The following is a 227,875-nucleotide window of genomic DNA, read 5'->3' on the forward strand; positions in this document are numbered from 1 at the left end:
CCGGTGACGGCGCGCAGGTGCGCGAACGCCTGGGCCTCGACGCCGCGCACCTGGGCGTAGCCGTAGTGCGTGACGGTATGGCAGTCGCTGCACAGGCAGATCAGCCGCCGCAGCGTCTGGGTGCGCGTGTCCTCCTGGTACGTCCACCGCTCGTGGGCCTCCAGCCAGCGGCGCGCCGCCCGGTCCTCGGCGGCGCCGCAGACCTCGCAGCGCCGCCCCGCCCGGCGGGTGATCATCCGGCGCAGGCGTTCCCAGTCCCGGGCGGTGACGCACGAGCGGACGTTGGTGAACCAGCAGCTGCTGGGCACGAGGTCCACGAACAGGCCGTCGCCGCAGGAGCGGTCCTCGCCCGGCAGCAGGTCCGGCACGTCCGGGGCGGCGGCCCACCGCTCCAGCGCCGTCATCCCGGGCCGGGGCGCGTACCACCGCTTCTCCGCCCGGTCCCACCGGGCGCCCGCCGCCTTCGCCTGGTCCTTCTCCGCGAACGGCACGTCAAGCCAGATCCGTCCGGCCGCCACTGACCCTCCTTCGCCGCTCCGCGCTGCCGCGGCCGATCCTAGGACCGGCCGCGGCGCCGTGCGGGCCGCGGTCAGGGTTCCGCGATGGTGCCCAGCCACACGGGAGCGGGGAGCGACCAGTCGTCGCCGCGGCCGACCTCGATCGCGATCTCCCGGCCGTGCTCCTCGGCGAGGGTCCAGCCGAAGACGTGCGCAAGGGTCTCTCCGGGCGCGAGACGCCCTTCCAGGTAGCCGGTCTCCCCGTACGCCTCGAACCGGGTGGTATCGGCCCGGCCGCCGTTGGTGACCCCCTCGGCGCCGGGGAAGAGGTGCGACAGGTCGAAGGGCGCGGAGCCGTTGTTGGTGATCGTCAGATCGGCGACGAACGGCAGTTGGCCGTCCTCCACGAAGTCGTACTCGCCGATGTCCTGCGCCGGGACCTCGCGGAGGCCGCCGACCGTGAGGGAGAGGTCGTCGTCCCAGGTGTAGGTCTCGCCGAGGGCGCGCTCGGGGGCCGGCGCCAGTGCGGAGGCGTCCTCCTGGCCGTCGTCAGCGCCGTCGTCAGCGCCCTCGTCGCAGTCGTCGTTGCGCCACGCGCCGTCCTCAAGGATCCAGCGGGCGCCGCCGGATCGTTCGGACTCCTCGTCGAGGGCGTCGATGCCGCTGACCGCCGAGACCCGGGCGGTGCCGTCCTCGATGTCACGGACGTTGATCTCCCGCAGCTCGATGTCGCCGTAGATCTGGGAGAACAGCTCCAGGCGCGTCCTGACCTCGTTCTCGTTCGTGGCCTGGCGGCAGCGCTCGGACAAGCTGGCCAGAACGGCGTCGGCGTCGCCCTCGTTCATGGCGGTGACGTAGTCGCGGAGCGCGCGTTCGACGTCGGCCTCGGCGGTAGCGCTGGTCGCGCTGTCACCGTCGCCGCCGCAGCCGGCGAGGGTGACGGTCAGAGTGACGGCCGTGGCGAGTAACAGGGTCCGGGCGCGTGTCATACCGCCACCCTGGCCGGGCGACGCCGCGCGTGCGGCCAGAGTGACGCTCCCGTGATGTCACGATCCCGTTACCGTGCGCTGCATGGGGATGCCCCGCGCGTGCCCACGTGCCGTCAGCTCTCCGCCGTGCGGGGCGGAGAGCTGACGGCCGCGGCTTTCCGGGTGGGTGCAGACGGGTTCGAACCGCCGACATCCGCCTTGTAAGGGCGGCGCTCTGCCACTGAGCTATGCACCCGGCAGATGAAGCCACAGCCTACATGCCGTCGCCGCCCGGCCGTAGGGAGCCGGGGGCTGGAATGGGAGAATGGCCCAGCAGGCGCGGCGTACTCGTGGCGGGGAGAGGAGCGCGTGTGACAGTGACCGCGACGGCGAAGCATGCCGTGAGAGAACTCGCCGGAGCCGTGCTGCTGCTGCCGCTGCCGCTGGCCGCCCTCGCCGGGGCGTTCGCCGGGGGCGGCACGTGGCGGTGGGGGCGTGGCCGGGTGGAGGATCTGCGGGCGGAGGCGCAGGAGGCGAAGGACGCCGCCGCGGCGGCCTTCTACGAGCTGGACACGGCCCAGCGCGAGCTGCTGATCACCGTGGAGACGATCACCGCCGCCGACGACTCGGCCGACGCGGCCGGTGCGGCCGTGGCGTTCCGGGCGCTGGGCGAGCGCATCGACCAGGTCAGCCAGGAGTACATCGCGGCGGTCGACGCCCACGATCTGGACAGCGGCACGCTGGACGCGGCCGCCGCCTCGCGGGCGACGCGGCAGCTGCGCGCCGCGCGGGACTCGCTGCTGCGCGTCAAGGGCGAGCTGGAGCGGTTCGGGCAGGGGCTCGGGCCGCTGCTGGCGCGGGCGGAGTCGCAGCTGGCCAAAGTGGCCCCGGCCGTGGAGCGGGCGCGGCAGGCGCTGCGGGAGGCCACGCAGGCGCTGGACGAGGCGCGCGCCGCCGGGATCGCCGCCGAGGAGCTGGCGGCGTCGCTGGCGGCGCTCGGGCCCGAGCTGCGGCTGCTGAACGAGGGTGCCGGGCAGCACGGCATCCAGCCGACGATCCGCCGCGCCGAGGACGTGCGGCGCCGGGCGGGCGCGATCGCCGCCGAGGCGAGGCGGCTGCCGGAGCAGGCCCGGGAGATCGACCGGCGGCTGTCGAGCCTGCGGACCCGGGCCGAGGCGATCACGACGCGCTCGGAGAAGGTCGAGCCGGTCCTCAGCGAGCTGCGGCGGCGGTTCAGCCTGGCCTGCTGGCAGGACCTCCAGGGGGCGCCGGAGCAGGCCGCCGCGTGGGTGCGCGAGGCGCAGGAGGCGCTGGCGGGCGCGCGGCGGGCGCGGCAGGCGCAGCGTTTCAAGGAGGCGACGGCCCTGCTGTCGCAGGCGCACGGGCTGCTGGGCCGGGCCGACGAGGCGGTGTCGGCGGCGGGCGAGCGGCTCCAGCGGCTGAACGAGGTGTCGTTCGACCCGAGCAAGGAGATCGAGCGGACCCGGTTCGTGATCAAGGATGCGCAGCGGCTGGCGATGGCGGGGCGCACGATTCCCGACCCGCGGCACGCCGGGCCGCTGGACCGCGCGGTGGAGCGGCTGGAGCGCGCCGTGAGCGACCTGGAGAACGGCGGGCGCCACCCCGACTACTGGCTGTTCCTGACGGAGACGGAGGCGGTGCGGGCCATGGTCGCCTCGGTCGTGGAGGACATCAGGTCGGGCAACTGAGCCGGGTACCGGCGGCTCGCGGGCGGCTACTCTGCTGGTATGCCGCGTTACGAGTACCGCTGCCGGAGCTGCGGCAGCCAGTTCGAGCTGAACCGTCCGATGGCCGAGTCCGGTGCGCCCGCGACCTGCCCGTCCGGGCACGATGACACGGTCAAGCTGCTGTCCATGGTCGCCGTGGGCGGACGTGCCGCCGCAAGCGGCGCGGCGCAGGCCGCCGCGCCCGCGGGCGGCGGGGGCGGCTGCTGCGGGGGCGGCTGCTGCGGCTGAGGCGCCGGAGGGGGATTCATCGGCGGCCGCCGGGGAACCTGGTAGACGCACCCGGCAATCCGGGTCATCCGGTTTCGTCCCCTTCGTTCCGCGCCGGAGGTCGCCGATGGCCACGACGTTCCACCACGAGCCGTACTCGCGCGGCGAGCCGCGCCTGCCGCAGGTCGGCCCGCGCGGACTGCTGGCCCGCGCCCGCCTGGACGAGCACCTGCCGGTGCACCACCGGCTCAGCCGCGTCTACCGCGCGGGCGCGGGGCTGGTGGGGCTGTTCCTGGTGGTCTTCGGTGTGCTGGGGGTCACGGGCAACATCGGCTTCTTCTCCACCGGCGACAACACCGTCCTCGGCCTGAACACGAACGGCGCGCTGAGCTGGCTGTCGATCCTCGTCGGCCTGCTGCTGCTCGTCGGCATGGTCAAGGGCGGCAACTTCGCGTCCTCGCTGAACATGCTGCTGGGCGTGCTGTTCGTGCTCAGCGGCTTCGTGAACCTGGCGCTGCTGGAGCGCGGCGACTGGAACGTGCTGGCGTTCCGCCTGCCGAACGTGTTGTTCAGCTTCGCCGTCGGCCTGCTGCTGCTGGTCTTCGGCATGTACGGGCGGGTCAGCGGCCGGCTGCCGCACGACAACCCGTACTGGCAGGCCCGCCACCCCCTCGAGGCCGAGGAGGAACGGCGGCGGCGCGAGCTCAGCCAGCGGGCTGAGCGGGACAGCCGGCCGCCCGGGTCCCCTCCCGCACGCGGGCGAGAAGAGTCCTGACGATCTCCTCGCCGCACTGGACGCCGCGCGCGGCCAGCGCGGTGACGTGCGGGGCCTGCCACCCGGTCTCGGCCAGTTCGCCGTGGCCGGGCCGCCAGCCGTGGTCGGCGGCGAGCAGCAGGTCGGTGTCGAGAAGGGAGTCCCCTGCCGCCAGCGTCAGGGTGGCCCCGGTGCGGCGGGCGACCTCGGCGACGGCGGCGCTCTTGGTGAGCGGCCGGGGCACGGCGTAGATCTTGCGGCCCTGGAGGGAGACGGTCCAGCCGCGCGGTTCGGCCCAGTCCGCCAGCTCCTTGGTCCAGGCGTCCGGCAGCTGGTCGCGGTCGACGACCAGGTAGGCGAAGAGGTCCTCAGCCTCACGGTGCGCGCGCAGCCACGCCGGGTCGGACGTGGCGCGCATCCGCTCGGAGACCTCGCGCAGCGGGGCGCAGCCGGCGGCCAGGGCGCGGCGCACCCGGGCGTGCCAGCCGGCGTCCGTCTCGCCGTCGACCAGCAGGTGGCCGCCGTTGGCGCAGACCGCGTAGCGCGGCGGCGGGCCGGGCAGCCGCACCCGCTGGTACTGGACGCGGGTGCGGGTCGTGGTAGGCACGAAGTGGGCGCCGGGCGCGGCGGCGAGGTCGGCCAGCAGCGCGGCGGCGGTCTCGGTGACGTACGACAGCGGGCGGGAGTTGTAGGTCTCGACGCTGACGAGCCGGGGCGCTTCGGCGTCGGGGACGTCCAGGGCGAGCGCCGCCGCCGAGTAAATGAGCGTCCGGTCCAGATCAGAGGCGACCAGGATCACTGTGCGGCCTTTCCGTCGGCGCCGGTGGCGCCCCTGGTGTAGCGGGGGTGGATCAGCCCCACGCAACTGTAGGGCAGGTCGTCGGTCTCCTCGACGGGCACGCCCCGCTGCTCGGCGAGCAGCCGGATGTGGTCGAGGTCGGCGCCCGCGCCGCGCCGGGTCAGCACGCGCCAGGGGACGCGCCGCAGCAGCACGCGGGTGGTCTCGCCGACGCCGGGCTTGACGAGGTTGACGTCGCCGATGCCGTACTCCTGGCTGATGCGCTCCACGGCGCGCCAGCCCGCCCAGGTGGGGGTGCGGTCGGCGGCGAGCAGCGCGGCGGCGTCGGCGGCGGCCTCCCCGGTGACGTCGTCGAAGTGGGCAGTGATGGTGTCGAGGAAGTGCGCGGAGACGTCGGCGCCGGCCAGCTCGCGGTAGAACTTGGCGCCGTGGAAGTCGTCGGGCCCGACCAGGTCGGCGCGCAGGACGGTGCGGGAGACCAGCCCGGAGACCGTTGAGTTCAGGCAGGCGGAGGGGATGAGGAAGTCTTCGCGGGTGCCGTAGGTGGTGACGCAGCCGCCGGGGTCGGCGAGCACGGCGAGCGAGGGGTCGAAGTCCGGGAACGGCGCAAGGGCCGCGGCCAGTTCGCGGGTGATGGCGCCCTTGCCGGTCCAGCCGTCCACGAAGACGCAGGATGCCGGGTCATGGTGGTGGGCGAGCCAGCGCAGGGCGGTGGTGTCGATGCCCCGGCCGCGCACGATGGAGATGGCGTAGTGCGGCAGGTCGAGCCCGTGGACGTGGCGGGCCCAGCGGCGCATCAGCACGCCGATGGGGGTGCCGGCGCGCGCCAGCGACACCAGCACGGGCGGGGCGCCGGGCCGGGAGCGCTCGGCGAGCACCGTGTCGGTGACGGCGCCGACGGCACGGGCGATGCGGCGGGAGGACGCGGCCAGCGCCGCGTGGAAGAGGCGCTGGTACTCGGGGGTTGGCTGGTACTCGATGGGCAGCGACTCGGCGTAGTGGGCGCCGCCGGCCTGGATGGCTTCCTCCCGTTCCTCGGTGGGTGCCTCGAGTTCGGCGTCCGACAGGTCCTGGAGCAGCCAGCCGACGTCCTCGGGCGGGTAGGAGGAGAACGCGGGGCCGCGCAGCGGCTCGGGCAGCCGGCCGGGCGCGGCGGCGGCCGGGCTGCCGGTGCTGGGTGCGGTGCTGGGGGCGGTGCCGGTGTCCGTGCTGGGGGCGGGAGTGTGGCTGGGTATCACGGCGTAGATCACCCGGGGGGTGTGGGCGGCGAGGCGGTCCAGCAGACCGCCGGGGGCGTGCAGGGCGGGGGTGTCGCCCGCGGAGTCGGTGACGGCAACGATGGCGTCCCAGTGCCCTCCCGCGACGTTGTAGGCGAAGCGGGGCCCCGGCCCGTCGGCGGGGGCGTCGTGGGCGGGGAAGCGGAGGGCGGTGCGGATGGCGTAGCCGGGGTCGTCCACGGCCAGGACCGGCGAGCGGGTGGTGGAGGAGAACAGCACCTCGGTGCCGCGCAGCGCGGCCCGCTCCGCCAGCGCCCCGGCCAGGCGCAGCGGCGCGTACATCAGCTCCTCGGTGCCCAGCACGAGCACGCGCCGGGCGGGCGCGGGCAGCGCGGCGGCCAGGCGGGCCGCCATGCCGGGCAGGGCCGCCTCCAGGTGGGCGCGGTGGGCGGGCGTGAAGCCGTGGCGGGCGCCGTCGGGCAGGCCCTCGGGCCAGCCGAGGTCGACGCGGTGCGGCGGCGCGGCCGGGACACCGGTGCCAGTGCCGGTATCAGTGCCGTCCGGGCCGCCGTGGGCGGCGACGAGCGCGGCGCCGCGGTCGAGGACGTCGCCGGGGAGGGAGACGCGGCCGGTGCCGAGCGCCACCACGTCGATGCGGGTGCCGTGGTCGGCGGCGAACTTGGCGAGCGCGGCGCGGTCCGCGTCCGTGCGCATGTCCACGAGGGCGGCGACCACGTACCGCTCGCGCGGCCAGCGGCGGTGCAGGCTGGCGAGGGTGTTGCGGACGGTCCGGCCGGTGGACAGCTCGTCGTCGACGAGGACCAGCGGGCCGGTGCCCGCCAGGAACCCGGGGTCCTCGGGCAGCAGCAGGTGGGAGGTGTGGTGGCTGTGCTCCTCCTCGAAGCCGCCGACCGGGGCAAGCCCGGGCACGGGCCGGCGGGTGGAGTGCAGGTACGCGGCAGCGCCGAGCCCGTCGGCGACCGCGTGGCCGAGGCCGGTGGCGGTCTCGGCGTAGCCGAGGACGGTGGCGCGGCGGGCGGCGGCCTCGCCCAGCTGGACGCGCACGCGGTGGCCGAGTTCCGTGCCGGCGCCGTAGACCCTCGCGGGGCGCTGCGGCACGTGCTTGCCGAGCACCGTGGACACCAGCAGGTGCGCGCGGCGCGGGTTGCGCCGTATCGCCAGGCCGAGCAGCTCGCGGAGAATCCCGCTCCCGCCGCCGGACGCCGTTCCCGTCAGCGTCACGCCAAGCCGCCGGGTGACCCACTCCCCCGGCCACACCCCGGCGCTCACGCGGCCCGCCCGAGCCCGGCGGCGAGCAGGTCGACGAAGTCGACGCCGTCACGGGAGACGCCGAACAGCTCCGCCCGCAGCATCGTGCGTTCCGCCCACGAGCGGTGGGGTTTGACCTCGTTCATCTTGTTGGTGTAGGCGGAGCGGAGCACCCCGCCGCCGGACGCCGTGCGCAGAATGTCGGCGGCGTCGCTGTACTCCTCCATGGTCACGACGGACAGCGCGTGGACGGGCGCCACGTGGGACGGGTGGATGCAGGTCTTGCCCAGCAGGCCGTTGGCGCGGTCGAGCGCGATCTCGCGGAGCAGGCCGTCCATGTCGTGCTCGATGAGGCGGGCGCGGAGCGCCTCGGCGCCCCTGCCGCGGAAGGGGCTCAGCCGCAGCTGCGGCTTGAACATCCGCTCCTGGGTGCGGAAGTACTCCCAGACCGGGCCGGTGATGGTGTAGCCGGTGCCGTCGGAGCGGCCGAAGACGTTGACGACGTCGCCGATGGCCGAGGCGACGAGCTGCACGTCGTAGGCGGTCATGTCGGGGGTGCGGCGCAGGCCGTAGGCGGCGCAGAAGTCCGTCACCCCCAGGCGTATCGCCGGTATGCGGTCCCGGTACTTGTCGATGACGCGGGCGACGGCGGCCAGCGCGGCGGCGCGGGTCTCCAGGTGCAGCAGCTCCGGCGACTCCAGCACCGGCATGGCCAGCAGGCGGCGGCCGGAGAGCACCTCGGCACCGGTGAGCGCCTCCAGGAACGCCGGCCCGGAGACCGCCGTGAACTTCGGCAGCACGAAACCGGTGAGGACGGACAGCCCCCGGCCGAGGCGGCTGGTGAGGCGCGTGATCTGGTCAGCGCTGCGCACCCGGATGAACAGCAGCGGCAGCTGGCCGGCTCCGGCTTCCCCGGAGTCCTCCCCGGCGTCCGCGCCGCTGCGGCCGGCCTCGCTCTCCGCCAGCGCGGTCAGCTGGCGCAGCAGGTTCTCCTCGGCGTCGGCGACGTCGGCGTCGCCGATGGCGTCCTCCAGGCACAGCACCATCGACACCACGCCGCTGGCGGCCTGCTTGCGGATGTCGTCGGCGAGCCCGGGCCGCGTGGCCGGGCTGTAGAGCGTCGCTCCCAGCGCGGCACCGAGCGTCCGCACCGGCGACTCGGGGCCGAACTCGGCGGGCTCCTTGTAGAACAGCTCGCGCCGCCGCGCAGGGGGCAGATGCCCGTAGTGCCGCATGGTGTCTCCCCGCCTGTTGCCGTGCCGCTGCCGCGCCCGGTTGGCGCGGTCGGCTTCCGGTCATCGTACGGGCGCCGTTGTTTCACCAGTGCGGCGGCAGGCAGGATTCCGGCATGACGGACGCCCTGGAGAGGGGAGCGGTCAGGCCGCTCCCGCCGACGGTGCGCGCGGTGCGGGCCGTGCTGCGGTGGACGCCGGTGGCGGCGGGCCCCGGGGCCACCCGGACGCGGGTGGACGCCGATCTCTCCGCACTGCTGCTCGCCCCCACCGGGCGGGTACGCGGCGAGGCGGACCTGGTCTTCTACAACCAGCCCAGGCACCCGTCCGGCCTGGTGCGGCGGCTGCCGAAGTTACGGGACGCCGGCGGGCTGCTGGACGCGGTGGAGGCGGAACTGGCCCTGCTGGAGCCGGGGGTGACGCGGCTGCTGTTCGCGGCTTCGGCGGAGCACGGGTTCCATGCGGCGGCCAGCCGGCCCCGGCTGGAGCTGCACGAGGCGCCGCGTGGCGGCACGGCGGGGGGCGTGCTGGCCGTCTTCCCGCTGGCGCCGGCGCCGGGCGAGACGGCCGTGGTGTGCGGAGAGCTGGCGCGGACGGCGGACGGCGGCTGGGAATTCCGCGCCTCGCAGCGCGGCTTCGCCGCCGGACTGGCGGCGCTGGCCGCGGAGTTCGGCGTGCCGGCCTCACCTGACCCGCCGCCGCGTCCGGTCCCGCCAGGCGCCTACGTTCCGCCGCGGCGCCCGGCGCCGTCGCGGCCGGACCCGCGCCGGCATCCGGCCTACGGGTATCCGCAGCCGGACCCCGCCTTCACGCTGCCGCCGCAGGGCCCGCAGTTCCTGCCGGGGCGGTGACCTTCCGCCCCGGCGGCCGGCTCAGACGCGGGACTTGTAGCCGCGGCCCCAGGACATGCCCCAGCCGTAGAGGCGGTCGATCTCCGACTGGAAGCCGTAGACGTACTTCACCTCGCGCCGCGCCACCAGCTGGCCCTTGTGGTGCTCGATCAGGGCGACGGCGCACGACCGCGACTGCGGCGCCGGGTCGGTCAGGCCGATCTCGATGTTCTTCCCGTCGCTGGTGACGAGGGTGACGACGACGTTGGCCCGGGCGAACACCGGTACCCCGTCGTAGATGTAGGCGAACACCAGCAGCCGCTTGAACTGGTCCTTCTGGTCGAGGTTGACGTAGATCGTCTCGCCCGAGGCCGTGCCGAAGCGGTCGTCGCCGGACAGCTTGATGTACGGCGGCGCGTTGAAGTCGCCCAGCAGGTCGCCGAGCGGCTGCACGACGCCCTTGGTGCCGTCCGCCAGCTCGTACATGCAGGCCAGGTCGATGTCCACGTTGGCCAGGCCCTGCGTGTGGTTCTGGATCTCCGGCGGCTTGAACAGCTTCCACGGGTGGCGCCAGACGCTCTCGCGGCGGCTGCCGATGTCCGTGCCGTGCATGCGCCAGGACAGCTCGATGCGCAGCGTCCCCGTGTCGGCCCCCTGCCCGGTGAGCGAGACCACGGGGCGGCGCTTGGTCAGCTCCATGGCGTAGGTCAGACCGCCGCCGACCGTGTCGAACTTCTGCACCGGCTCGCCCCCGCGCCGCCAGTACGACCACAGCGACGCCATGGTCCGTTCCTCCCTCGCTGGCACGTAACGGGGCGGCCGGTGTGACCGCCCCGTTACGAAGGCTTCCGCGTTCCGGCCGGGCTCACACCCCGCTGGTCACCGAGGGTTTCTCCGCTGTTCCGCCCGCCTCACCGCCGTTCCGTGCGGCGTCGGCGCGGTTGGCAAGGACGGACGACCAGAACGCCGCCGCGATCAGGCCGACGCCGACCAGGCCGGTGACCACCTCGGGCAGGTGCCAGCGGATGCTGATCAGCAGCATCACGGCCAGGGCGCCGATGGCGTAGTGCGCGCCGTGCTCCAGGTACCGGTACTCGTCCAGCGTGCCCTGCCGGACCAGGTAGATCGTGAGCGACCGGACGTAGAAGGCGCCGATGCCCAGGCCCAGGGCCATGGTGAAGATCTCGTTGGTGATGGCGAAGGCGCCGATGACCCCGTCGAAGGAGAACGAGGCGTCCAGGACCTCCAGGTAGAGGAAGAGGAAGAACGCCGCCTTGCCGCCGACGCCGATCACCGAGGGCTGCCGGCCCGCGCGCCGCTCGGCCTCCTCGGCTTCTTCCTCGCGCTCCTCCTCTTCTTCCAGGCGGTTCTCGAAGTAGCCGGACAGGCCGCCGACGATGAGGTACGTCAGCAGCCCCGCGACGCCCGCCAGCAGCACGGTCTGCGACTTGTCGGCGTGCAGCCCGCCGTGCTGGTACGCGTTGGTGGCGACCGTCGTGGCGGTCACCAGCAGCGCCAGCAGCGCCAGGCCGACGGCGGCGCCGTCCACCTTGCCGACCCTGGACAGCGGCCGCTCCACGAACGGCAGCCAGTTGTGGTCCCGCGCCTCGAACAGGAAGTTCAGGCAGATCATCAGCAGGAACATCCCACCGAACGCCGCGATGGCCGGGTGGGCGTCGGTGACCATCTCCTCGTACTGGTCGGGATCGTCGATGGCGAGTTCAACGGCTTCCCAGGGGCCGACGCCCGCCGTGACCGAGACGATCGCGACCGGGAAGACCAGGCGCATGCCGAAGACGGCGATCAGGATGCCGATGGTGAGGAAGATCCGCTGCCAGAAGGCATTCATCTTCTTCAGGACACCCGCGTTGACCACCGCGTTGTCGAAGGAGAGGGAGATCTCCAGGATGGAGAGGATCGCCACCAGCGCGAAGCCCTCCCAGCCCCAGAGCAGGAAGGCGGCGACGAAGCCGACGGCGGTGATGGCGAATGACCATCCGAACGTTCGCAAGAGCACGAGACAGTCCTAGCGTTCCAGGTCGGGCGGGTGCACGGATATGGGAGCGGGCGTGGCGCCGCGGGGCTCGGGGACCATGTCAGACGTTGACCCCGTAGTCGAGCGCGATGCCGCGCAGGCCCGAGGCGTACCCCTGGCCGATGGCGCGGAACTTCCACTCGGTGCCCCGCCGGTACAGCTCACCGAAGACCATCGCGGTCTCGGACGAGGCGTCCTCAGTCAGGTCGTACCGGGCCAGCTCCCGGCCGTCAGCCTGGTTGACGATCCGGATGAACGCGTTGCGGACCTGCCCGAAGTTCTGTCCCCGGGTGTCGGCCTCGTAGATGGACACCACGAAGACGATGTTCGTGATCTCGGCGGGGACGGCCGTCAGGTCGACGTTGATCGTCTCGTCGTCGCCCTCGCCCTCGCCGGTGAGGTTGTCGCCCGTGTGCTGGACCGAGCCGTCCGGGCTGGCCAGGTTGTTGAAGAAGACGAAGTGCTGGTCGGAGGCGACCTTGCCGGTCGACGTGCACATCAGTGCGCTGGCGTCGAGGTCGAAGTCGGCGCCGGTAGTCGTCCTCACGTCCCAGCCGAGCCCCACGGAGACCGCGGTCAGATTGGGTGCTTCCTTCGTCAGTGAGACGTTGCCGCCCTTCGTCAGGCTGACTCCCACGGCTCCGACTCCTTTCTGTAGATGCTCTCCAGCTGTCGCGCCGGGCCGGACGTGCCGCCCCCGTGGTCCCGGCGTGTCCACGTAGCTTCCCCCGGGCAGCGGAGGGATTACAGCGATTCCAGTGCCGTGACGTAATCGTTCAGGTCGCGCGCGTCGGGCAGGGCGTTGACCACGTTCCAGCGGACCACGCCCTCCTTGTCGATGATGAAGGTGCCGCGGACGGCACAGCCCTTGTCCTCGTCGAAGACGCCGTAGGCGCGGGAGACCTCGCCGTGCGGCCAGAAGTCGGACAGCAGCGGGTAGCTGAGCCCCTCCTGGTCGGCGAAGACCCGCAGCGAGAACTGGCTGTCGTTGGAGACGGCGAGCAGCTGCACGTCGTCGTTGACGAACGCGGGCAGCCGGTCCCGCAGGGCACACAGCTCCCCGGTGCACACGCCCGTGAAGGCGAACGGGAAGAAGAGCAGGACGACGTTCTTCTCACCGCGCAGGCCGGACAGCGTGACGGTCTGGCCGTGCTGGTCCTTGAGCGTGAAGTCGGGGGCCTTCGTGCCGGGCTCGATCGCCATGGGCAGGTATCCGTCCGTTTCTTTACCAAGCGTTGAGGTTCTGCCCCAGCCTACGACGCGGTCCCTGGGGGCTCGCGAGCCCCCAGGGACCGTCACCGGCGGCACCGGCCGCCGCGCGTCACTTCTTCCCGGCCGTCTTCGGGGTCACCAGGCGGCTGCCGGACCAGTCCTTGCCGGCGCTGACGCTCTTGGTCTGCGCCAGGCCCGCGGTCTTGGCGGCCTCCCCGATGTCGCTGGGCTCCACGTAGCCGTCACGGCCCGTCTTGGGCGTCAGCAGCCACACCGGAGCCCCCGGATCGATCATGGTTGTGGCATCCACGAGCGCATCGGTAAGGTCACCGTCCTCCTCGCGGAACCACAGCACCACGGCGTCGGCCACGTCGTCGTAGTTCTCGTCGACGAGTTCCTCGCCCGTGATGGCCTCGATTCCCTCGCGGAGTGCCTGATCGGCGTCATCGCCGTAGCCGATCTCCTGGACCACCTGCCCGGGCTGGAAACCCAGCCTCGCGGCGGGGTTGGCCCGCTCCTCCGCGTGGTCCGCGGTCGCGCTCACGGATTGCTCCTGTCCTCTTCGTCGGTCGTGTCGTGCGCCCGCGCGTTCGCGCGGCTTGGGCCGTAGTCCACACGGGCAGGACGGATCGCGCAAGTACCTGCCAGCGCGCCCGCCCGAACGTTGACGCCCGTATCCACGCTAGTGGTCCATGCCACGGCCGCCGGGGCCGGGGCGCCGGGACCCCGGGACCAGGGATTACCGTTCAGTAGAGATGACGTTTCGCCGTTGGCGGTACACGATGGAGACGGCGCGACACCAGCAGAGCAGAACACACTCACAGTGAAGGAACAGCGTGGCTTCCGGATCAGATCGCAACCCGATCATCATTGGCGGCCTTCCCAGCCAGGTCCCGGATTTCGATCCTGAGGAGACCCAGGAGTGGCTCGACTCGCTCGACGCGGCTGTCGACGAGCGGGGCCGGGAACGCGCCCGCTATCTCATGCTCCGCCTGCTTGAGCGCGCGCGCGAGAAGAACGTGGCCGTGCCCGAGGTGCGGAACACGGACTACGTCAACACCATCGCCACCAAGGACGAGCCGCCGTTCCCCGGCGACGAGGAGATCGAGCGCAAGATTCTCAACGCGACCCGCTGGAACGCGGCCGTCACGGTCTCGCGGGCCCAGCGGCCGGGGATCGGGGTGGGCGGTCACATCGCCACCTTCGGTTCCTCGGCGTCGCTGTACGACGTCGGCTTCAACCACTTCTTCCGCGGCAAGGACGGGGAGGGAAGCGGTGACCAGGTGTACTTCCAGGGTCACGCGTCGCCGGGCATCTACGCCCGGGCGTTCCTCCTCGACCGGCTGACCGAGCGGCATCTCGACGGCTTCCGGCAGGAGAAGTCGGCGGCTCCCTACGGTCTGTCCAGCTACCCGCACCCGCGGATGATGCCGGACTTCTGGGAGTTCCCGACCGTCTCCATGGGCCTGGGCCCGATCAGCGCCATTTACCAGGCGCGCATGAACCGCTACATGCACGCCCGCGGCATCGCGGACACCTCGAAGTCGCGGGTGTGGGCCTTCCTCGGCGACGGCGAGATGGACGAGCCCGAGTCGCTGGGCCAGCTGTCGCTGGCGGCCCGGGAGGGCCTGGACAACCTCACCTTCGTCGTCAACTGCAACCTCCAGCGGCTCGACGGCCCGGTCCGGGGCAACGGCAAGATCATCCAGGAGCTGGAGTCGATCTTCCGCGGTGCCGGCTGGAACGTGATCAAGCTGGTGTGGGACCGCAGCTGGGACCCGCTGCTGGCCAAGGACCACGACGGCGTCCTCGTCGACCGGCTCAACAAGACGCCCGACGGGCAGTTCCAGACATACGCCACGGAGAGCGGGGCGTACATCCGGGAGCACTTCTTCGGCGCGGACGAGCGGCTGCGCGCGATGGTCGCGGACATGACCGACGACCAGCTGCTCCACCTGGGGCGCGGCGGCCACGACCACCGGAAGATCTACGCTGCGTACAAGGCGGCCACCGAGCACAAGGGCCGCCCGACGGTGATCCTGGCCCAGACGATCAAGGGCTGGATGCTCGGCCCGAACTTCGAGGGCCGCAACGCCACCCACCAGATGAAGAAGCTCACGGTCGAGGACCTCAAGCGGTTCCGCGACCGGCTTCACCTGCCGATTCCCGACCGGGAGCTGGAGGACGGCCTGCCGCCGTACTACCACCCGGGGCGGAACTCGGAGGAGATCGAGTACATGCACGAGCGCCGCAGGGCGCTCGGCGGGTACCTCCCGAAGCGCGTGAACCGGGCCAAGCCGCTGAAGCTGCCCGGCGACAAGGCGTACGCGGCGATCAAGAAGGGCTCCGGGCAGCAGCAGGTCGCCACGACCATGGCGTTCGTGCGGCTGCTGAAGGACCTGATGCGGGACAAGGAGATCGGCAAGCGGTTCGTGCCGATCGCGCCGGACGAGTACCGGACGTTCGGCATGGACTCGCTGTTCCCGTCCGCCAAGATCTACAGCCCGGTCGGACAGCAGTACGAGTCGGTCGACCGTGACCTGCTGCTCTCCTACAAGGAGGCAGAGACCGGTCAGATGCTGCACGACGGGATCACCGAGGCGGGCTGCACGGCCTCGGCGATCGCGGCGGGTTCGGCGTACGCCACGCACGGTGAGCACCTGATCCCGGTGTACGTCTTCTACTCGATGTTCGGCTTCCAGCGCACGGGCGACCAGTTCTGGCAGATGGCCGACCAGCTGGCGCGCGGCTTCGTGCTGGGCGCGACCGCCGGGCGGACGACGCTGACCGGTGAGGGCACGCAGCACGCCGACGGCCACTCCCAGCTGCTGGCGTCGACCAACCCGGCCTGCGTGGCCTACGACCCGGCCTACGGCTATGAGATCGCCCACATCGTGCAGGACGGCCTGCGCCGGATGTACGGCGAGAACCCCGAGGACGTCTTCTACTACCTCACGGTCTACAACGAGCCGATCCAGCAGCCGGCCGAGCCGGAGAACGTGGACGTCGAGGGCATCCTCAAGGGCCTGTACCGCCTGAAGGAGGGCGAGGCGGGGTCCGTGCCGGCGCAGATCCTGGCGTCGGGCGTGGCCGTGCCGTGGGCCCTGGAGGCCCAGCGCCTGCTGGCCGAGGAGTGGGACGTGCGCGCCGACGTCTGGTCCGCCACGTCCTGGAACGAGCTGCGGCGCGACGCCGTGGCCGCCGAGGAGCACAACCTCCTCCACCCGGAGGAGGAGCAGCGCGTGCCGTACGTCACGCAGAAGCTCTCCGGCGCCGAGGGCCCGTTCGTGGCCGTATCCGACTGGATGCGCTCGGTACCCGACCAGATCGCCCGGTGGGTGCCCGGCACCTACCAGTCGCTGGGCGGCGACGGGTTCGGCTTCGCCGACACCCGCGGCGCGGCGCGGCGGTTCTTCCACATCGACGCCCAGTCGATCGTGGTCGCCGTGCTGACCGAGCTGGCCCGCGAGGGCAAGGTCGACCGCTCCGTGCTGAAGCAGGCGATCGACCGCTACCAGCTGCTCGACGTGACGGCCGCCGATCCGGGCACCGCGGGCGGCGACGCGTAAGCGCGCGCGGCACCGGCGCACACCACAGCACACAGCGGGTGCCTCCCGGCCGGGCAACAGCCGGGAGGCACCCGCGTGTTGCGCGCCGCCGCGCCAGGCCCCCGGGCGCGGAAAGGGGGTGGCCAGGCGGCGCTGGCTCCTGCCTATGATGCCGGGATAGTGCTACCAGTTCGTACGAAAGTCACGGGGGAATCCACCGTCCGGCGGGTGCTGCTGCCGCTGGCGGTGGTGTTCGCGGTACTGGCCACGGCCGGCTGGATCGCCCGGGGCGACGCCCCGCCGCCCGGCGCCGTCGAGCGCCAGCTCGCGGCGTGGCAGCGCGGCAGCGTCGCGGGGCGGCCGCTGCCGGAGCCGGACGCGCCGCCGGAGCGGGTCGCCGGGTTCTTCGACGGCCTCACGCGCGGGCAGCGGCTCCGCCTGGCCCGGGAGTACCCGCTGGTCGTCGGCAACCTCGACGGCGCGCCGCTGCCCCTGCGGTACCACGCCAACCGGATCGCGCTGGCGGCCGCCGAGCGCGCCGAACGGGAACGCTCGCGGGACCCGCACCTGTCAGCCGAGGGCCAGCGGGAAGCGGGCCGGAAGGCCAACCGCTACGCCTCCCTGATGAAGGACGGCCGGCAGATCATCGCCTTCGATCCCACGGGCCGGGGCCGGGCCGCCGAGGTGTACGGCGACCTGGCGGCGGCAGACCGCATCACCGTCGTCGTGCCCGGCGTGAACACGGAGATCCTCAACTTCGAGCGCACCAACGGCAAGTACACCGCGCCCGCGGGCATGGCCGAGGCGCTGTACCAGGAGCAGCGGGCCGTCGCGCCCGGCGCGGAGACGGCCGTGATCGCCTGGGCCGACTACGAGGCGCCGACCGGCGTCGCGCTGTCCGCGGCGACCGCCGGGCTGGCCGAGACCGGTGCCGAGCGGCTGCTGCGCTTCCTGCGGGCCCTGCCGCAGGACGCCGGGGTGACGCTGGCCTGCCACTCCTACGGCTCGGTCGTGTGCGGCATCGCCGCGGACTCGCTCCCTCCGGCCGTCACCGACATCGCCGTGGCCGGCAGCCCCGGCATGCGGGCCGGCAGCGTAACGGACCTCGGCACCCGGGCGCGGGTGTGGGCGATGCGGGCACAGGGCGACTGGATCGAGGACGTGCCGCACCTGGAGATAGGGCCGCTGGGGCACGGGGCCGACCCGGTGTCCGCCTCCTTCGGCGCCCGGCGGCTGGGCACCGGCGCGGCGCGCGGCCACGACGGCTACTTCGTGCCGGGAGCGGAGAGCCTGACGAACCTCGCGCGGGTCGGCGCCGGGGACGTGAACGACGTGCGCTGCGCCCCCGGAACGGAGCGGTGCGCTCCGTTCGATCCGTGCGCCACGCCCGGCTGAACCGGTGCGCCGGGCGCGGCGCCCGGCACCAAAGCCCGTGCGGCTGGCCCGGTTTCCGCGGCTCCCTGACCAGGACACGCCCCGCCCGAGGCGGCGGAAACGGCGGCGGGGACGCTTACGATGAGCCGCATGGGTGATGTGCTGGCAGGTATCCACGCCAGGTGGGAGTTCGACACCGACTCCGTGCTCATCCGCTTCGAACGGGGGATACGCACACCGAAGCTCCTCCAGGTGCTGGCGGAACGCCGCATCCCGTACGAGGCGTTGAGCTCGGTGACGCTTGAGCCGGGATCCAGGAAGGGCACCGTCGTGCTGCGCGCGACGCCGCGGCCCGGAGCGGATCCGCTGGTGGAGACGGCTGCGGGGCAGCTGCGGCCGACCGCCGACCCGTACCGGCTCGTGCTGCCGGCCGAGCGGGAGACGCTGGCGGACTACTACGCGACGGAGCTGCGGTCCGCGCTCGGCCCGGCGGCCGACCAGGAGGCCGAGGAGTTCCTGGTGGCCGCGCCGCCCGCGCCGCTCCAGTTCAAGGCGTACGACGGCAAGGCGTCCTTCGACGGCAAGGTGGTCTCCTTCCGCTGGTTCTGGACGGGGGCCTCCTCGGCGAAGTGGAAAGCCGGCGACCAGTCCTTCCCGGTCAGCGAGCTGGCCGGGGTGGAGTGGCGTTCGCCGGAGATCGCCGGAGGCCATCTGCGGCTGCGGCGGCGCGGCCCGGACGGGGCGCCGGAGGAGGCCGTCGGGCCGCCGGACCAGGACCCGGCGGCCGTCGTCTTCGGCCTCGGCTACGGCCTGGTGCACGAGTCGCTGCCGCTCGCGGCGGCCGTGCTGGAGGCCGTCCGGGCGGCCACGCCGCCCGGCAGCGCCCCGGCGAGCGGCGCCCCGCGCCCCGCCAACCACCGGGCGGACCCGGCCGACATCGCCAACCGGATACGCCACCTCGGGGAGCTGCGGGCGGCCGGGCTGCTCACCGAGGAAGAGTTCACCACCAAGAAGACGCAGCTGCTGGCCGAGCTGTAGGCCCGGGCGGACCCCGCCTGCCCCCGGCGGCCGGCCGCCGGGGGCAGGCGGGGCAGCGGGCCCGGGTGCCGGTTACTCCCGGGAGGCCGACGTCTGCGTCATGTCGGAGTACCGGTCGCCGGCGACGCGGGAGGCCAGGGGCTCCAGCTCGGCCAGCTCAGCCTCGGTCAGCTCGATGCGCGCGGCCCCGGCGTTCTCCTCGACCCGGGACCGCTTGCGCGTGCCCGGGATCGGGACCACGGTTATCTGCCGCACGCTGGCCTGCTGGTGCACCCAGGCCAGGGCGATCTGCGCGGGCGTGGCGCCGTGCGCCTCGGCGATCGCCCGGACCGGCTTGAGCAGCTCGCGGTTGGCCCGCGCGTTCTCGCCGGTGAACCGGGGCTGGGTACGGCGGAAGTCGCCTTCGGGCAGCTGCGAGGCGGCGTCGGCGAACGCGCCGGTGAGGAAGCCGCGGCCGAGCGGCGAGTACGGCACGAAGGCAACTCCCAGCTCGCGCGCGGCGGGCACGGCCGTGCGTTCCACGTCGCGCGAGAAGAGCGACCACTCGGACTGGACGGCGGCGATGGGGTGCACGGCGTGGGCCTCGCGCAGCTCCGCGCCCGTGACCTCGCTCAGGCCCAGGTAGCGGACCTTGCCCTCCTTGACCAGCTCGGCCATGGCGCCGACCGACTCCGCCAGCGGCACCTCCGGGTTGCGGCGGTGCATGTAGTACAGGTCGATCACGTCCGTGCCCAGCCGCTGGAGGCTCTTGTCGACGGCCTCGCGGATGTAGGCGCGGTCGTTGCGGATGCTGCGCCGCTTGTAGTCGAGCGGGGCTTCGGGGTCCGCGACAATACCGAACTTCGTGGCGAGCGTGATCTCGTCCCGGTGCGCCTTGACGAAGGGCGCGAGGAACTTCTCGTTCTCCCCGAATCCGTACAGGTCCGCGGTGTCGAACAGGGTGATGCCGAGCTCCAGGGCGCGTTCGAGCGTGGCGCGGGCCTCGTTCGCGTCCGTGGGCCCGTACGCGAAGCTGATGCCCATGCATCCCAGGCCCTGGATGCCTACCTGGGGACCGCCGCTGCCGAGCGCGACGGTGGGAAGCGGGGCGTTACTGTACGAGGTATTCATGCGGTGGTCTCGGACCTTTCCGTCGCCCAGAGGGCGTCAGGGTGGGAGTACTCGGTGTAGATGCTGATCTTGTAGTCGAGTACGGCCAGGGCGTCCTGGAGTTCCGCGATGCGCTGCCGGACGTTGTCACGCGTCGCACACAGCAGCGCGCGGCGTTCGGGGAAGGTGTGCTCCCCCGCCCGCACCATCTCCGCGTAACGGACCATGTCCGCCACCGGCATGCCGGTCAGGCGCAGCGCGCGGACGAGCCACAGCCACTCCAGATCACGGTTGGTGTAGCAGCGCTGACCGGTGTGCGACCGGGGCACGGGCTCCACCAGCCCGATCCGCTCGTACCACCGGAGGGTGTGCACGCTCAGCCCAGTGTGCGCGGACACCTCGCTGATCGTGTATCTGTCCTGGCCGTCCGGGCGCGGGTGCGGACGGTCGATGGAGGCGCAGCGGTTGACGGCGGGCGCGTGATCCTCCTGAGTCAGCGTCATGGGGGAAACGCTAAAGAGTTGGAGCGCACTTCAGGCAAGCCTTTAATGAGGCTACTCGCGGGGAACTTCTGCGGCCCGCCGTCCCGCCGCCGGAATCCCTTCCCGCCGCCGGGCGTGTCATCGCTGCGGGTTACGCTCGGGCACATGCCACCACGCATGGAGAGCCTGAGGATCATCGACGGCTGGCCCGTCGGCGCGGCCGCGGCGGCTGTGGTCACCGGCCCGGGCACCGTCGCCGGCAGCCACGGCCCGGCCGACCGGCCGTTCGCGCTGGCGTCCGTCACCAAGCCGCTCGCGGCGTACGCGGTGCTGATCGCCGTCGAGGAGGGCGCCATCGAGCTGGACGAGCCCGCGGGACCGCCCGGCTCGACGGTACGGCACCTGCTGGCGCACACCTCGGGCCTGGCCTTCGACAGCGACCGCGTGATGGCCGAGCCGGGCACGCGGCGGCTGTACTCCAACACCGGCTTCGAGGTGCTGGGCGACCACCTGGCGAAGGCGGCGGGCATGCCGTTCCCGGTCTACCTGCGCGAGGCGGTGCTGGAGCCGCTGGGCATGACCGCCACCACGCTGAACGGCTCGCCCGCCAAGGACGGTGTCTCGACGCTGGCCGACCTGACCCGCTTCGCCGCCGAGCTGCTCGCGCCCCGGCTGCTGGCCCGCCAGACGCTCGACGAGGCGACCACGGTGGCGTTCCCCGGGCTCAGCGGCGTGCTGCCGGGGTTCGGCCACCAGCGGCCGAACGACTGGGGCCTGGGCTTCTCGCTGCGCGGCCACAAGTCGCCGCACTGGACCGGATCGGCGTCCTCACCCGGCACGTTCGGGCACTTCGGGCAGTCAGGGACGTTCCTGTGGGTGGACCGGGCGGCGGCGCGCGGCGAGGGCGCGGCCTGCGTGGCGCTGGCCGACCGCCCCTTCGGCAGCTGGGCCGCCGAGGCGTGGCCGCCGTTCACCGACGCCGTCCTCGCCGAGCTGGCCGGCGCGCCCGGGGAGGCGGGCTCCCGCTAGCCGGGCAGCACGAAGAGCAGCAGTTCGGCGCCTCCACCGGTCCCGCCACCGGCCTCGGCGTTGGTCTGGGTGATGGCCTCGGCTGCCAGCGGGCCCGCGGCGGTGAGGCGGGCGGCGTCGCCCTCAGCGAGCGTGTAACTGCCGAGCCGCACGCCGCCGCGCGCGACGTGCGCGTACACCAGGGGCGCGTCGGGCAGGCGGATGCGCTCCCCCGCACCGAGCCGCCGCACGTGCAGCTCGGCACCGGACCCCGGCAGCAGGTACGGCCTGGACAGCTGCCGCACCACCTCGTACTCCGGCTCCCCGCCGGGCCGGGCGGGCACCAGCCAGGTCTGGAGGAAACGCAGCGGCGCGCGGCCGGCGTTGCGCTCGGCGTGCAGCACGCCCGAGCCCGCGGTCAGCCGCTGCACGTCCCCGGGGCGGATGACGGTGGCGCGGCCGTCCGCGTCCTCGTGGGTCAGCTCGCCCTCCAGCACCCAGCTGACGATCTCCAGGTCACGGTGGCGGTGGAGCGCGAACCCCGCGCCGGGCGCGAGGCGTTCCTCGTTGCAGGCGGTCACCGCACCGAAGCGGAGATGGTCCGGGTCGTAGAACTGGCCGAAGGAGAACGCGTGCCGGGTATCGATCCCCGCCGCGGGATCGCCGCCCTGGAAGCGCTCGGCGGCGCGGCGCACCTCGATCATGCGCCCACCGTATACGCACCCGACTGGCATGGTCCGGGGCCACATGAGGCAGGCTGGTCTCCGTGTCCGACGCCGACGACAACACCCACGAGAACCACGGCACCACCCCGGGCGGCACCCGGGGCGGCGCCTCCCGTGACACCCGGGGCGGCAAGGCCGCGGGACTTCCCGGTGCGGACGCCGCGGAGCGCGAGGCGCACGCCGCGACCGTCCGCCGCCTGGAGCAGTCCTCCGGGAAGCTGGCGGCCGCCGCCATCGCACGGATGGACCAGCAGCTGCCCTGGTACCGCGCCATGCCGCCGGAGAACCGCTCCTGGATCGGCCTGGTCGCGCAAGCCGGCATCGCGGCCTTCACCGAGTGGTTCCGGCACCCGGACGCGCCGCAGGCCATCAGCACGGACGTCTTCGGCACGGCCCCGCGGGAGCTGACCCGGGCCATCACGCTGCGGCAGACCGTCGAGATGGTGCGCACCACGATCGACGTGGTGGAGTCCGCTGTCGACGAGCTGGCGGCGCCCGGCGGCGAGCGGGCGCTGCGCAACGCCATCCTGGTCTACGCCCGGGAGATCGCCTTCGCCACCGCCCAGGTCTACGCGCAGGCGGCCGAGGCACGCGGTGCCTGGGACGCCCGCCTGGAGTCGCTGGTGGTCAACGCCATCGTCTCCGGCGAGGCCGACGAGAGCGACGTCTCGCGCGCCGCCGCCCTGGGCTGGCGCTCCCCCGAGCACGTCACGGTCCTGCTCGGCAGCGCGCCCAGCGGCGACAGCGAGCTGACCGTGGAGGCGATCCGCCGGGCGGCCCGGTACGCCAAGCTCCAGGTGCTGACCGGCGTGCTGGGCAAGCGGCTGGTGGTGGTGGCCGGCGGCAGCGCGGACCCGGTGCGTGCGGCGAAGGCCCTGATCGGGCCGTTCGCGGCCGGCCCGGTGGTGGCGGGCCCGGTGGTCAGCGACCTGCTGGCGGCGACGAAGTCCGCTCAGGCCGCCGCGGCCGGGCTGCGGGCGTGCGCCGCCTGGCCGGACGCGCCGCGCCCGGTGCACGCCGACGACCTGCTGCCGGAGCGCGCGATGGCCGGGGACCCGGTGGCGCGGTCGCTGCTCGTCGAGGAGGTCTACCGGCCGCTTCAGGAGGCGGGCTCCGCGCTGCTGGAGACCCTGAGTGTCTATCTGGAGCAGGCGAGCAGTCTGGAGGGTGCCGCCAGGATGCTGTTTGTGCACCCCAACACCGTCCGGTACCGTCTGCGCCGTGTGACAGACGTCACCGGCTGGCCGCCGTCCGACGTCCGATCAGCCTTCACGCTGCGCATCGCCCTGATGCTGGGCCGACTCGCGGACGCCGAGGGCCGCACCTAGCCGTCGATCACACTTTGTGCGGGGCCGACAAAACCCGCCGGGGTTCTTCGTCCTCGTCGCCACGGGCGGTGGCCCGGGGTGTCAGGAGAGAGTGTGAGGGTGCTGGTACTCGTCTCCCCCGGCCAGGGCTCGCAGGCTCCTGGCTTCCTGACTCCGTGGCTCGACCTGCCCGGCGCCGCCGACCGGCTGGGCGCCTGGTCCGAGGCCGCCGGGATCGATCTCATTCACTACGGCACGCAGGCCGGTGAGGAGGAGATCCGCGACACCGCCGTGGCGCAGCCGCTGCTGGTGGCCGGCGCCCTGCTGTCGGCCGCCGCGCTCGCCGGCGACGACCTGACGGGGCGGGACGCCGCGGCGTCCGCGCGCGCCGCCGGTGCCGTCGCCGGACACAGCGTGGGCGAGCTGGCCGCGGCCGCGCTGGCCGGCGTGTTCTCCGAGACCGACGCGGTCACGCTGGTGCGCCGGCGCGGCCTGGCCATGGCCGAGGCCGCCTCCGCCGCCGAGACGGGCATGTCGGCGGTGCTCGGCGGCGACCCTGGGGAGGTCGCCAGCGTGCTGGAGAAGCACGGCCTGACCGCGGCCAACAACAACGGCGGCGGACAGGTCGTCGCCGCCGGCACCGCCGAGCAGCTGGCCGCGCTGGCGGCCGAGCCGCCCGAGAAGGCGCGCGTGGTCCCGCTGAAGGTGGCCGGTGCCTTCCACACCGCGCACATGGCCCCCGCCGTCGCGGCCATGTCCGAGGCCGCCGCGCGCGTCACCCCCGCCGACGCGGCCGTGCCGTTCGTCTCCAACGCCGACGGCCAGGCGGTCACCTCCGGTGAGGAGATCATGCGCCGCCTGGTGGACCAGGTAGCGGGCCCCGTGCGCTGGGACCTGTGCATGGAGACGTTCGGGTCGATGGGCGCCACCGCCCTGATCGAGCTGTGCCCGGGCGGCACGCTGACGGCGCTGGCCCGGCGGGCACTGCCCGGTGTGAAGCGGGTGGCGCTGAAGACTCCCGATAACCTGGCCGCTGCCCGCGAGCTCATCGCCGAGCACGCTGCCGGCCCGACGACGGCCCCGTAGGCAAACGCCCGCTGGGCGTTCACCGGCCGGCGAACGCCCACAGGCAACAGAGGAGCGAAGAGATGTCCGCGAGACTCACAACGAGCCGGGGCGCGCCCTACGCGCGGATCCTGGGGGTCGGCGGCTACCGGCCGACGCGGGTGGTGCCGAACGAGGAAATCCTCAAGCACATCGACTCATCGGATGAGTGGATCCGCTCGCGATCGGGCATCGTCACCCGGCACTGGGCCGACGACAACGAGACCGTCACGGAGATGACGCTGGAGGCCGCGGGCAAGGCCCTGGCCGGCGCGGGCATCGCCGCCGAGCAGCTCGACGCCGTGATCATCTCGACGGTCTCCCACTTCAAGCAGACCCCGGCGGTCGCGACCGAGATCGCGCACCGGCTGGGCGCGGGCAAGCCCGCGGCGTTCGACATCTCCGCCGCCTGCGCGGGGTTCGGCTACGCCCTGACGATCGCCAAGGGCCTCATCGTCGAGGGCAGCGCGCGGCACGTGCTGATCGCCGGCGTGGAACGGCTGTCGGACCTCACCGACAAGGAGGACAGGTCCACGGCGTTCCTCTTCGGCGACGGCGCGGGCGCGGTCGTGGTCGGCCCGTCCGAGGAGCCGGCGATCGGGCCGACGATCTGGGGGTCGGAGGGCGACAAGGCCGACACGATCACGCAGACGGTGGCCTGGAAGGACTACAAGCCGGGCGACAAGTTCCCCGCGATCCGGCAGGAGGGCCAGACGGTCTTCCGCTGGGCGGTCTACGAGATGGCCAAGGTCGCCCAGGAGGCGCTCGACGCGGCGGGGATCACGGCTGAGGACCTGGACGTCTTCATTCCGCACCAGGCGAACATGCGGATCATCGACTCGATGGTGAAGACCCTCAAGCTGCCGGAGCACGTCGCGGTCGCCCGCGACGTGGAGACCACCGGCAACACCTCGGCCGCCTCAATACCGCTCGCGATGGAGCGGATGCTGGCGACCGGGCAGGCGAAGAGCGGAGACACCGCCCTCGTCATCGGCTTCGGGGCGGGCCTGGTGTACGCCGCGACGGTCGTTACTCTCCCTTGAAGCACCTGACACGACACAGTAAGGAGCGCCGCAATGGCTGCCACTCAGGAAGAGATCGTCGCTGGTCTCGCCGAGATTGTGAACGAGATCGCCGGCATCCCCGTGGATGACGTGACGCTGGAGAAGTCGTTCACCGATGACCTGGACGTCGACTCGCTCTCCATGGTGGAGGTCGTGGTCGCCGCCGAGGAGAAGTTCGGCGTGAAGATCCCGGACGATGACGTCAAGGGTCTGAAGACCGTGGGCGACGCGGTCGACTACATCGTCAAGCACCAGGACTGAACGGGCGCGACGGGGCCCGCGTCCCGCGCGTGGGTTTCCCCTCGCCCCGGTCTGTTGCGAAGTTCTGCAAGCGCGACGTCGCCACCTGGCGGTGGCGGAGGAGCACAACCCCCGACTAGCGGATAGAGAGTCCCTGTGAACGCGACCAATCGAACGGTGGTCGTCACCGGTATCGGCGCAACCACACCGCTGGGTGGCGACAGCGCGGCGACCTGGGAGGGCCTGATGGCCGGGCGTTCCGGCGTACGGGTCCTCACGCAGGAGTGGGCCGCCAGCCTCCCGGTCAGGATCGCCGCCACCGCGGCGGCCGAGCCGAGCGAGGCGCTGCCGAGGCCGGTGGCCCGCAAGCTGGACCGCTCGGCCCAGTTCGCGCTGCTCGCCACGCGGGAAGCGTGGGCGGACGCGGGCTTTACGGGGAAAGCGGGCGAGGATCCCTCGCTCGATCCGGACCGGGTCGGCGCCGTGATCGCCTCCGGGATCGGTGGCGTGACGACGCTGCTCGAGCAGTACGACGTGCTTAACGAGAAGGGCCCGCGGCGGGTCTCCCCGCACACGGTGCCCATGCTGATGCCCAACAGCCCGGCGGCCAACGTCAGCCTCGACGTGGGCGCGCGGGCCGGCGCTCACACGCCGGTGAGCGCCTGCGGCTCGGGCGCGGAGGCCGTCGGCTACGCGGCCGAGATGATCCGGTCGGGCCGCGCGGACGTGGTCGTGGCGGGCGGCACCGAGGCGTGCATCCACCCGCTGCCGATCGCGGCCTTCGCCAACATGATGGCGATGTCGAAGAACAACGACGAGCCGGAGCGCGCCTCGCGGCCGTACGACACCAAGCGTGACGGCTTCGTCCTGGGTGAGGGCTCGGGCGTGGTGGTCCTGGAGTCGGCCGAGCACGCGGCGGCCCGGGGTGCCCGGGTGTACTGCGAGATGCTGGGCCAGGGCCTGTCGGCCGACAGCCACCACATCGCGCAGCCGGAGCCCGAGGGCCGGGGCATCGCGGCGGCGCTGCGGCACCTGCTGGAGGACACGGACCTCAAGCCGGAGCAGCTCGTCCACGTCAATGCGCACGCGACGTCCACCCCGCAGGGTGACGTGGCGGAGATCAAGGCGCTGCGCCAGGTGCTCGGGGAGGACCTGGACCACGTGGCGATCGCCTCGACCAAGTCGATGACCGGTCACCTGCTGGGCGGCGCGGGCGGCGTGGAGACCGTCGCCACCGTGCTGGCGCTGCACCACCGGACGGCCCCGCCGACGATCAACGTCGACGAGCTGGACCCGGAGGTGGACGCCGACATCGTCCGTGACACGCCGCGGCAGCTGCCGTCGGGCACGATCGCCGCGCTCAACAACTCCTTCGGCTTCGGCGGCCACAACATCGTGCTCGCCTTCCGCACTGTCTGACCGCCGTCTGACCGCCGTCTGACCGCTGTCGTCTGGCCCGCGTCCCCGGCGTTCAGCGGCCGGGGAAGCTGGCGTAGTACGAGGCCGCCATGTCCTCGCCGCCGTGCCCCTGAGCGGAGGCACGGCGGAACCGTTCCGCACCCGCCTCGGCGGCGTCGAGCCGGACGCCCGCGGCCCGGGCGGCCGCCAGGATCAGGCGGGTGTCCTTGGCCGCGGTGTCCACGGCGAAGCTCGGGGTGAGGTCGCCCCCGCGGAGCACGGCGGCCTTGGCGCGCAGGTAGCCGAGGTCGAGCGGGCCGCCCGCGACCGCGTCGAGGAAGTCCTCGGTGCGCACGCCCAGCCCGTCGGCCAGCGCGAGCGCCTCGGCGGTGCCGTGGGTGACGGCGAGCACCCAGCTGTTGCAGACCAGTTTCAGCCGCGTGGCCGCGCCCGGTTCCTGACCGGTCCACAGGGTGCGCGCGGCGATGGCGCCGAGCACGGGCGCGAGCGCGGGCCTGGCCTCCTCGGGTCCGGCGGCCAGCACGGTCAGCGTGCCGGCTTCCGCGGGCTGGCGGGTGCCCAGGACGGGCGCGTCGACGAACACCAGGCCGTGATCGCGGGCGAAGCCGGCCAGCGCCGGCAGGTCGTCGAGCCCGGCGGTGGTGCTCTGCAGCCACACGGCGCCCGGCCGCAGCCCCGGGGCGGCGTCGCGCATGACGGCCAGGGTGGCCGGGCCGTCGTAGAGCATGGTGAGGATGGTGCCGGCGCCGCGCACGGCCGCCGCGGGCGTGGCGGCGACGCGGACGCCGTCGGCGGCGAGCGGCTCGGCTTTGGCCCGGGTGCGGTTCCACGCGCGCACCTCCAGGCCGGCGCGGGCGAGGTTGCGGGCCATGGCGCCGCCCATGATGCCGGTGCCGAGCACCGCCACGGCGGGGGCCGGCTGATGGGTGGTCTGGCCGGACTGCTCCGGGGTCTGGTCGGTCTGCTCCGGGGTCTGGTCGGTCTGTTCGGTCATGCGCCCACGCTACGGCCGCGGCAGCGGGCCGTCAGACCACCTGGTGCAGCCAGCGCACCGGCGCGCCCTCGCCGGCGTACCGGAACGGCTCCAGCTCGTCGTCCCACGGCTTGCCGAGCAGACCGGTGATCTCGGTGAGGAGGTCGCTCTCGCCGCGCGCGGCCCGCTCGGCGGCGGCGCGCAGCCGGTTCTCGGGGATCATGATGTCGCCGTGGGGGCCGGTGACGGCGTGGTAGATGCCGAGGTCGGGCGTGCAGCTGTAGCGTTCGCCCTCGGCCTGGGAGCAGGGCTCGGCGGTGACCTCGAAACGCAGCATCTGCCAGCCGCGCAGGGCCGAGGCGAGCCGGGAGGCGATGGACGCCTCGCCCTGCCAGGAGAGTTCGGCGCGCCAGGTGCCCGGGGAGGCGGGCTGTCTGGTCCAGTCGAGGCTGACGCGGGTGTTCAGCACGGAGGCCACGGCCCACTCGATGTGCGGACACAGCGCGCGGGGCGCGGAGTGCACGTAGAGAACGCCTCGTGTCGTCATCGGGACCTCCCGCTTTGCTCTTTGCCAGCCCCGCCGCGCCCGGGTGTTGACCCATGGCCACCTGCCGTCTTCTAGGCTGGTGGAGGGTTTCCGTCGCGCCGCCCAGTGCCAGAACCCAAAGCTACCGCGCGGCGGCGGCGCGGCCCTGCCGCCGTACCGGTCCGCGCGGGGGAATACGCCCCGGAATATCCGAAGGACGCTCGATGCCGCCACGCCGCCCGGCCCAGCCAAGGGCTCTGCGATTCCGCCTGGCAGCGGTGACCGCCGCACTGACGGTGCTGGCGGCCGCGGGGTGCACGTCCTCGTCCTCGTCCGGTCCGCGGGACGGCGGGGCGGAGCGGGAGGCGTCCTCGCGCGAGCCGGAGGCGGGGGAGCCGTCGTGGGACACCAGCCCGTCGTCGCTGGCGGCGCTCGGCGACTCCATCACGACGGGCTTCGACACCTGCCGGGTGCTGGCGGACTGCCCGGAGGCGTCGTGGGCGACCGGCACGGACGCGGGCGTGGACAGCCTGGCGATGCGGCTGCTGGGCGACGAGACGGCGGTCACCGAGCGGGCGTGGAACTACGCCGAAGCGGGCGCGACCGTCTCCGGCCTGGCGGCGCAGGCGCGCGAGGCGATGGCGCACGATCCGGACCTGGTGACGGTGCTCATCGGGGCGAATGACGCGTGCGCCCCGGACGTCACGGAGATGACGAGCGTGGCGGAGTTCGAGCGCGGCTTCACCCGGGCGCTGGACGAGATCCGCGCCGCCGACGAGTCGACGCAGGTGTACGTCTCCAGCGTGCCGGACCTGATGCGGCTGTGGGAGGAGGGCAGCGGCTCGGCGATGGCCGCGCTGATCTGGGAGGCCGCGGACATCTGCCCGTCGGTGCTGGCCGACCCGGGGAACCGCGGGGAGCGCGCGGTGCAGCGGCGCGAGGCGGTGCGCGAGCGGATCGAGGAGTACAACGCGGTGCTGGCACAGGTGTGCGGCGCCGATCCGCTGTGCCGGTACGACGACGGCGCGGTCTTCTCCTATCCGTTCACCACGGACCACCTCAGCGGCTGGGACTGGTTTCATCCCTCGGAGGAGGGACAGCGAGAGCTGGCGCGGCTGGCCTACGAGCGGGTGACGCGGGACGGCGGCGGCTGAGGTCTTCCGCTCAAGGCGGGGTGAGAGGGACCATTGACAGGCGATGGTGCGCCTCATTAGCTTCATGCACAGCATTTCGAACGAGATACGAAATCTCGAACGCTTTCGGCTCGCATGACCACCGCAAAGGATTGGGCCCCGTGCGCATCACCGGAATCAGTACCCATGTCGTCGGCACGCCCTGGCGCAACCTGACCTACGTGCAGGTGCACACGGACGAGGGCCTCACCGGGGTCGGCGAGACCCGGATGCTGGGCCACACCGACGCGCTCGTCGGTTACCTCCGCGAGGCGGAGCGGAACCACATCGCCGGCTCCGACCCGTTCGCGCTGGAAGACCTGGTGCGCCGGATGAAGTACGGCGACTACGGCCGGGCCGGCGAGATCGTCATGTCGGGCATCGCGTGCGTGGAGCAGGCGTGCTGGGACATCAAGGGCAAGGCGCTGGGCGTGCCGGTCTGGCAGCTGCTCGGCGGGCGGGCCAACGCCAAGGACAACCGCGTCAAGGCCTACGCCAACGGCTGGTACACGGTGGAGCGCACGCCCGAGGCGTTCCACGCGGCGGCGCGGAAGGTCGTCGAGCGCGGCTACCAGGCGCTGAAGTTCGACCCGTTCGGCACCGGCAGCTTCGAGCTGGACTACGCCGAGACGCGCCGCGCGGTGTCCCTGGTCGAGGCGGTGCGGGACGCGATAGGCCCGGAGCGTGAGCTGCTGCTGGAGATGCACGGCCGGTTCAGCCCGGCGACGGCGGTGCGGATCGCGCGGGAGGTCGAGCCGTTCGCTCCCTCCTGGATCGAGGAGCCGGTGCCGCCGGAGAACCTCAAGGCGCTCGCCAAGGTCGCCGAGCGCACGCACCTGCCCATCGCGACCGGCGAGCGGATCCACGACCGCATCGAGTTCCGCGAGCTGTTCGAGTTGCAGGCGGCCGACATCATCCAGCCCGACCTGGGCCACATCGGCGGCATCAGCGAGATGCGGAAGCTGGCCGCCACCGCGGAGACCCACTACATGCTCGTCGCTCCGCACAACGTCGGCGGCTCGGTCCTGACGGCCGCGAGCCTCCAGCTCGCCGGCTGCACCCCCAACTTCAAGATCCTCGAGCACTTCAACGACTTCGCCGACTCCGAGATCAAGCGCGTCGTCAAGGGCGCGCCGGAGGTCGTCGACGGCTACTTCACGCTCTCCGATGCCCCCGGGCTCGGCGTCGAGCTGGACACCGACGCGGCCGCGGAGTTCCCGCAGCAGCAGGCCCGGTTCGACCTGTGGGCCGAGGGCTGGGAGAAGCGCGAAGGCGCACAGGGACGCCAGGAGTAACGCGTGACCTCACGTTCCGTTGTCATCGACGAGCCGGGCTCCTTCCGCCTGGCGACCGGGCCCGTGCCCGAGCCGGGGCCCGGCGAGGTGCGGGTGGCCGTGCACGCCGCCGGGGTGTGCGCCTCCGACCGGGAGGTGTTCGACGGCACCCGCGCCGAGGGCTACGTGCGCTACCCCGTCACGCCGGGCCACGAGTGGTCCGGGGTGATCGAGGCGGTCGGCGAGGGCGTGGACCCGGCGCTGACCGGGCGCAAGACGGTCGGCGAGGGCTTCCGCGCCTGCCAGTCCTGCGAGCGCTGCCGCTCCGGGGAGACCAGCCTGTGCACGGCCGGCTACGAGGAGACCGGCTTCACCCAGCCCGGCGCGTTCGCCGACCGGCTGGTGCTGCCCGCCCGGCTGCTGCACCTGCTGGACGACGACGCCGACCTGCGGGCCGCCGCGCTGCTGGAGCCCGCGGCCGTGACCGCCGCCGCGGTGCTGGCGGCGGCGCCGCGCCCCGGCGAGCGGGTCGCGGTGGTCGGGGCCGGGACGCTCGGCCTGCTGGCCGTGCAGTTCCTCGCCGCCTCCTCCCCTGCCGAGCTGCTGGCCGTCGACCCGCGCTCACGCCCGCTGCGCACGTCGTCGGCCATGGGCGCCACCAGGGCCGTCACGCCCGAGCAGGCCACCGGGCTGCGCGGCCGGTACGACCTGGTGATCGAGACGGCCGGGGCTCCGACGACGGCCCACGACGCCTGCCTGCTGGCACGGCGCGGCGGCCGGGTGGTGCTCACCGGCATGCCGGAGGCGGGGGCGACGGGCATCGACCCGGTGCACCTGTCCGTCAGCCAGCTGACCGTGGCAAGCGTCTTCGGCGCTCCGCCGAGCGCCTGGGCCTACGCGGTGCGCGCCTTCACGCTGGGGCTGCTGCGCCCCGGCGCGCTGATCACGCACGAGATTCCCCTGTCCAGGTTCGGGGAAGCGATCGATCTGGTCGGCAGCGGTGATCCCGATGTGGGCAAGGTTTTGCTCAAACCCTAGACCGCGCGGCCTCACTGCTGGACTGTACTCACTGCCACCCGGTGGGCCGAGGGCGACCCACACCTCCGTCAACCCGCGTCACGCAAACCGAACCACGTACGACATACCGAACAACCAGATGGAGCATCGTGTCTGAGTCCGCCTCCGCCAACACCCGCCGTCGCCGCCCCGCCGACGCCGCACTGGCGTCGCTCGGCATCGCCTCCCCACCGGACGACCCCGCTGACGCCTCGCCGCACACCTTCCCCGACGGGGGCAAGTGGCGCACGGAGATCCCCTCGGTCGAGGGCCCCGAGGCCCTCGCCACGGTTCTCAAGGAGGCTGCCCAGCTCGGCGTCCCCATCCACCGCATCAGCCAGGGCAGCGGCGTGTGGATGCTGACCGATTCCGAGATCACCGAGATGGTCGACGCCTGCGCCCAGGCCAACGTCGAGCTGTGCCTGTTCACCGGCCCCCGCGGCACCTGGGACATCGGCGCCAGCACCCGCACCGCCTCCGGCGGCGCCGGGCTGCGGGCCCGCGGCCACAGCGCCGTCGCCGGCTGCGTCGAGGACGCGCTGCGCGCCACCGAGCTGGGCGTGCGCTGCCTGCTGGTCGCTGACGAGGGCGTGCTGTGGCTGCTGCACCGGCTGCGCGCGGCCGGCACGCTGCCCGCCGACACCACGTTCAAGGTCTCCGCGCTCATCGGCCCGGTCAACCCGGCCTCCATCGCCGTCCACGAGGGCCTCGGCGCGGACTCCGTGAACATCCCCTCCGACCTGACGCTCGAGCACCTCACGGAGATCCGGCGGGTCACCCGCGTCCCGCTCGACTTCTACCTGGAGGCGCCCGACGACCTCGGCGGCTACGTGCGGATGTACGACATAGCCGAGCTGATCCGCCGGGGCGGGCCGATCTACCTGAAGTTCGGCCTGAGCAAGGCCCCGGGCATCTACCCGTTCGGCGCCCACCTGCGCGACGTCACCCTGGACACCGCCCGGGAGCGGGTGCGCCGCGGCCGCCTGGCCCTCGACCTGCTGGCCCGGCTCGGCGCCGACGAGGGCATGTCCCCGCTGGGCTCGCGCCTGCCCGGACCGCTGAACCGTTTCCCCGCGCCGGAACCCGGCACGGCTTCCGGCGTCACCGCCACCGCGGAGGAATAGGTCCTCCCGACGAAAAGGACGGAACCACGATGTCTCGTACACGTCTTGCCCGAGCCACAGGGGCGGCGGCAGCCGCTCTCGCACTGGCACTGACCGCCGCCGCGTGCGGCCAGAACGCGCCAGGCGGTTCGAAGTACGACGGCGGCGGGAACGGCGGAACGGTAGGCATCTCCATGCCCACCCGTTCCTCCGAGCGCTGGATCGCCGACGGCGAGAACATGGTGCGGCAGTTCGAGGAAGCCGGGTACGAGGCAAACCTCCAGTACGGCGAAGACGACATCCCCCAGCAGATCACCCAGATCGAGAACATGATCGCGCAGGGCGTGGACCTGCTGGTGATCGCGGCTATCGACGGCTCCGCGCTGGGGAACGTGCTCCAGCAGGCGGCGGACGCGAACATCCCGGTGATCTCGTACGACCGCCTGCTGATGGGCTCGCCGCACGTGGACTGCTACGCCACCTTCGACAACTACCAGGTCGGCCAGCTCCAGGGGCAGTACCTCGTGGACGCCCTCGGCCTGGAGGAAGGCGGCAACGACAGCTACAACATCGAGCTCTTCGCCGGGGACCCGGACGACAACAACACCCGGTACTTCTTCAACGGCGCGATGGACGTGCTCCAGCCGTTCATCGACGAGGGCCAGCTGACGGTGCTCAGCGGCCAGACCCGCCTGGCGCAGCTCACCACGGAGCGCTGGGACGGCGCCCTGGCGCAGGACCGCATGGAGGACCTGCTCACCGCCCACTACCGGGGCCGCGAGCGCGTCGACGCGGTGCTGTCCCCCTACGACGGCATCTCGCTGGGCATCATCTCCGCCCTGGAGAGCGCCGGCTACGGCACCGAGTCCCGGCCGCTGCCGGTCATCACCGGGCAGGACGCCGAGATCTCCTCCGTGCGGTCCATCATCGCCGGCAAGCAGACGCAGACGGTCTACAAGGACACCCGCGAACTGGCCGCCCAGGCCGTGCAGATGGGTGACGCCCTGCTCAACGGCCAGGAGTGCGAGGCCAACGACACCGAGTCGTACGACAACGGCGAGAAGGTCGTGCCGGCCTACCTGCTGGAACCGGTCAGCATCGACGCCAGCAACTGGGAGCTGCTGGTCGAAGAGGGTTACTACACCGAAGCGGAGCTGCGGAACTAGCCGCGTCCGGCGACGTAAGGAGTGTGCGCTATGGAGCGGCACGTACTGGAGATGCGCGGCATCACCAAGACCTTTCCGGGTGTCCGCGCGCTCGACGGGGTGAACATCTCGGTGCGCCCCGGCGAGATCCACGCGATCTGCGGAGAGAACGGGGCGGGCAAGTCCACCCTGATGAAGGTGCTCTCCGGGGTCTACCCGCACGGCTCCTACGAAGGCGAGATCTACTTCGAGGGCGAGCTGTGCCAGTTCAAGGACATCCGCGCCAGCGAGCGGCGCGGCATCGTCATCATCCACCAGGAACTCGCGCTGATCCCGCAGCTGTCGATCGCGGAGAACATCTTCCTGGGCAACGAGCGGGCCGGGCGCGGCGGCCTGATCTCGTGGAGCACCACGCTGCGCGAGACCGAACGGCTGATGCGCCGCGTCGGCCTGACCGGTGAGCACCCGCAGACGCTGATCTCCGAGCTGGGCGTCGGCAAGCAGCAGCTGGTCGAGATCGCCAAGGCGCTGGCCAAGCGCGTCAAGCTGCTGATCCTGGACGAGCCCACGGCCGCGCTGAACGACACCGACAGCGCCAAGCTGCTCGACCTGGTCATGGAGCTGCGCGAGCAGGGCATCGCCAGCATCCTGATCTCGCACAAGCTGAACGAGGTGCTCCAGGTCGCCGACGCGGTGACGATCCTGCGGGACGGCCGCACCATCGAGACGCTGACGGTGCGCGAGGAGCGCGGCGCCGAGCCGGCCGTGTCCGAGGACCGGCTGATCCGCGGCATGGTCGGCCGCGAGCTGACGCAGTACTTCCCCGAGCGGACGCCGTACACCGGCGAGCGCGCCGGGGAGGTGGCGCTGTCGGTCGAGGGCTGGACGGTGCGGCACCCGCTCGACACGTCGCGGCGGGTCGTCGACGACGTGTCGTTCGAGGTGCGGCACGGCGAGATCCTGGGGATCGCCGGGCTGATGGGCGCCGGGCGCACCGAACTGGCGATGAGCCTGTTCGGCCGCTCCTGGGGCCGCTATGAGTCCGGCACGGTCCGTTTGCACGGCAAGGAGGTCACCCTCAAGACGGTCTCGCAGGCCATCCGCCACGGCATCGCCTACGTGACGGAGGACCGCAAGACCTACGGGCTGAACCTGATCGACTCGATCAGCCGCAACATCTCGCTGGCCGCGCTGCCGGGCATGGCCAGGCACGGAGTGATCGACGAGCACGTGGAGACGCGCACCGCGGAGCGTTTCCGCACCAGAATGAACATCAAGGCGCCCACCGTTTTCGAGCACACCGGCAAGCTCAGCGGCGGCAACCAGCAGAAGGTCGTGCTGAGCAAGTGGATCCAGGCCGAGCCCGACGTGCTGATCCTGGACGAGCCGACCCGCGGCATCGACGTGGGCGCCAAATCCGAGATCTACCAGGTGATCAACGGCCTGGCCGCCGAGGGCAAGGCCGTCATCGTCATCTCCTCGGAGCTGCCGGAGCTGCTGGGGCTGTGCGACCGCATCGCCGCCATGGCCGCGGGCCGCATGACCGGCGTGCTGGAGCGGTCCGAGGCCGACCAGGAGGCGCTCCTGCGCCTGATGACCGAACCACGCGACGGCAGGGCCGCGAGTGGAACCGTGACGGGGAGTGGAGAGCGCTGAGATGAACGCGAAGACGGACGTGGAGACCAAGCCGGCCACCACCGGCAAGGACGGCGGCTCCGGCGGCCAGGGCGGCGCCCTGGAGCAGGTGCTGCGCGGGCTGCGGACGAACGTCCGGCAGTACGGCATGCTCATCGCGCTCGCCCTGCTGCTGGTCATCTTCCAGATCTGGACGGGCGGCGACATCCTGCTGCCCAACAACGTCAGCAACATCATCCAGCAGAACGGTTACATCCTGATCCTCGCGATCGGGATGATGATCGTCATCATCAACGGGCATATCGACCTCTCCGTCGGCTCGGTCGCCGGGTTCACCGGCGCCGTCGCCAGCGTGCTGATGGTCCAACACGGCATGCCATGGCAGCTGGCGTTCATCCTCACGCTGCTGCTCGGCGCGGCCGTGGGCGCCTGGCATGGTTTCTGGATCTCTTATGTAGGCATTCCTTCCTTTATCGTGACGCTCGCGGGCATGCTCCTGTTCCGGGGCCTGACCCGCCTGACGCTGGACGGCCAGTCGGAGTCCTCGTTCCCCGAGGGCTTCCGTGACCTCGGCACCGGCTTCCTGCCGGAGGTCGGGCCGACGACCAACTACCACAACCTGACCGTGCTGCTGGGCCTGGCGGTCTGCGCCTTCACCGTCATCAGCGAGCTGCGCAAGCGCCGCCAGCAGCAGGCCTACGACCTGGACGTCATGCCGTTCAGCCTGTTCGTGCTGAAGTGCGCCGCGATCATCGCCGCGGTCATGGCGTTCACCCTGACGCTGGCGAGCTGGCACGGCGCCCCGATCGTGCTGCTCATCCTCGGCGGTCTGCTGGTGCTGATGGGCTTCCTGATGCGCAACTCGGTGATCGGCCGCCACGTGTACGCCCTCGGCGGCAACCGCGCCGCCGCGCAGCTCTCCGGCGTGAACAGCCAGCGGGTGACGTTCCTGGTCTTCGTCAACATGGGCCTGCTCTCCGCGCTCGCGGGCTGTGTGTTCACCGCGCGGCTCGGCGTGGCCGCGCCGGGCGCCGGTGAACTGTTCGAACTGGAAGCGATCGCCGCGGCGTTCATCGGCGGCGCGTCGATGTCCGGCGGTGTGGGCACGGTGCTGGGCGCCGTCATCGGCGGCCTGGTGCTGGGCGTGCTGGACAACGGCATGTCGCTGGTCGGCGTGGACGAGAACTGGCAGCAGGTCATCAAGGGCCTGGTGCTGCTCGCCGCGGTCGCGTTCGACATCTGGAACAAGCGCCGCGCGACCACCTGAACCACCCGGTCAGTCAACGCACCTACACAAGCCTAAGGAGCCGCTAATCATGTCTACTTCACGACGGGCGGTCATCGCCTCAGCCGCGGCGGCGGGTCTGACCGCGGCCACGGTGGGCGGCGCGCACGCGCACGGCCACGGCGGCAGCGGCGGCGGCCGCGGGCCCCGGCGCGAGACCTTCGGCCGCCTCGACGACGGCACCGAGGTCCACCGCTGGTCCCTGGAACGGGGCGGGACCCGCCTGAAGGTCCTCTCTTACGGCGGCGTCGTGCAGTCGCTGGAGATACCCGACCGCCACGGCCGGTACGCCAACGTCTCGCTCGGCTTCGCGGATCTCGGCTCGTACGTCAGCGACTCGCCGTACTTCGGCGCCCTGATAGGCCGCTACGGCAACCGCATCGCGCGCGGCCGGTTCACCCTGGACGGCACCGAGTACCAGCTGCCGGTCAACGACGGCCCCAACAGCCTCCACGGTGGCGACCAGGGATTCGACAAGCGCGTCTGGGACGTCACCCCCTCCGGCCCGGCCGCGCTGACGCTCACCTACACCAGCCCCGACGGCGAGATGGGCTACCCGGGCACGCTGTCCGTCACCGTCACCTACACCCTGACCGACGACGGCGACTTCCGGATCGACTACGAGGCCACGACCGACGCCCCGACGGTCGTCAACCTCACCAACCACACCTATTTCAACCTCTCGGGCGAGGGCTCCGGCTCCATCGAGAACCACGAGCTGACCGTCGCCGCCTCGCGGTACACCCCGGTCGACGACACGCTCATCCCGACCGGCGAGCTGGCCTCCGTCGCGGGCACGCCGTTCGACTTCCGCCGCCCGAAGGCCGTCGGCGCCGACCTGCGGGCCGGCGCGGAGCAGATCCTGATCGCCCAGGGCTTCGACCACAACCTGGTGCTCGACAAGGGCATCACGCGCCGCCCCGAGCACGCCATCACGCTCTACGACCCGGCCTCCGGCCGCCAGATGGACATCGCCACGACCGAGCCGGGCGTGCAGTTCTACAGCGGCAACTTCCAGGACGGCACCCTCACCGGCACCTCGGGCCGCACCTACCGGCAGTCCGATGCCCTGTGCCTGGAGACGCAGCACTTCCCCGACTCGCCCAACCAGCCGGAGTTCCCCAGCACCGTGCTGCGGCCGGGCGAGACCTACCGCTCCACCACCGTCCACTCCTTCTCCGCCCGCTGATCCCCGGCCCGGCCCGGGCCGCGCTCCCCCGCGGGGCGCGGCTCAGGCCGGGTCGCAGCGCAGGGCGTCGTTGTCCGCCCGGGGGCAGTCGGTGGTGTCGATCCGCCGCAGCACCGCGCCCGTGGCGTCGAAGACCGTGGCGGTGTACCCGCGTGAGAAGTCGGCGCCCCGCTCCTCGGCCAGGAACCGCAGGATGCTCTCCGCGACCGTGCCGGCCTGCTCCTCGGTCACGCCCTCGTCCACGACGACCAGGACGTCCGGCGTGCCGTCGTCGTTGACCGACGGGTGGACCGACCTCACGGTCCGCGACAGCTCGTCGTCGTGCGCCTCGCGGTACTGCTCGGCGGCAGACTCCCCGCGGCGCGCCAGCTCTTCAGCCACGGCGTCCTCCAGGGCCGGCGGATCGTCCGACTCCCCCCAGGGGTTGAAGAACAGCCCGAAGACCACCACCCCCGCCAGTACGGCGATTCCCACAACTACCCGAAGCCACCGCTTCATTGACCGCCTCCCCGTCGTCGCGGGCGCCCGGGCGGGCGCCTGGCAGGCCAGGCTAGCCACGCCCGCCCGCTTGCTGGCGCCCGGCCCGGACGTGCCTCAGCCGAGCGCCATGGAGGTGAACATCGCCGCGGTGATCAGCCCGAGCGAGGCGAGGACCAGGCCCAGGCGGCTGAGCACGTAGCGCACGCCGGACGACCGGTCCGCGGCGGGCCCGCCGCGGGCCCGGTCCCGGGCGAGGTACCAGAGCCTGCGCTGGTCGCAGCAGGCAAGCACCGTGCAGACCAGCGCCAGGCCCAGCAGCGCGTAGACAGGCGCGAACATGCGGCCGTCTCCTCTCAGTCCGGGTAGGGAAGGTTCGCCAGCAGCAGCGCGGGCAGCAGCAGAAGGACGAGCTGTATCCCCGCCACCCAGTGCCGCGCCGCCCGGGTGCCGTCGTCCCGGTCAGCGAGCAGCGCGCACAGCACGATGGTCACGGCGAGCGATCCCAGCCCCGCCGATAACACCCAGGGGGTGATGCGGCGCAAGGCGCCGGTCAGCGCCTCGTCGCCGGTGCCGGTCAGCATGGCCGCCCCGAGTAAATACGCCCAGTTGACGTACAACATCAGCGGCGTCAGCACGAGCGCGAAGATGACCACGGCCCGGCCCCATAAGCCGCGGGCCGGACGCGGCACTCCAGATACCGGTGAAGGGTTCATGGTCCGCATTGCAGCGGGCCGGGACGGCCGGCGGATGAGTACAACCGCCTGTCCCGCTACTCAAAGACGGTCAGCCGCCTGCGCGGAGGGGCACGCCCGTTAGCTCCCCGGAGACCGCCACCGGCGGCCCGGCGACGTCGTCCCGCACGGCCAGTGTTGCGGCCATGTGACCTGGCATGACGGTTATTTGGCAATGCATGACCAGATCTTCCCCGGGGCCCGGGCGGATGCCTAGCCTGTGCGGCGTGACGGAGCGCGCACGCGCCGCCTACGCGGCGTGCGCGGATGCCATCGCTCCCCTCTTCTTCTTGGTTCTCCCCCCACGACAAGGACGTGACGCATGACCGAAGCCGCCGACAGCGCTGCCGCCTGGTCGTTCGAGACCCGGCAGGTGCACGCGGGCACCGGGCCCGACCCGGCGACCGGAGCGCGCGCCGTGCCCGTGTACCAGACGACGTCGTTCGTCTTCCGGGACACCGAGCACGCCGCCGGCCTGTTCTCCCTGGCCGAACAGGGCCACATCTACACCCGCATCCACAATCCGACGACCGACGCGTTCGAGGCGCGGGTCGCCGCGCTGGAGGGCGGCGTCGCGGCGGTGGCGACGGCCTCGGGGCAGTCCGCCGAGTCCCTGGCGCTGCTGAACGTGGCGGGCGCCGGTGACCACGTCGTGTCGAGCACCTCCCTGTACGGCGGCACGTACAACCTCTTCCGGCACACCCTGCCCCGGCTGGGCGTCTCGGTGTCGTTCGTCGACGACCCCGACGACACGAACGCCTGGCGCGCGGCGATCAGGGAGAACACCAAGGCGCTGTTCGCCGAGACGCTCGGCAACCCCCGCGGCAACGTCCTCGACGTGCGGGCGGTGGCGGACGTGGCGCACGAGGCCGGGCTGCCGCTGATCGTGGACAACACGATCCCCACGCCCTACCTGCTGCGCCCCATCGAGCACGGCGCCGACGTCGTCGTCCACTCGGCGACCAAGTTCCTCGGCGGGCACGGCACCAGCATCGCGGGCGTGGTCGTGGACGCCGGCTCGTTCGACTTCGGCGCCCACCCCGACCGGTTCCCCGGCTTCAGCGAGCCCGACCCGAGCTACCACGGCCTGCGGTACTGGCCGGACCTGGGCCCGGGGGCGTACGCGGCGAAGCTGCGCGTGCAGCTGCTGCGCGACCTCGGCCCGGCGCTGGCGCCGCACTCGGCGTTCCTGCTGCTCCAGGGCATCGAGACGCTGAGCCTGCGGCTGGAGCGGCACTCGCAGAACGCGCTCGCCATCGCCGAGTGGCTGGAGGGCCGGGACGAGGTGCGGGCCGTGCACTACCCGGGGCTGCCCTCCAGCCCGTGGTACGAGGCGGCGCAGCGGTACCTGCCGCGCGGCGCCGGGGCGGTGGTGTCGTTCGAGCTGCGCGACGGCGTGGAGGCCGGGAAGCGGTTCGTGGACGCGGTGGAGCTGTTCAGCCACCTCGCCAACATCGGCGACGTGCGCAGCCTCATCATCCACCCGGCGTCCACGACACACAGCCAGCTCGGGCCGGAGGAGCTCGCGGCCACCGGCACGGCACCGGGGCTGGTGAGGCTGTCGGTCGGGATCGAGGGGCTGGCTGACCTGAAGGCCGACCTGGAGGCCGGGTTCCGGGCGGCGAAAGGGGCGTCCTGACGACGGTGCGGCGACCGCCGGCCCTCCCGGCGTCCGGCGCCTGGCAGGAAGGGCGGTCGCCCAACGGACGCCGGCAGTGGGCGGTCTTCGACCGGCCGCTGCCGCTGGAGTCCGGCGCGTCGCTGCCGGGCGTGCGGCTGGCCTACGAGACGTGGGGGCGGCTGGCGCCGGACCGGTCCAACGCCGTGCTGGTGCTGCACGCGCTCACGGGTGACAGCCACGTCGGCGGCCCGGCCGAGCCGGGCCACCCGACGCCGGGGTGGTGGGACGGCCTGGTCGGTCCGGGCCGTCCCCTGGATACGCGGCGGTGGTTCGTCGTGGCGCCCAACGTGCTCGGCGGCTGCCAGGGCAGCACCGGGCCGGCCTCGCGGCGGCCCGACGGGCGGCGGTGGGGCGCGGCGTTTCCGCGGCTGACGCAGCGGGACCAGGTGGTCGCCGAGGCGCGGCTCGCCGACCTGCTGGGGATCCGCCGCTGGGCGCTGGTCGTGGGCGGCTCGATGGGCGGGATGCGCGCCCTGGAGTGGGCGGTGATGTACCCGGACCGGGTCGCCGCGCTGCTGCCGCTGGCCTGCCCCGCCGCGAGCGGGGCGCTCCCGATCGGCCTGGCCGCCGTGCAGCTGGCGGCGATACGGTCCGATCCGGGGTGGCGGGGCGGCGACTACTACGACGCCGGGCCCGGGGGCGGGCCGCACGCCGGCCTGGGGCTGGCACGGCGGCTGGCGCATCTGACGTACCGGGGCGAGGCGGAGCTTCAGGCGCGCTTCGGGCGGCTGCCGCAGGACGGCGAGGACCCGGCGCACGGCGGCCGGTACCGCGTCGAGTCCTATCTCGACCACCACGCCGCCAAGCTGGTGCGGCGGTTCGACGCGGGCAGCTACGTCGTGCTCACCGAGGCGATGAACGGCCACGACATCGGGCGCGGCCGGGGCGGCACGGCGGCGGCGCTGCGGCGGATCACGGCGCGCACGCTGGTGGCGGGGGTGGACTCCGACCGGCTGTACCCGCTGGCGGACCAGGCCGAGCTGGCCAAGCACATCCCCGGCGCGGGGCCGGTGCGCGTCATCTCCTCGCCATACGGGCACGACGGCTTCCTGATCGAGACGGAACAGGTCGGCGCGCTTGTGCGGGAGCTGCTGGCGGGCTGACGGGGCGTTTTCACCACTGGGAACGGGCGCCGCGGCACCGCGGCGCGGGCGCGGCCGAGCCTCCCGGAACCGGGCGGACTTTGCGTCACGGCAAACGGAATGCTGACGCAACGTTTACGAAACGAGGGGGTGGACGCTAGCGTGGTTGCGGGAGCGCTCCCACGCTAGCGTCACGTGGGTGCCGCCACTGGCGTTAGGTCCGTAGCTGAATGGCATCACCCTCTAGAGGAGACCCCCCATGGCCATTCGAACAGAGGGCCGGAAGAAGAGTCCGGCTCGTCTCACCAAGTCCCTGAGCGTGGCGGGCACCGCGCTGCTGGCGTTCGTCGGCGTGTCCATGCCTGCTCCCGCATCCGCGCACGGTGTCGCCATGTACCCCGGGTCGCGCACCTACCTGTGCTACCTGGACATGCTCGAGAGCGGCAACCAGACGCCGTCGAACCCCGCCTGCGCGGACGCCGTCGCCGAGACCGGCACGACGCCGCTGTACAACTGGTTCGCCGTGCTGGACTCCAACGGCGGCGGCCGGACCGAGGGGTACATCCCGGACGGTGAGATCTGCAGCGGTGGCCACAACGGCCCGTACGACTTCTCCTCGTACAACGCGGCGCGCACCGACTGGCCCACCACGCACCTGACCTCGGGCGCCAACATCGAGATCCAGTACAGCAACTGGGCCGCTCACCCGGGTGACTTCGATGTCTACCTGACGAAGGAGGGCTGGAACCCGAACCAGCCGCTGTCCTGGAGCGACCTTGAGCTGGTCGACTCGGTGACCGACCCGCCGCAGTCCGGCAGCGCCGGCTCCAACGGCGGCTACTACTACTGGGACGTCCAGCTGCCGGAGCGCAGCGGCCAGCACATCATGTTCATCCACTGGATCCGCTCGGACAGCCAGGAGAACTTCTACTCCTGCTCCGACGTCGTCTTCGACGGCGGCAACGGCGAGATCTCGTGGTGAGCTGAGCGCTGCTCCGCTGCCCGGCCGGACGGCCGGCGCGCATCACGCTAAGGGGCTCCCCGGGCGCCCGCCCGCGGGGCCCCTTCCGCGTGCCGGGCCGTCAGAGCGCGTCGAAGTCGGGCAGCGTGAGCGAGCCGTCCTCGGCCAGGGTGAAGCCGGGGTTGTGCGCGATCTCCCACGCGTGGCCGTCCGGGTCGGTGAAGACGCCCGCGTACCCGCCGTAGAAGGTGCGGCGGGCGGGCTTGGTGACCGTCCCCCCGGCGCGCTCCGCCGCCGCCAGCAGCGCGTCGACCTCCCCGGGGGAGCGGACGTTGTGCGCCAGGGCGATGCCGCTGAAACCCCCGGGCTCGCCGGCGGGCAGCCCGCAGTCCTCGGCCAGCTTCTCCCGCCCCCACAGCACCAGGGCCATGCCGCCCGCCTGGAAGAACACGGTCTGCTCGACCTCGTGCCCCCGCCACCCCAGCGCCTGGTAGAACGCCTTCGCCCGCGGCAAATCCGTCACTCCCAGTGTGATCAGGCTTACTCGTTGTTCCATGGCCCCTACGGTAGGCCCGGCCACTGACAATTCCGCCACCGCGCCACAGGCCCGCGTCAGCCGGCGCGCGGACGCGGTGGAAGACGTCGATCACCTTGCGGGGCACGCCGTTTCCCGCCAGTCGGCCAGCAGTGGGGCGCGTGCGGCTCACCGGCCGCCGGCCCTGCGGCGCAGGAGGACCTTGAGAGCTTCGCGGGCGTCGCGCCGGCGCCGGGTGTCCCGGGCCAGAGCGGCGGTCAGAGCGACGGCGGCGACCGTGACGGTGTACACAGCGCCGGCGACGCCGGCGGACAGCAGGATGCCGTCGGAGACGGGGAACAGGGCAGTCATGGATGGACACCTCCGTGTTGTGGCGGTCGGTGATGTCCATGAGAGCCCTGAGCAGCAGTCATCCGGAAAGGCCGCACGGGCTGCTGCGGGCCGTTTATCCTGGCCAGCCCCGGTGCCAGGAGTTTTCCGGAGGGCGTCCGGTCCGGACGGGGTCCGGACGGTGCGCGGGGTGGCGGGCCGCGGAGGGAGGAGCGGTAGCGGGTGGGACCGCAATGCGATCCGGAACGGGAGTTCCACGCGAAGCTGGTCGCGCTGTACCGGGCAGCCGGAGAGCCGACCTACCAGCGGCTGGCCCGGCGTGATCCGGGTCCGCCTCATCCGGGTAGCACTGTTCGCCGCTCCTCACTCCGGCTCCCTCGCACGCCTCACCGGGACGATCCGCTGCGCAGGCACCCGTGACGTGGAACCACGAGACGTGCAGACGGGGGTGCGAACCTCGGTCAGCGGCCGAGACAGGGAGAAGGGCGGCCCGGTCGGTGGCGGGCGTCAGGGCAGGGCGTGGACGGCTTCGCGGATGGCGAGGCAGGCGGCTCCTCTGGCCCACACCTCGTCGTCGGCCGGGTGGGTCACCAGGGTGCAGGAGCTGGCCGCCGTGGAGAAGGCGTGGGCCTGGAACGCCTCGCGGCAGGCGGGCCCGAAGAACTCGTAGGTATGGACCGACTCGCCGCTGAGGATGACGAGTTCGGGGTTGACTAAGTTGCAGACCGTCGCCAGCGCCCGCCCCAGGGCGGCACCCATGTCCGCGAACGCCTCAAGCGCCGCCGCTTCGCCGCCGCGTGCCCGTGCCCGCGCCTCGTCCATGGTCGCGCACGGCACGCCGGAGGCGCGCGAGATCGCCGCCAGCACGGCCTCGTCGGATGCCACCGCCTCCAGGCAGCCCCGGCTGCCGCAGGAGCAGCGGGGCCCGCCCGGCTCGATGGGCACGTGGCCGAGTTCGCCCGCCAGGCCGCACGCTCCCGTGAACAGCCCGCCGCCGAGCATCAGTCCGCAGCCGATGCCCGCGCCGATGGTGACGAGCGCGATGACGTCGCACGCCCGCCCGGCGCCGAACCACCGCTCGCCGACGAGGAGTCCGTTGGCGTCGTTGTCCACCACCACCGGCAGGCCGAGCGTGCGGGTCAGCGGGCCCGCCACGTCCACCTCCGACCAGCCCATGGTTCCCGAGCGCACGCACCGCCCCGAGGCCGCGTCCACGTGCCCGCTCAGCCCGACGCCGACGCCCAGCAGCCGCTCGCCGGACCGGCAGTCGGCCGCACGCAGGAAGTGCACGGCCTGCGCGGCCAGGGCCAGCACGTCCTCTGGTGCGGCGCCCGCCGGGACCGGCAGCGCGCTGCGGGCGACGACCGTCGCCTCCAGGTCGGTCAGCACGGCGGTGACGGTGTGCGGCGCGAGCCTGACACCGACGACGAAGTAGCGGTCCCTGGCCACGGTGAGGATGCGCTGCGGCCGTCCCCCGCCCGAGCTGCGTGCCCCCGCCTCTGCGAGGTAGCCGGTCTGGAGGAGCGGCGTGACGGCGCGCGTGATGGTGGACTGTGACAGGCCGAGCCGGCGGGCCAGTTCGGTGCGCGAGGTGGGGCCGGCGGTGAGGATCTCGGTGAAGACGGCCGCCCGTGTGTCACCGGCGGCGCCGGTCGGCTCGAGCTCGCCCGCCAGCCGCCGGGATCGCCCATGACCGCCCATGCCGGACGAGCGTGTACGAGGCGTACGTGCGTGCGAACGTTCTGTCATGAGGCAGAGTGTACGGGGCGCGGAACGTGTTATTCCGTGCCCGTGACCGCTCGAAACGCGCGAGAATCAGGCGCGTGTGTGTTTCCGACAGTTCCCGCTACTCCCGCAACGGCAAGGCGGCTTGGGAGACCGACGCCTTTCTGCTGACGGAACGGCTGGCGCTGCGCGCGTTCACCGGGGACGAGGCCGAGGTGGACGCGCTGGTGGCGCTCGACGCCGACCCGGAGGTGATGCGCTTCCTGACGGGAGGGAAGCCGACGCCGCGCGAGGAGGTCGTCTCCCGGCAGCTGCCGCGGCTGCTGCACCGTTACCCATGCACGGGGCTGCCCGGCTTCTGGGCGGCGCTGGGGCGGGAACGCGGCGACTTTCTGGGCTGGTTCGAGCTGCGGCCGCTGGCGGAGGAGAGCGCCGCCGTGCTGGAGCTGGGCTACCGGCTGCGGCGGAGCGTGTGGGGTGGGGGCCTGGCGACGGAGGGATCGCGGGCGCTGGTGCGCGCGGCGTTCACGCGCCTGGGGGCGGAGCGGGTCACGGCCAACACCATGGCCGTCAACGCCGCTTCGCGGCGGGTGATGGAGAAGGCGGGGCTGTCCTTCGTGCGGCAGTACACCGAAGACTGGCCGGAACCGATCCCCGGCTCGGAGCACGGCGAGGTGGAGTACGCCGTGACCCGGGAGGAATGGCTGCGCCGGGCCGGCGCCGGAGCACGCCCGTAGGCGTTGCGGCGCGGCGGCCCGGCGGCGCGCCGAGCGGGCGGTGTCAGCCGAGGGGGCGGAAGCCCTCGCGGGTGACGCTGACCACGGCGGGGCGGGGCAGCGTGCCGGGCCCGTCGGGCCAGTGGGAGGCGGGGTTCTCCGCGCTGGCGCCGTCGAGTTCGCCCGGGTGCTGCACGGACACCAGGACGCGGCGTTCCGCCACGACCGGGCCGCAGGTCTCGGCGCCGCGCGGCACCGTCAGGAACTGCTTGACCTGGCCCCGGTGGTGCCCGTCGAGCGCCACGGCGAACAGGCCGTCGTTGCTGCCGAGCGCGTTGCCGTCCGTGGAGATCCACAGGTTGCCGTGCGGGTCGAACGCCAGGTTGTCCGGGCAGGAGATCGGGCTGACCTGGTCCTTGGGGAAGCCGCCGAAGTAGGTGCCGGGGTCCTCGGGGTCACCGCAGACCAGCAGCAGCCGCCAGGCGAAGCGGCGTGCGGCGCCGTCGTTGCGGTGCTCGACCAGCTCCAGGACGTGGCCGTGCTTGTTGCCGGCGCGGGGGTTGGCCTCGTCCGCGCCGGGCAGCCCGGCCGCGCCCCGGTCGGTGTTGTTGGTGAGCGCGGCGTAGACGCGGCCGGTGCGGGGGCTGGGTTCGACGTCCTCGGGGCGGTCCATCTTGGTGGCGCCGACCCTGTCGGCGGCCAGGCGGGTGAAGACGTAGACCTCCTCGGCGGTCATGCCGGGCACGAAGGAGCGGTTGCCGCTGGCCAGCGGGATCCACTCGCCGTGGCCGTCGAACTCGCCGTCGGCCGGCAGGGTTCCGGTGCCGTCGATCTCGCGGGCCGGGCTGTCGCCGGTGAACCGGGCGACGTACAGCGTGCCTTCCTCCAGCAGCCGGCGGTTGTGACGCCGCGCCTGGGCGCTGTTGCCGCGCCGAAGCCGGCCGTCGGAGACGTACTTGTACATGTAGTCGAAGCGCTCGTCGTCGCCCATGTAGACGACGACGCGGCCGTCGCGGGTGACCTGCGTGGTGGCGCCCTCGTGCTTGAAGCGGCCCAGCGCGGTCAGCTTGCGGGGCCTGGCGTCCGGGTCGTAGGGGTCGACCTCGATGACCCAGCCGAAGCGGTTGACCTCGTGGGGCTCCTCGGTGAGGTCGAAGCGCGCGTCGTACCGCTCCCACTGCCGGGTGGAGGCGCCGCCGGAGATCCCGTAGCGGGCGAGCCGCTCGGCGGTGACCGGGTCGGTGACGTCCTCGGCCCGCGCGAAGTACTGGTTGAAGTTCTCCTCGCCGGAGAGGATCGTGCCCCACGGGGTGGTGCCGCCGGCGCAGTTGTTGAGCGTGCCGAGCACCCGGGTGCCGGTCGGGTCGGCGGAGGTCTTCAGCAGGTCGCTGCCCGCGGCCGGGCCGGTGATCTCGAACGGGGTGGTCGCGGTGATGCGGCGGTTGAGCGGGTGGCCGACGACCGGCTCCAGCTCGCCGCTGCGGTGCTCGCGCAGCACGACGACGGACAGGCCGTGGGCGGCCCAGCCGATCTCGGCCTGCTCGCGCGTGGGGTGGTCCGGGTCGTACCCGGCGAGCATCAGCACCTCGTCGCTGTACTCGTGGTTGGCGACGAGCAGCCGCAGGCCCGGCTGGCCGGGGATGTCACGCAGGGCCAGGAAGTCGCAGTTGTAGCCGAACTGCCGCGCCTGCGCCTCGGCGGTCTGGCGGCCCGGCAGGAATTCCGGGGCGCCCCGCAGCACCGGATCGCCCCAGCGGATGACGACCTGCTGCTGGTAGCCGGGCGGCACGGTGACGGCGTCGGCGGTGTTCGGCGCGACCGGCTCGAAGCCGAGACCGCGCGGGCCGCGGCCCCCGCCCCGGCGCGCCGCGGCGCCCGCGGAGGCGGCTGCGGCCTGGGAGAACGAGCCGGCGGCGCCGGCCGCGCCCGCGGCGACGCCGATCACGGCGCCCGCGCGCAGCAGCGCCCGGCGCGTCAGCGCGCCCGCGACCACGTCGCCGAAGTACGCGTTGTCTGAGGTGTTCGGGGCCGGGTGGGCGCAGGCGTTGCCGCAGCGGTACTGGCAGGTCATTGCCGACCGCCCGCCCTGGTGCGAGGTGAGCAGGGGCAGGTGAATGACGCGTTTGCCATCGGTGGACGGACGGCGCACGGCACCTCCAGGAACGATCGGATCACAGCGGGAGCTACGGTCCCAGGACGGTAGATCGCCTCGAGGTGAGCGGCGCCAACGAGCGGATGAACAGCGAACGAACTGCTGCTTTCGGGCGACGCCATCACACTGCATCAGGCGTACCGGGGGTGCGCCCCCGCCCGGACACCCGGGCGCGATGGCCCGTGGGCCGGCCCTGGGTGCGCCGGGGCGCCCTTGCGGCGCCGCCGGCCTGCCTCACGTGCCCCGCTCGTCCGTCAGCGGCCGCGCTTGGTGCGGCTGATGACGAAGGCCGCCCACGCGCTCTGGCCGAAGATCAGCTGGGCTCCCGACGTGTTCTTGGAGTCACGGACGCGGACGGTCGGGGGTGCCGCGGCGACCTCGACGCAGTCGGCGCCGCCGTTCCCGCTGTAGCTGCTTCGTATCCAGGCGGGGGACTTCGATGGCATAGGACTCCTCGGGCTTATCAGCTGAGTCTGCCGGGCTCCTCCGTACTGTGTACGCGGCGTTCCATACTGTAGCGATATCGCGCTGACCTCGTACATCAATCGATCATGGCTAGCCATCAAGCGATCATTAATGCGCTATTCCCGGCTGAATATGCCCCCTTGCGGGCACGCGGCAGAACGGACAGCGCCCCTGCCCGGGCGGGCAGGGGCGCTGTCCGTATCCGAGTCTTCGGCCGGCCGGCGGTGCCGGGCCGTCGAGGGCGGTCAGCCGGGAAGGCCAATCGATTCTGCGCGGCGGTCGGCGATCCGCTCCACGGTGCGGCAGTACGGCAGGCCGGCGAAGGGCTGGCCGGAGAGGAACCGCGTGGCCAGCTCGGCCAGTTCCACCGTGCGCTCGAGGAAGACCATGTGGTCGGCGCCGGAGACCTCGGCGAACCAGCTGTCCAGACAGGTGGCGGCCATCTCCCGGCACAGGTCGGGGGTGGTGAACGCGTCGTGCTCGCCGGTGGTGACCAGCACGGGCGCGGCGGGCGGCACCTCGGTGTCCACCATGCGCTGGGTCAGCAGGCGGTAGGTGTTGGTGTAGGTCTGCTCGGCCTCCGCCTCCGGCAGCCCGGTCAGGCGGCGCAGCAGGAAACGGCGGACGCGGGTGCCGTTGACCACGGCGTGCAGCCGCTCCTCATTCATCAGCAGGGCGACGGCGGCGCGGGCGTACTCCTCCATGCGCCGGGCCGCCAGGTAGTCCATGGTGCGGCGCATCGCGGCGCGGGCGTGCTCGGGGATCTGGGTCATGGTGCCGATCAGCACGACGCGGCCGACGCGCTCGGGATAGCGCTGGGCGACGCGGTAGGCGATGGCCGTGCCGTATGAGCCGCCGAGCACGTTGACGTGGTCCAGGCCGTTCTCGTCGAGCATGTGGCGGACCGCGTCGGCGAGGAAGTCGACGCCGTGGTCGTCGGGGAGGACATCGCTGGCGCCCCAGCCGGGCGGGTCGATGGTGAGAACGTCCATGTGCGCCAGGAACTCGCGCTCGAACCGGCCCCAGCTCTCCTTGCGCTGGAACGCGCCGCCGACCATGAGCAGCGGCGCGAGGCGCGGCGCCGACGTGCGTACGAGGCGTGACTCGCAGCGGTGACCCTGCCACCGGTGAACACGCACGGATTCGGACAGAACGGTCGACGGATAGCTGAAGGGGGGCATGGGCTCTTCTCGGCATGGGGAGACTGTGGGGTCCATGATGTGCACAGCCGGAGAGCCCGAACCGCAGCCTGCCGCACCACTCATCCGAATGAGGGACGAGAACAGCCACTCGTCCGAGGGAAATGGGCGCACGCCGTTCTCCCGCGAGTCTCCCGCGAGCGGAGGAACCGCCCCGTCAGAGCCGCCCTGCGGCCGGGCGACGAGGTGCCGGACGGTGCCAGCGGAGCCGGGGAGAACGTCTAGGATTGCCCACGAGATCCCCTTTGCTTCTTCATATCGACATACAGACTGACGGCCATATCGCTGGGGCTGCACGGGCGCTGTCGCCGCGTCCCGTCGCGCGGTAGCGGGACGTCCAGGCGTGGGGGCGCTGGGAGGTGCAGGCACAGGGACGTTCAGGCGTGGGACAGCGTGAAGGAGAGCAGGTAACCGGCCACGGTGACCAGCCCGATCGCCAGGTGGGCCTCCTCGAACGCCTCCGGGATCATCGTGTCCGCGATCATCGCCAGGATCGCGCCCGCCGCCACGGCGGTCACGGCGGCGACCACCGGGTCCGTGAGCCCGCCCACCACGGTGTTGCCCAGCACCGCCGCCACCACGCTGGCCGCGGCGATCGCGCCCCACACCCCGAACACGTAGCGGGGCCGCCGCCCCGCCCGCCGCATGCCCGCCGAGCTGGACAGCCCTTCGGGCACGTTGCTCAGGCAGACGGCCGTGACCGTCACCGTGCTCACGGTGCCGCCGTCCAGCAGGCTCACCCCGATCGCCGCCGACTCCGGCACGCCGTCCAGCAGCGCCCCCAGCGCGAGCGCCAGGCCCGACCCGGCGACGGCCGCCTCGGACGGCTGCCGGCCGGAGCGCTTGCGGTGCCGGGCGCCGCGCCGCCCCAGCCAGACGTTGCCGGCGGTGTACCCCACGGCGCCGGCGATGGTGCCGGCCGCGGCGGACACCAGGCCGCCCTGGTGGTAGGACTCCGCGAGCAGCTCGAACGAGACCGCCGACAGCAGCACCCCGGCGCCGAAGGCCATCACCGACGCGAGCAGCCAGGCGGGCACCCGCACCGCGTACCCGACGGCCGCGCCGAGCAGCAGCGCGGAGCCCGCGACCAGTCCCCACAGTCCCGCCTGAGCCCACTGCGCCATGGCTCCACCTAGTCCCTAAATCGGCCCAGGTCGCACGGTGTGTGACGCGAAAGAGGGACCCCGGGGGATTACCTGGACGGCCGAGGGCATTAAGATCCCGTCAACCACGACTAGGGGAGGCGTCACATGGCGTTGAAGCGCACACCGCTGCCCGGCGTGGGTACCCAGTACGACTTCTCGACCAAAGAGGGCCGCCACATCTCCGTGGTAGCCCACGAGGACGGCCGCCGGTTTCTCGGCTTCTACTCGGCTGACGATCCCGACTCCTGTCAGGCCACCATCAAGCTCGGCAGGGAGGAGGCGACCAAGCTCGCCGCCATCCTCCGCCCGGAGCCCGAGACCGTCGTCGAGCAGCTGCGCAACGGGGAGCTCGGCCTCGACCTCGTAACCGAACGCATCCCCATCGGCCCCGACTCGCCCTACCGCGGGCGCCCGCTCGGTGACACCCGTGCGCGCACCCGCACGGGAGCGTCGATCGTGGCCGTTCTCCGCCGGACCGGTGCACGGCCCGCTCCCGGGCCGGACTTCCGGCTCGAGGCGGGGGACACGCTGCTGGTGGTCGGCACCCGCGAGGGCGTCTCCGACCTCGGCGACATCATCGCGGGCTCCTAGCCCGGCGGGGCGGCGGCCCCGTGGTGATGTGCCTGGCCGCGGCGTCGGCCCGGGCTCGCTCCGGCGAGCTTGCACAGACGAGCACGACACCGAGCGACACTCAGCGACAGCAACGACCACTGACCGAATTCGGACAACCACACAACGTTATAAGCACGGCAGAAGAGCACGACTTAAAACGAAAATTCGACAGAAAGGTGCCCGCGCGTGCACGACACGACCCGCATGCTGATCGAACTCGGGCTGCTCGTGCTCGGCCTGGGCATGGTGGGCCGGCTGGCCGAACGGCTGGGCCTCTCCCCCATCCCGCTGTACCTGCTCGGCGGGCTGGCCTTCGGTGAGGGCGGCCTCGTGCCCCTGCACACCGTCGAGGGCTTCATCGAGGTCGGCGCCGAGATCGGCGTCGTCCTGCTGCTGCTGATGCTCGGTCTGGAGTACACCGCGAGCGAGCTGGTGGAGAGCCTGCGCACGCAGTACCCGGCCGGCATCGTCGACTTCGTCCTCAACACCGTGCCCGGTGCGATCGCCGCGCTGCTGCTGGGCTGGGGCCCGGTAGGCGCGGTAGCGCTCGCGGGCGTCACGTACATCTCCTCTTCCGGCGTGATCGCCAAGGTCCTCACGGACCTGAACCGCCTGGGCAACCGGGAGACGCCCGTCATCCTCGGCGTGCTGGTGATGGAAGACCTCACCATGGCCGTGTACCTCCCGGTCCTCACCACGGTGCTGGCCGGCGTGGGCCTGGCCAGCGGCAGCTGGACGCTGGCCCTGGCGCTGGGCACGGCGGGCATCGCGCTGTACGTGGCGCTGCGGCACGGCCGGATGATCTCCAAGGCCGTCTCCTCCGACAACCCCGAGATGCTGCTGCTGGTCGTCCTCGGCCTGACCCTGGTGGTCGCCGGTGTGGCCCAGCGGCTCCAGGTCTCGGCGGCGGTAGGTGCCTTCCTCGTCGGCATCGCGCTCTCCGGCGAGGTGGCGACGACCACGCGGCGCCTGCTGACGCCCCTGCGCGACCTGTTCGCGGCCGTTTTCTTCGTCTTCTTCGGCCTGTCCACGGTGCCCTCCGACATACCGCCGGTGCTCGTGCCGGCGCTGCTGCTGGCCATCGTGACGGCGGCTACGAAGGTGTACACCGGCTGGTACGCGGCCAAGCGGGCCGGCATCGGCGAGCGCGGCCGGCTGCGCGCGGGGGGTGCGCTGGTGGCACGCGGCGAGTTCTCGATCGTCATCGCGGGCCTGGCGGCGGGAACCGAACCGCGCATCGCGGCGCTGGCCACGGCCTACGTGCTGATCCTGGTGATCCTGGGCCCCTTCACGGCGCGCTACACCGAGCCAGCGGTGCGCTGGGCCCGCGAGCGCCGGGCGGCCCATGCCAAGGCGGCCGCACCGGCGGAGACGGAGCAGCGGGCAGACCCGGCCGAAACGAGCACCACCGGCCCCGCCGAGGACGAGGGCGACCGGGAGGGCGCGGCGTCGCCCAACCCGACCGGCCCCTGACGGGTACGAGCCAGATACCGACACATTTGCGACCGCTCCCGATCGGACAACGACTAGCTTCGAAGCGTCACGTCACTGTTCCGATCGGGAGTTGTCACAAATGTGACCGCACGGGTCGTTCGTCCGACCGGGTACGGCATCATGCGCAGCATGGGAATCGTCGCCGGACTGGACAACTCGACCGCTGACACACGCCTGATCGTCTGTGACACGGACACCGGCCAGGTCCTCCGGCACGGCCACGCCGCACACCCGGCGGGTGAGGCCGCCCCGCAGTCGTGGCTGCTGTCGCTCGGCGAGGCGGCGGACGGCGGGCTGCTGGAAGACGTGACCGCCATCGGCGTCTCCGCCGGGCTCCACGATTTCGTGCCGCTGGACGCCGACCGCCAGCCGGTCCCGCTGCCGGGGCGCGGCGAGGAGCGGGTGCAGGCCGCGGCGCGCGGCTTCATCGACGCGCTCGGCGGGCGCGCGGCCTGGGCGGAGGCGACCGGCTCGGTCCCGCAGGCCGCGCAGCCCGTGGCGCGGCTGCGCTGGCTGTCGCGTGAGGACCCGGAAGCCGCGCGGCGCACCGCGGCCGTGGTGCAGGCGCACGACTGGCTGGTGTGGCAGCTGCTCGGCCGCCCCGAGCGGCTGACGACGGACCGGGGCGGTGCCTCGGCGACCGGCTACTGGTCGGCCGTCTCGGAGGCGTGGCGTGAGGAGCTGGCGGAGCTGGCGCTGGGTCACGAGGTCCAGCTGCCCGAGGTCCTGGGCCCGGCCGAGCCCGCCGGCCGCACCCCCGAGGGGCTGCTGATCTCGGCGGGCACGGGCGACACCATGGCCGCCGCGCTGGGCCTGGGCCTGGGCGTGGGCGACGCCGTGATCTCCCTGGGCGCCTCCGGCTCGGTGTGCGTCGTGCACGACGAGGCGCTGCCCGACCCCACGGGCGCCATCACCTGCTACGCCGACGCCACAGGCGCCCACATGCCGGTGGTGCGCACCCTCAACGCCACCCGCGTGCTGCGCGGCACAGCCGAGCTGCTGGGCTGCGACCTGCCGCGGCTGTCGGAGCTGGCGCTGGCCTCCACGCCCGGCGCCCACGGCCTGGTCTTCCTGCCGTACCTGGCGGGCGAACGCACCCCGGAGCTGCCGCACGCGGCGGGCACGCTGGCCGGGCTGCGGCGCGAGAGCATGAAGCCGGAGCACCTGGCCCGGGCCGCGTTCGAGGGCATGCTGTGCGGGCTCGCGGACGCCGCCGACGTGCTGCGGGACCGCGGCGCGCGCATCGAGCGGGTCTTCCTGCTGGGCGCCGCCGCCGAGCTGCCCGCCGTGCGGGCGCTGGCTCCCGCGGTCTTCGGGGCGCGCGTGGTGATACCAGCCCCGGGCGACTACACGGCGCTGGGCGCGGCGCGGCAGGCCGCCTGGGCGCAGGGCGTGGCCGACGGCTCCCTGCCGGCCGACGAGCCGCCGGCGTGGCCGGCGGCCGAGGGCGCGGTGTTCGAGCCGGGCGACGACGCCGACGCCGTGGGCACGGCGGTGCGGCAGCAGTTCGCGGCCGTCCGCGAGCAGACCCACCCCTCGGACTGACGGGCGTGCCCGGCCCCGGCACCGCGGGCGCGTCCCGCCGGGCGCCGGCGCGAGTGGCCGCCGGCCTGGACGCCTCGGCGCCGCTGGGCACCGGCGACGCGGCGGTCAGCTTCCCGTGATGCCGGTGATCCGCTCGTCCAGCCAGTCCGTCATGGTCCGCACGTAGGACGCCGTCAGGTGCGTGCCGTTGCGGTAGATCAGCGTGTTGCCCATGACGGCCGGGCAGGTGCCGTCCGGCAGGCACAGCTGCGGGACCGGGTCGATGAGGTGGGCGGCGGGCACGGCCCTGGCGGCGGCGTTGTTGACCTGCTCGTGGGCCAGCCCGTCCTCGACGTCGAAGGCGCACTCGGTCAGGTGGCCGAGGTTCTCCGAGACGCAGGAGGGCACGTCCGTCGTCGGGAAGGGCGTGTTGGCGATCACCGCAACCTCCGCGCCGGTGGCCTCCAGGCGTTCCAGCGTCCGCACGTAGCCCTCGGTCATGGCCTCGGCGCTGGCCTCCGCATCCAGCCGTTTGCCGTCGGCCATGACGGTGGTGCCGCCGCGGTTGGCGGTGACGACCAGCACGGGCTCGATCGCCTCGATGCGGGCCAGCGCCTCCTCCCGCCAGGTGTCGCACTCCTTGTAGGCGCGCTGGAACTGGTTGTGGTAGAGCGTGACGTCGGCCGGGGAGCAGCTGGACTTGGTGAGCACGACGAGCTGCCAGCCGTGTTCCTTGGCGATCGGGTCGAGCGCCGCGAAGTACTGCTGGGCGTGTGAGTCGCCGAAGAGAACGACCGCCTGGTCAGCCGACCGGTCGCCGTAGACGCAGCCGTCGGAGACCGAGGAGACGTCCGGGTCGGCCAGGCAGCCGTCGTCGGCGGCCTGGCCGTGGTCGTCGGAGGCGTTCTCGGGCAGCGGCCGCAGCACGCTGGCGGACCGCTGCGGCCCGGTGGCGCCGGCCATCGCCGCGGCGCCCGTCGCCTCGTCCGGGCTGGCCAGCCTGATCGTCGGCACGGACGTCTGGGCGACGGTGGCGACCGCCACGGCGGCGGCGGTGCAGGCGGCGCCGAGCGCCAGCGAGGCGCCGGTGGCCCTGAGCATCCGGGCGTGGCGCACGGGATCCTCCACGAAGTGGTGCGTGAGCGCGGCCGGGATCCAGGACAGGGCGATGGCCAGCAGCAGCAGCGTGCTCGGCAGGTCGCCGAGCCACACGGTGGCGAGGACCACGACCGGCCAGTGCCACAGGTACCACGAGTACGACAGCCGCCCCAGGTACCGCATCGGCCGGGTGGACAGGGCCCGGGCGACCGGGGTGTCGGTCGAGATCTGCCCCGCCGCGATCACCGCGACCGCCCCGGCCACGGGCAGCGCCGCCCAGGGACCGGGGAAGGCGGTGTCGTCGTTGAGCCGGTACACCGCCAGGGCGATCAGCGCGACGCCCGCACCGGCCAGCGCGAACGCGGTGCGCCGTCCGCCCTTCACGCGCTGCCACCACGTCACCGGCACCAGGGCGAGCAGCGCGCCCGCCCCCAGCTCCCAGGCGCGGGTCGTCGTGGTGAAGTAGGCGGCCTGGCCCTGCTCGGCGGTGAGGTACACGGCGTAGGCGAACGATACGGCGGCCAGCGCGCCCAGCACGATGCCGAGCCACAGCCGCAGCCGGTGGCCGCCGATCCGGCGGCACGCCAGCGCCACGCCGATGATCAGCAGCGGCCAGACCAGGTAGAACTGCTCCTCGACGGCCAGCGACCAGAAGTGCTGGATGGCGCTGGCGTCGGTGCCCGCCTCGGAGTAGGCCACCGCGTCGCTGGCGAGCTTCCAGTTGATCAGGTAGACGGCGGCGGAGATCACCTCGCGGTGCAGCGCCGTCCGCTCCACCGGCGACATCACGGCCCACGCCAGCAGCACGGTGGCCGCGAGGACGACGAGGGCGGCCGGCAGCAGGCGCCGCATGCGGCGGGCGTAGAACTGGCCGAGGCGGACGCGTCCGGTGTGCTCGACCTCACGGAGCAGCAGGCCGGTGATGAGGAAGCCCGAGATCACGAAGAAGATGTCGACGCCGACGTAGCCGCCGGGCAGCCACGCCACTTCGGCGTGGTAGAGCAGGACGACCAGCAGCGCGATGGCCCGCAGGCCCTCGACGTCGGCTCTGAAACGGGTCCGGCCCGCGGGCGGGGTGACCTTGTGATCTCGCGGCGCAGCGTGCCGCGTGTCGGCGACCGCGCAGGCCGTGCCCGCGAGTCGGCTCTCCCCGCCGTTCCGCTCCTCGATCTCCTCCGTTTCCCGCATTGTTCCTCCCTATCAAACGAGCGGCGTCCACCCAACCGTGCGTGCGAGGAACCGGAGCGCTCGGGAGAAAGCAGACATCACGTCACGTAAAACCCGCATCAACGGAGCGAAGCGGGCACGGAGCGAGAGGCGCCGGAAGTCCTCGCGTCGCCGGGACCGCCGGACACGGGCGCGCCGCTGCCGCGCCGGGACGAGTGACTCCGGGCGGACCCGGCCATCGGAGTGAAGGACGGCGTTCCGTCATGGCCCGGGCGACGGCACCTGGCCGCCCGCCCTCTGGCGCGACGCCGCGCTTCCGGCGGACTCGGCGGCGAGGGCCTCGCGGGTCTCCTCGGTGGCGCGCAGCAGCCGCTGATTGAGGCAGTCCAGGGCGCGGGCGGTGCCCGCGAGCCGGTCGCCCGCCACGGTGCCGGGCCCGAAGACGGCGACGCCCTGCCGCGCGATGTCGACCAGGGCCTGGTTGGCGCGGATGCTGGCCAGCATCGACTCGTACCAGAGGCCGTCGTCGAGGTAGTAGCGCTCGCGGCGCCCCTCGCCGCGTGTCCGGCGGACGAACCCGTGCCGCGCCAGGAACGCGATCGCCTTGGACACCGATGCCGGGCTGACCTGGAGCCGCTGGACCAGGTCGGACGCGGTCATGCCGTCCTGGTCGGTGGTGCACAGCGCGGACATCACCCGGGCCATCATCGGGGTCAGCCCGGAGGCCGTCAGCCTGGCGGTGAACGCCTCCTCGAACTCACGCACCGCCTCCGGGTCGCGGCCGTGGGCGTCCAGGGGCGGCGCCGCGCGCCGGGCCCCGGGGGCGGACCGGACGCGGCGCCGGGCCCGGAGCTCGGTGGCGCGGTGGGCGAGCGCGGCCCGGTAGGCGGTGGGACCGCCGTTGCGCATGACCTCGCGTGTGACGGTCGAGGTGGGGCGGCCCAGGCGCCGTGCGATCTCCGCGTAGGCGTCGCCGTCGGCCAGGCCGAGTTCGATCTGCTGCCGCTCCTGCCGGGTGAGCCGCCCGCCGGGCATCGCGTCCTCCTCCGTGATGGGCTCCGCGCCGCACCATAGCGTTCACCAGAACGCCATTGCAACGATCGCAGCCTGTCGCGTTGCGTTATCACGCAGCACCATCGCAACGATTGCCGCACTTTGACCTGCACTGATGACGTTTCACCGCAACGACATCGTTGCCAGATCCAGAAAACGCAACGTAGCGTTTCCCGCAACGTAAACGCGGTCCGACGCGCTCACGCCGACGGCGGCGGCACCGCCCCGCCGCCTGTGCCCAAGGAGCCTCCTCCCATGACCGACCTGGCCATCTCCGCCCACGCGCTCCGGAAGTCCTACGGCGGCACGACAGTCCTCGACGGCCTCGACCTGGCCGTCCCCGAAGGCACGGTGTACGCCCTGCTCGGCCCCAACGGCGCGGGCAAGACCACCACCGTCAAGATCCTCTCCACCCTCGTCTCCCCCGGCCCCGGCAGCGGCCCGGTCCGCGTCGCCGGGCACGACCTCGCCGCCGAGCCGCAGGCGGTGCGCGCCGCGATCGGCGTGACCGGCCAGTTCTCGGCCGTGGACAACCTCATCACGGGCGAGGAGAACCTGCTGCTGATGGCGGACCTGCACCACCTGCCCCGGCGGGAGAGGCGGCGGACGGCGGCCCAACTGCTGGAGCGGTTCGGCCTCACGGACGCGGCCAAGAAGCCCGCCGCCACCTACTCCGGCGGCATGCGCCGCCGCCTGGATCTCGCCATGACGCTGGTCGGGAACCCGCGCCTGCTGTTCCTCGACGAGCCGACCACGGGTCTCGACCCGCGCTCGCGGCACGACACGTGGCAGGTCGTCAGGGAGCTGGTCGCCGACGGCGTCACCGTCTTCCTCACCACCCAGTACCTGGCGGAGGCCGACGAACTCGCCGACCGCGTCGCCGTGCTCCGCGACGGCACCCTCGCCGCCGAGGGCACGCCCGCCGAGCTGAAGCGCCTGGTCCCCGGCGGCCACGTCCGCCTCCGCTTCACCGACCCGGCCGCCTACCAGGCGGCGGCCGCCGCGCTGCGCGAGACCACCCGCGACGACGACGCCCTGACCCTGCGCGTCCCCAGCGACGGCACCCAGCGCGAGCTGCGTTCCCTCCTCGACTGGCTGGACGCCGCGGGCGTGGAGGCCGACGAGCTGACCGTGCACACCCCCGACCTCGACGACGTCTTCTTCGCCCTCACCGACCAGCCCCGCCACACCGCGAAGGCCGCCTGATGAGCACCTTCTCCCTCGCCGTGCGCGACTCGGCCACGATGCTGCGCCGCAACCTCCTCCACGCCCGCCGCTACCCGGCCCTGACGCTGAACCTGCTGCTCACCCCGGTGCTGTTGCTGCTGCTGTTCGTCTTCGTCTTCGGCGACACCATGAGCGCGGGCATGGGCGGCGGCTCCCCCGACCGCTCCCAGTACCTCGCCTACCTCGTGCCCGGGCTGCTGCTGATGACCGTGGGCTCGACGACGATCGGCACCGCCGTGTCGATCGCGATGGACCGCAACGAGGGCATCACCGCCCGCTTCCGCACCATGCCGATCCACGGGGGATCGGTGCTGATCGGGCACGCCGCCGGGAGCGTCATCCAGTGCGCCGCCAGCGTGGCCATCGTCGGCGCCGTCGCCGTCGCCATCGGCTTCCGCGCCAGCGGCGCCACCCCGGCGGAGTGGCTGGCGGCCTTCGGCCTGGTCGTGCTGTTCGCCACCGGCCTGACCTGGATGGCGGTGGGCATCGGCCTGGCCAGCCCGAACGCCGAGGGCGCCAGCAACAACGCGGCCCCGATGATCCTGCTGCCCCTGCTGTCCAGCGCCTTCGTGCCGCTCGACGCCATGCCCGGCTGGCTGCGGCCCGTCGCCGAGTACCAGCCGTTCACGCCCGCCATTGAGACCCTGCGCGGCCTGCTGCTCGGCGAGGGCATCGGCCACCACGGCTGGCTCACCCTCGCCTGGTGCCTCGGCCTGACCGTCCTCGGCTACCTCTGGTCCACGGCGAGGTTCAACGCGGACCCGGCATAGCAGCCGCCACGGCTCACCGGCTCAGCGCTTCACCAGGTCAAGGAACGCCGCCCAGGCCCTCGTCGGCACCACCAGGGCGGGGCCGGGGTTCTTCGAGTCGCGCACGGGCACCACACCAGGGAAGCCGTCGGCGACCTCGACACACGTCCCATTGTTGCCGCCGCTATAGCTGGACTTGCGCCACTGCGCCGTGTGCAGGTCGGGCTGGATGGTCATTTCCTGTAGTCCTCTGCCACTGATTCGATCAGGGATAGGGACTCCTCATGTGACAGCGCGGAGGCCCTCACCAGATCGTAGGACATCTGCATCCGCGCTGTTATGGCCGGATCATCAATCAGCTGGCCGATATGAGGGCTTTCTACGTACGCGACCGGAGGGGCATCAGCGAACGACATGAGCGTAACCAGCCCTTCCATCAGCGCGTGCGGGCCAGCAGCGAACGGAAGGACCTGCACCAGTCCTCTGCGCTCCCTCACCACCGCAGCGATGTGCTCAAGCTGCTGGCACATCGCCTCAGCCCCGCCCACCGGACGACGGAGTACCCCTTCGTCAAGGACCGCCCAGTACATGGGCGGTGTAGTTCCTTCCGCTCTCTTCAGGATCCGCTGACGGGCGAGACGGTGGGCGACGCGCTCGTTGACCTCCTCGTCCGGCAGCAACGGCTGCGCCGCATGGAAGACAGCTCGGGCGTACGCCTCTGTCTGGAGCAGCCCCGGCACCAGCAGCGGGGCGAAGTCACAGATCGTCTCGGCGACCGGCTCCAACTCGGCTGCGTCGGTGAAGTAGTTGGCGTACGGGCTGCGGTTGATCAGTTCGCGCCACATGCGCTCGAAAAAGCCATCGGTTTGCAGGACCTTGTCGATCCGCTGAGAGTGGTCGAGCTGCGGTTTGCGGATTGCTTGTTCGAACTGGCCGATGTATCCGCCGGAGCAGATCACCATTTCACCCAGTTCCTCCTGCGTGAGTCCCGCCGCCTCGCGGCGGCGCTTCAGTTCGGCGCCGAAGAATGGCCACCCCAGTCGCCAGGGGCCGAAGTGGGAATGCGCTTTGGCCATGGGGGTGACTCCCTGAAGTCAGCGGGCGAGCAACGCCGTTGCATTGCTCTCACCCCTGGTCAGCCTAGCTCCGGGCAAGCACGCTGAGAGGGAAAATCCGAACAACGGGAAAGGCCCGTACCATGTACAGTTTCGACGCCACGGATATGGCCGCCGTGACAAGGGACCAGCTGCGAGAAGCGTTCGCGCTGCTGGATATCACGGCCTGTGTCCAGCTAGGGACCGTGGCGATGCGCCGGAGCATCGTGGTCAGCCCGCTGCCGGTGGACGACGCACGCAGGCTCGTCCACGCGCTGCGCGGTTCCCAACTCGACGGCCTGCTCAGCGAAAAGGTCCGGCAGAAGAATGCTGAATCCGCCACCAGCGCACAGCTGCGGCAGGGAAGATGAGAGGGCTTCCGGCAGCGGAGACCGCCGGGACGAAAGCCGCGCGGGACATCGATGCGGTCACTCACCGTGGAATAGGGCGCGGCCTCTCCAGACCGTTGCGCGCCCAGGGCGCGTGAATCTGTCCCGTGCATCCGAAGGCGCTGCGCGCGGGGCACTGCCCCCTGAGCCCGCTCGCGGGGCTGCCGCGTCCGCGCGGCCCGGCGCCGGAGCGCGGGGCCGGGGTGACATCACGCACGGCCCGTAGGGTCATTTGTCATAGCGAGGTGATGACACCAGCGCACTGCCCGGCGGGCCGGGCGGCTGGTGTGATCGAGGCATGACTTCCTCACCCGTCATCGACGTCGACAACCTCAACGTCTGGTACGGCGCGTTCCACGCCGTGAAGAACGTTTCCTTCCAGGTGCGGCGGGGCGAGCTGTACGCCCTGCTGGGCACCAACGGGGCGGGGAAGACCTCGACGCTGGAAACAGTCGAGGGCCACCGCGCGGCCTCGTCCGGCACGGTGCGGGTGTTCGGGCACAGCCCGCTCGACCGCGGTGCCGTGCGGCCCCGGATGGGCGTGATGCTCCAGGAAAGCGGCTTCTCCCCCGACCTCACGGTGCGGGAAACGGTCAGGCTGATCGGAAAGCTCAGCGGCCGGACCGGCAGCGTCGGCCACGTGCTCGCCATCGCGGGTCTGACCGAGAAGGCCAGCACGCGGGTGTCGCAGCTCTCCGGCGGCGAGAAGCGGCGGCTGGACTTCGCGACCGCCGTGTACGGCACGCCGGAGCTGGTGTTCCTGGACGAGCCGACGACCGGGCTGGACATCCGCTCCCGCGACAGCCTGTGGCAGGCGGTGGACCGGCTGCGCGAGGCGGGCTCGACGATCGTGCTGACTACGCACTACCTGGAGGAGGCCCAGCAGCGGGCCGACCGCATCGGGCTGATGCACCGGGGCACGCTCCACCGCGAGGGGACCGTGCACGAGCTGACGCGGGCCCTCCCGGCCACCATCCGGTTCTCTCTCCCCCGGCCCGCTCCCGTGCTGCCGCTGCCCGCCACCAGCACGGGGGACGGCGCCTTCCTCTTGGAGACGTTCGCGCTCCAGAAGGACCTGCACACGCTGCTGCACTGGGCGCACGAAAACGCCGTGGAGCTGAGCGGGCTCGAGGCCGGGCCGACCAGGCTCGACGATGTCTTCCGTTCCCTTACCACCGAGGGCGAGTGATGTCCCCTCTCCCCCGTCTTCTGCTCTCCCGTTATCCCGTTGTCCACTCCGACACGAGGCGTTGTCCCCATGGTTGCCATCGCGTTCAGCGAACTGATCCAGATCTTCCGGAACCGGCTGGTCCTGGTCACCAGCCTCCTCATGCCCGCCGCCGTATCGGCGTTCTTCGTCTCCTACCACGAGGACATCGCCGAGCAGGCCAGCCTCGGGTACATCGCGGCCGTGGTGCTCTTCGTCGTGGCGGCGATCGGGCTGTACACCTCGGCGGTGACGACGCTCGCGTCCCGCAGGCAGAACCTGTTCCTCAAGCGGCTGCGCTCCACGGCAGCGGGTGACACCGGCATCCTGACGGGGCTGCTGCTCCCGGTCGTCGCCATGGCGCTCCTCCAGGTGACCGTGATGCTGGCCGTGCTGGCGGGCGTCGCGGGCGGTCCGGCGAACGCGCCGCTGCTGGCGGTGGCCGTGCTGGCGACGACCGCGATGATGACGGCGCTCGGGCTGGCGACGGCAGGGCTGACGAACTCGCCGGAGCACGCCCAGGTGACCACGCTGCCCGTCACCCTCGCCACCCTCTCCGCGGCCAGCTGGGTGGGCATGACCGGCACGGCGGAGCTGACGCAGGTCAAGCGGCTGCTGCCCGGCGGCGCGGCGACCGAACTCGTCCTCAACGCCTGGGACGGCGGGGCAACCGTCGCCGAGTCGCTGCGTCTGCTGGTGCCGACGCTGGGCTGGGTCGTCCTGTCCGTCTGGCTGGCCACGCGGTTCTTCCGCTGGGAGCCGCGCCGGTAGCCGACGCCGCGTCCGCCCGGCTGCGCGTGCCCGTCGAGGCGGGCTTCCCGCATCGGGGAGGTCCACGAGGCGGTGCGGCGCCGCCGAGGCCACCGACACGCGTCTGGGGACGCTGCCGCTGGTGCGCGGGGGAAGGGGGGGAGCGGCGCCGGGTCAGTCGAGGTAGCCGCGGAGCTGTTCGGCGTAGGTGTGGTCGCGGAGCTTGGTGAGCGTCTTGTGCTCGATCTGGCGGATGCGTTCCCGGGTCACCCCGAAGAGGCGGCCGATCTCCTCCAGGGTGCGGGGCCGGCCGTCCAGCAGGCCGTACCGCAGCTCCACGACGCGGCGTTCGCGGTCGGCCAGGGTCGAGAGGACGGCCTCCAGCTGCTCGCGCAGCAGCAGAAAGGCGGCGGACTCGGCCGGAGAAGGGATATCGGCGTCCTCGATGAGATCGCCGAGGTTGACATCGTCCTCGTCGCCGATGGGCGCCTGGAGCGAGACGGGGTCCTGGGCCAGCCGCAGGATCTCGGTGACCCGGGCGGGCGTCAGGCCCAGCAGCACCGCGATCTCCTCCGCCGACGGCTCGTAGCCGCGCTCCTGGAGCACCCGGCGCTGCACCCGGACGACGCGGTTGATCAGCTCCACGACGTGCACCGGGACGCGGATGGTGCGGGCCTGGTCGGCGATGGCCCGGGACATCGCCTGTCTTATCCACCACGTGGCGTACGTCGAGAACTTGAAGCCGCGCGTGTAGTCGAACTTCTCGACCGCCCTGATGAGGCCGAGGTTGCCCTCCTGCACCAGATCGAGCATGGTCAGGCCCCGGCCGACGTACCGCTTGGCGACCGAGACCACCAGCCGGAGGTTAGCCTCGATCAGCTTCCGCTTGGCCAGGCGGCCCCGGACCACGAGCCGGTCCAGGTCGAGGGCGAGCCGGTCGTCCAGGTCCGTGGCGGAGCCCAGCTTCTCCTCGGCGAACAGCCCGGCCTCGATGCGGCGGGCCAGCTCCACCTCCTCGGAGGCGGACAGCAGCGGGATCCGGCCGATCTCGCGCAGGTACTGACGGAACAGATCACCCCCCGCGCCCGGTGACTCGGGCCGCGGGACGCTTCCCTGCCTGGCGGGCAGGAGAGCGGCGGCCGGGGGCTCGCTGGTGAGCGTCTGCGTCTGCACGGGGCGGCCTCCAGGTGGTCGCTGCCGGAGCGGCACGCACCCAGTGTGGGGTACGACACACCTTTGCCACGAGAGTCGTGCGCCCACTTTCGCGAAGACAATCTGACGGAGCCGTGACCACCGGCGCCCGGCCGCTTCAGCCGTACAGCGCCGCCGCCCCGCGCTCGCGCAGGTCGGTGCGGTAGCGCTGGAGCGTCCACAGCTCCTGGCGCACGGCCGCCGCGCCGTCCGTGTCGCCCTGCGCCTCCAGGCGGCGGGCGGTGGACTCGTAGTCCGTCATGCGCTGGTCCACGGCGGCCAGGCGGACCCGCACCAGCTGCTCGCCCGCGTAGTACTCGTCCGGCTCGCGGCTGGTGCGCAGCGGCTCGACGGCCAGCTCGGTGACGAGACTGCGGACCGAGTCGTCGGGGGCGGCCTCCCGGACGCGCGTGAGGTAGCCGCCGTCTCCGGCGGCGGAGGCGACGCCGCCCGCCTCGGCGATCACGCGGCGGACCACGGCGTACTGCGGGGCGGTGAACTCGTCTTCGCCGTAGGCGTCGAACACCGGGGAGACCAGGTGCGGGAACTGGAGCGCCAGCTTCAGCAGCTCCCGCTCCGCGAGCAGGGCGGGGCTGCGGAGGTTCAGCGGGGGCCCGGCCGGGCGGGGGGCCGGGGCCGCGGGCGCCGCGGCGGCGGACGGGGAGCCGGGGCCGGGCCGCGCGTCGCGCGGGGCGCGGCGCTCGCCGGGCCGGGCCCGCTCGCGGTCCCAGCGGGCGAGCTGCGCCACCCGCCGCACCACGAACCGCTCGTCGGGAATGCCGACAAGGCCCGCCAGCCGCACGGCGTACTCGTGCTGGAGCGAGCTGTCCTTGATCCGGGCGACGACGGGCGCCGCGTGCTCCAGGGCGGCGGAACGGCCCTCGGCCGTCTCCAGGTTGTGCTGGCTGACGATGGACCGCACCGCGAAGTCGAACAGCGGCGAGCGGGACTCGACCAGCCGGGCCACGGCCTCGTCGCCCTCGGCCAGGCGCAGCTCGCAGGGGTCCATGCCGCCGGGGGTGATGGCGATGGACGTGCGCGCCGCGAACTTCTGGTCGTCCTCGAACGCGCGGAGCGCCGCCTTCTGCCCGGCGGCGTCGCCGTCGAAGGTGAACACGACCTCGCCGGCCGCGTGCGTGCTGGAGCTGTCCATCAGGACGCGGCGCAGGATCTTCACGTGCTCCCCGCCGAAGGCGGTGCCGCAGGTGGCGATCGCCGTCGTCACCCCGGCGAGGTGGCACGCCATGACATCGGTGTACCCCTCGACGACGACCGCCTGGTTGCGCTTGGCGATGTCCCGCTTGGCCAGGTCGATGCCGTACAGCACCTGCGACTTGCGGTAGATGGGGGTCTCCGGCGTGTTCAGGTACTTCGGGCCGTTGTCGTCGTCCCGCAGGCGGCGGGCGCCGAAGCCGACGACCTCCCCGGTGATGTCCCGGATGGGCCAGACCAGCCGGCCCCGGAACCGGTCGATGGGCCCGCGGCGGCCCTCCTGGGCGATGCCGGATACCAGCAGCTCCCGGTCGGTGAAGCCGCGCCCGCGCAGGAACCGCACCACGTGGTCCCAGCCGGCCGGGGCGTATCCGACGCCGAAGTGCTCCGCGGCGGCCTGGTCGAACCCCCGCTCCGCCAGGAAGCGGCGGCCGGCCTCGGCCTCGGGCGAGGACGCCAGCTGCTCCGCGTAGTAGGCGGCGGCCTCCCGGTGCGCCTCGACCAGGCGGGTCCGCTCGCTGGCCTGCCGGCCCGGGGCGTACCCGCCGCGCTCGTACCGCAGCGTGATCCCGGCCTGGGCGGCCAGCCGCTCGACGGCCTCGGTGAACGACAGGTGCTCGATCTTCATGACGAAGCTGAGCGTGTCGCCGCCTTCCTGGCAGCCGAAGCAGTGGTACAGGCCCTTGCTGGGGCTGACCTGGAACGAGGGCGTCTTCTCGTCGTGGAACGGGCACAGGCCCTTCAGGTTCCCGCCGCCGGCGCTCTTCAGCTGGAGGTATTCGGAGACGACGGCGTCGATGGGGATCGCGTCCCGCACCGCCCTCACGTCGTCGTCGTTGATCCTCCCGGCCACGGAGGGAAGTCTACGGCGGACCGCTGACATCCCGGCCGGGCGGCCGGGGCGGCGCCGGCGGTGTCAGGGCTTGCGGGCGACCCCGCCGTACTGGTGGACCTCGGCGGGCAGGCCCAGGGCGAGGGAGTCGGGGCGCCAGCGCGAGCACGACACGAAGCCCGGCTCGACCAGCTCCAGGCCGTCGAAGAAGCGGGCCAGCTCCTGCGGCGAGCGGAGGATGTACGGCACGGACCCGCCCTGGTTGTAGCGGGCGATGGCCGCCACGTACTCCTCGCTGGTGCTGGTGGAGTCGTAGTGGGCGAGGTAGCTGCCGGAGGGCAGGGCGGTCAGCAGGCGGCGGACGATGGACCTGGCCTCCTCGTAGTCCTCGATGTGGCCGAGGACGCCCATCAGCAGCAGGGCGACCGGGCGGCTGAGGTCGAGGCGCTCCGCTGCCCGGGCGAGGATCGTCTCCGGCTCGTGCAGGTCGGCGTCCACGTAGTGGGTGCCGCCGCTGGTGGCGCTGGTCAGCAGGGCACGGGCGTGGGCGAGCACGAGGGGGTCGTTGTCGACGTAGACCACGCGGGCGTCCGGAGCGAGACGCTGCGCGATCTCGTGGGTGTTGTCCACGTTGGGCAGGCCGGTGCCGATGTCGAGGAACTGGCGGATGCCCTCCTCCCCCGCCAGGTGGCGCACGACGCGGGCGAGGTAGTAGCGGGCGGCACGGGCACCGTCCACGATGCCGGGGAAGACCGCGCGGAACTCGTCCCCCGCGGCGCGGTCCACGGGGTAGTGGTCCTTGCCGCCCAGCCAGTAGTTCCAGATGCGCGCGGAGTGGGGGACGGTGGTGTCGATCCTGCTGTCCTCGGTGCCCATGGCTGATCAACTTACGGCGGCCGGACCGCACGTCAAGTGGGCCGGTTCCGGCCCCAGCGCCGGGGTGACGCGGCGGCCGCGCTCAGCCGGAGCCGGCCGGGCTCTCCTCCGCCGCGGCGGGCCCGAGCACACCGAGCAGCGCCAGCGCCTCGGCGTCCCGCGACCCGGGCGGCGCGCTGTAGAGCACCAGGTGCTGGTCGCGGTCGGTGAGCGCCAGGGTGTCGCAGTCGACGGTGACGCTCCCGACGACCGGGTGGTGGAAGGTCTTGGTGAGCATCGGGGCGACGCGCACCTCGTGCTGGTCCCAGAGCCGGCTGAACTCGGAGCTGGTCTCGCGCAGTTCGGCGACCAGCCGGGCCACGTCGGGGTCGGCGGGGTAGCGGGCGAGGGCGCAGCGCAGGCTGGCGACGGCGAGGCGGCGGAACTCGGAGCCGTCCGAGAGGCCGTACAGCCGGGCGTCCCCGGGCCCGGTCCTTTCGGCGGCGGGCCCGGCGAACGCCCGCCAGGCCAGGTTGCGTTCGCGCGGGGTGAGCCGGCTGAAGTCCTCCATGAGCGCGGCGGCGAGGTCGTTCCACGCCAGCACCTCGTGCACGGCGGAGACGACGATCGCGGCGGTGCCCGGCAGCCGTTCCAGCAGCCTGAGGACGCTCGGACGCACGTCGCGCCGGTGCCGTCCGGTGCGGCTGGGCGCGGTGCCCGCGAGGAGGTGCAGGTGCTCCGACTCGGCGTCCGTCAGCCGCAGCGCGCCCGCGATCCCGGCGAGCACCTCGGCCGAGGGCCTGGGCGCCCTGCCCTGTTCGAGCCGGACGTAGTACTCGGTGGAGATGTGCGCGAGGACGGCCACCTCCTCGCGGCGGAGCCCGGGGGTGCGGCGGCGCGGGCCCGCGGGCAGGCCCACGTCCTGCGGCCGGATCCGCTCGCGGCGGCTGCGCAGGAAGGCTCCCAGCTCTCGTCTGTCCATACCGTGAGTGTGCCCGGAGTGCGGCGGCGGACCCTGGTACAGCCTGTGCCTGCCTACGGTCCGGCCGCCGCTCAACGCTGGCGTCATGACGAACGACACGACACTGGGCGCGGCGCACGGCGCCGGGCAGGACGCCACGCCTTCCGGGCTGCTCTCCGGGAAGGCCGTGCTCATCATCGGCGCCAGCCGCGGCATCGGCGAGGCGGCGGCCCGGCTGTTCGCCGAGGAGGGTGCCGCCGTGGTGCTCGCCGCCCGGTCCGCCGGCGCGCTGGAGCGGATCGCCGGCGAGATCCGCGCCGCTGGCGGAACGGCGGACGCGGTGCCGATGGACCTCGCCGACCTCGGCAGCGTCCGGGCGGGGGTCGCGCGCGCGGCACAGCTGCACGGGCGGCTGGACGGCGCGTTCAACAACGGCGCGGCGGTCCCGCAGTCCGGGCCGCTGGACGTGGTGAGTGACGAGGACATCGAGCGGCAGTACGTGGTCAGCTTCCGTGCGCAGTGGGCGGCGATGACGGCCGAGGCGGCGGTCATGCGCGAAGGTGGCGGCGGGGCGATCGTGAACACCTCCAGCATCGGCAGCCGCCGCGCCACCCCGGAGCTGCCGGCGTACGCGGCGATGAAGCGGGCGCTCAACAGCCTCACCGAGACCGCCGCCGTGACGTGGGCCCGGGAGGGTGTCCGCGTCAACGGCCTCACCCCCGGCGGCACCGCGACGGCCATGCTGGAGGCGTGGGACGCCGCCTCTCCGGGCGTCATCAGGCAGGCGGCCGCGGCCACGCCGCTGGGGCGGCTCGCCCAGCCCCGGGAGGTGGCGGAGGCGGCCGCGTGGCTGCTGAGCGACCGGGCGTCGATGGTGACCGGCGCGATGCTGCCGGTGGACGGCGGCGCGGGCTGCCTCTGACGCAGCGGCCGTCAGCCGGGCGGGGGGCGTTCCGGGGCTGGCTTGCTAGGGGCGGGGGATGTTGCGCAGGTTGGAGCGGGCCATCTGGACCATGCGGCCGACCCCGCCGTCGAGGACCATCTTGCCGGCGGAGAGCGCGAAGCCGGTGACCATCTCGGCGCGGATTTTCGGCGGGATGGACAGGGCGTTGGGGTCGGTGACGACGTCGACGAGGGCCGGGCCCTTGTGGCGGAAGGCGTCCCGCAGCGCGCCGCGCAGCTCCTTCGGTTTCTCGACCCGCACGCCGTGGATCCCGGCGGCGCGGGCGATGGCGGCGAAGTCGGTGCCGTTCAGGGTCGTGCCGTGCGCCGGAAGCCCGGCGACCATCATCTCCAGTTCGACCATGCCGAGGCTGGAGTTGTTGAACAGCACGACCTTCACCGGCAGGTCGTACTGGACGAGGGTGAGGAAGTCGCCCATCAGCATGGCGAAGCCGCCGTCGCCCGACATGGAGACCACCTGGCGGCGCCGGTCGGCGAACTGGGCGCCGATGGCCTGCGGCAGCGCGTTGGCCATGGAGCCGTGGCTGAACGAGCCGATGACGCGGCGGCGGCCGTTGGGGGTGAGATAGCGGGCGGCCCACACGTTGCACATGCCGGTGTCCACGGTGAACACGGCGTCGTCGTCGGCGACTTCGTCCAGTACGGAGGCCACGTACTCGGGGTGGATCGGCCGGTGCTTCTCCACCTTGCGGGTGTAGGCGCTGACGACGCCCTCCAGCGCGTCGGCGTGCTTCTTCAGCATCCGGTCCAGGAAGCGGCGGTCGGTCTTCTCCTTCACGCGCGGGGTCAGGCACCTCAGCGTCTCCTTGACGTCGCCCCACACCGCGAGGTCGAGCGTGGAGCGGCGGCCGAGGTGCTCGGGGCGGACGTCGACCTGCGCGATGGCGACCTTGTCGCCGGCGCCGGGCAGGAACGGGTTGTAGGGGAAGTCGGTGCCGAGCAGGAGCAGCAGGTCGCACTCGTGGGTCGCCTCGTACGCCGCGCCGTAGCCGAGGAGACCGCTCATGCCGACGTCGAAGGGGTTGTCGTACTGGATCCACTCCTTGCCGCGCAGGGCGTGGCCCACCGGAGCCTTGACGCGCTCGGCGAAGCGCATCACCTCGTCATGGGCGCCGGCCGTGCCGGAGCCGCAGAAGAGGGTGACGCGGTCGGCCTCGTCGACCATGCGGACCAGGGCGTCCACCTCGGCGTCGGCGGGCCGCACGGAGGGCCGGGTGGTCACCAGCGCATGCTCCTCGACGCGCTCGGGCACCTGCTCGCCCGCGATGTCGCCGGGGAGCGCGACGACGCTGACGCCGCCCCGGCCGACGGCGTGCTGGATCGCGGTCTGGAGCACGCGCGGCATCTGGCGGTTGTTGGAGACCAGCTCGCAGTAGTGGCTGCACTCCTGGAAGAGCTGGTCGGGGTGGGTCTCCTGGAAGTAGCTGGTGCCGATCTCGCTGGAGGGGATGTGGGAGGCGAGGGCCAGCACGGGTGCCATGGAGCGGTGGGCGTCGTACAGGCCGTTGATCAGGTGGAGGTTGCCGGGGCCGCACGAGCCGGCGCAGGCGGCGAGGCGGCCGGTGATCTGCGCCTCGGCGCCGGCGGCGAAGGCGGCGGTCTCCTCGTGGCGGACGTGGACCCAGTCGATGCCCTTGCGGCGGCGCACCGCGTCCACGATGGGGTTGAGGCTGTCGCCGACCACGCCGTACAGGCGGCGCACGCCCGACCTGACCAGGATGTCGATGAACTGTTCCGCCACGGTCTGCTTGGCCATCGTCCGCCCGCCTTCCGACGCGTACGCCATGGTCCCCCTCCGCCGAGCATGGCCGCTGGGGCGGCGGGGCGCATGCCCAGGCGGGCGTTCAGGGGGACACGGGCCGGGCGAGCCGCCCGCGGGAGGGCGCGGCGGGCGACGGCGCCGCCATTCGAACGCGTGGACGAACGGCGGCGCCGCGGCCGCGGGTCAGCTCTTGACCGAGCCGGACATCAGGCCGCCGATGAAGTAGCGGCCGAGGATGATGTACACCAGCAGCGTCGGCAGCGAGGCGAAGAGCGCGCCCGCCATGGAGACGCCGTAGTTCTGGAGCAGCGCGCCGTTGGCGAGGTTGTTCAGCGCCAGGGTGACCGGGCCGTTCTGGCTGGAGGAGAAGAAGACGGCGAACAGGAAGTCGTTCCACGCCGAGGTGAACTGCCAGATCAGCACGACCACGAAGCTGGGCACCGAGAGGGGCAGGATCACCGACCAGTACGTCCGCAGCATCCCGGCGCCGTCCACGCGGGCGGCCTCGACCAGCTCGTGCGGGACGGTCTGGTAGTAGTTGCGGAAGATCAGCGTGGTGATCGGGATGCCGAAGACGACGTGCAGCAGGATCAGCGTCGGGACGCCGCTGCTCAGCTCCAGGTCCAGCACCAGCTCGTTGAGCGGGATGATCACCGCCTGGTAGGGGATGAACATCCCGAACAGGATGAGCGTGAACACCAGGTTCGCGCCGCGGAAGGACCAGCGCGCCAGCACGAAGCCGTTGACGGACCCGAGCACCGCGGAGATCACGGCTGAGGGCACGACCATCTGCACCGTGCGCCAGATGGCCGGGGACAGCGCCTCCCAGGCGGTCTCCCAGTTGTCCAGCGTCCAGTTCGCCGGCAGGCTCCAGGCGCGTTCGGGCGAGGCGTCGCCGGGGCCCTTGAAGCTGGTCACCAGCAGCACGTAGACGGGGATCAGCACGACCAGCAGGAAGAACAGCAGCGCGGCGTAGCGCAGGGTGCGGGCCAGGCTGAACCCCCGGGCGGGGCGGGCGGGGCCGGGGGCGGCCAGCGGGGCCCCGTCCTGCCGCGCGGGGACGGTCGGGGTGGAGAGCGTGGCCATCACCGCTCCTTGCGGTTGGTGCGGACGAGGTACGGCACGACGACCAGGGCCACGAGGACCAGCAGGATCGTGCCGACGGCGGCGGCGTTGGCGTAGTCGAAGCTCGACTTGAACAGGTACATGTCGACGGCGGGGACCTTGGTCTGGTAGTTCGCCGGCTTGGAGATCGACATGATCAGGTCGAACGACTTCAGCGACATGTGGCCGATGATGATCAGCGCCGACAGCGCCACCGGCGACAGCTGCGGGAACAGCACCAGGCGGTAGAGCTGCCAGGTGGTCGCGCCGTCGACCCGGGCGGCCTCGCGCAGCTCCGGCGGGATGCCGCGGAAGCCCGCGAGGAACAGGGCCATCACGTAGCCGGAGAGCTGCCAGATGGCGGGGATGGCGATCGCGGTGATGCCGTAGTCGACGTTGTTCCACCAGTTGTTCTGGAGGAAGTCCAGGCCCACCATCTGGAACAGCCGGTTCAGGCCTGTGGCGCTCTCGTCCTGCCCGGAGTTGAGCAGCCACCGCCACACCACGCCGGAGGCGACGAACGACACGGCCATCGGGAACAGGTAGACCGAGCGGAAGACCGACTCGCCTTTGATGGGGCGTTCCAGCAGCCACGCCCACAGAAAGCCCATGACCATGGTGCCGCCGAGGAAGACGGCGGTGTACAGCAGCAGGTTCTTCAGCGAGTGCTGGAACGCCTCGCTGCCGAGCAGGTCCAGGTAGTTGTCGAACCAGACGGTGGTGAACGGCTCTTCGCCGGTGGTCTGGGCCGCGGTGTGGATATCGGTCGTGGACGTCTGGACGTTGACGGCGATGAGCCCGTAGACGAAGACGCCGACGAGGATCAGCGAGGGAGCGAGCAGCAGCAGCGGCGGGCCCGCCCGTTTGATGGTTTTCCTCATGTTGTCCCGTGGGTTTCCCTGTGGTCGGGCGCCTTCCGGGGGCGCCGCGGCGCCGCCCCGGCGGGAGTAACCCGGGGCGCGCCGCGGCGCGGTCCGGAACGGCGACGGCGGGTCAGTCGCCGGCCGTCGCGGCGGCGAGCTCCGACTGGAACGTCTCCAGGTCGGACGCCCCGGAGGTGAACTTGCTGGTGGCGTCCGTGACGGCGTTCAGCACGGCCACGGGCGCGGCGGCGCCGTGCGCCAGCGAGGGGACGATGGTGTCCTGCCCGTAGGACTCGATGGCGCTCTGCTGGTACTCGGAGAACTCAGCCGGGTCGGCGTCCGTGCGGGCCGGGATGGAGCCCTTGGCCGCGTTGAACGCGGTCTGGCCCTCCAGCGAGGCGACCGTTTCCAGCCAGGCCCGGGCGCCCCCGGGGTGCGGGGCGCCGACCGGAAGGGTGAACGAGTCGGCGAGGAAGTCGAAGACGCCCTCGGTGCCGGGCACGGGCACGGCGGTGAAGTCCTCGTTGTAGACCTTGCCCTGCTCCTCGAAGGCGGCGACGGCCCAGTCGCCCATCACGTTGAACGCGGCGTTGCCGTCGATGACCTGCTGGGTGGCCTCGGGCCAGTCCAGGCCGTCGCGGTCGTCGTTGGTGAAGCTCATGGCGCGCTCGAAGTCCTCCAGCGCGGCGGTCACCTCGGCGCTCTCCCAGTCGGTCGAGCCGTCCCACAGCCCGTTGTAGCCCTCGGCTCCGAGGTCGGCCAGCAGGATCGTCTCCAGCAGGTGCACCTGGGTCCAGGCGGTGCCGACCGACAGCGGCGTGACGCCCGCGTCCTGGAGCCTCTGAAGGTCCTCGAACCACTCATCGAGCGAGGAGTACGAGGTCTCCGGGTCGATACCGGCCTCCTGGAGCACCGCCGGGTTGGCCCACAGCACGTTGGCCCGGTGGATGTTGGACGGTATGGAGTAGATCTCGCCCTCGTGGGTGAGCAGGTCGACGAGGTCGTCGGGGAACGCGTCCCGCAGCTGAAGCTCGTCGTACAGCGAGGAGAGGCCCTCGAGCTGGCCGGCGTTGATGTAGTCGAGCAGCTCCATGCCGGCGTGCGCCTGGAAGGTGTCCGGCGGGTCGCTGGCCTGGAGGCGTGACTGGAGCAGGTCCTTGGCGGCCGAACCCGCGCCGCCCGCGACGGCGCCGTTGACGAACTCGGTGTCCGGGTGCTGCTCGTTGAAGACGCCGACCAGGGCGTCGAGGCCCGCCTTCTCCGAGCCGGCGGCCCACCAGGTGAAGACTTCCACCTCGCCCGCCGCGTCCGAGCCGCCGCCGCTGGAGCCGCCGGAGGAGTTGGAGCTGCCGCTGCATCCCGCCAGGGCCAGTGACACGAGGGCGGCTCCCGCCACCACCGCGCGGGTTCTGCGATTGCCACGCATGGACATCCCTACGCCTTCATTGCCGTACCGGAGAGGGGCCGCGCGCCGGACAACGGGCGCGCGGGCGGCCGGACGCGGGTGCCGCGCACCGCCGGCCGTCTGGCGCCCCATCAAAGGCCGACCCCGCCTTGGAGTCAAGAAGTAAATCCAAGAAACCTTCTTGAGCTTTCTTGCGGTTGGAACGTGTATCCAAGGCGCAGCGGCCCGCTGCGGGGCGAACCCGCGCTGCCCGTGCGCGACATGACCGGCCGCGAGCCGGGAAGGTATCCTGCGCTCGTGCGCGGTGACCGGGTGACACCGGGCTCCCAGACTTCACTACGTGAGGCCAACCGAGCCCGGATCGTGAGCGCCGTTCAGCGGCGTGGCTCGATCACGCAGATCGAGCTGGCCGGCGTCACCGGCCTGTCCCCGGCCACGGTCTCCAACATCGTCAAGGAGCTGACCGCCGTCGGCGTGCTCCACACCTCACCCTCCACCCGCAGCGGGCGGCGCGCGCTGAAGGTCACCCTCGCCCGCGACCTGGGCCTGGTAGCCGGCATTCACTTCGGCACCCGGTCGCTGCGGGTCGCACTCGCCGACGCCTCGATGCAGGTGCTCACCGAGCAGCGCATGCCGCTCGCCCCCGACCACCGCGCCGACGCCGGGCTGCGCCGCGCCGCCATGCTGGTCGCCGAGATGATCGAGTCGCTCGACGCGCGCCGCGAGGAACTCCTCGCCGTGGGCGTGTGCCTGCCCGCCCCGGTAGACCGCCGCACCGGCCGCATCACGACCGTCGGCATGCTGCGCGGCTGGGACGGGATCACCGTCCCCGAGGTGCTCGGCGAGGAGTTCGACGTGCCCATCGCCGTCGACAACGACGCCAACCTCGGGGCGCTCGCCGAGACCCGCTACGGCGCCGCCGCCGGCCACGAGGACGTGGCCTACCTGCGGGTCTCCCACGGCGTGGGCGGCGGCCTGGTGCTCGGCGGCCAGCTGGTCCACGGCCGCGCGGGCGGCGCGGGCGAGGCCGGGCACGTGACGATCGACGAGAACGGCCCCATCTGCCGCTGCGGCAACCGCGGCTGCCTGGAGACCTTCGTCGGCGCCCCCGCCCTGCTGGGTATGCTCGCCGCCAGCCATGGGCACCTCACACTGCGGGAGGTCATCACGCGCGCCAAGGACGGCGACCCCGGCTGCCGCCGCGTGCTGTCGGACTCGGGGCAGCACCTGGGCGTCGCGGCCGCGAACCTGTGCAACCTGGTGGACCCGTCCATCGTCGTGGTCGGGGGCCAGCTCGCCGAGGCCGGCGAGATCCTGCTCGGCCCGATGCGCACCGTCGTCGAACAGCGCACCATGCCGACCACGGCCGGCCCCGTCGCGGTCGTCGCCGGGGCGCTCGGCGCCGCCGCCGAGGTGCGCGGCGCTCTGTGCGTCGCCCTCGACGCCGCCCGCGTCCACGGTGTGCTGGGGGTGAGCGTGTGACCGGCACCAGCTCCGGCCCGATATCCGGCACCGGGCGCTTCCGGCACGGCCGCACCGCCAGGAGGGCCGCGCTGTGCGCCGCCGCCCTCGCGCTGCTGGCGGCGGTGTGCCTGCGCGCGGTCACCAGCGAGGAACCCGCCGAGGGCGCCATCGCGCTGCTGCTTCCCGAGGTGAAGACCGCCCGCTACGAGACGATGGACCGGCCCGCGTTCACCCGCGTCGTCGAACAGCGCTGCCCCGGCTGCGCCGTGTACTACGCCAACGCCGACCAGAATGCCGCCACGCAGCAGCAGCAGGCCGAGTCGATGCTCGCGCGCGGCGCCGACGTGCTGGTGCTGGACGCCGTCGACACCGTCGCGGCCGTCAGCATCGTGAGGGAGGCCGAACGCCACGGCGTGCCCGTGATCGCCTACGACCGCTTCATCGCCGGCGACGGCGTGGACTACTACGTGTCCTTCGACAGCGAACTCATCGGCTACCTCCAGGGCACGGCCCTGGTATCCGCCATCGAGGCGGCCGGCCCGCGCCCCGACGGCCGCCCGCCCGGCATCCTGCTGGTCCACGGCTCCCCCACCGACCCCAACTCCGCCGCGCTCAAGGCCGGCGTCGCACGCGCGCTGCGCGGCACGGACATCGAGGTGCTCGCCGAGTACGACACGCCGGACTGGAGCCCGGACAAGGCCACCGACTGGGTCGAGAGCCAGCTGACCGAGTTCGGCGACCGCGTGGACGGGGTGTACGCCGCCAACGACGGCATCGCCGGCGGCGCGATCGCCGCCATGAAGGCCGCCGGTTACGACCCGGTGCCGCCTGTCACCGGGCAGGACGGCGAACTCGCGGCGGTGCAGCGCATCATCAGCCAGGACCAGTACATGACGGTGTTCAAGGCGGCCACGGCGCAGGCGGGTTCGGCCGCCGAGCTGGCCGTGCGCGTCCTGCGCGGCGAGACTCCCCGCACCACCGCCGTGATCGACGGGGTGCCGAGCCTGCTGCTCGCGCCCCGGGCGGTCGGCGTGAACGACGTGGAACGCGTCCTCGTGGACGGCGGCGTGCACACGGTGGACGCGATCTGTACCCGCGCCTACGCGGCGGCGTGCGCCCGGACCGGACTGACCGAGGAGAGGCCGTGAGCAGTCCCGCAACTCCCCCCGCCGCCACCGCTCCCGTGCTGTCACTGCGCGGAGTGTCGAAGTACTTCGGCGGCGTGCGCGCCCTGGCCGGCGTCGACCTGGACGTCCATCCGCACGAGGTGCTCGGCGTCGTCGGCGACAACGGCGCCGGCAAGTCGACCCTGGCCGGGGTGATCGCCGGGGTGTTCCGCCCCGACGAGGGCCAGATCCTGCTCGACGGCAGGCCCGTGGTGCTCGACTCCCCCGCCACGGCGCGCGGCTGGGGCATCGCGGCGGTCTTCCAGGACCTCGCGCTGTGCGACAACCTCGACGTTGTCGAGAACCTCTTCCTGGGGCACGAGCCCACGCGCGGCGGCTTCCTGGACGAGATCGCGATGGAGCGCGAGGCGTGGCGGCTGCTGGGGCAGCTGGCCACCAGCGTGCCGTCGGTGCGGCTGCCGGTGCGCGCGCTCTCCGGCGGGCAGCGGCAGGTCGTCGCCGTGGCGCGGGCGCTGCTGGGCTCCCCGCGCGTGGTGGTGCTGGACGAGCCGACCGCCGCGCTCGGCATCCGGCAGACCGCCGAGGTGCTCAACCTGGTCGAACGGCTGCGGGAACGCGGGCACGCGGTGGTGCTCATCAGCCACCAGGCCGCCGACCTGCAAGCGGTCGCGGACCGGTTCGTCGTGCTGCGGCTCGGCCGGGTGGGCGGCGAACTCGACGCCGCCGACGCCGGATACGAGGACCTGCTGGCGGCGATGACCGGAGCGAGCCGGCCCGGCGGAAGGGAGCCGCGATGATCCCGGCGTTCCCGGCGGCCCCGCCGCGGCGGCCCGTGCCGCCGGCCGAGAGCGACCCGTCGTGGACGCGGCTGCTGCGCCGCGTCCCCGACCGCGAGCTGGGCATGGCGCCCGTCATCTGTGTCCTGCTGCTGATCTGGGCGGTCTTCGGCCTGCTCAACCCGGCGTTCCTGTCGGCCGAGAACCTCGTCAACCTCACGTTGCAGAGCGCCCCCACCGGGGTGATCGCGCTCGGCGTGGTGCTGGTGCTGCTGGTCGGCCAGATCGACCTGTCGGTCGGCTCCGTCAGCGGGCTCGCCGCCTCCATCGTCGCCGTGACGACCGTGCTGCACGGCTGGCCGGTCGGGCTGGCCATCGCCCTGGCGCTGGGCGTCGGCGTCTGCGTCGGCCTGGGGTACGGCTTCCTCGCCACGCGGCTGGGCCTGCCAAGCTTCGTGCTGACGCTCGCCGGGCTGCTGGTGCTGGCCGGCGTGCAGCTGCGGGTGCTGGGGCCGAGCGGGTCGGTGAACCTGCCGTTCGAGTCGTGGCTGGTGCGCTTCGCGCAGCAGGGCTTCCTGCCGCCGGCGGCGGCCTGGGGCCTGGTGGCCTGCGCGACCGCCGCGTCCGCCGCCGCGCAGCTGCGGGAGCGGTCCCGGCGGGCGCGGGCCGAGCTGCCGCGGGCCAGCCTGGCGCGGGTGCTGCTGCGCACCGGCGCGCTCGCGGCGCTGCTCAGCGTGATCGTGGCCTACCTGGGCCAGGGGCGCGGCATCGGCTACCCGGTGGTGCTGTTCGTGACGCTGGTGGTGGTCACCGACGTGCTGCTGCGCCGCACCCGGTGGGGCCGGTCGGTGCGGGCCGTGGGCGGTGACCGGCGCTCGGCGCTGCTGGTGGGCGTCCCGGTGCGGCGCACCACCGTGTCGTGCTTCGTCGCCTGCTCCACGCTGGCCACCCTCGGCGGCGTCCTCGCGGCCGGGCGGCTGGCCGCCGCCAACCAGGGCACGGGCGGCGCCGAGACATACCTGACCGCCATCGCCGCCGCCGTGATCGGCGGCACCAGCCTGTTCGGCGGGCGCGGCAGCGCGTGGTCGGCGCTGGTCGGGGTGCTGGTGACCACGTCGATCTCCAGCGGCCTGACGCTGCTGGATATGGACACCGCCTCGCGGCACATCGTCACCGGGCTGGTGCTCGTGCTGGCGCTCACCGCCGACACCGTGCTGCGCGGCCAGCGCTCGCCGTAGCGGCGCACCGCCGGGCCCCGGCCCGCCCCGGCCCGGCGCAGCCCGGCGCGGCGGGCCGGGGCGGCCGTGCCGGTCACCCGGCGGGGACCAGCGACGCCAGCGGCACCTCAGGGTCCGCCAGCGCCTCGGGATCGACGGCGGCGCCGGAGCGGATGAGCGCCTGGAGGACGGGCGTGGTGTCCCAGACGTTGACGTGCATCGCGGCGCGCACGGTGCCGCCGGCGAGCCAGAACGCCAGGAAGGACCGCTCGCCGCCCTTCCCGCCCGGGTCGCCCCGGAAGACGACGCGGTCGTAAGAGCCGGGCGGCGCCCAGCCCGAGTACTCCAGGCCCACGTCGTACTGGTCGGAGAAGAAGTACGGCACCCGGTCGTAGGTGACGTCCTGGCCGAGCATGGCCCGGGCCGCGGCCGGGCCGGAGTGGAGGGCGTTGGCCCAGTGCTCGACGCGCAGCCGGGACGGCGTGCCCGGCGCGGGCTCAGGGCGGGCGATCGCGGCGGCGTCCCCGGCGGCGAAGATCCTCGGGTCGGTGGTGCGCAGCGAGGCGTCCACGGCGATGCCGCCGCCCTCGCGCTCCGGCACCAGCGCCAGCCCTGCCGAGGCCGCCAGCGCGGTGCGCGGCGCGGCGCCGATCGCGGCGAGCACGGCGCGGGCGGGCAGCCGCCGGCCGTCGTCGGTGCGGACGGCGGCGACCATGCCGTTCTGCCCGGTGATCTCGGCGACGCGGGTGCCGAAGCGGAACTCCACGCCGTGCTCCCGGTGCAGCGCGGCGAACACCTCGCCCAGCTCCGGGCCCAGCACGCCGTGCAGCGGCGTCGGCTCCGGCTCCACCACCACGACCTCGCTGCCCAGCGCGCGGGCGGCGGCCGCCACCTCCAGGCCGATCCAGCCCGCGCCGGCGATCACCAGCGGCTCGTCCGGCCGGGACCGGTCGGTCAGCACGCCCCGCAGGTGGTCGGCGTGGGCCAGCCGCCGCAGGTGGTGCACCCCGGCGAGGTCCGTGCCGGGCACGCCCAGGCGGCGCGGCTCCGCGCCCGTGGCCAGCAGCAGCGCGTCGTAGGGCACGCGGGTGCCGTCGCCGAGCCTGACCTCGCGCGCCTCGCGGTCGATGGCGACGGCGGGCTGGCCCAGGTGCAGCTCGATGCGGTGGTGCGCGTACCAGGACGGCTCGTGCACGAACGCTTTCTCGCGCGGGGCCCGGCCCGTCAGGTAGTCCTTGGACAGCGGCGGGCGCTCATACGGCTGCTCGTGCTCGTCGCCGATGAGGATGACCCGCCCGGTGAACCCCTCCTCCCGCAGCGTCTCGGCCGCCTTGGCGCCGGCGAGCCCGCCGCCGATGATGACGAACGTCCGGTGTGCTTCGTTCACGCGGTGCCTCCTGGTCGGCTGTCCATTCCTGGAGCGTGCCCGACCGGGGCGCTAGCGGGAAGAGGGCGTCACCCGTGCGTGGAGCCAGCGTGCCGAGGCGTCGGTGAGGGCGGCGATCTGGTCGGTGAGGACCCGCAGCCGGGCGCGGTCGTCGGGCGCGGCGGCGAACAGGGCGCGGTGCTGCGGGTCCAGGCCCTCGGGCGCCCGGCGCACCAGCGCCTCGCCGAGTTCGGTGAGCAGCTCGCGCTGGCGGGCGCGGAGCTCGGCGAAGTCACCCCGCTGGATGACATGGACGTCGGCAACGGCCTTGAGCACGGCGCACTCCAGGCGGGTCGCGCGGGGCACGGTCAGGTTCGCGCGGTAGCGGCGCAGCGGCCCGGGGCCCTCGGCGGCGCGGGTGGCCTGCTCGGCGGCGAGGCAGAAGCGGCCGATGAGCTGGCTGGTGGCGTTCTTCAGCCGCGCCTGCGCCTGGGCGGAGCCGTCGTAGCGGTGCGGCCACCACTCCTGTGCCAGCAGGCGGTCCAGCGCGGCGGCCAGCTCCTCCTCGCCGGTGCCGGGCGGGGCGTAGCGGCGGGCGGCGACGGCGAAGATCTGGCGGCGTTCGGCGGGCGAGACCAGCTGGCGGGGGTCCACGTGCCCGGCGTGCAGGGCGTCCTCCAGGTCGTGCACCGAGTAGGCCACGTCGTCCGCCCAGTCCATGACCTGGGCCTCGAAGCAGCGGCGGGTGCCGGGGGCGCCCCGGCGCATCCACGTGAAGACCGGCAGGTCGTCCTCGTACACGCCGAACTTGCCGGACGCCGGATCGCCGGGGTGGGCGCCGGCCGGCCACGGGTACTTGGTGGCGGCGTCGAGGGTGGCGCGGGTGAGGTTCAGGCCCACGGACCGGCCGTCGGCGGTCCAGTGCTTGGGCTCCAGGCGGGTCAGCAGCCGCAGCGACTGGGCGTTGGCCTCGAAGCCGCCGCAGGGGCGGGCGATCTCCGCCAGCGCGCGCTCGCCGTTGTGGCCGAACGGCGGGTGACCGAGGTCGTGGGCGAGGCAGGCGGCTTCGACGATGTCGGGGTCGCAGCCGAAGGCAGCGCCGAGGTCGCGGCCGATCTGGGCGCACTCCAGGGAGTGCGTCAGCCGGGTGCGGGGCGTGGCGTAGCCGGTGGCGTGGTCGCTGCCGGGGGTGACGACCTGGGTCTTGCCGGCGAGGCGGCGCAGCGCCGCCGAGTGCTGGACGCGGGCGCGGTCGCGCTGGAAGGCCGTGCGGCCGGGGCGCTTGTCCGGCTCGGGATCGAAGCGTTCGGCGTCCGCCGCCTCGTACTCACCCATGCCCCGACCGTAACCCAGCCCGCCGTCTCACCCGCCGGAGCGGCCGGTGGCGGGGCGCAGGTCCTCGGCGAAGCGCGCCGGCCGGTACACCGTGACCCCGCCGTTCCGCTTGTCCAGCCACAGCGCGCGCGGCGCGGCCGACGCCTCCCCGTCGTAGGACAGGGTGGCGTCCTCGCCGAGCCCCGACAGGTGGAGCCGGGGCACGCGGGCCGCCGAGTACACGCGGGAGCGCGGGAGCGTGCCGGTCAGCGCGGACAGCACCAGCCGGGTCCGCGCCAGCGGCTTGTCGGCCGTCACGGTGCGGACGTCCAGCAGCCCGTCGTCGAGGTGCGTGCGGTGTGCCGGCGCGAACCCCTCCGGCGAGTACAGCCCGTTCCCCACGAACAGCAGCCACAGCCGGTGCGGCCGCCCGTTCAGCTCCAGCTGGAGCGGGCGCGCGGACCGCAGCAGCCGGGCCAGGGCCACCGCCGTCGAGGGCCACTTGCCGATGCGGGAGCGCAGCGTGTCCCGCATCCGGACCAGCTCGGGGTACAGGCCCACGCTGAAGGTGTTGAGGAAGTGGTACGAGGGCCCGCCGGAGCCGTCGGCCGGGCGGATCCGGCCCAGGTCCACGGCGATGGCGTCGCCCTCCTGGACGGCCGCGGCCGTGTCCTCGAAGGACTCGATGCCGGTGTCCAGCGCGAAGTGGTTCAGCGTGCCGCCGGGGAAGACGGCCAGCGGCAGGCCCCGCCCGGCGGCCCGCTGGGCCGCCGCGTTGACCGTGCCGTCGCCGCCGGAGACGCCGAGCGCCCCGCCGCGCTCCGCCGCGAGGGACGCCGCCGCGTCGAGCACCGCCGCCAGGTCGTCGCCGGGCCCGCAGCGCACCACCTCGGCGCGCGGCAGCACCTCCCGCAGCCGCTCCTCGTCCTCCTCGGCCGCGCCGGGGCCGGCGCTGTCGTTCACCACCACCACGAGGCCCTCGCCCTCCGGCAGCGCCGGGGCTGGGGCGCGGTGGTGGACCAGCCACTCCGGGGGCGGGCGGCGCGGCCACCACTGGCCTGTCGCCAGCGCGGCGCCGGCGCCGAGCACGCACCCGGCCACCACGTCGGACGGGTAGTGCACCCCCACGTACACGCGCGAGGCGGCGACGGCGGCGGCCACCGGCGCGACGGCGGCGCCGTGCTTGCCGGACTCCATCGCCACGCCGGTCGCGAACGCCGCCGCGGCGGCCGCGTGCCCGGAGGGGAACGAGCTGGTCAGCGGCGCGCGGGACAGGCGCCGGGCCGCCGGCACCGCGTCGATCAGCGGCCGCTGGCGGCGGGCGACGTACTTGATCACGGTGTTCGCCGTGACGGAGGCGAGCACGAGCGCGGCGGTGCCGCGCAGCGCGGCGCGGCGCCCGGTCCTGCCGCCCAGCGCGGCCATGCCCCCGGCCGTGGCGTACCACAGCACGCTGTGGTTGGCAGCGCTGCTGAGCGCCGGCAGCAGCCGCTGCCCGACGGTGGGACGGGCCACGGCGACCCGCCGGAAGACCCGCCGGTCAAGGCGGGAGAGCATCCGCACGTCCCCGCCCCCTCTTCTGTTACGGCGCGGCTGGTCCGCGCTCACGCCTACGACACTACCCAGCCGCGCTGACAACCCACCCGCCGCTGCCGGCTCACGCGGGCTGGTCTCCGGCGGGCGCGGCGCGGCGGGTGTCGTGGACCTCGACCGGCTCGGGGCTGGCCGTCACGGACGTCAGCAGCACCACCGAGTCCTCCAGCGCCCGCACGCTGTGCCGGCCCTGCGGCACCTTCAGCACCCGGCCCGCCGCCACCTCCGCGTCGCCCGCTGTCCCGCCGGGCGAGGCCAGCACCACCCGCCCCCGCAGCACCAGCAGGCTCGCCGCCGGCGGCGCCGTGTGCTCCTCCAGCTCCGAGCCGCCGGTCAGCGCGATGACGCTCTGCCGCAGCGGGCCGTCGCGCAGGAAGAGATGAGCGCTGCGCCCGTGCTCGGCCCGGCGCGCCAGTTTCAGGTGCTGCTCCGCGAGCAGGGTCAGGTCGTCCATGGGTCCATGCTGCCGCCCTGGCGCGGCCCCGCAACTTCGGGCGGCGCCGCTGCGGCGGCGCCAAGGGCCGTCCGGGCACCGCCCGGCCGTCACCGGGTGCCGCCGGTGTCACCGTTCCCGCGCGTCCGCGCGCGGTGCTCCGCCCGGGGCGGCGTCGGCGAGTTCGACGCGGACCGCGCAGACCTTGAACTCCGGCATGCGGGAGGCGGGGTCGAGCGCCGGGTTGGTCAGCGTGTTGGCCCGGCCCTCGCCGGGCCAGTGGAAGGGCATGAACACCGTGTCGGGCCGGATGCCGCCGCTGATACGCGCCGGGGCGACCGCCCGGCCGCGCCGCGAGACGACCGCCAGCCGGTCGCCCTCGGCCGCGCCGATCCGCTCCGCCAGCCGGGGGTGCAGCTCGACGAACGGGCCGGGCGCGGCGTCGTTCAGCGGCGGCACCCGCCGGGTCTGGGCCCCCGACTGGTACTGCGCCAGCACCCGGCCCGTCGTCAGCAGCACCGGGTACTCCTCGGTGGGTTCCTCGGCCGCGGGCCGGTGCGTCACCGGCGCGAACCGGGCCCGGCCGTCCGGCGTCGCGAAGCGGTCCAGGAACAGCCGGGGCGTGCCCGGGTGCGGCGCCTGCCCGGCCTCCGGCCCGCCGCCGGGCGGCTCCGGACAGGGCCAGAACACCCCGTCCTCCTCGGCGATGCGCCGGTAGGTGATGCCGGAGTAGTCGGCCTTGCCGCCCGCCGAGGCCCGCCGCAGCTCCTCGAACACCTCCTCCGGGTCAGTGGGGAAGCCCTTCTCCCAGCCCAGCCTGGCCGCCAGGTCGTGCAGCACCGCCAGGTCGCTGCGGCAGCCGGGCGGCGGCGCCACGGCCTGGCGCCGCAGCAGGACCCTGCCCTCCAGGCTGGTCAGCGTGCCGGTCTCCTCGGCCCACTGCGTCACGGGCAGCACGACGTCCGCCAGCCGCGCGCTCTCGGAGAGCACCACGTCGCAGACGGCGAGGAAGTCCAGGGACCGCAGCCGCTCCTCGACGTGCGCGGCGCGCGGCGCCGAGACCACCGGGTTGGACGCCATCAGCAGCAGGGCCCGCACCCCGCCGGGGGTGTCGCGGCCCAGCGCGTCGAGCAGCTCGTAGGCGCTGCGCCCCGGGCCGGGCAGCGTCTCCGGCGGCACCCCCCACACCCGCGCCACGTGCTCGCGCGCCGCCGCGTCCGCCAGCATCCGGTAGCCAGGCAGCTGGTCGGCCTTCTGCCCGTGCTCGCGGCCGCCCTGCCCATTGCCCTGCCCGGTCAGGCAGCCGTACCCGGACAACGGCCGCCCGGCCCGCCCGGTCGCCAGGCACAGGTTGATCCACGCCCCCACGGTGTCGGTGCCCTTGGCCTGCTGCTCGGGGCCGCGTGCGGTGAGCACCATCGAGGCGGGCGCCTCGCAGAACATCCGCACGGTCTCGCGCAGCAGCGGCACCGGCACGCCCGTGATGCGCTCCACCAGCTCCGGCCAGTGCGCCATCGCGGCCGCGCGCGCCTCCTCCCAGCCGGTGGTGCGGGCGGCGATGAACTCCTCGTCGGTGCGGCCCTCGGCCACGACCAGGTGCAGCAGGCCCAGCGCCAGTGCCAGGTCCGTGCCGGGGCGGGGCGCCAGGTGCAGGTCAGCGTGTTCCGCCGTACGGGTGCGGCGCGGGTCGACGACGATGAGCCTGCCGCCGTTCTCCCGCAGCTTGGTGAAGTACCGCAGCACCGGCGGCATCGTCTCGGCCAGGTTGGAGCCGACGAGAATGACGCAGCCGGTCTTCGGGATGTCCGCCAGCGGGAACGGCAGCCCGCGGTCCAGGCCGAACGCCCGGTTCGTGGCGGCCGCGGCCGAGGACATGCAGAACCGGCCGTTGTAGTCGATCTGGGAGCTGCCGAGCACCAGGCGCGTGAACTTGCCCAGCGCGTACGCCTTCTCGTTGGTCAGCCCGCCGCCGCCGAAGACGCCCACCGCGTCCGGCCCGTGCCGCTCGCGCACCGCCGCCAGGCCCGCCGCGACCCGGTCCAGCGCCTCGTCCCAGTCCGCCGGGACCAGCGCGCCCGAGGCGTCGCGCACCAGCGGTTCCGTCAGCCGCACGGCCGGGTCGAGCAAGGCGGGCGCGGTCTGGCCCTTGCCGCACAGGGCCCCCTGGTTGACGGGGAACGCCGGGCGCGGCAGCACCTGCACGCCGCCCGGCTCGCCGGGGCTGGGCGCCAGGCGCATGCCGCACTGGAGCGCGCAGTACGGGCAGTGGGTGTCCGTGCCGGTCACCTGGTCGTTCATCTCCGCCATGCCGCCAGGATGCTTCGCGCGTGTTACGGCGGGTGGGCCCGGCCGGTTACGCGGCCGGTGCGGCGCCCTCAGCCTGTGACGTCGCCCACGGTGAGGCGCGGGGCGGCCACTGGTGACATGGCGGCAACACAGCGGCAACGGACAGGGCGCAGTCTTGCCGCCATGACCCGCACCACCCCGCCCACGCTCGTCGCCGTGGCCCACGGCTCCCCCGATCCCCGGGCCCAGCACTCCGTCCGTGCGCTGGTGCGCCTGGTACGGGCACTCCGCCCGGGGCTGCGCGTCGAACTCGGCCACCTGGAGAGCGACGAGCCGCTGCTCGGCGACACGCTGGCAAAGCTGCGGGGACGGGCCGTGCTGGTGCCGCTGCTGTTCAGCCGCGGCTACCACCTCAAGCGGGACCTCCCCGCCGTCGCCGCCCGGGCCGAGGCGCGGGGCGGGCCGCGCACGGTGACGGCGGCCTGCCTCGGGCCGCACCCGCTGCTGGCCGAGGCGCTGCACAGCCGCCTGCTGGAAGCCGGGTGGGCGGCGGCGCCGGGCACCGCCGTGGTGCTGGCCGCGGCGGGCTCGCTGGACCCGGAGTCGGCCGCGGGCACGCAGCACACGGCCGACCTGCTCGCGGCCCGGCTGGGCGGGGTGCCGGTGGTGCCGGCGTACGCCTCGGCGGCCCGGCCCACGGTGGCGGAGGCCGTGGCCGGTCTGCGCGAGCGCGGGCACGCCGCGGACGACATCGCCCTCGCGTCGTGCTTCGTCGCCCCCGGGCTGTTCGCGGCGCGCTGCCAGCGGGACGCGCCGGGCCGTGTCGTCGCCGCCCCGCTCGGGGCGCACCCGGCCCTGGCCCGGCTGCTGCTGCACCGCTACGACCAGGCCGTGGCCGCCTCGCCCGCGCCCCGGCAGCCGCTGGAGGCGGCGCTGTGAAGGTCCGCTGCCGGCCGGCTCCCGGATGCCGGACCCGGCCGGACTAGCCGGCGCGGCCTTCCGCCAGCAGCGACGCCACCTCAGGCACGTGGGAGAAGGCGGCGGGCCGGCGCAGGACGACGCCGGCCCGCCCGGAGGCGCGGTCGGACGCGACGCGCTCCGGCGGCTCCCGCACGCGCCGTGCCTGCGCCGCCGCTTCCCCGGGCTCACTGGCATCGGCCAGCGCCCTCACCAGCCAGGAGGTGGAGAGCGCCAGTTCGCGGGGGTGTGTCGCGCCGTACCTGCCGAGCACCGCGCGCAGCGCCGGGACGGCCCGCAGCGGTCTGCGCAGTTCCGTGACGACCCGGGCCGCCATGACACGCAGTTCGTCCTGGGTGACCCAGTACACGTAGCCGGGGGCTCTCGTCGTTGTCTCCCGCTGCGGCGAGTGCCCCGGAGGCCTGCCCCAGCGCCCGGCGGGCGGGCTGGGCGTCTCCCGCGACGGCGTGAGCCCAGGCACGCGGGCGTACGAGAGCGCCCGCGGTGGTGCCGTTTCCCCGGTCTTCCGCATGAGCGGCCCGCGCGAGACTGACGCCCTCAGCCGCACGGCCGGTGCTGCTGTACTGGTATGCCCCAGGGACCGCAGGATGTTCCCAGCCGGCGGATGCTGGCCCCAACGACGCCCGCCGGCTCCCCAGTCTGGCCCACCCGGGGCCCGCACGCGGCCACCTGTGCTGAAGCCCAGAAAACGCGATGCTGCGAGGAAGCGGAACTGCGCGCCCCCGTACCGCGAACGCGCGGACAGGGACCACTCGGGAGAGGGCAGCAAGCCAGGACCGCGTTGACGTTCGATCCCCCTGAGCCGTAAAGCAGTCCGCCGGGAGGCCGAGTTGATCCGCACAACGGAAGCGGTGCCCGCGCACACGGACGCGGTGCTGCGCCAGGACGGCCCCGCACCGGCAGAGGTCCGGTTCGCCGCGTGCCGGGCCGTCGAATGTCTGAGAGACATGCTGCTCGTTGTCCGCCGCCGCGGCTTGCGGCTCGGCAGTCCGACGACGAGGTCCGGCCCCCGGAGCACGTGTATGCAGGCGGCCGGAGACCGGCCGGTGAGCGCGCACCCCACGCGGCCGGGCCCACCGGACGGCGGGATGCGGGAGAAAGGCTCCTCAGGAAGCGGGCGGGCCCAGGCGGCGGTGGTCCCGGGGGCTCACGCCGCGTTCGCGCTTGAAGGCGGCGCTTAACGCGAAGGCGCTGCCATACCCCACCCGCCGCGCCACGGCCTCCAGCGGCAGGTTGGTCTCGCGCAGCATGCGCGCCGCCAGCTCCAGACGCCACGCCGTGAGATATGCCATCGGCGGCTGCCCCACCAGCGCGGCGAACCGCTTGGCCAGCGCCGCCCGCGACACCCCCGCCTTGGCCGCCAGCGAGGCGACCGTCCACGGGTGCGCCGGATGGTCGTGCAGCAGCCGCAGCGCCTGCCCGACCACGGGATCGCCAAGCGCCCGGTACCACGCGGGGGCGTTCTCCTCCTTCTCGGCGAACCAGCCGCGCAGCACCGAGATGAGCAGCAGGTCCAGCAGCCGGTCGAGCACAGTCTCCTGCCCCGGCTCGTCCCGCTCGATCTCGGCCGAAAGCAATCCGGTGACCGCCGGGTCGGCCTGCCGGGAGACGAGCAGCGGCGGCAGCGCCCGCAGCAGCCCGGCGGACACCTCACCGGGCATCTGGTAGGTGCCGACGAGGAGTTCGGCAGCGGCGCCGGGGCGTGAGCCCCAGGTACGCAGGCCCAGGTCCAGCGCCTCGCACAGCTCTTCTCTGCCCTGCGGCGTCACCGCGCAGCCGCCGGGCGTGATCACGGCCTGCGGCGGGGTAGCCGGGTCGTCGGCGACCATGTACGGCTCCGGGCCGCGCACCACGGCGACCTCTCCGGCTTCCAGCCGGACGGCGTCGCCCGTCGTGGGAATGACCCACGCGTGGCCGCGCGCCGGAGTCAGCAGCGTGACCGGCGCCTGGTCCTCCACGCGCACCCCCCACGGCGGGTCAAGCACCACACGCATGAGGAACGCCCCGTGCGCGCGAGGCCCGTGGAGCAGGGAGGCGAGTGCGTCCATGGTCACCGAGCCTACGGGGGTGGACGCGGCGTACCTGAAGGGGCGTCGGGTTCGCTGCCGTTGCACCACCGCCTCAGCAACGCCTCACCGGTGCGCAGCAGTTTCCGCTGCGAAAGGATCCGGCCACGGGTGCGGACGGGCACGCAGGCGCGCGGCCGAGGACGACATGGCATCGGAGACCGGCTCCAGCCCGGTCAACTGGGAGCACTACGGCGAGGACGGCACCTCCTACCGGCGCGACGACGGCACGGACGTCACGTTTCTCATCGAGGGCCCCTACCTCGCGGTGATCTCCCGGGCCTCGGCGGAGGAGCCGCTGGCCGAGGCGCTCAACGAGATGCTCAGCGAGCGCATCTCCCAGTCCCTGCACGGCGAAACCCCCACCGCCACGGTGGACGCCTCCGCACTCTGACCGGGGTGCAGGGGATTACCCCGCGTTCAGCGGACGCCCCCGGAACCACACCGGTTCCGGGGGCGTACCTTTGTGTTCTGGCTGGCCGGTTACCACCTGAGTGAGCGGCCGGGGACACTCCCGGCCGGAGAGGACACGCAATGAGGGTGTGGACACGGCTCAGCGCGGTCACGGCCGCCGCCGTCGTGACGGCACTGGTGCTGACAGCCTGCTCCGAGGGGGGATCGAGCCGCAGGCACCACTCGTCCACGGGCGGCAGCGACTCGTCGCACGACGATGGCGGCGTGCACAAGGACGACCCCGACGACACGGACGACCGGCCCACCGGCGGCAGCAGCCGCAGGCCCTCCCAGCCGCACCGGCCCAACGACCGCACCATCGCGGCCATCCTCCCGGACCTCGCCGCCCTGCACGGCATCCCCTACACCGCGCTGGACCGCGAGGTGTCAGCGCAGAACGGCGCGGACGCCGACCTCTGCCAGGTCGTCAGCGCCGCCTGTGAGTCGCTGCGGGCCCACGGTGACGTCTCCTTCACCGACAGCTCCGACGAGGACCAGGTCCAGTTCGAGCTGTATGGCTACAGCAGCGGACCAGCCGCCCTCGACGCCCTGGAGGCGATCGAAACGGACCTGGTCACCCCCGGTCACGGCTTCAGCCCGTCCGGCTGGGAGCACCACGGCGAGGACGGCTCGGGCTTCACCTTCGGCGACGATGAGCACGTCGCGTTCCTCGTCCAGGGCCCCTACCTCGGGGTGGTGAACGGCTCGTCGGCGGATCAGGCGCTCGGCGAGACGCTCAACGACATGTTCAGCGAGCGCATCTCCCAGTCCCTGCACGGCGAAACCCCCTCCGCCACCGTTTCCTCCGTTGCCTGATCACCGTTCAGCAACCGTTTGACACGGTGGGGACGCCCCCGGAACCAGCCTGGTGCCGGGGGCGTCCCTCGTGTTCTGACTGGTCAGTACCACTTGACAAAGCGTCGGCGACTCCTCCGGCTGGAAAGGACATGCAACATGAGGGCGCGGACACGGCTGAGCGCGGTGACAACCGTCATCGTCGCGACAGCGCTGGTGCTGACGGCCTGCTCGGGCACAGGAGGCCGTCGGCACCACTCGTCCTCGTCGGGCGGCAGCGACTCCATGCACGACGACTCTGACGGCGGCGACGGCAGCAGCGGCGTGCACAAGGACGACACCGACGATACGGACGACCTGTCTACCGGCGGCAGCGGCCGCAGGCCCTCCCGGCCGCACCGGCCCAACGACCGCGCCATCGCGGCCATCCTGCCGGACCTGGCCGCACTGGAGGGCACCCCCTACGGCGAGCTGGAAGAAGATCCGGTAGCGGAGAACGGTGATGACGCCTCCGCCTGCGAGGCATTCAGCCGCGCGTGTGAGGCGCTGCGGGCCTACGGCGAAGTGCTGTACGCCGGCTCTTCCAGCGAGAAGGGTGTCGGCTTCGAGCTGTATGGCTACGACAGCGAGCCGGCTGCCCGCAACGCCCTGGAAGTGATCGACACGGAGTTCTCCGGTTACGACTTCCGTCCGTCCAGCTTCGCGCACTACGGAGAGGACGGCTCAAGCTACACCTTCGGCGACGATGAAAGCGTCACGTTGCTCGTCCAAGGTCCCTACATGGGCATGGTCTACGGCTCGTTGGGGGACCAGCAGGCCCTGGCCGAGGCGCTCAACGAGATGTTCAGCGAGCGCATCTCCCAGTCCCTGCACGGCGAAACCCCCTCCGCGGCGGTGAACACCTCCGCCCTCTGACCCGGATGCCCCACGGGCCCGCTCCCCGCGCGTGCGTGCGGTGGGCGGGCCCTCGGCGCCGTCGGGGAAGGACATGCGGGAAGGACCTTCCCCCGCGGCGACGGCGTCTCACGGCACGGCGCCGGCCGCGGCCGCGTGATGCCGTGAGACGCCGGTGGTCAGGTCAGGCCCGCGCGGCGGGGTCCGGCGGGGCCGCCTGCGCTTCCTTGCTGAGGTCCGGCCCGGAGGCGGCGCGCGGCGACAGGTCGAGGCTGTCGCGCAGGGTCGCCGGGGTGAGGAAGAGGACGGCGATCACGCCGAGCACGGCGATGCCGGCCGAGATCAGGAAGATGTTGCCGGTGGCGTCGCCGTAGGCGGCGCGGACGACCTCCTGGACCGGTGCGGGCATCGCGGCGATGTTCAGCGTGGAGCCGCCGCCGTCCGACGCGGCCGGGTCGATGCCCAGCTCGCGCAGGCCGCCCGCGATCTTCGTGGCGACCTGGTTCGCCAGTACGGCGCCGAGGACGGAGACGCCGACGGTGCCGCCGAGCGAGCGGAAGAACGTGATCGCGCCGCTGGCCGCGCCGACCTCGGCGAGGGGAACGGTGTTCTGCACGACCAGCACGAGGTTCTGCATCGACATGCCGACGCCGGTGCCGACGGCGAACATGCCCGCCGCGACGGCCGGCAGCGGCGTCGCGTGGTCGATCTGCGACAGCGCGAGAAAGCCCCCGGTCAGGACGAGGACGCCGGTGACGATATACGGCTTGACCTTTCCGCTGCGGGAGACCAGCCGCCCGGAGACGGCCGCGGACAGCAGCACGCCGCCCATCATCGGGATGGTGAGCAGGCCGGCCTCCGTCGGCGAGTAGCCGCGGCCGATCTGGAAGTACTGGCCGAGGAAGACGGCCCCGCCGAACATGGCCATGCCCACGGCGAGGCTGGCCGTGATCGCCAGCGCCGGGTCGCGGCGGCGCACCACGTGCAGCGGGACGACGGGCTCGGGCACCCGCGTCTCCACCCACACGGCCAGGCCCAGCAGCACCACGCTGCCGCTGGTCATGGCGGCGGTCTGCCAGGAGAGCCAGGCGAACTCGGTGTCCACGAACGTCACCCACAGCAGCAGCAGGCTCACGCCGGCGGCGATCAGCGAGGCGCCCGCGTAGTCGACCTTGGTGTCAGGGCGGCGGGTCTCCGCCAGGTGCAGCGTGCGGCTGAGGATGACCAGCGCGACCAGCGCGAACGGCACACCGATGAAGAAGCACCAGCGCCAGCCCAGCCACGAGATGTCGGTGAGGGCGCCGCCGAGCAGCGGACCGCCGACGGTGGCCACGGCCATCACGCCGCCCAGGTAGCCGTTGTACCGGCCCCGCTCCTTGGGGCTGACCATCGCCGCGATGACGACCTGCACGAGCACCTGCACCGCGCCCATGCCCAGGCCCTGGATGACGCGGAAACCGATCAGCTGCCCGGTGTTCTGCGCCAAGCCGCAGGCCAGCGAGGAGACCGTGAAGAGCGCCACGGCGGTCTGAAGGAGCAGCTTCTTGCTGAACAGGTCGGCGAGCTTGCCCCAGATCGGCGTCGAGGCGGTCGAGGCCAGCAGCATGGCCGTGACGACCCAGGTGTACTGCGACTGCGTGCCGTTGAGCGAGCCGATGATCTGCGGCAGGGCCACCGAGACCACCGTGGTGCTGATCATGGCGACGAACAGCACGATGAGCAGGCCGCTCATCGCGCGCATGACGTGGCGGTGATCCATCGGTGCGGTGGCGGGATGCACGTCGTCGGGGCGTGCGGCCGGACGTGCGCTCACGCGCGGAACCCCCTGTGCGAGACGGGTGCCAGACAATGCCAACAATCATAACTGCACATTGGGCATCTTTTCTCATTGAGCAACTTTTCTGACTCTGTAGCATCATGGAGCCATGGACACCACCACTGGCCTGCGGGAACGCAAGAAGGCGGCCACGCGGCAGGCCGTGCACGAGGCGACGCTGCGGCTCACCGTGGAGCGCGGCATCGAGAACGTCACCGTGGAGGCGATCGCGGACGCGGCCGGCATCTCCCGCCGCACGTTCTCGAACTACTTCTCCTCCAAAGAGGACGCTCTTCTCTTCGGCGACCAGCGCCAGACCGGTGTCCTGCTCCAGGCGCTGCGGGAACGCCCCGCCGACGAGCCCGCCTGGACCGCGCTGCGGCAGGCGGCGCAGACCGTGTTCACGCGCCACTCGGCCGACCCGGCGCAGCGCGACTGGGCCGTCCGCTGCCGGCTCGCGCTGCGTCATCCGTCACTGCTCGCGCGCCAGCTCGCCAACCGCGTCGCATTCGAGCACGACATCGCCGAGGCGCTGGCCGGACGCCCCGGGACCGACCAGGTCAGCCCGGAGGTCCTCGCCGCCGTCTTCCTCACCTCGCTGCGCCTGGCCACCAACGCCTGGCTGCGGGAGAACGAGCGGGAGAACGAGCGGGAGAACGAGGCCGCCGGCCGGCCCGGCGCCGACGCCGAAGGGCTCACCGGCCGCGCGCTCATCGACGTCCTCGCGACGTACCTGGACGAGGCCGGCCAGGCGTTCCGCTGACCGGCGGGCCGCTCAGACGGCGGCCGCCGCCGCGGCCAGGGCCTGCGTACCTGGCGCGCACGCCTCGCGCAGCGCCGCCAGCTCCTCCTGCGCCAGCTCACGGGCGGCCGAGCCCCGGCTGGCATCCGTGAACAGCGGCGCCGCCGCGTCCAGCCAGCGCTCGTCGGCCGCCACCCCCGCGAACCGCGCCAGCCGCGCCAGCTCGCCCCGGGGATCGTCCAGCAGCCGCTCGTACGACAGCTCGGTGCGCTGCCCGGCGGGCACCGGCGCCAGGTACGCCACGGCCTGCGTGACCAGCTCCGACCACAGCTCGCCGAACCGCGCCACCGGCACCCCGCGCGACGCCAGCCACCCGGTGTCGATCCGGGTGCTGACGAGCGCGGCCAGCTCGGGCGGCAGCCCGCGGAGGTGCTCCTCGGTCAGCTCGGACACCGTCGCGACGCCGGTCAGCTCGAACACCTCCCGCATCACCATGATCGTCTGGTAGCCGGTGTGGCGGCTCATGGACAGCGCGCAGTCCGGTCCGTAACGGTGCATGTGCACGAAACGGGCCTCAGGAAAGCACTCCCGCAGCCGCGGGATCCACATCACGGAGTAGCCGGACCGCTCCACCACCGCCTCGCGCCCGAAGTGCTCCCGCAGCAGCGCCAGCAGGGCGGCGAAGTGCTCCTCCGCCGGGCGCCTGGGCCAGCGCGGCACCTCCCGCTCCAGCGCGGCCAGCACCGCCGGCGGGTCGTCCGTCAGGTGCGGCAGCACCATCAGGCTCAGCGCCGGGAGGCCCGGCCGGGGGTCCAGGAACTCGGGCATCACCACCCCGTCCCTGAGCAGCCGCTCGAAGACAGGACTGGGCTCGGCCAGCATCCGCCAGAACTCCTCGCCCGTCAGCGGCGACGCCGGCAGGGCGCGCTCCGGCTCGGTCAGGGAGGCCAGCAGCTCGTTGAGGCTCAGCAGCCCCGGATGCAGCCGCAGCGCCCGCGACAGCGCGGACGAGCCGCTGCGCCCGGAGCCGACGACGAAGGTCACGGGGAAGGACAGGCGCGGCACGCACCATGGCTACCCGGGGGCTCACACATGTGAACCACTGTTGCTGAGGGCAGCGTTGCCTCCGGGAAACGGCCGTGATGCCGCCGGGTAACAGCACCCCCGCACGCTGACGGCATGAGCCCGGACAAGCGTGTGGTGATCGTCGGCGGCGGCATGGCCGCCGCCCGGCTCACGCAGCAGCTCGGCGCGGCGCCCGCCGTCACCGTCACGGTCATCGGCGAGGAGCCGCACCCGGCGTACAACCGGGTGCTGCTCGCCGGCGTCCTGGCCGGGCAGTACCCGCCCGAGGTGATCACCCTGCCGCGCCCGCCTGCAGGCACGCGGTGGCTGGGCGGAACCCGCGCGGTGCGCCTGGACCGCGCCGCCCGGCGCGTGGTGTGCGGCGACGGCCGGACGGTGCCCTACGACACGCTGGTGCTCGCCACCGGCTCCAGCCCCGTGCTGCCGCCGCTGCGCGGCCTGCTCCCGCCCCGCGGCGGCGACCTGCCCGCCGGGGTCCACGCGTTCCGCACCCTCGACGACTGCCTGGCGCTGGACCGCGACGTGCGCGAGGGCGCCCGCGAGGCCGTCGTCATCGGCGGCGGGCTGCTCGGCGTCTCCGCCGCCCGCGCGCTGGCCCGGCGCGGCGTCCGCGTCGTGCTGGCGCACCAGGGCGAGCACCTGATGGAGCGGCAGCTCGACGCCGGAGCGTCCGCGCTGCTGCGGGCACACCTGGCGGACCTCGGCGTGGAGGTCCACACCGAGTGCCGGGTGAGGAGCCTGGTCACGGCGCCGGAGCCCGGCGGTTCCGGGCGGCGCGCCACCGGCGTGCGGCTGGCCGACGGCTACGCACTCACCGCCCAGCTCATTGTGCTGGCCTGCGGCGTGCGGCCCCGGGCCGGCCTGGCCGCCGACGCGGGCCTGGCGCTCGGCACCCACGGCGGCATCGCCGTAGACGGCGCGCTGCGGACCTCCGACCCGCACGTGCACGCCGTCGGCGACTGCGCCGAGCACGACGGCGTCGTCTACGGCCTGGCGGGCGCCGCGCACGACCAGGCCGACGTGCTGGCAAGGGTGCTGGCCGGCACCGGCGCGGCGGACGGCGGCCGGTACGCCGGCACCCGGGCGCTGGTGCGGCTCACGCTCGGCGGCACGGCCCCGGCCGCCGTCCTGGACCTCGCCGCGTTCGGCCAGACCACCCCCGGCCCGGGCGACGACGTCGTGCACCTCGCCGACGCCACCCGGCGCGCCTACCGCAAGATCGTCGTCCGCGGCGACCGGCTGCGCGGCGGCATCCTCCTGGGCGACCTCGGCAGCGTCGGCACGCTCGCCCGCACCTGGGAGAGCGACGAGCCGCTGCCCGCCTCGGCGCCCCTGCTCCACCTGCTCACCCCTGACGCCCACCACGGAGGGATGTAGACATGTCCACCGGGACAACCGAAACGATCGTGCTCGTCGGGCACGGGATGGTGGGCCAGCGCTTCCTCGAAGAGCTCGCCAGCCGGGGCGTCACCGAGCGCGCCCGGGTCGTGGTGCTCTGCGAGGAGCCGCGCCCGGCCTACGACCGGGTGCACCTGACCTCGTACTTCACGGGTGCCACGCCGCAGAGCCTGTCGCTGCTGCCCGAAGGCTTCCTGGACCGCCACGGCATCGAGCTGCGCACCGGCGACCCGGCCGTGGCCATCGACCGCGCGGCCCGCACCGTCACCGCCCGCTCCGGGTTCTCCGTCCGCTACGACACGCTGGTGCTCGCCACCGGCTCCTACCCGTTCGTGCCGCCGGTGCCCGGCCGCGACGCCACCGGCTGCTTCGTCTACCGCACCATCGAGGACGTCGAGGCCATCAAGCGGTACGCCGCCGGCGCCCGCACCGGCGTCGTGGTCGGCGGCGGCCTGCTCGGCCTGGAGGCGGCCGGGGCGCTGCGCGGCCTGGGCGTGACGGCGCACATCGTGGAGTTCAACCCGCGCCTGATGGCGCTCCAGGTCGACGAGGGCGGCGGCGCCGCGCTGCGCCGCACCGTCGAGGAGATGGGCCTGGTCGTCCACACCGGCGTCGGCGGCCAGGAGATCACCACCGGCGAGGACGGCCGGGTCACCGGCATGGTGCTGTCGGACGGCTCGGCGATCGGCACCGATCTGGTGATCTTCTCGGCCGGGGTCCGCCCGCGCGACCAGCTCGCCCGCGAGTGCGGCCTGGCCGTCGGCGAGCGCGGCGGCGTCGTCATCGACGAGCGCTGCCGCACCGCCGACCCGGCCGTCTACGCCATCGGTGAGTGCGCCCGCGCCGTGGACGGGACGGTGTACGGGCTGGTGGCGCCGGGCTACGAGATGGCTGCCACCGCCGCCGAGGCGATCGCCGCGGGTGAGGCGTGCGCGGCGTCGTTCACCAGCGCCGACACCTCCACCAAGCTGAAGCTGCTGGGCGTGGACGTGGCCTCGTTCGGTGACGCCCACGGCCGCACCGAGGGCTGCCTGGACGTGGTGTACGCCGACTCGCGGGCGGGCGTGTACAAGAAGCTGGTCATCGGCCAGGACGGCACGCTGCTCGGCGGCGTGCTGGTCGGCGACGCCGAGTCCTACGGGCTGCTGCGCCCGCTGACCGGCTCGGTGCCGCCGGCCGCGCCCGAGCAGCTGGTGCTGCCCGCCGGGCTGGCGCCGCCCGCCGCGATCGGCCCGTCCGCGCTGCCGGACGACGCGACCATCTGCAGCTGCCACAACGTCTCCAAGGGCGCCATCCGGGCCGCCGTCACCGAGACGGGCTGCACCTCGGTGCCCGAGGTGAAGAAGTGCACCAGGGCGGGCACCGGCTGCGGCAGCTGCGTGAAGGTGCTCACCCAGCTGGTCAACGACGAGCTGGCGGCCAGCGGCGTCGCCGTCGACACCGGCCTGTGCGGCTGCTTCGCGCACACCCGCCAGGAGCTGTACGAGATCGTGCTGGCGCTGCGGATCACGTCCTACCAGGAGCTGCTGGACAGCCACGGCCGCCCTGAGGCGCGCGGCGGCGACGGCTGCGAGATCTGCAAGCCCGCCGTCGCCTCGATCATCGCCTCGCTGGCCCCGGCGATCGGCGCCGACGGCCATGTGCTGGACGGCGAGCAGGCGGCGTTGCAGGACACCAACGACCACTTCCTCGCCAACATGCAGCGCAACGGCTCGTACTCGGTCGTGCCCCGCGTGCCCGGCGGCGAGATCTCGCCGGAGAAGCTGATCGTGATCGGCGAGGTGGCCCGGGACTTCGGGCTCTACACGAAGATCACCGGCGGGCAGCGCATCGACATGTTCGGCGCGCGGGTGGAGCAGCTGCCCGCGATCTGGGCGCGGCTGGTGGAGGCCGGGTTCGAGTCGGGGCACGCGTACGGCAAGGCGCTGCGCACGGTCAAGTCGTGCGTGGGCTCGACCTGGTGCCGCTACGGCGTGCAGGACAGCGTGCGGATGGCGATCGACCTGGAGCTGCGGTACCGGGGGCTGCGCTCGCCGCACAAGCTGAAGGCCGCGGTCTCCGGCTGCGCCCGCGAGTGCGCGGAGGCCCGGGGCAAGGACTTCGGCGTGATCGCCACGGCCAGCGGCTGGAACCTGTACGTCGGCGGCAACGGCGGCGCCACGCCGCGCCACGCCGACCTGCTGGCCCAGGACCTGTCCGACGCCGAGCTGGTGCGGCTGATCGACCGGTTCCTGATGTTCTACATCCGCACCGCCGACCGGCTGGAGCGCACCTCCACGTGGCTGGAGCGCCTGGACGGCGGGCTCGACCACCTCAGGGACGTCGTCGTCCACGACTCGCTGGGCATCTGCGACGAGCTGGAACGGCTGATGGCCGCGCACGTCGCCGCCTACCGCGACGAGTGGGCCGAGACGCTGAAGGACCCCGAGAAGCTGCGCCGCTTCGTGTCGTTCGTGAACGCGCCCGAGGCGCCGGACCCGTCCGTGCGGTTCGTCCCCGAGCGCGACCAGCACAAGCCCGATCTGACGGTACTCGCCGGGCCCGAGATCCCGGTCCGCACGCTCGAAGGGAGCGCCTCCTGATGGCCACCGCCACCGCCACGCCAGCCACGAACCCAGCTGCCAGCCCAGCCGCGGCCGCCGGCGTGATCGAGATCCGGGCCGCCGACGGGCAGTGGACGGCGGTCTGCGCCCGCAGCGACCTGGTGCCGGGGCGGGGCGTCGCCGTGCTGCTGCCCGACGGGCGGCAGGCGGCGCTGTTCCTCGACCGGTCGGGCCGGCCGCACGCGATCGGCAACCGCGACCCGTTCACCGGCGCCTGCGTGCTCGCCCGCGGCCTGCTGGGCTCCACCGGCAACGAGGGGCGCCCGTTCGTGGCCTCCCCCCTGCTCAAACAGCGCTTCGACCTGGTCACCGGGGTGTGCCTGGACGAGCCGGAGGTGTCGGTCCCCGTCTACGCCGCCCGCGTCGTCTCCTGACGGCGAGCGGCGGGAGCCGAAACGCGCGACAGTGGACAAAGGGGGGTGCCAGGGGACACGTCCCGACGTTCCTCCGCGCGTGAGGTGACGAGCATGACGGGCACGCCCGGCGCCGGGGACCGGCCGGTGGCGGTCGGCGTGGACGGGTCGCGGGCAAGCCGCGTGGCGGCGGACTGGGCGGCGCGCGAGGCGGCGCGCCGCGGGCTGCCGCTGCTGCTGGTGCACGCCTGGACCGACGAACCGCTGAACCCGCCGACGGCCACGGACCGCGAGGCCGCGCAGCGGCTGCTGGACGACGCGCGGACGGAGGTGGCCGCCCGCTACCCCTCGCTGCCGGTGTCGGTGCGGCTGCTGCCCGCCGTCCCCGTGGCCGGGCTGGCCGAGGTCTCGCGGGAGGCGGCCGTCACGGTTCTCGGCTCGCGCGGGCACGGGGCGCTGCTGGGCTTCCTGCTCGGCTCCGTCGGCCTGCCGGTGGTCGCGCACGCCGAGGGGCCCGTGGTGCTGGTGCGCCCGCACGGTGACGTCCGGGGCGGTCCGGAGCCGGGGTCCGCGGCGCGGCCGGAGGAGGGCGACGAGGTCGTGGTGGGCCTGGGCAGCCTCGGCGCGGCGGCCGACCCGCTGCTGTCGTTCGCCTTCACCGCCGCGCGGGCGCGGGGCGCGGCGGTGCGGGCGGTGCGTGCGTGGGGCTCGCCGTCGCTGTTCGGCCCGGAGGTGCCCCGGGAGCTGGAGACGGCGGAGCACCGCAGCGCCGAGGCCGAGGAGGGCCGCGCGCTGGCGGCCACCCTCGACCCGTGGCGGGCGCGGTTCCCCCAGGTGCCGGTGATCGAGCACCTGCGGTTCGGCAACGCCTCGGAGGTGCTGCTGGCGGCCGCGGCGTTCCGTGCGGTGCTGCTGGTGACCGGGCGCCACCGGAACCGGCCGCGCCTGGGGACGCGCGTCGGCCCGGTGGTCCACGCGGCGCTGCACCACGCCCGCCCGCCGGTGGCGGTCGTGCCCTACGGCTAGCCGCCGCCGGCCCGGGTCACAGGGCGGGCAGGACGCAGGCGACGTTCGGGTAGGACAGCGCCGTCTGGGCGTCGGACAGGCCGCCGTCCCCGGTGTCGCGGGTGAGCACGGACACCTGCGAGGAGTCCTGGTTGGCGGCGAAGATCCGGCCGCTGGCCGCGTCGAACGCCAGGTGGCGGGGGCTTCGGCCGCCGCAGGGGTGGCTGGCCAGCAGCTCCGGCGCGGTCTCCCGGTCCCCCGCGACGTCGAAGACGGCGACGCTGTCGTGGCCCCGGACGGAGGCGTACACGAAGCGCCCGTCGGGCGAGACGAGCACCTCGGCCGCCGTGGCGCCCGCCGGGTCGGCGTCCGGCGGGAGCGCGGAGACGGCGGTGAGCGGCGTGAGGGTGCCCGTCGCCGCGTCGACGGTGCAGGGGGTGAGCGTCAGGTCGAGTTCGCCGAGCACGTAGGCGGTGCGGCCGCCCGGGTGGAGCGCGAGGTGCCGGGGGCCGGAGCCGGGGGCGAAGCGGGCCTCCTGCCGCCTGGTCAGCCGCCCGGTGGCGGTGTCGAGGACGTAGACGTGCACGGAGTCGGTGCCCAGGTCGGCGGCGTACAGCAGCCCGCCGTCCGGGTGCGGCAGCACCATGTGGGCGTGCGGCCCCTCCTGCCGGTCCGGGTCCGGGCCCTCGCCGGTGTGCTGGACGAGGTCGGTGAGGCCCGTGGGCGCGCCGTTCTCGCCGAGCGCGAAGACGGCGACCGAGCCGGTGGCGTAGTTGGCGGCGAACGCGTGGCTGCCGCCGGGGTCCACGCTCACGTGGCACGGGGAGCCGCCGCCGCTGCCGACGGTGGCGAGCGGCCCGGCGATGCCGCCGCTGTCGTCGAGGGCGAAGGCGGTGACGGCGCCCTCGGCGGACTCGTCGACCGCGTACAGCACGCCGGTGGCCGGTGACAGCGCCAGGAAGCTGGGGTTGGGGGCGGGCGTGACGGCCTCCAGGCGCAGCGCGCCGGTGGTCTGGTCCGGGCGGGCGACGCCGATGCCGCCCTCCGGGTCGCCGCCGGTATAGCCGCCGAGGTAGACGGCGGGCGGGGCGGACTGGGCACGGGCGGTGCCGGCGGTGGTGCGCGCGGCGAGCGGGAGGGCGGCGGCCGATCCGCCCAGGACGGTCAGCGCGCCGCGTCGTGTCAGGTGCCGCTCCATGAGATCTCCGTTACGGTGTGGGGGGTTGGGGGCGGGCCGTCCCAGCATGGCTACCGCCCCGCCGCGGCGGAAGACCCCCTGCGGCCGGGGCCGGCCGGGTGGGCGCCCTCCGTTTCCCGAAGGAGCGGCGGCGACGACGGCCCCTCGTGGCGGCTCAGCGGCTGGCAGGCGGTCTCGTCCGCCCGGCCGGGTCGGCGCCCGCGCCGGTCAGGTGGCGGCCAGCGGCAGCAGCCGGTCCTCACCCGGCGCGATGCGCGTCGGGGCGAGGCCGGGCAGCTCGACGCGGACCGGCGTCTCCTCCCAGGCGGGAACGCCGATCAGCAGCTGGCCCGGCTTCATGTGGACCGTGACCGCCACCCCTCTGATACGGGCGGAGAACGAGAACTCGGACAGCTCCGGCAGCGGCGCCGGGTCCAGGACGAGGGCGTCTTCCCGCGCCTGAAGGCCCGTGAAGCCCCGCTGGAGCAGGTCGAGGGTCCCGGCCATCGCGCCGAGGTGGATGCCCTCCTCCGTCGTCCCGCCCTGAAGGTCCGCCACGTCGCTGGCCAGTGCCTCCTCCCACAGGCGCCACGCCTCGCGGTGGCGTACCCGCGCCAGGACCCAGGCGTGCACGACCCCGCTGAGGGTCGAGCCGTGGCTCGTGCGCGCCAGGTAGTAGTCGACGGTGCGCCGCCAGTCGTCCTCGCCGACGTCGTAGCCCAGCTGCCGGAACAGGGAGAACAGCTCGGCGGGCGGGAAGAGATAGCCCAGCATGAGGACGTCGGCCTGCTTGGACGCCTGGTAGCGGTCGACCATGTCGCCCTCCGCCTCCAGGATCCGGTCCAGCCTGCGGATGTCGCCGTACCGCTCCCGGTAGGCGTCCCAGTCCAGTTCGCGCAGCCGGCCGTAGCCGTCGAACTGGCTGAGCACCGGGCCGTCCGGGCCGTCGTGAAACGGCACCCGCAGCCGGCGGGCGACCTCCTCCCACTCGTCCGGCTCCTGCGGGCGCAGCCCGACGCGGTCGAAGACGTCCTGGCGCCGGGAGACCGGCATGGTCCGGGCCAGCTCCGCGGCGCGGCTGAGCACCCAGGCGGCCGTGACGTTGGTGTAGGTGTTGTCGTCCAGGCCGGGGCGGTCGGCGCCGGGGTAGGTCTCGTGGTACTCGTCGGGGCCGACCACGCCCCTGATCCGGTACCGTTCCAGGCCGCCGTCCCACTCGGCCTTGCCCGCCCAGAACCGGGCGACCTGGAGCATCAGTTCGGCGCCCTTGGTGTGGAGGAAGCCGGTGTCGCCGGTGGCCTGGCCGTAGCGCCAGACGTTGTACGCGATGGCCGAGCCGACATGGTGCTGCAGATGGGAGCGGTCCGGCAGCCAGCGCCCGGAACGCGGGTTGAGGTGGAGTTCGGGCGTCTCCTCCCGGCCGTCGCTGCCGGACTGCCAGGGAAACATCGCGCCGCGCTGCCCCGCCTCGCGCGCCGCCCGGCACGCCGCGGGCAGCCGCCGGTAGCGGTACTCCATCAGCGAGCGGGACACCTCGGGAAAGTGCAGGTTCAGGTACGGCAGCACGAACAGCTCGTCCCAGAAGACGTGCCCCCGGTACGCCTCGCCGTGCAGGCCCCGGGCCGGCACGCCGGTGTCCAGGCCCTCGGTGTGCGGCGAGAGCGTCTGGAGCAGGTGGAACAGGTGGAGCCGCAGGATGCGGCCGGGCTCACCGGGCACCTGGAGATCGGCGCGGCGCCACAGCCGTTCCCAGGCGTCCTCGTGCGTGTCCAGCAGGCCGGCGAAGTCCGGCGCGCGCCGCACGCGGTCCAGCGCGGCCTGGAACGGGCCGCTGATCGCGGGGTCGCGCGAGGTGTGCAGGGCGACGGTCTTCTCGACGGTGGCCTCGCGGCCGGGCCGCACCGGCAGCGTCAGCCGGTGCGCGGCGCGGAAGCCGGCGAGGCGGACGCGGGCGTCGCCGCCCCCGGTGGGCACGCGGGTGCGGGCGGCCTGCACGACGCGGATGTCGGAGCTGCTGGTGCGGCAGCGCAGCCAGACCGTGTCGGGGTCCTCGTGGCCGGTGGACAGCCGCGTCAGGTGGGTCGAGGCCAGGTCGCGGTAGCGGGCGACGCCGGTGTTGCCCGTCATGCCGTCGAGCGCGGACTCGACCTCGATCGTGCCCGACCAGTCCTCGGCGGTGAACGTCGTGCTGAGCGCGGCCAGGTGCGGGTCGCCCATGTGCACCAGGCGGACCTGTTCGACGCCCAGGTGGCGGCCGTGCCGGTCGCGGAACCGCAGGGAGCGGGTCAGGGTGCCGTGCCGCATGTCCAGGACCTGCCGGTAGCGCACCAGGCCCTCCAGGTGCCGGTCGGGCGTAAACCACTGGCCGCCGGGCCCGTCGTCGGGATGGATGCGGAAGCGCAGCGGCAGCCAGTTGGGGAGGTTGACGAGGTCCTCGTGCTCCAGGCGGCGGCCGGCCAGCACCGAGGTGAGGCGGTTGTAGACGCCCGCCGCGTAGGTGCCCGGGTAGTGGGCGGGGCTGGCCGTGGACTCGGGGGCCGCGCCGCGCGTGGCGACGTAGCCGTTGCCGAGCGTGCACAGCGCCTCCCTCAGGCGTTCCCGGCGCGGGTCGTACCCGTCGAAGACCCACAGCCAGTCGGACCAGTCGGGGCGCGTGGTCATGGCGTCGCCTCCGTGAGCAGCTCCCCGGCATCGGCGACGACCACGTCGGCGCCGTGCGCGCGCAGGCCCTCGGCCGCCGCCGGATTCGCGGGGTCCCGGTTGACCCCGACGACCAGCGCGAACCCTCCCCGCCGCCCGGCCGCCACGCCGGCCAGCGCGTCCTCCACGACGGCGGTCTCGGGCGGCTCCGCGCCCAGACGGCGCGCCGCCTCGGTGAACAGCGCGGGCTCCGGCTTGCCGGGCAGCCGCAGCCGCGCCGCGTCGTTGCCGTCCACGACGGTCTGCAGCAGCGACCGGACGCCCGCGCACGCCAGCAGGTCCCGGGCGTGCCGCGAGGCGGACACGGCGGCGCAGCGGACCCGCGCGTCGTGGAGCGCGCACAGCAGGCGGACCGCGCCGGACAGCGCCTCGATGCCCTGCTCATGCAGCAGGCGGACGAACTCCTCCTCCTTGCGTGCCGCCGTGGCGCTGACGGTGGCGGGGTCGTCGATGCCGCGGGCGGCGAGGAAGGCGGCGGCCCCGTCGTGGCGGGACTTGCCGTCCACGTGCGTGCGGTAGTCCGCGTCCTGGTCGAAGGGCGGGTCCACCCCGGGGCAGGCGTCGAAGGCCGCTTTCCACGCGGTCGCGTGCAGCCCGGCGGAATCGATGATCACGCCGTCGGTGTCGAACACCACCGCCCGGCACGCCCACAGCTTGGCTGGTCCGGTCCGCACAGGGTGTCCTTTCGCCGGATGCCCCCGGGTCGCCTGGCCGCCCCCGTTTTCCATGGGAACCCGGACCGGGCCCGCTGGCAAACCGCCGGCGGGACGCCCGTCAGCCGAAGCGGAGGCGCCGCCCGGTGACGCGGACCGGGTCGATCCGCAGCCAGAGGTTCCGGTCGCCGCGGGCCCAGGGCTCGTTCGCCTTCTCCGCGAGGCGCCCGAGGGCCTCGGCTTCGTCGATGAGGTGGGCCGGGCCGGCGACCTGCACGCTCCACCCGACGGTGAGCGCCTCGTCGAGCTGGTCCACCTCGAAGGCGACCTCCTCGCCGTCACCGTGTGACGGCGTGGCCCCCGGCTGGGTGCGGAAGACGATCACGCCGCCGGTGAACGTGTACGTCACGGGCACGATGGCCGGCCCCTCGGGCGTGGAGACGGCGAGGCGCCCGACGCTGTGCCCCGCCAACAGCCGGTGGCACTCCTCGGTGTCCAGGACCTCCAGCTCGCCCCGGTGCGCGGGCGGCTCGGGTGAGGAGGACGCGGCGACGCCGCTGAGTCCGGCCACGGTCGTCTGCAGGGCGCGGGCGACACGGGTGAGCGAGGGGAGCGTCGGGGACGCGGCCTCTTCCTCCAGGTAGCGCAGGTACTCCGGGGCGATGCCCGCGCGCTTGGCCACCTCGGTCCGGCTGAGGCCCAGCTGCTCGCGGCGCAGGGCGACCCGGCGCCCGACGTCGCTGCGGTGGTTGCGGTTCGCGTCCGGTCCGCCGCCCGAGGCGTATGGGGTTGCAGGCACGTGTCCTCCACCTCCCGGGTGAGGGTGCTCCGTCCCAGGATCACCGAGCACGGCGGCGGGCGCGAGCCGGAGCGGGCGCCGCCGCCAGGCGCGGGTGGCGCGGCGGACGGGACGGCGGGCCCGCGCGGTGCAGCCGCGCGGGCCCGCCGCAGGTGCCTGAGAGATCTCAGCGGCCTGCGGAACCGCAGGGCGTACGGAGAGTTACCTCAGGGCCGGGCCGGCGGTCACGCCGTGGCGCAGGGGGCGCCGTTCAGCGTGATCTGCGGCGTGTCGTACGTGGCGCCGCTGTCGGTCTGGAAGCCGAAGCTCAGCGTGCCGCCGGCGGGCACGGAGCCGTTGTACGGGGCGTTGGTCGCGGTCACCTGGGTGCCGCTCTGGCTGACCTGGGCGTTCCAGCCGCTGGTGACGGAGCCGGCGGGCAGCGAGAACTCGACCGTCCAGCCGCTGAGGGCCTGCTCGGTGGTGACGCTCACCTCGACTACAGAGCCCTGGTTCCAGCGGTTGACCACGCTGTAGGTGGCGGCGCACCCCTCGGGCTCCGGCCCGGGCTCCTCGCCGCCGTCATCCCCGCCGTCGTCACCGCCGTCATCCCCGCCGTCGTCACCGCCGCCGAACGCCTCCAGCATCGCGTAGTAGGCGGGCTTGGCCTGGTAGTTGTCGTCGTACAGGCAGGCGGCTCCCTCACCCGGGAAGACGTCCGGGACCCAGGAGTCGCGGTCGCTGATGCCCCAGACGGTCACGCCCACGCAGCCGTCCACGGCCAGGCAGACCTCGGTGACCTCGGCGAACTGCTCGGCCTGGCGCTGGAGCTCGGCCTGGTCGGCGGGCATCGGGATGCGGATGTCCAGCTCCGTGATGATCACTTCGAGGCCGAGGTCGACGAAGCGCTGGAGGTTGGACTGGAAGCTGCCGGGGATCTGGTCGAGGATCAGGTGGGACTGGAAGCCGACGCAGTCGATCGGCACGCCCTGCTGAAGCAGCGAGCTGACCAGCTGGTAGAGGCCGTCGCTCTTCGCGTTGATGGCCTCGATGTTGTAGTCGTTGATGCACAGCTTGGCGTCGGGGTCGGCGGCGTCCGCGACCCGGAAGGCGTCGGCGATGTACTGCTGGCCCAGGGTCTGCTGGAAGACCGACTGCCGCAGCGTGCCGTCCTCGTTGAACGCCTCGTTGACGACGTCCCAGTACGCCACGTCGCCCGCGTAGTGGCTGACCACCTCGGTGATGTGCTCGGTCATCACCGCGTTCAGCTGCTCGGCGTTGAAGCCGCCGTTGGACACCCAGGACGGCAGCTGGCTGTGCCACACCAGCGTGTGGCCGTACACCTGCTGGTTGTTCTGCTGGGCGAAGTCCACCAGGCGGTCTCCGCCGGAGAAGTTGAAATTGCCCCGGCTCGGCTGGATGGTCTCCCACTTCATGACGTTCTCCGCGGTGACGCTGGAGAACTCGCGCGAGGCGATGCTGGTGTAGGTGGGATTGCTGAGCAGGCCGTCGTTGATGGCCGTGCCGGCGAAGCGGCCCTGCGCCGCGGCCGCGTCGCGCAGCGTGCTCTGGAGCGGTGCGGCGTCCCGCTCCGCCTGCTCCGCGTGCGCGGTTCCGGTCAGCACGGCCCCTGTCAGCAGCGCGCCGGCCGCGAACGCGGCCGCGGTTCTTCGCATCAGGGAAGACATGAAGATCCTTTGCCCTTTCCGGTCAGCCCCCGCAGTTGACGTGACCGTTGTAAAGGGGGGTTACCGGGCCGTCAATCCTTCCGGAAGAAGTCCGCAAAAATTTCGACCCCGCCCGGCGCCAAGGAGGGAGGAAAGGCCGGGCGGGGTCAGGTGCGGCGGAGTTGTTCAGCTGGGAGCGCTCATCCGCCGAACCCAGTCAGGATGCCGTCGTAGGCCGGCTTGGGCTGGAGGTACTCGTCCCACGGGCAGGCCGCGCCGTAGCCCGGGAACGTACCGGGCACCCAGGAGTCGGCGTCGCTGATGCCCCAGACGGTCACGCCCGCGCAGCCGGAGACGGCCACGCACGAGGAGACCACCTGCTGGTACTGCTCGGCCTGCCGCTGCAGGTCGGAGGAGTCAGCCGGGTCCTGGATCCGGATGTCCAGCTCGGTGACGATGACCTCCAGGCCCAGGTCGGAGAACCGCTGGAGGTTCTCCTGGTAGTCACTGGGCAGCTGGTCGAGGATCAGGTGGGACTGGAACCCGACGCAGTCGATCGGCACGCCCTGGTCCAGCAGCGAGCTGACCAGGTCGTACATCGCGTTGCTCTTGGCGTTGATGCCGTCGGTGCTGTAGTCGTTGATGCACAGCTTGGCGTTGGGGTCCGCGGCGTCCGCGGCCCGGAACGCGTTGGCGATGTACTCCTCGCCGATCGTCTGCTGGAAGACCGACTGCCGCAGCGTGCCGTCGTCGTTGAACGCCTCGTTCACGACGTCCCAGTAGGCGACCTGGCCGGCGTAGTGGCTGACCACCTCGGTGATGTGGTTCTCCATCACCGCGTTCAGCTGCTCGGCGTTGAAGCCGCCGTTGGACACCCAGGACGGCAGCTGGCTGTGCCACACCAGCGTGTGGCCGTACACCTGCTGGTTGTTCTGCTGGGCGAAGTCCACCAGGCGGTCTCCGCCGGAGAAGTTGAAGTTGCCCTGGCTGGGCTGGACGGTGTCCCACTTCATGACGTTCTCCGCGGTGACGCTGGAGAACTCCGAGGCGACTATGGAGCTGTAGTTACCGTCATAGAGCCTTCCGTCGTTGACGGCCGTGCCGACGAACCTGCCGCTGGCTGAGGCGGCGTCGCGGAGCGTCTCGGCCTGCTGGACCGAGGGCCCCTGGGAAGTGTCCTCCTGTGCCTGTGCGCTGCCGTAGACCGCGCCCGCGACGAGCGTCGCGGCCGCGGCGGCGATGGCTGCCCGGCGCACGTGGGGAGACATGGGAGGTCCCCTTTCTTGTCATGCCCCCGCTGGCTTGACGTCCCCCGTTTCTAGGTGCGCCCGACCAGGCCAGTCAACCCTACCGGAACACCTCCGAAAAACTTTCGGCAGGAGTGGCGGCGGCATCGCGTACCTCGCGGCGGTATGTCTGTTTGATCTCCTCCCACCGCGCGGCCTGCTCCGGGGTGAGCCGGCCGCGCAGCTCCGCCAGCTTCAGCAGGTTCGCCTCCGCGCCCGTCGTCAGGGTCTGCGCCTCCGCCTGGTAGTGGTCGTCGATGACGGCCTCGATCTCCTCCTCGTTCATCACCGGCACCAGCCGCTCGGCCATCCTGCTGGTGTCCCGGTACGAGCCCTGGAGCAGGAACGGCGGCTCGGTGCGGTGCGCGTCCGCCTGGGTGGCGGAGGCGATGTAGGCGGCGTTGACCCGCAGCGCCGTCTCCCGGACCCGCAGCAGGCCGCGCAGCACGGACACCACCCGCTCCAGCTCCGCCGGCGGGTACGGGTGCGCCAGCTGGTCGGCGGTCACGCTGGTGTCGCCGCCCGCGAGCCGCGTCAGCAGCTCGATGTCACGCCGCTCCCGCCCGGCCAGCGGCGCCAGCACCGGGTTCGACGTCAGCGCGTTCTCCACGTGGCTGAGCGCGAACAGCTCCTCCCGGCCGGTCAGCACCTCGCCGAGGTTCCACACGTCGGCGCGGTTGGCGAGCATGTCCGGCACCCGGAACCGCGTCCCCGACTCGGTGAACGGGTTGCCGGCCATACACACCGCGAAGCGCTTGCCGCGCAGGTCGTGGGTGACGGGCTCGCCGTCGGCCACCCGCACCCCGTCCACGCGCCGCTGCGCGTCGCACAACGGGATGAAACGCTGCAGCAGCTCCGGCGAGGTGTGCTGGATGTCGTCCAGGTAGAGCAGGACGTTGTTGCCCATCTCCAGGCCGAAGTTGATCTTCTCGACCTCACGCCGGGCCGCCGCGTCCGGCGCCGCCGCCGGGTCGAGCGAGGTCGTGCCGTGGCCCAGCGAGGGCCCGTCCACCTTGACGAACACCAGCCCCAGCCGCGCCGCCAGGTACTCCATCAGCGTCGTCTTGCCGTAGCCGGGCGGCGACAGCAGGAGCAGCAGGCCCTGCCGGTCGGTGCGCTGCTCCTGTCCCGCCGCGCCGAGCTGCTTGGCGAAGTTGTCGCCGATAAGCGGCAGGTAGACCTCGTCCAGCAGCCGGTTGCGCACGAACGCCGGCATCACCCGCGGCCGGAACGCGTCCAGCCGCAGGCGGCGCCGCTCCGCCTCCAGCAGAGCGTTCCGCTGCCGCACGTACGCCCGGTGGGCGGGCACCCGCTCGGTGCGGAACTCCTCGGTGCGGGACAGGAACTCATCCAGCCGGATGGTCAGCCGGCCGCCGTCGATCCGCGGGTGGACGCCAAGCAGCCCGGTGACCTCCTCGCACAGCGGCGCGTCGATCACCCGGTGCGCCAGCTCCCCGCGGCACAGCTCCACGGCGACCGCCTCCGGCAGCTCGGTCGTCTCGCGCCCCGCCGAGGCGGCGAACGCGCCGAGCCAGGCGTGCGCCAGCTGCCACCTCGCGGCGAGCGCGGCGGGCCCTTCCCCGAGCGCGGCGAGGTCCTGCGCGAACTCCTTGGCGCCCGCCGTGCCGAGCGCGGCCCCGAAGTCGTCCAGCAGCGCCCGCGCCGCCGGGCTGACGGCGAACGCCGGGCGGCTGGCGGCCAGTTCCTCCACCAGGTAGCCGCCCACGGCCGCTGCCGCGCGGCCACCGGGCGCCGCGTCCGGCACCGCACCGGACAGGAACTCCCCCGCCGCAGTCGCCAGTTCGCCGGCCAGCTCGGCGAGCGCCGCTTCGGCACCGAACGTCTCCCGCGCCCGCGCCAGCGACTGCGCCCGCACGCTCAGCGCCGCCCGCTCCGACGCCGTCGTGCCGTGCGCCCAGAACAGCTGCGCGGCGGCCCGCACGTGCGGGGGGTACCGCAGCAGCCCGGCCGCCTCGCGCAGCCGCAGCACGGCGGCCAGGATCAGCGCGGCGTCGTGGTCGTGCACCCCCCGGTCGTAGCCCTCGTCGTACGCGGCCTCCGCCGCCCGCCGCGCCGCCGCCGCCAGGTCGCCGCCGGTCTGCCCCGCCGCCAGCATCGAGGCCGCCAGGTGCTCGGCCCGGTACACCTCGGGCGACTCGGACGGCAGCGGCTGGTCCCAGAACGGCCGGGTCCCGGCGAACGCCGGGTCGGTGACCGGCGCGCGGTAGTCGGTGCCGGTCACCGCCAGCGACAGGCCGCCGTCGTGCGGCACCAGCGTCAGGTCGAAGGGCTGGGAGGTCACGGTGAAGCGGTGGCGCCCCAGCCGCAGCGTGCCGTCCGCGCCGATCAGGTCCATCCGGTCGCGCAGCGCCCGCCCGGCCTCCTGGCGGATGGCCTTCAGCCGGCCCTCCAGCTCGTCGGCGCGCACGGTCGCGCCCAGCTCGCGCAGTTCACCCGCCGTGGCGGTGACGCGGGCGACGAGCGGGTCGGTCGCGAAGTAGGCGTTGACCTCGTCGAGTCCGCCGAGCGAGGTGGCGCGGCGGCTGACGGTCCGCAGGATGCGTTCAGCGGACTCCGCCAGCCGTTCCGCCTGCCGCTCCCGCTCGTCCAGCCGCGCCTGCTTGCGGGCGGCGAACGTCTCGTAGATCTCCTCGCGCTGCTCGGCCAGCCGCGCCAGGAAGTCGTCGAAGTGCCCGAACCGCGCCTCCAGGTTCTCCAGCTGCAACAGCAGGCGGCCCAGCTGCTCGTCGCACTCCTCGGGCGTGGTCGCGGCGGCCAGCGCCCCGGTCACGGCCTGCCCCAGCAGCGCGAACTCCGCGGCGAACTCGGCGCGTCCCTCCGACTCCAGCAGCTCCCGGCGGCGCCCGTCGAGCACGGCGCGGGCGCGGTTGAGCGCCGCCATCACCTCGCCCAGCCGCTCCAGCAGGCCGGTGCGGACCTCGGCGTCGGCGATGTCGAGGCCGCCGACGACGTCGGTGACGGCGCGCAGCGACTCCCCGTGCGCCTCGGCCTCCTCGGCCAGCGGTTCCAGCGCGGCGGCCGTGCGCGCCTCGCCCGCCCGCTCGGCGAGCCCGGCGATCGCGGCGTGCGTGGCGTCGAAGGCGTCCTCACGGGCCAGGAACGTCACGGCGCGGCGCCCGGCCGCGGCGAGTGCCTCGGCGAGCCGCTCGCCCATCGCCGCCAGCGCCTCACGGTCGATGGCGCGGGTCTCACGCAGCGACTCCGCCCGGCCCTGCGCCTGCCGCAGCTCGGTCAGCAGGGCCACCCACTCGTCCGCGGACTTCGGCGCCTCGCCGCGGGCACGGCGGATCAGGGCGGTCGCCTCGGCGTCGGCCTCCGCCAGCACGCGGGCGGCCTCCTCCCGCTCGGCGACGACGCGTTCGTGCTCCTCGACGACCCGCTCGGCGGTCTCCCGCAGCACGGCGACCGGCTCGTGCAGCCCTTCCAGGCCGGGCATGGACAGCCAGGGGAACTGGTCGGTGAACCGGTCGCAGGCGGCGGCCACCGCCTCGAACACGGCCCGGGCCGGCTCCAGTTCCCGTGCCATGCGGGCCACGGTCAGCGCCTCGGAGATGCCGCGCACCACGTCGGCGTTGCCGATGCGCGCCAGCGGCCCGGTGCCGGGCGGGCGAACGGCGGCGTGCGCCTCGGACTCGAACGGCGTGCGCCACAGCTGCACCCGGTGCACGCGCGCCGGCTCCCCGGCGGCGTCGGCGCGGCAGACCGCGAGGGTGCCGTCGTCGAACAGGGCGTAGCCGTGGCAGGTCAGCGGGGCAGCGACCTCCTTGCGGATGAGGTTGTACGGCAGCAGCAGGTAGCGGCCCTCGGCGCGGGCGTGGAAGACGTACAGCACGTCCTCGCCGCCGGGGGCGTGGAGGGCGCGCTCGAACTCCAGGGCCTCAACGTCGGTGTCGAAGGTCCGGGCGGCGTGGCCGGCCGGGGCGGCGGCCAGGTAGTAGGCGCCGGGCACGATGATGCCCTGGTCGTCGGGGAGCGTCAGGCACGCCTGCCCGATGGCGTCGAGGCGCACGATGTCGCTGGTGCGGGTGTTGCAGACGAAGTAGCGCTGCTGCGTCTCGTTGTACGGCAGCACGCGCAGCAGCACCAGCGGGCCGACGCGGGCGTAGGCGATGCGGGCGTCGGCGAGCGCCTGGAGCGGCTCGTCGACGGGCTCGCTGTGGACGGTCTCGCCGGCCGTGAGGGTCAGGCGGCCGCCGGTGATGCCGGCGGTGACCCCGGCAGTGCTCTCCGAGGCGCTCCCGGGAATCCGCACGTGCGGGTGCTCCCCCGGCACGTGGTCGTCGCGGCCGGTCTCGGTCCACGTGACGTCCTGCTGCGGCGGGAAGACGTGGTCCCGCTCGCCCTTGGCGTCGAGGTACTCGGGCGGCTCGCCGGGCGCCAGCCGCCACCGCAGCACGCGGATGTCGGTCAGGCGCTCGCCGGTGGTGAAGACGGCGAGGAGGCGGGAGGCGGTGACGCGCAGCTGGAGCAGCCGGGTGTTCCGGTAGTAGCGGTACAGCTCGCCGACGTCGCGCTGGAACCGCGGGTCGTCGAGCAGGCCGGGGATCGCGTCGGGCGGCGCGGGGGTGAAGTGCCCTGTGGCGGCGTCGGGTTCGGCCACGGGCCGGAAGAGCGTGAAGACGTCGCCGACCTCAGTCTCCGGTTTGAGCCCGGCCTGCGGGTTGGCGCCGAGCAGCAGCAGGCCGCCGACCTGGACGATGTCCCGCGGCACGCAGGCGAGCGCGGTGCGCAGCCGGTCGGTGGCGGCCAGTTCGAGTTCGCTGCCGCCGAACGTCTCCACGCGCCGGGCGTTCAGCCGCTGGGCGCGGGCTGCCAGGTCGCTGGCGGCGGCCGCCATGCGGTCGCGCAGCACCTGGTAGGTGTCGCCGCCGAGAGGGGTCTCCTGGTCCGTCACGTCGCTGCCTTTCGGGCCTTCCGGGGGTGTGTGCCGTCCGCGGCCCGCCCCGCCCGGCCGCCGGTGACCGGGGCCGGGCGGGGCGGGCGGCCGTCACTTGGTGAGGCTGACGCCGTTCGCCGGGGCCGCCGGGGCAGCGGCCGCGCCGGCCAGGTCGGCGAGCCTGGTCTCGCCCAGGCCGCGCGCGGTGACGGTGTCGAGCAGTTCGCGCAGCTGGTCCGCCCGCTCGCCGCTCGAAGCGGAGGCGAGCCGGCCGAGCAGCCCGGCCAGCGTCAGGTCCCGCAGGCCGCCGGGGCCCAGCCCGCCCAGCATGGCGGTGAGGTCCCGCGTGAACGTGGACGACTCCTGGTCCAGCCACGGCCCGGCCAGCGCCTGGACGTGCTCGGAGCGGTCGATGAACCCGTCGACGCCCTTGGCCGCCGTCACCGCCCCGATCAGGCGGTCGAAGAAGACGGACTCGCCGCCGACGATGTCGATCTTGGCGTTCTCCAGCCCGGTCGAGATGAGCGACGCCTGGGACTCGGCGATCTTCTGCTGGACCTCGATGCCGGCGAGCCGGATGTCCTTCTCGGCCTGGAGCCGCATCCGGTACTCCTCGTGGTCGCGCCCGGCGCTGTCGAGGGCGGCCATGGCGCCGGCCTTCTCGCGCAGCGCCTCCGCCTCCGCCATGCCCTTCTCGCGCAGCGCCTCCGCTTCCGCCTGGCCCATCGCCCGCGCGGCTTCCGCCTCGGCGTGCCGGGTCTTGGCGAGGGCGTCGGCCATGCGCTCCTTGACCTCGGCCTCCGCCAGGCCCACGGCCCCGGCGTCGGCCCGCTTGCCCTCGGCCAGCCGCACGGCGGCCTGGGCGTCGAGGTCGGCGGCCTTCAGCCGGGCCTCGGCCATCACGAAGCTCTCCCGGGCGCGGTGGCTGGCGGCCTGCTCCGCGGCCTCCGCCGCCTTGATGTCCTTGACCAGCCGCTCCTGCGCCTCGGCCTCGGCCGCGATGATGAGGGCCTGCCGCTCGCGCTCGGCCTCCTCGACGGCGCGCAGCTTCTTGATCTCCTCCTCCTGCTGCGCCACGGTCTTCTCGACCGCGATGCGCTCGCGGATGACGTCGGCGATCTCCCGCTTCTCGCCCTCGATCTCCTTGTCCTTGGCGATGCGGCGCAGCTCGGTCTCGCGCTCCCGGGCGATGACCTCCAGCAGCCGGTCCTTCTCGATGCGCTCGTTCTCGATGGCCAGGACGCGGTCGCGGTTGAGGCGGGCCACGGCGACCTCGCGCTCGCGGTTCTCGTTCTGCACGCCCAGCGCCTCGTCGGTCTTCAGGTGCGCGGACTGCGCGCGCAGCCGCTCCTCGGCCTGGATGCGGGCGGTCTCGGCCTCCTCGCGGGCGCGGGTGGTCTCGATCTCGCGGCGCTGCTTGATCTCGGCGTCGGCCTGGCGGCGTTCGAGCTCCAGGACGGCCTCGCGGGCGTCGACGTTCTGCCGCGTGATCTCCTTCTCCTCGTTGCGGCGGTACTCGTTGGTGCGGACGTTCTGCTCGGCCGTCAGCTCGGTGATCTTGCGGATGCCCTGGGCGTCGAGGATGTTGTCCTTGTCGAGCTGCGACAGGGGGGTCTGCTCCAGGTAGTCGATCGCGGCGTCCTCAAGGCTGTAGCCGTTGAGGTCGGTGCCGATCACGGCGATGATGCGGTCGCGGAACTCGTCCCGCTTGGTGTACAGGTCGGCGAAGTCCAGCTGCTTGCCGACGGTCTTGAGCGCCTCGGAGAACTTCGCGCTGAACAGTTCCTGGAGCGTGACCTGGTCGCTGGCGCGCTGGGTGCCGATGGCCTGCGCGACCTTGATCACGTCGGAGACCGTCTTGTTGACCCGCACGAAGAACGTGATGCGGATGTCGGCGCGGATGTTGTCCTTGCAGATCAGGCCGTCCCGGCCGGTCCGGCCGATCTCGATGGTCTTCACCGAGATGTCCATCAGCTCGGCCTTGTGCAGCACGGGCAGCACGACGGCTCCGGTGAAGGTCACGTCGACCTTGCGCACCTTGGACACGATCAGTGCCTTGCCCTGCTCCACCTTCCGGAAGAGGCGGGTGAGCATGAACAGCACGGCGATGGTGATGAGCAGCACGATGGCGATGAGCACGCCGATGCTGGTCCCGATGTTGTTCATGGGACGGGAACCCCCCTGTGAGGTTGTCGGTTGGCCCGTGTCCGGCCGTGCGCGCCGGGCGGGGGTCGCCCGGCGCGCACGGCCGGACACGCCCCCAGAGACGCGTTACGGCAGCGCGCGGTTTCCGTCCGTGTCCGGAAGATCCCCCGCGTCGTAGGGAGCGACCCAGAAGAACGCCCCGTCGGGCTCGTAGGCGAAGATGAGGGCGCGGCGCCCGGACGTCAGCTCGGCGGCCTCCGGTCCCTCGGCCCGCACCTGGATGACGGCGGTGCCGCCATCGTCGGCGTCGACTTCGGCCTGGCCGAACCCGGAGGTCACACGGCTGGTGCGCACGATGCACACCTTGCCCACGAAGTCCTCGTGGTAGAGACCGCTTGCCGCGGGGAAAGCCTTCCGCAGCGGGAGCACGAGCAGCCACGTGCCTGCCCAGCCGACGAGGAGCGCGCCGACGGGGACCAGGGCGCGCGCCGGTCCGGATTCGATCAGCTCGGCCCCGGCCATGCTGGCGAACCAGCCGAGCGCGATGACCAGGGAGACGGGCACCGCGGCGGGCACGCCGCCGAGCCCGAGTGCGGCGAGGGCGCCGCCGACGGCCCCCGCCGACCCCGGTTCCGGGCTGTCGGCGACGGAGCCGCCGATACCGAAGACCAGGGAGAACAGCCAGAAGATGACGACCACGGCGAGGGGGAAGGTGAAGACCACGGCCGGGTACGTGAGCGCCGTTGCCGCGAAGTCACCGAAGTCGGCGAAACCCCCCATGGTGCTCCCCCTCGCTGCCCGCCGGTGCTTGGCGGTCCCTTTTATACGTCAGGCGTGCCGGGGACGGTACCGGCGCCGCCGCACGGGGCCCCTTGGGGCCGTAGCCTTTCCGGAATAAGGTTGAAAAACTTCCGGTCCCTGGTCGGTGGATCATGGGGTCCGGACAGCTTGTGAGAGAACGCCGCACCGGCACACGGGAGACGGGACGGCTTGACGCGAAGAGGGTGCCCATGCCAGGGGAACGCAAGGTGACGATCACGGCCATCGCGAGGGAGGCGGGCGTTTCGGTGCCCACCGTGTCGCGGGTGGTCAACGGGCGCTCCGACGTCGCGCCGGACACCCGTGCGCGGGTGGAGGAACTGCTGCGCCAGTACGGCTACCGGCGCCGCCCCAGCGCGCCCGGTGAGCGCGCGGCCCTGCTCGATCTGGTCTTCAACGACCTGGACAGCCCGTGGGCGGTGGAGATCATCCGGGGCGTCGAGGAGGTCGCGCACTCCTCCGGCATCGGCACCGTCGTCTCGGCGATCCACGACCGGGCCGGGGCGGCGCGGCAGTGGATGACCAACCTGCGGGCGCGCGCCTCGGACGGCGTGATCCTGGTGACGTCCGTGCTGGAGCCGGTGCTGCACAAGGAGCTGCACCGGCTGGGCGTGCCGATAGTGGTGGTGGACCCGGCCGGCGCCCCGGCGCTGGCGGCGCCGACGATCGGCGCGACCAACTGGGCGGGCGGCATGGCGGCGACCGAGCACCTGCTGGAGCTGGGGCACCGCCGGATCGGTTTCATCGCGGGGCCGCCGCGGCTGCTGTGCAGCCGGGCGCGGCTGGACGGCTACCGGGCGGCGCTGGAGTCGGCCGGGGTGGGGCTGCGCGAGGAGCTGGTGGTGCCGGGCGACTTCTACCACGAGTCGGGCTTCACGGGCTGCGAGAAGCTGATGTCCCTGGACGAGCCGCCGACGGCGCTGTTCGCGGCGAGCGATCAGATGGCGATGGGCGCGATGGAGGCGCTGCGGCGGCGAGGGCTGCGGGTGCCGCAGGAGGTGAGCGTCGTCGGCTTCGACGACCTGCCGGAGATGCGCTGGTCGGCGCCGCCGCTGACGACCGTCAGGCAGCCGCTGGCCGAGATGGGCAAGGTCGCGGCGCGGACGGTGCTGCGGCAGGCGCGCGGTGAGGAGATCGACTCGCCCCGCGTCGAGCTCGCCACGGAGCTGGTGGTGCGCTCGTCGACGGCGCCGCCCCCCGGCGCGGCGGGCTGACCCGCCGCCGGCGGCCGCCAGGGGCCGGAAGCGGCCAGAAGCAGCCGGAAGCAGCCGGTTCGTAACCATCTTGAAACATCCGGCGCCGTTGACGGTCCCATTACCTCCCCGTACCTTCGCTCGGCATCCACCGAAAGTTCTCGTTGTGATTCCGGAAGGCAGGGGTGGGTGTGACCCGTTTCCTCGACCGCAGGCCGCCGCGGCGGCTCCGAGCCCTCACCATGGCCGCCGCGCTCCCGCTTGCGGCCTCCGCGCTGGCGGCATGCGGCTCCAGCGGCCCCGGCGGCGGCGGTGACGCCCTCGACGTCTGGGTGTACCAGGACGCCTCCACGGTGGTGCAGGAAGACCTCATCAACCGGTTCAATGCGCAGTCCGACATCGACATCAACATGGTCTCGGTCCCGGGCGAGAACTACCAGGACCGGATGCGGACCGCGATGGGCGGCGGCGACGCCCCGGACATCTTCTTCAACTGGGGCGGCGGCAGCATCAGCGACTTCGTCGCCGAGGACCAGCTCGTGGACCTCACCCCGTACTTCGAGGAGGACGAGGAGTTCCGCAACGCCTTCGTCCCGACCGTGCTCGACGCGGCGGCCATCGACGGGCGGTACTACGGCGTGCCGATGCGCGGCGTGCAGCCGGTGATCCTCTTCTACAACCAGACGCTCTTCAACGACTTCAACGTCGAGCCGCCGGAGACGTACGAGGACTTCCTCAACCTGGTCGACACCTTCCAGGACGAGGGCATCACCCCGGTCGCGCTCGGCGGCGGTGACGCGTGGACCGAGCTGATGTGGCTGGAGTACCTGCTCGACCGCCAGGGCGGCGCGGAGGTCTTCGAGACGATCCAGTCCGGCGACATGAGCGCCTGGGGCGACCCGGCGGTGCTGGAGGCGGCCCAGATGGCCGTGGACCTCACCGAGATGGGCGCCTTCGGCGACAACTACCGCTCCACGCGGTACACCAACGACGCCATCTCGACCTACTTCGCGCAGGGCGAGGCGGCCATGCACCTGATGGGCAGCTGGGAGTACTCCAACCAGATGGCCAACCAGCCGGAGTTCGCCGAGAACGACCTGGCGTACACCGTCTTCCCGGTCATCGAGGGCGGCGCGGGCGACCCGGCGGCCATCGTCGGCAACCCGGCCAACTACTGGTCCGTCAACTCCCAGGTCGAGGGTGAGCGCCTCGAGGCCGCCATCGAGTTCCTGAAGATGACCGCCGAGCCGGAGTACACCGAGGCGCTGATCGCCAACGGTGAGGTGCCCGCGGCCACGGACGCCGACGAGCTGCTGGAGCAGCACCCCGAGCCCGATTACGCGCGGTTCGTCTACGACATGGTCATGAACGCCCCGACGTTCCAGATGTCCTGGAACCAGGCGCTGCCCGTGCGCCAGGCGACGCCCATGGACAACGCCATCCAGGAGATGTTCAGCGGCCAGCTGACGCCTGAGGAGTTCGTCGCCGAGATGCAGGACCTGTAGCTCTCACCTGCGGCGTTCGGTCCCGCGCGCCGACGATCTTTCGGGTTCCTCCCGGAAGGTCGTCGGCGCGCTTTTCGTTCCTCCACCCCCCTGACCTGCGACGATGCACCCCCTTCCTTTCGAGGGCGTCTCGCGTAATCATCTTGATATCGGCTGAACCGTTGACGTGAGACGCCCGCGGCCGTAACTTCCTTCGGCATCCGACCCGATAATTTTCGGCGAATTTCCGGAAGGTTTGGTGCGATGCGAACGGTGCTGTTCCCTCGGCGCGTGTCCAGACGGTGGCGCCCACTCGCGGCTGCCGCCGCGCTGACGGTCACAGCCTCCACCCTCGCGGCCTGCGGTTCCAGTGGCCCCGGCGCGAGCGGCGACACGCTGGAGGTGTGGGTCTACCAGGACGGCTCGTCCACCATCCAGGAGGACTTCGTCGAACGCTTCAACGAGGAGTCGGACATCGACATCGAGCTGGTGTCGGTGCCGGGTGAGAACTACCAGGACCGGATGCGCACCGCCATGGGCGGCTCCAACGCACCGGACATCTTCTTCAACTGGGGCGGCGGCAGCATCAGCGACTTCGTCGCCGAGGACCAGCTGGTCGACCTCACCCCGATCATCGAGGACAATCCGGATCTCGCCGAGTCGTTCGTCCCGTCGATCATGGAGTCCGGGGCCGTGGACGGGCGGTACTACGGGATCCCCATGCGCGGCGTGCAGCCGGTGATCCTCTTCTACAACCAGACGCTCTTCAACGACTTGAACGTCGAGCCGCCGGAGACGCTCGACGACCTCTACGACCTCGTCGACACCTTCACCGCGGAGGGCATCACCCCCATCGCGCTCGCCGGCGCCGAGGAGTGGCCCGCGCTGATGTGGCTGGAGTACCTGCTGGACCGCCAGGGCGGCTCCGAGGTCTTCCAGCGCATCGTGGACGGCGACTCCAGCGCCTGGGGCGACCCGGCCATGCTGGAGGCGGCCCAGCACGTCGTGGACCTGCGGGAGGCCGGCGCGTTCGGCGACAACTTCCGCTCGGTGACCTACACCAACGACGCGATCTCTACCGTCTTCGCCCAGGGCGACGCGGCCATGCACCTGATGGGCAGCTGGGAGTACCCCAACCAGCTCACCAACCAGCCGGAGTTCGCCGAGAACGACCTGGCCTACACCACCTTCCCCGTCATCGAGGGCGGCGCAGGCGACCCGACCGCCGTGGTCGGCAACCCGACCAACTACTGGTCCATCAACGCCCAGGTCGAGGGTGAGCGCCTCGACGCCGCCATCGAGTTCCTGCGGCTGATGGCCAGCGAGGACTACGCCCGGGCGCTGATCGAGAACGGCGACATCCCGGCGACCACCAACGTCGACGAACTGATCGACGAACACCCGAACCCCGAGTACGCCCAGTTCCAGCAGGAGATGATCACCAACGCCTCCAGCTTCCAGCTCTCCTGGGACCAGGCGCTCCCGAGCCGGCAGGCCACGCCCATGCTCAACGCCATCAGCGAGCTCTTCGGCGGGTCACTGACCCCGGAGGAGTTCGTCAACGAAATGCAGAACCTCTAGGGCGGACGTGTAAGTCACCGTGAAAGCAGACCTCACCCCCGCGCCGCCGCGCACCGGTCGCCCAGGCATGGCCTGGGCGATCCCGGGCGTGCTGTTCTTCCTCTTCTTCGCCGTCGCCCCCATGGGCATCGTGGCGTACCTGTCGTTCACCGACTGGGACGGCATCGCCTCACCCAGCTGGGTCGGCTTCGACAACTGGTCGCGGCTGTTCGGCGACGACCGCATGCAGAACGCCGTGGGCCTCAGCCTCATGCTGACGGCGCTGTCCTGGCTGTTCCAGACGCCGATCGCGCTGCTGCTGGGCGTCTGGGCCGCAGGCCGCCAGCGGAACCGGGCCATCCTGTCGGCGATCTTCTTCCTGCCGCTGCTGGCGTCCTCCGTGGCGCTGGCCCTGCTGTGGCGGACGCTGTTCGACCCGAACTTCGGCCTGGCCCCGGACATCGCCGACCTCCTCGGCATGGAGACCGCCGACATCCTCGGCACCTCCAACGGCGCTTTCGGAGCCGTGCTGTTCGTCACCGCCTGGCAGTTCATCCCGTTCCACATGCTGATCTACCAGGGCGGCGCGCGGCAGATCCCCAAGTCGCTCTATGACGCCGCGTCCATCGACGGCGCCGGCAAGGTGCGGCAGTTCTTCGTCATCACCCTGCCCCAGCTCCGCAACACCATCGTCACCTCCACGGTGATCATGGTGGTGGGCGCGCTGACCTACTTCGACACGATCCTCGTCCTCACGCGAGGCGGCCCGGGTGACGCCACGGCCATCGTCCCGTACCTGATGTACGAGCAGGGCTTCCGGGCGGCCGACTTCGGCTACGCGAGCGCCGTGGCCATGGCCCTGGTCGTGACCGCCACCGCCATCTCCCTGCTGCTCGTGCGGATCACCGGCTTCAGCAGGATGCGCAGCACCATGGAGGGGATGTGAGCCAGACCATCCGCAAGGAGTCCGTCACCAAGGTGGCTCCCGCCCCTCCGGCCGCGGGCCCCGGGCCGCACCCGGCAGCACAGCGCCTGGTCAAGCTGCGCCGGGCGAACTGGCCCGCGGGGATCGCCGCCCTCATCTGGCTGGCGATCGTCGTCATCCCGCTGTACTCGATGCTGATCTCGACCGTGCAGGACCGGGCGGACTACCTGCAGAACGGTCCGCTGTCGCTGCCGGACTCCGTCTCGTTCAGCAGCTACCAGACCGTCCTTGAGGGCGAGTTCTTCCGCTACCTGCTCAACACCGTGATCGTCACGGTCGCCTGCGCGGCCATCTCGATCGTGGCGGCGACCACTGTCGCCTACGCGGTCGTCCGGAACCGCTCGCGCGTCACCCAGCGCTTCTTCCAGCTCTTCCTGCTGGGTCTGGCCATCCCCGCGCAGGCCACGATCATCCCCGTGTACTGGATCATCACCGAGCTGCAGATGTACGACACGCTGCTCGCGATCATCCTGCCGACCGCCGCGTTCTCCCTCCCGGTGAGCGTGCTCATCCTCGTCGGCACCATGCGGGACATCGGTGAAGAGCTGTATGAGTCCATGGCTCTCGACGGCGCGAGCCCGACCCGGATGCTGCTCCAGCTCGTCGTGCCCATGTCCCGGGCCGGCATCTCCACTGTGGGCGTCTTCTCCGCCCTCAACGCCTGGAACGGCTTCCTCTTCCCGCTGATCCTCACCCAGTCACAAGAGACGAAGGTCCTGACGCTCGGCCTGTACGACTACGTCGGAGAGTTCCGCACGGACATCCCGTCGCTCCTCGCCGCCGTGGTGCTGTCCATGGTGCCGATCTTCATGGCCTATCTCTTCGCCCGGCGTCAGCTCATCAACGGCCTGATGGGCGTCGGCGGCAAATGACCGCCGTGGTCGGCAACCCCGCGACAAGGAGCCTCATGCACCACCCCTGGCAGGACACCGCCCTTCCCGCCCGGATCCGAGCGGCCGCGCTCCTCTCACAGATGACCCTGGAGGAGAAACTGGCCCAGCTCGTCGGCATCTGGCCGGGCTCGGACAACAGCGCGGCCGACGAAGACGTTGCCCCGATGCAGCACGAGCTGAACTCCGTGCAGCAGGACCCGCAGTCGCTGCTGCCGCACGGGCTGGGCCACCTGACGCGGCCGTTCGGCACCGCGCCCGTCGACCCGACGGAGGGCGCCCGCACCCTGGCCGACGACCAGCGCCGCATCGCGCAGGCCAACCGGTTCGGCATCCCGGCGATCGCCCACGAGGAGTGCCTGACCGGTTTCGCGGCCTGGCAGGCGGCGATATTCCCGACTCCGCTGGCGTGGGGCGCCACCTTCGACCCCGCGCTGGTGGAGCGGATGGGCCGCCTGATCGGCGAGTCGATGCGCTCGGTCGGCATCCACCAGGGGCTCGCGCCCGTGCTCGACGTGGTGCGCGACCCGCGGTGGGGCCGCACCGAGGAGGCCATCGGCGAGGACCCGTACCTGGTGGGCACCATCGGCGCCGGCTACGTCAAGGGCGTCGAGTCCGCGGGCGTCGTCGCTACCCTCAAGCACTTCGTCGGCTACTCGGCCTCGCGCGGCGCGCGCAACCACGCGCCCGTGCCGATGGGTCCGCGCGAACTCGCGGACCTGATGCTGCCGCCCTTCGAGATGGCGCTGCGCGACGGCGGCGCCCGCTCGGTGATGAACGCCTACAACGACATCGACGGCATGCCCGCCGCCGCCGACCGCCGGCTGTTCACGGAGCTGCTGCGCGAGCGCTGGGGCTTCGAGGGCGTCGTCGTCTCGGACTACGGCGCCGTGTCGTTCCTGGAGATGTCCCACCACGTCGCCGCGAACGCCGCCGAGGCCGCCGCGCTGGCGCTGACCGCGGGCATCGACATCGAGCTGCCCTCGGTGCGCTGCTACGGCGAGCCGCTGCGGAAGGCCGTCGAGTCCGGGGACGTGCCCGAGGAGCTGGTGGACCGCGCCGCGCTGCGCGTGCTCACGCAGAAGGCCGAGCTGGGGCTGCTGGACGCCGACTGGTCGCCGGAGCCGGCCGCGCTCGCGGACGGCGCCAGCACCGTCGACCTCGACCCGCCCGCCATGCGGGAGGTCTCCCGGCGCCTGGCCGAGGAGTCCGTCGTGCTGCTGGCCAACGACGGCGGCGCGCTGCCGCTGGCGCCGGCCGAGGGGGCGCGGATCGTCGTCACCGGCCCGCTGGCCGACGACCCGGCCGCGATGCTCGGCTGCTACACCTTCCCGCGCCACGTCGGCGTGCAGCACGAGGGCCTCCCGCTCGGCGTGGAGGTGCCGACCCTGCTCGCCGCGCTCCGCGACGAGCTGCCCGGCGCCGACGTCACCTACGCCGAGAACCCGGCGGACGCCGGCGAGGCGGCGGCCATCGTCGTCGCCGTCGCCGACCGCTCCGGTCTCTTCGGCCGCGGCACCTCCGGCGAGGGCTGCGACGCCGCGACCCTCGACCTGCCCGACAACCAGGGCGAGCTGGTCGACGCGGCGATCGAGGCGGGGGCGGCCACCGGCACGCCCGTCGTGCTGGTGCTGCTGACCGGCCGGCCCTACGCGCTGGGCCGCTGGGAGGGCAAGCTCGCCGCCGTCGTGCAGGCGTTCTTCCCCGGCGAGGAGGGCGGCCCCGCGGTGGCCGGTGTGCTGTCGGGGCGGATCAACCCCTCCGGGCGGCTGCCCGTCGGCGTGCCGCGGCACACCGGCGGCCAGCCCTACGGCTACCTGGCCCCGCAGCTCGGGCAGCTGGGCGAGGCCAGCAACATCGACCCGACGCCGCTGTACCCGTTCGGCCACGGCCTGTCGTACACCACGTTCGACTGGACGGACGCCGCGCTGGACGCGACGACCGTGCCGACCGACGGCGGCACCACGGTGCGGATGCGGGTCACCAACACCGGCGACCGCGCCGGGACCGAGGTCGTCCAGCTGTACCTGCACGACCCCGTAGCCCAGATCACCCGCCCGGTCAACCGCCTGATCGGCTACGCCCGGGTCGAACTGGCGCCCGGCGAATCCGCCGAGGTGCGCTTCCCGTTCCACGCCGACCTGGCGTCCTACCCGGTCTCGGCCGACCGGCGGATCGTCGAGCCGGGCGCCCTCCAGCTGCGGCTCGCCGCCTCCAGCGGCGACATCCGGCACTCCCTGTCGCTCGACCTCACCGGGCCCGAGCGGACGGTCGGCTTCGACCGCAGGACCCGCTGCGAGGCCGAGGTCGTCAGGTGACGCTCCGGGCGCGGTCCCGGTGACGAGCGGATGCTCCTACCCTTGAGGTCATGGGCTGGACCGTACGGGACATCCCGGACCTCAAGGGCCGCACCGCCGTGGTGACCGGCGCCAGCGGCGGCCTGGGTTTCGTCACAGCATGTGAACTCGCCCGGCACGGCGCACGCGTCGTCCTCGCCTGCCGCAGCCAGCGGCGCGGCGAGGAGGCGCTGGACCGGCTGCTGCGCCAGGTGCCGGAGGCGCGCGCCGAGCTGATGCTCCTCGACCTCGCCGACCTGGCGTCGGTCCGCGCCTTCGCCGCCGACTACGGCGACCGCCCGCTGGACGTCCTGGTCAACAACGCGGGCGTGATGGCCGTCCCGCGCTCCCGCACCTGTGACGGTTTCGAGACGCAGTTCGGCGTCAACCATCTCGGGCACTTCGCCCTCACGGGCCTGCTCCTCGACCGCCTGCTCGGCGCGCCGCGGGCCCGCGTGGTGACGGTTTCCAGCCTGCTGCACCTGCTGGGGAACGTCGACCTCCACGATCTCAACTCCGAGCGCCGCTACCGGCCATGGCTGGCGTACGGGCGGTCGAAGTCGGCCAATCTGCTGTTCACGCACGAACTCGCGCGCCGTGCCCGCCGCTGGGACGGCCGCCTGACCGCCGCCGCCGTCCACCCCGGCTACGCCCGCACCGGCCTGCCGGCGACCGGGCCGCGCCTGGCCAGCCACCGCGGCCGCGAGCGGCTGCTGCGGCTGGCCGACCGCCTGGCGGCCGCCCCGCCCGAAGTCGGCGCCGCCCCCACGCTGTTCGCCGCCACCGCGCCGGGTGTGCGCCCCGACTCGTTCACCGGGCCCGCCATCATGGGCGTCCGCCGGCTGCGGGGCGGCCCCGGCGGGCCGTGGCGCGCCCGCTGGACCCGCGACGACCGCGTCTCCGCCCGGCTGTGGCGTGCCTCGGAGGAGCTGACGGGGGTGCGCTACCCCTGACCGGCGGCCTGGCTGACACCCCGTCATGAGCGGCCGCCAGCGGGCCGGATGGCCGCGTAGCCCGCAGACAAGCGCCAGGGCAGGCGGCACAGAAGCGGCACAGGAGCAGCACGGTAGCGGCACAGTAGCGGCAGGGTAGCGACGTCACAGCGCGAGACGACGCACTGGGAAGGAAGGCCGCTGCCGATGCCTGCGACGACCAGCGAGCCCTTCAGCCGGGAGTTCGAGGAGGCCGGCGCGTACTACGCCGCGGTCGCGGCGGCACAGCAGGAGGTGTACGCGGCGTATCAGCCGGCGCGGGGTGAATGGCGGCTGAGTTACCGCCAGGGCCTGTTCACCAGCGGCGGGAAGACGCTTCACCAGTCGCCGCTCTGCTTCTTCGGCACGGACGCGAGCTGGCTGTGGGCGTGGGCCAACGAGCAGACGCACCCGCCCGGCTCCGAGCGCCTCGCACGCGCGCTGTGGCTGCGGGCCTTCGGCGAGCGCCACCGGATAGCCGAGCTGGTCACCCCGCGGCTGGAGCTGGCGGGCTTTCCCGACCCGGCGGCGGCCGCCTGGCGCCTGGCCATGCTGGGCTCGGGGCGCTGCGGGCGCGCGGCCTGGCGACCGCGCCGATGCCCACGGGCGCGCGGGCGCTCGTCGTGATCGACGACGCCGAGGTGCCCGCCGCGCCGTACCAGCCCGCCGCCCTGGACCGGATCCTCAGCGAGGCCACCGGCCTGTTCTCCGGGGCGCCGCGGCTGACGCTGGCGGGCTTTCTGCGCCACCACGGCTCACGCTCCGCGCGGCCCCGGGCGGGGCGCTGCACGCGGAGCACGTTGCAGGGCACGCGGTGGCGGCGCGGTCCGGCGACGACGGCCGGCTGTCGGTGCTCTCTCACGGGCCGGCCGGCCGCGCCGCGGCCGGATGACCGCGGCGCGGCCCAGGCTGCGGGGCGGGCGCCTCCGCACAGGCGCCCGCCCCCGGGCCCGTGGGGCCGGGCTCCGGCGCCGGTGAGGGTTGACGGAAGGGCGCGGAGCCCGGCTGGCGGCGGCGGCTAGGAGGCCGCGGCCGCCGCCCGGCCGGCTTCCAGCCGGGCCACGGGGATACGGAACGGCGAGCAGGACACGTAGTCGAGCCCCGCCGCGTGGAAGAAGTGGACGGAGGCCGGGTCGCCCCCGTGCTCACCGCAGACGCCGAGCTTGAGGTCCGGCCGTGCGGCGCGGCCCTCCCTGGCGGCGGTGCGCACCAGCGTGCCGACGCCCTCGGTGTCGAGGGTCTCGAACGGGGAGGCGCCGAAGATGCCCTTCTCCAGGTAGGCGGCGAAGAAGCTGGCCTCGACGTCGTCGCGCGAGAAGCCCCAGACGGTCTGGGTGAGGTCGTTGGTGCCGAACGAGAAGAAGTCGGCGGCCCGGGCGATCTGGCCGGCCGTCAGTGCGGCGCGCGGCAGTTCGATCATCGTGCCCAGCGGGATATCCGGGACGCCGGCGTCCGCGAGGACGCGTTCTGCCTCGGCGCGCACCAGCTCCAGTTCCTGGACGGTGCCGACGAGCGGGATCATGATCTCAGGGCGCGGATCGCCGCCCTGGGCGCGCCGTTCGGCGGCGGCCTCGGCGATGGCGCGGACCTGCATGGCGAACAGGCCGGGCACGACCAGGCCCAGGCGCACGCCGCGCAGCCCCATCATCGGGTTCTGCTCGTGCAGCCGGCGCACGGCGGCCAGCAGCCGCCGGTCGTGCTCGGTGGGCCGCAGCGCCACGCGCACCGACAGCTCGGTGAGGTCGGGCAGGAACTCGTGCAGCGGCGGGTCGAGCAGGCGGATGGTCACGGGCAGGCCGTCCATCGCCTCCAGCAGCGCGGTGAAGTCGCGGCGCTGGAGCGGCAGCAGGTCTGCCAGGGCCGCCTCGCGCTCCGCGTCGTCGGCCCCCGCAAGGATCAGCCGCTCGACCAGCGCGCGGCGTTCGCCGAGGAACATGTGCTCGGTGCGGCACAGACCGATGCCCTCGGCGCCGAACCGGCGGGCGCGGGCGGCGTCTTCCGGGGTGTCGGCGTTGGCGCGCACGGCCAGGCCGCGGGCGCGGTCCGCGAGCGTCAGCAGGCGGTGGACGGCCGCGACCGTCTCGTCGTCGGCGGAGCCGGTGCCGCCGGTGCCCGTTGTGCCGTCCGGACCGGTGGTGCCGCCGCTGTCGAAGTACCGCATCACCGCGGAGGGCTCGACCGGCAGCGCGCCCGCCCAGACCCGCCCGGTGGTGCCGTCCACGGACAGCACGTCGCCCTCGCGGACGACGGTGCCGTCCGCCGTGGTGAGCATGCGGTGCTCGGTGTCAACGTCGAGCGCCTCGGCTCCGCATACGCACGTCTTTCCCATTCCGCGCGCGACGACGGCCGCGTGGGACGTCTTGCCGCCCCGCGAGGTGAGGATGCCCTCGGCCGCGAGCATGCCGTCGAGGTCGTCCGGGTTGGTCTCGCGCCGCACCAGGATGACGCGTTCGCCGTCGCGGGCCCGCGCCACCGCGGTGGCGGAGTCGAAGACCGCGGCGCCGACTGCCGCGCCCGGCGAGGCCGGGACGCCGGTGGCCAGCAGCGGCGCGGTCGCGCCGGCGTTCCCGCCGAAGCGGGGGAACATCAGCTGCGCGAGCTGCCCGCCGGTCACCCGGCTGAGCGCTTCCCGCTCGTCGATCAGCCCCTCGTCGAGGAGCTGGCAGGCGATGCGGAACGCGGCGACAGCGGTGCGCTTGCCGACCCGGGTCTGGAGCAGCCACAGCTTGCCCCGCTCGATGGTGAACTCGATGTCGCACAGGTCACGGTAGTGCCGCTCCAGCAGCGTCATGGCGCGCAGCAGCTCGTCGTAGGCCGCCTTGTCCAGGCGCTCCAGCTCGGCGAGGGGCACGGTGTTGCGGATGCCCGCGACCACGTCCTCGCCCTGGGCATTCGGCAGGTAGTCGCCGTACACGCCCTGCCGTCCGGTGGCCGGGTCGCGGGTGAAGGCGACGCCGGTACCGGAGTCGGGGCCGGTGTTGCCGAAGACCATGGCGACGACGTTCACCGCCGTGCCGAGGTCGTCCGGGATGCGCTCCTGGCGCCGGTAGACGCGGGCACGCTCGCCGTTCCAGGAGTCGAACACCGCCCGGATGGCGGCGTCGAGCTGGGCGCGCGGGTCCTGCGGGAAGTCCGCACCGGTCTGTTCGCGGACCAGGTCCTTGAACCGGCTCACCACGCCGCGCAGGTGACTGGCGTTCAGGTCCGCGTCGGTGGCGGCTCCGGTGGCGCGCCGGGCGGCCTCGAGCCGCTCCTCGAAGAGGCCGCCGTCGATGCCCAGCACGGTCTTGCCGAACATCTGGATCAGCCGCCGGTAGGAGTCCCAGGCGAAGCGCTCGTCGCCGGAGCGGGCGGCCAGCCCGTGCACCGAGACGTCGGTGAGGCCGACGTTGAGGACGGTGTCCATCATGCCCGGCATGGAGTGGCGGGCGCCGGAGCGGACGGAGACGAGGAGGGGGTCGTCGCCGTCGCCCAGGCGCTTGCCCATGGCGCGTTCCAGCGCGGCGAGGTGCGCACTCACCTCGTCGCGCAGGGCCGGCGGCTCGGCGCCGGTGCGCAGGTAGGCGCGGCAGGCCTCGGTGGTGAGGGTGAAGCCCGGAGGGACGGGCAGACCGAGGCGGGTCATCTCGGCGAGGTTGGCGCCCTTCCCGCCGAGCAGGTCCTTCATGTCCTTGTCGCCCTCGGCGAAGGCGTAGACGTACTTGACCGGTTGTTTCACCCGTTGCTTCACCGGTTGTTCCACCGGCTGCTTCACCGGGCGCGCCGCCGGCGGCTCCGGCGGGCTGATGAGGGGAGGTGTTTGTGTATCCGGCACGGGACGTCGGCTCCTCGTGAACGGCTGCCCTGACGTCGGGGAGACTACCCCGATCACCGCTCATCTGAGCACCCCTTTCCAACAAACGTGGCAGCGCTCACGCGCGCGAAGGGCACGGATCCCCCCAAAGCAGGGCAGCATCGCGGCAATCGGAGCCAGTGAGGCGAGAGAAGACGGCCTACAGGCCGCGAGCGGCGAGGCGGGCGTCGGCCTGCGCGGGCGCGTACAGGTGCTCGGTCACCAGGGCGGCCGCCCCGGCGAGCCCGGCCCGCTCGGTGCCGAGCGAGGAGGTGACGACCTGGAGGTAGGCGGTGGTGCGGGGCATGGCGCGCTGGTACAGCAGTTCGCGGACGCCGGTGAGGAACGGCGGCCCGGCCAGGTCTCCCGCGATCATCAGCACGCCCGGGTTGAGCAGCGTCACGACCGTGGCCAGCACCTCACCGAGCAGCCTGCCCGCGTCCCGGGCCAGCCGCACCGCGTCCGGCTGGCCGATCGCCAGCTGGTCGCGCACACCGGAGCCGGAGGCTGTCGGGACGCCCGCCGCCGTGAGCCGCTCGGCCAGCGCCCGGCCGCTGGCGACGGCCGCCAGGCAGCCGTAGTTGCCGCACCTGCACAGCGCATCGGGATAGTCACTCAGCCGGATGTGACCTATATCACCCGCGCCGCCGTCAATCCCCCGGTATATCCCGCCGTTGACGACCATGCCGGCGCCGATGCCGGTGGAGACCTTGACCAGCAGGAACGCCGCGCAGCCGGGGAAGCCGTGGCGCTGCTCGCCGAACGCCATCACGTTGGCGTCGTTCTCCACCAGCACGGGCAGGTCCGCCACCGGGCCGTCGGCCGTGATCTCGCCCCCCGTGTGACGCGCCAGCGCCTGGCGCATCCGCTCCCGCACCGGGAAGCGGTCCCAGCCCGGCATCATCGGCGGCTCCGCGAGCTGGCCGGCCTCGAAGTCCACCGGCCCGGGCACGGACAGCCCGACGCCGCACACGGCCGCCAGCGGCAGCCCGGCCTTCTCCAGCAGCAGGGCGAACCACTGCGCGAGCCGGTCCAGCACCGCCTCGGGCCCCTCGTCGATGAGCAGGGCGCCGGTGTGCTCCGCCAGCACACCGCCGCCGAGATCGAGAACCGCCGCGCAGGCGTGGCGGGTTTCCAGGTCGGCGGCGAGCACCACGGCATGTGACGTATCGAACTCCAGGCGCAGGGCGGGGCGCCCGCCCGTGGACGCGGGACCCGGTTCACCGGGCGTCTCGCGCACCCACCCGGCGCGGAACAACTGGTCCAGGCGGTGGCCGACCGTGGACCTGGACAGGCCGGTGACGCGCTGGAGTTCACCCCGGGTCGCCGCCCGGCCCTGCCGGATGAGCCGCAGCAGATGGCCCGCGCTCGCCTGCGTCATCGCCGTGCCCTCCGGTAGCCGTTTGCGCCGTGTGCCCAGTATTTTCCTCCCCCTTTTCGCTTGTGAAGCCGATATTACAGGTGTACTTTTGCGTGTTAAGTAGACGTAACTCTGCGGTACCGTCAACAAAACAGCTGGCCCCGCAAGCGGCAGCGGCGACGACAAGTCCCCCGGAGCACACGTGGAACGCGCTGAGACATCCGACAGTCCCTCCGTGACCGCTTACACCGGTGCCCGCCGTGTCCTCGCCGCCAACTGGACCGGATCCTCCACCGTCCCCTCGCGGGCGCTGTATCCGCACCAGTGGAGCTGGGACTCGGGCTTCGTCGCCATCGGCCTGCGCCACCTCTCCGCCGAGTACGCCCAGCGCGAGCTGGAGACGCTGCTGCACGCGCAGTGGGAAGACGGCCGCGTGCCGCACATTGTGTTCAACCCGGCCGTTCCGCTGACGGCCTATTTCCCCAGCCCCGACTTCTGGCGCTCCTCCTCGTCGGGGAAGCGGGCCGGGGCGCCGGCCCGCGTTGAGACCTCCGGCATCGTCCAGCCGCCCATCCACGCCCTCGCCGCCTGGCTGGTCCACCAGGCCGATCCCGCCGCCTGTGCGCGACGTGGGTTCCTCGAGCGCCTCTACCCGCGCCTGGTCGCCTGGCAGCGGTACCTCACCGGCTCCCGCGACCTCGGCGGCCACGGGCTGGCGGCCATCGTCCACCCCTGGGAGTCGGGCATGGACAACAGCCCGTGCTGGGACGCGCCGCTCTCCCGCGTCGAGCCCGCCGCCGCGGGCTCCTTCCGCCGCGCCGACCTGGACCACGGCGTTCCCGCCGACCGCCCCACCGACCTCGACTACGGCCGCTACGTGCGGCTGGCGGCCGACTACCGCGACCAGGGATACCTCGACGGCCCGGCCGGCCGCGGGGTCCCGCACCGCTTCGCCGTGGAGGACCCCGGCTTCAACGCCCTGCTGATCGCCTCCGAGCACGCGCTGGCCGGCATCGCCCGCCGCGTCGGCGCCGACCCGGCCGACCACCTGGTGCGCGCACAGGAGCTGACCACCGCGCTGCTCAAGCGGCTGTGGCACGAGGAGGACGGCCTGTTCCTCTGCTACGACGTGCTGCGGCGCGAGCCGATCCGGGAGCGCGGCGCCACCGGGCTGCTGCCGCTGCTCGTGCCGGGGCTGCCGGCGCACGTGGTCAGGGCGCTGCTGCGGACGGCCGCGGGGCCCTCGTTCGGGCTGGGCGGGGAGGCGCTGCTGGTGCCCAGCTACGACCTCACCGGACGGGCCTTCGACCCGGCCCGCTACTGGCGCGGACCGGCATGGTTCAACGTCAACTGGCTGCTGGAGCGCGGCCTGCGGTGCCAGGGCGCCACGCAGGCGGCCGACGCGCTGCGCACCGCCGCCGTCCACGCCGCCGCAGCCTCCGGCTTCGCCGAATACGTCGACCCGCGCACCGGCCGGGGGCGCGGCGCCCGCGACTTCAGCTGGACCGCCGCGCTGACCATCGATCTTCTGGCGTCCGACCCGGCCGGCCCGGCTGGCCTGCCGGCGCCGCGCTCCGCCCGCAACGAACTGCCGGACGAGCTGCCGGAAGAGCTGCCGAGGGGACTGCCGAGGGGATGGGAGAACGAGAAGAGTGATCAGCACGCGCCACTGCCTGCTCGTCCGTGACGGCACCTTCGCCGCGGTGACCCCGTCGGGCGACATCACCGGGGAACGCGGCACCTGGCCCGACGGCCTGTTCGAGCGTGACGCGCGCCACCTGAGCCGCTGGCAGCTCACCATGGACGGCGGCACGCCAACGGTGCTGGCACCGGCCTCGGACGCGGCCCCGGACGGCACGGCGGTCAGCGTGCTGGTCCCGCCGGGCGGCAGGTCGGAGGCGCCGGCGCACACCGTCTTCCGCGAGCAGGCCGTGACCGCCGGGACACTGACCGAGCGGCTGCGGGTGGGCAGCAACCGCGGCGAGCCGTCCGCCGTGCTGCTGGCGCTGACGGTGGACGCCGACTTCGCCGACCAGTTCGAGCTGCGCTCCGATCACCGCTTCTACGACAAGCCGTACGCCGTGCGCACCCGCACCATGCTGCCCGACGGCGTCGAGTTCGGCTACCGGCGCCAGGACTGGGAGTCGAAGACCACCATCACCGCCGACCCCGCCCCCGACGCCGTGGAGGAGACCGGCAGCGGGGCGCGGCGGCTGGTGTGGCGGCTGGAGCTGGCCGCCCACGCCACGGCCGAGATCCGCCTGACCGTGCGGGCACTGCCGCACGGCGCGCCGGACCCGCTGGAGACCGTGCCCGACCCGCTGCCGCGCGCCGCGGGCGGGACCGGGGGCGCCCCGGACACCGGGGACAACACCGGGGACAACACCGGGAACGCCGCCGCGGACGGCCCGCCCGGGCTGGCCCGCGCCCGCGCCCGGGGCCTGGCCGACCTGGCCGCGCTGCGCGTGGCCGCGACCGGCCCGGACGGCGAAGCGCTGCGGGTCCCGGCGGCGGGGGTGCCGTGGTTCGTCACGCTGCTGGGCCGCCACGCGCTGATCACCTCCTGGTTCACCCTGGCGCAGCAGCCCGACCTGGCCGCGGCGACCCTCGCGGCGCTGGCCGCGACGCAGGCGACCGGCGAGGACGCCGAACGCATCGCCCAGCCCGGGAAGATCGTGCACGAGGTCCGGCAGGGTGAGCTGGCTCACTTCCGTCAGGTGCCCTACGACCGGTACTTCGGGGCCGTCGACTCCACGCCGCTGTTCGTGGCGCTGCTTGGCGCACACGCGCGGGCCACCGGCGACGACAAGCTCGCCCTCCGGCTCCAGCGGCAGGCACGGGCCGCCGTGGCGTGGATGTTCGACCACGGCGGGCTCGGCGACCGGGGCTACCTGCTGTACCAGGCCGACCGCGGCGGGCTGGCCAACCAGAGCTGGAAGGACTCCCCCGGCGCGGTGTGCACCGCCGACGGCACGCCCGTGCGCGGCGTCATCGCGGCCGCCGCGCCGCAGGGTTACGCCTACGAAGCGCTGCGGCAGGCGGCGCACCTGGCGCGCGCCGTGTGGGACGACCCGGGCTACGCCGCACGCCTGGAGGACGCCGCGCGACAGCTGCGCCAGCGGTTCCTGGCCGACTTCTGGCTGCCGGAGGAGAACTTCCCCGCGCTGGCGCTGGACGGCGAGGGAAACGCGGCCGACGCGCTGGCCTCGGACGCCGGGCACCTGCTGTGGACGGGGCTGCTCGACCAGGAGCGGGGCGAGGCCGTCGGGCGGCGGCTGCTGGCGGCGGACTTCTTCTCCGGCTGGGGCATCCGCACCGTCGCGGCGGGCCAGGGCGCCTACCACCCGCTGGCGTACCACCGCGGCTGCGTGTGGCCGCACGACAGCGCGATCGCGGCGCTCGGCATGGCACGGTACGGGCTGCGGGAGGAGGCGGCGACGGTGGCGCGGGGGCTGCTGGACCTGGCGGCGCGCACCGGCTACCGGCTGCCGGAGGTGATCGGCGGCTACGGCCGCGACGAGCACCCGGACCCGGTGCCCTACCCGCACGCCTGCTCCCCGCAGGCGTGGTCGGCCGCTACCCCGTTCGCGCTGACGACGGTCCTGGCGGCGGCCGGGCCGGCCGCGGCGGACCCGTCGTAACCGCCCGGCCGCGCGCTACGGGCACGGGCGGCCGCCCGGCTCAGCCGCCGGAGGTGTCCAGCTCGGCGCCGGCCAGCAGCGCGGCGTCGACGGCGCACGGGTCGTCGAGCCAGCCGTCGGGCAGGGCCACGCGGTTCTTCCCCGAGGTCCGGCCCCGGGGGCCCTCCGCGCCGGCCGGCCACGGCTGGTCCAGGTCCAGCTCCGCCAGCAGCTCCCGCAGCTCCGCCAGCGACCCGGCGGTCGCCAGCCGCCCGCGCTGCACCGAGCCGACGGAGAAGCCCTTGAGGTACCAGGAGACGTGCTTGCGGAAGTCGATGACGCCGCGCGCCTCGTCGCCGAGCCACTCCCCCAGCAGCCGCGCGTGCCGCAGCATCACGTCGGCCACCTCGCGCAGCGACGGCCGGGTGCCGGGGGCGCCGGGATCGCCGAACGCCGCGACCAGGTCGGCGAAGAGCCACGGCCGCCCCAGACAGCCCCGGCCCACCACCACGCCGTCGCAGCCGGTCTCCCGGACCATCCGCACCGCGTCGGCGGCCGACCAGATGTCGCCGTTGCCCAGCACCGGGATCTGCGGGACCGCCTCCTTCAGCCGGGCGATCGCCGACCAGTCGGCCTTCCCGCCGTAGTGCTGCGCGGCGGTGCGGCCGTGCAGCGCGACGGCGCTGATGCCCTCCTCGACGGCGATGCGCCCGGCGTCCAGATACGTGGGGTGGTCGTCGTCGATGCCCTTGCGCATCTTCATCGTCACCGGCAGACCGCCGGCGCCGCGCACCGCCGCGCGCAGGATGGCGCGCAGCAGCGGGCGCTTGTACGGCAGCGCCGAGCCGCCGCCCTTGCGGGTCACCTTCGGGACGGGGCAGCCGAAGTTGAGGTCGATGTGGTCCGCAAGGTCCTCGTCGGCGATCATCCGGGCGGCGCGGCCGACGGTCTCGGGGTCCACGCCGTACAGCTGGATGGAGCGCGGCTTCTCGGCGGCGCCGAAGCGGATGAGACGCATGGTCTTCTCGTTGCGCTCCACCAGCGCCCTGGTGGTGATCATCTCGCTGACGAACAGGCCGCGGCCGCCGGCGAACTCGCGGCAGAGCGTGCGGAAGGGCGCGTTCGTGATCCCAGCCATGGGCGCCAGGACCACGGGCGGGTCTACGGTCAGCGGTCCGATGTGCAGCGGCTGGGTCACGCCCCCATTGTCCCTGATCGCCGCGGTGCTCCTGGCGCCGTCCCGGTCCGGCCCGGTGCGGAACGCGTCACGCCGCCGTCATCCCCGCGTCAGGGCCGGCGCGGAGAGTGGTTGCGGCGCCCCGGAAAGCCCGTGAAGTCAACTGGCCAGCCCACTCCGGGGCGCACACCAGACCGGCCCGGGGCGGAGGCGGGCAGCCGTGGCGTGTCCCGCGGACCGTGCGGACCGCACCGCCGGGGGGTGTAGTCGGTCCGGGGCGTCAGTCCGGGGTGACGTCCGTGGCGAGCGTCTGCGCCACCTCCGCCGCCTCGGGCAGGGACATGGCGGTATACAGCTCGTACGCCCGCCGCAGCTGGGCCTCGGCGGCGACGGGGGCGCCGCGGTCCCGGGCGATCCCGCCCAGCACGCGGGCGGCCCGTGCCTCGCCGGGGCGGGCGCCGGTGGCGTGGTGCAGGTCGACCGCCTGCTGGGCGTGGCCGGCGGCGGCTTCCAGGTCGCCGTCGGCCCGTTCCGCCTCCGCCAGCGCGGTCAGCGCCTGGGCCCGCAGCACCCGGTGCGCGTCGCCGATGACGTCGAGCGCCTCGGAGGCGTGGCGCCGCGCCTCGCCGGGATCGCCCCGGGACAGGGCGTGTGCCGACAGCCCGATCAGCGCCTCGGCCGTGCCGTTGCGGTACCCGGCGTCCCGCGCGGAGGCGAGGGCCCGGTCCAGGTGTTCCCTGGCGCGGGCGGGGTCCTCGGCCAGCAGCGTGCCGGCGAGGATGACGCGGGCGTCGGCCTCGACCCGGACGTCGCCCGCCCACTGGCTCCGCTCCAGCACGCCGGCGGCGGTGGCACGGGCCCGGGACAGGTCGCCGCGGGCGTGGTGGATGCGGGCGATGTCGTTGAGCACGGGCCAGCGCTCGGGGTCCTCGTCGCCGTCGGACAGGCCGGCGATGGCCTTCTCGGCCTCGCGCAGCGCGCTGTCGTAGTCGCCGGTGTTGCGGCGGACGCTGGCGAGGTTGCCGAAGACGACGGCGGCCTGGCGGGTGGGTTCCTGCTGGGCGATCAGGCGGCAGGACGCCTCCAGGTGCCGCTCCGCCTGGCGCAGGTCCAGGCCCTCGTAGGCGGCGCCGAGGTTGCCGTGCATCGTGGCGGTGACGGCGGTCAGGCCGTGGCGCTCGGCCAGCCGCAGACCCTTGGTGAACAGCTCGACAGCCCGTTCGACCCGGCCCTGCCAGTAGGAGCTGCCGGCCAGGTTGTTGAGGACGGCGATCTGGCCCTCGGGCCAGTCGGCGGCGGCGAACGCCTCGACGGAGCGCTCCAGGTAGGCGACGGCGCGGTCGACGGCCCCGGCGCGCCACCACGCCTGGCCGGTGCTGTGCAGCATCTCCGCCTCCGCGGTGCGGTCGCCCGCGGCACGCGCCGCGCCCAGAGCGGCCTCGGCGGCCCGCAGCCAGTCCGTGGTCAGCGAGCGCCGGGCCAGGAAGCCGCGCAGCGCGTCGACCAGGAACCACGAGTAGCGGCCCAGGGCGTCGCCGCGGGAGCCGCGCCCGGCGGCCCAGTGGATGGCGGCGAAGAGGTTGGCGCGCTCGGCGGACAGCCACGCCGCGGCCCGCTCGGCGTCGGCGAAGCGCGGCCCGGCCTCGGCGGGCGGGCGCGGCATGCGGCGGAAGAGGGGCTCGATGAGGGCGGCGGCCCGGTCGGCGCCGCCGAGGTAGTGGGAGAGCAGCCGTTCCAGGGCCGCCTCGCGCTCCGCCGGGGCGCACTCGGCGGCGGCGCGCTCACAGGCGTAGTCCCGCATCAGGTCGTGGAAGCCGTAGCGGCCGGGGCTGCGGGACTGCACGAGGCTGGCGGTGGCGAGGCGTTCGAGGGCGCGGCGGGCCGTGGCGACGGGCAGCCGCGTCAGCGCCGCGGCCGCGTCGGGCGTCACGTCCCGCCCCGGCACGAGCCCGAGCAGCCGGAAGACGGCGCGCTCGGTGCCGCCGAGCGCCGCGTAGGACAGGTCGAACGCGCCCCGCACGGCCGCCTGCGGGTCGTCGTCGACGCCGAGTTCGGCGAGGCGGTCGCCGTGGCGGAGCTCCTCGGCGTAGCCGGCGATGTCCTGGTGCCGGGCGACGAGGTTGGCGGCGGCGATGCGCAGGGCCAGCGGGATGTGGGAGCACAGCCGCGCCAGTTCGGCGGCGGCCTCCGGTTCGCGGTGCACCCGGTCCTCGCCGAGCAGGCTCGCCAGGAGGCGCACGGAGTCGGCGGGGCCGAGGGGATCGAGCGCGACGGTGCGGGCGCCGTGGAGCGCCAGGCCGCGCAGGGCGTTGCGGCTGGTGATCAGGACGGCGCAGGACCGGCCGCCGGGCAGCAGCGGGCGGATCTGCTCGGCGTCGGCGGCGTTGTCCAGCACCACGAGCATGCGGCGGCCGGCCAGCAGGGTGCGGTAGAGGGCCAGCTGCTCGTCCTCCTCGACGGGTATCTGCTCGCGCGGGGTGCCCAGGGCGCGCAGGAAGCGGGCGAGGACGCGGGTGGGCGCGAGGCGGCCGCCGGCGGCGTAGCCGCGCAGGTCGGCGTGGAGCTGCCCGTCGGGGAAGTGACCGCTGCTTTCGTGGGCGGCGCGGACGGCGAGCGCGGTCTTGCCGACGCCGGGTGAGCCGGTGACGACGAGGATGCGCGGGCCCTCGCCCTCGGTCAGGCCCTTGGTGATGTCGGCCAGTTCGACCTCGCGGCCGACGAAGTCGGGCAGGTCGGGCGGCAGTTCCAGTGGACGCCGGGGAGGTTCCGGGCGTGCCCCGGCGGCGTCGGCCGCGGCGGGCCCGGCAGCGGGTTCGGCCGCCGGTTCGGGGACGGGCGGCGGGGCGGGCGGCTCGCCGCGCAGGAGGGCGGTGTGGAGCTCGCGCAGCTCCGGTCCGGGGTCGGCGCCGAGTTCGTCGCGGAGCACGGCGCGGACGCGGGCGTAGGTGCCCAGGGCCTCGGCCTGGCGCCCGCCCCAGGCGAGGGCGAGCATCAGCTGGGCCCAGAAGCGTTCGCGCAGCGGGTGTTCCGCGGTGAGGTGGCGCAGCTCGGAGACGACGCACGCGTGGCCCGCGCCGGCGCGCAGGTCGAGGTCGATGCGGCGCTCCAGGGCGGTGAGGCGGCGCTCGGCCAGCGCGGGGACCAGCTCGCGGTGGAGCGAGTCCGAGGGCACGTTGGACAGGGCCGGGCCGCGCCACAGCGCCAGCGCCTCGTGGAGCAGGGCGCGCTCGGCCGTGAGGTCCTCGCGGCGGGCGGCCTCGTCGGCGCGGGCGAGCAGCGCGTCGAAGGCCCACAGGTCCACGGAGCCGGGGGCGGTGTCGAGCAGGTAGCCGTCGGGGCGGGTGAGGATGACGCGGGGGCCCGCGGCGCCGAGGGCGTTGCGCAGGCGCATCACGTACGCGCGCAGCGTGCCCCGGGCGTCGCCCGGCGGGTTCTCGCCCCACAGATGACCGGCGAGTTCGTCGAGGGAGACCACCTGGCCCCGGCGCCAGAGCAGGACGGCGAGGAGCGCGCGCTGCTTGGCGGCCCGCAGCTCCACCGGGACGCCGTCCCTGACCACCTCCAGGGGGCCGAGCATGCGGAACTCCAGCTCGGGCACGGCCCTCCTCTCGTGTTCACCTGTAACGCCGCTCGCACCACGCGTCACCTGCGCGGGTGCGTTTCCGGATTTACCGTAGCAATCTCGCTCGGCGTCAGCCGGAGGTCATGCGGACGTCGTGTGCGGGCAGGAGGATGGGCACTGCCGCGCCGCGGCTCGCCCGGGGGACGGGCCGCGCGCGGCCCCCACGCGGTCCCGCGCCCGCGCCAGTTCGCTGCCGTGACGTGGGCGGATAAAGGTGTGGCGCCGCACCAGGCGCTCGCGCTCGGAGTGTACGCCACCCTCATGCCCGCTCGATCACGGCCGAAGACCGCCCCCGGCGCACCGCGGCTGGTCGCGCTGGCCGCCTCACCGAACATGTGCAAGCACCTCACCAGGCTCTCGCAAGCCCTGCGCGTCAGCGAAGGCGGCGGACGGGCCTGCCACGCCGCGCCTCGGCGGCCCGGGGCGGCAGCTGACGCGGGCCACCGAGGACGGCCGTGCCCGGGGCGGGTTTACCGCCCCGGGCACGGGAGCACAGGACGCGGCCTGGCAGCGGCCGCGGGCGCCGTCCGCGTTCGCGGCCCGCCCCTCAGGCACGAGGGCCCGTTGCGGCCGGCGGGCCGCCAGCGGCGTCACGGCGTGGCGTGGTGGTGCCAGGTCAGCAGCCGACGAGGCGGGCCGCCAGGTAGGACTCGACCTGGTCGAGGGAGACCCGGTCCTGCTTCATGGAGTCGCGCTCGCGCACCGTCACCGCGTTGTCCTCGAGGGTGTCGAAGTCGACGGTCACGCAGAACGGCGTGCCGATCTCGTCCTGGCGGCGGTAGCGGCGGCCGATCGCGCCGGCGTCGTCGAACTCGATGTTCCAGTTCCGGCGCAGCGCCGCGGCCAGCTCACGCGCCTTCGGGGACAGCTGCGGGTTGCGGGACAGCGGCAGCACCGCCACCTTCACCGGGGCCAGTCGCGGGTCGAGGCGCATGACGATGCGCTTCTCCATCTTGCCCTTGGCGTTGGGCGCCTCGTCCTCGGTGTAGGCGTCGAGCATGAACGCCAGCATGGTGCGGCCCACGCCCGCTGCCGGCTCGATGACGTACGGCGTCCAGCGCTCCCCGGCCTCCTGGTCGAAGTAGCTCAGGTCCTGGCCCGAGGCCCGGGAGTGCGCGGTGAGGTCGTAGTCGGTGCGGTTGGCGATGCCTTCCAGCTCACCGAACTCCGAGCCGGCGAAGTTGAACCGGTACTCGATGTCGACCGTGCGCTTGGAGTAGTGCGACAGCTTCTCCTTGGGGTGCTCGTACCAGCGCATGTTCTCCTCGGACAGGCCGAGGTCGCGGTACCAGTTCCAGCGCTGCTCCATCCAGTAGCCGTGCCAGGTCTCGTCTTCGCCCGGCTTGACGAAGAACTCCATCTCCATCTGCTCGAACTCACGGGTCCGGAAGATGAAGTTGCCCGGCGTGATCTCGTTGCGGAAGGACTTGCCCATCTGGGCGATGCCGAACGGCGGCTTGCGGCGGGAGGTCTGCTGCACGGCTGCGAAGTTCGTGAAGATGCCCTGGGCGGTCTCCGGCCGCAGGTAGGCGAGGGAACCGGAGTCCTGCGTCGGACCGAGGTGCGTGGCGAGCAGGCCGGAGAACTGCTTCGGCTCGGTGAACCCGCCCTTGTTGCCGCAGTGGGGGCAGTTGACGTCCGCCAGTCCGCCGGCCGGGGCGTGCCCGTGCTTCTCCTCGTACGCCTCCTCCAGGTGGTCGGCGCGGAAGCGCTTGTGGCACGAGGTGCACTCGGTGAGCGGGTCAGTGAACGTCTCGACGTGCCCGGACGCCTGCCACACCTCCGTCGCGAGGATCACCGAGGAATCGATGCCCACGACGTCGTCGCGGGAGGTGACCATGGCCCGCCACCACTGGCGCTTGATGTTCTCCTTCAGCTCCACACCCAGCGGTCCGTAGTCCCAGGCGGCGCGCTGCCCGCCGTAGATCTCGCTGCTGGGGTAGACGAAGCCACGGCGCTTACTCAGGCTGACGATGGTATCGATCTTGTCGGCGGCCACGGTGCTCTCTTCGGGACGAGGGACCAGATGGAATTGCCTCAGGTTACCGGCGTACAAGGGGGCGGCAGCAAATCCGCCCGCGGCGGCGGGCGTGCGAAGGCGCACACGCCCGCCAGTTGACAATGGTTTCCATGTCACTTGAAAATGGGTTCCATGACAGCTCGCCGACGCCCCCGAATAGCCGGCACCGCTCTCGCCGGTGCCGCCGCCCTGAGCACGCTGGCCCTGACCGCGTGCAGCACCAGCGACAGCGGAGCCCCGGACGGTGACGGGCTGCGCGTGGTGGCCTCCTTCTACCCCATGGAGTTCCTGGCCGAGCGCATCGGCGGGGAGCACGTGGACGTCACGGGTCTGACCGCCCCCGGCGTGGAGCCGCACGACCTGGAGCTCAGCCCGCGGCAGACCGCGGAGCTGACCGACGCCGACCTGGTCGTCTACCTGGCGGGCTTCCAGCCCGCCGTGGACGACGCCATCGAGCAGTCAGGCGCGGCGCACGTGGTGGAGGTCTCCTCGTTCACCGAGCTCGTCGAGCACGGGGACCACGAAGACCACGAAGACCACGAAGACCACGAAGACCACGAAGACGCCGACGGCCACGAAGGTCATGATCACGGGCACGACCACGGCGGCCTCGACCCGCACGTCTGGCTCGACCCGGTGAAGTACGCCGAGATCGCCCAGGGCGTCGGCGACGCCCTCGCCGAGGCCGACCCCGGCCACGCCGCCGCCTACGAACGGAACACCGAGCGCCTGGTCGAGGAGCTGCACGCCCTGGACGAGGAGTTCGCCGAGGGCCTGGCCGACACCGCCACGGACACCTTCATCACCACGCACGCCGCGTTCGGCTACCTCGCCGAGCGCTACGGCCTCCACGAGGAGGCGATCGCCGGTCTCGACCCGGAGTCCGAGCCCTCGGGCGCCCGCATGCGCGAGCTGCACCGCATCGCCGAGGAGGACGGCGTCACTACCGTGTTCTTCGAGACCCTGGCAAGCGACGAGACCGCCCGCACGCTCGCGGACGACCTGGGCCTGCGCACCGGCGTCCTCGACCCCGTGGAGGGAATTTCCGGGGAGTCCCCCGGCGATGACTACTTCGCGGTGATGCGCGCGAACCTGCAAGCGCTGCGGGAAGCCCTCGGCTGACCCGGCTGACCCGGCAGGAGGGCAGTGACATGAACGGCACCACGGACCCCGTCATAGACATCGCGCAGGCATCCGCCGAACTCGGCGGGCGCACGGTCCTGCGCGGCCTGGACCTGACCGTGCGCCGCGGCGAGGTCGTCGCCCTGCTCGGCCCGAACGGCTCCGGCAAGTCCACGGCGGTCCGCACCACCGTCCGCCAGGTGCCGCTCACCGCGGGCGAGGTGCGTCTCTTCGGCACCCCGGTGCGCCGCTTCCGCGACTGGCACCGCGTCGGCTACGTGCCGCAGCGCTCCACAGCCGCGGGCGGCGTCCCCGCCACCGTGCGGGAGGTCGTCTCCTCCGGCCGCCTGGCCCGCCGCGGGCTGCGCCCCCTGGGGCGGGCCGACCGCGCCGCCGTGGACGAGGCGCTCGCGCTGGTCGGCCTCGCCGACCGGGCCAGCGACCCCGTGGCCGCCCTTTCCGGCGGCCAGCACCAGCGGGTCCTGATCGCCCGCGCGCTGGCGGGCGGCCCCGAACTGCTGATCATGGACGAGCCGCTGGCGGGCGTGGACCTGGCCAGCCAGCGTGTCCTGGCCGACACGCTGCGCGTCAAGCTCGACGAGAGCGCCTCGGTGCTCCTCGTCCTCCACGAGCTGGGGCCGCTGCGCCCGCTGATCGACCGGGCGGTGATCCTCTCCCACGGCCGCGTGGAGCGCACCGTCGAGGCCAGCGACACGCTGCCCGACGCCCACCCCTGCCACCCGGACGACGCGCTGGAGCCCTCCGCCCGGCCGGCCCTCCAGACCGGGATCATGTGAGCTCTGATGCTGGAACTCCTCGACTACCCCTTCATGCAGCGCGCCCTGCTGGCCGCGCTGCTCATCGGCGTCACCGCCCCCGCTGTCGGCATCTACCTGGTGCAGCGGCGGCAGGCGCTCATGGGCGACGGCATCGGCCACGTGGCGCTGACGGGCGTGGCGCTCGGCTTCCTGCTCAGCGCCAACCCGGTGTGGATGGCGGTGACGGTTTCGGCCGTGGGTGCCGTGGCGATGGAGCTGCTGCGGTCCTCTGGCCACGCCCGGGGCGACGTCGCGCTTGCCATGCTCTTCTACGGCGGCATGGCCGGCGGCGTCATGATCATCAACCTCGCTCCCGGTGGCTCGACCGCCAACCTCACGACGTACCTGTGGGGGTCGGTCACGACCGTCTCCCCGGAGGACCTCACGGCGATCTGGATCCTGTCGGCGTTCGTGCTGGCGGTGTGCCTGGGGCTGCGGCGGCAGCTGTTCGCGGTGTGCCAGGACGAGGAGTTCGCGCGCGTCACCGGCCTGCCCGTCCGGACGCTGAACCTGCTGCTGGCGGTCACGGCCGCGGCGACCGTGACCGTGGCGATGCGCGTCGTGGGGCTGCTGCTGGTCAGCGCGCTGATGGTGATACCGGTGGTCGCCGCGCAGCAGGCCGCCCGCGGCTTCGCGGCGACGCTGGCCCTGTCGGCCGTCTTCGGCGTCGCCGTCTCGGTGTCCGGGACGGTCACGTCCTTCTACCAGGACGTGCCGCCGGGCGCCACGATCGTGCTGACCGCCCTTGGCCTGTTCCTGCTGCTCACCGTGGTGTCGGTCCCGCTGGCCCGGCTCCGCGCCGCGCGGAGCGGCGCCGGGCCCGCCGCGGAGTCCGCCGGGCCCGCGCGGGTTCCCGCGGAGCGAGCGGCCCCCTCGCGTGAGAGCGCTTAGCCGTTACCCTGGCGACGCGGGGACCTCAGCCCCGACCAGCACGGGCGACGCAGGGAGGCGAGCAGACGTGGGCACGGCAGGACCACCGGTGCGCGGCCGTTCGACGCGCCAGCGGGCAGCGGTCGCGGCGGCGCTCGCGGAGGCGGACGAGTTCCGCAGCGCACAGGAACTCCACGACATGCTCAAGCACCGCGGTGACTCGGTGGGTCTGACGACGGTCTACCGCACCCTCCAGTCGCTGGCGGACGCCGGGGAAGTCGACGTGCTGCGCACCAGCGAGGGCGAGGCCGTCTACCGCCGGTGCAGCACCGATGACCACCATCACCACCTGGTCTGCCGCTCCTGCGGCAAGGCCGTCGAAGTCGAGGGCCCGGCCGTCGAGAAGTGGGCCGAGGCCATCGCCAAGGAGCACGGCTTCGTGGACATCGGTCACACCGTGGAGATCTTCGGCACCTGCGCGGACTGCGTAGCCGCCCGTGACGACGGCTGAGCCGCGCGGAGAGCACGAGCCGGACGAGCCCGGCCGCGCTGGCGGAGCCGTGCCAGGTGAACGCCTCCGTGAGCACCGCCGGGCGGACTCCCGCCACAGCGGCGGGGAGCGCTCGCCCGGACGCGTCCGCCCGCCTCGGCGTAACCAGACAACCGCCGGGCCCCGCCGCGTGAGCGGCGGTGGCCGGCGCTCACGTCAGGACTGGTGGGGCTGCTGGGGCGGGACCTCGTTGGGGATGGCGCCGCCGAAGCGGCGGTCGCGGGAGGCGTACTCCACGCAGGCGTCCCACAGGTTGCGGCGGTCGAAGTCCGGCCACAGCACGTCCTGGTAGACCATCTCCGCATAGGCGCTCTGCCAGAGCAGGTAGTTGGAGATGCGCTGCTCGCCCGAGGGGCGGAGGAAGAGGTCGACGTCCGGCATGTCCGGGTAGTAGAGGTAGCGCGCCAGCAGCCGCTCGCTGACGCTGCTGGGGTCCACGGTCCCGGCCTTGACGTCCGCGGCGAGGCGGGCGGCGGCGTCGGCCAGCTCGGCGCGCCCCCCGTAGTTGACGCACATGTACAGCGTCATGACGTCGTTGTCGCGGGTGAGTTCCTGGGCGTGCTCGAGCTGCCGGATCACCGAGCGCCACAGCCTCGGCCGGCGGCCCGCCCAGCGGATGCGGACGCCGAGCTCGTTGAGCTGGTCGGTGCGGCGGGCGATGACGTCGCGGTTGAAGTTCATCAGGAAGCGCACCTCGTCGGGCGAGCGCCTCCAGTTCTCCGTCGAGAAGGCGTAGAGCGACAGGTGCCTCACGCCCAGCTCGATGCAGCCCTGGACGACCTCGAGGACGACCTCCTCGCCGCGCTTGTGCCCCTCGGTGCGGGGCAGGCCGCGCTGCTTGGCCCACCGGCCGTTGCCGTCCATGACGATGGCCACGTGCCCGGGGATCAGCTCGCCCGGCAGCTTGGGCGGGCGGGCCCCCGAGGGGTGCGGGGTGGGTGCGCGGTACTCCCGGCGCTTGCGGGAGAACGTGCCGCGGCGGGTCATGAGACAACTCCACGGGTCGTACGGGTTCTGCGCCGAGCGTATCGCTTCAGGACTTGTCGACGAACCGCAGCGAGCGCAGCCCTCGTTCCAGGTGCCAGTGCAGGTAGGCCGCGACCAGGCCGCTGCCCTCCCGGACGTGCCGGGCCTCGGCGCGGTCGGCCGTCTCCCAGTCGCCGGCCAGCAGCGCGCCGAGCAGCCGCAGCGTCTCGGGTGACGGCACCACGCTGCCCGGCTGGCGGCAGTCGCCGCAGGTCACGCCGCCCGCGGCTGCGGAGAAGAAGCGGTTGGGGCCCGGGAGACCGCAGCGGGCGCAGTCGTCGAAGCTGGGGGCGTAGCCGCCGACGGCGAGCGAGCGGAGCAGGAAGGCGTCCAGCACGAGCCCTGGCGCGTGCGCCCCGGCGGCCAGCGTGCGCAGGCCGCCGATCAGCAGCAGGTACTGCTGCACGTTGGGCTCGCCCTCCTGGTCGGTGAAGCGCTCCGCGGTCTCCAGCATCGCCGTGCCCACGGTGTAGCGGGCGTAGTCGCCGACGATGTCGCGCCCGTACGGGGCGATCGTCTCGGTCTGGGTGCACAGCGGCAGCGAGCGGCCGACGAGCTGTCCGCCGCGCGCGAAGAACTGCACGTCCACGTGGGAGAACGGCTCCAGCCGGGCCCCGAACTTCGACTTGGTGCGCCGCACTCCCCGCGCGACCGCGCGCACCCGCCCGTGTCCGCGCGTGAGCAGCGTGATGATCCGGTCCGCCTCACCCAGCTTCTGGGTGCGCAGCACGATGCCGTCGTCGCGGAACAGGCTCATGACGCCCATTGTCCCCCGGCGGCCCCGGCCGCCGTGCGGGGCGGGTCAGGACGGCGGGGACGGCGGGACCTGCGGGGCCAGGTAGCCGCGGACGACGGTAGCGACGGCGGCCCACAGCTCGTCCTCCAGCACGAACGGCTCCGGCGCCAGCACCCACCGCAGCAGCATGCCGTCGACGATGCAGGCGATCGCCAGGGCGGTGTGCGCGACCTGCTCCTCCGGCGCGGGGTTCTCGGGGCGGGCCTCCCGCAGCAGGATGGCGATCTGGTCGAGATAGCGGGCGTGGTACTCGCTGTAGTGGCGCTTGATGTCGGGCACGTGCTGCGCGAGCGCCAGGAGTTCGAGGGAGAGCGGCGCGTGTTCGCGCGGCTCGGCGACGGCGCGGGCGAAGCGGCGGGTGACGCGCTCCGCCCGGGCCATCGGCGGCAGTCCGGTCTCGGCGACCGACTCGGCCAGGCCGCGTTCGTGCACGGCCAGCGTCTGCCGGACCAGGGCGGTGGCCAGCTCTTCCTTGCTCGTGAAGTACCAGTACAGGGAGCCCTTGCTCAGCCCCGACTCGGCGACGATGTCGTCCATGCGCGCCCGGTGGTAGCCGCGCCGGGCGAAGACGGTGGCGGCGGCGCGGAGGATCTGGGCGCGGCGGTCCTCGCCGCTGGCGCGGCCTCTGCCGCTCCTGGGGGCGTCCTGTGGCATGCCACTGCTCTACCACGTTCTCCCGCCGGGGCAGGGGAAACGACCGCGCCCGCAATCTAGACTGACTAGTCAGTCTAGAGTTACGGTGACGCCCGACGAACGCCAGCCACCACGTGCCACCGAGGTCCGCGAGATGACGCCCCGCACCGTCCCGCCCGCCCCCGCCGACGCTGCCACGGACGCCACGGACGCCACGGGCGCCGCGGCCGACGCCGGCCGCAGGCCGCCGCTGGCCGGCCGCCTGGGCGCCTGGTGCGCCCGCCATGCCTGGCGGGTGGTGGCCGCCTGGCTGGTGGTGCTGGCCGCCGCGGCCGTGCTGTTCCCCCGGTTCTCCGACGGCCTCACCGGCGCCTCGCTGACCGTCAACGGCTCCGAGTCCGAGCGCGCCGAGCGGCTGCTCGCCTCGGAGTTCGGCACGTCCGTCACCGAGGACGTCGTCGCCGTCTTCCACTCCGAGACGCTCACGGCGGCGGACGAACCCTTCCGCCAGGCCGTCGCACGCGGCGCCGCCGCCCTGGCGGACGAGCCGGAGGTGGCGCACGTGCGCGACCCGTACGCCACGCCCGGCCAGATCGCCGAAGACGGCCACACCGCGCTCCTCGTCGCCGGGCTGACCGGGGACGCGGCGAGCCGCCAGGAGGCGGCGCCCCGGCTCCAGGAGGCGCTCGATACGGCCGCCACCGGGGACGTGGAGGCGCTGCTCACGGGCTCCAGCCCGCTGGGCGCGGCGGTCGTGGCACAGCAGGACGCGGACCTGGCACGCGCCGAGGCGATCGCGCTGCCGGTCGCCCTGGTCGTGCTGGCGCTGGCGTTCGGCACGCTGGTCGCGGCGGGGCTGCCGCTGCTGCTGGGCATGGTGACGGTCCTGACGTCCTTCGGCGCGCTGGGCGCGGTCAGCGGGCTGGCCAGCTTCGACGTGTTCACCCAGGCCGTGGTCGCGATGATCGGGCTGGCGCTGGGCATCGACTACAGCCTGTTCGTCGTCACGCGGCAGCGCGAGGAGCTGGCCGCCCACCCGGACCGGCCGATTGCGGAGACCGTCGGCGCCACGATGGCGACGGCCGGCAAGGCCGTGCTGTTCTCGGGCGGCACGGTGGCGATCTCCATAGCCGGCCTGCTGCTGGTGCGGGCGCCGGTATTCCGGAACATCGCGCTGGGCGTGATGACGGCGGTGGTGGTCATGCTGGCCGTGGCGGTCACGCTGCTGCCCGCCGTGCTGGCGCTGCTCGGGACCCGCCTGAACCGGCTGCCGCTGCCCTGGCTGCGAAGCTCGGTGGCGCGGCCCGAGCCGGAGCGCTCGCTGTGGGGACGCTGGTCGCGGGTGGTGATGCGCCGCCCGGTGGTGGTCGGCGGCGTCGCGGCCGTGGCGCTGGCCGCCGCGGCCCTGCCGGCGACGGAGATGCGGCTCGGCTTCCACCTGGGGGCGGAGGCGGTCGCCGACGAGCCCGCCGGGCGCGGGTACGCGCTGGTGGCCGAGGAGTTCGCGCCGGGCACGGCGACGCCGCTGCGGCTGGTGGCGTCGGAGGACGGCGGGCTGTCGACGGCGTCGCTGCGGGCGCTGGACACCCTGGCGCAGCGGCTCGCCGCCGACGACCGCGTCGCCGCGGTGACCTCCGGCACCGACGTGCTGCGGGAGCACGCCGGAGGCGTGGACGAGGCCGCGCTGAACGCCGTGCTGGCGGCCGACGCGGAGGCGGTGGCGGGGCTGTTCGGCCCGGAGGGGAACGCGGCGGCCCTCACCGTCGTGCCCCGCGTGGCGCCCGACTCGGCCGGGGCGACCGATCTGGTGGAGTGGATACGCGGCACCGCCGTGCCCGAGGCGGTGACGGAGGCGGGAGCCGGTGACCTGTCGGTGGCGGTGGGCGGCCTGACCGCGGCCACGGCGGACCTGTCCGCCGAGGTGTCGCGCGCTACGCCGGTGGTGCTGGCGGCGGTGCTGGGGCTGTCGTTCGTGCTCCTGCTGCTGGCGTTCCGCAGCCTGCTGCTGCCGCTGAAGGCGATCACGATGAACCTGATCGCGGTGGGCGCCGCGTTCGGCCTGCTGACGTGGGTGTTCCAGGACGGCGCGGGCGAGGGCGCGCTGGACTTCACCAGCGCGGGCTTCATCCAGGCGTACCTGCCGCTGCTGGCGTTCGTGGCGCTGTTCGGGCTGTCCATGGACTACGAGGTGTTCCTGCTGTCGCGCATGAAGGAGGAGTGGGGGCGCTCCCGGGACAACGCGTCGGCGGTGACCAGCGGGCTCGTGCACAGCGCGAAGGTCATCACGGCGGCGGCGGCCATCATGGTCGTGGTGTTCGCCGCCTTCATGATCACGCGGGTGCTGGAGATCAAGCAGATCGGCTTCGCGTTCGCGGTGGCGGTGCTGGTGGACGCGACCGTCATCCGCGTGATGCTCGTGCCCGCTTTCATGCGGCTGGCCGGGCGCGCCAACTGGTGGCTGCCGGGCTGGCTGGACCGGGCCCTGCCGCGGGTCGACCTGACCGAGTCCGCCCCCGCGCCTCCGCGGGAGCACGCAGCCGCCCCGCGCTGATATGCGCCCGGTCCCGGGTACGCCCGGCCTGTGGCCGCCGCGTGCGTGCCCGGCTACGGTGTGCTCCCTGGTAACGACACTCGGGGGCAGACATGAGCACAACCGGCTTAGCGGACGGCCAGGGCCCGGGGCGGAAGGGCCCTGGCGGCGTTCCTGATTTTCCTTCCTTCGACGACCGCGTCCCCTATCTCGCCCGTCTCGAGGACGAGGAGCGGCAGGCGCTGCTGGCGCGGGGCCGCGTGGTCAGGTATCCGGCCGGCACCGTGGTGATCCGGCAGAGCGACCCGTCCTCCCATGTGCTGCTGATCCAGCGCGGCAGGGTCAAGGTCACGGCGGTGTCGGCCAACGGCTACGTGGCGCTGCTGGCGCTGCGCCGCCCCGGCGACATCGTCGGAGAATCGTCGGCTCTGTCCGGCCTGCCGCGCTCGGCGACGGTGACCGCGCTGGAGGCCTGCGTCTGCTCGGCCCTCGACCGTGACGGCTTCCTCGCCTACCTCCAGGAGTACCCCTCGGCGCACGCCAAGCTCAGCAGCCTGCTCGTAGACCGGCTGCGGGCAGGAGACCGGAAGACCCTGGAGCTCGCCTCGCTCACGGTGCGGGAGCGGCTGGCGGTGCTCCTGCTCGACCTGCTGCGGTCGCACAGCCGCCGCACGCCGCAGGGCATGGAACTGACCGTCGCGCTGAGCAAGCAGGAACTGGCGGGCTCCGTGGGCGCCTCCCGGGAAGCCGTCACGCGGCTGCTCGGCGAGATGCGGCGTAAGGGCATCGTGCGGACCGCGCGCCGGTCAGTGACCGTGGTCCGGCCCGACCTGCTGCGGCGCATCGCGGCGGGCGGCCTGCCGGCCGAACCACCCCCGCCTCGAACGTAGTTACGAGTCATCGGTCACATTGGCACTGCGTCATCGGTCCTAGGCGGAAACCGCGGGGTTGGCCAGGCTCTTCTCCCGGACCAAGCAACGGTTCTTCACCGCAAGGGGCCGCCATGTCAGAGCCTGTCCACCGCACCATCCTGCTCGCCGACATCGAGAAGTCCGGGCAGGGCGACGACGTCGTGCAGCAGGTGCGGCGCGACCAGATGTACGAGACGGTGCAGTCGGCGCTGGAAGCCGCTGGGGTCCGCCCGGCCGACACGAGGCTGGAGGACCGGGGCGACGGCGTGATGGCGCTCATCCAGCCGCACGTGCCCAAGACCGCGCTGCTGCGCGCGCTCCTCACGCAGCTGCCGCCGCGGCTGTACGACTACAACCGTCTCGCCGCCCACAGCGCGCGGGTGCGGCTGCGGATGGTGCTGGCGGCGGGCGAGGTCACGCTGCACACGGTGCCGGGCGGAGTGGAGGGCGCGGTCGGCTGGGATCTCAACCAGGCGTACCGGCTGCTGGACTGCGACCCGCTGCGCCGGGCACTCGCCCAGCGTGAGGAGGGGGAGGACGTCGCACTGTGCGTGTCCGACGCGGTGTACCAGGGGGTGGTGCGTCACGAGCATCACGGCATCAGACGCGACGCCTTCCGCCCGTTCACCGCCGAGGGCAAGGAAGGCCAGCTGCGGGGCTGGCTGTACGAGCCGGGACGTGCCGGGCAGGACGTGTCCGGCGGCAACACCGAAGCCGGCGCGGAGCCGGAGCGGCGTGCCCCGCGGCCGGCGCACCCGAGCGGCGGCAACCCGGGCCCGCGGCCCGCGCACGGCGGCGCGTACGTCGCCGGTGACCAGTACGGCGTCGCCGGCGGCACCGTCAACGGTGACGTCGTCTTCGGAGAAGTCCTCGGTGACGGGAGGCGACGGGGGGCGCGGCCGTGACGCCAGAGAAGGAGACCCGCGGCCCGGCCCCGGACGCCCACGAGGAACGGCGGAAGACGGACGAACCGGCCCCCGCCGAGCGGAACGAGCGGGATGAACGGGTCGAGCAGGGTGAGCAGGACGAGCAGGACGAGGGACAGCGGCCCCAGGACGCCTGGTCAGCCGCCCGCGAACTGCGCGACTACGCGCCCGACGACGGGCCGGCCTTCGGCGGCGGCTACGTCGCGGGCAGCCAGTACGGCGTCGCCGGCGGCACCGTGCACGGTGGCGTCACCTTCAACTTCGGCATGGGCGGCGGCACCGGGGACACCGGCGGCGGGTCCGGCGAGATCCCGGCCGAGCGGCTGGACGCCCTGGCCCGCGTCTTCCGCGAGCCGCCCCGCTTCGGCGAGGCGCTGCGGGCGCTGACCGATGCCCGCGTCGTCGTCCTGCGGGGCGGTCACGACACCGGCCGCCGCGCCGCCGCGTGGATGCTGCTGCGGCGCGCGGGCGCCACCCGGCCGCGGGCCCTCGACCCGGCCACCGGGCCCGCCGTGCTGCACCGGCCCCCGGAGAAGGCCGACGGATACGTCGTCTGCGATCTGCGCGCCACCCGCGGCAGCCCGCTCACCGAGCACCACCTGCTGCGCTGCCGCGAATGGCTCTCCTCCCGCGGCGCGCACCTGGTCATCACCGTGGAGAGCCGGGCGGCGGTGACGGGGGACGTGCCCGTCGTGGACTGGGAGCCACCCGCGCCCAGCGAGGTGATGACCGGGCACCTCCTGGACGCGCTCGGCGGCGACCAGGAGGCGGTCGCGCGGCTGCTCCGGTTCGATGCCGTGCGCGACTTCCTCGCCACCAGCCGGCCGGTCCGGCAGATCGCCGAGTTCGCGGCCATGGCAGCCCGCTGCCACCGCGGGGAGGTGAGCGCCGAGGCGCTGGCGCGGTTCGGCGAGGAGGCCGCGCTGCGGCGCGTGGGCGACTGGCTCAGCGCCACCGGGGAGACCAGCCTGCGCGAGAAGGCGTTCCTGCTCTCGCTCGCCGTCTTCGACGCCGGCCCGTACCCGGTGGTGGCCGAGCTGGGCGATGCTCTTTACCGGCGGCTGCGGCGCGTGGAGTCGCCGGAGCAGGATCCCGGCCTGCCGGTCTTCGGCGACTCCATCGGGGAACGGCTGGCGCGCGCCCAGGCCGTGGACTACTCCGAGACGGAGCAGACGCCGTGGGGGCCGGTGCGGCAGCGGATGGTCCGGTTCGAAGACGACCGCACCGCCAGGCTGCTGCTCCGCGAGGCGTGGACGGGGCATCCCGCCGTGCGCGCCCCCATGCACGCCTGGCTCACCGACCTGGCCCGCCACGGCAACCCGTTCGTCCGGGTGCGGGCCGCCTACACCGTGGCGCGCCTGGCCGAGGTGGATCTGTCGTCCGTGATGCACGACCTGCTGCGTGCCTGGGCGTCCAGCAAGGACTACCGGCTGTGTCTCCAGGCGGCCAACGCACTGACGACCGCCGCCGTTCTGGGCGTGCCCGGCGCCGTGCGGGTGCTGGAGGAGTGGAGCCGGGACGGGCACCCGCGACGGCGCTGGACGGCGGTGCGCGCCTGGGCGCTGGCCGGTCCGGTCTTCCCCGCCGAGGCACTGGACACCCTTGCCGGGCTGGCACGCGACGACGCGGAGGCCGGCGGCGCGGATGACCCCGAGCTGACCGAGGCGGTGGAACTGCTGCTGCTCGAAGCCCACATCCCGCAGGTGCTCGGCCGCCTGGCCGAGTGGGTCGGCGACGGGCCGCCCGTGCTGCGCGATCTCGCCGCCGGAGCGCTCGCCGCCGCCGCGTCCCGCTGGGAGGAGGAACGGGAGGGCCGGCCCGGCGGATGGCCGCTGCTGCTGCGCCACTGGGACGCGGCCGGACCCGGTACGCGCGAGCACGCCAGCGCCCTGTGGCGGCGTGTCCTCGGCAACCGGGACACCACACAGACGGCACAGGCCCGGCTAGCGGACTGGGTACGGGCGGCGGCGGACGACCCGGCGCTGGAAACGGCCCTGGCGCGGCTGCTGGCCTGCCTGGTCGACGCCGAAACCGACCGGCTGCGCCTGGCCCACCTGCTGCGCACCATGCCGGACGCCGACGGCGGCCCGCCGCCGCCGGTTGCCAGGCGGCTGCTGCGCGCGCTGGCCCCGGACGGCCGCGCGGGCTGAGCAAGAGAACCCAGAGCACACCCAGAGCACACCCGGAGCACACCGGAGCACCCCCGGAGAAAGCGCGGAGACCACCGCTGACCGGAGACGAAGAGGGAGAGAGAATGGCGGGCTACCGCTACGCCCCCGAATGGGACCAGCACGCGCGGCGCGACACCCACATCGTCGATCCTGTGGTGTCGGTGCGGCCGCTGTCACGCTTCGAGTTCACCTTCCGCACGCCCACCCGCACGGTGGACTACGCGCTGGTGTTCTCCGACGGGCGGGGCGGCTGCCGCGTCTACTACCCGCCGCACCGGCCCACGCGCCACGAACTGGCCGCCGGCCGCTACGTCTCGGTGCACGAGGTGGACACCGGCCTGCACCACCTTGACCTGGAACTGGCGCTGCCGTCGGACAACAACGCCTTCACCTACAAGGCCACGGCCAACCTGACGTGGCGCGTGCACGCACCGGAGAAGGTCGTCACCAGCGGCCTGCGCGACGTCCCCGCGCTGCTGGAGAACCGGCTCGGCCAGTTCCTCGGGGACGTCACCCGCGACTACCCCATCAACGACGTGCGCGCGGCGGAGAACGCGGCGCGCGCGGCGCTGTCGGGCGTCCAGATCGCCGGCGACACCGGGCTGCAGCTGACGTACGCCGTGCGTCTCGAACCGGACGAGGCGGCCCGCGCCCACCAGGATCGGCTGCGGCAACTGCAATACCAGGAACAGCTTGCCGCACCGGAGTTCGCGGTGGCCGAGCGCACACAGTTCTACGAGCACCGCCTGGAGATGATGCGGGAGCTCAACCGGCAGCAACTGGAGGCGGCGCGCGGCTCCTTCGGCCGCGAGCAGGAACGGCTGCAGCTCGTCCATGAGCAGCAGCTGCTCGCGGAGCGGGCCAAGTTCTACCAGTGGTACCTGGAGAACCAGGGCGTGGAGGGCTGGTCGCTCCAGCTGGCGCAGCACCCGGAGGACCTGCGGCACGCCCTGTCGTGGCTCGACGCCGAGGGCGAGCGGAAGGTCAAGAACTACCTCGCGATGCTCGACGGCATCAAGGAGAGCGGGCACGTCGAGAGCTACGAGATGGACGAGCCGCGGCGGCAGGTGCTGAACGCCATCCGCGAGTACTTCACTGACCGCCCGGCTTCCCTGCCCAGGCAGGCCCAGGCGTGGGAACAGGACCCGCGCCCCGCGCAAGGGCTTCCCGCGGGCAACAGGCCCGGGACCGAGACCCCGCCGCCGGCAGATGACGGCGGTAAGTGACGGCAGCGGTCTCCTCACCTTCGGCGCGGGCGTGCCGCTGCTGCTGGCGGCGCTTCTCGTGGCCTGAGCACACCACACGCCAACGACAGGGCCGGGAGGGCACCATGACTGAACTGCGTCCCGATGAGGCCTCCGTTCCTTCAGTGACGAGGCCGCCCCACAAGGGCGTCCCCGGCGGCACCACCCCGCCTCCGTACCCGGAGGCTGCCCACACGAACGCCTCCGGCGGCGCCGTGCCGCCTCCGTACCCGGCGTACCCGGGCGGAGCGGGTGCCGGTGCGGCCACCGCCCCGCACGCCGCCGGGCCGGGGTCCACACCGCCGCCCTACCCCCAGGCCCCGGGCACGCCCGCACCCAGCACGGCACCAGCACCAGCACCAGCACCGGCACCGGCACCGGCACCGGCGGATCCCCGCCAGGCGTTCCTCACCCCACCGCCATACCCCACCGGCCCAGGCACACCGCCTGGCGGACCCACCCCCACGGCACCAGCCCCGGCCCACCCCCCGGCACCGGCACCGCCGCCCTACCCCCAGGCCCCGGGCACGCCCGCACCCAGCACGGCACCAGCACCAGCACCGGCGGACTCCCGCCAGGCGTTCCTCACCCCACCGCCGTACCCCACCGGCCCAGGCACACCGCCTGGCGGACCCACCGCCACGGCACCAGCCCCGGCCCACCTCCCGGCACCGGCACCCAGGGCGGAACCCCCGGCCCCGGCGGCACCGGACCCGGAGCGGGACCTCGTCATCTACGGCGAACGCGTTTATCTCAGCCCGGTGCAGCGCCGCGCCGACGGCACGACCCTGGCGCAGCTGGCGATTCTCGTCCCGATCACGCTGCTCAGCCTCGCCGTTGTCCTGGCCATTGCTCAGTCCGTGTTCGGCTTGGCGTTCGGCTGGGGCATCACCCTCGCCTGGCTGGCCGCCGGACTGCTGGTCATGCACCGGCCCACCGAACGCCTGCTCGCGGCGCGGCTCTTCAAGCTGCGGAAGCCGACCCCCCAGGAGTTCGACTACCTGGCGCCCATCTGGAAGGAGATCGCCCGGCGGGCCGAGATCGACGCCACCAACTACGAGCTGTGGATCGAGAAGAGCGACGACATCAACGCGTTCGCTTCGGCGGGCCACATCGTGGCCGTCAGCGAACGTGCCCTGCGCACCCTGCCGCCCGGCCAGCTTGCGGGCGTGCTGGCGCACGAGCTCGGCCACCACATGGGCGGACACAGCTGGGCCGCCGTGCTGACGGTCTGGTACTCGCTGCCCGCGCGACTCGTCTACCACCTGGCGCGGCTGGTGATCGCGGCGCTGGGCTACGTCGTCGCGCGCACGCGCAGCTGCTTCCTGGGGGTGATCCTGCTGTCGGTGCTGACTGTCGCGGCCGTGTACGCCATCGTGTTCCTCCCGGTCATCGTCGGCCCGTACCTGCTGGCCTGGCTGGGCCGCAGGTCGGAGCTGCGGGCCGACCGGAAGGCCGCCGAGCTGGGGTTCGCCCCCACGCTGATCGCCGTCCTGCGCGACTACGACCAGGACGAGGACCAGGAGACGACCGGTGGGCTGCTGGCGACCCACCCGTCCCCGGCCAAGCGCATCCAGCGGCTTGAGGCGGCCATGCGCCCGGCCGCTGTCTGAAGACCCCGCCGCCGGGAGGGCACCACGGGGGGACCTTCCCTGCGGCGGTCCCCCCGTCCCCCGGGAGCGGCCGGCGCGCGTGAGCGTCCGCCGCTCCCGGGGGACGGGGCACCGCGCATGATCCTGCCGTGTCTCGCATGCTGATACGGGGGCGCCGGGCGGGCGGCGCACCGGAGTACAGTGACTAAGCCATGCGATTCGGGCTTCTTCTCCTTAGCCGCCGCGGCGAGGGTCTGTAACAGCCACCAGGCCGGCCCCCTCCCCGCGGTGTTCGGCGTTGCTGTCGGCCTATCCCGTTCCCCTTCGCCAAGGAGAACCCCGTCTCATGAGCACGCAGCCCGTTTCCCCCGCCCACCCCGGTGCGCCGACCCCGCTGACCGCCGCGACCGTGCGCCAGCGCCCCTCCGGCATGCCGATCCACCGCTACCAGCCGTTCGAGGGCGTGGACATCCCGGACCGGACGTGGCCCGACCAGCGCATCACCAAGGCGCCGCGCTGGCTGACGACCGACCTGCGGGACGGCAACCAGGCGCTGATCGACCCCATGTCGCCCGCGCGCAAGCGCACCATGTTCGACCTGCTGGTCAGCATGGGCTACAAGGAGATCGAGGTCGGCTTCCCGTCCGCCAGCCAGACCGACTTCGACTTCGTGCGCTCCCTGATCGAGGGCGACGCCATCCCGGACGACGTGACGATCTCCGTGCTGACGCAGGCGCGCGAGGACCTGATCGAGCGGACCGTGGAGTCGCTGGTCGGCGCGCCCCGGGCGACGGTCCACCTGTACAACGCCACGGCGCCGACGTTCCGCCGCGTCGTCTTCCGCGGCACCCGCGACGAGGTCAAGCAGATCGCGGTCAACGGCACCCGGCTGGTGATGAAGTCAGCGGAGAAGCTGCTGGATGACCGCACGGTCTTCGGCTACCAGTACAGCCCGGAAATCTTCACGGACACGGAGCTGGACTTCGCCCTGGAGGTCTGCGAGGGCGTGATGGACGTCTGGCAGCCGGGCGAGGGCCGGGAGATCATCCTCAACCTGCCCGCGACCGTGGAGCGGTCGACGCCGTCGACGTACGCCGACCGGTTCGAGTGGATGGGGCGCCACCTGTCGCGGCGGGAGTACGTCTGCCTGTCGGTCCACCCGCACAACGACCGGGGGACGGCCGTGGCCGCCGCCGAGCTGGCGCTGATGGCGGGCGCGGACCGCATCGAGGGCTGCCTGTTCGGCCAGGGCGAGCGCACCGGCAACGTGGACCTGGTGACCCTGGGGATGAACCTCTTCTCCCAGGGCGTGGACCCGATGATCGACTTCTCCCGGATCGACGAGATCCGCCGCACCTGGGAGTACTGCAACCAGATGGAGGTCCACCCGCGCCACCCGTACGTGGGCGACCTGGTCTACACGGCGTTCTCGGGGTCCCACCAGGACGCGATCAAGAAGGGCTTCGAGGCCATGGAGGCCCAGGCCGCCGAGCGGGGCGTGGCCGTGTCCGAGCTGCCCTGGGACGTGCCGTACCTGCCGATCGACCCCAAGGACGTCGGCCGCTCCTACGAGGCGGTCATCCGGGTCAACTCGCAGTCCGGCAAGGGCGGCGTCGCCTACGTGCTGAAGACCGAGCACCACCTGGACCTGCCGCGGCGGATGCAGGTGGAGTTCTCCCGGATCATCCAGGAGAAGACGGACGCCGAGGGCGGCGAGGTCACCCCGGCGCAGATCTGGGAGATCTTCGCCGACGAGTACCTGCCGTCGCCCGGCCCGGCCGGCACCGGCTGGGGGCGCCTCGCGCTGCGGGACGCCCAGACGTCCACCACCAGCGAGGGGCAGGACGCCCTGACCGTTGAGGCGGTGGTGGACGGCACCGACACGGTGCTGAACGGCACCGGCAACGGGCCGGTCGCGGCGTTCTTCGACGCCCTGGAGCGGGCGGGCGTCTTCGGCGAGGAGACCGGCGGCGACATCCGGCTGCTGGACTATGTGGAGCACACGATGAGCGAGGGCGCCGCCTCCCAGGCCGCCGCCTACGTCGAACTCGCCGTCGGGGACCGCGTGCTGTGGGGCGTCGGCATCGACGCGAACATCGTGCGGGCCTCGCTGAAGGCCGTCATCTCCGCCGTGAACCGGGCGACCCGCCGGTAACCCGCCGCTGGCGAGGTTTTTCCCTCCGCCCTGCTGACGCCCTGCCGCGAGTGTGGTTAACATCACGCCCACGGCAGGGTGGCCAGTGGGTGACGGAGGTACGGCGTGGTGCACTCCCCGGGCCGGTTGGCGGGCGTCCGCACGGCGTGGCGCGCGGTCGACGACGGTGAGTTCTTCTGCCCGGGCTGCGGTGGTGACCGCAGCTACCGGCTGCTGACCGGGCGCCGCAGACTGACCGTGCTGGGGGTGCCGGTGCTGCCGCGCGGCGAGACCGGGCCGGTCGTGGCCTGCTCCGGCTGCGACGGGCACTACCCCGTCGCCGGCCTTGAGGCCCCGACCACGACGCGGCTGTCGGCGCTGCTGCGCGACGCCCTGCACGCGGTGGCGCTGGCGCTGCTCGCGGTGGGCGGCGGCGACGGGACGGCGGCGCGCCGCACGGCCGTCGAGTCGGTCCGGGCCGCCGGGTTTCCCGAGTGCAGTGAGGAGCGGCTGCTGACGCTCCAGGCGGCGCTGTTCGCCGAGGGCCGCACCCAGCCGGACCACGAGGTGCGGCAGGCGCTGGCCGCGCTCACTCCCTACCTGGAGGTGCCGGGCCGGGTGGCAGTGCTGCTGCACGGGGCGCGGATCGCTGCCGCGGACGGCCCGTACCGCTCCGCCGAGCGGTCCATGCTGGAAGTCATCGGTGCCGCGCTGCGGCTGCCGCCCGCGGAGGTCGAGCGGGTCCTGGCGGCCGCTACCACGGCCTGAGGGGCCCGGCCTCACGGGCCCAAAGCGGCGTACGGGGCCGGTGCCGCCGTCTCAGGCCGCCACCGGGTCGTCGTCCGGCTCGTCCGCGGCCAGCAGCACGGCGGTCCACAGCGGCAGCAGCCAGTGGGTCAGCACCAGCGCCACTCCCGTGACGGCCATGGCCTCCTGTGAGGGGTCCGTCAGGAACAGCGCCGCCCCGGCCGCCAGCAGCAGCGCCAGCTGGGTGCGGTGGGCCAGGGTATGTACCCGCCCCCGCTCGGCGAGCTGCCGCTCGTCCAGGGCGCGGGCGCGCAGCTCCAGCAGGCCGCGGGTGGCGCTGTTGAGCACGCCGGTGCAGACGCACCAGGCCAGGATGAGCGGCACGAGGAGCGCCAGCAGCGCCACGCCGCTGCCCGCCAGCGGGAACACCGCGAGCGTGGCGGCGGTCAGCACCGCGTGAGCGGCGGTCCAGGCGCGCCGCCGGGTGCGGGTGGCGTGCCAGTGGCGGGCCTCCTCGCGGTTCATCGTGCGGAGCATCACCTGGTCGTACCTGGTCGGCTGGGCCGTCACGGCTGCCTCCTGTTCGCGTGTCCGTACACCTCGTCCGTGAGCGCCGGGAACGGCTCGAGGGAGAACAGGGCCTCCACAGGGAGGCGGAAGTGCGCCGCTATCCGCAGCGCGAGGTCGAGGCTCGGGTTGTACTGGCCCCGCTCGATGTGCCCGATCGTCTGGTAGTGCGCGCCGACGGCGTCCGCGAGTTCGCGCCGCGTGACCTTCCGTTCGGCGCGCACCACCGACAGCCTGTTGTAGACCTTGTCGCTCACGTATAAGAACTTATACATACAGGAGCGCAAGCACAACACCCGTCGCGCGCTCCGGACCGCTCAGAAGCCCAGCCGGCGCAGCTGCCTGGGATCGCGCTGCCAGTCCTTGGCGACCTTGACGTGCAGATCCAGGTACACCTGCGTCCCCAGCAGCGCCTCGATGTGGCGGCGCGCCGTGGTGCCCACCTGCTTCAGCCGCTGGCCCTTCGGGCCGATGACGATGCCCTTCTGGCTGGGGCGCTCGATGAAGATGTTCGCGTGGATGTCGAGCATCGGCCGGTCTGCCGGGCGGTCCTCGCGGGGGATCATCTCCTCGACCACGACCGCGATGGAGTGCGGCAGCTCGTCCCGCACGCCCTCCAGCGCGGCCTCCCGGATCAGCTCGGCGATCATGACCTGCTCGGGCTCGTCCGTCAGATCGCCCTCGGGGTACAGCGGCGGGCCCTCGGGCATCAGCGGCACCAGCAGGTCGGCCAGCAGCGAGACCTGGTGCCCCGAGACAGCCGAGACCGGCACGATCTCGGCCCAGTCGATGCCCACCTCCTTGCCGAGCCGGTCGGCCGCCACCAGCCGCTCGGCGAGCGTCTCGTGGTCCACCAGGTCGGTCTTGGTCACCACCGCCACCTTCGGCGTGCGGGGCACGCGCGCCAGCTCCTTGGCGATGAACCGGTCACCCGGGCCGGTCTTCTGGTCGGCGGGCAGGCAGAAGCCGATGACGTCCACCTCGGCCCAGGTGGTGCGGACCACGTCGTTGAGCCGCTGGCCCAGCAGCGTGCGCGGCTTGTGCAGGCCAGGAGTGTCGACCAGCACCAGCTGCGCGTCGTCGCGGTGCACGATGCCGCGCACGGAGTGCCGCGTGGTCTGCGGGCGGTTGGAGGTGATCGCCACCTTGGTGCCGACCAGGGCGTTGGTCAGCGTGGACTTTCCGGCGTTCGGGCGGCCGACGAAGCAGGCGAAGCCCGACCGGTGGGGAGGTGTTGAGCTGCTCATGTCGCGGTGATCGTCGCACGGAGCCGCCCGTCGGGGCCAGCCAGCAGCACGGGGGTGCCCGGGCCGCCGAGGTCCCGCACCGCGGCGAGATCGTCGCTGGGCACGGCGGGCGCCCCGGCGCCGTTCCCGCTGGCGTCACTCGCGTCACTGACGAGGGCTGCCGCCTCCAGCGACCGCGCCCCGCTCGCGACGGCCATGGCCACGGCCGTCCGCAGCGCGCTCAGCCGCAGCGAGTCCAGCGCGACGGTGGTCGCCACGTAGGTCCGCCCCGTCTCGTCCCGCACGGCCGCGCCCTCGGGTGTGCCGTTGCGGGCACGGGCGCTGCGGGCCAGCGTGATGATCTTGCGGTCCTCGGGGTCGGCGGGCTCGCTGGGCGCGCCGGGCGGAACGGGCTGGCCCGCAGCCGCCGCCTCCCCCGCGCGCCGCGTCGTCGGGTCGTCGGTCATGGGAACGAGCCTAAGCGTTCCCGCGCGGTCACAGTTTCGTGGTCCCCGGCTGGTCCGGATCGGGCGAGGGCGTCGCGCCCCGCGTGACCTGCTCCAGCTTCTCCACGGCGCGCTCCGCGATGTCCGCCAGCCCGCCCGCCTCCGGGCCGTCCGGGCCCGTCTGGGCCACGCGCACCAGGTAGGAGCCGACCCGGACGATGACGGCGTCGGCGAGCACGGGCGTGGTGGCCTGCCCCTCCCGCTTGCGCTCGTACCGCACGGCGGCGCTCTCCTCGCCCAGCTCCGCCGCCCCGGACAGGACGCCGCTCGCCTCCCGCTGCGCCGCCTCGTACGTCACGGTGGCGCTGCTGTCCGCCGGCCCCTCCTCGGCGTGGAAGGTGTCGCACTCCCGCGCCGCCTCGCGGAACGCGCGCAGGGCGCGGCGCGCGTCGGCCGGCTCGTCGTAGCCGGTGACCACGGTGGTGACGAACGGCCCGGTGCGGGTGCGGGCGAAGGCGGCCCGGGCGGCCCGCGCCTTGCCGTCGTGGTCGAACAGCCGCCGGCAGGCGTCCTCCTCCGGCAGCGGCACCCCGGTGCCGCGCTTGTGGGCGCTCTCGGGACTCTCGCTCGCCCAGCCCGCCGGGAAGTCCACGGCGTCGAGCAGGGCGTCCCGCAGCCGCCGGTCGGTCACGGGCTCGTCCCCGCGGTGCGGTCCGGCCGCCCCGGCGGGCGGCGCCGCCGGCCCCGCCAGGCCGCAGAGCGCCGCGAGCGCCGCCGCCAGCACCGTGGGGAGGGTCTTCCGGATGTCCGCGTGCATGGGTCCTATGAGGCCACCGGGAGCGCCCGGCGGCCACCGCCATACCGCCGGACGGGTGAACGGCGGGCGGCTAGGCGACGGCGCCCTCGTCCGCGCTCTGAGGCTCCTGCGGCACCGGCTCGACCAGCACCCACTCGATGCGGTTGCGCCGCCCCGTCGGCGGCTCGGCCGTCAGCCGCAGCGCGGCCAGCCCGTGGCCGCGCCGCGGCTGACGGGCTGGCCGCTCCGGCTCCTCCTCACCCTCGGGCCGCCGCTCGGCCACCGGCTCGGGCAGCCGCTCGCTGCTCTCGCGGCCGGAGACGTCCACCTCGGCCCGCGCCCCCGCGATCGGCACCCGGCCGAGCGCCTTGGCCAGCAGGCCGCCGACGGTCTCCACGTCCTCGTCGTCCAGCCGCAGCCCGTACAGCTCCCCGAGGTGGCCGAGGTCGAGACGGGCGGTGACGCGGCGCACCCCGCCGCCGAGGTCGACCACGGGCGGCAGCTCCACGTCGTACTCGTCGGTGATCTCGCCGACGATCTCCTCCAGGATGTCCTCGATCGTCACCAGGCCGGCCGTGCCGCCGTACTCGTCGATGACGATGGCGAGGTGGATCCGGTCGCGCTGCATCTCGCGCAGCAGGTCGCCGGCGTTCTTGGTGTCCGGCACGAATGTGGCCGGGCGCATGATCGTCTCCACCGGCCCGGACTCGGCGCCGGGGCGGACGTGGAGCTCACGCACCAGGTCCTTCAGGTAGAGGATGCCGACGACGTCGTCGTCGCTCTCGCCGGTCACCGGAATGCGGGAGAACCCCGACCGCAGCGCCAGGCTCAGGCCTTGCCGCAGCGTCTTGTGGCGGTCCAGGGAGACGATGTCCGTGCGCGGCACCATCACCTCGCGCACCAGGGTGTCGCCCAGCTCGAAGACGGAGTGGACCATGCGCCGCTCCGCGTCCTCGATCAGCGCCTCCCGGCCCGCCAGGTCGACCATGGCCCGCAGCTCCGCCTCGGAGGCGAACGGGCCGCGCCGGAAGCCCTTGCCGGGAGTGAGGGCGTTCCCCAGCAGGATCAGGAACTGCGTGAGCGGGCCGAGCACCCGGCCCAGCGGGAGCAGCACGAACGCCGCCGCCGTCGCGGTCGTCATCGGGTGCTGGCGGCCGATGGTGCGGGGCGAGACGCCCACGGCGACGAACGACACCAGCACCATCACGGCCAGCGCCACCGCCAGCGCCTGCCAGACCTCGGGGAACTCCTCCAGGCAGGCGTAGGTGACCAGCACCGTGGCGGCCATCTCGGCGGCCACGCGCAGCAGCAGGGCGAGATTGAGGAAGCGGATGGGGTCGGCGGCCAGCCGCGCCAGGCGGCCGGCCCCGCGGCGGCCGGCGCGCACCGCCTCCTCGGCCCGGAAACCGGTGATCACCGACAGGGCCGCCTCGGCGCAGGAGGCCAGCCAGGCCAGGGCCAGCAGACCCAGCACCGAGACGAACAGCGTGCCTGTCATGTCAGCTCGCCGGCCTCAGGTGGTCGTGGGGGCGGGCGAGGGGCCGGACAGGCCCCGTTCCTCCCGCCAGCCGTCGATGATCGCCTTCTGCAGGCCGAACATCTCCGCTCTGGCGGCCGGCTCGTCGTGGTCGTAGCCCAGCAGGTGCAGCACGCCGTGCACCGTCAGCAGCTGGAGCTCGGCATCCATCGAGTGCCGGGTCGGCGCCCGCTCGCCCTGCTGGCGGGCCACCTCGGGGCAGAGCACCACGTCGCCGAGCAGCCCCTGGACGGGCTCCTCGTCCTCCCGGGCGGGAGGGCGCAGCTCGTCCATGGGGAACGACATCACGTCCGTCGGTCCCGGCAGGTCCATCCACTGCCGGTGCAGATGCTCCATGGCCTGGGTGTCGACGGCGATGACGGACAGCTCGGACAGCGGGTGGATCCGCAGCCGGGTCAGGGCGTAGCGGGCGACATCGAGCAGAGCCCGTTCGTCGATCTCCACGCCGGACTCGTTGTTGACCTCGATCGTCATGGTCCGTGGGGCAGCTTTCCGTGTGACGCGCTACCGCACTTCGTAGCGCTCGTAGGCATCGACGATACGGCCGACCAGCTTGTGACGGACCACGTCGTGGCTGGTGAGCCTGGCGAAGTGGACGCCGTCGACGTCGTGGAGGATGTCCTGGACCTGGCGCAGGCCGCTGAGCGTGCCCCCGGGGAGGTCGACCTGCGTCACGTCACCGGTGATGACGATCTTGGAGTCGAACCCGAGCCGGGTGAGGAACATCTTCATCTGCTCGGGGTTCGTGTTCTGCGCCTCGTCCAGGATGATGAACGCGTCGTTCAGCGTGCGGCCGCGCATGTACGCCAGCGGCGCGACCTCGATCGTGCCCGCGCTGAGCAGGCGGGGGATCGAGTCGGGGTCGAGCATGTCGTGCAGGGCGTCGTACAGCGGGCGCAGGTAGGGATCGATCTTCTCGTAGAGCGTGCCCGGCAGGAAACCGAGCCGCTCCCCGGCCTCGACGGCGGGCCGGGTGAGGATGATCCGGTTGACCCGCTTGGACTGCAGGGCCTGCACCGCCTTGGCCATGGCCAGGTACGTCTTGCCGGTACCGGCGGGGCCGATGCCGAAGACGATCGTGTGCTGGTCGATCGCGTCCACGTAACGCTTCTGGTTGAGCGTCTTCGGACGGATCGTCTTGCCGCGGTTGGACAGGATGTTCTGCGTGAGCACCTGCGCGGGGCTGGCCGCCGAGCCGCCGTTGTCACGGAGCATCGCGATAGACCGCTCCACGGCGTCCTCGGTCAGGGGCTGGCCGGTCCGCAGCACCAGCATCATCTCGTCGAAGAGCCGCTGGACCAGCTGCACCTCGGCGGGGTCACCGGTGGCGCTGATCTCGTTTCCCCGGACGTGGATGTCGGTGTGCGGGAAGCCCTGCTCGATGACGCGGAGCAGCGAATCGCCCGAACCCAGCACTGTCACCATGGGGTGCTTCGCCGGGACGGTGAAACGGGCGGTGGCCGCAGCGCCGGGAGCCGCTGCCTGGTGTGTGGGTGTCTGCGTCATGGGCGGCCCGGCTCGGGCCTGCTCATCCCTCTCTGTACTGGACTACCGGAATCCCAGCGTACGACGCCGGCCCCGCACAGCCCCAGGGGATTACCCGGGCGGAATCACCGCCTGGGCGCCGTCCGGGTGCCGCCCGGGGCGGCGGATCAGGACAGGGGCTCAGGGCGGCGGCTCAGGGCGGCGGCTCAGGGCGGCGGCGCGGCACCGGCACCCGCGCCAGGTCGGCGGCCACGGTCAGCCCCCCCTCGTACCCGGCCTCGCGGGCCTCGCGGGCGAAGACCTCAGGGTCCGGGTACCGCTGCGAGAAGTGGGTGAGCACCAGGTGCCGGACCCCGCACTCGGCGGCCACCCGCGCCGCGGCGTGCGCCGTGAGGTGCCCGTACTCCTCGGCCAGCGCGGCGTCCCGGCGCAGGAAGGTGGACTCGATCACCAGCAGGTCGCACCCCTCGGCCAGGGCGTAGACCCCGTCGCACAGCCGGGTGTCCATCACGAACGCGAAGCGCTGGCCCGGGCGCGGGGCGCTGACGTCCTCGAGCCGGACGCCCCGCAGCCGCCCCTGGCGCCGCAGCCTGCCGACGTCGGGACCGGTGATCCCGGCCGCCGCCAGCCGCTCCGGCAGCATGCGGCGGCCGTCGGGCTCGGCGAGGCGGTAGCCGTACGTCTCGACGGGGTGGGACAGGCGGTGCGCCGTCAGCGTGTACGCGGCCGTCTCGGCCAGCACGCCGTCGCCGGTCACGGGGCGCTCGGCGATGCGGGCGGCGTCGCGGTACGGCGTGGCGTGGCGGAGCCGGTCGAAGTACTCCTGGCCGCCCGCCGGGTAGTGGGCCGCGATCTCGTGCGGCACCTGGTCCAGGCTGATCCGCTGGATCACGCCGGGCAGGCCGAGGGCGTGGTCGCCGTGGAAGTGGGTCAGGCACACCCGGCGCAGGCTGTGGGCGGTGACCCCGGCGAACAGCATCTGGCGCTGGGTGCCCTCGCCGGGGTCGAACAGCAGCGTCTCGCCGTCCCAGCGCAGGGCGTAGCCGTTGTGGTTGCGGTGCCGGGTCGGGACCTGGCTGGCCGTGCCGAGCACGACCAGCTCACGCGCGGACGACACGGGCGTCCGTCAGCCGGGAGGCCACTGCAGGCCGCGCCCGCCCAGCACGTGGGCGTGGACGTGGAAGACGGTCTGCCCGGCGCCCGAGCCGGTGTTGAACACCACGCGGTAGCCGCTGCCGTCGACCTTGTCGCCCGCCGCGACCTCGCCCGCCTCGCGCAGCACGTCGGCCGCGACCTCGGGCGCCGCGGCCGCGAGGGAGGCGGCGTTGGGGTAGTGGGCCCGCGGGACCACCAGCACGTGCGTGGGCGCCTGCGGGTTGATGTCGCGGAAGGCCACGGTGGTCTCGGTCTCGCGGACGATCGTCGCGGGGACGTCACCGGAAACGATCTTGCAGAACAGGCAGTTGGCGTCGGGTTCTCCCGCCATCGTCGAGCTCTCCCGTGGGCTGGTCCGGTCGGTCGGCTGGTTCGGTCGGGGCGTACCGCGGCGCGCGGCGCCCGCGTTGGGCGCCGGCCGGGTACGCGAGGATGCTACTCCCCCGCCCCTGGGCCGTGATCACACCGATACCCAGCCGTGCGAGAGATGCGTCGCACAAGGACTTCCGCCCTGACGTCACGCTGGTAACGTTCCGCCAGTCATACTCACGTTATGGAAGAGAAAGTTCTGCCATGGCCAACCAGCCGCCCCGCGAGCTGTGGGGAACCCGGCTCGGGTTTCTCATGGCTGCCATCGGGTCAGCCGTAGGACTAGGAAATATCTGGCGTTTTCCCGCGGTGACGTACGAGAACGGCGGCGGCGCCTTCATTGTGCCCTATCTGGCCGCCCTCCTCACTGCGGGTATTCCGCTGCTTATCCTCGAATACACGCTGGGCCGCCGGTACCGGTCGTCGCCGCCCGGCGCGACCCGGCTCGTGGCCAGGCCCGCCGAGGCCATCGGCTGGTGGCAGGTGGTGATCTGTTTCGTCATCGCCGCCTACTACACCGCCATCCTGGCCTGGAGTGTGCGGTACGTCGGCTTCTCGCTGAACCAGGCGTGGGAAGACAACCCGGACGGCTCGGAGGCGTTCTTCTACAACGACTTCCTGAAAATCGCCGAGACGCCTGGTGACCTGTCGACGTTCGTCTCCGGCATCTTCTGGCCGATGCTGGTGATCTGGCTCGTCACCATCGTGATTCTCGCCCTCGGTGTCCGGCGCGGTATCGCGACGGCCAACAAGATCGGCATTCCGCTGCTGGTGATCTTCTTCCTCATCCTGGTCGTCCGGGCGCTGACGCTGGACGGCGCCCTGGACGGCCTGGACGCGCTGTTCTCCCCGGACTGGGGCGCCCTCGGTGAGGGCAGCGTGTGGGTGGCCGCCTACGGGCAGATTTTCTTCTCCCTGTCCGTCGGCTTCGGCATCATGATCACCTACGCCTCGTACCTGCACCGGCGTTCGGACCTCAGCGGCTCGGCGCTGGTCGCCGGCTTCGCCAACAGCTCCTTCGAGATCCTCGCCGGCATCGCGGTCTTCGCGGCCCTCGGCTTCCTGGCCGCCGAGGCCGGCACCGGCGTGGGCGACGTCGTGGCGGGCGGGCCCGGCCTGTCGTTCGTGATGTTCCCGCAGATCATCTCCGAGATGCCGATGGGCGCCCTGTTCGGCGTGCTGTTCTTCGCGTCCCTGGTCTTGGCCGGATTCACGTCGCTGCTCAGCATCGTCCAGGTCGTCGTCTCGGCGGTCGAGGACCGCGTGGGCCTGAGCCGCCAGGCCGCCGTGTTCGCCGTCACGGTGCCGCTGGCAGTCATCTCCATCGCGCTGTTCTCCACCGGCTCCGGCCTGTACGTCCTGGACGTGGCCGACCACTTCATCAACCAGTACGGCATCGTGCTGGCGGGCCTGGCGCTGGTCATCACCGTCTCCTGGGTGGCGCGCAAGCTGCCGCTGCTCCAGCGCGACGCCGACGCCACCTCGGCGATCGCCCTGGGCGTCTGGTGGCGGATCTGCCTGAGCGTCGTCACCCCGCTCGTCCTGGGCTGGATGATGGTGGACAGCCTGTCCGCCGAGCTGGACGAGAACTACGGCGGGTACGACACCTCGTTCCTGCTGTACTCGGGCTGGGCCGTCGCCGGCGGCGCGCTGCTGCTGGGTGTGCTGCTGTCGCTGCTGAAGTGGCGCAGCACCCCGCACAGCCCCGACACCGAACGGCCGGACGCCGCAGGCCCGCGGATCACGAAGAACGAGGGAGGCCGCTGATGTCGGGCGACGCGATCCTGATGATGCTCATCGCCGTGGTCATCGTCTGGGGCGGCCTGGCCGCCGCCATCTGGCGGCTGACCCGCCACCCCGAGGAGCAGGACCCGGACGCCGCGCACCAGCACTGAAGCGGCGGCGCGGACGGATGACGGCCGGTGCGGCCGCCGTCCGCTCAGCTCCAGCGGCCCGTCCGGGCCAGGAGCAGGGCGGCGGCGGCGGTGCCGGCCGTCGACGTGCGCAGCACAGTGGGGCCGAGGCGGAACGCCCGCGCCCCGGCCTCGGCGAACGCGGCCAGCTCCTCGGGCGTGATGCCGCCCTCCGGGCCCACGACCAGCACGATCTCGCCGCCGTCCGGCAGCGCGGCCGTGGCCAGCGGCTCCTTCGCCGCCTCGTGCAGCACGGCGGCGAAGACGCCCTCCCCGGCGAGCAGCCCGGCGACCTGCCGGGTCGTGGCCGCCTCGGCGACCTCGGGGAAACGCACCCGCCGTGCCTGCTTGCCGGCCTCGCGGGCGGTGGCGCGCCAGCGCGCCAGGGACTTCTTGCCGCGCTCACCGCGCCACTGGGTGACGCACCGCGCCGCTGACCACGGCACGACGGCGTCGACGCCGGTCTCGGTCATGGTCTCGACGGCCAGCTCGCCGCGGTCGCCCTTCGGCAGCGCCTGCACGACGGTCAGCTTCGGCGAGGGCGGCGGCTCGGTCCAGGCACGGGCCACGGCGACGGTCAGCTCGTCACGGCCCGCCGTGGCCGCGACCTCGCCCGCGACGGCCTGACCGCGGCCGTCGGTGAGCACGATCTCCTCCCCGGCGCGCAGCCGCCGCACGGTCACCGCGTGCCGTGCCTCGGGGCCGGTCAGCCGCAGCTCGGTGCCGGGGCGCGCGTCCGCCAGGCCGTCGTGCACGAAGACAGGAGCCGTCGCCATCTCGGAGGTGGTCCGCCTGTCTCAGGTGCGCCCGTTGAAGGCGTCCTTCAGGCGGGAGAACAGGCCCTGCTGCCCCGGCTGGAACTGGCCGGTGGGCCGCTCCTCCCCGCGCATCTTCGCCAGGGTGCGCAGCAGCTCCTCCTGCTCCGCGTCGAGCTTGGTGGGCGTCTGCACCTCCACGTGCACCACCAGGTCACCCCGCCCGTTGCCGCGCAGGTGCGCGACGCCCCGGCCGTGCAGCGGGATGGACTGGCCGGACTGGGTGCCGGGCCGGATGTCGACCTCCTCGGTGCCGTCCAGCGTCTCCAGCGGCACCTTGGTGCCGAGGGCGGCGGCGGTCATCGGGATGGTCACGGTGCAGTGCAGGTCGTCGCCGCGCCGCTGGAAGACCGGGTGCGGCTTTTCGCGGATCTCCACGTACAGGTCGCCCGGCGGGCCGCCGCCGGGACCGACCTCGCCCTCGCCGGCGAGCTGGATGCGCGTGCCGCTGTCCACGCCGGCCGGGATCTTCACCGTCAGCGTGCGGCGGGTGCGGACCCGGCCGTCGCCCGCGCACTCGGGGCACGGGGTCGGCACGACGGTGCCGAAGCCCTGGCACTGCGGGCACGGCCGTGAGGTCATGACCTGGCCGAGGAACGACCGGGTGACCTGGGACACCTCGCCCCGGCCGCGGCACATGTCGCAGGTCTGCGCCGAGGTGCCGGGCGCCGCGCCCTCGCCGTTGCAGGTGTTGCAGACGGTCGCGGTGTCGACCCGGATCTCCTTGGTCGCGCCGAAGGTGGCCTCGTTGAGGTCGATCTCCAGGCGGATCATGGCGTCCTGGCCGCGGCGGGTGCGGGACTTGGGGCCCCGCTGGGTCGCCGTGCCGAAGAAGGCGTCCATGATGTCCGAGAACGGCCCGAAGCCCGCGCCGAAGCCGGCTCCCGCGGCGCCCCCGCCGGGGCCCATCGGGTCCCCGCCGAGGTCGTACATCTGCTTCTTCTGCGGGTCGGAGAGCACCTCGTAGGCGGTGTTGATCTCCTTGAACCGCTCCTGGGTCTTCGGATCGGGGTTGACGTCGGGGTGCAGCTCGCGCGCCAGCCGGCGGAACGCCTTTTTGATCTCTTCCTGCGAGGCGTCACGCCCCACGCCCAGAATCGCGTAGTAGTCAGTCGCCACTTAGTTCTCCGCCAGGATCTGTCCGACGTACCGTGCCACTGCGCGCACCGCTCCCATCGTTCCCGGGTAGTCCATGCGGGTCGGTCCCACTACGCCGAGCTTCGCGACCGCCTCGTCCCCCGAACCGTAGCCGACGGAGACGATCGATGTGGACGTGAGACTCTCGTGAGCGATCTCATGCCCGATCCGCACGGTCATACCGCCGTCGGACGCCTCTCCCAGCAGCTTCAGGAGCACCACCTGCTCCTCGAGCGCCTCCAGCACCGGGCGGATGGTCAGCGGGAAATCCGTCGCGAAGCGGGTGAGATTGGCCGTGCCGCCGATCATCAGCCGCTCCTCGTTCTCCTCGACGAGCGTCTCCAGCAGCGTCGCGAGCACAGCCTGCACCGCGGGGCGCTCCTCGGCCTCGAACGCCTCGGGCAGCTCCTTCACCAGGCGCGGCACCTCGGTGATCCGCTGCCCGGCGATCGTGCTGTTGAGCCGGGCCCGCAGGTCGGCGACGGACTCCTCACCGAGCGTGACGGGGCAGTCGATCACCCGCTGCTCCACGCGGCCCGTGTCGGTGATCAGCACCAGCATCAGCCGCGCGGGGGCCAGCGACAGCAGCTCCGCGTGCCGCACCGTCGAGCGGCTCAGCGAGGGGTACTGCACGACGGCGACCTGCCGCGTCAGCTGCGCCAGCAGGCGGACCGTGCGCCCCACGACGTCGTCGAGGTCGACGGCGCCCGCCAGGAAGTTCCGGATGGCGCGCCGCTCGGCCGGGGACAGCGGCTTGACCTCGGCCAGCTTGTCGACGAAGAGGCGGTACCCCTTGTCGGTGGGGACGCGGCCGGCGCTGGTGTGCGGCTGGGCGATGTAGCCCTCCTCCTCCAGCGCGGCCATGTCGTTACGCACCGTGGCCGGCGAGACGTTGAGGTTGTGCCGCTCGGTCAGCGCCTTGGAGCCGACCGGCTCCTCCGTGCCGACGTAGTCCTGGACGATGGCTCGCAACACCTCAAGCCTGCGCTCACTGAGCATGCCGCACACCTCCGTCCCGGCCATGGGTCTGGCGATCGTCCTGGCACTCCTCCCTACAGAGTGCCAACTCCCTGCTCCAGTGTACGGCCGGGTAATGGAGCGGGGAATGTGCGAGGCCAACGACGCTACCTGGCAACGCCGTCGGCCGGAAGCGTCTCCCGCGCCATGACGCTACCGTCCTGGGCATGGCACGGACGCACGCGGCCGCCCCCGGGGCGCACTGGGAGACGCTCGGCCCGGGCGTGTGGCGCACCCGGCTGCCCGGCTGGGACGAGACGGTGGGCGCGGTCGCCGGAGCGCGCGGAGTATTGCTGGTGGACGCCGGGCCCTCGCTGCGCGCCGGGGCGCGGCTGCGGCGCGAGGTGCGCGAGGCCACCGGGCTGCCGGTGCGGCACGTGGCGCTGACCCATCCCCACTTCGACCACGTCCTGGGCGCGGGCGCCCTGCCCGGCGCCACCGTGTACGGCGCCGTCGGCCTGGCCGGGGCGCTGCGCGGCCCGGCGCGCGACCGGCTGCGGGACGACGCGGTGGCGCACGGGCTGGACGCCGCCCAGGCCGCGGCGGCCGCCGCCGCGCTGCCGGCGCCGGACCGGGAAGTCAGCGGGCGGATGACGCTGGACCTGGGCGGCGGACGCACCGTGCTGCTGGCCGCCGCGGGCCCCGGCCACACGGCGTCGGACCTCGCGGTGGCGGTGCGGTGCGGGCGGGTGGACGGCGGCCCGGAGCGCACGGTCGTGTTCTGCGGCGACCTGGTCGAGGAGTCGGGCGAGCCGCAGGCCGGCGAGGACGCGCACCCGGCGCTGTGGCCCGCCGCGCTCGACCGGCTGCTGGCGCTGGGCGGCCCGCACGCCCGCTACGTGCCGGGGCACGGCGCGGTGGTGGACGCGGCGTTCGTGCGGGCCCAGCGGGACGCCCTGGCGGCGCGGTTCGGCGTGGCCCGGGGTGGTTGACTGAACGCCATGCGCAGCAGACAGTACGGCCCCGACCTGACGCCGCCGTGGAAGAGGCGGCGGCCTGTGCCCGAGGTGCCCGCCGAGCCGGGACTCGTCGTGGAGGACGCCGCTACCGGCTACTGCGGGGCCGTCGTGCGCTGCGAGAAGACGGCGCAGGGGCCCGTGGTCACCCTGGAGGACCGGTTCGGCAAGCACCGGGTCTTCCCGATGACGCCGGCCGGATTCCTGCTGGAGGGCAGGCCGGTCACGCTGGTGCGGCCGCGCCCCGCCGCCGGGCGCCCGTCCGGCCCGGCGCGCACCGCGTCGGGCTCCATCGCCGTGCCGGGCGCCCGCGCGCGGGTGGCGCGCGCGGGGCGCATCTACGTGGAGGGGCGGCACGACGCCGAGCTCGTCGAGAAGGTCTGGGGCGACGACCTGCGGATCGAGGGCGTCGTGGTGGAGTACCTGGAGGGCGTCGACGACCTGCCCGCGATCGTCCGCGAGTTCGGGCCCACCCCGCAGGCACGCCTGGGCGTGCTGCTGGACCACCTGGTGCCGGGGTCCAAGGAGTCGCGGATCGCGGCCGAGGCGCGCGCCGGGTACGAGAACGACGTGCTGATCGTGGGGCACCCGTTCGTCGACATCTGGGAGGCGGTCAAGCCCGCGGCCGTCGGCATCCCGGCCTGGCCCCGGGTGCCGCGCGGCCAGGACTGGAAGACGGGCGTGTGCCGGGCGCTGGGCTGGCCGGAGAACACGGCGGCGGCCTGGCGCCGGATCCTCGGCTCGGTGCGCGGCTACCGCGACCTCGAACCGGGGCTGCTGGGCCCGGTGGAGCACCTGATCGACCACGTCACGGTCGGCGGCCCGGTGCCCGGCCCGCCCGCCTGAGCCGCCCCGGGCCGGGCGGCGGCCCGCGCTCGGGGCGCGGCCTGGGACAATGGCCCGCATGCCCGCACCCCCACCCGGCGGCGAGACCGTGCCCGAGGACGGCTCCCTGCCGCCGCACGCCCTGGCCGGGGCCGGCGACCGCCCCCTGGCGTTCTACCTGCACGTGCCGTACTGCGCGACGCGCTGCGGCTACTGCGATTTCAACACCTACACCGCCAGCGAGCTGCGCGGCAGCGGGGGCGCGCTGGCCTCGCGGGAGAACTACGCCGGAGTGCTGGCCGAGGAGATCCGGCTGGCCAGGAAGGTGCTGGGGGACGACCCGCGCCCGGCCGCGACCGTCTTCGTCGGCGGCGGCACTCCCACGCTGCTGCCGCCCGCCAGCCTGGCGGCGATGCTGGACGCCGTGCGGCAGGAGTTCGGCCTCGCGCCGGACGCCGAGGTCACCACCGAGGCCAACCCCGAGTCGGTGACCCCGGCCTCGCTGGCCGCGCTCCGCGAGGCGGGCTTCACGCGGATCTCGTTCGGCATGCAGAGCGCCCGGCAGCACGTGCTGGACGCGCTGGAGCGGACACACACCCCCGGCCGCCCGGAGCGCTGCGTCGCCGACGCCAGGGCGGCGGGCTTCGCCCACGTCAACCTGGACCTGATCTACGGCGCGCCGGGCGAGAGCGACGACGACTGGCGCGCCTCGCTGCGGGCCGCCACCGGCGCCGGGCCCGACCACGTCTCCGCCTACTCGCTGATCGTCGAGGAGGGCACCCGCCTGGCCCAGCGGGTCCGCCGGGGCGAGGTCACGGTGGCCGACGACGACGTCCTCGCCGACCGCTACCTGATGGCCGAGGAGGAGCTGACCGCCGCCGGATACGCCTGGTACGAGGTGTCCAACTGGGCGTCGGACCCCGGCGCCCGCTGCCGCCACAACGAGCTGTACTGGACCGGCGCCGACTGGTGGGGCGCGGGCCCGGGCGCGCACAGCCACGTCGGGGGCGTGCGGTGGTGGAACGTGCGGCACCCTGGCGCGTACGCGCAGGCGCTGGCCGAGGGCCGCTCCCCCGGCGCGGGCCGCGAGGTGCTGGCCGCCGAGGACCGCAGGGTGGAGCGGATCATGCTGGAGCTGCGGCTCGCCGAGGGCTGCCCGCTGGACCTGCTGCGCCCGGCCGGGCTCGCCGCCGCGCGCCGCGCCCGCGACGAGGGGCTGCTGCGGCCGGAGGAGTTCGCCGCGGGCCGCGCCGCCCTGACGCTGCGCGGGCGGCTGCTGGCGGACGCCGTCGTGCGGGACCTCGTCGACTGACCTCGTCGGCTGGTCTCGTCGGCTGGTCTCGTCGGCCGGTCTCGTCTGAGGTGCCTGCCCCGGCGGGACGGCGGGAACGGCGGCGGACCGGGTCAGGCGGCGGCGTACATCTCCTCGATCAGGTCGCGGTAGTGCTCCTCGACGACCGGCCGCTTGATCTTCAGGCTGGCGGTCAGCTCGCCGTGCTCCACGTCCAGGTCGCGCGGCAGCAGCCGGAACTGCTTGATCGTCTGCCACCGCTGGAGACTGGCGTTGAGGCGCGCCACGTAGCCCTCGATCAGCTCGCGGGTGCGCGGGTCGGCCACGACGTCGCCGTAGTCCTTGCCGCCCAGGCCCTGTTCCCTGGCCCAGTCCATGATGGCCTGCTCGTCGAGCGAGATCAGGGCCGTGCAGTACTTCCGGCCCGCGCCGATCACGACCATCGTCGAGGCGTAGGGGCAGACGGCCTTGAAACGCCCCTCGATGTCGGTGGGAGCCACATACTTGCCGTTGGAGGTCTTGAACAGGTCCTTCTTCCGGTCCGTGATCCGCAGGTAGCCGTCGTCGGACAGCTCGCCGATGTCGCCGGTGTAGAACCAGCCGTCCGCGTCGAGGACCTTGGCGGTCTCCTCGGGCAGCCCGTGATAGCCGTCCATGATGCCCGGGCCGCGCAGCAGGATCTCCCCGTCGTCGGCGATCCGGACCTCCAGCCCGGGCAGGGCCTTGCCGACCGTGCCCGTCCGGTAGGTGTCGCGCAGGTTGACGAAGCTGGCGGCGGCCGACTCGGTGAGCCCGTAGCCCTCCAGCACGGGCACCCCCACCCCGGCGAAGAAGTAGCCGATGTCCTCGGTCAGCGCGGCGGAGCCGGAGACGCAGCCCTCCATCTGGCCGCCGAAGGCCTCGCGCAGCTTGCGGTAGACGAGCTTGTCGGCCAGCGCGTGCCGGGCCCGCAGCCCGGCCGGGACGGAGCGCTTGCCCGTGCGGCGGAAGTTCTCCTGCGAGACGCGGCCGTACTCCTTGGCGACCTCGGCGGCCCAGGTGAAGATGCGGTACTTCAGCGCGCCGCCCGCCTTCGCTTTCATCAGGGCGCCGTTGTATACCTTCTCGAAGATCCGCGGCACGCCGCACATGCGGGTGGGCCGCACCACCGGCAGGTTCTCGGTGATCTTGTCGATGCGGCCGTCGACCGCCATCACGTGCCCGACCTTGATGTGCGCGGTCAGCAGCACCTTGCCGAAGACGTGCGCCAGCGGCAGCCACAGGTACTGCACGTCGTCCGGCCGCACCAGGTCGATCTGCTCGATGGCGTAGGCCATGTACGACCAGGTGTCCTGCCGCAGCCGGACGCCCTTGGGGCGCCCGGTGGTGCCGGAGGTGTAGATCAGGGTGGCGAGCTGCTCGGGGCGGAGCGCGGCGACCGTGTCCCTGACGCGGTCGGGGTGCTTCTCCAGGTAGGCGGCGCCCCGTTCGGCGAGGTCGGCCAGGGTCAGCACCCAGCCCTCGGGGTCGTCCCCGGACGCTTCGACGCCCTCGGGGTCGATGACCACGACGTGCCGCAGGCCCGGCAGCTCGTCGCGGCGCTCGCGTACCTTGGCGAGCTGCCCGGCGTCCTCGGCGATGAGGACCTTGCTGTCCGAGTCGGCCAGGATGAACGCGGTCTCCTCGGCGTTGGTGGCCGGGTAGACCGTGGTGACGGCCGCGCCCGCGCACATGATGCCGAGGTCGGCGAGGATCCAGTCAACGCGCGTCGTGGAGGCGATGGCGACGCGCTCCTCCGGCCGCACGCCCAGGTCCATCAGCCCGGCGGCGATCGCGAAGACGCGGTCGCCGGCCTCGCGCCAGGTGTAGGAGCGCCAGCTGTCCGGCCCGCCGTCCGCCGAGGCGACGGGGTAGCGGTAGGCCTCGGCGTCCCCCGTGGCCGCCACCCGGTCCAGGAACAGGTGCGCCATGGATGGCGGACGGTTCTGGATGGACTGCTGTGTCTCGCTCACGACGTTCCTCCGGGTGCCGCGCCGCAACGGGGCCGACTCACGAGTAACTACGGGGTGGCGATCAGGTTAAAGGCCGAGTCCTCGTGCGTACAGGCCGGTAGGCATACCTTTTCTTCCCCGGCTTTCCCCAGCTTTGCCCGACTTAGCCCGGATTCCACCGGTTCTCTCGGCGCGGGCGCCGCCACGAGCCGCGGCGGCGCCCGCGGTCACTTCCTTCCCTTGCCGTCCCTCTTTCCGTCGCCCCCGTCGGCATCCGAGGAGAGCGCGGCGATGAACGCCTCCTGGGGCACCTCCACGCGCCCCACCATCTTCATGCGCTTCTTGCCTTCCTTCTGCTTCTCCAGCAGCTTCCGCTTCCGCGAGATGTCGCCGCCGTAGCACTTGGAGAGCACGTCCTTGCGCATCGCCCGGACCGTCTCGCGCGCGATCACGCGCGAGCCGATGGCCGCCTGGATGGGCACCTCGAACTGCTGGCGCGGGATCAGCTCCCGCAGCCGCGAGGCCATCTTCACGCCATAGGAGTACGCCTTGTCCTTGTGGACGATCGCTGAGAAGGCGTCGACCCGGTCGCCGTGCAGCAGGATGTCCACCTTGACCAGGGCGGCGGCCTGGTCCCCGGTGGGCTCGTAGTCGAGCGAGGCGTAGCCGCGGGTCTTGGACTTCAGGGCGTCGAAGAAGTCGAAGACGATCTCGGCCAGCGGCAGCGTGTACCGCAGCTCGACGCGGTCCTCGGACAGGTAGTCCATGCCCTGGAGCGAGCCGCGCCTGCTCTGGCACAGCTCCATGATCGCGCCGACGTACTCGCTGGGCGCGAGGAGCGTGGCCCGCACGACCGGCTCGCGGACCTCGGCGACCTTCCCGCTGGGGAACTCACTGGGGTTGGTGACGGTGTGCTCGGTGCCGTCCTCCATGGTCACCTGGTAGACGACGTTCGGCGCGGTGGCGATCAGCCCCAGGCCGAACTCGCGCTCCAGCCGCTCCCGGATCACCTCCAGGTGCAGCAGGCCGAGGAAGCCGACGCGGAAGCCGAAGCCGAGGGCGGCGGAGGTCTCCGGCTCGTAGACCAGCGCGGCGTCGTTGAGCTGGAGCTTGTCCAGGGCGTCGCGCAGCGCCGGGTAGTCGGAGCCGTCGATCGGGTACAGGCCGGAGAACACCATCGGCTTGGGGTCCTTGTAGCCGCCCAGCGGCTCGGTCGCGCCGGAGCGCTGGGTGGTGACCGTGTCGCCGACCTTCGACTGCCGGACGTCCTTCACGCCGGTGATCAGGTAGCCGACCTCGCCGACCGACAGGCCGTCGGCCGGGGTCATCTCCGGGGAGTTGACGCCGATCTCCAGCAGCTCGTGCGTGGCGCCCGTGGACATCATCGCGATCCGCTCGCGCTGGCCGAGCGTGCCGTCGACGACCTTCACGTAGGTCACCACGCCGCGGTAGGCGTCGTAGACCGAGTCGAAGATCATCGCGCGGGCGGGCGCATCGGCGTCGCCTTCCGGCGGCGGGACCTGCCGGATGACCTCGTCCAGCACCCGCTCGACGCCCTCGCCGGTCTTGGCGGAGACCCGCAGCACGTCGCCGGGGTCGCAGCCGATCAGACTGGCCAGCTCGGCCGCGAACTTGTCCGGCTGGGCGGCCGGGAGGTCGATCTTGTTGAGCACGGGGATGATCGTCAGGTCGTGCTCCATGGCCAGGTAGAGGTTGGCCAGCGTCTGGGCCTCGATGCCCTGGGCCGCGTCGACCAGCAGGATGCACCCCTCGCACGCCGCCAGGGAGCGGGAGACCTCGTAGGTGAAGTCGACGTGCCCAGGCGTGTCGATCATGTTCAGCACGTGCGCGACGCCGTCCGCCGCCCAGGGCATGCGGACGGCCTGTGACTTGATCGTGATGCCGCGCTCGCGTTCGATGTCCATCCGGTCGAGGTACTGGGCACGCATCTGGCGCTGCTCGACCACCCCGGTCAGCTGGAGCATCCGGTCGGCCAGGGTGGACTTGCCGTGGTCAATGTGCGCGATGATGCAGAAGTTGCGGATCAGGGCCGGGTCAGTGCGACTCGGCTCCGGCGCATTCGTGGTGATCGCGGGCACGCGGGGTCCTGTCGGTGGATCGCTGGTGTCTCTCGGTCGCCTCCATGGTCCCATGCGCGGGTACGCCGTCCTGATTGGGAGGCCGCGCCGGGCCGCTGGTAGGCTGGCCGACTGCGTCTGGTGCTGGCGTATCCAGGCAGCGATTCGACGCACGTTCCGACGTAAGTGACGTACTAGAGACCACAGAGGCTCATTCGTGGCGAACATCAAGTCCCAGATCAAGCGGATCAAGACCAACGAGAAGGCCCGCCTGCGCAACCAGGCGGTCAAGTCCGAGGTGAAGACGGCCATCCGCCGGGTCCGCGAGGCCGCCGCGGCCGGTAACTACGAGGAGGCCGAGGCCGCCCGCCGGATCGCCGCCCGCAAGCTGGACAAGGCCGTCAGCAAGGGTGTCCTCCACAAGAACAACGCGGCCAACAAGAAGTCGGCCCTCGCCGCCCGCGTCAACGCCCTCCAGAGCTGAGAGCGATTCCCCCCGCCGCGACGTTCGCCACGCGTCCGAAGGCTTGAACCGCGCGAGGCCCCGGACCGCCTTTCCCCGGGCGGTCTGGGGCCTTCGCGCTATGCCCGGTACTTTGGAGCGCATGTCGACACCGGGGGGTCGTCGAACCCCTACGCTCAGCCACCGCACCTGTCACGCCCCGCCGCGGGCAACCCCTACGCCGCCCCGCCGCAACCCCTGCCGGGAGCAGGCGGATACGGCGGCGGATTCGGGCCCCCTGTCCCGGCCCCGCCCGGGCCTCCCGCCAGCGGTGAGGGCGGCAAGCCCCGCCGGAAACCGGGCTGGCTGTGGGCCCTGGGCGGGGCCGTCGCCGCCTCGGCCGTCTGGGGCGGGACGCTGGCCGCCACCGGGCGGTTATGGCCCGAAAGCCCTGACCTGGCCGGGTACGCCTATCCCGACGGCATGTGCGAGGCCGCCGACACCGGGGCGTTCCAGGCGGACCTGGAGCCTGCTGAGGTCAGCGACTGGCCCCAGGAGCTGGGGTACCAGGACGAGGCCCTGGACTTCGGCTCCTGCACGGTATGGCTGCGGCCCATCGGCGGCCGCGACGCCAACTACGTCTACCTCACCTATGAGGCGACCTGGCACAAGAGCTCCGACACCGCCGACGAGTTCGGCCCGTCGCTGGTGGGCATGGAGCAGTACGGGGAAGACGACGAGGACAACGAGTACGCGAGCGAGAAGCTCACCGGGCTGGGCGACGAGTCATACCTCGTCTACCGGACCGACGCCAGTACTGGTGCGCTGAACCAGGCGACGCTCGGGGTGCGCGAAGGCTGGTTCGAGTTCAGCCTGACGTGGTCCTCCTACCTCGATTCCGCTGACTACGCCTCGCTGACGGACCAGGAGCATGTCGCCGAGCTGCTGCGCGAGGCCGCGGCGGCGACCCTGGCCAACCTCCGGGACGGCGGCACCGGCGACGCAGACACCGGAGAAGACGGCGAGAACCGGCAGGACGGCGAGGACGGGCCGGAGGGGGCGGACAGCCCGCCGTACGACGGCACCCGGGCCTGACCGGCGGCGGGGCCGGGGGGCCGCGCGGGCGGCGCACCGGCCCCGGCCCGGGCCGACGCCCTGGCGGCCTGGGGCGCGCTGCGGGCGGCCGGGCCGGTACCGGCTACGGCTCGTGGCGTTCCACCCAGCCTTCGTAGGACTCGGCCAGGGCGGCCAGCTCCGCCGCGTCCGCCGCGGCTGCCTCCTGCGCTGAGAGGACCACGAGCCACTGCGCGTCCTCGGCGTCGTCCTCCCCCGCCAGCTCCTCGCGCAGCGGGCGCGGCTCCTCCGGCAGGCCGAGCCGCTCGGCCACCTCCGCCGCCACCTCCTCGGCGGCCTCCCGGTCCGGGAGCACCAGAATCAGATCGCTCACGCCGTCAGAGTGTCACAGCGGCGTGGGATGCTGGGCCGCGATGCCCAGGAACATGCCCAGGAAGAAGACCACCGACGATCCCCTGGCCCCCGTGACGCTCGCCGTCGGCCAGGAGGAACTGCTGATCGACCGCGCCGTCCAGCAGGTTGTGGCCGCCGCTCGCGCGGCGGACGCCGACACCGACGTGCGGCAGCTGGACCCGGGGGAGCTGACGCCAGGCACGCTCGCCGGGCTCACCAGCCCGTCGCTGTTCGCGGAGCGGAAGGTCGTGGTCGTGCGGCAGGCGCAGGACCTGCCCGCCGACGTCGTCAAGGAGGTCAAGGCGTATCTCGCGGCGCCCGCCGAGGAGATCACGCTGGTGCTGCTGTTCACCGGCAGCGGCACCAAGGGCAAGGGGCTGCTGGACGCGGCCCGCAAGGCCGGGGCCCGGGAGGTCGCCTGCGCGAAGGTGACGAAGCCGTCGGACCGGCTGGCGTTCGTCCGCGACGAGTTCCGGGCGGCGGGCCGCAGCGCGACCCCGGCTGCCTGCCAGGCGCTGGTGGACGCCCTCGGCAGCGACCTGCGGGAGCTCGCCTCGGCCTGCTCGCAGCTCGTCGCCGACACCGACGGCACGATCGACGAGGCCGTCGTCGCCCGCTACTACACGGGCCGTGCGGAGGCGTCCAGCTTCACGGTCGCCGACCGCGCGGTGGAGGGCCGGGCTGCTGAGGCCCTGGAGGCGCTGCGCTGGGCGCTGGCCACGGGCGTGGCGCCGGTGCTCGTGACCAGCGCGCTCGCCCAGGGGGTGCGGGCCATCGGGAAGCTGGCCTCCGCGCCCGCGGGGGCACGGCCGGGCGATCTGGCGCGCGAGCTGGGGATGCCGCCGTGGAAGATCGACCGCGTCCGGCAGCAGATGCGCGGCTGGTCCGCCGACGGCGTCGCGGTGGCGCTGCGCGCCGTCGCCGAGGCCGACCTCGCTGTCAAGGGCGGCGGGTACGACCCGGGATACGCCCTGGAGCGCGCCGTCCTCACCGTCGCCCGCGCCGCCCGCACGCCGCGCCAGTAGCCGCGCGGGCCGCGCCGGCCGGGCGGCGGCGCGCGGGCGGGGGCCGTCACCGGTGTCCCCGGGCGTGGCCACGGGGGATGCCGCCGTCGGCGGTGAGGGCGAGGGTGCCGTGGACGTCGGTGCGCAGCACGGTGGCCCCGGCGGCGCGGAGGGCGTCCAGGGTGCTGGGGGCGGGGTGGCCGTACCGGTTGTCCTCGCCGCAGGTGATCAGGGCCAGGGCGGGGTCGAGCCGGTCCAGCAGCTCCGGGTGCTGGCGGGCCGAGCCGTGGTGGGGGACCTTCAGGACGTCCACGGCGGGCAGGCCGGGGTGGCGGGCCAGCAGCTGCCGCTGCGCGGAGGGTTCGAGGTCGCCGGGCAGGAGGAGGGTGAGGTCCCGGGCCCGGACCAGGAGGGTGACGCTGGCGTCGTTGGCCGCCAGGCCCGCCGCCCCGGCGCCGGAAGGGGGCCAGAGCACCTCCCAGCTGAGGTGCTCGCCGAGCCGGTACCGCTCCCCCGGCACGGCCGGCCGCAGCTCCACGCCCGCCGCCGCCGCGATCCGCTCGGCGAACGCCGCCTGCTCCGGGCTGTCCCGCACCGCGCTGGCCTGGATCGCGCCGACGTCCCTGCCGCGCAGCACGCCGGGCAGGCCCGCCACGTGATCGGCGTGGTAGTGGGTGAGGACCAGCAGCGGCACGTGCCGCACGCCCAGGTCCGTCAGGCAGCGGTCCACGGCGGCCGGATCGGGCCCGGTGTCCACGACGAGCGCGCTGCCGCCGCCCGCGTTCAGCACCAGGGCGTCGCCCTGGCCGACGTCGCAGGCGACCAGGCGCCAGCCCGGCGGCGGCCAGCCCGTCAGCACGCGGGGCAGCGGCGCGGGCCGCACCACGGCGAGGAGCAGCACCAGCGCGGCCAGCACCGCCAGCGGGCGGCGCGGCCCCCGGCGGGCCAGCGTGAGCAGCGCGACGGTGAGTGCGGCCAGCAGGGCCGCGCCCCGCCAGCCGCCGGGCCAGCCCGCCTCCGCGCCCGGCAGCGCGGCGCCGGTGCGGGCGACCCGGGCGATCCACCCGGCGGGCCAGCTCGCCAGCCAGGCCAGGCTTTCGGCGAGCGGCAGGCACAGCGGCGCGGTGGCCAGGGCGGCCCAGCCGAGGACCACCGCGGGCGCGGCGGCGGGCGCCGCGAGCAGATTGCAGGGGACCGCCACGAGGCTGACCTGGGCGGCGAACACGACGATCACGGGTGCGCACACGACGTGCGCCGCCACCGCGGCCGCGCAGGCCCCGGCCACCCGCTGTGGCAGGCCCCGGCGCCGCAGCGACCGCGCCCAGGGCGGGGCAAGCAGCAGCAGCGCGCCGGTCGCCAGCACGGACAGCAGGAAACCGAACGAGCGCGCCAGCGTGGGGTCGAGGAGCACGAGCAGCAGCACGGCGGCGGCCAGCGCGGGCAGCGCGGCCCGTTCCCGGCCCGTCGCCATGGCCAGCAGCACCAGGCCGCCGCAGGCGGCGGCCCGCAGCACGCTCGGGTCGGGGCCGCACACCAGGACGAAGCCGGCGAGCAGCCCGGCGCCGAGCACGGCCGTGGCCCGCAGCGGCAGGCCCAGACGCGGCGCCAGCCCGCCGCGCTCGGCCCGGGCGGCGCGGTGCGCCGGGCCGATAAGCACGCCCAGCACCAGCGCGACCTGGGCGCCCGAGACCACCACCAGGTGTGTCAGGCCGGTGGCCCGCACTGCCTCCGTCAGGTCCGGCGGCATGCCGGAGTCGTCGCCGATCACGAGCGCGGGGAGCAGGCCCGCCGCGTCGCCCGGCAGCTCCCGGGCCGCCCGCGTCAGCGACGCCCGCAGCTCCCCGGCCAGGCGGTGCCAGCGGCCGGGCGGGCTGGTGACCTGGGGCGGGCCGGTGCCGGTGGCGCGCAGCACGGCCGTGAGCTCCGGGTCGCGGCCCGGCACCGGCCGCGCCGTGGTAGCCGTCACGCGCAGCCGGGTGGAGGGCAGCAGCGCCAGCCAGGGGTCCGCCCGCTCCGGCCGGGTCACCAGCAGCACCGGGGTGCGCACCGACTGCCGGGCGCCGCCGGGCAGGCGCACCGAGGTGGCCTCCGCCTCGATCAGCACGGCGCCGGGGCGGCCGCCGCTGGCGCGCGCGAGCCGGGGCACCGCCGTGACCGTCACCTCGGCGGTGACCACGCCGGGCCCGGCCTCGGGCAGCGGTCCCGCGCGGGCGGCCGCCGCGTGCAGGGCGGCGACGGCGCCGGAGGCGGCCGCGCACAGCAGGACGGCGGCCAGCGTCACCCGCGGCGCGCGGCCCCGGCGGCGCGCCGCCGCCGCGGTGCCCGAGACGGCGGCGGCTGCCGCCAGGCACACCGTGACCGCGGCGGCGGCCAGCGCCGGGGGCAGGCCGGGCGCCAGCGCGGCGGCGCCCCAGGCCGCCAGGGCGGGGGCCACCAGCCGCAGGTCGGCGGGGAGTTCCTGCCGGGGGCGGGCGGCGCCCAGGGGGTGCCCGGACGCGGCGTGCACGGGGTGGCGGCCCGGCCGCTCAGAGCGTGACACGGTCCCTGAGCTCCGCCATGCGGCTCTCGCCGATGCCGGAAACGTCGAGCAGCTGCTCGGTGTCGGTGAACCCGCCGTGCTCCTCGCGGTAGGCGATGATCGCCGCCGCCAGCACCGGCCCCACGCCGGGGAGGGTGTCGAGCTGCTCCGGGGTCGCCGAGTTGAGGCTGACCGGCCCGGCCGGGAGCGGCGCGGTGCCGCCGGGAGCGGGCGGCGCGGCCGGTCCGGAGCCGGCGGCCGGTGGCTCGCCGACGACGATCTGCTCGCCGTCCACGAGCGGCCTCGCCCGGTTCAGCCCTGCCAGGCCGGTGCCGGGGCGCAGACCTCCCGCCTTCTCAAGGGCGTCGGCGACGCGCGAGCCGGAGGGCAGGGAGTAGACACCGGGGTCGCGCACGTCGCCGGTGACGTCGACGACGACGGGCGGGGCGGTTTCCTCCGGTGACGGCCCAGCCGAGGAGCCCGGCGGCGTGTCCGCGGCCGCCGCGGTGGCACCGGCCGGGTCCGGCGCGCCAGCCGGGGCGGTGGCGCCGGGGGCGGGCGCTGCTTCGGCGGTGAGCGGCTGCGGGCGGCCGGTGGCGTAGTGGTGCACGGCGAATCCGGCGGCGGTGACGAGCAGCACGGCAAGCGCCCCCGCCGCCCGGGGATCGAGCGCGAGGCGGATGCGCCGCCACAGCGGGAGCCGGGCGCGGCCCCGGTCCGCCTCCTCCGGCCCGGCCGGTGCGGTGGCTGTGGCGGCCCCGGGCGCAGGGCGGCGGGGAAGGACCCGCCATCCGGTGGCCGGATCCGGCCGGGCCGCCCGGCCGGGCCGCCGCGGCGTGGCGCTGCGGGCGTGGCGGGGAGCGCGGCGCCCGGGCCCGGTGCCAGCCCGGGCGGACGGAGGCCGGGACGAGAGGGAACCGGAAGAAGAACGGGGAGAACCAGCGCGGAACCGCGGCGCACGGGACGCGCGGGACGCGCGGGACGCTTGGGAAAGGAGGGCGCGGTGCCGGCCGCCTGGGGCGGCGCGACGGAACCGGGAGTGACGTACTGCGGACTGCATGTCACCGACGGTAAGGACCCCGGGATGCCGGTGGCGCCGGCGGCGGATATCTGTGGATAACCGGCCCGCCGCGACGCCGCCCATCGCCCGGGTGGGGGATGTGCCCCTGCTCCCGCGCGCGGCCGGAGCCGGTCAGCGGGGGGACACCACGGCGCCCAGCAGGCCAGGACCGGTGTGGGCACCGAGGACGGCCCCGACCTCGCTGACGTGGAGGCTGGCCAGCCCCGGCAGCCGTTCCCGCAGCCGCCCGGCGAGCTGGGCCGCGCGCTCGGCCGCCCCCAGATGGTGCACGGCGACGTCGACCGGCCCGTCCCCCGCGTGCTCGGCCGCCAGCTCCTCCAGCCTGGCGATGGCCCGCGATGCCGTGCGCACCTTCTCCCGGAGCTCGATGCGGCCCTCGGCCAGTTCCAGCAGCGGCTTGACCGCCAGCGCCGAGCCGAACAGCGCCTGTGCCGTCCCGATCCGCCCGCCGCGCCGCAGGTGCTCGAGCGTGTCCACGTAGAAGAAGGCCCGGGTGCGCTCCGCCCGCGTCACAGCCCGCGCCACCGCCGCGTCGATCCCCGCCTCCGGCGGGGTCCCGGCGGCCGCCAGCACCGCGAAGCCGAGGGCCATGGCCACCATGCGGCTGTCCACCACCCGCACCGGCACCGGCGCCTCGCGGGCGGCGAGCACCGCCGCGTCGTACGTCCCCGAGATCTCGGCCGACAGGTGCAGCGACACCACGCCCTCGGCGCCCGCCGCGGCCGCCGCCCGGTAGGCCTCGGCGAACATCCGCGGGCTCGGCCGCGACGTCGTCACCGGCTGCTTGTGCTCCAGCGCCTGCGTCAGCCGCCGCGCCGCCTCCTCGGTGCCGTCCTCGAACGCCCGGCCCCCGCACACCACCGTCAGCGGCACCACGGTGATGCCGTGGTGCGCCACGACCGCCCCCGGCAGGTAGGCCGTCGAGTCGGTGACGAGGGCGAGCGGGCGGTGCACAGGACGGCGGGGCGGCATAGGACCGGAGACTAGCGGAGCGATCAGGAACGGCCTTCGCGCGCCTCGGGCGGCAGCTGCTGCGGCTTCTCCTGCGGCACGGGCTTCCAGTGCCGCAGGGCGCTGGCCTCGATGTCGATCTGCCGCCGCAGCGCCTCCACCGCGTCGTCGTCGTGCCGGGTGACACGGTCCTGGGCGGCGAACCGCAGCTCGTCCGCCGAGGTGCGCAGCCGCGCCTCGCGCTCCCGCAGCTCCGGCAGCCGGGCCGCCAGCCGGGCCCGGTCCGGCTCGCCCTCCATCAGCGCCGCCAGCTCGGCGTCGAGCTGCCGGGCGTGGCCGTCGAGCTGGTCGAGCAGCGACAGCGCCTCCCGCAGCGCCGGGTCGCTGGCGGCGCCCGCCGCCAGCGTGGCCCGGGTGCTGTCGAACGAGGCGCGCAGCGACTTGCGCAGCCGGGCGACCTCGCCGTGCGGGCCGGGCTGGAGGGAACGGGCCGCGAGCGTCGCCTCGCTCACGGCCCTGCCCACCTGCTCCCGCGTGCGGCGCACCGCGCGCTGCACGGTGCGCACGACGCGGACGACCAGCACCGCGGACATCACGAAGGTCAGCGCGAGTACGACGAGAGCTATCTCTTTCACGGCACTCCTTCACCCCCGTCACCCGGCTGTGGCTGCGGCTCCGGCCCGCGGCTGAAGCGTCCCACCCAGGCTAAGCCCCGGCAGGGTCAGCCGGGAACGACGTTCACCAGCTTCGGCGCCCGGACGATGACGCGGCGCACCTCCGCACCGCCCAGCGCCGCGGTCACCGCCGGGTCGGCCAGGGCACGCTCCCGCAGCTCGTCCTCGCCGATGTCCGTGGGCACCTCCAGCCGGGCCTTGACCTTGCCCTTGACCTGCACGACGCAGGTGATGGTCTCGTCGACCGCGTAGGCCGGGTCCGCGACCGGGAAGTCGGCCCGGGTCACGGTCGTCTCGTGCCCCAGCCGGTGCCACAGCTCCTCGGCGATGTGCGGCGCCAGCGGCGCGATCAGCCGCACCAGCACCTCGGCGACCTCGCGCGGCACCCGGCCGCGCCCCAGCTTGACGGCGTGGTTGTTCAGCTCGGTGATCTTGGCGACGGCGGTGTTGAACCGCAGCGCGGCCATGTCCTTGCGCACGCCGTCGATCGTCTTGTGCATGATGCGCAGCGTGGCCTCGTCGGGCGTGCTGTCGGTGACGATGACCTCGCCGGTCGCCTCGTCCACCACGTTCCGCCACAGCCGCTGCAGCAGCCGGTACTGGCCGACGACCGCGCGCGTCTCCCAGGGCCGGGAGACCTCCAGCGGGCCCATGGCCATCTCGTACAGCCGCAGCGTGTCGGCGCCGTACTGGGAGACCACCACGTCGGGCGAGATGACGTTCTTCAGGGACTTGCCGATCTTGCCGATCTCCCGCGTGACGGGCTCGCCCTGGTACTCCCAGCCGCCGTCCTCCCGCTCGGTGACCTCGGCGGCGGGCACGGGGAAGCCGCGGCTGTCGCGGTAGACGTACGCCTGGATCATGCCCTGGTTGACCAGCTTGTGGTACGGCTCCGGCGAGGAGACGTGCCCCAGGTCGTACAGCACCTTCTGCCAGAAGCGGGCGTACAGCAGGTGCAGCACGGCGTGCTCCGAGCCGCCGATGTACAGGTCGACGCCGCCGGTGCTGGCGCCCTCCCGCGGGGCCAGCCAGTACCGGTCCAGCTCGGGGTCGACCAGCCGCTCGTCGTTGTGCGGGTCCAGGTACCGCAGGTGGTACCAGCAGGACCCGGCCCAGTTGGGCATGGTGTTGGTCTCGCGGCGGTACCGCTTCGGGCCGTCACCCAGGTCCAGGGTGACGTTGACCCACTCCTCGTTCCGCGACAGCGGCGTCTCCGGCTGCGTGTCGGCGTCCTCCGGGTCGAACGTGCGCGGCGCGTAGTCGTCGACCTCCGGCAGCGTCAGCGGCAGCATCTCCTCCGGCAGGCCGTGGGCGACGCCGTCCTCGTCGTACACGATGGGGAACGGCTCGCCCCAGTACCGCTGGCGGCTGAACAGCCAGTCCCGCAGGCGGTAGTTGACGGTGCCCTCGCCCAGCCCCCGCTCGCTCAGCCAGGCGTTGACGCGAGCCTTGGCGTCGGCGACGCTCAGGCCGTCCAGCGACAGGCCGTCGCTGGTGGAGTTGACCAGGGTGGCGTCGCTGGAGACGAACGCGTCGTCCCACGTCGCCGGGTCCTCGCCGCGCCCGTCGGTGGGGGCGACGACGCACCGCACCGGCAGGCCGAAGGCGCGGGCGAACGCGAAGTCGCGGCTGTCGTGCGCGGGGACGGCCATGATCGCGCCCGTGCCGTAGCCCATCAGCACGTAGTCGGCGATAAAGACCGGGATCCGCTCGCCGTTCACGGGGTTGGTCGCAAAGGCGCCGGTGAACACGCCCGTCTTCTCCCGGGCGTCCGCCTGGCGCTCCACGTCCGACTTGGCCAGCGCCTCCTTGCGGTAGGCGGCGACGGCCTCGGCAGGCGTGGCGTGGCCGCCGGTCCACTCCGGGCGGGTGGCCTCGGGCCAGGCGTCCGGCACGATGACGTCGACCAGGTCGTGCTCGGGCGCCAGCACCATGTAGGTGGCGCCGAACAGCGTGTCCTGCCGGGTGGTGAAGATCTCGACGCTGCCGCCGTCGCCCTCCTCGCCGACCTGGAAGCGGACCCGGGCGCCCTCGGAGCGGCCGATCCAGTTCCGCTGCTGGGTCTTGATCGCCTCCGGCCAGTCGACGGTGTCCAGGTCGTCGGCCAGGCGGTCGGCGTAGGCGGTGATCCGCATGTTCCACTGGCGCAGCTTGGCCTTGAAGACCGGGAAGTTGCCGCGCTCGGAGCGGCCGTCCGCCGTGACCTCCTCGTTGGCCAGCACCGTGCCCAGGCCGGGGCACCAGTTCACGGGCGCGTCGGAGGCGTAGGCCAGCCGGTACTCGCTCAGCACGTCGGCCTGCTCGACGGCGCTCAGCTCGGCCCAGGGACGCCCGTCGGGCGTCGGGCGGGCGCCGGAGGCGAACTGGTCGATCAGCTCCTGGATCGGCCGCGCCCGTCCGGCCTCGGTGTCATACCAGGAGTTGAAGATCTGCAGGAAGATCCACTGCGTCCACTTGTAGTAGTCCGGGTCCGTGGTGGCGAACGACCGGCGCTCGTCGTAGCCCATGCCCAGGCGGCGCAGCTGGCTGCGGTAGGCCTTGATGTTGGCCTCGGTGGTCACCCGGGGGTGGGTGCCGGTCTGCACGGCGTACTGCTCGGCGGGCAGGCCGAAGGCGTCGTACGACAGCGTGTGCAGCACGTTGTGGCCGGTCATCCGCAGGAAGCGGGAGTAGGCGTCGGTGGCGATGTACCCCAGCGGGTGCCCGACGTGCAGCCCGGCGCCGGAGGGGTAGGGGAACATGTCCATCACGAACGCCGCGGGCTTGGCGGTCTCGCGCTCGGCGTCCGGGCTGGCCAGGTCCCCGGTCGGGTTGGGCGTCTCGTACGTGCCGTTCCGCTCCCAGTAATCCTGCCAGCGAGCCTCGATCTCGGCGGCCAGGGCGGCGTCATACCTGTGTGTCTCACTCATCGTCTGTCGAAGCTCCATGGGTGGTGACTGCCGGTAACTAACGGGGCCATCAAAAAAACCCCTCGCATGGAGGGGTGCCGCGCTGAACTGGCTCTCCGGTACGGATTCAGCGCGGCCTGGTAAGGAGAAGGCGTACGGCACGCATGGCGTCAGGGTACCGCACCAGCTGCGGAAACGGCTGCGGTCGTGACGCGCCCGGGGGCTCCCGGGCCCGGGCGGCCCGGGAGCCCGGCGCGGTCAGTCGCCGCTGCTGAAGGCGGCGTCGAAGGCGTCGGCCGGGGGCTCGAAGAAGTTCTCCCGGACGAACTTCACGGCCTCGGCGGCGCCGCGCAGACGGTCCATGCCCGCGTCCTCCCACTCGACGGAGATCGGGCCGTCGTAGCCGATGGCGCCCAGCACGCGGAAGCACTGCTCCCACGGCACGTCGCCGTGGCCCGTGGAGACGAAGTCCCAGCCGCGCCGCGCGTCCGCCCAGGCCAGGTGGGAGCCGAGGCGGCCGTTGCGGCCGTTGCCGGTGCGCAGCTTCGTGTCCTTGCAGTCCACGTGGTAGATCCGGTCGCGGAAGTCCCACAGGAAGCTGACCGGGTCGATCCCCTGCCACACCATGTGGCTCGGGTCCCAGTTCAGGCCGAACGCCTCGCGGTGCCCGATCGCCTCGAGCGTGCGGACGGTCGTCCAGTAGTCGTAGGCGATCTCGGACGGGTGCACCTCGTGCGCGAAGCGGACACCCACCTCGTCGAAGACGTCGAGGATGGGGTTCCAGCGGTCGGCGAAGTCCTGGTAGCCGGCGTCGATGTACTCCTGCCCCACGGGCGGGAACATCGCCACGTACTTCCAGATCGACGACCCGGTGAAGCCGACGACGGTCTTGACGCCCAGCCGGGCCGCGGCCCGGGCGGTCATCTTCATCTCCTCGGCCGCCCGCTGCCGCACGCCCTCGGGCTCGCCGTCGCCCCAGATGCGGTCGGGCAGGATGGCGCGGTGGCGGTGGTCGATGGGGTCGTCGCAGACCGCCTGGCCCTTGAGGTGGTTGGAGATCGTCCACACCTTCAGGCCGTGCTTCTCCAGGATGTCCAGGCGGTTGCGGACGTAGGCGTCGTCCTCGGCCGCCCTCCACACGTCGAGGTGGTCACCCCAGCAGGCGATCTCCAGGCCGTCGTAGCCCCACTCGGCGGCCAGCCGGGCCACCTCCTCGAACGGCAGGTCGGCCCACTGCCCGGTGAACAGCGTGATCGGTCGGCTCATCACAACTCCTGTTTCTGTGTCTCGGCGCTCTGTGGCTCCGGAAGTCCCGCGAGTTCCAGCATCAGGTCGCGCACCTGCGCCGCGGCCATCCGCTCCCGCGAGGTCGACGGGTCGTCGCACAGGACGACGGGTCCGTCCCGCTCGTCGTCGGGCAGCCGCCCGTGGGTGCCGCGCACCCAGCGGCCGTCGAGCGGCACGACGTCCATGGCGTACCGCAGGCCGAGCTTCTTGCGCACCAGGCCGAGGCCCGCGCGCAGCTTGGCGCGGTTGGGGTCGGCCGGGTCGAGGAACAGCTCGGCCGGGTCGTAGCCGGGCTTGCGGTGGATCTCCACGCCGCGCGCGAAGTCCGGCGCGTGCCCGTTGTTCCGCCAGTAGTAGTAGGTGAACCACGCCTCCGGCTCGGCGACCAGCACCAGCTCACCCGCGCGCTCGTGGTCGAGGCCGTACTCCCGCTGCGCCTCGCGGTCCAGCACCAGGTCCACACCGGGCAGGTCGGCGCACAGCCGGGCGACGGCGGGGATGTCGGCCGGGTCGGCGACGTAGACGTGGGCGACCTGGTGGTCGGCCACGGCGAAGGCGCGGGAGGTCCACGGGTCCAGGTACTCCATGCCCTCCTGCGTGTACACCTCCAGCAGCTTGGCCTTGCGCAGCGCCCGGTTGATGTGGACCGGCCGGCTGGCGCGCGTGATGCCGTACTCGCTCACCACCAGGGTCCGCGCGCCCAGCTCCCGGGCCTGGTCCAGCAGCGGCGCGAGCGCCCGGTCGACGTCGCGGGCCGCCGTGACGGCCTGCGGGCTGTCCGGCCCGTACCGCTGGAGGTCGTAGTCGAGATGCGGCACGTAGACGAGGGTGAGGTCGGCGCGCGGCAGCAGGCGGCGGGCGGCGCCGATGATCCACTCGCTGGAACGCAGCGAGGCGGTCGGTCCCCAGTACTGGAACAGGGGGAACCTGCCCAGCGAGGAGGTCAGTTCGTCGTGGAGCGCGGGCGGCCGGGTGTAGCAGTCGGGCGACTTGCGGCCGTCGGCGTGGTAGACGGGCCGGGGCGTGACGGTCCAGTCGGTGGCGGCGCCCATGGCGTACCACCAGCAGACGTTGGCCACGCGGTAGCCGGGCACGGTGCGGCGGGCGGTGTCCCAGACCTTCTCGCCGCGCACCAGGCGGTTGTGCTGCCGCCACAGGTAGATCTCGCCCAGGTCCCGGAAGTACCAGCCGTTGCCGACGATGCCGTGGTCCCGGGGCGCCTTGCCGGTGAGGAACGTGGACTGCACCGAGCACGTCACGGCGGGCAGCACCGTCTCCAGCGGTGCCTGCCAGCCGCTTTCGGCCACGGCCCGCAGGTGGGGGGTGTGCGCGAGCAGGCGGGGCGTGAGGCCCACCACGTCGAGCACGAGCAGGCGGTTGTGTGTCATGCCGTCGCCTCCTTCAGGCCAATGTCGCGGAGCCGGTCGGCCACCCACCGCAGTTCGGCGGCGAGGCCGCGCGCCAGCTGGTCCTCGTCCTCGGGCCGCTGCCCGGCGGGCAGCACCGACCAGGTGTAGGTCTCGGCCTCGACGTGGTCGGTGAGGGCGCGTTCGCCGCCGAACAGGGCGCGCAGCGTGCCGGTGAGCTGCTCGTGGGTGGTGACCAGCGGGGGCGTGGGGTCGGCGTGCAAGGGCACGTGGTAGTGCACGCGCCACGGCCCGGCGCCGGGCAGCGCGCGCTTGCCCGCGAGCGCCTCCGGCAGGTCGTCGCGCCCCGCCACGCGCCCGGAGGCGGCGCGCTCGCGGACCTGGTGCAGGAACCGGTCCTCGGCGTAGGCGGCGAGCGCCTCCCGCGTGGCCGGGTCGGCCGGGTCCGCGACGTGCAGCGCGGCGGACGCCTGCGTCTTGACGATGGGCAGCCCGGCCGCCGCGAGCCGCTCCGGGGCGGTGGCGGGGTCCTCGAAGCCGGTGGCGAGGTGGCAGGCGTCGAGGCACACGCCCAGGCGGCGCGCGTCCACGCCCGCGAGCCGCTCGGCCGCGTCGTCCAGCGTCTCGACGGCGCAGCCCGGCTCGGGTTCGAGGCCGACGCGGATGGTGCGGCCGGTCTCCTCCTCCAGCACGGCGAGGCCCTCGGCGAGCCGGTCCAGGTAGGCGCGGGCGCGCTGCTGCCGTTCGTCGTGCCAGCCCGCGCGCCACCCCAGCGGCAGGGTCGAGACGCTGCCGCGCCGCACGCCGGGCGGCAGCAGTCTCGCCAGCAGCCGGGCGCAGTCGAGGGTGTAGGCCAGGCGGGCGGGCTGGGTCCAGTCGGGCTGGTAGACGGCCTTCTTGACCTGGGGGTCGTGGAAGCCCTGGTAGGGGAAGGCGTTGAGGGTGACGACCTCCAGGCCGTGGTCGTCGAGCGCCCGCTTCAGCTCCTCGAGGTCGCGCTCGCCCGAGGCGCCCGAGAGCGCGGCGGCGACCGGCGCGGGCAGCCACAGCCCCATGCCGAGGCGGTCGGTGCCCAGGTGCTCGCGCACGGCGGCGCCGAAGCGGCGGACGTGGCGCAGCAGGCCCGCGACGTCCTCGGTGGGGTGGACGTTGGTGCAGTAGGCGAGGTGGACGAGCGTGCCGTCGGGGTGGGTGAACCGCATGCTCAGTCCTCCGTTCCGGGACGCTCCCCGCGCAGTATGGAGTTGCCCGCGAAGGTGGCGGCGGGCGCGGCCAGTTCGCCGTCCGGCTCGCCGTCGGCGTCCAGCAGCAGCCGGCCGCTCTGGCCGTAGAACTCCACCGGGTTGCGCCACAGCACGCGGTCGATGTCGTCCTCGCTGAAGCCGTGGGCGCGCATCGCCTCGGCCGTGGCGACGGTCTTCAGCGGGTCGCTGCGGCCCCAGTCGGCGGCCGAGTTGACGATCATGCGGTCCAGGCCGCGCTCGGCGAGGATGCGGACCATGCGGTGCTCGTCCATCTTGGTGTCGGGGTAGATGGAGAAGCCCATCCAGCACCCGGAGTCGGCGACCATGCCGACGGTGGTCTCGTTGAGGTGGTCGACCAGCACCTTCTCGGGCGGCAGGCCGCTGGCGGCCACGAGCTGGAGGGTGCGGCGGGTGCCCGCCGCCTTGTCGCGGTGCGGGGTGTGCACCAGCACCGGCAGGTCGTGTTCCCCGGCGAGTTCGAGGTGGCGCAGGAAGACCTTCTCCTCCTCGTCGGTCATCGAGTCGAAGCCGGTCTCGCCGACGGCCACCACCCCGTCCTTGGCGAGGTACCGGGGCAGCACCTGAAGGACGCCCGCGCAGCGCGGGTCGTTGGCCTCCTTGGGGTTGAGGGCGAGGGTGCAGTGGTGGGCGATGCCGAACTGCGAGGCCCGGAACCGTTCCCAGCCCAGCAGGCCGTCGAAGTAGTCGGTGAACGAGCCGACGTTGGTGCGGGGCTGGCCGAGCCAGAAGGCGGGCTCCGTCACGGCGCGCACCCCGGCGTCGCGCATCCGCTCGTAGTCGTCGGTGGTGCGGGAGGTCATGTGGATGTGGGGGTCGAAGATGCGCATCTTCTTCAGTCCTCCTTCTGGGGCCCGCCCGGTGACGGCAGGGCGAGCAGGCGCTCGGCGTCGGGCGGCACGTCGCGCCCGGCGGCCTGGCGTTCCCGGACGTAGTCGGCGGCCATGCGGGCCAGTTCGGCGTCGGCGCGGTCGGCGAGCCCGGCGACGGCGGCCAGCGGCACCCCCGTGAAGAGGCACTTGAGCACGCCGTGCCGCCACGCGGCGGCGTCGAGGCGGCGGGCGGCGTACGGGCCGAGGGCGGCGGCGATCAGGCGGGGGTCGTTGCTGCGCAGGGCGTCGGTGACGAGCGGCAGGCCCGCCTCGCCGATGCCGCCGGGGCCGCCGGGCCGGTCGAGCACGTCGAGGGCGCGGAGCACGGCCCGCTTCTCGTCGGCGTCGCCGTACCGGTAGAGCGCGGCGGTCTCCTCGGCGACGCGGTGCGGCTCCCCCCGCTCGCACCAGGCGCGGGCGGCGGCGGCGAGCACGGCGACGCGCGCCCGGTCCTCCAGGCGCCAGCTGAGCAGGCCGTCCGGGTCGCCGGGGTCGCCGGGCCCGCGCGCGACGCGGCGGGCGACGGCGGGGAACAGCGTGGCGACGCGGCCGGGGTCGGCGGCGACCTCGGCCGTCAGCGGAGCCAGCCGGGCGCGCGCCTCCTCACCGGGCAGTTCCTCCCCGGCGGGGTGCGGCGCGGCGGGCGGCTGTGAGGGCGGGGATGACTGGGGTGGCTGGGGTGGCTGGGCTTCGGTCTGGGTCATGACACCTCCAGGGCGGTTCGGAGAGCGTCGAGTGAGCGGCGGGCGACCTCGGGCGCGGCGTGGCCGTGCCGGGGCAGTTCGACGGAGGCCAGGCCGGTGTACCCGGCGGCCACCAGGGCGGAGAGCGCGGCGGGCAGGTCCACCTCGCCCTCGCCGAACTCCAGGTGCTCGTGGACGCCGGGGCGCATGTCGTCGAGCTGGACATTGGCGAGCAGCGGGCCGGCTTTCTTGACGCATGCGGCCTCGCTGACGGGCTCGTTGCACACGCAGTGGCCGATGTCGAGCGTCACGCGCAGCGCCTCGGGCTCGCCGAGCCTGCGGCGCAGTTCCAGCACCCCGTCCAGGGTGTCGACGAACATGCCGGGCTCGGGTTCGAACGCGCAGACCACGCCGCGCCGCTCGGCCTCCTCCACGACGGCGGCCACACCTGGCACCAGGCGCTGCCAGCCCTCCTCCTCGCTGGTGCCGCGCGGCGGGGTGCCGGACCAGAAGGACACGGCCTCGGCGCCGAGGTCCTCGGCGATCCGCACGGCGCGCCGCAGCAGGTCCACGCGGCGCTCGCGGCCCTCGGGCTCGGCGGAGACCAGGTTGGGCTGGTGCTTGCGCCAGGGGTCGAGCGCGTAGCGGGCGCCGGTCTCGACGACGACGGCGAGACCCAGCGCCTCCAGCCTGCGGCGCACGGCCGCGGTCTGGGCGGCCACGTCGGAGGCGAACGGGTCCAGGTGGGGGTGGTCGACGGTCAGGGCCACGCCGTCGTAGCCCAGGCCCGCGATGACGTCCAGGGCGTCGGTGAGGCGGTGGCTGGCGAAGCCGTTGGTGCCGTATCCGAAACGGAGGGAACCGCGGGTCGTCATGTCTCGGACACCACCTTGGAGGCGGCGCGGGCGAGGGGAACCGCCGCCGCCAGAGTGAGCGCCAGGGCGGGGGCCCCGGCACGGGCGATCAGTGCGGACTGGAGCGGGATCATGCCGCGGATGCCGGTGCCGGTCGCCGCGCGGACGGTGGGTGCGTCGGGGCGGGCGGCGGCCGTCAGCTGGGCGCGGCCGACGGTGGCGCCGTACACCGCCGCCAGGGCGGCGGCGGCGCGGCCGGTGCCGGGCCGCTGTCCGGCGCCGGATCCCCTCCGCCCGGCGCCGGGCAGCGCCGCGGCGAGCGCGGCCAGGCGCCGGGCCCGGCCCCGGCCCGGGTCCGCCGCGGCCCCACGCCAGCGGGCCACGGCGCCGCTCCCGGCCGGCGGCCGGGGGCGGTCCCCGGTGCCGGCCGGAAGCGGTGCTCCGGCAGCCGCCGCGGCACCGGCCGTGCACAGCGCCGCCGCGCCCGCGGTCCGCCGCGAGGTGCCGTGCACCTCGCCGCGGCTCAGCAGCGTCACCCCGGCGGTGTGGACGGCCAGGGCCGCCGCCGGTAGGGCGGCGCGCCGCCAGTGCGGCCCGGCGCCGAGCAGCACGTCCAGGCCCCGGGCCGCCGCCATCGCGGCGGGCCCGGCCGCCGTCGGCTTGGCGGCCAGGTCGTACGCCCAGACCGTGGCGGCCAGCGGCACGGCCGTCCGCAGCGCGGTCCGCCCGCCGGCGGCCGCCGCCAGGCCGAGCCCGGCGGCGGTCAGTCCCACGGAGATCCCGAGCGCCTGTCCCGGCGTCACCCGGCCCGACGGCAGGGGACGTTCGGGGCGCTCGGCGCGGTCCAGGTCACGGTCGGCGTAGTCGTTGAGCGCCATGCCCGCCCAGTACAGGCAGGCCGAGGCCAGCGGCGTCAGCCAGGTGCGCCGCCCGTAGGGGAACCCGGCCGCCGCCGCACCGGCCAGGGAGTCTCCTGGCACGGTGAGGGCGGCCGGGGCGCGTATGAGGTCGGCGATGTCCCGGGGGCTTGGCAGGGTGGAACGGCTCATGGCGCCTTGTCTTCCCCGGCACGGGCGCACCAATCGAGCAACTCCTGCCACTGCTGGCTCAGCTCGTGGGTGTCGGTGCCCGCCGGGTCCTTGAAGAAGAACCCGAACTCCGGCACCGGGCCCCGCTCGCCCCGTGCGTGCGCCCGGGCGAGCAGCCGCACGAGGTCGAGCACGAGCGGGGCGGCCAGCGAGGAGTCGCAGCCCTCCCACGTGAACTGCATCGTCATCCGCGTGCCGAGGAATCCCTCGAAAGACACCAGGTCCCAGGCGGTCTTCCAGTCGCCGAGGTCCGGCACGTAGTCGATGTGCAGCGGCCCCTGGACCGGGTGGCCGAGGATGCGCTCCAGGCCGCGGCCCTTGCTGGCGGTCTTGCTCGCGGCGTTGGCCGGGTCGGCGAGCGCCTCGCCGTCGCCGCCGCCGAGCAGGTTGACCGACGACCAGGACCGCACGCGCAGCGCCCGCATGGCGAACATCGGCGCCAGCACCGTCTTGAGCAGCGTCTCGCCCGTCTTGCCGTCCGAGCCCGCCCAGGGCACCCCCTGCTCCTGGGCGAGGCGCGCCAGCGCTGGCAGCCCCGGCCCCGGGCTGGGGGTGAACGCCACGTACGGGCAGCCCGCCCGGAACGCCGCGTAGGCGTACAGGGAGCTGCCGGGCAGCGGGGAACGCCCCGCGTCGAGCGCCTCCTGAAGCCGGTCCAGGTCCTCCAGCGCCGGGTCGGCGGGCGCGGGCGGGGAGGTGCTGGTGACGTCCACCACGACGACCCGGTCCAGCCCGTGCTCCTCGCGGAACGCGCGGATGTCCGCCTCGGTGCGGCGCGCCGCCTCACGCTGGGTGAGGTTCTCGCCGGGCAGGTGCGCCGGGCGTATCCGCTCGTCGGCGGCGGCGAGTTCGCCGCTGAGGGCGCGGACCAGTGCCTGCGGGAAGACGCCGCCCTCGGCGAGTTCCTCGGCGCGCTTGGGCAGGCAGGCGGTGCTGATGTCGTGTCCCCCGGTCACCAGCCCGTCCAGGCCGGGCAGGCCCGCGGCGGCGACCGGCGGCAGCTCGCTGACCATGCCGGTGCGGTCGGCGAGCCCCGCCCGGACGGCCAGCGCGCCGAGGGTGGCGGTGACGGCGACCGAGCCGCGCGCGCCCGCGAACCACAGCCCGAGCGACCCGGCCGTCATTGCGGGATCTCCGTCCACGCGCTGCCGTTGGCGGCGCTGGCCTCGACCGCCGCCAGCACCCGCTGCACGCGCAGCCCGTCGGCGAAGGACGGCTCCGGCTGCGCGCCCTCGGCGATGGCGTTGATGAGGTCCACCGCCTGGTGGGTGAACGAGTGCTCGTAGCCGAGGATGTGGCCGGGCGGCCACCAGCCCTCGACGTAGGGGTGGCTGGGCTCGGTGGCCAGTACCCGCCGGTACCCGGCCCGGTCGGCGTCCTCGGTGCTGTCGTAGACGTGGAGGACGTTCATGTCTTCCAGGTCGAACGCGATGCTGCCGCGCGAGCCGTTGATCTCGATGCGCAGCGCGTTCTTGCGGCCGGAGGCGAAGCGGGTCGCCTCGAATGTCGCCAGCGCCCCGCCGCTGAGGCGGGCGAGGAAGACGGCGGCGTCGTCGACGGTGACCTCGCCGCGGCCGGTGCCGGCCGTGGCGGTGAGCCCGGACGCCGACTCCGGCAGCGGCCGCTCGCGGACGAAGGTCTCCAGCAGGGCGCTGACGCCGGTGATGGTCTCGCCGGTGAGGAACTGCGTGAGGTCCACGATGTGCGCGCCGATGTCGCCGAGCGCGCCGGAGCCCGCCCGCTCCTTCTGGAGCCGCCAGGTCAGCGGGGCCTCGGGGTCGGTCAGCCAGTCCTGGAGGTACTGGGCGCGGACGTGCCGGATCTCGCCGACGGTGCCCTGGCTGATGAGGCGGCGGGCGAGCGCGAGGGCGGGGACGCGCCGGTAGCTGAAGCCGACCATGGCGCGCACGCCGGAGCGGGCCGCCTTGGCCGCCGCCTCGGCCATGGCCTCGGCCTCGGCCACGGTGTTGGCCAGCGGCTTCTCACACAGCACGTGCTTGCCCGCCTCGAGCGCGGCGATGGCGATCTCGGCGTGCGTGTCGCCGGGCGTGCACACGTCCACGAGGTCGATGTCGTCCCGGGCGATGAGCTGGCGCCAGTCCGTTTCGACGCTTTCCCACCCGAACTTGGCGGCGACGTCGGCGGCGGCCTCGCGGTTCCGGCCGCCGAGCGCCCGCAGCCGAGGCACGAGCGGGACGTCGAAGAAACCGGGCGCGTTGCGCCATCCCTGGGAGTGGGCCGCGCCCATGAACGCGTATCCCACCATGCCGATGCCGAGTTCCGGCTTGCCGTCAAGGGTCATGAAAGCTGCCTTCCGTTGGGCCCGAGGGCCATGGGTGACCAGGTGCTGCCGTGGCCGGGTGGCCGCGCCCCGCGGCGGGGCGCGGCCACCGGTGTGGTCACGGCGTTCTCACGATTCAAATGCCTGATCGATGTACTGGTCGACGTTGTCCGCCGTGACGACGGGCGCGTCGAGCACGATCCGGCGCGGCACTTCCAGCTGGACGAGGTCGGACATGCCCTTGTCCTGGGCGAGGAGCCGGGCGAGCTTGATGCCGTCGGCTGCCTGCGTCGGCGGGTACAGGACGGTGGCCTCCATCTCGCCCTCCTGGATCCACCGCATGGCGTTGGCCGATCCGGCGCCGCCGATGAAGAAGAACTCGTCGCGCCCGGCGTTGTCGAATGCCTGCTTCACGCCAACGCCCTGGTCGTCGTCGTGGTTCCAGATGATGTCGATGTGGTCGGCGGCCTGGAGGAGGTTGGACGCCTGCGCCTCGCCGGACTCGACGGTGAAGTCGGCGGCCACGCGGTTGTCGACCTCCTGGCCGCAGTCCTCCAGGGCGTCGGCGAAGCCCTGGGAGCGTTCCTGCGTCAGCGGCAGGGAGTCGGTGCCCGCGATCTCGGCGATCACCGGGTCCTGGAGGTCGTGCTCCTGGACCAGCTGGCAGGCGTAGCGGCCGGCGGACAGGCCCATGCCGTAGTTGTTGCCGAGGATGGTGACGCGGGCGGCGGCCGGGTCGGAGAACTCGCGGTCCACGTTGATGACGGGGATGCCCGCGTTCATCGCCCGCAGCGCCACGTCGGTGAGCTGCGCGCCGTCCACCGGCAGCAGCACGATGGCGTCCACGTCCTGGTTGATGAACGTCTCGACCTGGCTGATCTGGAGGCTGGGGTCGTTGGTCGCCTCGGCGACGCGCAGGTCGATGTCGGAGTACTGCTCGGCGGCGGCGATGGCCGAGTCGTTGACGGCGGCGAGCCAGCCGTGGTCGGCCTCCGGGCCGGACCAGCCGATCGTCACGGTCTCGCCGGGGTCGTCGTTGTTGCTGGTGGCGCCGGTGTTGCCGGACGGGGCGCTGGAGTCGTCCTCTTCCGCGTTGCTGGTGCAGCCCGCTACCAGCGTGGTGGCGACGGCGAGAGCGGCGGCGGGAGCCAGCAGCCGGCTCAGGCGGGTACGCGCGCGACGGGGCATGGTCACGTCACTCCTTTGTGAGAAGTCTCGGTCGGCGGAAGCCGCCGCCGGCGGCGACACGCTGCTGGAGCAGCACGGCGGCGATGATGATCAGGCCCTTCGCCACGGCCTGGGTGGAGGTGTCGAGGTTGTTGAGCGTGAAGACGTTGGTGAGCGTGGTGAAGATCAGCACGCCCAGTACGGTGCCGGTGATGGTGCCGCGGCCGCCGCTGAGCAGCGTGCCACCGATCACGACAGCGGCGATGGCGTCGAGTTCGTAGAGCTGGCCGTGGTTGGCGGTGCCCGTGGTGGTGCGGGCCATGAGCATCACGGCGGCGATGCCGCAGGCGAGGCCGAGCAGCATGTACAGCAGCACGGTGTGGCGCTTGACGGCGATGCCCGCGAGCCGGGCGGCGGTGGCGTTGCCGCCGACGGCGATGGTGCGGCGGCCGAAGGTGGTGCGGTTGAGCAGGATCCAGCCGCAGACGGCGACGACGGCGAAGATCCACACCAGGGTGGGGATGCCGAGGATCTCGCCGTTGACGGCGCCCTGGAAACTGTCGTTGTCGATGACCTGGGTCTTCCGGTCCGAGATCATCTCGGCCAGGCCGCGGGCGCCCGCCATCATGGCGAGCGTCATGATGAACGGCGCCATGCCGCCGTAGGCGATGAGCACCCCGTTGATGAAGCCGCACACGACGCCCACGGTCAGCGCCGTGAACACCATCACGCCCCAGCCGTAGTCCTCGGCCATGTTCTGGGTGGCGACGGTGGTGGCCCACACGGAGGCGAGCGCCACCAGGGAGCCGACCGACAGGTCGATGCCGCCGCCGATGATGACGAAGGTCATGCCGACGCTGACGACGCCGATGACCGAGGCCAGGCGGAGGACCGTCATCAGGTTGCCCGAGTCGACGAAGCGGTCCCCGGCGGTGACGGCGCCGATCGCGCCGAGCGCGAGCAGCGCGATCACCAGGCCCAGGTTCCGCCCGCCGGAGGAGGCCAGGAACCGGCCGAGGCCGGTGCGCGGGCCGGCGTCGGCGCCGGCCGCCTCGATGCGCCCGTGTTCGTCCGCGGGCGGCGCGGCCGCGACGGACGCGGCCGGCGACTGCTCACTCACGCTGCGCTCCCTTCCATGACGAGATCAAGTACGCGGTGTTCGTCGATGTCCTCGGCCGGTCCCTCGTGGACGACGCGGCCCTCGCGCAGCACCAGGACCCGGTCGGCGAGCCCGAGCACCTCGGGCACCTCGCTGCTGACCACCACGACGGCGACGCCCGAGGCCGCCAGCCGCCGGATGAGCGCGTAGATCTCGCTGCGCGCCCCCACGTCCACGCCCCGGGTCGGCTCGTCCAGCAGCAGCACCCGGCACTCACGCAGCAGCCACCGGGCCAGCAGCACTTTCTGCTGGTTGCCGCCGGAGAGGGTGCGCGCGGCGCGTTCGACGTCGGCGGGCCGCACGTCGAGCGCCCGGGTCTCGCGCACGGCGGCCTCGCGTTCGCCGCTCCGGCGCAGGAACCCGGCGCGGGAGAAGGTGCGCAGGGTCGCGAGGCTGACGTTGCGTGCGATGGACTCGTCGAGCAGCAGGCCCTGGGTCTTGCGTTCCTCCGGGCACAGGCCGACGCCGGCGGCGACGGCGGCCCGCACCGAGCCGGGCCGCAGCCGCCGCCCCGCCACCGTGACCGTGCCGGCGGTGGCCCGGCGGGCTCCGAAGACCGTCTCGAGAATCTCGGAGCGGCCGGAGCCGACGAGGCCGGCGAGGCCGACGATCTCCCCGGCCCGCACCGTCAGGTCGACGCCGGAGAAGACGCCGCGGTGGCTGAGGCCGGAGACGTCGAGCACGACGGGCGCGCTGGCATCGGCCGGCGCCCGTTCGGGGAAGACGTACTCGATGTCCCGGCCGGTCATCAGCTGGATCAGCTCGCTGGTGGGGGTCTGGCTGGCGGGCAGCCCGGCGGCGACGGTGCGGCCGTCCTTCAGCACGGTGACGCGGTCGCCGATCTCGCGGATCTCCTCCATCCGGTGAGAGATGTAGACCACGGCGACGCCCTGGGCGGTGAGGTCGCGGATGACGGAGAAGAGGCGGGAGACCTCCTCCTGGTCGAGCACGGCGGACGGCTCGTCCATCACGATCAGCCTGGCGTCGTGGGACAGGGCGCGCGCCATGGAGACGATCTGCTTGCCCGCGGCGGGCAGCGAGCCGACCGGGGTGGCCGGGGATATCTCGGGGTGGCCGAGCCGGGCCAGCAGCTGGGCGGCGGAACGTTTCGCCGCGCCGGGGCGCGTGAAGCCGGCGGTGGCGGGTTCGTGGCCAAGGCAGATGTTCTCCGCGACGCTCAGCCCGTCAACGAGGTCGAGCTCCTGGTAGATCGTGGCGATGCCCTGCCGCATGGCGGCGACCGGGTTGCTCAGGCGCACCCGCTCCCCCCGCCAGGTGATGGTGCCGCCGTCGGGCTGGTGGGCGCCCGCGAGCACCTTGATGAGGGTGGACTTGCCGGCGCCGTTCTGCCCGAGCAGGCAGTGCACCTCGCCGGCCTCGACGTCGAGCTCCACGCCGTCGAGCGCGCGCACCCCGGGAAAGGTCTTGACGATGCCGCGCATCGCGAGGAGGGGCTGGTCCCCCGTGGTTGTCATGCCGCGCCTCCGGACAGCTGGGAAGGAACAGAGGTGGGGTCGGTCAGGACGGCCTCCAGCGCGGCGTGGGCGCCGCCCCGGCAGGCCGCGGTGAAGCCGAGCGTGGACAGCTCGACGCGGCAGCCGCCGCGCGCGGGCAGCACGGCCCGCCGGTCGAGTTCGGCCTCCATGGCGGGCAGCAGGAGGTCGCCGAGCACGGCGAAGTAGCCGCCCAGGGTGATGACCCGGGGGTCGAAGAGGTTGATGAGGATGGCGGCGCCGAGGCCCAGGCTGGTGCCGATGGCGTGCAGGCCGCGGAGCGTGCGGGCGTCGCTGAGGGCGGCGCGGCGGCGGATCTCCGACAGCCGGGTCCGCGGGTCGAGCGCCGGGTTGGTCAGGTCGTCGTCGGGATCGGCGACCTCGCGGAGCAGGGCGGCCGGGCCGATGGACGTCTCCCAGCAGCCGCGCTGCCCGCAGCCGCAGCGGTGGGCGGGGTCGCCGATGGGCAGGTGGCCGATCTGGCCGCCGTAGCCCTCGGCGCCGCGCAGCAGGGTGCCGCCGGTAATGACGCCGCCGCCCAGGCAGCTGTCGCCAGTGACGTGCACCAGGTCGGGCACGCCCGCGCAGCTGCCCGCCGTGTACTCGGCCAGGGCGCCGAGCGCGGCGGCGTCGGCGGCGCGGACCGGCACGCCGGGGGCTGCGAGCCGGGCCGCGAGCCCGGCGGCGACCGGCACGTCGCGCCAGCCGAGACCCGGGGAGTGCCGGACAATCCCGGGCGCCGTCTCGACCATTCCGGGCACGGCGACGGTGATGCCCGCGACGTCCCGGCCCCGTTCCCGGGCCCGGGCGATGGCGGCGGTGACGGCGGCGGCCAGCTCGTCGAGAGTGCGCTCGGTGCCGAGCGCGGTGACGTCCAGTGCCGTCTGGGTACGCAGTACCTCCTCGCCGCGCAGGTCGAGCACGAGCACGGCGATGTGGCCGGCGGCGATCTCGGCGCCGAGGCCGCAGACCCGGCCGTCGATCTCGACGGACAGGCCGGGGCGGCCGACGCCGCCGCGCTCCACCCGGCCCTCGCGGACCAGGCCGAGCGCGACGAGTTCGGCGACGAGGCTGGAGACGGTCGCCTTGTTCAGCCCGGTGTCGTCGGCGATGCGGGCGCGGGAGCGCGGGCCGGACTCGCGGAGGTCGCGCAGCACCATGGCGAGGTTCTGGCGCCGCAGCAGCTGCCCGTCGCTCACCTGCCCTCCCTCCTCACGTCCGCCGGGGCGTGATCCGCGTCACGCACTTTCGTCTGTCGGGCCAACAAACTAAGAACGGCACCAGGGCCGGTCAAGGGATCCGACAGCGGTTTTTTCGCGAGACCAGACGATTGATCGCCGAACGCTTGCGAAACTTTGCCCGCTAGCCTTCGAAAGTGACGCGGCGTGCCGGCTCGCTGGCGCCGCCCGCCGCCGCGGCGCTCCGGCGCATGAGAAAACCGCGCGGACCAGCGCCCCCGCAGGGGCCGTTCCGCGCGGTCGCGTCCCGCAAGCCCGCCGGGCCCGCGGTGCTACGGCATGGCTGCTACGGCGTGGCGAAGATGGCGTCGCTGACCAGCGCCGCCGCGCCCACGACGCCGGCGCCGTCGCCCAGTTCGCTGAGCACGACGGGAAGGTTGCCGGTGGCCAGCGGCAGCGAGCGCCGGTAGACGACGCCCCTGATCTCCGCCAGCAGCGGGTGGCCGAGCCGCGACACCCGCCCGCCGATCACGATCAGGCCGGGGTTGAAGAACGACACCAGACTGGCCAGCACCCAGCCCACCCGGTGCCCGCCGTCCCGCATCATCTGCACGGCGTGCGCGTCGCCCTGCGCCACCGCCGTGGACACGTCCGCCGCGCTGACCTCACCCTTCTCCGCCAGGATGGCGGCCAGCGCCGGCGACCTGCCCGACCGCGCCGCCGCCTCAGCGTCCCGGGCCAGTGCCGCGCCGCCGAAGAACGCCTCCAGGCAGCCGGTGTTGCCGCAGGCGCAGGCCGGCCCGAACTCCTCGACGCGGATGTGGCCAATGTCCCCGGCGCAGCCGTCCACGCCCCGGTACAGCTGCCCGTCCACGACGATGCCGCAGCCGATGCCGGTGCCGATCTTGACGAAGAGGAAGTCACGGGCGGTGCGCGCCACCCCCGAGTGCTGCTCGGCGAGCGCCATCAGGTTCACGTCGTTGTCCAGCAGCACCGGGCAGCCCAGCTCGCGGGAGAGCGCGTCGCGGACCGGATAGCCGTCCCAGCCGGGCATGATCGGCGGCGAAACGGGCACGCCGCTGTGGAAGTCCACCGGCCCCGGTACCCCGACACCGGCGCCCGCGGGACGCTCGACGCCCTGCTCGGCCATGACCTTGCGCGCCAGCTCCAGGGCGCGCGCCAGGACGTGCTCGGGGCCGAGCCGGACGTCCAGCGGCACGTACTCCTGGGACAGCACGCTCAGCCGCCCGTCGGTGACGGCCACCGACAGCGAGGTCGCGCCGATCGCGATGCCGACGAAACGCAGGCTGGACGACAGGTCGACAAGCGTGGAGCGGCGGCCGCCGCGCGACGCGGCCGGCCCGGCGCGCTCGGCCAGGCCCAGCTCCGTCAGCCGCGCCACCTCACCGGCCATTGTGGTGCGGGAGACTCCGAGCCGGTCGGCCAGTTCGACCCGGGAGAGCGGGCCCTCGTCCCGCAGCAGCTTGAGAACTCGGGCCTGGGTGGCGGTTTCCGGGCGTCCGGCGAGCGTGTACGGCATGTGCCCATGATGCCAGCTTTCGCAACCAGCCGTCGAAAGTAGCGCGTTTCCCGGCACGTGAGTCCGGCCACCCGGCCCCGCGGCTGGCGGGCCGGCCGGGACTGACGGCGTCGAGGCCAAGAAGCGGCCGGTGACCCCGGCGGCGCGGCCTGGCAGGCGCCCCACCGGGAAACCGGGGAGAATCCATGGTGATGGCACGAGTCCCTTCCGCCTGGCGCACGGCGGCCGCGGCCGCCGCCGTGTGCGGCTGCCTGGGCCTGACCGCCCAGCCCGCAAGCGCCGGGGACGGCCCCGCCGTGGTCGCCCACCGCGGATCCTCCGGCATGGCGCCGGAGAACACCGCGGCCGCCATCGGGCTCGCGATCGACCAGGGCGCCGACGCCGTCGAGATCGACGTGCAGCGCACGCGCGACGGCCGCCTGGTGAGCTTCCACGACTGCACGCTGGAGCGGACCACCAACGCCGAGGAGGTCTACCCGGACCGCGACAGCTACCGCGTCTCCGACTTCACCTGGGCGCAGCTGCGGCGGCTCGACGCCGGCTCGTGGTTCCACGAGGACTACGCCGGCGAGCGGATCATCACCGTCGACGAGGTCATCTCCCGCGTGGACGGCGAGACCGGCCTGCTCGCCGAGATCAGCCCGTGCGCGCACGACGACGGCCTGGCCGCCGGCCTCGCCGCCCTGCTGCGGGACCGCCCCCGCTACCTCCGCCAGGCGCTCGCCTCCCACCAGCTGGCCGTGCAGTCCTTCAAGACGGACGACGCCAGAGCGTTCCACCGCCTGATGCCCCGCGTGCCTGTGGGCGTCCTCACCGCGGAGCGCCCCACCGGCGCCGAACTGCGGGACCTCGCCGGCTGGGCGGACCAGGTCAACCCACGGTACACGGTGACCGACCGGGAGCTGGTGGACCGGATCCACGGACTCGGCATGGACGTCAAGGTCTGGACCGTGGACGAGCCGGACGTGATGCGCACCATGGCCGGCCTCGGCGTCGACGCCCTCATCACCGACTTCCCGCAGTCGATGATCCAGCCGTAACCGTCCCGGCGCGCCCGGCGGGCAGATAGCCTGCCCGGTATGACTGGACCCGCGAACACCGCCCCCGGCTGGTATCAGGACCCGCAGGGACCGCCCGGCACGCAGCGCTGGTGGGACGGCACGCAGTGGACCGCGCAGACCGCTCCTGCTGCCGCCGGGCAGCCCGGCCAGGCGCCCCCGGGCGGAGACGGCGACGCGCTCTTCACCGAGCCCGTGCTGGTGGTGAACCAGAAGACCAAGCTCATCGAACTCACCAACGAGTACAGCGTCTTCGACGCGCAGGGGCGCACCATCGGCACTGTGGTGCAGGTCGGCCAGAGCGTGCTGCGCAAGGCGTTCCGCTTCTTCTCCAGCCTGGACCAGTACCTCACCCACCGGCTGGAGATCCGCGACGCGACGGGCCGTCCCCGCCTGGTCCTCACCCGCCCCGCGAAGATCTTCAAGTCGCGGGTCGTCGTCACCCGCCCGGACGGAGCGCCGGTCGGCGAGATCAGGCAGGAGAACGTCTTCGGCCACATCCACTTCGCCATGGAGGCCGGCGGCCAGCGGGTCGGCGCCATCAAGGCGGAGAACTGGCGGGCCTGGGACTTCGCGATCGTCGACCACACCGACACGGAGATAGCCAGGATCACCAAGACCTGGGAGGGCCTGGCGAAGACGCTCTTCACCACGGCCGACAACTACGTGCTCCGCATTCACCGGCAGCTGCCGGACCCGCTGCTCAGCCTCATGCTCGCCACCGCCCTGACCGTGGACACCGCCCTCAAGCAGGACGCGCGCGGCCTGGGCTGACCCCCGCCAGGCGGTGCGGTGTCCGGGAGCGGGGAGCGGCCGGAACCGTCGCGGCCGGCCACAGCCGGCCCGGCCGCGAAGGGGGCCGCAGGACCGGCCGGCTGGCGACGGACCGGACTGCCGGCGGTGATCCGCCGCGTCCGTCACGCGGAGAGTCACTCACCACACTTCAGGGGCCCTTCCGGATCCGGAAGGGCCCCTGGCCTGTGGAGCTAAGGAGAATCGAACTCCTGACCTCTTGCATGCCATGCAAGCGCTCTACCAACTGAGCTATAGCCCCGAGTTGCTCCGCTTTCCCGGTCCCCCGGTGCGGCGGCGACGCCTACTTTACATGGACTGACCCGTGCTCTGGCAAATCCGTTGCCGGCCCGGGGATCAGACGCTGGCGAACGAGTAGAACCGCTTCAGAGCGCAGTGCTCGTCCAGGAGCCTGCCGTAGATCGGCTCGCCCTCCAGCTCGCGGTAGACCTCGATCGGGTCGCCCTTGATGATCAGCGCCCGAGCACACTCCACACACCAGTACTGGTAGGCGACATTGACAGGCTGGAGATCGCGGACAATCGGCGTGCCGCAGCCGCACCAGTCGCACTTCCTGCTGTGAGCACCCATGAGCAGTCAGCCCCGCCTCCGGTCGTGGGCCGTGCGCACCTGGCATACCCTCCATCAGCGCCGCGTGATCGTCGTCACCGATTCTGCCACGTTGACGGCGGCCCGATAAGCGGCCAATCCCGCCTCCGCCCCGATGGAGACGGGATCGATACAACGCACACCGCCAAGCGGGCTCAGCGGGCGCGCCGCCGCGCCAGGACCGCCGCGACAGCGCCCAGCAGGGCCGCCGCCGCCAGCGCCGTCATCGACACGCCCACCGCCTGAGCCGTCGACCCGCTGCTCCGCGCCCGGTCCAGGAACAGCGTGCCGAACGTCGCCGTCCCCAGCAGCGGGCCGAGCTGCGTCATCGTGCCGGTCACCCCGCTGGCATCCGCCGCGTACTCCGGCCGCACCAGGCTCAGCGCGCCCGCGAGCGTGGGACTGTACGCGAGCCCGAGACCGGCGCCCTGCACCCCGAAGCACACCAGCTCCAGCACCCCCACACCGGAACCGTCCCACAGCAGCAGCCCCGCGCCGAGCAGGGCGGCCGACGCCATGGCCAGGCCCACCGGCGGCAGCAGCCCGTGCCAGCGCGCCGGAAGCGACCGCCACAGCAGCGAGGCGCCGCCGAACGCCACCGCCGTCGGCAGGAACGTCAGGCCCGTCCGCAGCGCCCCGTAGCCGAGGCCGGACTGCGCCTCGGATCCCTGGAGGTGCAGCGAGAAGACGAAGAGGTTGCCGCCGTTGAGCCCCGTCACCACGCACAGCAGGAACGCGGCCAGCGGCATCCCGGGAGCCCGCAGCACCAGCGGCGAGAGCAGCGGCGCGCCCCCGCGGCGCGCCAGGCGCGACTCGTACCAGGCGAACGCGCCCAGCAGCACGGCGCTCGCGCCCAGCGAGGCCCAGCACCACGCCGGCCAGCCCTCCTCCTGCCCGAGCACCAGCGGCACGGTGAACGCCAGCGCCGTGGCGCTCAGCAGCACCAGGCCCGGCAGGTCCAGCGGGCGCGCCCGCTCCGCCGCGCCGGTGCCGCCCAGCGGCAGCACCCGGACGCCGAGCAGCACCAGCGTCAGCCCGATCGGCACGTTCACCAGGAAGACCGGCCGCCAGCCCCAGCCGAACAGGTCGGCGCTCACCAGCGCGCCGCCCGCCACCTGCCCGGCCACCGCGCCCGTGGCGGCGACCGCGGCGAAGGCCGTGAGCGCCCGGACCCGGGCGGTGCCGCTGAGCGTGCGCTGGATCAGGCTGAGCACCTGCGGCAGCATCAGCGCCGCTCCCGCGCCCTGGACGAAGCGGAACGCGATCAGCTGCCCCGCGCCGCCCGCGACACCGCACGCCAGCGAGGCGGCGGTGAACCCGGCGAGCCCGGCGAGGAACACCCGCCCGGGGCCGTGCCGCCCGCCCAGCCGCGCGCCCGTGACCAGGAGGACGGCGTACGAGATCGTGTAGCCGGCCACGACGAGCTGGAGTCCGCCGCCGGAGGCGCCCAGGTCCGCCCGCATCGAGGGCGCGGCCACGTTGACGATGAACAGGTCGAGCATTGCCATGAACTGCGCGGCGAGCACGACCGCCAGCAGCCAGCCGGGCCGCCGCCGGGCCGCGGGCCGGTCCGCGCCCCGTGCGGCGGCCGGAGCAAGGGTCGTTGTGGTCATGGCCGCCAGCCTGCGGCGCGCGCGGTACCGGTAACGAGAGCCAGCGGATACTGGTACTGCCAGCAACCCCCGTACCCCTGGCGCACGCCACGTCCGTCCCGCAGTCTGGGAGGCCATGACGGTGACCGCGACGACGAGCAGCGGCCCCGCGGCGCGCCCCCGGCGCCGCCGGCCGGAGCTGGCCGCCTTCCTGCGGGGCAGGCGGGCGCGCATCACGCCCGAGGAGGCCGGCCTGCCCGCGGGCCCCCGTCGGCGCACCCCGGGCCTGCGCCGCGAGGAGGTCGCGCAGCTCGCCGGGATCGGGATCACCTGGTACACGTGGCTGGAGCAGGGCCGCCCCATCAACGCCAGCGGCCAGGTCCTCGACGCGGTCGCCCGCGTGCTGCGGCTCGACGAGGCCGAGCGGGAGCACCTGTACCACCTGGCCGAGGTGCCCTTCGTGCCCCGGCACGACCAGCTGCCGCGCGAGGTCGGCCCCGACGTGCGGACCGTGCTGAGCGCGCTCGAACCGCTGCCCGCCGTCGTGTACAACGCGCGGTACGACATCCTCGCGCACAACGCCTTCTACCCGGCGCTGATGTTCGCCTCCCCCACCTACCCCGAAGGGGTGCCGCGCAACGCGACGGAGGCGCTGTTCACCGGCCCGCCCGAGTCCTGCCCCGTGGTCTTCCGGAAGGAAGAGCTGCGGCTGATGGTGGCCTCGCTGCGCGGCGCCTACGGCAACCACGTCGGCGAGCCGGCGTGGGAGTCGTTCCTGCGGCGGATGCGCGCGCGGAGCCCGGAGTTCGCCGCGATGTGGGCCAGCGGGGACGTGGCGCCGCACGGGCCCCGGGTGAAGGTGTTCCGCCATCCGGTGGCGGGCGAGCTCCGGCTGCGCACCCTGTCGCTGGCGGTCAGCGGCATGCCGGAGACCCGCATGGTCGTCTACACCGGGGATGACGAGGCCACCCAGGCCCGCATGGCCCGCCTGCGCGAGGGGGACTGAACGGGCCGGGCGCCTGTTCTGCTGTCTTCCGCTGTCTTCCGCCGTCTGCTGCCGCTTCCCGCCGCGGTGCCGCGCGGCGCCGCTCAGACGTCGTCGCCGAGCACCGGCTCAGGCAGGGAGCCCGCGTTGTGCTCCAGCAGGCGCCAGCCGCGCACGCTCTGGCCCAGCACGGACCAGCTGCAGTTGGCCAGCCCGCCCAGCGCCTCCCAGCTGCCCTGGGGCAGACCGAGCAGCCGGCCGATCGTGGTGCGGATCGTGCCGCCGTGGGAGACGACGACGAGCAGGCCGCCCTCGGGGATCTTCTCGGCGGCGCGCTCCACGACGGGCGCGGCCCGGTCGGCCACCTCGCTCTCCAGCTCGCCGCCACCGCGCCGCACCGGCTCGCCGCGCTTCCACGCGTCGTACTGCTCGCCGAACCGCGCCCTGATCTCCTCGTGCGTCAGGCCCTGCCAGGCGCCGGCGTACGACTCCCGCAGCGCCTCGTCGTAGGTGACCTCCAGGCCGGTGAGCGCGGCCAGCTCCGCCGCCGTGGCGACGGTCCGCCGCAGGTCGGAGGAGATGATGGCGTCCGGCTTCAGGCTCGCCAGCAGCCGGGCGGCGCGCTTGGCCTGCGCGACGCCGACGTCGGTGAGGTCGATGTCGGTGGTGCCCTGGAACCGGCGCTCCAGGTTCCACGCGGTCTGGCCGTGCCGCCACAGCACGATGCGGCGGGGCGGCCCGGACTCGTTCCGGGAGCTGCTCAGCGTGCTCACCGCCCCTCGGCCGTGGCGTCCGCCTTGCCCTGGGTGGCCAGGGCATCCGGCGGCAGGTCCATCACCGGGCAGTCCTTCCACAGCCGCTCCAGGGCGTAGAAGACCCGCTCCTCGGAGTGCTGCACGTGGATGACGACGTCCACGTAGTCGAGCAGCACCCAGCGGCCCTCGCGCTCGCCCTCGCGGCGGACGGGCCGTGCCCCCAGCTCGCGCAGCCGCTCCTCGATGCCCTCGACGATCGCCCTGACCTGCCGGTCGTTCGGCGCGGAGGCGAGCAGGAAGGCATCCGTGATCGCCAGTACGTCGCTGACGTCGTACGCGATGATGTCGTGCGCCAGCTTGTCGGCGGCGGCCTGGGCGGCGGCCTCGATCAGCTCTCTGGCGCGGTCGGTGGCGGTCACAGGTGAAGCTCTCTCCTTCTCTGCGTAGCTCTCCGTGCAGCCGGGTGGGGCTTCAAGGGTCTCATGCCCTACTCCAGGTAGTCCTCGCCAAGGGTGATCGTCACGTCCGCGTTGCCCGCGCCGTCACCCTGCGTGACCGACTCCTCGGGCAGGCCCAGCGTCCGCGCGGCCTCCAGCGCGGTCTCCCGGTGCTCCTCACTGGTGTAGACGACGGAGGACTCGGCGCGCGAGCCGTCCGTGGCGCGGGCGTCGACGACGTTGAAACCGCCGTTGACCAGGGCAATCCTGGCCTCCTCCGTGGTGCCGTCGCCGCCGCTGGCGTCGCGTATGCCGATGCGCGAGGCGCCGGACGGGTCGGCGTTGCTGACCGTGCCGCCGAGGATGTCCTGGACCAGGCCGTCGGAGGTCTCCTCGGAGAGCGTGCCGTCCTCCTCGACGGGAAGCGTGACCGTGCTGTGGGAGTCCTCCTGGGAGTATCCGGCCAGCCGCGCCAGGCTGGCGCCGAGCTCTTCCTCGGTGAGCGAGGGGTCGTGGACCTGCGCCAGGGCGCGGACGACCTCGGTGGCGGCGGCCCGTTCCGCGGGCATCTTCTCCAGCACGGCAGCCATCACCTGGCCGAAGCGCTCCAGCTGGGCGGTCTGCTGCTCGTCCTCGCCGAGGTGGGTCGCGTAGGCCACGGCCGCGTCGCCGTCGAGGGTGACGTCCTCGCCGGCGGGGATCTCCTCGGCGTCGTCGCCCTCACCGCTGGTGACCTCGGCGTTGGTGTCCACGGTGATGCCGCCGAGGGCGTTGACCAGGACGACGAGGTAGGGCGTGTCCAGGCGCCAGGTGCCGGTGATGTCGGTGCCCAGCAGCGAGCTGAGGGCGTCGCGGACGTCGCCGGCGCTGGAGTCGGAGACGGCCTGGCCGAGGGTGGTGGTGCCGCTGGTGGGCGTGATGGCCAGGTCGTTCGGCAGCAGCAGGGTGGTGGCCTCGCCGGTGGTCTCGTTGGCGACCAGCAGGGCGGTCGAGGACAGGTCGCCGCCGGTCTCCCGCAGGTGCACCACGATCACGTCGCGGGTTTCGGCGGCCAGCTCGCCGCCGGAGGAGTCCTGGGGGCCGGACACGCCGGGCAGGCGGTCGGTGGCCCACAGGAACGCCACGCCGCCGAGGACCGCGAGCACCAGCAGCACGGCCAGCAGGCGGCGGCGGATCTTGCCGCGCCGCTTGGCCTCCTCGCGCCGCTCGGTGCGGCTCTCGGTGAACTTCAGCCAGTCGATGACGTCTTCGGAGTCGTCGTTCCGGTCGTCGACGAAGGCGAACTGCTCGGTGCGGTAGCCCTCCTCGCCGTCCTGGTGCGCCTCGGACGAGGCCGGGGGCGGCTCCGGGGACGGGCGCTGGCCGGGCAGGTCCGGCTCCGGGGACCGCTCCTGGCCGCCCGCCCCGGGCGGTGCCGTGGCGGGGCCGGGCGCCACGGGGGGCTGCTCGCCGGTGCCGTAGTCCTGGGCACCCTCCTGGGCACCGTACCCCTCATAGCCCTGGAAGGAGCCGGCGTCTGCCTGGCCGGCCTGGCCGGCCTGGCCTGCCTGGCCGCCGTAGCCGCCCTGGTAGGCGTCGTAGCCCTCCCCCGGGCCGGAGTAGCCCGGATCAGCGCCGGGCTGGCCCGCCTGGTAGCCGTAGTCGTACTCCGGCGGCGCCTGGCCCGGCGGCGCCGCGTGGGCGGATCCCACCGCCTGGGCGCCGTAGTCGTAGCTGCCCTGATAAGGGTCCTGGTAGCCGCCCTGATAGGTGCCGTAGGCCGGGGGCTGCTCGCCGGTGCCGTAGTCCTGGGCACCCTCCTGAGCGCCGTACCCCTCATAGCCGTCGTAGACCGGGGGCTGCTCACCGGTGCCGTACTCCTGGGCACCCCCCTGAGCGCCCTCCTGGGCACCATAGCCCTCGGGCGTGCGGTACAGGGGCCGCCCGTACTCGTCGTATCCGTACACCTGCCCGTACGGATCCTGTCGGTCGTTCACCAGTACCGCCCTTCCGCCCGATCAGCGCGCCGCTTCCGGGAGGTTCCGGTAGAGCGCACGCTTGTTGATGTAGCGCACTACCCCGTCCGGAACGAGATACCAGACCGGATCGCCGCGGGCGACCCGCTTCCGGCAGTCAGTCGAGGAAATGGCGAGCGCGGGCACCTCGACCAGCGAGACCCTGCCGTTGGGCAGGCCCGGGTCGGCGAGCACGTGCCCCGGCCGCGTCACGCCGATGAAGTGGGCCAGGGAGAACAGCTCCTCGGCGTCGCGCCAGCTGAGGATCTGCGCGAGGGCGTCGGCACCCGTGATGAAGAACAGGTCCGCGTCGCCGTGCTCGGCCCGCAGGTCACGGAGCGTGTCGATGGTGTAGGTCTTGCCGCCGCGGTCGATGTCGATCCGGCTGACGGAGAACTGCGGATTCGACGCCGTCGCGATGACCGTCATCAGGTAGCGGTCCTCGGCCGGCGAGACCATGCGGTGGCTCTTCTGCCAGGGCTGCCCCGTCGGGACGAAGATGACCTCATCCAGCTGGAACCGCGCCGCGACCTCGCTCGCGGCGACGAGGTGGCCGTGGTGGATGGGATCGAACGTCCCGCCCATCACGCCGAGCCTGCGTCTGCCCGGTTTCCGGGCCGGCTCGGACGTTATCCGCTCTGCCATGGGCAGACCCTAGCGGTCGCGGTTGAGCCGCGTGGTGATCCACAGGAGCAGCAGCAGCGCGGCGAGGGCTCCGCCGCCGACGGCGTAGGCGTTGAGCGTGCTGCCGTGCTCGCCGTGCTCGGAGCTCTCCGCGAGGGCGGTCAGCGCGTCGGCCGCGGCGGGGGTGAGCGAGGACAGAGTCATGTGTGGCCTACCCGGGAACGAGACGAACGGCTGGAACGTAGGCTCATCGTAAGCGGACGGGTTGGCGGCGGCCTCTTGCCCCCGCCCCTGACCGTGGGATGGTGGGGAGCGGCGGGCGCGTGCCCCGCCCGACGACGCCCCGTGAGGGGCCGCCAGGAGGGGAAGAGCCCATGACCGACGACGGCGCCGCGCACGAGCACCTGTCCGGCCGGGAGCGTGTCCGCTTCCCCGGCATCTCCTCGCGGGCCTGGGAGCATCCAGCCGACCGGTCCGCGCTCGTGGCGCTGCGGAAGCTGACCGGCTTCGACACCGTCTTCAAGGCGCTCAGCGGCATGCTGCCGGAGCGGAGTCTGCGGCTGCTGTTCCTGTCCGACTCGGTGCGGGTGGACGAGCGCCAGTTCCCGCACCTGCACCAGATGCTGCTGGACGCCTGCTACGTGCTGGACCTGGAGCGGGTCCCGCCGATGTACGTCACGCAGGACCCGAAGCCGAACGCGATGTGCGTCGGGCTCGACCAGCCGCTGATCGTGCTGACGTCCGGGCTGGTGGAGCTGCTCGACGAGGACGAGATGCGGGCCGCCATCGGGCACGAGGTGGGCCACGCGCTCTCGGGGCACGCGGTGTACCGCACGATCCTGCTGTTCCTGACGAGCGTCGCCGTCCGCGTCGCGTGGATCCCGCTGGGCAACCTGGCGGTCACGGCCATCGTCTCGGCGCTGCGGGAGTGGTTCCGCAAGTCCGAACTGTCCGCCGACCGGGCGGGGCTGCTGGTCAGCCAGGACCCGCAGGCGGGTCTGCGGGTGCTGATGAAGCTGGCGGGCGGCAACCACCTGCACGAGATGAACACCGACGCCTTCCTCGAGCAGGCGGAGGAGTACGAGCGGGGCGGTGACCTGCGCGACTCCGTGCTGAAGATCCTCAACGTGCTGCCGCGCACGCACCCCTTCGCCGCGGTCCGCGCGGCCGAGCTGCACCGCTGGTCCCAGGGCCGCGACTACCAGCGGATCCTCGAGGGGCACTACCCGCGGCGCGACGAGGACGGCGGCGTGTCGGTCAGCGGCTCCGTCAAGGAGTCCGCCGGCCACTACGCCAGGACCGTCAAGGAGAGCACGGACCCGCTGATGCGGCTGGTCAGCGACGTCGCCAGCGGCGCGGGCGAGCTCGGCGGCAAGCTGCGGGACCTCGCCACGGGCCGCGTCCGCCCGCCGCGGCAGCGCGGATCCGGCCACGGCGGCGGCAGCGGCAACGGCAGCGGCAACGGCGATGGCGACGGCGACGGCGGGAGCGCCGCGGCTAACGAGCGGCCGGATCCGGAAGGGCGTTAGCCGACAGCGTGCCGCACACCGGCAGCCGCTCCTCCGGCGGCGCGTACGGGTCGACGCCCCCGCTGGGGTGCGCCGACGCCTCCTCGCCGGCCAGCAGCGGCTCCAGCGTGTCGGCGGTCTGGGCCGCGCAGTCCATGGGCCCGGCCATCGTCTCGCTGCCGCGCAGCCCGACCTGCCGCTCCCGCAGGCTCTGGTCGGTGAACAGCAGCCGTGTCTCCCGCTGCACCGTGAACAGCGAGGCGGGCGCCCCGGGAGCCCCGGCGGGGCGCAGCGCGTAGGCGATGGTGTGGGTGCCGGTGACCTGGAGCAGGTCCTCGCTTATCTCGGTGAACGTGAACTCGCCGTCCACGCGCGGCACCGGATCGGCCAGGGCGATCTCCTCGGGATCGAAGCGGACGATCCAGCTGGTCACCGTCGTGGAGCTGTCCGTACCCGCCAGGGCCCGGTCGAACTGGTTGAGCTGCTCGGGCCCCAGCAGCTCCCGCACCGGCGCGTACGCCTCGCCGGTGAGCACCTCCGGCGTCAGCGCGCTGGCCTCGAGGTACTCCTTGGCCAGCGTGAGCGAGGTGAGGACCTGCTCGCGTGAGAAGTGGGCCGTGGCCCGCGGGTCGGGCAGCCGCACGCCCCCGGCGCCGACGCCGAAGTCCGCCGCCGGCCCGGCGGCGAACAGGCGGTCGGTGTCCTGGGACCCGGGCACCTCCTCGGCGGGCGCGAGCGGCACGACCGTGCTGACCGGCGGATCGACGGAGCCGGTGGCGCCCGTGGGGTAGGGATTGTTGCCGCCCAGGTAGATGGCGGCGGCGAAGGCCACCAGGATGATGAGTGCCAGCGCTATGCCCTGTTTGGGCAGTACCCGGACGCCCGGCGGGGGCGGCTCGGGCGGACGGCTGCGCACGGGCGTCGTGTGCTCCTCGAGGCGCTCCTGCGCCGAGTACTCCTGCAGCCGCGCAGCCCTGACGAACGACTCGTCGAAGACGGTCGGTGGGTAGTCCTCGTCCCCGGCACCCGGCATCCCACCGGGTACCCCTTCGGGGGGATCAGTACGCCCGGCCACCTCTCCAGCGTAGGTCGCCCCCGAGGACCGAAACAGTCCCTCTTCCCGACGACTTTCCCCCGGATCGTCTTGGTGCCTTCACCTAATGTCCACTCAGGTGCCGGCGCCGGGCTCGTCGGTGTCGCGGTCCGTCTCGCCCACCACGGGCGGTTCACCGGGCGCGATGGACGGCGCCGGGCGCGGCTCCTGCCGCTGGGAGCCCGCCCGCTGCACGGCTATGAGCGCGAACGCGAGCACGCTCAACCCCATCACGACGGCCAGCACGCAGGCAACGGGCCGCTGCCACCGCGCCGGGCGCCACCCCCGGCCCGGCGCGCGGCCCGCCAGGCCCGCGCCGTAGGCGGCCGGGGCAGCCAGGTGCGGCGAGTACGGCGCCTCGTAGGCGCCGAAGCGGCCGTCGCCGGACTCGTCGTCCTCCTCCGGCAGGTACCGCGTGTAGTCGGAGCGGTCGAAGCGGCCCTCGTCGTCCTCCCCGGCGGCCTCGCCGTCCGCGTACTCGTCCTCGTCGTCAAAACCGGACGGTCCGGTTCCGGCATCGGCCTCCGGGTAGTCCGCGAAGCCGGGTTCTGCCGCGGCCTCGGACTCGGCGCGCTCCAAGGCCGCGTAGAGTATCCGCTCGGCCGCACTGGGCTCATGGATCTCAGCAGCCTTGACGAACGTCTCGTCAAGGACCACGGCCGCGAACGCCTCGTCACTCGCCCCGCGGTCCTGGCTGTCGGGCCCCTCGCCGTCCGGGGACAGCGGGCCTCTTACGTCGTCAGGCACGTCATCCAGCGTAGGGCGATGCGGCCGCCAAGGGGAGGGCCGAGCCGAATTCACTCGATCCGGGGCCCGCCGCCCCGCCTGCTCAGCGCCGGATGTGCCCGTCGCCCTCCACCACGTACGTGGTGGACGTCAGCTCCGGCAGACCCATCGGGCCGCGCGCGTGCAGCTTCTGCGTCGAGATGCCGATCTCGGCGCCGAAGCCGAACTGCCCGCCGTCGGTGAACCGGGTGGAGGCGTTGACCATCACGGCGGTCGAGTCCATCAGCGACACGAAGCGCTGCGCGGCAGCGGTGTCGCGGGTGACGATCGCCTCGGTGTGGCCCGACGTCCAGCGGCGGATGTGGGCCGCGGCCTCGTCCAGGCCCGGCACGACGGCGGCGGCGATGTCGTAGCTGAGGTACTCGGTCGCCCAGTCCTCCTCGGTGGCGGGCACGACCCGCGTGCCGGCGGCGGCGCCCGCCTTCTGCCACGCCTCGTCGCCGTGGACGGTGACGCCCGCCTCGGTCAGCGCGGCCAGGGCGCGCGGCAGGAACGCGTCGGCGATGCCCGCGTGCACCAGCACCGTCTCCGCGGCGTTGCACACGCTGGGGCGCTGCGCCTTGGAGTTGACCAGGATCGACACCGCCATCTCCAGGTCGGCCGACTCGTCCACGTACACGTGGCAGTTGCCGGTGCCGGTCTCGATCACGGGCACGGTCGACTCGTTGACCACGGTCTGGATCAGCGAGGCGCCGCCGCGCGGGATCAGCACGTCCACCAGGCCGCGCGCCCGCATCAGCTCGCCGGCGGACTCCCGGCCCTCGCCCGGCACCAGCTGCACCGCGTCGGCGGGCAGCCCGGCGCCCGCGACGGCGTCCCTGAGCACGCCGACCAGCGCCGTGTTGGAGGAGTAGGCCGAGGACGAACCGCGCAGCAGCACCGCGTTGCCCGACTTCAGGCACAGGCTCGCGGCGTCCACCGTCACGTTCGGCCGCGCCTCGTAGATGATGCCGACGACCCCCAGCGGCACCCGGATCTGCCGCAGCCGCAGGCCGTTCGGCAGCGTCGAGCCGCGCACGACCTCGCCCACCGGGTCCGGCAGCGCCACCACGTCCCTGACGTCCGCCGCGATCGACGCGATCCGCTCCGGCGTGAGCATCAGCCGGTCGATGATCGCCTCGGACGTGCCCGCCTCACGGGCGCGGCTGGTGTCCGTGGCGTTGGCCTCGATGATCTCCTCGGCGCGGGCTTCCAGCGCGTCGGCGATCGCCAGCAGGGCGCCGTCACGCGCCGTGCGCGGCAGCGGCGCCAGGGCGGCGGCGGCCGCCTTGGCGCGCCGTGCGGCGGCGGTCACGGGCGAGGCCGGCGCGGCCTCCCCGGAAGCGGCGGACCCGGCAGAAGCGGACGGAGCGGCAGAGGACGGGGTACGGCTCATGTCCGGAAGGGTAACCGAGCCGGCACCCGCGCTGCCGGGGCGTCCGCGGTCTGGAACCCGTCAGAACGGCTGCACGCCCATCGGCGCGGCCGGCGGCGGCCCGTACCCCTCAGCGATCCGCTGGTGGTACGTCTCCCGGCCGATGACCTCCAGGCCGACGATCTCCCACGGCGGCAGCCGCGCGGTCCGCCGGTGCTCGCCCCACAGCCGCAGCGCTACCGCGGCCGCGTCGTGCAGATCACGCGCCTCTTCCCAGTAGCGGATCTCGGCGCGGTCGCAGGCGTAGCGGCCGGTGAGGAGGAACGGGTGGTCGTGCGCCAGCCGTTCCAGCGCCCGCCGCACCTCGTGCCGGGGCGCGGCTGCCCCGGCCACGCTCAGCGTCACGTGCCACAGCCGGGACACCGGGCGCTCAATACTCCCGCGTCCCCCTTCGACGCTGGCCAGTCGTCTCACCGGCGGCCTCCTGAAGATGCTGGTGCTGTGCTCCGGTGCGGGGCGCCGCCGTTCGCCGGGCGCACCCTCGCGGAAGCACTCACAAAACCCCTCAGGAAAAGTGGAGCAGGTTGCGCGGCGCGGCGCGGCGGTTTCCCCGGATTTCCCGGAATCCTCAGGCGCGTTCCGGCCGCTGGCCGGGCCGCCTCATCCCGGCCGGCTGGCCGTCACGCCCGCATCAGCACGAGGTCATCACGGTGGACGACCTCCCGCTCGTACGCCGGGCCCAGCTCCCGCGCCAGCTCGCGGGTCGAACGGCCGATCAGCCGGGGGATTTCGCGGGCGTCGAAGTTGACGAGCCCGCGCGCCACCGCCCGCCCCGACGCGTCCCGCAGCTCAATGGGCTCCCCCGCCGTGAACTCGCCCTCGACAGCCGTGATCCCGGCCGGCAGCAGCGAGCTGTGGCGCTGCGTGACGGCCGCCACGGCGCCGTCGTCCAGCGTCACCGAGCCGCGCGGCGAGGAGGCGTGCGCCAGCCACAGCAGCCGCCCCCGGGAACGAGGGCCGGTGGGACGGAAGTACGTCCCCGCCTCGCCGCCGGACAGCGCCGCGTCGGCCTGGCTGGCGGCGGCCAGCACCACGGGGATGCCGGCACTGGTGGCGATGGTGGCGGCCTCGACCTTCGTCGCCATGCCGCCGGTGCCCACTCCGGAGCGCCCCGCCCGGCCCAGCTCGACGCCCTCCAGGTCGGCGGGCCCGGTGACCTCGGTGATCCGCCGGGCGCCGGGCCGGGAGGGGTCGCCGTCGTACAGGCCGTCGACGTCGGACAGCAGCACCAGCAGGTCGGCGCGCGCCAGGTGGGCGACGAGCGCGGCGAGGCGGTCGTTGTCGCCGAACCGGATCTCGTCCGTCGCCACGGTGTCGTTCTCGTTGACAACCGGCATCACGCCCAGCTTCAGCAGCTGGTCCAGGGTGCGGTAGGCGTTGCGGTAGTGGGTGCGGCGCGCGGTGTCGTCCGACGTCAGCAGCACCTGCCCGACGCGGCGGCCGTAACGGGCGAACGACGCGGTGTAGCGGGCCAGCAGCAGCCCCTGGCCAACGCTGGCGGCCGCCTGCTGCCTGGCCAGGTCGGTCGGCCTGCGGGAGAAGCCCAGCGGCGCCAGCCCGGCCGCGATGGCGCCGGAGGAGACCAGGATGATCTCCTTCTCACCGCCGCGGTCGCTGCCGCTGCCTGTCCGGCCGTTGGACTGCGTCCTGACCAGGACGTCGACCAGCGCGTCGACGCGGTCGGCGTCGAGCCCGCCGGCGGCGGTGGTCAGCGAGGACGATCCGACCTTGACGACGATCCTGCGGGCGTCACGAACGTCCTGCCGTGCCGGTGTCACTGTGCTTCCCCACGCTCCACGGTGCTCGCGCGCGGGCTTCCGGGCCCGCTCATCCGTAATCTACCTGGCTGTACGCCCTGGCCCCGAAAATTGCCGTGCTACCGGGCACCGTCCTACGCTCGCCTGCACATTCCCATCCCTCACCCTCAGGAGCCGGACCAGTGCTAGCTGCCGCATCGTCCCTCCTCCGCCGCCGCGGCGCGCAAGGCGTGGCCTTGCTGGGGCTGCTGCTCTGCTTCGCCGCGCAGCTCCTCGGCGCCCAGCTGCCCGACGCCCAGCTGCTCGCCGTCGGTGCGGCCGCGGGCCTGCTGCTCGACCTCGGCCTGCGGCTGTGGTACTCGCCGCCGCTCAGCCTGCTGGCGCGGCTGCACTGCGACGAGACGATCCGGCAGCTGCTGCGCGACCTGCTGATCGTGACCGCGCTGGTGCAGGTGCCGGGCGTCAGCCCCGGGGAACAGGTGACGCTCGCCGCCGGCCTGCTGCTCGGCTACGGTGCGCACTTCCTCGGCCGCGGCCTGGCGCTGCTGGTGCGCCGCTCCCGCACGCTGCCGGTCGTCACCCGCAACATCGACGTCTCCGAGCTGGGCCTGTCCCCGGCCCCGCCCCGGCTGCTGATGACCTCCAACCGCCGGATACTGCTGTTCTCCCTGCCGGGGACGGCCGGCCTGCTGGCCACCGTGCTGACGGAGCACGCCGCCTGGGGCATGGCGGGCATCGGGGTGACGCTGGCGCTGTTCGCGGGCTCGGCGCTGTACCTGGCGACCTGGCTGCTGCCCGGCAAGCGCCCGCCGTCCGCCGAGCGCGTCACCGAGTGGTTCACGCGGTGGCTGGACGAGTACAAGCCGGACGTCGGCCTGTACTTCTCCGGCGGCTCCGCCACGGCCTACCAGGCGAACATGTGGCTGTCGACGCTGGCCTCGCTGGAGGGACGCCCGCTGATCGTGCTGCGCGAGCGCGGCATGGTGCAGCTGATCTCGGCCACGGACGTGCCCATCGTGTGCCTGCCCCGCGTCGCGCACCTGATGCTGCTGGAGCACTCCACGCTCAAGGTGCTGCTGCACCCGGCCAATGCCCCCAAGACCTCGCAGGTGCTCCGCATCCCCACGCTGAAGCACGCGTTCACCAACCACGGCGAGAGCGACAAGCTCTCCAGCTGCAACCCGTACGCCAAGGTCTACGACGAGGTGTGGGTGGCCGGCCCGGCGGCGCGCAAGCGGTACGAGCTGGCCGACGTCGGCGTGGACGACCGCGACATCGTCGAGGTCGGCCGCCCGCAGCTCGCCCCGATCCGGCCCGCCGACGGCCCGCCGCCCGCCGACGGCCCGGTGACCGTGCTCTACGCGCCGACGTGGGAGGGCTGGACCGACGACCCGGGCAACACCTCGCTGATCCTCGCCGGGGAGAACATCGTCCGGGCCCTGCTGGCCGACCCGCGGGTGCGGCTGCTGTACAAGCCGCACCCGATGACCGGCTCCGTCGACCCCCGCGCGGGCGCGGCCGACGCCCGCATCCGCGAGCTGATCGCGGCGGCCAACGAGGCCTCCGGCGCGGCTGTGCCGGCCGACCAGGCCGCCCGTGAGGCGGAGCTGGAACGCCGCACCCACGAGCTGCGCCAGCTGACCGCGACGGCCTTCCGCCGCAGCGCGGACGAGGTGGAGCGGATGCTCCTCCAGGGCAGGCCCGAGCCGGGCCGCGCCGAGCGCGTGGCGCAGGCCATGGACGCCTGGCGGGCGGCGTTCTGGGCGGCGCAGCCGGAGCGGCGGCATCTGGTGCTCACCGGCCAGCGCCCGGACATCTACAGCTGCTTCAACCAGGCCGACCTGCTGATCTCGGACGTCTCCAGCGTGGTGGCCGACTTCCTGGCGAGCGCCAAGCCCTACGCGGTGGCCAACACCAGCGGCCTGCCCGAGGACGAGTTCAAGGCCGTCAACCCGACGGTGCGCGCCGCGACGATCCTCACGCCGGACGCGGCCGGGATTCCCGGGCTGATCGAGGCCGTGATCGACCCGGCACGGGACACGCTGGCTGCCGACCGCGCCGAGCTGAAGGAGTACCTGCTCGGCCCGGCGGAGCCGCCCTCACTGACCCGCTTCCAGAACGCGGTCACCGCGCTCGCCGCCAAGGCCGAGGCGCGCCGGATCCGGCAGGCCGAGGCGGCGGCGAAGACGACACCGACGCCGCGCCCGGCCGTCAACGAGGGCGCCGCGCCCTGACGGCCACCGCGGCGCCGCCACGGACAACCGCGACACGGGTAACGCCCCTTCCGCCGCCGGCGGAAGGGGCGTTACCGTCACTGCCCCGGCAGGAGCCGTGCCCGCGGCACGGCCTCCCGCTACTCCTCGTCGTTTCCGAGGTTCTCCAGGCGCTGGGCCTCCCGCTCGCGGCGGCGCTGGGCGGCGGGCCGCAGCTCATTGAGCCGGTGGTCCTCGCCGCGGCGGCCGAGCATCTCGGCGCCCGCCATGACCGACGGCTCCCAGTCGAAGACCACCGCGTCGTCGCCCGGGCCGATGATGACGCCGTCGCCCTCCCGGGCACCGGCCTTGAACAGCTCGTCCTCGACGCCGAGCCGGTTGAGCCGGTCGGCGAGGTAGCCGACGGCCTCCTCGTTGCTGAAGTCCGTCTGCCGCACCCAGCGTTCCGGCTTGTCGCCGCGCACCCGGAACAGCCCCTCGCCCTCGCGAGTGACGGTGAAGCCCGCGTCGTCGACGGCCTTGGGACGGATGACCACGCGTGTGGAGGTCTCCTTGGGCCGCGCGGCCCGCGCCTGGGCCACGAGCGAGGCAAGCGCGAACGACAGCTCCCGCAGTCCGCGGCGGGAGACGGCGGAGACGTCGAAGACCTGGTAGCCGCGTGCCTCGAGGTCGGGCCTGACGATGTCGGCGAGTTCCTGCCCTTCGGGGATGTCCGTCTTGTTGAGCACGACCAGCCGCGGCCGGTCCTCCAGGCCGCCGTACGCGGCGAGTTCGGACTCGATGACGTCGAGGTCGGAGACCGGGTCGCGGTCCCGTTCCAGCGTGGCGCAGTCCAGCACGTGGACCAGGACGGAGCAGCGTTCGACGTGCCGCAGGAAGTCCAGTCCCAGGCCCTTGCCCTGGCTGGCGCCGGGGATGAGCCCCGGCACGTCGGCGATCGTGTAGACGACGTCGCCGGCCGTCGCGACGCCGAGATTGGGCACGAGCGTGGTGAACGGATAGTCGGCGATCTTGGGCCTGGCCGCCGACAGCACGGAGATCAGCGACGACTTGCCCGCGCTCGGGTAGCCCACGAGCGCCACGTCGGCGACCGTCTTCAGCTCCAGCACCAGGTGGCGCTCCTCGCCCGGCTCGCCCAGCAGGGCGAAGCCAGGCGCCTTGCGGCGGGCGGAGGCGAGGGCGGCGTTGCCCAGCCCGCCCCGGCCGCCCTGCCCGGCGATGAAGCGAGTGCCGGCGCCGACCAGATCGGCGAGCACCGTGCCGTCCCGGTCGAGGACGACGGTTCCCTCCGGCACCGGCAGCACGAGGTCCTGGCCGTTCGCGCCGTTGCGGTGGCCGCCCGCGCCGGGGCGGCCGTTGGTGGCCCGGCGGTACGGCCGGTGGTGGTACTCGAGCAGCGTGGTCACGTCGGGGTCCACGACCAGCACGACGTCGCCGCCACGCCCGCCGTCTCCCCCGTCCGGGCCTCCGAGCGGCTTGAACTTCTCCCGGTGCACGGAGGCGCAGCCGTGCCCCCCATTGCCCGCGACGACATGCAGCTCGACGCGGTCCACGAAGGTGGTCATCTGGTGTCCTCCTGAACGCCGAGGGCGGACCGGCCTCCCGTCGCGGGAAGGCGGTCCGCCCTGGAAGTGACGCGGTGCTGTGTGGCGCGGCCGCGCGTTACTCGGCCGCGGCCGGCACGACGTTGACGACCTTGCGGTCGCGGCGCCGCCCGAACTGCACGGTGCCCGGGATCAGCGCGAACAGCGTGTCGTCGCCGCCGCGGCCGACGCCGGAACCGGGGTGGAAGTGGGTGCCACGCTGGCGGACCAGGATCTCGCCCGCGTTCACGACCTGGCCGCCGAAGCGCTTCACGCCGAGGTACTGCGGGTTGGAGTCCCGGCCGTTCCGGGTGGACGATGCGCCCTTCTTGTGTGCCATTGTGCTCAGTCCCTTACTTCGCGGCCGGGGAGGGGATCTTGGTGATCTTCAGCTGAGTCTGCAGCTGGCGGTGGCCCATCCGCCGACGGTAACCGGTCTTGCTCTTGTACTTCTGGATCCGGATCTTGTCGCCCTTGGTGTGGTCGAGCACCTCGGCCTCGACCTTCACACCAGCCAGCACCCACGGGTCGCTGGTGACGGCGTCACCGTCCACGACGAGCAGGGTGGAGAGCTCGACGGTGTCGCCCACCTTGCTGCTCGCCATCCGGTCAACCTCAATGACGTCACCGACAGCGACCTTCTGCTGACGGCCGCCGGTGCGCACGATCGCGTACACGCGCTCTCCCTTGCTCGTAAGACGGAACCCCTGATGCCAGCCGGGCCTGGCCGTGATGAAACGGTGGCTGATTCCGGCCTCTCCCGGGACGCGGAGCGCCATGGCTGGGAGGCGGATGCTCAGGAGCATGGCGGGCCTGGTGACACGCCGAAAATCAACAATACGGAGGCCGGGAAACGCCGGTCAAATCGCGGTGGGGGCGGCCCGTGGGGCCGTCCCCACCGCGCGGGTCAGTCGCCGGTCGGCGCGGACACCGACGGCGGCTGCGGCTGCTCGGCGGCGGCCGTCGCCTTCTTGGCGGTGCTCTTCCGCGTCGCGGCCTTCTTCGCCGCCTTCTTGGCCGCGGACTTCTTCGCCGTGGCCTTCTTGGCGGTCTTCTTGGCCGTGGTCTTCTTCGCGGCGGATTTCTTCGCCGTCTTCTTCGCTGTCTTCTTGGCGGGTTCCGCCGAGGGTTCCGGCTCCGGCTCCCCGGCCGGCTCACCACCGGCAGGTCCCACGGGCTCCGCGGCCTCCGCTGCGGGGGCGTCCGGGACGGCCGAGACGGTCACGACGGTCTCGGTCGCGCCCTCCGGCGGTCCCGCGGGGGCGGAGGCCCGGCGCACCGCGCGCCGGCGCGGGGGCGGGGCGGCCGCCAGCCGCGGCTCCTCCACAGGCGGCTGCTGCGTCCCGTTCTCCGGCTCCGGTGCCGCGGACCGGGACGACGGACCGATGACCACCACGGCGGGCTCCTGCGCCGTCTTCGGCGAGCCCGCGGGCACGGTGACCTTGCGGGGCCGGCGCCGCCGGGCCGGGGGCCCGGCCTGTGCGGCCCGTTCCGGCTGGGTTTCCGGCACGGGAGCTGCCTGCGGCTCGGCGGGCGGTTCCGGCTCGGCGGGCGGTTCCGACGCGGGCTCCGCCTCGGCCGCCGCCTTCGG

Annotated in this window: 194 protein-coding genes, 2 tRNA genes and 2 pseudogenes; 82 read left to right on the forward strand and 116 right to left on the reverse strand. The window is 73.5% G+C overall.

Annotation, left to right across the window (positions count from 1 at the left end):
• The 3 genes from JK356_RS13205 to JK356_RS13215 form a co-directional block, all read right to left on the reverse strand.
• Positions 1–518, reverse strand: a 518-nt coding sequence (locus JK356_RS13205; RefSeq protein WP_201867895.1) for a DUF5710 domain-containing protein, incomplete at its 3' end; no start/stop codon positions are given.
• A 71-nt stretch (positions 519–589) separates the two neighbouring features.
• A complete protein-coding gene (locus JK356_RS13210; protein ID WP_201867897.1) occupies positions 590–1,486 on the reverse strand; it encodes a hypothetical protein in 897 nt (298 codons plus the stop codon).
• A gap of 163 nt (positions 1,487–1,649) precedes the next feature.
• A tRNA-Val gene (locus JK356_RS13215) sits at positions 1,650–1,721 on the reverse strand.
• Positions 1,722–1,782: 61 nt separating this feature from the next.
• Here JK356_RS13215 and JK356_RS13220 point away from each other — a divergent pair.
• The 3 genes from JK356_RS13220 to JK356_RS13230 all read left to right on the forward strand — a co-directional run bounded on the left by JK356_RS13220 (position 1,783) and on the right by JK356_RS13230 (position 4,195).
• Positions 1,783–3,174 (forward strand): hypothetical protein, encoded by a 1,392-nt coding sequence (locus JK356_RS13220; protein ID WP_374100652.1) that lies wholly within the window; start codon positions 1,783–1,785, stop codon positions 3,172–3,174.
• Between the two features lie 39 nt (positions 3,175–3,213).
• The gene (locus JK356_RS13225; protein ID WP_201867899.1) at positions 3,214–3,441 is read left to right on the forward strand and encodes a zinc ribbon domain-containing protein; all 228 of its coding nucleotides are present in this window, start codon (positions 3,214–3,216) and stop codon (positions 3,439–3,441) included.
• Positions 3,442–3,547: 106 nt separating this feature from the next.
• Positions 3,548–4,195, forward strand: a complete 648-nt coding sequence (locus tag JK356_RS13230; protein WP_201867900.1) for a DUF4383 domain-containing protein — start codon at positions 3,548–3,550, stop codon at positions 4,193–4,195.
• On the opposite strand, the gene JK356_RS13235 is transcribed toward JK356_RS13230, so the two are convergent.
• From JK356_RS13235 to JK356_RS13245, 3 genes are read right to left on the reverse strand one after another with little or no spacing between them, the layout of a single operon-like run.
• A complete protein-coding gene (locus JK356_RS13235) occupies positions 4,125–4,973 on the reverse strand; it encodes an HAD family hydrolase (protein WP_201867901.1) in 849 nt (282 codons plus the stop codon). The two genes, JK356_RS13230 and JK356_RS13235, sit on opposite strands and share 71 nt — an antisense overlap.
• Positions 4,970–7,480: a phosphoribosyltransferase gene (locus JK356_RS13240; RefSeq protein WP_307815559.1), complete on the reverse strand. Its 2,511-nt coding sequence runs from the start codon at positions 7,478–7,480 to the stop codon at positions 4,970–4,972. Before JK356_RS13240 ends, JK356_RS13235 begins: the two co-directional genes overlap by 4 nt.
• Positions 7,477–8,694: an HpcH/HpaI aldolase/citrate lyase family protein gene (locus JK356_RS13245; RefSeq protein WP_201867902.1), complete on the reverse strand. Its 1,218-nt coding sequence runs from the start codon at positions 8,692–8,694 to the stop codon at positions 7,477–7,479. The genes JK356_RS13240 and JK356_RS13245 overlap by 4 nt, the downstream gene beginning before the upstream one ends.
• A 113-nt stretch (positions 8,695–8,807) precedes the next feature.
• Here JK356_RS13245 and JK356_RS13250 point away from each other — a divergent pair, with 113 nt between their 5' ends.
• Positions 8,808–9,542 carry a TerD family protein gene (locus tag JK356_RS13250; RefSeq protein WP_201867906.1) on the forward strand — a complete coding sequence of 245 codons (735 nt, stop codon included), beginning with the start codon at positions 8,808–8,810 and terminating at the stop codon, positions 9,540–9,542.
• A gap of 21 nt (positions 9,543–9,563) precedes the next feature.
• Here the strand turns inward: JK356_RS13250 and JK356_RS13255 are convergent, their stop codons facing one another.
• The 5 genes from JK356_RS13255 to JK356_RS13275 form a co-directional block, all read right to left on the reverse strand.
• On the reverse strand, positions 9,564–10,304 hold the full coding sequence (locus tag JK356_RS13255; RefSeq protein WP_201867907.1) for a Tellurium resistance: 741 nt from the start codon (positions 10,302–10,304) through the stop codon (positions 9,564–9,566).
• A gap of 82 nt (positions 10,305–10,386) precedes the next feature.
• The gene (locus JK356_RS13260; RefSeq protein WP_201867908.1) at positions 10,387–11,538 is read right to left on the reverse strand and encodes a DUF475 domain-containing protein; all 1,152 of its coding nucleotides are present in this window, start codon (positions 11,536–11,538) and stop codon (positions 10,387–10,389) included.
• 79 nt (positions 11,539–11,617) lie between these two features.
• Positions 11,618–12,193, reverse strand: coding sequence for a TerD family protein (locus JK356_RS13265; protein WP_201867909.1), 576 nt, complete (start codon positions 12,191–12,193; stop codon positions 11,618–11,620).
• 107 nt (positions 12,194–12,300) lie between these two features.
• Positions 12,301–12,759 carry a peroxiredoxin gene (locus tag JK356_RS13270; RefSeq protein WP_201867910.1) on the reverse strand — a complete coding sequence of 153 codons (459 nt, stop codon included), beginning with the start codon at positions 12,757–12,759 and terminating at the stop codon, positions 12,301–12,303.
• A gap of 118 nt (positions 12,760–12,877) precedes the next feature.
• Entirely contained in the window at positions 12,878–13,312 is a 435-nt protein-coding gene (locus tag JK356_RS13275; RefSeq protein ID WP_201867912.1) for a DUF3052 domain-containing protein, read from the reverse strand.
• Positions 13,313–13,604: 292 nt separating this feature from the next.
• On the opposite strand from JK356_RS13275, the gene aceE reads away from it, so the two are divergent.
• The 3 genes from aceE to JK356_RS13290 all read left to right on the forward strand — a co-directional run bounded on the left by aceE (position 13,605) and on the right by JK356_RS13290 (position 18,728).
• Complete coding sequence (gene aceE, locus JK356_RS13280) at positions 13,605–16,337, forward strand: pyruvate dehydrogenase (acetyl-transferring), homodimeric type (RefSeq protein WP_201867914.1); 2,733 nt, start codon at positions 13,605–13,607, stop codon at positions 16,335–16,337.
• A gap of 207 nt (positions 16,338–16,544) precedes the next feature.
• Positions 16,545–17,711, forward strand: a complete 1,167-nt coding sequence (locus tag JK356_RS13285; RefSeq protein ID WP_307815560.1) for an alpha/beta hydrolase — start codon at positions 16,545–16,547, stop codon at positions 17,709–17,711.
• Positions 17,712–17,840: 129 nt separating this feature from the next.
• Complete coding sequence (locus tag JK356_RS13290; protein WP_201867918.1) at positions 17,841–18,728, forward strand: DUF4429 domain-containing protein; 888 nt, start codon at positions 17,841–17,843, stop codon at positions 18,726–18,728.
• A 72-nt stretch (positions 18,729–18,800) separates the two neighbouring features.
• On the opposite strand, the gene JK356_RS13295 is transcribed toward JK356_RS13290, so the two are convergent.
• The gene (locus JK356_RS13295) at positions 18,801–19,838 is read right to left on the reverse strand and encodes an aldo/keto reductase (protein ID WP_201867920.1); all 1,038 of its coding nucleotides are present in this window, start codon (positions 19,836–19,838) and stop codon (positions 18,801–18,803) included.
• Positions 19,835–20,320, reverse strand: a complete 486-nt coding sequence (locus JK356_RS13300; protein ID WP_201867922.1) for a MerR family transcriptional regulator — start codon at positions 20,318–20,320, stop codon at positions 19,835–19,837. The genes JK356_RS13295 and JK356_RS13300 overlap by 4 nt, the downstream gene beginning before the upstream one ends.
• Before the next feature lie 156 nt (positions 20,321–20,476).
• On the opposite strand from JK356_RS13300, the gene JK356_RS13305 reads away from it, so the two are divergent.
• On the forward strand, positions 20,477–21,328 hold the full coding sequence (locus JK356_RS13305) for a serine hydrolase (protein WP_201868152.1): 852 nt from the start codon (positions 20,477–20,479) through the stop codon (positions 21,326–21,328).
• Here the strand turns inward: JK356_RS13305 and JK356_RS13310 are convergent.
• Positions 21,325–22,011 (reverse strand): pirin family protein, encoded by a 687-nt coding sequence (locus JK356_RS13310; protein WP_201867925.1) that lies wholly within the window; start codon positions 22,009–22,011, stop codon positions 21,325–21,327. The two genes, JK356_RS13305 and JK356_RS13310, sit on opposite strands and share 4 nt — an antisense overlap.
• 218 nt (positions 22,012–22,229) lie before the next feature.
• Between JK356_RS13310 and JK356_RS13315 the strand changes: the two genes are divergently transcribed.
• The 5 genes from JK356_RS13315 to fabF all read left to right on the forward strand — a co-directional run bounded on the left by JK356_RS13315 (position 22,230) and on the right by fabF (position 27,166).
• The gene (locus JK356_RS13315; protein ID WP_201868153.1) at positions 22,230–23,360 is read left to right on the forward strand and encodes a CdaR family transcriptional regulator; all 1,131 of its coding nucleotides are present in this window, start codon (positions 22,230–22,232) and stop codon (positions 23,358–23,360) included.
• 99 nt (positions 23,361–23,459) lie between these two features.
• Positions 23,460–24,425 carry an ACP S-malonyltransferase gene (locus tag JK356_RS13320; RefSeq protein ID WP_201868154.1) on the forward strand — a complete coding sequence of 322 codons (966 nt, stop codon included), beginning with the start codon at positions 23,460–23,462 and terminating at the stop codon, positions 24,423–24,425.
• 62 nt (positions 24,426–24,487) lie between these two features.
• Complete coding sequence (locus JK356_RS13325; protein ID WP_201867926.1) at positions 24,488–25,486, forward strand: ketoacyl-ACP synthase III; 999 nt, start codon at positions 24,488–24,490, stop codon at positions 25,484–25,486.
• Positions 25,487–25,519: 33 nt separating this feature from the next.
• Positions 25,520–25,768, forward strand: coding sequence for an acyl carrier protein (locus JK356_RS13330; RefSeq protein ID WP_201867927.1), 249 nt, complete (start codon positions 25,520–25,522; stop codon positions 25,766–25,768).
• A 135-nt stretch (positions 25,769–25,903) separates the two neighbouring features.
• Positions 25,904–27,166: a beta-ketoacyl-ACP synthase II gene (gene fabF / locus JK356_RS13335; RefSeq protein ID WP_201867928.1), complete on the forward strand. Its 1,263-nt coding sequence runs from the start codon at positions 25,904–25,906 to the stop codon at positions 27,164–27,166.
• Between the two features lie 52 nt (positions 27,167–27,218).
• On the opposite strand, the gene JK356_RS13340 is transcribed toward fabF, so the two are convergent.
• Both JK356_RS13340 and JK356_RS13345 read right to left on the reverse strand, forming a co-directional pair.
• A complete protein-coding gene (locus JK356_RS13340) occupies positions 27,219–28,049 on the reverse strand; it encodes an NAD(P)-dependent oxidoreductase (protein WP_236671280.1) in 831 nt (276 codons plus the stop codon).
• A 142-nt stretch (positions 28,050–28,191) separates the two neighbouring features.
• On the reverse strand, positions 28,192–28,686 hold the full coding sequence (locus JK356_RS13345; protein ID WP_201867930.1) for a DUF3145 domain-containing protein: 495 nt from the start codon (positions 28,684–28,686) through the stop codon (positions 28,192–28,194).
• Positions 28,687–28,943: 257 nt separating this feature from the next.
• On the opposite strand from JK356_RS13345, the gene JK356_RS13350 reads away from it, so the two are divergent.
• The 8 genes from JK356_RS13350 to JK356_RS13385 all read left to right on the forward strand — a co-directional run bounded on the left by JK356_RS13350 (position 28,944) and on the right by JK356_RS13385 (position 38,524).
• Entirely contained in the window at positions 28,944–29,819 is an 876-nt protein-coding gene (locus tag JK356_RS13350; RefSeq protein WP_307815561.1) for a GDSL-type esterase/lipase family protein, read from the forward strand.
• A 140-nt stretch (positions 29,820–29,959) separates the two neighbouring features.
• A complete protein-coding gene (locus tag JK356_RS13355) occupies positions 29,960–31,132 on the forward strand; it encodes a mandelate racemase/muconate lactonizing enzyme family protein (RefSeq protein WP_201867933.1) in 1,173 nt (390 codons plus the stop codon).
• A gap of 3 nt (positions 31,133–31,135) precedes the next feature.
• Positions 31,136–32,149, forward strand: a complete 1,014-nt coding sequence (locus JK356_RS13360) for a zinc-binding dehydrogenase (RefSeq protein ID WP_201867934.1) — start codon at positions 31,136–31,138, stop codon at positions 32,147–32,149.
• Positions 32,150–32,277: 128 nt separating this feature from the next.
• A complete protein-coding gene (locus JK356_RS13365; protein ID WP_201867935.1) occupies positions 32,278–33,291 on the forward strand; it encodes a hypothetical protein in 1,014 nt (337 codons plus the stop codon).
• A gap of 29 nt (positions 33,292–33,320) precedes the next feature.
• The gene (gene chvE, locus JK356_RS13370) at positions 33,321–34,436 is read left to right on the forward strand and encodes a multiple monosaccharide ABC transporter substrate-binding protein (RefSeq protein ID WP_201867936.1); all 1,116 of its coding nucleotides are present in this window, start codon (positions 33,321–33,323) and stop codon (positions 34,434–34,436) included.
• Between the two features lie 30 nt (positions 34,437–34,466).
• The gene (gene mmsA / locus JK356_RS13375; protein ID WP_201867937.1) at positions 34,467–36,071 is read left to right on the forward strand and encodes a multiple monosaccharide ABC transporter ATP-binding protein; all 1,605 of its coding nucleotides are present in this window, start codon (positions 34,467–34,469) and stop codon (positions 36,069–36,071) included.
• Between the two features lies 1 nt (position 36,072).
• Positions 36,073–37,317 (forward strand): multiple monosaccharide ABC transporter permease, encoded by a 1,245-nt coding sequence (gene mmsB, locus JK356_RS13380; protein ID WP_201867938.1) that lies wholly within the window; start codon positions 36,073–36,075, stop codon positions 37,315–37,317.
• A gap of 49 nt (positions 37,318–37,366) precedes the next feature.
• On the forward strand, positions 37,367–38,524 hold the full coding sequence (locus JK356_RS13385) for an aldose epimerase family protein (RefSeq protein ID WP_201867940.1): 1,158 nt from the start codon (positions 37,367–37,369) through the stop codon (positions 38,522–38,524).
• Between the two features lie 42 nt (positions 38,525–38,566).
• Here JK356_RS13385 and JK356_RS13390 read toward each other — a convergent pair whose 3' ends face one another.
• The 3 genes from JK356_RS13390 to JK356_RS13400 all read right to left on the reverse strand — a co-directional run bounded on the left by JK356_RS13390 (position 38,567) and on the right by JK356_RS13400 (position 39,657).
• Positions 38,567–39,022, reverse strand: coding sequence for a hypothetical protein (locus tag JK356_RS13390; RefSeq protein WP_201867941.1), 456 nt, complete (start codon positions 39,020–39,022; stop codon positions 38,567–38,569).
• Positions 39,023–39,118: 96 nt separating this feature from the next.
• Complete coding sequence (locus JK356_RS13395) at positions 39,119–39,343, reverse strand: hypothetical protein (RefSeq protein WP_201867942.1); 225 nt, start codon at positions 39,341–39,343, stop codon at positions 39,119–39,121.
• 14 nt (positions 39,344–39,357) lie between these two features.
• Complete coding sequence (locus JK356_RS13400) at positions 39,358–39,657, reverse strand: hypothetical protein (RefSeq protein ID WP_201867943.1); 300 nt, start codon at positions 39,655–39,657, stop codon at positions 39,358–39,360.
• A 400-nt stretch (positions 39,658–40,057) separates the two neighbouring features.
• On the opposite strand from JK356_RS13400, the gene JK356_RS13405 reads away from it, so the two are divergent.
• From JK356_RS13405 to JK356_RS13415, 3 genes and pseudogenes are all read left to right on the forward strand, one after another.
• A complete protein-coding gene (locus tag JK356_RS13405) occupies positions 40,058–41,374 on the forward strand; it encodes a bifunctional o-acetylhomoserine/o-acetylserine sulfhydrylase (protein WP_201867944.1) in 1,317 nt (438 codons plus the stop codon).
• Positions 41,371–42,519, forward strand: coding sequence for a homoserine O-acetyltransferase (locus JK356_RS13410; protein ID WP_201868155.1), 1,149 nt, complete (start codon positions 41,371–41,373; stop codon positions 42,517–42,519). The genes JK356_RS13405 and JK356_RS13410 overlap by 4 nt, the downstream gene beginning before the upstream one ends.
• Positions 42,520–42,757: 238 nt before the next feature.
• Positions 42,758–43,474 (forward strand): annotated as a pseudogene (locus tag JK356_RS13415) (lytic polysaccharide monooxygenase); the annotation flags it as partial.
• 106 nt (positions 43,475–43,580) lie between these two features.
• Here the strand turns inward: JK356_RS13415 and JK356_RS13420 are convergent.
• From JK356_RS13420 to JK356_RS13430, 3 genes are all read right to left on the reverse strand, one after another.
• Positions 43,581–44,015: a VOC family protein gene (locus tag JK356_RS13420; protein WP_201867945.1), complete on the reverse strand. Its 435-nt coding sequence runs from the start codon at positions 44,013–44,015 to the stop codon at positions 43,581–43,583.
• A 147-nt stretch (positions 44,016–44,162) separates the two neighbouring features.
• On the reverse strand, positions 44,163–44,345 hold the full coding sequence (locus tag JK356_RS13425) for a hypothetical protein (RefSeq protein ID WP_201867946.1): 183 nt from the start codon (positions 44,343–44,345) through the stop codon (positions 44,163–44,165).
• Between the two features lie 486 nt (positions 44,346–44,831).
• Positions 44,832–46,025 (reverse strand): ROK family transcriptional regulator, encoded by a 1,194-nt coding sequence (locus JK356_RS13430; RefSeq protein ID WP_201867947.1) that lies wholly within the window; start codon positions 46,023–46,025, stop codon positions 44,832–44,834.
• A 122-nt stretch (positions 46,026–46,147) separates the two neighbouring features.
• On the opposite strand from JK356_RS13430, the gene JK356_RS13435 reads away from it, so the two are divergent.
• Positions 46,148–46,786, forward strand: a complete 639-nt coding sequence (locus JK356_RS13435) for a GNAT family N-acetyltransferase (protein WP_201867949.1) — start codon at positions 46,148–46,150, stop codon at positions 46,784–46,786.
• Positions 46,787–46,829: 43 nt separating this feature from the next.
• Here JK356_RS13435 and JK356_RS13440 read toward each other — a convergent pair whose 3' ends face one another.
• The 4 genes from JK356_RS13440 to JK356_RS13455 form a co-directional block, all read right to left on the reverse strand.
• Positions 46,830–48,836, reverse strand: a complete 2,007-nt coding sequence (locus JK356_RS13440; protein ID WP_201868158.1) for a PhoX family phosphatase — start codon at positions 48,834–48,836, stop codon at positions 46,830–46,832.
• A gap of 335 nt (positions 48,837–49,171) precedes the next feature.
• Positions 49,172–49,363 carry a DUF397 domain-containing protein gene (locus JK356_RS13445; RefSeq protein ID WP_201867951.1) on the reverse strand — a complete coding sequence of 64 codons (192 nt, stop codon included), beginning with the start codon at positions 49,361–49,363 and terminating at the stop codon, positions 49,172–49,174.
• A gap of 264 nt (positions 49,364–49,627) precedes the next feature.
• Positions 49,628–50,521: an alpha/beta fold hydrolase gene (locus JK356_RS13450; RefSeq protein WP_201867953.1), complete on the reverse strand. Its 894-nt coding sequence runs from the start codon at positions 50,519–50,521 to the stop codon at positions 49,628–49,630.
• Positions 50,522–50,958: 437 nt separating this feature from the next.
• Positions 50,959–51,705 (reverse strand): ZIP family metal transporter, encoded by a 747-nt coding sequence (locus JK356_RS13455; protein ID WP_201867955.1) that lies wholly within the window; start codon positions 51,703–51,705, stop codon positions 50,959–50,961.
• A gap of 126 nt (positions 51,706–51,831) precedes the next feature.
• On the opposite strand from JK356_RS13455, the gene JK356_RS13460 reads away from it, so the two are divergent.
• From JK356_RS13460 to JK356_RS13470, 3 genes are all read left to right on the forward strand, one after another.
• Positions 51,832–52,317 (forward strand): cation:proton antiporter regulatory subunit, encoded by a 486-nt coding sequence (locus tag JK356_RS13460; protein WP_201867957.1) that lies wholly within the window; start codon positions 51,832–51,834, stop codon positions 52,315–52,317.
• Between the two features lie 207 nt (positions 52,318–52,524).
• Positions 52,525–53,811: a cation:proton antiporter gene (locus JK356_RS13465; protein WP_201867959.1), complete on the forward strand. Its 1,287-nt coding sequence runs from the start codon at positions 52,525–52,527 to the stop codon at positions 53,809–53,811.
• 150 nt (positions 53,812–53,961) lie between these two features.
• Positions 53,962–55,377 (forward strand): FGGY-family carbohydrate kinase, encoded by a 1,416-nt coding sequence (locus JK356_RS13470; protein ID WP_201867961.1) that lies wholly within the window; start codon positions 53,962–53,964, stop codon positions 55,375–55,377.
• A gap of 105 nt (positions 55,378–55,482) precedes the next feature.
• Here JK356_RS13470 and JK356_RS13475 read toward each other — a convergent pair whose 3' ends face one another.
• Positions 55,483–57,642, reverse strand: coding sequence for an acyltransferase family protein (locus tag JK356_RS13475; protein WP_201867963.1), 2,160 nt, complete (start codon positions 57,640–57,642; stop codon positions 55,483–55,485).
• A gap of 240 nt (positions 57,643–57,882) precedes the next feature.
• Positions 57,883–58,656, reverse strand: coding sequence for a helix-turn-helix domain-containing protein (locus JK356_RS13480; RefSeq protein ID WP_201867964.1), 774 nt, complete (start codon positions 58,654–58,656; stop codon positions 57,883–57,885).
• 273 nt (positions 58,657–58,929) lie between these two features.
• Here JK356_RS13480 and JK356_RS13485 point away from each other — a divergent pair, with 273 nt between their 5' ends.
• Together JK356_RS13485 and JK356_RS13490 are read left to right on the forward strand one after the other, a co-directional pair.
• Complete coding sequence (locus JK356_RS13485) at positions 58,930–59,880, forward strand: ATP-binding cassette domain-containing protein (RefSeq protein ID WP_201867966.1); 951 nt, start codon at positions 58,930–58,932, stop codon at positions 59,878–59,880.
• Complete coding sequence (locus JK356_RS13490; RefSeq protein ID WP_201867968.1) at positions 59,880–60,671, forward strand: ABC transporter permease; 792 nt, start codon at positions 59,880–59,882, stop codon at positions 60,669–60,671. The genes JK356_RS13485 and JK356_RS13490 overlap by 1 nt, the downstream gene beginning before the upstream one ends.
• A 21-nt stretch (positions 60,672–60,692) precedes the next feature.
• Here the strand turns inward: JK356_RS13490 and JK356_RS13495 are convergent, their stop codons facing one another.
• Complete coding sequence (locus JK356_RS13495; RefSeq protein WP_201867970.1) at positions 60,693–60,887, reverse strand: DUF397 domain-containing protein; 195 nt, start codon at positions 60,885–60,887, stop codon at positions 60,693–60,695.
• Entirely contained in the window at positions 60,884–61,726 is an 843-nt protein-coding gene (locus JK356_RS13500) for a helix-turn-helix transcriptional regulator (protein ID WP_201867971.1), read from the reverse strand. The genes JK356_RS13495 and JK356_RS13500 overlap by 4 nt, the downstream gene beginning before the upstream one ends.
• A 122-nt stretch (positions 61,727–61,848) precedes the next feature.
• On the opposite strand from JK356_RS13500, the gene JK356_RS13505 reads away from it, so the two are divergent.
• The 3 genes from JK356_RS13505 to JK356_RS13515 all read left to right on the forward strand — a co-directional run bounded on the left by JK356_RS13505 (position 61,849) and on the right by JK356_RS13515 (position 64,111).
• Positions 61,849–62,115 carry a hypothetical protein gene (locus tag JK356_RS13505; protein WP_201867975.1) on the forward strand — a complete coding sequence of 89 codons (267 nt, stop codon included), beginning with the start codon at positions 61,849–61,851 and terminating at the stop codon, positions 62,113–62,115.
• 316 nt (positions 62,116–62,431) lie between these two features.
• Positions 62,432–63,322 carry an ABC transporter ATP-binding protein gene (locus JK356_RS13510; protein WP_201867976.1) on the forward strand — a complete coding sequence of 297 codons (891 nt, stop codon included), beginning with the start codon at positions 62,432–62,434 and terminating at the stop codon, positions 63,320–63,322.
• A gap of 69 nt (positions 63,323–63,391) precedes the next feature.
• On the forward strand, positions 63,392–64,111 hold the full coding sequence (locus JK356_RS13515; RefSeq protein ID WP_201867979.1) for an ABC transporter permease: 720 nt from the start codon (positions 63,392–63,394) through the stop codon (positions 64,109–64,111).
• Positions 64,112–64,264: 153 nt separating this feature from the next.
• On the opposite strand, the gene JK356_RS13520 is transcribed toward JK356_RS13515, so the two are convergent.
• The 4 genes from JK356_RS13520 to JK356_RS13535 all read right to left on the reverse strand — a co-directional run bounded on the left by JK356_RS13520 (position 64,265) and on the right by JK356_RS13535 (position 69,162).
• The gene (locus JK356_RS13520; RefSeq protein WP_374100653.1) at positions 64,265–65,299 is read right to left on the reverse strand and encodes an RNA polymerase sigma factor; all 1,035 of its coding nucleotides are present in this window, start codon (positions 65,297–65,299) and stop codon (positions 64,265–64,267) included.
• 100 nt (positions 65,300–65,399) lie between these two features.
• Positions 65,400–67,346, reverse strand: coding sequence for a DNA primase (dnaG, locus tag JK356_RS13525; RefSeq protein ID WP_201867982.1), 1,947 nt, complete (start codon positions 67,344–67,346; stop codon positions 65,400–65,402).
• 63 nt (positions 67,347–67,409) lie between these two features.
• Positions 67,410–68,201, reverse strand: a complete 792-nt coding sequence (locus tag JK356_RS13530; RefSeq protein WP_201867984.1) for an SAM-dependent methyltransferase — start codon at positions 68,199–68,201, stop codon at positions 67,410–67,412.
• 82 nt (positions 68,202–68,283) lie between these two features.
• Positions 68,284–69,162, reverse strand: coding sequence for a helix-turn-helix transcriptional regulator (locus tag JK356_RS13535; protein WP_201867985.1), 879 nt, complete (start codon positions 69,160–69,162; stop codon positions 68,284–68,286).
• An 85-nt stretch (positions 69,163–69,247) separates the two neighbouring features.
• Here JK356_RS13535 and JK356_RS13540 point away from each other — a divergent pair, with 85 nt between their 5' ends.
• On the forward strand, positions 69,248–70,063 hold the full coding sequence (locus JK356_RS13540; protein ID WP_201867986.1) for an SDR family NAD(P)-dependent oxidoreductase: 816 nt from the start codon (positions 69,248–69,250) through the stop codon (positions 70,061–70,063).
• 45 nt (positions 70,064–70,108) lie between these two features.
• Here JK356_RS13540 and JK356_RS13545 read toward each other — a convergent pair whose 3' ends face one another.
• From JK356_RS13545 to JK356_RS13560, 4 genes are all read right to left on the reverse strand, one after another.
• A complete protein-coding gene (locus JK356_RS13545) occupies positions 70,109–71,860 on the reverse strand; it encodes a pyruvate dehydrogenase (protein ID WP_201868160.1) in 1,752 nt (583 codons plus the stop codon).
• Between the two features lie 189 nt (positions 71,861–72,049).
• Complete coding sequence (locus JK356_RS13550) at positions 72,050–72,952, reverse strand: carbohydrate ABC transporter permease (protein WP_201867987.1); 903 nt, start codon at positions 72,950–72,952, stop codon at positions 72,050–72,052.
• Positions 72,952–73,851, reverse strand: a complete 900-nt coding sequence (locus JK356_RS13555) for a carbohydrate ABC transporter permease (RefSeq protein WP_201867988.1) — start codon at positions 73,849–73,851, stop codon at positions 72,952–72,954. The genes JK356_RS13550 and JK356_RS13555 overlap by 1 nt, the downstream gene beginning before the upstream one ends.
• 112 nt (positions 73,852–73,963) lie before the next feature.
• The gene (locus JK356_RS13560; RefSeq protein ID WP_201867989.1) at positions 73,964–75,259 is read right to left on the reverse strand and encodes an ABC transporter substrate-binding protein; all 1,296 of its coding nucleotides are present in this window, start codon (positions 75,257–75,259) and stop codon (positions 73,964–73,966) included.
• Positions 75,260–75,601: 342 nt separating this feature from the next.
• Here JK356_RS13560 and JK356_RS13565 point away from each other — a divergent pair, with 342 nt between their 5' ends.
• The 4 genes from JK356_RS13565 to JK356_RS13580 are packed head-to-tail and all read left to right on the forward strand — an operon-like array spanning position 75,602 to position 79,843.
• Positions 75,602–76,720 carry an ROK family transcriptional regulator gene (locus JK356_RS13565; RefSeq protein ID WP_201867991.1) on the forward strand — a complete coding sequence of 373 codons (1,119 nt, stop codon included), beginning with the start codon at positions 75,602–75,604 and terminating at the stop codon, positions 76,718–76,720.
• Positions 76,717–77,850 carry a substrate-binding domain-containing protein gene (locus JK356_RS13570; protein ID WP_201867993.1) on the forward strand — a complete coding sequence of 378 codons (1,134 nt, stop codon included), beginning with the start codon at positions 76,717–76,719 and terminating at the stop codon, positions 77,848–77,850. The genes JK356_RS13565 and JK356_RS13570 overlap by 4 nt, the downstream gene beginning before the upstream one ends.
• Entirely contained in the window at positions 77,847–78,626 is a 780-nt protein-coding gene (locus JK356_RS13575) for an ATP-binding cassette domain-containing protein (RefSeq protein ID WP_201867995.1), read from the forward strand. The genes JK356_RS13570 and JK356_RS13575 overlap by 4 nt, the downstream gene beginning before the upstream one ends.
• Complete coding sequence (locus JK356_RS13580) at positions 78,623–79,843, forward strand: sugar ABC transporter permease (protein WP_201867997.1); 1,221 nt, start codon at positions 78,623–78,625, stop codon at positions 79,841–79,843. Before JK356_RS13575 ends, JK356_RS13580 begins: the two co-directional genes overlap by 4 nt.
• Before the next feature lie 73 nt (positions 79,844–79,916).
• On the opposite strand, the gene JK356_RS13585 is transcribed toward JK356_RS13580, so the two are convergent.
• From JK356_RS13585 to JK356_RS13605, 5 genes are all read right to left on the reverse strand, one after another.
• Complete coding sequence (locus tag JK356_RS13585; RefSeq protein ID WP_201867999.1) at positions 79,917–81,209, reverse strand: NAD(P)/FAD-dependent oxidoreductase; 1,293 nt, start codon at positions 81,207–81,209, stop codon at positions 79,917–79,919.
• A gap of 51 nt (positions 81,210–81,260) precedes the next feature.
• Positions 81,261–82,523 (reverse strand): deoxyguanosinetriphosphate triphosphohydrolase, encoded by a 1,263-nt coding sequence (locus tag JK356_RS13590; RefSeq protein WP_201868001.1) that lies wholly within the window; start codon positions 82,521–82,523, stop codon positions 81,261–81,263.
• A gap of 27 nt (positions 82,524–82,550) precedes the next feature.
• On the reverse strand, positions 82,551–84,110 hold the full coding sequence (locus JK356_RS13595; protein ID WP_307815563.1) for a phosphatase PAP2 family protein: 1,560 nt from the start codon (positions 84,108–84,110) through the stop codon (positions 82,551–82,553).
• A gap of 49 nt (positions 84,111–84,159) precedes the next feature.
• Positions 84,160–84,549 (reverse strand): cupin, encoded by a 390-nt coding sequence (locus JK356_RS13600; protein WP_201868002.1) that lies wholly within the window; start codon positions 84,547–84,549, stop codon positions 84,160–84,162.
• 108 nt (positions 84,550–84,657) lie between these two features.
• Positions 84,658–86,835 carry a molybdopterin oxidoreductase family protein gene (locus tag JK356_RS13605; protein WP_236671261.1) on the reverse strand — a complete coding sequence of 726 codons (2,178 nt, stop codon included), beginning with the start codon at positions 86,833–86,835 and terminating at the stop codon, positions 84,658–84,660.
• Positions 86,836–86,997: 162 nt separating this feature from the next.
• On the opposite strand from JK356_RS13605, the gene JK356_RS13610 reads away from it, so the two are divergent.
• On the forward strand, positions 86,998–87,753 hold the full coding sequence (locus tag JK356_RS13610) for a sirohydrochlorin chelatase (RefSeq protein ID WP_236671262.1): 756 nt from the start codon (positions 86,998–87,000) through the stop codon (positions 87,751–87,753).
• Positions 87,754–87,796: 43 nt separating this feature from the next.
• On the opposite strand, the gene JK356_RS13615 is transcribed toward JK356_RS13610, so the two are convergent.
• Both JK356_RS13615 and JK356_RS13620 read right to left on the reverse strand, forming a co-directional pair.
• Positions 87,797–88,252 carry a hypothetical protein gene (locus JK356_RS13615; protein ID WP_201868004.1) on the reverse strand — a complete coding sequence of 152 codons (456 nt, stop codon included), beginning with the start codon at positions 88,250–88,252 and terminating at the stop codon, positions 87,797–87,799.
• A gap of 646 nt (positions 88,253–88,898) precedes the next feature.
• On the reverse strand, positions 88,899–89,840 hold the full coding sequence (locus JK356_RS13620; protein ID WP_201868005.1) for an AraC family transcriptional regulator: 942 nt from the start codon (positions 89,838–89,840) through the stop codon (positions 88,899–88,901).
• A 166-nt stretch (positions 89,841–90,006) separates the two neighbouring features.
• Between JK356_RS13620 and JK356_RS13625 the strand changes: the two genes are divergently transcribed.
• From JK356_RS13625 to JK356_RS13635, 3 genes are all read left to right on the forward strand, one after another.
• Positions 90,007–90,252 (forward strand): hypothetical protein, encoded by a 246-nt coding sequence (locus JK356_RS13625; protein WP_201868006.1) that lies wholly within the window; start codon positions 90,007–90,009, stop codon positions 90,250–90,252.
• 140 nt (positions 90,253–90,392) lie between these two features.
• A complete protein-coding gene (locus tag JK356_RS13630) occupies positions 90,393–91,127 on the forward strand; it encodes a hypothetical protein (protein ID WP_201868007.1) in 735 nt (244 codons plus the stop codon).
• A gap of 165 nt (positions 91,128–91,292) precedes the next feature.
• Positions 91,293–92,021, forward strand: coding sequence for a hypothetical protein (locus tag JK356_RS13635; protein WP_201868009.1), 729 nt, complete (start codon positions 91,293–91,295; stop codon positions 92,019–92,021).
• Between the two features lie 163 nt (positions 92,022–92,184).
• Here JK356_RS13635 and JK356_RS13640 read toward each other — a convergent pair whose 3' ends face one another.
• Positions 92,185–93,759, reverse strand: a complete 1,575-nt coding sequence (locus JK356_RS13640) for an MDR family MFS transporter (protein WP_201868166.1) — start codon at positions 93,757–93,759, stop codon at positions 92,185–92,187.
• A 166-nt stretch (positions 93,760–93,925) separates the two neighbouring features.
• Here JK356_RS13640 and JK356_RS13645 point away from each other — a divergent pair, with 166 nt between their 5' ends.
• Positions 93,926–94,579, forward strand: a complete 654-nt coding sequence (locus JK356_RS13645) for a TetR/AcrR family transcriptional regulator (RefSeq protein WP_201868010.1) — start codon at positions 93,926–93,928, stop codon at positions 94,577–94,579.
• Positions 94,580–94,591: 12 nt separating this feature from the next.
• Here JK356_RS13645 and JK356_RS13650 read toward each other — a convergent pair whose 3' ends face one another.
• The gene (locus tag JK356_RS13650) at positions 94,592–95,623 is read right to left on the reverse strand and encodes a sulfotransferase (protein WP_201868012.1); all 1,032 of its coding nucleotides are present in this window, start codon (positions 95,621–95,623) and stop codon (positions 94,592–94,594) included.
• Positions 95,624–95,737: 114 nt separating this feature from the next.
• On the opposite strand from JK356_RS13650, the gene JK356_RS13655 reads away from it, so the two are divergent.
• The 4 genes from JK356_RS13655 to JK356_RS13670 all read left to right on the forward strand — a co-directional run bounded on the left by JK356_RS13655 (position 95,738) and on the right by JK356_RS13670 (position 101,024).
• Positions 95,738–97,021, forward strand: coding sequence for an NAD(P)/FAD-dependent oxidoreductase (locus tag JK356_RS13655; RefSeq protein WP_201868014.1), 1,284 nt, complete (start codon positions 95,738–95,740; stop codon positions 97,019–97,021).
• Between the two features lie 2 nt (positions 97,022–97,023).
• Positions 97,024–99,624, forward strand: coding sequence for a nitrite reductase large subunit NirB (nirB, locus tag JK356_RS13660; RefSeq protein WP_201868016.1), 2,601 nt, complete (start codon positions 97,024–97,026; stop codon positions 99,622–99,624).
• Positions 99,624–100,019 carry a nitrite reductase (NAD(P)H) small subunit gene (locus JK356_RS13665; RefSeq protein WP_201868018.1) on the forward strand — a complete coding sequence of 132 codons (396 nt, stop codon included), beginning with the start codon at positions 99,624–99,626 and terminating at the stop codon, positions 100,017–100,019. Before nirB ends, JK356_RS13665 begins: the two co-directional genes overlap by 1 nt.
• A 93-nt stretch (positions 100,020–100,112) precedes the next feature.
• The gene (locus JK356_RS13670; RefSeq protein ID WP_201868020.1) at positions 100,113–101,024 is read left to right on the forward strand and encodes a universal stress protein; all 912 of its coding nucleotides are present in this window, start codon (positions 100,113–100,115) and stop codon (positions 101,022–101,024) included.
• Positions 101,025–101,040: 16 nt separating this feature from the next.
• On the opposite strand, the gene JK356_RS13675 is transcribed toward JK356_RS13670, so the two are convergent.
• The 9 genes from JK356_RS13675 to JK356_RS13715 form a co-directional block, all read right to left on the reverse strand.
• Positions 101,041–102,201: a lactonase family protein gene (locus JK356_RS13675; protein ID WP_201868021.1), complete on the reverse strand. Its 1,161-nt coding sequence runs from the start codon at positions 102,199–102,201 to the stop codon at positions 101,041–101,043.
• 207 nt (positions 102,202–102,408) lie between these two features.
• Positions 102,409–104,841: a glycoside hydrolase family 65 protein gene (locus JK356_RS13680; RefSeq protein WP_201868022.1), complete on the reverse strand. Its 2,433-nt coding sequence runs from the start codon at positions 104,839–104,841 to the stop codon at positions 102,409–102,411.
• The gene (locus JK356_RS13685; RefSeq protein ID WP_307815564.1) at positions 104,838–105,554 is read right to left on the reverse strand and encodes an HAD-IA family hydrolase; all 717 of its coding nucleotides are present in this window, start codon (positions 105,552–105,554) and stop codon (positions 104,838–104,840) included. The genes JK356_RS13680 and JK356_RS13685 overlap by 4 nt, the downstream gene beginning before the upstream one ends.
• A 100-nt stretch (positions 105,555–105,654) precedes the next feature.
• Positions 105,655–106,332, reverse strand: coding sequence for a pyridoxamine 5'-phosphate oxidase family protein (locus tag JK356_RS13690; protein ID WP_201868024.1), 678 nt, complete (start codon positions 106,330–106,332; stop codon positions 105,655–105,657).
• Between the two features lie 224 nt (positions 106,333–106,556).
• Positions 106,557–107,999, reverse strand: a complete 1,443-nt coding sequence (locus tag JK356_RS13695) for an endo-1,4-beta-xylanase (protein ID WP_201868025.1) — start codon at positions 107,997–107,999, stop codon at positions 106,557–106,559.
• Between the two features lie 179 nt (positions 108,000–108,178).
• Positions 108,179–109,246 carry an endo-1,4-beta-xylanase gene (locus JK356_RS13700; protein WP_201868027.1) on the reverse strand — a complete coding sequence of 356 codons (1,068 nt, stop codon included), beginning with the start codon at positions 109,244–109,246 and terminating at the stop codon, positions 108,179–108,181.
• A 79-nt stretch (positions 109,247–109,325) separates the two neighbouring features.
• Entirely contained in the window at positions 109,326–114,122 is a 4,797-nt protein-coding gene (locus tag JK356_RS13705) for a DNA repair ATPase (RefSeq protein WP_201868168.1), read from the reverse strand.
• 150 nt (positions 114,123–114,272) lie between these two features.
• Positions 114,273–116,327: an SPFH domain-containing protein gene (locus JK356_RS13710; RefSeq protein WP_201868029.1), complete on the reverse strand. Its 2,055-nt coding sequence runs from the start codon at positions 116,325–116,327 to the stop codon at positions 114,273–114,275.
• 105 nt (positions 116,328–116,432) lie between these two features.
• Positions 116,433–117,086: a DUF1449 domain-containing protein gene (locus tag JK356_RS13715; protein WP_201868031.1), complete on the reverse strand. Its 654-nt coding sequence runs from the start codon at positions 117,084–117,086 to the stop codon at positions 116,433–116,435.
• A 230-nt stretch (positions 117,087–117,316) separates the two neighbouring features.
• Here JK356_RS13715 and JK356_RS13720 point away from each other — a divergent pair, with 230 nt between their 5' ends.
• From JK356_RS13720 to JK356_RS13755, 8 genes are all read left to right on the forward strand, one after another.
• Positions 117,317–118,339: a LacI family DNA-binding transcriptional regulator gene (locus tag JK356_RS13720; RefSeq protein WP_236671263.1), complete on the forward strand. Its 1,023-nt coding sequence runs from the start codon at positions 117,317–117,319 to the stop codon at positions 118,337–118,339.
• Positions 118,340–118,503: 164 nt separating this feature from the next.
• A complete protein-coding gene (locus JK356_RS13725; RefSeq protein WP_307815565.1) occupies positions 118,504–119,823 on the forward strand; it encodes an extracellular solute-binding protein in 1,320 nt (439 codons plus the stop codon).
• Between the two features lie 243 nt (positions 119,824–120,066).
• Positions 120,067–121,383: an extracellular solute-binding protein gene (locus JK356_RS13730; protein WP_201868035.1), complete on the forward strand. Its 1,317-nt coding sequence runs from the start codon at positions 120,067–120,069 to the stop codon at positions 121,381–121,383.
• A gap of 67 nt (positions 121,384–121,450) precedes the next feature.
• Complete coding sequence (locus JK356_RS13735; protein WP_201868037.1) at positions 121,451–122,308, forward strand: carbohydrate ABC transporter permease; 858 nt, start codon at positions 121,451–121,453, stop codon at positions 122,306–122,308.
• An 86-nt stretch (positions 122,309–122,394) separates the two neighbouring features.
• Positions 122,395–123,219: a carbohydrate ABC transporter permease gene (locus JK356_RS13740; protein WP_236671293.1), complete on the forward strand. Its 825-nt coding sequence runs from the start codon at positions 122,395–122,397 to the stop codon at positions 123,217–123,219.
• A gap of 35 nt (positions 123,220–123,254) precedes the next feature.
• Positions 123,255–125,555, forward strand: a complete 2,301-nt coding sequence (locus JK356_RS13745; protein ID WP_201868039.1) for a glycoside hydrolase family 3 N-terminal domain-containing protein — start codon at positions 123,255–123,257, stop codon at positions 125,553–125,555.
• Positions 125,556–125,605: 50 nt separating this feature from the next.
• A complete protein-coding gene (locus tag JK356_RS13750) occupies positions 125,606–126,526 on the forward strand; it encodes an oxidoreductase (protein ID WP_201868040.1) in 921 nt (306 codons plus the stop codon).
• Between the two features lie 186 nt (positions 126,527–126,712).
• Positions 126,713–127,171, forward strand: coding sequence for a DUF6882 domain-containing protein (locus JK356_RS13755; protein ID WP_201868042.1), 459 nt, complete (start codon positions 126,713–126,715; stop codon positions 127,169–127,171).
• A 391-nt stretch (positions 127,172–127,562) separates the two neighbouring features.
• On the opposite strand, the gene ppdK is transcribed toward JK356_RS13755, so the two are convergent.
• Positions 127,563–130,211 (reverse strand): pyruvate, phosphate dikinase, encoded by a 2,649-nt coding sequence (gene ppdK / locus JK356_RS13760; protein ID WP_201868177.1) that lies wholly within the window; start codon positions 130,209–130,211, stop codon positions 127,563–127,565.
• Between the two features lie 325 nt (positions 130,212–130,536).
• Positions 130,537–131,757, reverse strand: a complete 1,221-nt coding sequence (locus tag JK356_RS13765) for an ROK family transcriptional regulator (protein ID WP_201868044.1) — start codon at positions 131,755–131,757, stop codon at positions 130,537–130,539.
• Between the two features lie 214 nt (positions 131,758–131,971).
• On the opposite strand from JK356_RS13765, the gene JK356_RS13770 reads away from it, so the two are divergent.
• Together JK356_RS13770 and JK356_RS13775 are read left to right on the forward strand one after the other, a co-directional pair.
• Positions 131,972–133,423 carry a trehalase family glycosidase gene (locus JK356_RS13770; RefSeq protein WP_307815568.1) on the forward strand — a complete coding sequence of 484 codons (1,452 nt, stop codon included), beginning with the start codon at positions 131,972–131,974 and terminating at the stop codon, positions 133,421–133,423.
• Positions 133,392–135,377, forward strand: a complete 1,986-nt coding sequence (locus JK356_RS13775) for a glycogen debranching N-terminal domain-containing protein (RefSeq protein WP_201868178.1) — start codon at positions 133,392–133,394, stop codon at positions 135,375–135,377. Before JK356_RS13770 ends, JK356_RS13775 begins: the two co-directional genes overlap by 32 nt.
• A gap of 40 nt (positions 135,378–135,417) precedes the next feature.
• Here JK356_RS13775 and dusB read toward each other — a convergent pair whose 3' ends face one another.
• The 3 genes from dusB to JK356_RS13790 all read right to left on the reverse strand — a co-directional run bounded on the left by dusB (position 135,418) and on the right by JK356_RS13790 (position 142,154).
• Complete coding sequence (gene dusB / locus JK356_RS13780; RefSeq protein ID WP_201868179.1) at positions 135,418–136,572, reverse strand: tRNA dihydrouridine synthase DusB; 1,155 nt, start codon at positions 136,570–136,572, stop codon at positions 135,418–135,420.
• Between the two features lie 241 nt (positions 136,573–136,813).
• Positions 136,814–140,131, reverse strand: a complete 3,318-nt coding sequence (locus JK356_RS13785; protein ID WP_201868048.1) for a BTAD domain-containing putative transcriptional regulator — start codon at positions 140,129–140,131, stop codon at positions 136,814–136,816.
• Positions 140,132–140,771: 640 nt separating this feature from the next.
• Complete coding sequence (locus JK356_RS13790) at positions 140,772–142,154, reverse strand: glycine--tRNA ligase (RefSeq protein ID WP_201868050.1); 1,383 nt, start codon at positions 142,152–142,154, stop codon at positions 140,772–140,774.
• Between the two features lie 153 nt (positions 142,155–142,307).
• Between JK356_RS13790 and JK356_RS13795 the strand changes: the two genes are divergently transcribed.
• The 4 genes from JK356_RS13795 to JK356_RS13810 all read left to right on the forward strand — a co-directional run bounded on the left by JK356_RS13795 (position 142,308) and on the right by JK356_RS13810 (position 145,496).
• Complete coding sequence (locus tag JK356_RS13795; RefSeq protein ID WP_201868052.1) at positions 142,308–143,297, forward strand: metal ABC transporter substrate-binding protein; 990 nt, start codon at positions 142,308–142,310, stop codon at positions 143,295–143,297.
• Positions 143,298–143,326: 29 nt separating this feature from the next.
• Positions 143,327–144,094 carry a metal ABC transporter ATP-binding protein gene (locus JK356_RS13800; RefSeq protein WP_201868054.1) on the forward strand — a complete coding sequence of 256 codons (768 nt, stop codon included), beginning with the start codon at positions 143,327–143,329 and terminating at the stop codon, positions 144,092–144,094.
• Between the two features lie 9 nt (positions 144,095–144,103).
• Positions 144,104–145,006 (forward strand): metal ABC transporter permease, encoded by a 903-nt coding sequence (locus JK356_RS13805; protein ID WP_236671299.1) that lies wholly within the window; start codon positions 144,104–144,106, stop codon positions 145,004–145,006.
• A gap of 67 nt (positions 145,007–145,073) precedes the next feature.
• On the forward strand, positions 145,074–145,496 hold the full coding sequence (locus tag JK356_RS13810; RefSeq protein WP_201868057.1) for a Fur family transcriptional regulator: 423 nt from the start codon (positions 145,074–145,076) through the stop codon (positions 145,494–145,496).
• Positions 145,497–145,691: 195 nt separating this feature from the next.
• Here JK356_RS13810 and JK356_RS13815 read toward each other — a convergent pair whose 3' ends face one another.
• From JK356_RS13815 to JK356_RS13825, 3 genes are read right to left on the reverse strand one after another with little or no spacing between them, the layout of a single operon-like run.
• A complete protein-coding gene (locus tag JK356_RS13815; RefSeq protein ID WP_201868058.1) occupies positions 145,692–146,522 on the reverse strand; it encodes an isoprenyl transferase in 831 nt (276 codons plus the stop codon).
• Positions 146,523–146,568: 46 nt separating this feature from the next.
• A complete protein-coding gene (gene recO / locus JK356_RS13820; protein WP_201868059.1) occupies positions 146,569–147,318 on the reverse strand; it encodes a DNA repair protein RecO in 750 nt (249 codons plus the stop codon).
• 45 nt (positions 147,319–147,363) lie between these two features.
• A complete protein-coding gene (locus JK356_RS13825; protein ID WP_201868060.1) occupies positions 147,364–148,011 on the reverse strand; it encodes a TetR/AcrR family transcriptional regulator in 648 nt (215 codons plus the stop codon).
• Positions 148,012–148,096: 85 nt separating this feature from the next.
• On the opposite strand from JK356_RS13825, the gene JK356_RS13830 reads away from it, so the two are divergent.
• The 8 genes from JK356_RS13830 to JK356_RS13865 all read left to right on the forward strand — a co-directional run bounded on the left by JK356_RS13830 (position 148,097) and on the right by JK356_RS13865 (position 160,266).
• Positions 148,097–150,541 carry an MMPL family transporter gene (locus JK356_RS13830; RefSeq protein ID WP_201868061.1) on the forward strand — a complete coding sequence of 815 codons (2,445 nt, stop codon included), beginning with the start codon at positions 148,097–148,099 and terminating at the stop codon, positions 150,539–150,541.
• Positions 150,542–150,633: 92 nt separating this feature from the next.
• Positions 150,634–151,410 (forward strand): Crp/Fnr family transcriptional regulator, encoded by a 777-nt coding sequence (locus JK356_RS13835; protein WP_201868063.1) that lies wholly within the window; start codon positions 150,634–150,636, stop codon positions 151,408–151,410.
• A gap of 113 nt (positions 151,411–151,523) precedes the next feature.
• Positions 151,524–152,336 carry a hypothetical protein gene (locus JK356_RS13840; protein ID WP_201868065.1) on the forward strand — a complete coding sequence of 271 codons (813 nt, stop codon included), beginning with the start codon at positions 151,524–151,526 and terminating at the stop codon, positions 152,334–152,336.
• On the forward strand, positions 152,333–154,507 hold the full coding sequence (locus tag JK356_RS13845; protein ID WP_201868066.1) for a hypothetical protein: 2,175 nt from the start codon (positions 152,333–152,335) through the stop codon (positions 154,505–154,507). The genes JK356_RS13840 and JK356_RS13845 overlap by 4 nt, the downstream gene beginning before the upstream one ends.
• A gap of 104 nt (positions 154,508–154,611) precedes the next feature.
• Positions 154,612–155,754, forward strand: coding sequence for a PE-PGRS family protein (locus tag JK356_RS13850; protein WP_201868067.1), 1,143 nt, complete (start codon positions 154,612–154,614; stop codon positions 155,752–155,754).
• A 779-nt stretch (positions 155,755–156,533) separates the two neighbouring features.
• Positions 156,534–157,385, forward strand: coding sequence for a M48 family metalloprotease (locus JK356_RS13855; protein WP_201868068.1), 852 nt, complete (start codon positions 156,534–156,536; stop codon positions 157,383–157,385).
• A gap of 325 nt (positions 157,386–157,710) precedes the next feature.
• Positions 157,711–159,519 (forward strand): 2-isopropylmalate synthase, encoded by a 1,809-nt coding sequence (gene leuA / locus JK356_RS13860; protein ID WP_201868069.1) that lies wholly within the window; start codon positions 157,711–157,713, stop codon positions 159,517–159,519.
• A gap of 105 nt (positions 159,520–159,624) precedes the next feature.
• Positions 159,625–160,266, forward strand: a complete 642-nt coding sequence (locus JK356_RS13865; protein ID WP_307815569.1) for a TerB family tellurite resistance protein — start codon at positions 159,625–159,627, stop codon at positions 160,264–160,266.
• Between the two features lie 51 nt (positions 160,267–160,317).
• Here JK356_RS13865 and JK356_RS13870 read toward each other — a convergent pair whose 3' ends face one another.
• From JK356_RS13870 to JK356_RS13915, 10 genes are all read right to left on the reverse strand, one after another.
• The gene (locus tag JK356_RS13870; protein ID WP_307815570.1) at positions 160,318–160,815 is read right to left on the reverse strand and encodes a hypothetical protein; all 498 of its coding nucleotides are present in this window, start codon (positions 160,813–160,815) and stop codon (positions 160,318–160,320) included.
• Complete coding sequence (locus tag JK356_RS13875) at positions 160,812–161,069, reverse strand: helix-turn-helix transcriptional regulator (RefSeq protein WP_201868070.1); 258 nt, start codon at positions 161,067–161,069, stop codon at positions 160,812–160,814. The genes JK356_RS13870 and JK356_RS13875 overlap by 4 nt, the downstream gene beginning before the upstream one ends.
• A 60-nt stretch (positions 161,070–161,129) precedes the next feature.
• Positions 161,130–162,059 carry a GTPase Era gene (gene era, locus JK356_RS13880; protein ID WP_201868071.1) on the reverse strand — a complete coding sequence of 310 codons (930 nt, stop codon included), beginning with the start codon at positions 162,057–162,059 and terminating at the stop codon, positions 161,130–161,132.
• On the reverse strand, positions 162,056–162,505 hold the full coding sequence (locus JK356_RS13885) for a cytidine deaminase (protein WP_236671265.1): 450 nt from the start codon (positions 162,503–162,505) through the stop codon (positions 162,056–162,058). Before JK356_RS13885 ends, era begins: the two co-directional genes overlap by 4 nt.
• Positions 162,506–162,533: 28 nt before the next feature.
• Entirely contained in the window at positions 162,534–163,301 is a 768-nt protein-coding gene (locus JK356_RS13890; RefSeq protein ID WP_201868073.1) for a hypothetical protein, read from the reverse strand.
• A 70-nt stretch (positions 163,302–163,371) separates the two neighbouring features.
• Positions 163,372–164,778 (reverse strand): hemolysin family protein, encoded by a 1,407-nt coding sequence (locus tag JK356_RS13895; protein ID WP_201868075.1) that lies wholly within the window; start codon positions 164,776–164,778, stop codon positions 163,372–163,374.
• A 15-nt stretch (positions 164,779–164,793) separates the two neighbouring features.
• Positions 164,794–165,291, reverse strand: coding sequence for an rRNA maturation RNase YbeY (ybeY, locus tag JK356_RS13900; RefSeq protein WP_201868076.1), 498 nt, complete (start codon positions 165,289–165,291; stop codon positions 164,794–164,796).
• Between the two features lie 30 nt (positions 165,292–165,321).
• Entirely contained in the window at positions 165,322–166,323 is a 1,002-nt protein-coding gene (locus JK356_RS13905) for a PhoH family protein (protein WP_201868077.1), read from the reverse strand.
• A 172-nt stretch (positions 166,324–166,495) separates the two neighbouring features.
• Complete coding sequence (locus tag JK356_RS13910; protein WP_201868078.1) at positions 166,496–167,419, reverse strand: ribonuclease Z; 924 nt, start codon at positions 167,417–167,419, stop codon at positions 166,496–166,498.
• A 9-nt stretch (positions 167,420–167,428) separates the two neighbouring features.
• Complete coding sequence (locus JK356_RS13915; RefSeq protein ID WP_201868079.1) at positions 167,429–167,788, reverse strand: histidine triad nucleotide-binding protein; 360 nt, start codon at positions 167,786–167,788, stop codon at positions 167,429–167,431.
• 242 nt (positions 167,789–168,030) lie between these two features.
• On the opposite strand from JK356_RS13915, the gene JK356_RS13920 reads away from it, so the two are divergent.
• Positions 168,031–169,593, forward strand: a complete 1,563-nt coding sequence (locus JK356_RS13920; protein ID WP_201868080.1) for a sodium-dependent transporter — start codon at positions 168,031–168,033, stop codon at positions 169,591–169,593.
• Positions 169,593–169,721: a methionine/alanine import family NSS transporter small subunit gene (locus JK356_RS13925; RefSeq protein WP_201868081.1), complete on the forward strand. Its 129-nt coding sequence runs from the start codon at positions 169,593–169,595 to the stop codon at positions 169,719–169,721. Before JK356_RS13920 ends, JK356_RS13925 begins: the two co-directional genes overlap by 1 nt.
• Positions 169,722–169,765: 44 nt before the next feature.
• Here the strand turns inward: JK356_RS13925 and JK356_RS13930 are convergent, their stop codons facing one another.
• The 3 genes from JK356_RS13930 to hrcA are packed head-to-tail and all read right to left on the reverse strand — an operon-like array spanning position 169,766 to position 172,690.
• Positions 169,766–170,515 carry a 16S rRNA (uracil(1498)-N(3))-methyltransferase gene (locus JK356_RS13930; protein ID WP_201868083.1) on the reverse strand — a complete coding sequence of 250 codons (750 nt, stop codon included), beginning with the start codon at positions 170,513–170,515 and terminating at the stop codon, positions 169,766–169,768.
• A 21-nt stretch (positions 170,516–170,536) separates the two neighbouring features.
• Positions 170,537–171,673 carry a molecular chaperone DnaJ gene (dnaJ, locus tag JK356_RS13935; protein ID WP_201868084.1) on the reverse strand — a complete coding sequence of 379 codons (1,137 nt, stop codon included), beginning with the start codon at positions 171,671–171,673 and terminating at the stop codon, positions 170,537–170,539.
• Complete coding sequence (gene hrcA, locus JK356_RS13940; protein WP_201868183.1) at positions 171,674–172,690, reverse strand: heat-inducible transcriptional repressor HrcA; 1,017 nt, start codon at positions 172,688–172,690, stop codon at positions 171,674–171,676.
• Between the two features lie 185 nt (positions 172,691–172,875).
• On the opposite strand from hrcA, the gene JK356_RS13945 reads away from it, so the two are divergent.
• From JK356_RS13945 to hemW, 3 genes are read left to right on the forward strand one after another with little or no spacing between them, the layout of a single operon-like run.
• Complete coding sequence (locus tag JK356_RS13945; protein ID WP_201868085.1) at positions 172,876–173,640, forward strand: MBL fold metallo-hydrolase; 765 nt, start codon at positions 172,876–172,878, stop codon at positions 173,638–173,640.
• A gap of 9 nt (positions 173,641–173,649) precedes the next feature.
• Positions 173,650–174,510 carry a DUF3097 domain-containing protein gene (locus tag JK356_RS13950; RefSeq protein ID WP_201868086.1) on the forward strand — a complete coding sequence of 287 codons (861 nt, stop codon included), beginning with the start codon at positions 173,650–173,652 and terminating at the stop codon, positions 174,508–174,510.
• Between the two features lie 58 nt (positions 174,511–174,568).
• On the forward strand, positions 174,569–175,801 hold the full coding sequence (hemW, locus tag JK356_RS13955; RefSeq protein ID WP_201868087.1) for a radical SAM family heme chaperone HemW: 1,233 nt from the start codon (positions 174,569–174,571) through the stop codon (positions 175,799–175,801).
• 92 nt (positions 175,802–175,893) lie between these two features.
• On the opposite strand, the gene JK356_RS13960 is transcribed toward hemW, so the two are convergent.
• Positions 175,894–177,771, reverse strand: coding sequence for a long-chain fatty acid--CoA ligase (locus tag JK356_RS13960; protein ID WP_307815571.1), 1,878 nt, complete (start codon positions 177,769–177,771; stop codon positions 175,894–175,896).
• Positions 177,772–177,977: 206 nt separating this feature from the next.
• Positions 177,978–179,849: a translation elongation factor 4 gene (lepA, locus tag JK356_RS13965; RefSeq protein ID WP_201868088.1), complete on the reverse strand. Its 1,872-nt coding sequence runs from the start codon at positions 179,847–179,849 to the stop codon at positions 177,978–177,980.
• 196 nt (positions 179,850–180,045) lie between these two features.
• Between lepA and rpsT the strand changes: the two genes are divergently transcribed.
• Positions 180,046–180,312, forward strand: coding sequence for a 30S ribosomal protein S20 (gene rpsT, locus JK356_RS13970; protein ID WP_201868089.1), 267 nt, complete (start codon positions 180,046–180,048; stop codon positions 180,310–180,312).
• Between the two features lie 441 nt (positions 180,313–180,753).
• Positions 180,754–181,365 carry a hypothetical protein gene (locus tag JK356_RS13975; protein WP_201868091.1) on the forward strand — a complete coding sequence of 204 codons (612 nt, stop codon included), beginning with the start codon at positions 180,754–180,756 and terminating at the stop codon, positions 181,363–181,365.
• 103 nt (positions 181,366–181,468) lie between these two features.
• Here the strand turns inward: JK356_RS13975 and JK356_RS13980 are convergent, their stop codons facing one another.
• Positions 181,469–181,717 carry a hypothetical protein gene (locus tag JK356_RS13980; RefSeq protein ID WP_201868092.1) on the reverse strand — a complete coding sequence of 83 codons (249 nt, stop codon included), beginning with the start codon at positions 181,715–181,717 and terminating at the stop codon, positions 181,469–181,471.
• A gap of 52 nt (positions 181,718–181,769) precedes the next feature.
• On the opposite strand from JK356_RS13980, the gene holA reads away from it, so the two are divergent.
• Positions 181,770–182,762, forward strand: coding sequence for a DNA polymerase III subunit delta (gene holA / locus JK356_RS13985; RefSeq protein ID WP_201868185.1), 993 nt, complete (start codon positions 181,770–181,772; stop codon positions 182,760–182,762).
• Positions 182,763–182,808: 46 nt separating this feature from the next.
• Here holA and JK356_RS13990 read toward each other — a convergent pair whose 3' ends face one another.
• The 19 genes from JK356_RS13990 to JK356_RS14080 form a co-directional block, all read right to left on the reverse strand.
• Positions 182,809–185,280 (reverse strand): ComEC/Rec2 family competence protein, encoded by a 2,472-nt coding sequence (locus tag JK356_RS13990; RefSeq protein WP_201868093.1) that lies wholly within the window; start codon positions 185,278–185,280, stop codon positions 182,809–182,811.
• Positions 185,267–185,899 (reverse strand): ComEA family DNA-binding protein, encoded by a 633-nt coding sequence (locus tag JK356_RS21875; RefSeq protein ID WP_307815572.1) that lies wholly within the window; start codon positions 185,897–185,899, stop codon positions 185,267–185,269. The genes JK356_RS13990 and JK356_RS21875 overlap by 14 nt, the downstream gene beginning before the upstream one ends.
• Before the next feature lie 552 nt (positions 185,900–186,451).
• Positions 186,452–187,312, reverse strand: a complete 861-nt coding sequence (locus tag JK356_RS14000; RefSeq protein WP_236671266.1) for a DegV family protein — start codon at positions 187,310–187,312, stop codon at positions 186,452–186,454.
• Between the two features lie 23 nt (positions 187,313–187,335).
• Complete coding sequence (locus tag JK356_RS14005) at positions 187,336–187,926, reverse strand: hypothetical protein (protein ID WP_201868095.1); 591 nt, start codon at positions 187,924–187,926, stop codon at positions 187,336–187,338.
• A gap of 86 nt (positions 187,927–188,012) precedes the next feature.
• Entirely contained in the window at positions 188,013–190,874 is a 2,862-nt protein-coding gene (gene leuS / locus JK356_RS14010; protein ID WP_201868097.1) for a leucine--tRNA ligase, read from the reverse strand.
• A 237-nt stretch (positions 190,875–191,111) separates the two neighbouring features.
• Entirely contained in the window at positions 191,112–192,119 is a 1,008-nt protein-coding gene (locus JK356_RS14015) for a sugar phosphate isomerase/epimerase (protein ID WP_201868099.1), read from the reverse strand.
• Positions 192,119–193,528: an alkaline phosphatase family protein gene (locus JK356_RS14020; RefSeq protein ID WP_201868101.1), complete on the reverse strand. Its 1,410-nt coding sequence runs from the start codon at positions 193,526–193,528 to the stop codon at positions 192,119–192,121. Before JK356_RS14020 ends, JK356_RS14015 begins: the two co-directional genes overlap by 1 nt.
• Positions 193,525–194,709, reverse strand: coding sequence for a metabolite traffic protein EboE (gene eboE, locus JK356_RS14025; protein ID WP_201868103.1), 1,185 nt, complete (start codon positions 194,707–194,709; stop codon positions 193,525–193,527). The genes JK356_RS14020 and eboE overlap by 4 nt, the downstream gene beginning before the upstream one ends.
• A gap of 2 nt (positions 194,710–194,711) precedes the next feature.
• Positions 194,712–195,599, reverse strand: a complete 888-nt coding sequence (locus tag JK356_RS14030) for a TatD family hydrolase (protein ID WP_201868105.1) — start codon at positions 195,597–195,599, stop codon at positions 194,712–194,714.
• A 5-nt stretch (positions 195,600–195,604) separates the two neighbouring features.
• A complete protein-coding gene (locus JK356_RS14035; RefSeq protein ID WP_201868107.1) occupies positions 195,605–196,345 on the reverse strand; it encodes an EboA domain-containing protein in 741 nt (246 codons plus the stop codon).
• A complete protein-coding gene (locus tag JK356_RS14040; protein WP_201868109.1) occupies positions 196,342–197,199 on the reverse strand; it encodes a sugar phosphate isomerase/epimerase in 858 nt (285 codons plus the stop codon). The genes JK356_RS14035 and JK356_RS14040 overlap by 4 nt, the downstream gene beginning before the upstream one ends.
• Positions 197,196–198,227: an SCO3242 family prenyltransferase gene (locus JK356_RS22220; RefSeq protein WP_201868111.1), complete on the reverse strand. Its 1,032-nt coding sequence runs from the start codon at positions 198,225–198,227 to the stop codon at positions 197,196–197,198. The genes JK356_RS14040 and JK356_RS22220 overlap by 4 nt, the downstream gene beginning before the upstream one ends.
• Positions 198,224–199,390, reverse strand: coding sequence for an inositol-3-phosphate synthase (locus JK356_RS14050; protein WP_201868113.1), 1,167 nt, complete (start codon positions 199,388–199,390; stop codon positions 198,224–198,226). Before JK356_RS14050 ends, JK356_RS22220 begins: the two co-directional genes overlap by 4 nt.
• Positions 199,387–200,568: a Gfo/Idh/MocA family protein gene (locus JK356_RS14055; RefSeq protein ID WP_236671268.1), complete on the reverse strand. Its 1,182-nt coding sequence runs from the start codon at positions 200,566–200,568 to the stop codon at positions 199,387–199,389. The genes JK356_RS14050 and JK356_RS14055 overlap by 4 nt, the downstream gene beginning before the upstream one ends.
• Before the next feature lie 108 nt (positions 200,569–200,676).
• Positions 200,677–201,735: a substrate-binding domain-containing protein gene (locus JK356_RS14060; protein ID WP_201868114.1), complete on the reverse strand. Its 1,059-nt coding sequence runs from the start codon at positions 201,733–201,735 to the stop codon at positions 200,677–200,679.
• 7 nt (positions 201,736–201,742) lie between these two features.
• Entirely contained in the window at positions 201,743–202,834 is a 1,092-nt protein-coding gene (locus JK356_RS14065) for an ABC transporter permease (RefSeq protein WP_307815573.1), read from the reverse strand.
• Positions 202,831–204,315, reverse strand: a complete 1,485-nt coding sequence (locus JK356_RS14070; RefSeq protein WP_201868192.1) for a sugar ABC transporter ATP-binding protein — start codon at positions 204,313–204,315, stop codon at positions 202,831–202,833. The genes JK356_RS14065 and JK356_RS14070 overlap by 4 nt, the downstream gene beginning before the upstream one ends.
• A gap of 29 nt (positions 204,316–204,344) precedes the next feature.
• Positions 204,345–205,565 carry an ROK family transcriptional regulator gene (locus JK356_RS14075; protein ID WP_201868115.1) on the reverse strand — a complete coding sequence of 407 codons (1,221 nt, stop codon included), beginning with the start codon at positions 205,563–205,565 and terminating at the stop codon, positions 204,345–204,347.
• 325 nt (positions 205,566–205,890) lie between these two features.
• Entirely contained in the window at positions 205,891–207,084 is a 1,194-nt protein-coding gene (locus JK356_RS14080) for an ROK family transcriptional regulator (RefSeq protein WP_201868116.1), read from the reverse strand.
• Between the two features lie 191 nt (positions 207,085–207,275).
• Here JK356_RS14080 and JK356_RS14085 point away from each other — a divergent pair, with 191 nt between their 5' ends.
• Together JK356_RS14085 and JK356_RS14090 are read left to right on the forward strand one after the other, a co-directional pair.
• Entirely contained in the window at positions 207,276–208,124 is an 849-nt protein-coding gene (locus tag JK356_RS14085; protein ID WP_201868117.1) for a glycerophosphodiester phosphodiesterase, read from the forward strand.
• A gap of 39 nt (positions 208,125–208,163) precedes the next feature.
• Positions 208,164–208,916, forward strand: coding sequence for a phospholipid scramblase-related protein (locus JK356_RS14090; protein WP_201868118.1), 753 nt, complete (start codon positions 208,164–208,166; stop codon positions 208,914–208,916).
• Positions 208,917–209,123: 207 nt separating this feature from the next.
• Here the strand turns inward: JK356_RS14090 and JK356_RS14095 are convergent.
• The 3 genes from JK356_RS14095 to JK356_RS14105 all read right to left on the reverse strand — a co-directional run bounded on the left by JK356_RS14095 (position 209,124) and on the right by JK356_RS14105 (position 211,156).
• A tRNA-Ala gene (locus JK356_RS14095) sits at positions 209,124–209,196 on the reverse strand.
• A 95-nt stretch (positions 209,197–209,291) separates the two neighbouring features.
• Positions 209,292–209,525: a hypothetical protein gene (locus JK356_RS14100; RefSeq protein WP_201868120.1), complete on the reverse strand. Its 234-nt coding sequence runs from the start codon at positions 209,523–209,525 to the stop codon at positions 209,292–209,294.
• A 173-nt stretch (positions 209,526–209,698) separates the two neighbouring features.
• Entirely contained in the window at positions 209,699–211,156 is a 1,458-nt protein-coding gene (locus tag JK356_RS14105; RefSeq protein ID WP_201868122.1) for an MFS transporter, read from the reverse strand.
• 115 nt (positions 211,157–211,271) lie between these two features.
• Here JK356_RS14105 and JK356_RS14110 point away from each other — a divergent pair, with 115 nt between their 5' ends.
• Entirely contained in the window at positions 211,272–212,141 is an 870-nt protein-coding gene (locus tag JK356_RS14110) for a helix-turn-helix transcriptional regulator (RefSeq protein ID WP_201868124.1), read from the forward strand.
• A gap of 83 nt (positions 212,142–212,224) precedes the next feature.
• Here the strand turns inward: JK356_RS14110 and JK356_RS14115 are convergent, their stop codons facing one another.
• From JK356_RS14115 to JK356_RS14135, 5 genes are all read right to left on the reverse strand, one after another.
• Positions 212,225–212,893, reverse strand: a complete 669-nt coding sequence (locus JK356_RS14115) for a histidine phosphatase family protein (RefSeq protein ID WP_307815574.1) — start codon at positions 212,891–212,893, stop codon at positions 212,225–212,227.
• Positions 212,890–213,294 (reverse strand): ribosome silencing factor, encoded by a 405-nt coding sequence (gene rsfS, locus JK356_RS14120; protein WP_201868127.1) that lies wholly within the window; start codon positions 213,292–213,294, stop codon positions 212,890–212,892. Before rsfS ends, JK356_RS14115 begins: the two co-directional genes overlap by 4 nt.
• Positions 213,295–213,362: 68 nt before the next feature.
• Positions 213,363–215,288 (reverse strand): LCP family protein, encoded by a 1,926-nt coding sequence (locus JK356_RS14125; RefSeq protein WP_201868128.1) that lies wholly within the window; start codon positions 215,286–215,288, stop codon positions 213,363–213,365.
• A 21-nt stretch (positions 215,289–215,309) separates the two neighbouring features.
• Positions 215,310–215,951, reverse strand: coding sequence for a nicotinate-nucleotide adenylyltransferase (gene nadD / locus JK356_RS14130; RefSeq protein ID WP_201868129.1), 642 nt, complete (start codon positions 215,949–215,951; stop codon positions 215,310–215,312).
• Between the two features lie 9 nt (positions 215,952–215,960).
• Positions 215,961–216,134 (reverse strand): hypothetical protein, encoded by a 174-nt coding sequence (locus JK356_RS14135; protein WP_201868130.1) that lies wholly within the window; start codon positions 216,132–216,134, stop codon positions 215,961–215,963.
• 170 nt (positions 216,135–216,304) lie between these two features.
• On the opposite strand from JK356_RS14135, the gene JK356_RS14140 reads away from it, so the two are divergent.
• Positions 216,305–217,459 carry a M48 family metallopeptidase gene (locus JK356_RS14140; RefSeq protein WP_201868132.1) on the forward strand — a complete coding sequence of 385 codons (1,155 nt, stop codon included), beginning with the start codon at positions 216,305–216,307 and terminating at the stop codon, positions 217,457–217,459.
• On the opposite strand, the gene JK356_RS14145 is transcribed toward JK356_RS14140, so the two are convergent.
• The 5 genes from JK356_RS14145 to proB all read right to left on the reverse strand — a co-directional run bounded on the left by JK356_RS14145 (position 217,428) and on the right by proB (position 222,509).
• Positions 217,428–218,471, reverse strand: a complete 1,044-nt coding sequence (locus JK356_RS14145; RefSeq protein WP_236671269.1) for a hypothetical protein — start codon at positions 218,469–218,471, stop codon at positions 217,428–217,430. The two genes, JK356_RS14140 and JK356_RS14145, sit on opposite strands and share 32 nt — an antisense overlap.
• Positions 218,472–218,606: 135 nt before the next feature.
• Complete coding sequence (locus JK356_RS14150; RefSeq protein WP_201868136.1) at positions 218,607–219,278, reverse strand: hypothetical protein; 672 nt, start codon at positions 219,276–219,278, stop codon at positions 218,607–218,609.
• A gap of 82 nt (positions 219,279–219,360) precedes the next feature.
• Complete coding sequence (locus JK356_RS14155) at positions 219,361–220,692, reverse strand: glutamate-5-semialdehyde dehydrogenase (protein ID WP_201868138.1); 1,332 nt, start codon at positions 220,690–220,692, stop codon at positions 219,361–219,363.
• A gap of 60 nt (positions 220,693–220,752) precedes the next feature.
• On the reverse strand, positions 220,753–221,145 hold the full coding sequence (locus JK356_RS14160) for a hypothetical protein (protein ID WP_201868139.1): 393 nt from the start codon (positions 221,143–221,145) through the stop codon (positions 220,753–220,755).
• Positions 221,146–221,351: 206 nt separating this feature from the next.
• A complete protein-coding gene (gene proB / locus JK356_RS14165) occupies positions 221,352–222,509 on the reverse strand; it encodes a glutamate 5-kinase (RefSeq protein ID WP_201868140.1) in 1,158 nt (385 codons plus the stop codon).
• Between the two features lie 209 nt (positions 222,510–222,718).
• Here proB and JK356_RS14170 point away from each other — a divergent pair, with 209 nt between their 5' ends.
• Complete coding sequence (locus JK356_RS14170; protein WP_307815576.1) at positions 222,719–224,722, forward strand: hypothetical protein; 2,004 nt, start codon at positions 222,719–222,721, stop codon at positions 224,720–224,722.
• A gap of 119 nt (positions 224,723–224,841) precedes the next feature.
• Here the strand turns inward: JK356_RS14170 and obgE are convergent, their stop codons facing one another.
• From obgE to JK356_RS14190, 4 genes and pseudogenes are all read right to left on the reverse strand, one after another.
• Positions 224,842–226,266: a GTPase ObgE gene (gene obgE, locus JK356_RS14175; RefSeq protein ID WP_201868143.1), complete on the reverse strand. Its 1,425-nt coding sequence runs from the start codon at positions 226,264–226,266 to the stop codon at positions 224,842–224,844.
• Positions 226,267–226,363: 97 nt separating this feature from the next.
• A complete protein-coding gene (rpmA, locus tag JK356_RS14180; RefSeq protein WP_201868145.1) occupies positions 226,364–226,624 on the reverse strand; it encodes a 50S ribosomal protein L27 in 261 nt (86 codons plus the stop codon).
• 13 nt (positions 226,625–226,637) lie between these two features.
• The gene (gene rplU, locus JK356_RS14185; protein ID WP_201868146.1) at positions 226,638–226,961 is read right to left on the reverse strand and encodes a 50S ribosomal protein L21; all 324 of its coding nucleotides are present in this window, start codon (positions 226,959–226,961) and stop codon (positions 226,638–226,640) included.
• A gap of 230 nt (positions 226,962–227,191) precedes the next feature.
• A pseudogene (locus JK356_RS14190) lies at positions 227,192–227,875 on the reverse strand (ribonuclease E/G); the annotation flags it as partial.

It is taken from the genome of Streptomyces sp. 7-21 (genome assembly GCF_016741785.1).
Taxonomy (GTDB): domain Bacteria; phylum Actinomycetota; class Actinomycetes; order Streptomycetales; family Streptomycetaceae; genus Streptomyces.

Bases quoted from the DNA above. Each gene is read 5' to 3' on its own strand.
- JK356_RS13210 (WP_201867897.1), bottom strand. From the start codon at position 1,486: ATGACACGCGCCCGGACCCTGTTACTCGCCACGGCCGTCACTCTGACC.
- JK356_RS13220 (WP_374100652.1), top strand. From the start codon at position 1,783: ATGGGAGAATGGCCCAGCAGGCGCGGCGTACTCGTGGCGGGGAGAGGA.
- JK356_RS13225 (WP_201867899.1), top strand. From the start codon at position 3,214: ATGCCGCGTTACGAGTACCGCTGCCGGAGCTGCGGCAGCCAGTTCGAG.
- JK356_RS13230 (WP_201867900.1), top strand. From the start codon at position 3,548: ATGGCCACGACGTTCCACCACGAGCCGTACTCGCGCGGCGAGCCGCGC.
- JK356_RS13245 (WP_201867902.1), bottom strand. From the start codon at position 8,694: ATGCGGCACTACGGGCATCTGCCCCCTGCGCGGCGGCGCGAGCTGTTC.
- JK356_RS13250 (WP_201867906.1), top strand. From the start codon at position 8,808: ATGACGGACGCCCTGGAGAGGGGAGCGGTCAGGCCGCTCCCGCCGACG.
- JK356_RS13255 (WP_201867907.1), bottom strand. From the start codon at position 10,304: ATGGCGTCGCTGTGGTCGTACTGGCGGCGCGGGGGCGAGCCGGTGCAG.
- JK356_RS13270 (WP_201867910.1), bottom strand. From the start codon at position 12,759: ATGGCGATCGAGCCCGGCACGAAGGCCCCCGACTTCACGCTCAAGGAC.
- JK356_RS13290 (WP_201867918.1), top strand. From the start codon at position 17,841: ATGGGTGATGTGCTGGCAGGTATCCACGCCAGGTGGGAGTTCGACACC.
- JK356_RS13295 (WP_201867920.1), bottom strand. From the start codon at position 19,838: ATGAATACCTCGTACAGTAACGCCCCGCTTCCCACCGTCGCGCTCGGC.
- JK356_RS13300 (WP_201867922.1), bottom strand. From the start codon at position 20,320: ATGACGCTGACTCAGGAGGATCACGCGCCCGCCGTCAACCGCTGCGCC.
- JK356_RS13305 (WP_201868152.1), top strand. From the start codon at position 20,477: ATGGAGAGCCTGAGGATCATCGACGGCTGGCCCGTCGGCGCGGCCGCG.
- JK356_RS13310 (WP_201867925.1), bottom strand. From the start codon at position 22,011: ATGATCGAGGTGCGCCGCGCCGCCGAGCGCTTCCAGGGCGGCGATCCC.
- JK356_RS13325 (WP_201867926.1), top strand. From the start codon at position 24,488: ATGTCCGCGAGACTCACAACGAGCCGGGGCGCGCCCTACGCGCGGATC.
- JK356_RS13330 (WP_201867927.1), top strand. From the start codon at position 25,520: ATGGCTGCCACTCAGGAAGAGATCGTCGCTGGTCTCGCCGAGATTGTG.
- JK356_RS13340 (WP_236671280.1), bottom strand. From the start codon at position 28,049: ATGGGCGGCGCCATGGCCCGCAACCTCGCCCGCGCCGGCCTGGAGGTG.
- JK356_RS13345 (WP_201867930.1), bottom strand. From the start codon at position 28,686: ATGACGACACGAGGCGTTCTCTACGTGCACTCCGCGCCCCGCGCGCTG.
- chvE (WP_201867936.1), top strand. From the start codon at position 33,321: ATGTCTCGTACACGTCTTGCCCGAGCCACAGGGGCGGCGGCAGCCGCT.
- mmsA (WP_201867937.1), top strand. From the start codon at position 34,467: ATGGAGCGGCACGTACTGGAGATGCGCGGCATCACCAAGACCTTTCCG.
- mmsB (WP_201867938.1), top strand. From the start codon at position 36,073: ATGAACGCGAAGACGGACGTGGAGACCAAGCCGGCCACCACCGGCAAG.
- JK356_RS13385 (WP_201867940.1), top strand. From the start codon at position 37,367: ATGTCTACTTCACGACGGGCGGTCATCGCCTCAGCCGCGGCGGCGGGT.
- JK356_RS13390 (WP_201867941.1), bottom strand. From the start codon at position 39,022: ATGAAGCGGTGGCTTCGGGTAGTTGTGGGAATCGCCGTACTGGCGGGG.
- JK356_RS13395 (WP_201867942.1), bottom strand. From the start codon at position 39,343: ATGTTCGCGCCTGTCTACGCGCTGCTGGGCCTGGCGCTGGTCTGCACG.
- JK356_RS13405 (WP_201867944.1), top strand. From the start codon at position 40,058: ATGACCGAAGCCGCCGACAGCGCTGCCGCCTGGTCGTTCGAGACCCGG.
- JK356_RS13420 (WP_201867945.1), bottom strand. From the start codon at position 44,015: ATGGAACAACGAGTAAGCCTGATCACACTGGGAGTGACGGATTTGCCG.
- JK356_RS13425 (WP_201867946.1), bottom strand. From the start codon at position 44,345: ATGACTGCCCTGTTCCCCGTCTCCGACGGCATCCTGCTGTCCGCCGGC.
- JK356_RS13430 (WP_201867947.1), bottom strand. From the start codon at position 46,025: ATGGGCGGTCATGGGCGATCCCGGCGGCTGGCGGGCGAGCTCGAGCCG.
- JK356_RS13440 (WP_201868158.1), bottom strand. From the start codon at position 48,836: ATGACCTGCCAGTACCGCTGCGGCAACGCCTGCGCCCACCCGGCCCCG.
- JK356_RS13445 (WP_201867951.1), bottom strand. From the start codon at position 49,363: ATGCCATCGAAGTCCCCCGCCTGGATACGAAGCAGCTACAGCGGGAAC.
- JK356_RS13455 (WP_201867955.1), bottom strand. From the start codon at position 51,705: ATGGCGCAGTGGGCTCAGGCGGGACTGTGGGGACTGGTCGCGGGCTCC.
- JK356_RS13460 (WP_201867957.1), top strand. From the start codon at position 51,832: ATGGCGTTGAAGCGCACACCGCTGCCCGGCGTGGGTACCCAGTACGAC.
- JK356_RS13470 (WP_201867961.1), top strand. From the start codon at position 53,962: ATGGGAATCGTCGCCGGACTGGACAACTCGACCGCTGACACACGCCTG.
- JK356_RS13475 (WP_201867963.1), bottom strand. From the start codon at position 57,642: ATGCGGGAAACGGAGGAGATCGAGGAGCGGAACGGCGGGGAGAGCCGA.
- JK356_RS13480 (WP_201867964.1), bottom strand. From the start codon at position 58,656: ATGCCCGGCGGGCGGCTCACCCGGCAGGAGCGGCAGCAGATCGAACTC.
- JK356_RS13485 (WP_201867966.1), top strand. From the start codon at position 58,930: ATGACCGACCTGGCCATCTCCGCCCACGCGCTCCGGAAGTCCTACGGC.
- JK356_RS13490 (WP_201867968.1), top strand. From the start codon at position 59,880: ATGAGCACCTTCTCCCTCGCCGTGCGCGACTCGGCCACGATGCTGCGC.
- JK356_RS13495 (WP_201867970.1), bottom strand. From the start codon at position 60,887: ATGACCATCCAGCCCGACCTGCACACGGCGCAGTGGCGCAAGTCCAGC.
- JK356_RS13500 (WP_201867971.1), bottom strand. From the start codon at position 61,726: ATGGCCAAAGCGCATTCCCACTTCGGCCCCTGGCGACTGGGGTGGCCA.
- JK356_RS13505 (WP_201867975.1), top strand. From the start codon at position 61,849: ATGTACAGTTTCGACGCCACGGATATGGCCGCCGTGACAAGGGACCAG.
- JK356_RS13510 (WP_201867976.1), top strand. From the start codon at position 62,432: ATGACTTCCTCACCCGTCATCGACGTCGACAACCTCAACGTCTGGTAC.
- JK356_RS13515 (WP_201867979.1), top strand. From the start codon at position 63,392: ATGGTTGCCATCGCGTTCAGCGAACTGATCCAGATCTTCCGGAACCGG.
- JK356_RS13530 (WP_201867984.1), bottom strand. From the start codon at position 68,201: ATGGGCACCGAGGACAGCAGGATCGACACCACCGTCCCCCACTCCGCG.
- JK356_RS13535 (WP_201867985.1), bottom strand. From the start codon at position 69,162: ATGGACAGACGAGAGCTGGGAGCCTTCCTGCGCAGCCGCCGCGAGCGG.
- JK356_RS13540 (WP_201867986.1), top strand. From the start codon at position 69,248: ATGACGAACGACACGACACTGGGCGCGGCGCACGGCGCCGGGCAGGAC.
- JK356_RS13545 (WP_201868160.1), bottom strand. From the start codon at position 71,860: ATGGCCAAGCAGACCGTGGCGGAACAGTTCATCGACATCCTGGTCAGG.
- JK356_RS13550 (WP_201867987.1), bottom strand. From the start codon at position 72,952: ATGGCCACGCTCTCCACCCCGACCGTCCCCGCGCGGCAGGACGGGGCC.
- JK356_RS13555 (WP_201867988.1), bottom strand. From the start codon at position 73,851: ATGAGGAAAACCATCAAACGGGCGGGCCCGCCGCTGCTGCTGCTCGCT.
- JK356_RS13560 (WP_201867989.1), bottom strand. From the start codon at position 75,259: ATGCGTGGCAATCGCAGAACCCGCGCGGTGGTGGCGGGAGCCGCCCTC.
- JK356_RS13580 (WP_201867997.1), top strand. From the start codon at position 78,623: ATGATCCCGGCGTTCCCGGCGGCCCCGCCGCGGCGGCCCGTGCCGCCG.
- JK356_RS13590 (WP_201868001.1), bottom strand. From the start codon at position 82,523: ATGGGTGAGTACGAGGCGGCGGACGCCGAACGCTTCGATCCCGAGCCG.
- JK356_RS13600 (WP_201868002.1), bottom strand. From the start codon at position 84,549: ATGGACGACCTGACCCTGCTCGCGGAGCAGCACCTGAAACTGGCGCGC.
- JK356_RS13605 (WP_236671261.1), bottom strand. From the start codon at position 86,835: ATGGCGGAGATGAACGACCAGGTGACCGGCACGGACACCCACTGCCCG.
- JK356_RS13610 (WP_236671262.1), top strand. From the start codon at position 86,998: ATGACCCGCACCACCCCGCCCACGCTCGTCGCCGTGGCCCACGGCTCC.
- JK356_RS13620 (WP_201868005.1), bottom strand. From the start codon at position 89,840: ATGGACGCACTCGCCTCCCTGCTCCACGGGCCTCGCGCGCACGGGGCG.
- JK356_RS13625 (WP_201868006.1), top strand. From the start codon at position 90,007: ATGGCATCGGAGACCGGCTCCAGCCCGGTCAACTGGGAGCACTACGGC.
- JK356_RS13630 (WP_201868007.1), top strand. From the start codon at position 90,393: ATGAGGGTGTGGACACGGCTCAGCGCGGTCACGGCCGCCGCCGTCGTG.
- JK356_RS13640 (WP_201868166.1), bottom strand. From the start codon at position 93,759: ATGGATCACCGCCACGTCATGCGCGCGATGAGCGGCCTGCTCATCGTG.
- JK356_RS13645 (WP_201868010.1), top strand. From the start codon at position 93,926: ATGGACACCACCACTGGCCTGCGGGAACGCAAGAAGGCGGCCACGCGG.
- JK356_RS13655 (WP_201868014.1), top strand. From the start codon at position 95,738: ATGAGCCCGGACAAGCGTGTGGTGATCGTCGGCGGCGGCATGGCCGCC.
- nirB (WP_201868016.1), top strand. From the start codon at position 97,024: ATGTCCACCGGGACAACCGAAACGATCGTGCTCGTCGGGCACGGGATG.
- JK356_RS13665 (WP_201868018.1), top strand. From the start codon at position 99,624: ATGGCCACCGCCACCGCCACGCCAGCCACGAACCCAGCTGCCAGCCCA.
- JK356_RS13670 (WP_201868020.1), top strand. From the start codon at position 100,113: ATGACGGGCACGCCCGGCGCCGGGGACCGGCCGGTGGCGGTCGGCGTG.
- JK356_RS13675 (WP_201868021.1), bottom strand. From the start codon at position 102,201: ATGGAGCGGCACCTGACACGACGCGGCGCGCTGACCGTCCTGGGCGGA.
- JK356_RS13680 (WP_201868022.1), bottom strand. From the start codon at position 104,841: ATGACCACGCGCCCCGACTGGTCCGACTGGCTGTGGGTCTTCGACGGG.
- JK356_RS13695 (WP_201868025.1), bottom strand. From the start codon at position 107,999: ATGTCTTCCCTGATGCGAAGAACCGCGGCCGCGTTCGCGGCCGGCGCG.
- JK356_RS13700 (WP_201868027.1), bottom strand. From the start codon at position 109,246: ATGTCTCCCCACGTGCGCCGGGCAGCCATCGCCGCCGCGGCCGCGACG.
- JK356_RS13705 (WP_201868168.1), bottom strand. From the start codon at position 114,122: ATGGCGGCCGCCGCCAGCGACCTGGCAGCCCGCGCCCAGCGGCTGAAC.
- JK356_RS13710 (WP_201868029.1), bottom strand. From the start codon at position 116,327: ATGAACAACATCGGGACCAGCATCGGCGTGCTCATCGCCATCGTGCTG.
- JK356_RS13715 (WP_201868031.1), bottom strand. From the start codon at position 117,086: ATGGGGGGTTTCGCCGACTTCGGTGACTTCGCGGCAACGGCGCTCACG.
- JK356_RS13720 (WP_236671263.1), top strand. From the start codon at position 117,317: ATGCCAGGGGAACGCAAGGTGACGATCACGGCCATCGCGAGGGAGGCG.
- JK356_RS13730 (WP_201868035.1), top strand. From the start codon at position 120,067: ATGCGAACGGTGCTGTTCCCTCGGCGCGTGTCCAGACGGTGGCGCCCA.
- JK356_RS13735 (WP_201868037.1), top strand. From the start codon at position 121,451: ATGGCCTGGGCGATCCCGGGCGTGCTGTTCTTCCTCTTCTTCGCCGTC.
- JK356_RS13745 (WP_201868039.1), top strand. From the start codon at position 123,255: ATGCACCACCCCTGGCAGGACACCGCCCTTCCCGCCCGGATCCGAGCG.
- JK356_RS13750 (WP_201868040.1), top strand. From the start codon at position 125,606: ATGGGCTGGACCGTACGGGACATCCCGGACCTCAAGGGCCGCACCGCC.
- JK356_RS13755 (WP_201868042.1), top strand. From the start codon at position 126,713: ATGCCTGCGACGACCAGCGAGCCCTTCAGCCGGGAGTTCGAGGAGGCC.
- ppdK (WP_201868177.1), bottom strand. From the start codon at position 130,211: ATGAAGGACCTGCTCGGCGGGAAGGGCGCCAACCTCGCCGAGATGACC.
- JK356_RS13765 (WP_201868044.1), bottom strand. From the start codon at position 131,757: ATGACGCAGGCGAGCGCGGGCCATCTGCTGCGGCTCATCCGGCAGGGC.
- JK356_RS13795 (WP_201868052.1), top strand. From the start codon at position 142,308: ATGACAGCTCGCCGACGCCCCCGAATAGCCGGCACCGCTCTCGCCGGT.
- JK356_RS13800 (WP_201868054.1), top strand. From the start codon at position 143,327: ATGAACGGCACCACGGACCCCGTCATAGACATCGCGCAGGCATCCGCC.
- JK356_RS13815 (WP_201868058.1), bottom strand. From the start codon at position 146,522: ATGACCCGCCGCGGCACGTTCTCCCGCAAGCGCCGGGAGTACCGCGCA.
- recO (WP_201868059.1), bottom strand. From the start codon at position 147,318: ATGAGCCTGTTCCGCGACGACGGCATCGTGCTGCGCACCCAGAAGCTG.
- JK356_RS13825 (WP_201868060.1), bottom strand. From the start codon at position 148,011: ATGCCACAGGACGCCCCCAGGAGCGGCAGAGGCCGCGCCAGCGGCGAG.
- JK356_RS13835 (WP_201868063.1), top strand. From the start codon at position 150,634: ATGAGCACAACCGGCTTAGCGGACGGCCAGGGCCCGGGGCGGAAGGGC.
- JK356_RS13840 (WP_201868065.1), top strand. From the start codon at position 151,524: ATGTCAGAGCCTGTCCACCGCACCATCCTGCTCGCCGACATCGAGAAG.
- JK356_RS13850 (WP_201868067.1), top strand. From the start codon at position 154,612: ATGGCGGGCTACCGCTACGCCCCCGAATGGGACCAGCACGCGCGGCGC.
- leuA (WP_201868069.1), top strand. From the start codon at position 157,711: ATGAGCACGCAGCCCGTTTCCCCCGCCCACCCCGGTGCGCCGACCCCG.
- era (WP_201868071.1), bottom strand. From the start codon at position 162,059: ATGAGCAGCTCAACACCTCCCCACCGGTCGGGCTTCGCCTGCTTCGTC.
- JK356_RS13885 (WP_236671265.1), bottom strand. From the start codon at position 162,505: ATGACCGACGACCCGACGACGCGGCGCGCGGGGGAGGCGGCGGCTGCG.
- JK356_RS13890 (WP_201868073.1), bottom strand. From the start codon at position 163,301: ATGCACGCGGACATCCGGAAGACCCTCCCCACGGTGCTGGCGGCGGCG.
- JK356_RS13895 (WP_201868075.1), bottom strand. From the start codon at position 164,778: ATGACAGGCACGCTGTTCGTCTCGGTGCTGGGTCTGCTGGCCCTGGCC.
- ybeY (WP_201868076.1), bottom strand. From the start codon at position 165,291: ATGACGATCGAGGTCAACAACGAGTCCGGCGTGGAGATCGACGAACGG.
- JK356_RS13905 (WP_201868077.1), bottom strand. From the start codon at position 166,323: ATGACGCAGACACCCACACACCAGGCAGCGGCTCCCGGCGCTGCGGCC.
- JK356_RS13915 (WP_201868079.1), bottom strand. From the start codon at position 167,788: ATGGCGGGAGAACCCGACGCCAACTGCCTGTTCTGCAAGATCGTTTCC.
- JK356_RS13920 (WP_201868080.1), top strand. From the start codon at position 168,031: ATGGCCAACCAGCCGCCCCGCGAGCTGTGGGGAACCCGGCTCGGGTTT.
- JK356_RS13925 (WP_201868081.1), top strand. From the start codon at position 169,593: ATGTCGGGCGACGCGATCCTGATGATGCTCATCGCCGTGGTCATCGTC.
- JK356_RS13930 (WP_201868083.1), bottom strand. From the start codon at position 170,515: ATGGCGACGGCTCCTGTCTTCGTGCACGACGGCCTGGCGGACGCGCGC.
- hrcA (WP_201868183.1), bottom strand. From the start codon at position 172,690: ATGCTCAGTGAGCGCAGGCTTGAGGTGTTGCGAGCCATCGTCCAGGAC.
- JK356_RS13945 (WP_201868085.1), top strand. From the start codon at position 172,876: ATGGCACGGACGCACGCGGCCGCCCCCGGGGCGCACTGGGAGACGCTC.
- JK356_RS13950 (WP_201868086.1), top strand. From the start codon at position 173,650: ATGCGCAGCAGACAGTACGGCCCCGACCTGACGCCGCCGTGGAAGAGG.
- hemW (WP_201868087.1), top strand. From the start codon at position 174,569: ATGCCCGCACCCCCACCCGGCGGCGAGACCGTGCCCGAGGACGGCTCC.
- JK356_RS13975 (WP_201868091.1), top strand. From the start codon at position 180,754: ATGTGCGAGGCCGCCGACACCGGGGCGTTCCAGGCGGACCTGGAGCCT.
- holA (WP_201868185.1), top strand. From the start codon at position 181,770: ATGCCCAGGAAGAAGACCACCGACGATCCCCTGGCCCCCGTGACGCTC.
- JK356_RS14000 (WP_236671266.1), bottom strand. From the start codon at position 187,312: ATGCCGCCCCGCCGTCCTGTGCACCGCCCGCTCGCCCTCGTCACCGAC.
- leuS (WP_201868097.1), bottom strand. From the start codon at position 190,874: ATGAGTGAGACACACAGGTATGACGCCGCCCTGGCCGCCGAGATCGAG.
- JK356_RS14015 (WP_201868099.1), bottom strand. From the start codon at position 192,119: ATGAGCCGACCGATCACGCTGTTCACCGGGCAGTGGGCCGACCTGCCG.
- JK356_RS14020 (WP_201868101.1), bottom strand. From the start codon at position 193,528: ATGACACACAACCGCCTGCTCGTGCTCGACGTGGTGGGCCTCACGCCC.
- eboE (WP_201868103.1), bottom strand. From the start codon at position 194,709: ATGCGGTTCACCCACCCCGACGGCACGCTCGTCCACCTCGCCTACTGC.
- JK356_RS14030 (WP_201868105.1), bottom strand. From the start codon at position 195,599: ATGCGCATCTTCGACCCCCACATCCACATGACCTCCCGCACCACCGAC.
- JK356_RS14035 (WP_201868107.1), bottom strand. From the start codon at position 196,345: ATGACCCAGACCGAAGCCCAGCCACCCCAGCCACCCCAGTCATCCCCG.
- JK356_RS14040 (WP_201868109.1), bottom strand. From the start codon at position 197,199: ATGACGACCCGCGGTTCCCTCCGTTTCGGATACGGCACCAACGGCTTC.
- JK356_RS22220 (WP_201868111.1), bottom strand. From the start codon at position 198,227: ATGAGCCGTTCCACCCTGCCAAGCCCCCGGGACATCGCCGACCTCATA.
- JK356_RS14050 (WP_201868113.1), bottom strand. From the start codon at position 199,390: ATGACGGCCGGGTCGCTCGGGCTGTGGTTCGCGGGCGCGCGCGGCTCG.
- JK356_RS14055 (WP_236671268.1), bottom strand. From the start codon at position 200,568: ATGACCCTTGACGGCAAGCCGGAACTCGGCATCGGCATGGTGGGATAC.
- JK356_RS14060 (WP_201868114.1), bottom strand. From the start codon at position 201,735: ATGCCCCGTCGCGCGCGTACCCGCCTGAGCCGGCTGCTGGCTCCCGCC.
- JK356_RS14070 (WP_201868192.1), bottom strand. From the start codon at position 204,315: ATGCGCGGCATCGTCAAGACCTTTCCCGGGGTGCGCGCGCTCGACGGC.
- JK356_RS14080 (WP_201868116.1), bottom strand. From the start codon at position 207,084: ATGCCGTACACGCTCGCCGGACGCCCGGAAACCGCCACCCAGGCCCGA.
- JK356_RS14085 (WP_201868117.1), top strand. From the start codon at position 207,276: ATGGCACGAGTCCCTTCCGCCTGGCGCACGGCGGCCGCGGCCGCCGCC.
- JK356_RS14090 (WP_201868118.1), top strand. From the start codon at position 208,164: ATGACTGGACCCGCGAACACCGCCCCCGGCTGGTATCAGGACCCGCAG.
- JK356_RS14100 (WP_201868120.1), bottom strand. From the start codon at position 209,525: ATGGGTGCTCACAGCAGGAAGTGCGACTGGTGCGGCTGCGGCACGCCG.
- JK356_RS14105 (WP_201868122.1), bottom strand. From the start codon at position 211,156: ATGACCACAACGACCCTTGCTCCGGCCGCCGCACGGGGCGCGGACCGG.
- JK356_RS14110 (WP_201868124.1), top strand. From the start codon at position 211,272: ATGACGGTGACCGCGACGACGAGCAGCGGCCCCGCGGCGCGCCCCCGG.
- nadD (WP_201868129.1), bottom strand. From the start codon at position 215,951: ATGGCAGAGCGGATAACGTCCGAGCCGGCCCGGAAACCGGGCAGACGC.
- JK356_RS14135 (WP_201868130.1), bottom strand. From the start codon at position 216,134: ATGACTCTGTCCTCGCTCACCCCCGCCGCGGCCGACGCGCTGACCGCC.
- JK356_RS14140 (WP_201868132.1), top strand. From the start codon at position 216,305: ATGACCGACGACGGCGCCGCGCACGAGCACCTGTCCGGCCGGGAGCGT.
- JK356_RS14145 (WP_236671269.1), bottom strand. From the start codon at position 218,471: ATGCCGGGTGCCGGGGACGAGGACTACCCACCGACCGTCTTCGACGAG.
- JK356_RS14155 (WP_201868138.1), bottom strand. From the start codon at position 220,692: ATGAGCCGTACCCCGTCCTCTGCCGCTCCGTCCGCTTCTGCCGGGTCC.
- obgE (WP_201868143.1), bottom strand. From the start codon at position 226,266: ATGACCACCTTCGTGGACCGCGTCGAGCTGCATGTCGTCGCGGGCAAT.
- rpmA (WP_201868145.1), bottom strand. From the start codon at position 226,624: ATGGCACACAAGAAGGGCGCATCGTCCACCCGGAACGGCCGGGACTCC.